Raw genomic sequence first — 210,328 nt, 5'->3', positions numbered from 1 at the left:
CCCCCCGAACACACCCCGCTGATGAAGCAGTACTTCGCCGCCAAGGCGGAGTATCCGGACCTGCTGCTGTTCTTCCGGATGGGCGACTTCTACGAGCTGTTCTACGACGACGCGCGCAAGGCGGCGCGGCTGCTCGACATCACCCTGACCCAGCGCGGCAGTTCCGGCGGCGCGCCGATCCCGATGGCCGGCGTGCCGGTGCACGCCTACGAGGGCTATCTCGCGCGGCTGGTGGCGCTGGGCGAATCGGTGGCCATCTGCGAACAGATCGGCGACCCGGCGCAGGCCAAGGGCCTGGTCGAACGCAAGGTCGTGCGCATCGTCACCCCCGGCACCGTCACCGACGAGGCGCTGCTCAACGAACGCCGCGATACCCTGCTGATGGCGTTGTCGCGCGGCCGGAACGGCTACGGCCTGGCCTGGGCGGATCTCGCCGGCGGCCGCTTCCTGGTCAACGAGGTCGAAAGCGACGACGCGCTGGAGGCCGAACTCGCGCGCCTGGAACCGGCCGAACTGCTGCTGCCCGACGAGGAAGGCTGGCCGATGTTCCTGCAGCACGCCGGCGCGCAGGCGCGCAGCGGCATCCGCCGCCGCCCGCCGTGGCTGTTCGACGCCGACAGTGGCCGCAGGCAGTTGCTGCAGTTCTTCGGGCTGCACGATCTTTCCGCCTTCGGCATCGACGACAAGCCGCTGGCGACCGCTGCCGCCGGCGCCTTGCTCGGCTACGTCGAAGAAACGCAGAAGCAACGGCTGCCGCACCTGACTTCGATCGCGGTCGAATCGGCCGGCGAAGCGATCGCGATGAACGCCGCCACGCGCCGCCACCTCGAACTCGACACCCGCGTCGACGGCGACACGAAGAACACCCTGCTCGGCGTGCTCGACGCCACGGTCACGCCGATGGGCGGGCGCCTGCTGCGGCGCTGGCTGCATCGCCCGCTGCGCGACCGCCGCGTCGTCGGCGAGCGCCACCAGGCCGTGGCGACGCTGATCGACCGCGGTGCCGACACCATGTTGCGCGAGCAGTTCCGCGCGCTTGGCGACGTCGAGCGCATCCTCACCCGCGTCGCGCTGCGTTCGGCACGGCCGCGCGACCTGTCGACGCTGCGCGATGGCCTGGCGCTGCTGCCCGCGATCCGCGAGGTGCTGGCCGGCCTCGACTCGCCGCGGCTGCGCGCGCTTTCGGCCGAACTCGGCGAACACGCCGAAGTCGCCGCCCTGCTCGCCCGCGCGGTCGCGCCGCAGCCGCCGCTGAAGCTTGCCGACGGCGGCGTGATCGCCGAAGGCTTCGACGCCGAACTGGACGAGCTGCGCCGGCTGTCGACCCATGCCGACCAGTTCCTCGTCGACCTGGAACAACGCGAGCGCGAAAGCAGCGGCATCCCGACGCTGAAGGTCGGCTACAACCGCGTGCACGGCTACTACATCGAGATCAGCAAGGGCCAGGCCGACAAGGCGCCGGTGCACTACACCCGCCGCCAGACCCTGACCGGCGCCGAGCGTTACATCACCGAGGAACTGAAGGCGTTCGAGGACAAGGTGCTGTCGGCGCGCGAACGATCGCTGTCGCGCGAGAAGCTGCTGTACGAGGAACTGCTCGATTCGCTGAACCGCGAACTCGAATCGCTCAAGCGCTGCGCCGCCGCGCTGAGCGAGCTCGACGTGCTGGCCGCCTTCGCCGAACGGGCGCAGGGACTGGACTGGTCGCAGCCCGAACTGTCCGCCGAACCCGGCCTGCGCATCGAGCGCGGCCGGCATCCGGTAGTCGAAGCGGTGCGCGACGAGCCGTTCGAGCCGAACGACCTGCACCTCGGCGAATCGCGCAGGATGCTGGTCATCACCGGCCCGAACATGGGCGGCAAGAGCACCTTCATGCGCCAGAACGCGCTGATCGTGCTGCTGGCGCACATCGGCAGCTTCGTGCCCGCGGCGCAGGCGGTGATCGGCCCGATCGACCGCATCCTGACCCGCATCGGCGCCGGCGACGACCTGGCGCGCGGGCAATCGACCTTCATGGTCGAGATGGCCGAGACCAGCTACATCCTGCACCACGCCACGCCGCAGTCGCTGGTGCTGATGGACGAGATCGGCCGCGGCACCTCGACCTACGACGGCCTTGCGCTGGCCGACGCGGTCGCGCGCCACCTCGCCGCGAGCAACCGCTGCTACACGCTGTTCGCCACGCATTACTTCGAACTGACCGCGCTCGCCGAACCCGGCTCCGGCATCGCCAACGTGCACCTGGACGCGGTCGAACATACCGACAAAAGCGGCGGCGACACGCTGGTCTTCATGCATGCGGTGAAGGAAGGCGCGGCGGACCGCAGCTTCGGCCTGCAGGTCGCCGCCCTTGCCGGCCTGCCGAAGGCCACGCTGCAACAGGCACGGCGGCGACTTGCCGAACTCGAACAGCGCGGCCGCGAGACGCATGCATCGGAAATGGCGCCGCAATCGCTCGACGCCCCGCAGCAGTTCGGCCTGTTCGCGCCCGCGCCGTCGGCGGCACAGGAAGCGCTGGCCGCGCTGGATCCGGACGAACTGACCCCGAAGCAGGCGCTCGAAGCGCTGTACCGGCTGAAATCGCTGCTGTAGGCAGCGACTCCAACCCGGCAGGCGATTACAGCGCGCGGATGTCCGCCGGTGGGTTCATCCAGTTGTCGTGCAGTCCGTCGGCGTAACGCACCGGGCCGGAAACCAGTTCGTCGATGCTGGCGTCGTCCAGGGTGTTGACCTGCACCGAGATGAACGCGCCGCCGGCCTCGGGGATATGGCCGTGGCCGTAGACGGTGACTCCGCAGCGGCTGCAGAAGCGGTGGTGGATGTTGCCCTCGCCCCAGTCCTTGGCGTAGTCGCCCAGCACTTCCTCGCCCTGCAGCAGTTCGAAATCCTTCGGCGTCGCGCTCCAGTTGCGGATCTTGCCGCAGTAGGTGCAATTGCACTTGCCCGTGCCGGCCGCCAGGTCGAGCGTGGCCCGGTAGCGCACCGCGCCACAATGGCAGCTACCGTGGTAGGTCTTGCCCATGTCAGTGTTTCCCCTTGGTGTTTGCATTCGACTGCGCCGGGTGCGGATGCGCGGGAACCAGCGCGTCGTCGCGCGCCCTGGCCGCGATCGCAGCCGGTCGCTGCGCGTGTTGGCTGGCATAGGCCACGAACGCCGGCCGCTTCTCCAGCATGCCGATGAACATGTAGTAGCCGAGGAACGCGGCCATGTACAGGTCGGCGGCGGTGAAGCGGTCGCCAACCAGGAATTCCTTCCCCGCCACGGCCTCCTCCAGCACACGCAGCACGTCCGCCTCGCTGCCGTAGCCGGCATTCGTCGGCTCGGCAAACGCGCCGGCCTGCTTGGCGGTGAATACCGACTCCACCGGACCGGCGAGGAAGAACAGCCAGCGGTAGTAGGCGCCACGCCCGGGCGAACCGACCGGCGGCGCCAGGCCCTTCTCCGGCACCAGTTCCGCAAGGTACGCGCAGACTGCCGCGTTCTCGGTGATGATCGCGTCGCCGTGGCGCAACGCCGGCACCTTGCCCATCGGATTGATCGCCAGGTATTCGGGCGACTTCATCGTGGTGCCGTAGTCGAGCACGACCTCGTCGTAGGGCAACCCGGTTTCCTCGAGCATCCAGCGCGCGATGCGCGCACGCGACATCGGGTGGGTGTAGAAGGTCAGCTTGTCGGTCATGGCAACTCCGCCGTCTGGAAGGAGACGGCAGTTTGCGCCCGGGCTGCTGCCATGGAGTGTCAGCAGTCAGGCATCGCGGTGGCGCAGTTCATGTTCGCGCCAGCGGCGCAACAGCCGGTGGCGCTGGTCGGGATAGCGCTGGCCGGTGTCTTCCAGCCATTGCACGCGGTCGGCGCGGAAATGGCGGAAATCGCCGCGCAGTTCGCACCACGCCGCAAGCAGGCGCATGTCGTCGAGGAACGCCATTGCGAACGGCCAGACCGTGCGCTCCGACGCGCGCCCTCCGGCGTCCGCATAGCCCATGCGTACGACATTCCCTTCACGGATGGCGCGGCGCAACGCCGGCAGCCACGGTTCCGGTTGCGGCGACTGCCACTGCGGCGCGAACAGGCCGTTGGTTTCCACCTGCAGGCGCATGGTTTCCGGCAGCACGCTGACCACGCGATCCAGCGCCTGGTTCGCGGCGGCTGCCAGCGCCGGATCGGCGTGCGTGGCGACCCAGCGCGCGCCCAGCACCATCGCTTCCAGTTCCTCGGCGGAAAACATCATCGGCGGCAACAGGAAGCCGGGGTTGAGCCGGTAACCGACACCGGGATCGCCGTCGATGTCGGCGCCCTGCCCGCGCAAGGCTTCGATGTCGCGGTACAGCGTGCGCAGGCTCACGCCCAGCGACTCCGCCAACTGCGCTCCGCGGACCGGTTTGCGGCGGCGGCGGAGCTCGTCCAGCAGGTGCAGCAAGCGGGCGGCGCGAACCGTCATCCGTGGCACTGGGTGGAAGGAAGGTTGCACAGGATAACGGCCGACCGCCTTCCACCGCACGCCCCACCCTGCCCCACCATCCCGCATGGATAACGGAATCCATCCATGGACGGCGCTAGTATCGTCGGCCCGGCCGTCCGGCCGGGCCTCACTACAAAGGATTGCGCCATGAGCAACGACAGCCTCGCCGAACTCCTGTTCCAGCAGATCCAGGGCCCCGCCCTGCAGCAGATTTCCCGCCAGCTCGGAACGGGCCAGTTGCAGACTTCCAACGCGGTCGGCGCGGCCCTGCCGCTGCTGCTCGGCGCACTCGGCAGGAACGCCTCACAACCTTCCGGTGCCGAAGCGCTGCTCGGCGCGCTGCAGAACGACCACGCCGGCGGCCTCGACGTCGGCAGCGTGCTCGGCGCCGTCCTCGGCGGTACGCAGTCGCGCCAGACCAACGGCGCCGGCATCCTCGGCCATATCTTCGGTGGCAACCAGTCGCGCGCCGCGGCCAGCCTCGGCCAGGCCACCGGCCTCGGCGGCGACAAGGCCGGCGCGTTGCTGCAGATCCTTGCGCCGATCGTGATGTCGTTCCTCGCCCAGCGCTTCCTCGGTGGCCAGCAAAACGGTTCCCCGGCGACCGCCGGCCTGCTCGGCCAGGTGCTCGGCCAGGAACAGCAGGTGCACCGGCAGCAGGGCGGCCTCGGCGGCGGCCTGCTCGGCGCGGTGCTCGACCAGGACGGCGACGGCCAGCTGGGCCTCGGCGACCTGCTGAAGATCGGCGGCGGCCTGCTCGGCGGCGGTCGCTGACGGCGCCGCGACGCGGCATTCGACGAAGCGCCGGCAACGGCGCTTCGTTTTTTCGCTTCCCGTTTACGCCGATCGCGGCACACTCACCCCATAGCCGCCGCATATCGAAATATTCGAATCATTCGATTTCACCTGTCATCGGACCCTGACTAAGGTTGGAGAGGTTTCCACTCCTGGGAGAGAGCAGATGTCGCCCGATACGAAATGCCCGTTCAACCACGCCGCCCTCGGCGGTGGCGTCACCAACGAACACTGGTGGCCCAACCAGTTGAACCTGCGCCTGCTGCGCCAGCATTCGAACAAGTCCGACCCGCTGGGCGAAGGCTTCGACTACCGCCAGGAATTCAAGAAGCTCGACTACTACGCGCTGAAGAAGGACCTGCTGGCGCTGATGACCGAATCGCAGGACTGGTGGCCGGCCGACTGGGGCCACTACGGCGGCCTGATGATCCGCATGGCCTGGCACGGCGCCGGCACCTACCGCATCGGCGACGGCCGCGGCGGCGGCGGTCGCGGCCAGCAGCGCTTCGCCCCGCTCAACAGCTGGCCGGACAACGTCAGCCTCGACAAGGCGCGCCGGCTGCTGTGGCCGATCAAACAGAAGTACGGGCAGAAGATCTCCTGGGGCGACCTGATGATCCTGGCCGGCAACGTCGCGCTGGAATCGGCGGGCTTCCGCACCTTCGGTTTCGGCGCCGGCCGCGAGGACGCCTGGGAACCCGACGAGGACGTGTACTGGGGCAGCGAAAAACAGTGGCTGCTCACCAGCGACAAGCCCGGCACGCGCTATTCCGACAGCAAGCCCGGCGAACGCAAGCTGGAGAACCCGCTGGCCGCGGTGCAGATGGGCCTGATCTACGTGAACCCGGAAGGCCCGGACGGCAACGGCGACCCGCTTTCCGCCGCCCAGGACATCCGCGACACCTTCGGCCGCATGGCGATGGACGACGAGGAAACCGTGGCCCTGATCGCCGGCGGCCATACCCTGGGCAAGACCCACGGCGCCGGCCCTGCCGACGCGGTCGGGCCGGCGCCGGAAGCGGCCCCGCTCGAGCTGCAGGGCCTCGGCTGGAAAAGCAGCCACGGCACCGGCAAGGGCGGCGACGCGATCACCAGCGGCCTCGAGGTGGTGTGGAGCCAGACCCCGACCCAGTGGAGCAACAACTTCTTCGAGAACCTGTTCAAGTACGAATGGGTGCAGGAGAAGTCGCCGGCCGGCGCGATCCAGTGGGTCGCCAAGGATGCGCCCGAGATCGTCCCGGACCCGCACGATCCGTCGAAGAAGCGCAGGCCGACGATGCTGACCACCGACCTGACCCTGCGCTTCGATCCCGAGTTCGGGAAGATCTCGCGCAAGTTCCTCGACAACCCGCAGGCTTTCGCCGACGCCTTCGCCCGCGCCTGGTTCAAGCTGACCCATCGCGACATGGGTCCGAAGGCGCGCTACCTGGGTCCGGAAGTGCCGAAGGAAGACCTGATCTGGCAGGACCCGCTGCCGAAGGCGACGCACGCCCCGTCCGCCGCCGACATCGCCGAGCTGAAGGCGAAGATCGCCGCGTCCGGCCTGTCGGTCGCCGAACTGGTTTCCACCGCCTGGGCCTCGGCCTCGACCTTCCGCGGCAGCGACAAGCGCGGCGGCGCCAACGGCGCGCGCATCCGCCTCGCCCCGCAGAAGGACTGGGCCGCCAACGAACCGGACAAGCTGGCCAGGGTGCTGGCGAAGCTGGAGGAAATCCAGAAGGCTTCCGGCAAGGCCTCGCTGGCCGACGTGATCGTGCTGGCCGGCGGCGTCGGCATCGAGCAGGCGGCGAAGGCGGCCGGCTTCGACGTCGAAGTGCCGTTCGCGCCGGGCCGCGCCGATGCGCTGCAGGAACAGACCGACGTCGAGTCCTTCGCCGTGCTGGAACCGATCGCCGACGGCTTCCGCAACTACCAGAAGGGCAAGTACGACATCCCGGCCGAAGCCCTGCTGGTCGACAAGGCGCAACTGCTCACGCTCACCGCGCCGGAAATGACCGTGCTGGTCGGCGGCCTGCGCGTGCTCGGCGCGAACGCCGGCGGCAGCAGGCATGGCGTGTTCACCGACAGGCCGGGCACGCTGGGCAACGACTTCTTCGTCAACCTGCTCGACATGTCCACCGAATGGAAGCCTGCCGGCGACGTATACGAAGGCTATGACCGCAAGAGCGGCGCGCTGAAGTGGACCGGCACCCGCGTCGATCTGGTGTTCGGCTCGAACTCGGAGCTGCGCGCGCTGGCCGAGGTCTATGCCAGCGCCGACGCGAAGGAGAAGTTCGTCAAGGACTTCGTCGCCGCGTGGACCAAGGTGATGAACCTGGACCGCTTCGACCTGAAGTAGGCGACCGGCCCGCGATGACGAAAACGCCGGCACAAGCCGGCGTTTTCGTTTCCGCGCACCGCCTCAGGTCTGCGGCAACTGCTCCGGCTTCGGCTCGGCCACTTCCTTGCCCGCCTTCGCGCGGCCGGCGAGTTCGGCGCCGGCGGCGTGCGGCAATTTCCACATGATCCATGCCGACGTCGCCGAGACCAAGCCGACCGCGGCGAAGGCCCAGTAGAAATTGCCGGCGTCGGTCGCCGCCGCGCCGCGCAGCGCGCCCGTGCCCTCCAGCAGGAAACCGCCCATCGCCACGCCCATGCTCAGCGACAGTTGCTGCATCATGCCGGCCAGGCTGCTGGCCTGGCCCATCCGCGGGTTGTCGACGTCGGCATAGCTGATCGCGTTGAGGCTGGTGAACTGCAGCGAACGCATGCAGCCGGTGAACAGCAGCACGGCCATCACCACCGCGTGCGGCGTGTCCGGGCGGAACAATCCGTAGGTGGCCAGCCCCATCGACGCGACCAGCGCGTTGACGACCAGCACGCGGCGGAAGCCGAAGCGCCTGAGGATCAACGCGGCGATGGTCTTCATGAACATCGCGCCGACCGCGGACATGAAGGTCAGCAGGCCCGACTGCAGCGGACTCAGGCCGAAGCCCAGCTGCAGCATCAGCGGCAACAGGAACGGGATCGCGCCCACGCCGATGCGGAACACGAAACCGCCGGCCACGCCGGCGCGGAAGGTCGGCAGGCGGAACAGCCCCAGGTCGAGCAGCGGGTGTGGGCAGCGCCGCGCATGCCAGACGTAGCCGACCAGTGCGGCAACACCCGCGACGAGCGCGGCCACGGCCGTCCAGGCCGGCAGCAGGTGACGGCCCAGCGTGGAGAAACCGAACATCGCCACGGCCACCCCGCCGCCGGCGAGCGCGAAGCCGCGCCAGTCCAGCGGCGCGACGGTTTCGCGGATCTGCGGAATGAAGCGCTTCGCCAGGAAGATGCCGGCCAGGCCGATCGGCAGGTTGACCAGGAAGATCCAGCGCCAATGGAAATAGGTGGTGATGAAACCGCCCAGCGGCGGGCCGACCACCGGGCCGACCAGCGCCGGGATGGTCAGCCAGCTCAGCGCCAGCACCAGTTCGCTCTTCGGGATGGATCGCAGCAGCACCAGCCGGCCGACCGGCACCATCATCGCCCCGCCCATCCCTTGCAGGAAACGCGCCACGACCAGCATGCCGAGCGAGTTGCTCGCGGCGCAGGCCAGCGAACCGAGCAGGAACACGCCGATCGCCGTCGTGAAGGTCGTCCGCGAGCCGAAGCGGTCGGCGATCCAGCCGCTGACCGGGATGAACACCGCCAGCGCGAGCAGGTAGGCGGTCAGCGCGAGCTTGAGCGCGATCGGTTCGGTGCCGAGGTCGATGGCCATCGCCGGCAGCGAGGTCGAGATCACGGTCGAATCCATGTTCTCGATGAACAACGCGCAGGCGACGATCAGCGGCAGCAGTCGCGCGGGTTTCAGCGTCGGCAGGCTCACGCGGGCGATTCCCTGTCCATGTCCCCGCGCTCCTACAACGCATCGATGTCGCCGAGCGCCTGGATCAGGCGGCGGGCGCGCTTGTCGGGCTTGGTCGCCGGCGCGCGATAGCCGTTGGCTTCGGCGCGGCGCTGGGCGCGCTCGTTCTCGCGCCGCAGCTTCGACTCCCCGCTTTCGCGGTACAGCGCCTGCGCGACCGGCGCCGGACCGCGGGTGTCGCTGACCGCGAGCACTTCGATCTCGAAGGTTTCGCCGGTCCGCACGACCTTCATCGCATCGCCCGCCTTGACCATCCGCGACGGTTTGGCGCGCTGCCCGCCGACCTCGACCTTGCCGGTCTCGACCGCCTGCCTGGCCAGCGCGCGGGTCCTGAAGAAACGCGCGGCCCAGAGCCAGATGTCGAGGCGGATGGAAGCGAGTTCGGTCATCTTTCGTTGAACCGCGGGAACGGGGCTATTATGCGGCGGAACGGCTGGTCCGGCCCCGATGCCGGCGGATGGAACCATGCACGGTCATTTCCTGCTGCATTTCCTGATCTGGTGCACGGTCGTCAACTACGCCGTGCTGTTCGTCTGGTTCGGCATCTTCGTCTTCGCCCGCGGCTGGCTGTACCGGTTGCACGGCCGCTGGTTCCGGCTGTCGCAGGAAGAATTCGACCGGATCCACTACGCCGCGATGGCCGCGTACAAGATCGGCATCCTGCTGTTCAACCTGGCGCCGCTGATCGCGATCCACCTGGTCTAGCGGTCGCCGGAAACAGAACGGCCGCCCGAAGGCGGCCGTTCCGGCGTTTCGATGGCTGCGCCGAATTACTCGGCGGCAGCGGCCTTCTCGGCCTTGGCCTTGGCGACGGCGCCCAGGTCTTCCTTGATGCGGGCGGCCTTGCCTTCCAGGCCACGCAGGTAGTACAGCTTGCCGGCGCGAACCTTGCCGCGGCGCTTCACTTCGACCGAATCGATCGCGGCGCTGTGGGTCTGGAACACGCGCTCGACGCCGTAGCCGTGCGAGATCTTGCGCACGGTGAAGGCCGAGTTCAGACCGGCGTTCTTCTTCGCGATGACCACGCCTTCGTAGGCCTGCACGCGCTCGCGATTGCCTTCCTTGACCTTCACGTTGACGACGACGGTGTCGCCGGGGCTGAACTGCGGAAGCTGGCGCTTGATCTGCTCGGCTTCGAACTGCTGGATGAGATTGCTCATGGTGACACCGTGTGTTGAGGCACTTCGCGTGCGTGGGCGTGTCTGGCGACAACTCGGACTGATGCGGTCGCCGGATTGCGCCGCACGTTTGTTATGGGGTTCCGCGCGGCCGGACCCGGCCCGCGAAGCCGTGTATTGTAACCCGGAAAATCCGGGAAAAGCAAAGGGTTACGTAGGGCGGGTCCTGGCCCGCCATCGCCGTGTCCGGGCGCCCGATGGCGGGTCAGGACCCGCCCTGCCGGTTTTCGGCCTTGAAGGCCTCCAGCAGCGCGCGGTCGGCCTTCGACAGCGCCGCCTCGTCCAGCAGCTCGGGCCGGCGCAGCCAGGTCCGGCCCAGCGCCTGCTGGCGGCGCCAGCGGGCGATCGCGGCATGGTCGCCGGAACGCAGCACCGCCGGCACCTCGCCCAGGGCATGGCTGGCCGGCTGGGTGTAGTGCGGGCAGTCCAGCAGGGCCTGCCCGTCGGGGCCGGCCTCGAAACTGTCCTGCGCCGCCGACTCGGCATCGTTCAGCACGCCTTCCTGCAGCCGCACGACCGCGTCGATCAGCACCGCCGCCGGCAGTTCGCCGCCGGACAGCACGTAGTCGCCGATCGAGATTTCCTCGTCGATTTCGGCCTCGACGAAACGCTCGTCGACGCCCTCGTAGCGGCCGCACAGCAGGATCAGCCGCGGCAGCCCGGCCAGTCCGCGCACTTTCGCCTGGGTCAGCGGCCTGCCCTGCGGGCTGAGGTAGATCACCGGCGCCGGCATCGCGTCGGCCAGGCGCGCAGCGTCGAGGCAGGCCTGCAGCGGCTCGATCATCATCACCATGCCGGGACCGCCGCCGAACGGGCGGTCGTCGACGCGGCGGTAGTTGCCCGCCGCGTAATCGCGCGGGTTCCAGCCGTGCAGCGACAGCAGCCCGCGCTCCTGCGCGCGCCCGACCACGCCGAAGCCGGCGCACTGGGCGACGAATTCGGGAAACAGGCTGAGGACGTCGATGCGCATCAGGCAGGAAACGGGTCGGGGGAAGTGGGGAACGGGTGGAAGCCTAGGGCAAAAGCGGAAACGCGGCCGTTCATCCGTTCCCCGCTCCTCCCCTGCTCGTTGCTAGAAGTCGGCATCCCAATCGACCGTGATCGTGCCGGTGGCGAAAACCACCGACTTCACGTAGTCCGGCTCGACGAACGGCACCAGCCGCTCGCGATCGCCCTTCACCACCATCACGTCGTTGACGCCGGTCGAGAACAGGTGCGAGACCGTGCCGAAATCGGCCCCTTCGAGATTGCGCACGCGCAGGCCTTCCAGGTCGACCCAGTAATACTCGCCGGGCTTCGGCGGCGGCAGCGCCGAGCGCGGCACGAAGATCTCGGTGCCGCGCAGGGCTTCGGCGGCATCGCGATCCTCGACGCCGGGGAAGGTCGCGATCAGGCTCTTGCCCGATTCCTTGCCGCGCGCGCCGGCGAGTTCGCGTTCGCGGCCGGCCGCGTCGCGCAGCGTCCACGGCTGGTAGCGGAAGATCGCCGCGCGCGGCTCGGTCCAGGACTCGAGCTTGAGCTGGCCGCGCACGCCGAAGGCGCCGGCCACCCGACCCAGCAGGATTCGACGTTCATCGCTCATGGGGGGCGAAGTCGTGGGCACAAACGAAAACGGCGGCTTTCGCCGCCGTCCTCATGCCGCTCAGGCAGCGGACTTGGCCGCTTCCTTGTAGATGCTGGCGACCTTGTCGCTGAGCTGCGCACCGTGGCTGACCCAGTGCTGCACGCGGGCGACGTCGAGCTCGAAGCGCTTGTCGTTGCCGGAGGCCACCGGGTTGTAGTAACCCAGCCGCTCGATGTTGCGGCCGTCGCGCGCATTGCGCGAGTCGGTGACGATGATGTGGTAGAAGGGGCGCTTCTTCGCGCCGCCACGGGTAAGGCGGATCTTGACGCTCATGAGGGTGCTTCCTGTGTAGCCCAGCCGGCGGGATGCCGGGGTAAGTGAGCCAGGTATTCTAAGCCATTGAAAGCCGGAAGGAAACCCAACCCGTTCCCGGCTCAGAGCGGCTCCCGGGGCCGGGTTCCCAGGGCCCGGGCCAGCAGGCCCGGCAGCTCCGGGGGCTGCGGCATGGCTTTCCCGTCGATACCGGCGACCAGCCGCGTCCCGGTGGCGTTGACCGCGAAGGCGCCGGCGAAACCCGCCACCTCGTCCAACCGCACCGGGCCGGTTCGCTGCGGAACGCCGAGCTCGCCCAGCCCCAGTTGCAGCAGCCGCTCCATCGTCCCGCGCAACGCCGGCCCCTGTGGCCAGACCACGCCCCCGCCGTCCCAGAAGCCGGCATTCCAGACCGACCCCTCGACCACCCTGCCCTCGTCATCGACGAACAGCGCATCGTCGAACCCGGCCACCAGCGCTTGCCGGCGGTAGTGGAACAACGGGAAGGTGCCGACATGCTTGATGTGCGGCAGTGGACGGACGAATTCGAAGCTTTTCACCCGGACCGGCGGCGCCGTCTCCGGCGTGGGCGGCGAAACCGAGGTCAGCACGTCGACCGGCACCGGCCCGTCCGGCCGGCGGTAATCGAACCGGCGCGAGAACACGGTGACGCGCAGCGAGCAGTCGCCGCCCGCTTCATCGAGCGCTCTGCGCATCGCATCGAGCACCCGCGCATCGTCCAGTCCGACGCCGAACAGTTCGCGCGTCGCATCGCGCAGTCGCGCCAGGTGCAGGTCGAGCCCGCGCACGGCGCGATCGCGCACCTGCATCGAGGTGAAATGGCCGTAGTTGGCGACCGCAAGCGCGCGCAGGTCGTCGGCGCCGGCGGGGCTTCCGTTGAGGAACGCCGCGGTCACCGCATCGGCGGCATGCCGCCGCGACCCATCGCGCCCATCATGCCCTGCAGGCCGCGCATCATCCCCTTCATGCCGCCGCGGCCCAGCTTGCCCATCATCTTTTCCATCTGCTGGTACTGCTTCAGCAGCTTGTTGACGTCGGCCGGCGTGGTGCCGGAACCGCGGGCGATGCGCGCGCGGCGCGAGCCGTTGAGCAGGTCGGGATTACGCCGTTCCTTCTTGGTCATCGAACCGATGATCGCGATCATCCGCGGCACTTCCCGGCTCTGCTGCACCTGCTGCTTCAGGTGCTCGGGAATCTGGCCCATGCCCGGCAGCTTGTCCATCAGCCCGGCGATGCCGCCCATGTTCTGCATCTGCTCCAACTGGTCGCGCATGTCGTTGAGGTCGAACTTCTTGCCCTTGGCGACCTTCTCGGCGAGCTTCTTCGCCTTCTCCTCGTCGACGTTCTGCTGCACCGATTCGACCAGCGCGACCACGTCGCCCATGTCGAGGATGCGGTTGGCCACGCGCACCGGGTCGAACACGTCGAGACCGTCGGGCTTTTCGCTGACGCCGATGAACTTGATCGGCTTGCCGGTGATGTAGCGCACGCTGAGCGCCGCGCCGCCGCGCGCATCGCCGTCGGTCTTGGTCAGCACCACGCCGGTCAGCGGCAGCGCCTGCGCGAAGGCCTTGGCCGTGGCCGCCGCGTCCTGGCCGGTCATCGAGTCGACCACGAACAGCGTCTCGGCCGGGTTCACCGCCGTATGCAGCGCCTTGATCTCGGCCATCATCGCCTCGTCGATGGCGAGGCGGCCGGCGGTGTCGACGATCAGCACGTCGGCGAAGGTCTTCTTCGCCTCTTCGATGGCGGCGCGGACGATGTCGACCGGCTTCTGCGAAGCCTCGGACGGGAAGAACGGCACGCCGACCTGCTGGGCGAGCGACTTCAGCTGCTCGATCGCGGCCGGGCGATAGACGTCGGCACTGACCACCAGCACCTTCTTCTTGCGCTTGTCGCGCAGGTGCCTGGCCAGCTTGCCGACCGTGGTGGTCTTGCCGGCGCCCTGCAGGCCGGCCATCAGGATCACCGCCGGCGCCGGCACGTTGAGGTTCAGGTCGGCGGCGGTCGATCCCATCACCGCGACCAGTTCGTCGCGGACGATCTTGATCAGCGCCTGGCCCGGGGTCAGCGACTTCAGCACTTCCTGGCCGACCGCGCGCACCTTGATGCGCTGGATCAGCGCCTGCACCACCGGCAGCGCGACGTCGGCCTCGAGCAGGGCGATGCGGACTTCGCGCACGGCCTCGCTGATGTTGGACTCGGTCAAACGGCCGCGGCCACGCAGGCGCTCGAGGGTGCCGGAGAGTCGCTGGGTCAGGGATTCGAACATCTGGATGCGCGGGGAAGGAGAAAACGGGCAGGAAGTATAGCTTCGGAGCCCCCCTCCCATCGGAAGCGGATGCGGGCGGGGAGCAGCGCAGGCCGGTAATCGTCTTCCACCCGCGATACTTCGTGCGCCCCTCACCCGACGCACCCGGCGCGTCGATTCCTCCCGTCGGGAGAGGTGTTTCCGGCGCCGTTATGCGACACTTCCCAGATGACAATTGTTCTCATCGCCGTCGCACTGTATCTGGCCGCCACCTTCCTGCTGGTGCGCTCGGTGACGCGCGAACCGGGCGGCGCCTGGTTGTGGCCGGCCATCCCGGCCGTCGTGCTGCATGGCGGCTACCACCTTTGGGTCGCGCTGCACACCGCGGGCGGGCCCGACCTGCATTTCTTCGCGGCGCTGTCGCTGGCCGCGCTGGGCATGGCCGCGCTGACCACGCTGGTCGGCGCGCGCGGGCGCATGGCCGCCCTGGGCGTGGTGGTATTCCCGCTGACCGCGCTGTTCCTGCTGGCCTACCACCTGCATGGCCACCAACCGGCCGAAGCACTGGACTGGCGCCTGCAGTTGCATGCGTGGCTGGCGCTGTTGGCCTTCGCCACCCTGGGCATCGCCGCGCTGCTGGCGCTGATGCTGTGGGCGCAGGAGCGCGCCCTGCGCCGGCACGATTTCCGCGCCTGGCTGCGCGCGCTGCCGCCGCTGACCGAACTGGAAACCCTGCTGTTCCGGACCATCGCCGTCGGTTTCGTCCTGCTGACCCTGACCCTGCTGACCGGCGTACTGTTCGTCGAAAACCTGCTGGCCCAGCACCTGGCGCACAAGACCGTGCTCAGCGTGCTGTCGTGGCTGGTCTTCGGCGGCCTGCTACTGGGGCGCTGGCGCTATGGCTGGCGCGGTACGAAGGCCGTGCATTGGACGCTGATGGCGATGTTTTTGCTAATTTTGTCGTTCTTTGGCAGCAATTTCGTGCTGGAACTGGTCCTGCACAGGAAGCCGTAGCCTGCTCCACAGCATTTCATTGCTGAAACAATATTTGCATTGACAAATATTGCCCGGGCCGGCATCCTGCCGCCCCCATGAGCACTCTCACTCCCCTGTCCTCGGTTTGCAGCGGCTCCACCCTGGGGCTGCTGATCCGCCAGGTTCGCGACAACATGCGCACGCGCTGGGAACGCGAGCTGGCCGACGCCGGCCACGACCTGACCTTCAGCCAGTTCGTCACGATCAAGAAACTGGCCGACGGCATCGCCAGCGTCACCGAACTGGCCCGCATCGCCGAGGTCAACCCCGGCGCGATGACCCGCCTGCTCGACAAGCTGGAAGCGCGCGGCCTGATCGTGCGCGCCACCGACCCCAGCGACCGCCGCGCCCTGCACATCCACCTGACCGACGCCGGCCGCGCGATCTGGCGCGACATCGACCAGTGCGGGCAGCGCGTGCGCGAGGCCGCGCTCGCCGGCCTCGACGACGCCCAGCGCCGGCAATTCATCCACCTGCTCGAGCAGGTGCGCGACAACCTTTCCGTCCCGGAAGCCTGAAACATGCCTACCTCCCCCATACCTCGCCGCCCGACGGCGACGATCGGCGTTATCGGCATCCTGTCCCTCGCGCTGGCGCTGGCCGGTTGCGCCAGCAGCGGCGGACTGGAACCGTCCGCGGCCGTGCGCGACGTCGACGGATACGGAATCTCGCGCAGCCTCGTCGGCGCGCCGCTCAGCGATGCCGCGTTCCCGCAACGCGAGTGGTGGACCGCGCTGGGCGATCCGCAGCTGGATGCGCTGATCGCCGAGGCGCTGCAGGACAGCCCGTCGCTGGTCGCCGCCGATGCGCGCCTGCGCAAGGCGCAGGCGCAGGCCGGGCTGGCCGACGCCGCGCGCAAGCCGACCGTCGGCGCCAGCGCGCAATACGCGGTGGCGCAATTGCCGAAGGGACTCGCCGGCGACGAACTCGGCGGCAAGCTGCTGCACAACGCCGTGCTGATGCTCAACTTCGACTGGCCGCTCGACGTCTGGGGCGGCAAGCGCGCCGAGTACGAAGCCGCACTCGACCAGGTCCACGCCACCCAGATCGAGGCGCAGGCCGCGCGCCTGACCCTGGCCGCGAACATCGCGCGCAGCTACGTCGCGCTGGCGCAGGCCTTCGATGCGAAGGAGGTCGCCGAACGCGAGCAGGCGCGCAGCGAGCGCCTGCAGCAGCTGAGCCGGCAGCGCGTCGCCGCCGGCATCGACAACCAGCTGTCGCTGCGCAATGCCGAAGCCGCGATCGCCACCGCGAAGGCCCAGGCCGAAGCCGCGCAGCAACAGATCGACGCCCTGCGCAACGCCATCGCCGCGCTGCTCGGCCAGGGCCCGGACCGCGGCCTCGACATCGCCAGGCCGCGGCTGCTCGACGCACCCGCCCCGGCGCTGCCCGGCGTGCTGCCGGGCGAACTCCCCGGCCACCGCCCCGACGTGGTCGCCGCGCGCTGGCGCGTCGAGGCCGCCGGCCACGGCATCAAGTCGGCGAAGGCGAAGTTCAAGCCCAGCGTCGACCTGAGCGCGCTCGTCGGCCTCGCCGCGACCGGCTTCTCCGACCTGTTCGACGGCGACGCGCTGCTCGGCTTCGGCGGACCGGCGATCAGCCTGCCGATCTTCGACGGCGGCCAGCTGCGCAACAACCTCGCCGCGCGCGATGCCGACTACGACCTCGCCGTCGCCGGCTACAACCAGACCGTGGTCGATGCGCTGCACCAGGTCGCCGACGCGTTGCAGTCGATCCGTTCGCTCGATGCGCAGGCCGAATCGCTGCGACAGGCGCGCGAAGCCGCCGCGGCCGCGCTGAAGCTGGCCGACGCGCGTTACCAGGCCGGCCTCGGCACCCAGATCGACGTGCTGTCCGCGCAGCGCCCGCTGCTGCAGATCGAACAACAGATCGCCGGCCTGCGCGCGCAGCGCTATGCCGCCACCGTCGACCTCGACCGCGCGCTCGGCGGCGGCCTCGATTTCGACGCGCCGGCGGTTTCCGGCAACGACAACCCTTCTTCTTCGCACATCGCCAAGGCCCCCACGCCATGACCACCGAAATCAATCCGCAAGCCCCCACTCCCGGCGCCGCGCCGGCCGCCGCGGCGAACGGCAACGGCAAGCGCAGGCGCGCGCTGCTGATCCTGCTGCTGGTGGCGATCACCGCCGGCGTGCTGTGGCTGGCGTATTTCATCCTTTACGCGCGCTGGCACCAGGACACCGACGACGCCTACGTGCAGGGCAACGTGGTCGCGATCGTGCCGCAGACCGCCGGCACCGTGGTCAGCATCGACGCCGACGACGGCGACCGCGTCGAAGTCGGCCAGGCGCTGGTGCACCTCGACCCGAACGATGCGCAGGTCGCCTACGACCAGGCGGTGGCCAACCTCGCCGGCACCGTGCGCCAGGTGCGCGGCTACTTCAGCAACGTCGACGCCGGCCAGGCCGACCTGCAGGCCCGCAAGGTCGCGGTGGAACAGGCCCGCGCCGACGTGAAGCGCCGCGAAGGCCTGGTCGCCAGCGGCGCGGTCTCGCGCGAGGAACTGGCCCACGCCCGCGACATGCCCGCCGCCGCCGAAGCCGCCTTGGCCGCGTCGCAGGGCACGCTGTCGCGCACCCGCGCGCTGGTCGATGCGACCACCGTGCAGCGGCAGCCGCAGGTCGAAGCCGCGGCGTCGCAATTGCGCCAGGCGTACCTGAACCTGCAGCGTTCGGCGATCGTCGCCCCGATTACCGGCTACGTCGCCAAGCGCCAGGTGCAACTGGGCCAGCGCGTGCAGCCCGGCAGCACCCTGATGACCGTGGTGCCGCTGGAACAGGTCTGGGTGGAAGCCAACTTCAAGGAAACCCAGCTGGCGAAGATGCGCATCGGCCAGCCGGTGAAGCTGACCTCGGACCTGTACGGCGACGACGTCGAATTCGACGGCAAGGTCGCCAGCCTCGGCCTCGGCACCGGCAGCGCGTTCTCGCTGCTGCCGGCGCAGAACGCTTCCGGCAACTGGATCAAGATCGTGCAGCGCGTGCCGGTGCGGATCGAGATCGAGCCGAAGCAACTGGCCGAGCACCCGCTGCGCCTGGGCCTGAGCATGAGCGTCGACGTCGCCGTGCGCGACCAGGCGGGCCCGGTGCTGGCGCAGCCGCGCAAGGCCGACGCGCCGCGTTTCGCCACCGCCGCGTACCAGAAGCAACTGGACGACGCCAACGACCTGATCGCGAAGATCGTGGCGCAGAACCTGCCGCGCAACGCGCGCGACTGACCGCCCGGACATCCCCTCCCCCATGTCCACGATAGTCGAACAGGAAGAAGGCTTCGGCGTGCCGCCCGGCCCGGAGGCGGTCGCGCCGCCGAAGCCGTTCCGTCCGCCGAACGTCGCGCTGGCCACGCTCGGCCTGGCGCTGGCGTCGTTCATGCAGGTGCTGGACACCACCATCGCCAACGTCTCGCTGCCGACGATCAGCGGCAACCTCGGCGGCAGCGCCAACCAGGCGACGTGGGTGATCACCTCGTTCGCGGTCAGCAACGCGATCGCCCTGCCGTTGACCGGCTGGCTGACCCGCCATTTCGGCGAGCGCAAGCTGTTCATGTGGTCGACGCTGGCGTTCGTGATCGCCTCGTTCCTGTGCGGCGTCGCCAACAGCATGGGCCTGCTGGTCGGCGCGCGCGCGCTGCAGGGCTTCGTCGCCGGCCCGATGTACCCGGTGACCCAGGCCCTGCTGCTGTCGATCTACCCGCCGCAGAAACGCGGCCAGGCCATCGCCCTGCTGGCGATGGTCACCGTGGTCGCGCCGATCGCCGGGCCGATCCTCGGCGGCTGGATCACCGACAACTACAGCTGGGAATGGATCTTCTTCATCAACATACCGATCGGCATCTTCGCCAGCTTCGTGGTCGGCTCGCAGCTGAAGGGCCGGCCCGAGCGCACCGACAAGCCGAAGATGGACTACATCGGCCTGGCCACGCTGGTGCTCGGCGTCGGCGCGCTGCAGATCCTGCTCGACCTGGGCAACGACGAGGACTGGTTCGCCTCGGGCACGATAGTCGTCCTGGCCATCGTCGCCGCGATCTCGCTGGCGGTGTTCGTGATCTGGGAACTGACCGACAAGGACCCGATCGTCGACCTGCGCCTGTTCCGGCACCGCAACTTCAGCGCCGGCACCGCGGCGATGGTGGTGGCCTACGCCGCGTTCTTCAGCGTCGGCATCCTGGTGCCGCTGTGGCTGCAGCGCAACCTCGGCTACACCGCGATCTGGGCCGGTTTCGCCACCGCGCCGATCGGCGTGCTGCCGGTATTGATGACGCCGTTCGTGGGCAAGTACGCCAACCGCTTCGACCTGCGCATGCTGGCCAGCATCGCCTTCGTCGCGATGGCGTTCACCAGCTTCCTGCGCTCGCACTTCAACCTGGACGTGGACTTCGCCCACGTGGCGTGGGTCCAGCTGTTCCAGGGCATCGGCGTGGCGCTGTTCTTCATGCCGGTGCTGCAGATCCTGTTGTCCGACCTGGAACCGCACGAGATCGCCGCCGGCTCCGGCCTGGCCACGTTCATGCGCACGCTGGGCGGCAGCTTCGCCGCGTCGCTTACCACGTACGCATGGACCGAGCGCGGCGCGGTGCACCACGCGCACCTGACCGAGAAACTGTCCGCCTACGACCCGGCCACGGTGGCGACGGCGACGCAACTCGGCCAGGGCGACCTGCAGCGCGGCGCGATGCTGCTGGAGCGGATGATCGCCAACCAGGCCGCGCAGATCGGCTTCAACGAGATATTCCACTTGCTGGGCATCGTCTTCCTGGTGGTGATCCTGTTCGTCTGGGTCGCCAGGCCGCCGTTCGCGGCGAAGGCCGGCGGCGCGGCCGGCGGCGGGCACTGACGCAGAAAACCCGCCGGACGGCGGGTTTTCCCTTGCGGCGCTCATTCCATCGCCGCGTCGATCGCCTGCGACAGCCGCTCCGCCGCGACCACCTCCAGCCCCTTGAAGCTGCCGGACTTCGGTGCGTTCGCCTTCGGCACGATCGCGCGCCTGAAGCCGTGCGTCGCCGCCTCGCGCAACCGCTCCTCGCCGTTCGGCACCGGACGGATCTCGCCGCTCAGGCCGACTTCGCCGAAAGCGATCGTCTTTTCCGGCAGCGGCCGGTCGCGCAACGAGGAAAGCACGGCGAGCAGCACCGGCAGGTCGGCCGCGGTTTCCTGCACGCGGATGCCGCCGACCACGTTGACGAACACGTCCTGGTCGCCGACCACGACGCCGCCATGCCGGTGCAGCACCGCAAGCAGCATCGCCAACCGGTTCTGCTCCATGCCGACCGCGACGCGGCGCGGATTCGACAGCGGCGACGCATCGACCAGCGCCTGCACCTCGACCAGCAGCGGCCGCGTGCCCTCGCGGGTGACCATCACGCAGGAACCGGGCTGCCGCGCGCTGCCGCCGGACAGGAAGATCGCCGACGGGTTCGGCACTTCCTTCAGGCCTTTCTCGCCCATCGCGAACACGCCCAGTTCGTTGACCGCGCCGAAGCGGTTCTTGAACGCGCGCAGCACGCGGAAGCGCGAACCGCTTTCGCCTTCGAAATACAGCACCGCGTCGACCATGTGCTCGAGCACGCGCGGGCCGGCGATGCCGCCTTCCTTGGTGACGTGGCCGACCAGGAACACGGCGGTGCCGGTTTCCTTCGCGTAGCGGACCAGCCGCGCCGCGCTCTCGCGCACCTGCGACACCGAACCGGGCGCGGCGGTCAGCGTCTCGGTCCACAGCGTCTGCACCGAATCGGCGACGACGATGCGCGGCTGCGCGGCGACGGCGTGGTCGAGGATCTTCTCGATGCCGGTCTCGGCCAGCGCCCGCAGGCCGTCCAGCGGCAGGTCGAGGCGCGCGGCGCGGCCGGCGACCTGGGCCAGCGACTCCTCGCCGGTGACGTACAGCACCGGCTGCGACGCTGCGAGCCTGGCCAGCGCCTGCAGCAGCAGCGTCGACTTGCCGATGCCGGGGTCGCCACCGACCAGCACCACCGCGCCTTCGACCAGCCCGCCGCCGAGCACGCGGTCGAGTTCGCCGATGCCGGTGGAGACGCGCGCCTCCTCGCTGTGGCGCACGTCCTTCAACGCGGTGACCTTCGGCGCCTCGACCTTGCCGGCCCAGCTGGAACGGCGCGCGGCCGGCGCGGACGCGGCCGGCTCGACCACGAATTCGGACAGCGAATTCCACGCCCCGCACTCGCCGCACTGGCCCTGCCACTTGCTGAAGGATGCGCCGCACTCGGCGCAGACGTAGGCGGTGCGGGATTTGCCGGATGCGGGCTTGGCCACGGTGCGACTCGTTACGGGAACCGGCCGCTACTCTAGCCGCGCCGGGTCTCGCGTGGCGAGACCGGAACCGCGGTCAGGAACGGTGCCAGCCGCGCCGCGCCATGCACGCCTCGAACGCCGCGCCGCGTTCGGCCTTTGGCGTCGCCGCCGCTTCCGATTCGCAGGCCGCACGCGCGCCATCGAAGGGCTCGGCCCCTTCGCCGCGCCAGCCGTCGTCGCGCAGGCTGGCACAGCCAGCGAGCAGCAGCACTGCAAACGGAGCCAGGCAGCGCAACACCACCTTTCCGGTCTTGCCGAATGCGGACATGGTTTCCCCTCGCAGCGAAGCAGGCGGCCAATGTTGGCGGCCCGCATGACCGCCCGCAAGTGCGGCCGGTCAGCCCAGCCGCCAGCTGCCGAGCGTGTCGTACTCCGCCTGCCCTTCGACGCTCTGGAGCAGGTGGAAGGCGTCGAAGCGCAACGCGACCGGCGCGATCGGCGGCAGTTGCGGCCCCGGCGGCACGTAGGCCACGGTCAGGTGCGGCACGAAACCGCGTGCCGACAACCGGAACCCGGCCTGCAGCAGCCGCTGCCGCAGCGCCTGCCAGAACGCATCCATGCCCGGGGAGGAAGCTTCCCCCGACAGGGTCAGCGCCGGGTTGCGCGGATTGCCGAGCGCGCGCAGGCGGTCCAGTTCCTGTTCGAAACCGGACGCATGCAGGTCGCCGCCGGCCTCGATGGCGCGGGCGATCCAGTCCTCCCGCGGGCCGGCGCTTTCGCCCAGGTAATGCAACGTCAGGTGCCAACGCTGCGGCCGCACCCAGCGCGCGCCGGGGAAATGCCCGTGCAGCCGCTCGACGCAGGCGGCGAGCGCGCGCCGCTGCGCTTCGTCCGGCAGCAACGCGAAGAAAAGGCGATGCGCCTTCGGCGGCGTGCCCGTCGCGGAAAAAAGATCGTCCTGCATCGCCGCGTCCCGGGCCGCGCCGCTCAGGCCGCCGCGGTCACCACGATCTCGACCTTCCACGCCGGATCGGCCAGTTTCGCTTCGACCGTGGCGCGCGCAGGCGCGTTGCCGGCCGGCACCCACGCATCCCAGGCCCGGTTCATGCCGTCGAAATCGGCGATGTCGGCAAGGAAGATCTGCGCGCGCAAAATCCGGGTCTTGTCGCTGCCGGCGCGCGCCAGCAGGTCGTCGATCGCGGCCAGCACCTGGCGGGTCTGTTCCTCGATGCCGGCGCTGGCGTCCTCGGCGACCTGCCCGGCCAGATAGACGATGCCGTTGTGGAGGCTGGCCTCGGACATGCGCCGGCCGGCGTCGATGCGCTGGATCATCTGCGTTTTCCCGTCGTGGTGGGTGGAGTGGAGTGGAGTGGAACGTTAAGCACCGCCGGCAGTGGCCGCAAGCGGGCTGCCGGATCGGCCCTGGAAACGCGGCTGTGGCCGTCGCGATTGGCACTTGCCGCGACGGCATCCAATAGGTAAATCTCAGCGAAACGGTCCGGCGCCGGTCCGCGCCGGAAGTACTAGACTGGCCGCAGCCGAATTGGCGCTGCCGGAGGAGGGTCCGGTATGTTCGACTGGTTGTTCGCCGCAGCGCTGGCATTGGCGCCCCCCGTGCAGACCGCGGCACCGACGATGGCGCCGGTGACGGTTTCCGCCGAAGTCGTGCCGCCCTCGCCGGAAGAAGTGCTGGCGATACCCGCGGAACTGCGCGCGATGCTGCAACGGCAAGTGATCGAACCTTCCGGCAGGAGCCGCAAGCGCCGGCTCGACCTGTTGCTCGACTTCATGTTCGACGAAACCGGGCTGGGCATGCAGTACCGGCAGGACGCGACCCATACCGTCGCCGAGTCGTTCCAGACCCGCGAGGCCAATTGCCTGGCCTTCACCCTGCTGACCGTGGCCCTGGCACGCGAAGCCGGCCTGTCCGCCAGCGGACAGGAACTCGAACGGGTGCTGTCGTGGGACCTGAACGGCGACATCGTCGTGCAGAACACCCACGCCAACGCCAGCATCGCCGCAGGCGGCGAACGCTACGTCATCGACGTCGCCGCCGACGAATTGCTGACCCATACGCCGCCGCAGCGGATTGGCGACGCGCGCCTGCTGGCGCTGTACTACAACAACCGCGCGATGGAACTGCTGATGCTCGGACGCACGGCCGCCGCCGGCGTCTGGTTGCGCGCCGCAATGCAACAGGACCACGACTACGCCACGTTGTGGAACAACGCCGGCGTGATGCGCCTGCGCGCGGGCGAGATGGCGGCGGCGGAAGAAAACCTGCTGCAGGCGCTGCGGCTGAACCCGACGCACACCGGCGCGCTGTTCAACCTGATCGGCCTCTACCAGCGTACCGGCGACGAGGCGCACGCGGCGCAATGGCGGCGGCGCGCCGAACGGATCCTGCTCAAGGATCCGTTCCACCAGTTCGCGCTCGGCATGCGCTCCGAGCAGCACGGCGATTTCGCCGACGCACTGAAGCACTACCGGCGCGCGGTCGCGCTGGACGGCGACGAGCACCTGTTCCATTTCGGCCTCGCGCGCGCCTGGCTGCACCTGGGCAACACGCGCCGCGCAGGCATCGAACTGGCCCGTGCGCACGATCTCAGCAGCGACGGCAACCGCGACCTCTACCAGGTCAAACTCGACACGCTGCGCCGGATGATGCAGCAACAGTAGCCGCGCGGCCCCGGTTCAGCGCGTCGCTTCGCCCTTCGGGACGAGCCGCGCGACGAAGCCGCCGCCGGACGCGAGTTCGATGCGCAGCGTTTCCTTCGGGCCGACGGCGCGCGATTCGATCCGGTAGTCGGCGGCGTAGCGGTCGGCGTTGATCCCGTCGGCGACGATCGTCGCTTCGTATTCGCCCGCAGGCAGGAACGACAGCGGCACCTGCAGCGTGCGCGCGGCCCAGTCGGTCATCGCCGCGACGTACCAGGCGTCGCCCGCGCGGCGCGCGACCGCCAGGTATTCGCCGACCTCGCCCTGCAGCGGCCGTGTTTCGTCCCACGTCGTTGGAATATCGGCGAGGATGCGGGTGAACCCCGGCTCGGCGCGATAGTCGGACGGCGTGCCGGCCAGGTACTGCAGCGGACTGTCGTAGACCACGTACTGCGCCAGTTGCTGGGTACGCGTGCCCTGGCTCATCGGCTGCTCGCCGACCACGCGGAAGGTTTTCTGCGTGCCGTTGAGCATCGCCCCGCCCTCCCAGTCCATCGGGCCGGCGAGCATGCGCACGAACGGCACGGTCGCCGCGTGCCCGGGCGTCGCGCGGTCGCTCCACATGTCGTACTCGTGGCCCAGCACCGCCTCGCGGGTCAGCAGGTTGGGATACGCGCGCTGCAGGCCGGTCGGCTTGGCCACGCCGTGCAGGTTGACCAACAGGTGCCGTTTCGCCGCCTCGCGCGCCACGCGCTCCTGGAACCGCAGCATCGGCTGGTCGTCGCGATCCATGAAGTCGACCATGATCCCGCTGGCGCCCCACGCCGCGTAGCGGTCCAGCGCCGCTTCCAGGTCCTGCGACAGCGCATGCGCCTCGTTCCACAGCAGCACGCCCACGCCCTTGCCGCGCGCATAGGCGATCAGGCCGGGGACGTCGATGTCGGGATTGACCCTGGCGTTGTCGTGCGGGTCCGACCAGCCGGCGTCGAACATCATGTATTGCAGGCCGTATTCGGCGGCGAAATCGATGTAGTAGCGATAGGTGTCGGTGTTGAGCCCGGACTTGAAGTCGACGCCATGCAGCACGCGGCTGGTGATCCACTCCTCGGTCGACTTGCCCGGTTCGATCCACGCGGTGTCGTCGAGCCCGAGCGGGCTGGCGAGGCGGTAGACCAGGTCGTTGCCGAGCAGGCCGGCGGCATCCGGCGACACCATCAGCACGCGCCACGGATAACTGCGCCGGCCCTGCGTGCGCGCCAGGAAATCGGCGCGACGCACCACCAATGATTGCTGGAACTCGCCGCCGAAGACCTTTTCTTCCAGCGGATAGCGCGGGAAGTCGCCGCGCAGCGCCGGCTCGCCGGGCACGCGGCGCAACCACAGTCCCGGGTAGTCGCGCAGGTCGGATTCGGTGAAGCCGACGTAGGCGCCCGCGGTCCGCAGCAGGACCGGCAGGAACGCCAGCCCGTCTTCCGGCACCGCGTCGACCGCCTGCTTCGCGTAGTTCGCTTCGTAGCTGGTCTGGAAACAGTCGACCCCCGCTTCCTCGCGGCAGCCGGACAATGCGATCCACGCGGTGTCGCCCTTCGCGACGCGCAGCCCGGCACGCTCGTCGCGCACCGTGACCTCGCCGTCGATCGCGGTCTCGAAACGGTACGCGATGCCGTCGTCGTAGGCGCGGAACGTCGCGGCGAGCGTCGGGCCGAACGACAGGCGCAGTTCGTTGTAGCGGTCGGGGATCGACGACCGTTTTTCCGCCACGACCGGGCGGATGGTTTCGTCGACCGAGCGCCGCGCGCTGCCGCTCAGCGCGGGCAAGGCGTCGGCGCGCAGGTGGCCGTCGATGTCCAGTCCGATCACCGGCGTGCCGGCCACGACCTTGCCGCGGTAGCGCACTTCCAGCGTCAGCGTGCCACCGGCCTGCACCACCGCTTCCAGCGGCGCTTGCGGTGCGCGCAGGCGGAAGGTTTCCGCGCAGGCCGGCAATGCGCATGCGGCGAGCATCAGGCCAGCCAGCCCTCCCGTCGTCATGGCGTTCATGAAGAGGCTGCCCCGGCTGGCGCGTTTCATCCGTTCTCCCTGCGTTGGCGGCGGTTGCGTCCGTGCGAAGAAAGATACTCCTCCCCGGTTTTGCATCCCGATGCGGCGCACCGAAGACGCGACGACCCGCAGCGCGCCAGACGCCGCCCCCTGCCGTTCGTCATGGCGACTTCCGATATAGACAAAATGTTCTAGACAAACCGGTCTAGGTGCGCTAGCGTGCCGCCATCGATCCCCGCGACGCGAATCCGATGGCCAAGCCCCGCATTCCCAGACCCACCGCCGCCGAACTCGACCTGCTGCGCACGCTGTGGCGGCTGGGGCCCTCTTCGGTACGCCAGGTGCACGAGGCGCAGCGGCGCGAGCGCCCCGACCTGGCCTACGCCAGCGTGCTGCGGCTGATGCAGATCATGCACGGCAAGGGCCTGCTGAAGCGCGACGAAAGCCAGCGCTCGCACGTCTATTCGGCGGCACAGCCGCAGGGCTCGCTGCAAACGCGGCTGCTCGACGACCTGATCCACAAGGCCTTCGCCGGCTCCGGCAAGGACCTGGTGCTGGCGGCGCTGCGCGGCGGCCGCGTCAGCGACGCCGAACGCGAAGAGATCCAGCGCTTCCTCGAGGAGAACCGCGATGACTGACCTGCTGCCGATGCTGATGCCGTCGCTGGCGAACGCGCTGCTGCATTTCCTCTGGCAGGGCGCGCTGATCGGCCTGCTCGCCGCACTGGCGCTGGCCCTGCTGCGCAACGCGCGGCCGCAGTCGCGCTATGCGGTCGCCTGCGCGGCGCTGCTGGCCTGCGTGGCGGCGCCGGTGGCGACCCTGCTGCACTCGTTGCTGGCGGCCACCGATGCGCCGCCCGCCGCGGTCGCCGCATTTGCCGCCAATGCCGATGCCGTGCTGCCTTCGACCGATGCCGCGGCATCGCGCGCCCTGCCGATGCCGGCGACGGACCTGCAACCCTGGATCGTCGCGCTGTGGGCGGTGGGCGTGGGCCTGCTCTCGCTGCGCATGGCCTTCGGCCTGGCGTGGGTGCGGCGGCTCTGTCGGGATGCGCATGGCGCAGACAACGATTGGCAGGTCCACGTCGACCGGCTTGCCTTGCGCCTCGGCATCGCCCGCAAGGTCGCGTTGCGCCTGACCGACGACGGCGACAGTCCGGTGGCGGCCGGATGGTGGCGGCCGGTGGTGCTGCTGCCCGCGGCGATCGCCGCGGGCATGCCGGCCGACCTGGTCGAAGCGTTGATCGCGCACGAACTGGCGCACGTCCGCCGCCACGATTACCTGGTCAACCTGCTGCAGGGCGCGGTGGAAGCGCTGCTGTTCTACCACCCGGTGGTGTGGTGGCTGTCGCGGCGCATCCGCATCGAGCGCGAACTGGTCGCCGACGACCTCGCCGCGGCCGCGTTGGGCGAACCGCGCCGCCTCGCCCTCGCCCTGTCCGAACTCGATCGCCACGCCGCCGCGCGATCGCCCGCCCCCGCACTCCCGTCCCATTACGCGCCCGCCGCGCACGGAGGTCATCTCATGTCCCGCATCCGCCAACTCGTCCGCCCCGAACGCCGCGCCATCGGCAGCGCCGTGGCATTGCCGCTGATCGGCCTCGCCGTGGCCGGCGTCGCCTTCTACGCCCAGGCCCGGTTCGCGCCGCCGGCGCACGTTCCGGCGCAGGCCATGCCGGTGCCGGTCGCCGCCGTCCAGGCCGCTCCCGCGCCTGCCCCTGCCCCGGCCGCCACTCCCGCTGCCGCCGGCCATGCGCGGCCGGCGCCGGCGCCGAGGCCGGCCGCGCGCGCGGCAGCCACCCCGGGCGGCGAACGCGAACGCAGTGGCTACGCGCTGGTGCGCAAGGACCGCGACGGCTTCTCGATGTCGGGCAACATCGACGACGCCGACGACATCCGCGCCGCGCGCGACAGCATCGACGGCGACTTCCTCTGGTTCCGCCGCGACGGCAAGGCCTGGGTGGTGCGCGACGCCGAAACCCTCGCCCGCGCGCGCCAGGCCTGGGCCGTGACCGATGCGCTCGGCGAACAGATGCAGGCGCTGGATGCGCGCATGAAGCCGCACAGCGAGCGCATGCAGGCGCTGGGCGCGCGCATGGAAGCGCTGGGCAAGGACAACGCCTTCGATTCGCCGGAAGCGCGCGCGGCCACTGCGAACATGGAAACTCTGGGCCGGCAGATGCAGACATTGGCCGGACGCCAGGTCGCGCTGGCGGGCCGCATGCACGGCGCGACCGAGGCGGAACGCGCGCGGCTCGAACGCGAGCAGGAGGCGATCGCCCGCGAACAGGATGCCCTGTCCCGGCAGATGGAGCGACACGGCGCCACGCTCGAAGCGGCCGGCAAGCGCATGGAGGCGCAACACGCGCCGATGGAAGCGCTCGCCCGCGAAATGGAAGCGGCCAGCAAGCCGATGGAGGCGGTCGGCGCGGAAATGGAGGCGCTGGGCAAGCGCATCGAGCGCGAAGCCGGCCTCGCCGACGCGCAGCTGCGCAAGCTGATCGACGAGGCCTATGTCGGCGGCCGCGCGCAGCCCGCGCCGACGCGGCAATGAACCTTCAACGCCGGCGGGTGGCCTTCACCACCACGCCGGCTGCCCGGGCTCGAGCGGGATGCACCCCTCGTAGCGCCCGGGAACGGCGACATAGCGGGTTGCCCGGGTGGCGCCGATCTCGGAAGTGAAATAGGCAGTGAGCGCGAGCTGGCGCACGCTGGAAAACCAGTGCGTGTCGCCCTCTTCCTGCGCAGCGGCGTCCACTTCGCGCAACAGCCGCTCGCGTTCCGGCTGCGCCAGCGCAGCGAAGGCGCCGCCGCTTTTCCTGCAGGTTTCGCGGAACGCTTGCAGCCCGGCGGCGACGCGCTGCTGCACCTCGGGGCTTTCGCAATCGGCCAGCAGCAACGCCATCGTCACGCCGACTCCCGCCGCCTTCGCGCCCGGCGAGGCCGCGGTCGTCGGCAGCAGCGTGTCGGCGATGTCCTCGAGCAACGCCCGGTCGGCCCGCTGCGCCGACTGCGCCTCCGCCGCGGTTTCGCGGCCGCCCCGCGCGCAGGCGGCCAGCCAGCCCGGAACGGCCAGCGCGCCGCCTGCCGCGGCGGTCGCCTTCAGCATCTCGCGGCGGCTCATCGCTCGCATCGGCGCGCTCACAGGTTCCGCCGCTTCAGTTCGCCGACCGCGTGGTCCACCGCGCGCGCGGTCAGCGCCATGTACAGCAGCGACGGCGACTGGTTGCCGGTCGACGTCATGCACGCGCCGTCGGTGACGAACACGTTCGGGCACGCGTGCAGCTGGTTCCACCGGTTGAGCAGCGAGGTGCGCGGGTCGCGCCCCATCCGGCAGCCGCCCATCTCGTGGATGTCGCGCCCGGGATACCAGTGGGTGTCGGCGGTCTCGATGTCGCGGCAGCCGGCCACTTCCAGCATCTCGGCCGCCTGCGCGCGCCAGTCGCGGACCATGCGTTCGTCGTTGTCGTCGTAGTCGACCGAGGTCACCAGCTGCGGGATGCCCCACGCGTCCTCCAGCGTATCGTGCAGGCGCACGCGGTTGCTTTCCTTCGGAATGGTCTCGCCCTGCATGTACACGTAGATCTTCCATTGCCCCGGCCGCGCCTGCGCGTCCTTGTACGCGCCGCCGACGCGTTCGGCCGAGGCCGCGCCGCGCTCGCGGTAGGCGCCGGTGAACGTGGTGTAGCCGCCGACGAAGTCCATCTCGTGGCGCTTGAGGTTGCGGAAGTTGGGGATGATGCACTCCGACGGGCGGCGGCCGAAGTAGTAGCCGTCCTCGAAGCCGTCGATCGCGCCGCCGCCGTTGGCGCGGTAGCTCTGGAAGGCGACGTACTTGCCGAGCAGGCCGTTGTCGTTGCCCAACCCGTGCGGGAAGCGCGGCGACACCGAGTTCAGCAGGATCAGCACCGAATTCAGCGCCGATGCGTTGACGAACACCAGCTTCGCCCGGTATTCGCTGACCTCGTGGGTATGCGCGTCGATCACCCGCACCCCGCTCGCGCGGTTCGTGCGCTCGTCGCAGATGATCGAATGCACCACCGAATCCGGGCGCAGGGTCAGGTTGCCGGTCTTCGCCGCCCACGGCAGCGTCGACGAGTTCGAGCTGAAGTACGCCCCGAACGGGCAGCCGCGCCAGCACAGGTTGCGCGACATGCACGCGCTGCGCCCCTGCTGCAGGTGGATCGGCTCCGGCCTGGTCAACTGCGCCCAGCGGCCCTGCACCACGTAGCGGTCGCCGTAGTGCCTGCGGATGCGCTCGCTGTAGGCCTTTTCGACGCAATTGAAGTCGAACGGCGGCAGGTACTCGCCGTCGGGCATCGATTCGATCCCGTCCAGCGCGCCGCACACGCCGATGAACTTCTCCACGTGCGAATACCACGGCGCGATGTCGTCGTAGCCGATCGGCCAGCCGATGCCGTAGCCGTCGCGCTCCGGCGCCTCGAAGTCGTAGCGGCTCCAGCGCTGGCAGGCGCGGCCCCACATGATCGACTTGCCGCCGACCTGGTAGCCGCGGATCCAGTCGAACGGCTTCTCCTGCACGTACGGGTGGTCGCCGTCCTTGATGAAGAAGTGGGTCACGTCCTCGGCGGCGATCCGCGCTGCGACCGGGTTCTCCTCGCGGTACTTGCGGGTCAGCGCGCCGCGATGCGGGAATTCCCACGGCGCCATGGTCGCGGTCGGATAGTCCTTGATGTGCTCGACGTTGCGGCCGCGTTCCAGCACCAGCGTCTTCAGGCCCTTCTCGCACAACTCCTTGGCCGCCCAGCCGCCGGAGATGCCGGAGCCGATGACGATCGCGTCGTAGGTGTTCGCGTCGCTGGCCATGCTCACAGCGCCGGGGTCAGGGTGATGTCGCGGAATTCGACCGGGCCGTGGTCGCCCTGCAGGAACAGCGGCCCGGGCGCACCCTCGTCGCTGTCCAGCGCGCCGCCGGTGATGCCGGGGATCTCGCGGTCGCAGATCACGGTCCTGCCGTTGACCGCGACGCTGACCCGGCGCCCGACCAGGGTGACGTCGAGCGATTGCCATTGGTCGGGAGCGAGCGAGGCATCCTCGCTCGGCGCGAGGAAGCCGTAGATGGCGCCGAGCGTGTCGCTGGCCGGCTCGCCGGACGTGTCGGCGATCTGCACCTCGTGGCGGCCGCGCAGGTACACGCCGCTGTTGCTGCCCTTCGGCAGGCGCAGTTCGACGTGCAACTTGAAGTCGGTGAACCTGCGCTCGGTGGCGAGGTTGGCGCCGGCCGCCGCGTTGCGCAGCACGCCGCCTTCGACCTGCCACTGCGACGACCCGCCGAGCGCCCGCCAGCCGTCCAGGCCCTGGCCGTCGAACAGGCGCACCGGCTCGCCCCAGCGCGGCGCTGCCGTGCGCCGCAGCGACGGCGCGCGCTTCGCGCTCCATTCGTATTGTTTGCCGTCGGGAAAGACCATCGTCCCGGCCAGCGCGCCCTCGCGCAGGCGCCCGCGCACCGTCAGTTCGCCGCTGCCGCCTTCCCATTGCGGCGGAATCGCGAAGCGCATCCCGGTGCCATCGAATTCGATGCGCGAAACCGGTCGCGCGCTGCCGACGCTGCCGACGAACTGCCCGACCAGCGCGCTGTTGCCGGAGCGGCGGATTTCCAGCCACGAAGGCTGTTCGCCGCCGAGCGCATGGATGTCGATGTCCCAGCGCCCGACAAGCGCCTCCGCGGCGGCTGCGTCGGCGGCGGCGAAGGCATGGCCCGAACCGCCGACCAGACCGAGTGCGAGCAGTGCCGGCAGACGACGGCGCATGGGCGATTCCCTCGGGTTCCGGAAACAGGAAGCGCGAGGAATGTAAACGATTCCAGCCAGCTTGCCCCGCGGCGCCGCACCAATCGGCCCGAGTGTTTGCCGTCATTCCCGCGAAAGCGGGAACGGCGGGCAGATGCGATGGGCGTGGCCCCGCCTTCAGGACTGGAACACCGGCTCCAGCATGCGGAACGTGCCGGCGTCGGCATCCATTTCCACCTTGCCGCCGACCGGCACGATGAACTGCTGGCGGATGTGTCCGATCATCGCGCCGCGATACGCCGGAATCTTCAGCGGCTTGATGTAATCATCGAGGATCTGCGCCAGCGTCAGCGAGCCGTAACCATCGCCGGGTTCGCAGTCGGTGCACTCGCCGAACACCAGGCCGGCGATCCGGTCCAGCACGCCCATCAGCTTCAGCGTGCTGAACATGCGGTCGATCCGGTACGGCGCTTCCGACACGTCCTCCAGGAACAGTATCTTGCCGGTGAAATCGGGCAGGTACGGCGAGCCGGCCAGCGCCACCAGCACCGACAGGTTGCCGCCGACCAGTTCGCCCCGGGCCTTGCCGCCGGCGATGGCGACGGTGCGGTTCCTGCGCTGCACCAGCTCGTCGCCGCGCTCGGCGATGTTGCGGTACTCCATCAGTTCGCGCTCGAAGAACACGCGGCGGAACTGGTCGGCGTTGAAGCTGTTCCAACTGCCCGAGCCCATCGGGCCGTGGAAGGTGACCAGGCCGGTCTGCGCCTGGATGGCGCTGTGCAGGGCGGTGATGTCGGAATAGCCCAGCAGCACCTTCGGGTTGCGGCGGATCGCGTCGTAATCGAGCAGCGGCAGCAGCCGCGCGGCGCCGGAGCCGCCGCGCACGCAGATCACCGCCTTGACCTCGCGGTCGGCGAACATCGCATTGAGGTCGTCGGCGCGCCCGGCGTCGGTGCCCGCCAGGTGGCCGCGGCGCGACGCGTAATGCGCGCCGGTCTTCACCTTGAACCCCAGCGCCTCCATCGCCTCCCGGGCGAGCTGCAGGTCGAACGGATCGTCGGTGGCCGCCGACGGGCTGACCAGCGCGATGGTGTCGCCCGGATTGAGCGGCACCGGCAGCAATCGCCTGCGCGGCGTGGCCGCGAAGGCGGAACGGCCGCCCGCGCCGGGCAACGCCAGCGCCGTTGCGGCCAGCGCCGCGGTCCCGAGGAAGTTTCGCCTGTGCATGTCGCCGCCTGTCGATGGACTGCGGGCCAGCTTAACAAGCCTGCGCCGCGCTTTCGCGGGACGGCCGGCGGGACGCATCCGTCCTGCACGCGCCCGCTGCGCACGGGCGGACGGGGTTCAGCGCCGGCAGGTGTTGATGCCGACCAGCCGGTACAGCGGGCAGAAGTTGAACAGGCCCGTGGCCAGCGGCAGCACGCCGATCCAGGCCCATGCCGGCCCGCCGGTCGCGGCCCAGGCGATCAACGCCGCGCCGATCAGGATCCGGACCCACTTGTCGATGCCGCCCACGTTCGCCTTCATCTGCGTGTCCTCCCTAAGGGGGCGCGCAGTATGCGCCCGCCACGCATCGCGGCATTGATCGGGATCAAGATCGCGCGGCCCGGCCACCCAGCGCCGACCGCGAAGGGAGCGCTTGACCTGGATCAGCCATCGGCGCCCGCCGGAGGCGTAGCCTGCAGCCAACATCCATCGGAGAAGAGAAATGCGTACGCTGATCGCCGTGGTTGTGCTTGCGATCTCGGGGGGTGTCGTAGGTTCGGCATGCGCCCAGGACCATGGCCATGACCAACACCCCCATCCCGTGCCGGCAGACACCGCATCGGCGCGTTATCCGGTCGACGCATCCTTGCAGCAGGGGATGCGGAACATTCGCGCCGCGGTCGACGGGCTTGGCCATTACGAGGCCGGGCACGCCGCGCCCGCCGATGCCGTCCGGCTTGCAGGCGAAGTCGAAGACAACGTTCGATTCGTGATCGCCAACTGCAAACTGCCGCCGGAGGCCGATGCGGCGCTGCACGGCATCATCCTGCCGTTGATGCAGAACGCCGGAACGCTCAAGCGCGACCCGGAGAAACGCGAAGCCATCGCCGCGATGCGCAAGTCCCTGGCGGATTACGCGCGGCAGTTCGACGATCCCGAAGCCATGCCGCGCTGACCGCTGCGCACCCGACGTCGCAGGGTGGGTTCAGGCCCACCCATGCGAGGCGGCAAGCGCACCGACATGAAACCGCTTCCATTTTTCCGCAGGTTTTCTGCCGGTTAAACGGCGCTTGCGCACCTCAGATTGCATTCAGAAGCGCGGTAGCTAATTGGTGTCGCAACCGGCGTGGTGCCGGTCCGCGAACACGGCAGGTGTCGACATGAAAGTCTCCCGTTCCTCTTCCGCCTTGTGGGCGTCCGCGCTGGCCCTGGTGCTGGCGGGCGGCCTGCCCTCCGCCGCGCAATCGCAATACCGCCCGGGGCAATCGCGCGAACGCCAGGAGCAGGACGCTTCCGCCGACGCGAAAAAGAAGGCCGAGCAGCACCGGCAGGCACAGGCCGCGCGGATCGAGCAGCATCGCCAGCAGCAGGCCGAACGCCAGCGCGGCCAGCAACAGCAGGCCCAGGCCGCGCAGCAACGCCAGCGCGCCGAACGGCAGCAGCGCCACGCGGCCGAGCTGCAGCAGCGCCGCATCGCCGAGCAGCAGCGGCGCGGCGAGCAGGCACGGCACGACGGCGAACGGCGCCAACAGCTGGCCGAACAGCAGCGCCAGCGCGCCGAGACCGATCGGCGCCGGCAGGAACCGCAATCCGCGGCCGCGCAACAGCGCGAGCGCGACGAACGGCAACGCCTGGCCGAACAGCAGCGGCGCAGCCAGCAGGCGCAGCGCGATGCCGGGCAGCGCCAGCGCGCGGCCGAGCTGCAGCGCCAGCGCCTTGAAGCGGAGCGGCGCCGGCAGGAGCAGCAGCGCGTCGCCACGCAGCAGCAGCGCCAGCAGGACGAGCGGCAGCGCCGGCTGGCCGAGCAGCAGCGCCGCAACGAGCAGGCGCAGCGCGGCGACTGGCAGCGCCCGCCGTACGGCCAGCGCCGCCTGAGCCGCGACCTGCAGGAACGCCGCATCCGCGAGGAACGCGCGCGCAGCGAACGCTACCAGTACGAGCAGCGCCAGCGCACCGCCGCCGCGCTGCAGTGGCGGCGCCAGTTGCAGCGGCAGCACCGCCTGGCCCAGTACCGCCAGCAGCAGGCGTACTACCAGCGCCTGCGCCGCCAGCAGATGCTGTGGAATTCGAACTACAACTACGACGACGATCCGTACTACTACTCGCCGGCGATCTACCGCTACCGCTACGGCGGCCGCTACTACCAGACCAACCGCTACGGCGCCGAGCTGATGCGGCAGGCGGTCGAATACGGCTACCGCGAAGGCCTGTACGCGGGCCGCGCGGATCGCGCCGACGGCTGGCGCTACGACGTCCGCGGCGGCTACGGCTACCTGGACGCCAGCTACGGCTACGACGGCCGCTACCTCGGCTACGACCAGTACCGCTACTACTTCCGCCAGGGTTACGAGCGCGGCTACGCCGACGGTTACTACGCCCAGGACCGCTACGCCCGGCGCGACGGCGACGACCTGGCGATCGCGGCCGCGGTGGTGGTCGCGATCCTCGGGCTGCAGCAGTTGCTCTGAGCGCCGCCCGCGCCCGCCGCAACGGAAACGCCCGGCCAGGTGCCGGGCGTTTTCATTTCTTCGGCAACGCCGCGTTCCGGCGCAGTTCGTCCGCGCGTGCGGCCAGCAGCCAGGCGACCGCATCCGCTTCGCGTTCGAACACCTGCGCGGCCAGCCCGAAGTTGCCGGCGGCCACCACGCCGAAGCGATCGTGGTCGATGAACGACGCCGGCGCCACCACCGCGATCCGCAACCGGCCGTCGGCGGCGTCGGCCCACTGGCGCACCATGCGCAGGCGGTCCACCAGGGCCGGCGCGGCGAAGCCGGCGTCGGCGACGTCCAGCAGCAGGTGCGGATGGCCTTCCGCCACCATGCGCCGGATGACCCCGGCGACCAGATCGACGGCCGGTTCGAATGCCCCGTGCGTGTCCGTCAGTCGTGCCACCGGCACGCCATCGACGATCTCCAGCCGTATCGCGCCAGGCATGGGGCCTCCGGGGGAAGGACTGGCAATCAGATTAGCGGAAAACGCGGCGGGCAAACCCGCGCCATCGCCCGCTCAGCGGTACGCCCCGGGGCCGCTCCACAGCAGGTCGCCGCGGTGGTACACGTACATCACGGTGATGATCTGGCGGGCGTCGCCGATGGCCTGCAACTCGGGGGAATCGGGTTCGAGCAGGCGGCAGTTGCCGGAGCCGCGCCGCAGTGCGACTTCCGCCGGGCACGCCATCAGGTACTGCGTGCCCGGCAGCGGGATGTACAGCTCCTTCACCCCCTGCGCCATCCAGCTGCGCAGCCGCGTTTCCGCGCGCAGGTCGTAGATGATCTGGTAGCCGCCCACCTCCATGCTGGGCCCGGTGGCGGTCGGGCTGCCCCGGTTGCCGCGGCGGTTGGCCGGCCCCGCGACCCGCCCGTTGTCGGTGGGCGCGGTGTCTTCCTCGATCAGGCCCGGCGGCCGTCCCCACCGCCGCGAGCGGCGCTGGACCGACGCCGGCGGGCTCGCGGCGGGCGCCTGCGTCCGGCTGTCCTCGGGTGGCTCCGGGTTGTCGCGCGATTCGGGTGTCGGTTCGCTCGGGCGTTCGATCAGTTCGGCCTCCAGCACCGGCTTGCGCGGCTTCACGCGTTCGCGCGCCTTCGCCGCGGACGGCGGCGTGGGCGTCTTCTTCGCGGGCTTCGGGCGCGGTGGGGCCGGCGTGGGCTGTTCGGGCGGCGCGCCTTCGCCGACGAACGCCACCCGGGTCCGGGAACCGCTGCTGGCCGCGCTCTGCGGCGAGGTCAGCACCGGCTTGGCGGCCCACAGCAGGGCCGCCAGCATCAGCACGTGCAGCAGCGCGCTGGTCAGCGCGGCGATCCACGGCCGCAGGCGATCGGCCAGGGGCTCGGCCCTGGTGTCCGGTTGCGTCGACGTATCGCTCATGCCGCCAGGGGGTCGTGGGAATCGCAGGCCCGCATGCGGGAATCACGAAGTGCAGCCGATGGAGTGCGGCATCGTAACGCGTGGCGCGGGGCGATGAGCGTCCAATCGATGAACGTCCGATTACGACTTCGGCGTGTTTCCGCCCACACGACCGTGCAATGGTCGCCACGATGGGTGGCCTCAAGTGGTCTTGTGGGGGTTATCCTCCTTGCGAACCAGAGCGTATGGGGAAATCAGCATGAAGTGGCAAATGTTCATTGGCCATGCGGTATTTCTTGGCTCGGCACTCATCACCCTGGCCATCGTTCTTGCACTCAAGGTAATGCGCAAATCGCGGGAGCGACGTTCTCCGCTGCATGGCAAGCAGATCGGACACGTGCCTGGCCAGCAACTGCTGGATCGCATTGACAAAGCTCGGGACGAACTCGGTTTCAGCCTCGGCCTCATGATCCTTGCGCTACCCATGCTGTTTCTTATTTGGGCGACGCTCCGAATCGATTGGACGAAAGTCGGGGTCGGCGCGAACGAGTTGGTATTCCTTGTCGGATGGGCGTTGTTCTTCGGATACGGCTTCTGGCAATACCAGCGCCACTCAAGGGAAAGGGATCAGGCGCGCGACGGTCTGCTGGCAGAACGTGTCACCGGCACGCAGCTGAACCGCCTTGTCGCACAAGGCTGCATCGTGATGCACGACCTGCCCTGCGGCGATTTCAACATCGATCACGTCGTCATCGCCCCGCGCGGTGTCTTCGCCGTGGAGACGAAGTCCTTCCGTAAACCGAAGAATGTCGCGCCCAGTGAGTCCGCCAAGGTCGGGTTCGATGGCGAGGTGCTGAAATTCCCCGACTGCACTACCTTCAAGCCGATAGAACAGTCGAGGCGTCAGGCCAAGTTCCTTGCAGGCTACCTGCGCGAGAGCCTGGGCGAAGCTGTTCGCGTCGATCCAGCGATTGCCCTGCCCGGCTGGTGGGTGGAGAAGACCGAAGCCGGAAAGGCTTCGGATGTGTTCGTATTCACCCCAATGGGTCGCGGTTGCGACTGGTTCACTTACGGCAATGAGACCATTCCGCTCGCCAAGCGCAATCTGATCATGCAGGCGTTGGCGATGAGATATCCAACAGTTGAGTGAGTGTGAGTCGAGCGGTCGGGGTTAGCACAGCGAACCCCAACATCGCCCCGCCTTGATTTCTCGCGCAGTCGGAGTTCACTTCGTTCGCCACAACCTACAAAAGCTCATCCGACCTACGCGGGCTGGAACTTGGTCGACGGCAGCCCGTACACCATGGGCGGCGGCGACACCAGCAACGGCGTCGGCCACTTCCGCTCGAAGCACTAATGTCGGGCAGATCGTCTACAACATGCTGGCGAGCACCTGCACCACCGGTTGCGCGAATGGCTATGCTGGGGTGAACGGGCCGGCGGTTAACCGCTAGGCCGGGCGCCACGGAGGGGCGTAGGCTGGGTTGGCCTTATCAACCCAGCAACCAGGCAATGCTGGGATTGTGCTTCGCTTCATCCCAGCCTACGGTCCTATTTGCTACGCGTAATATCGTAATTCACTGCACCGCCCTCGACCCCCGTGACCCTCACGGTGACACCAAACTCATCCGCGCCTGTCGAGACCACGCACCGCTGAATCTCGCCGACCTCGGCAGTCAGCCCTTCTTCAGGGCATTCCACCTTGCCCGGGCTCTGGCCGGTCACTTCGGTCACTGCCTGCGTTACGCGCTTCACGAGCCCTTCTTGAGTCAACCTGTTCGGATTTTCCGCGGTGAGAAGATCGATTTTGCCCCCATTCGACGTGAGTGTCGCGGTCAGTTCCAGACCGTCGATGACGAAAGTGCACTCAACCTCCGAGCCGTCGTCGATATCCAGCTTGTCGGGACAATCGGCGGAGTCCGGCGATATACCTCTATGTTCCTTCAAGACCGCCTGAATGTGACCGGAGAGTCCGTCCCGAGGCCACCAACTCGGCTTCTCCGGGACAACATAGTTGACGTCGACCGTGTTGCCGTTGGCTCCATTCGACGTGGCCGTCGCGGTGTACCCCAGGCCATTACGGACGACGGCGCACTCGACCTGCGATCCCTTGTCCGCATTCAGCGCATCCGGACAGTCGATGGAGTCCGCTGGTATACCCAGTTCATCCAGGAATGTCTTGAGCAGGTTGGCGAGCCCAAACGGGGTTACACGGCGCGGCCGTTCCGTCACCTGGACGTTGATCAGATCGCCGTCGATCCCGTTGAACGTAACAGTCAGGATCTGCTCAAGGCCTAAAAAAACGGCGGCGCACTCGACCTGCGCGCCCTTTTTCTTATCCAGTTCGTCTGGGCAATCGACGGAGTTCGCCAGCTCGCCACGCTCCACCAGACTCGCATCGAGCCGACGCTCGAGCTCATCCGTTGACACCTTCTGCATCTCAGCGCTCACAGCTGCAGCGCACACGGTGGAGAGGAATATCACGGCAGCAGCGCAAATCTTCTTCACCGCCGTGTCGGCGTTGACGCTGCGTTTGTTAGCCGGACCTGGCATGGTCTACATATTCCGCCTGTACTCTCCACCCACATCGTACAGTGCATGACTGATCTGCCCAAGGCCGTGGGTCTTCACCGCCTCCGCCAGCGCTGCGAACACGTTGCGCCGCTCGCGGGCGGTGCGCTGCAGGTAGCGTCACAGATCGGCCCGATTCTCGGTCCGAGCCCACCTCTTGTCCATATCCTCAGCCAAGGAACAACCCCACGTATTCCTCCAGCGGTCGCCGCAGGATCGTCGTATTCGCATACAGCGGGATGCGCCCGTCCTTCCAGCGGCCCACGCGGATGCCCGCCTGCCGGCCGCGCTCGAACGCCGCTTCGGCCAGCGACTGCTCCATCTCCAGCCAGAAGATGTTCGACGCATGCGGCGAACTTCCATCTCGCACCTTGCCGCTGTCGACCAGCGCCGACACCAACTGCCGCGCACGCTGGTGCGCTACCACGATTTCCGAACGGAAACGCGGCAAGGCATCGTGCGCCAGCGCCGCCGGCATCCAGCCCTGGTAGAGCGCACCGCCATAGACGTGGCGCAGGTCGCGCGCCTCCGCGATATCCGCCTTCGACCCGGCCAGCACCGCACCGAACGGCGCTTCCAGGTACTTGTACAGCGACACGTACACCGTATCGAACAGCGCCGTGTACGCGGCCAGGTCGAAACCCGGCTGCGCGAGCAGCAACCGCGCCCCGTCCAGGTGCAGGCGCGCGCCATGCGCGCGGGCCAGCGTGGCGATTTCCTTCACCAGCGGCAGCGGCACCATCTCGCCATCGGCGCGCCGCACCGGGCTTTCCAGCGACACCGCGCCGATCTTCATCGGATACGGCCCGTTTTCCGACGCATCGATCGCGCCGCGCATTTCTTCCAGCGTCGGACTGGCGCGACCCGCCGCCAGCGGCAACAGGTTGATGCCCGACAGGCGCTGCGCCGCATCGCTTTCGTCGCGGTACAGGTGGCTCTCCTGCTGCACCAGCGCGCGCCGCTGCTCCCCGCACAGCACGCGCACCGCCACGTTGTTGGTCAGCGTGCCGGTGGGGAAGAACGCGCAGTCCTCCTTGCCCAGCAATTGCGCGAAGCTGCGCTCCAGTTCGGCGACCACGCCGCCGTCCTGGTAACGGTCGCGGATGTCGGCGTTGCCGCGGGCCAGTTCCGCCAGCCGCGCGGTCATCGCCAGCGGATCCGGCGGCGCGCTGTCGCCGACCAGCCACACGCTGCGCGCGTCGACCGGCGGGAATGCGGGCGGCGGCGCCGCGGCGGCGGATGCGGCCTGCGCGGCGGCGGCCACGTCAGCGGTCGCCGCGGCCAGCGCGGTAGCCAGCGAACCTTGCAGGAAAGCACGACGGTCCAAGATCGTTCTCCGGTAAGGGGATTTCGATACGTCGGACCTGCGCTACGGCGCGCAGGTCGGGGTGAGCGTAGCAAACCCCCGACATCCCCATGTCCGGAAGGCACTCGCAGTCGGGGTTCGCTTCGTTCACCCCAACCTACCAAAACTGAGGCGTGGCTTCTCCCTCTCCCCTTGCGGGAGAGGGAAACGCGCGTAGCGCGAGGGGTGAGGAGCCGCTGCTCACGCGGCATTGCCGCGTGCGGCTCCGAACGCCCGGCGTGCTACGCCGGGCCGGACAGGGGTCGGCTTTTGACTTTCACCAGGCAACTGCAAAAGCCAAAGGCACGCTCGCTGCGCTCGCGCCCCCTCTCCCGCCCCTTCGGGGCACTCTCCCCCACTAGGGGGGAGGGAGACTCCAACTCACTCCCGATCGAGACGTGAATTCACCCTCTCCCCCTTTCGGGAGAGGGGTGGAAGCAGGCTGATTACATGTTGCGGCGGTACTCGCCGCCGACGTCGTACAGCGCGTGGCTGATCTGCCCCAGGCTGTGCGTCTTCACCGCCTCCACCAGCGCCGCGAACACGTTGCGCCGCTCGCGCGCGGCGCGCTGCAGGTAGGCCAGGCCGTGGCCGTCGTGCGGCTCGGTGGACGCCGCATCGTCGTCCTCGACCACGTGGCCGTGGTCGGTCTCGCCTTCCGGCGCCAGCCCGTTCCGCGACGCCTGCCAGGCGCGCACGTTGGCGATCTGCTGCGCCTTCTCCTCCGCGGTGCTGCGGATCAGCTCGATCTCGGTGGCGATCTCGCCGCCGTGCTCCTTCGGCAGGAAGGTGTTGACGCCGACCAGCGGCAGGCTGCCGTCATGCTTCTTCTGCTCGTAGTACAGGCTCTCTTCCTGGATCTTGCCGCGCTGGTACATGGTGTCCATCGCGCCGAGCACGCCGCCGCGCTCGCTGATCGCCTCGAATTCCTTGTACACCGCCTCCTCGACGATGTCGGTCAGGTACTCGACCGCGAAGCTGCCCTGCCACGGGTTCTCGACGAAGTTCAGGCCGAGTTCCTTGTTGATGATCATCTGGATGGCCACCGCGCGGCGCACGCTTTCCTCGGTCGGCGTGGTGATCGCCTCGTCGTAGGCGTTGGTGTGCAGGCTGTTGCAGTTGTCGAACAGCGCGTACAGCGCCTGCAGCGTGGTGCGGATGTCGTTGAACTGGATCTCCTGCGCGTGCAGGCTGCGGCCCGAGGTCTGGATGTGGTACTTCATCATCTGGCTGCGCTCGTTGGCGCCATAGCGCTCGCGCATGGCGCGCGCCCAGATGCGCCGCGCGACGCGGCCGATGACGGTGTATTCCGGGTCCATGCCGTTGCTGAAGAAGAACGACAGGTTGGGCGCGAAGTCGTCGATCTTCATCCCGCGCGCCAGGTAGTACTCGACGATGGTGAAGCCGTTGCTGAGGGTGAAGGCCAACTGGCTGATCGGGTTCGCCCCGGCCTCGGCGATGTGGTAGCCGGAGATGCTGACCGAGTAGAAGTTGCGCACCCCGTTCTCGACGAAGTACTGCTGGATGTCGCCCATCATCCGCAGCGCGAACTCGGTGCTGAAGATGCAGGTGTTCTGCGCCTGGTCTTCCTTCAGGATGTCGGCCTGCACCGTGCCGCGCACGGTCGCCAGCGTCTGCGCCCTGATCCTGGCGTAGGTCTCGGCGTCGACCAGCTGCTCGCCGGTGACGCCGAGCAGGCCCAGGCCGAGGCCGTCGTTGCCGGCCGGCAGTTCGCCGTGGTAGCGCGGGCGCGGCCGGCCCGCGAACAGCGCGTCGATCTTTTGTTGCGCCTCCGCCCAGCGCTGCGGATCGGCCTTCAGGTATTTCTCCACCTGCTGGTCGATGGCGGTGTTCATGAACATCGCCAGGATGATCGGCGCCGGGCCGTTGATGGTCATCGACACGCTGGTGGTCGGCGCGCACAGGTCGAAGCCGGAATACAGCTTCTTCATGTCGTCCAGCGTCGGGATGTTGACCCCGGAATTGCCGATCTTGCCGTAGATGTCCGGGCGCGGCGCCGGGTCCTCGCCGTACAGGGTCACGCTGTCGAAGGCGGTGGACAGGCGCGCGGCCGGCTGGCCCAGGCTGAGGTAGTGGAAGCGGCGGTTGGTGCGCTCCGGCGTACCCTCGCCGGCGAACATGCGGATCGGGTCCTCGCCGGTGCGGCGGTACGGGTACACGCCGCCGGTGTACGGATAGCTGCCCGGCAGGTTCTCCTTGCCCAGGAACACCAGCAGCTCGCCCCACGAGCGGTAGGTCGGCGCGGCGATCTTCGGGATCTTCTGGTGCGACAGCGATTCGCGGTAGTTGTCGCCCTGCAGGGTCTTGCCGCGCACCTCGTAGCGGTAGTGCGCGTCGGTGATCGCCTTGAGCCGCTGCGGCCATTCGCGCAGCTGCTTCAGGTTCAGCGCGTCGAGCGACTGCACCGCGTCGTTGTAGCGCTGGCGCAGGGTCAGCAGCGAACGGTCCGGCCCTTCGGCTTCGCCCTGCGGGCTACGCTCAGGGCGAACGGCTGGATTTTCGGGCGATCCGCCTTGATCCGTTCGTCCTGAGCGCAGGCGCGAAGCGCCGGAGTCGAAGGACAGGTCCTCGGCCGCGTACAGTTCCAGCGCCTTCGGCAGGCGCGGGTCTTCCAGGTCGTGCAGCGACTGCCAGTAGCCCTGCGCGCGGTCGGCGATTTCGGCCTGCGCCTCGATGCGGCGGTTGATCGCGCGGCCCTGCTCGGCGATCTCGGCCAGGTAGCGCACGCGGCCGCCGGGGATCAGCACCGTCGCGCGCGGCTCCTTCAGCGAGGTGTCGATGTCCGGCGCGAAGTCGCAGCGCGGCGTGGCGGCGTGCAGCTTGTCGCGCAGCAGCCGGCACAGGTTGGCGAACATCCAGCTGACGCCGGGGTCGTTGAACTGCGACGCGATGGTCGGATAGACCGGGATCTCGTCGTCCTTCGCGGCGAAGGCGTTGCGGTTGCGCTTCCACTGCTTGCGCACGTCGCGCAGCGCGTCCTCGGCGCCGCGGCGGTCGTACTTGTTCAGCACGACCAGCTCGGCGAAGTCGAGCATGTCGATCTTCTCCAGCTGCGACGCCGCGCCGTAGTCGCTGGTCATCACGTACACCGGGAAGTCGACCAGGTCGACGATCTCCGAATCGCTCTGGCCGATGCCGGCGGTCTCGACGATCACCAGGTCGAAGCCCAGCGACTTCAGGAAGCCGATGCAGTCCTTCAGCACGGTGTTGGTCGCCGCGTGCTGGCGGCGGGTGGCCATCGAGCGCATGTACACGCGGTGGCTGCGCAGCGAGTTCATGCGGATGCGGTCGCCGAGCAGCGCGCCGCCGCTGCGGCGCCGGGTCGGGTCGACCGAGACCACCGCGATGCGCATCTGCGGGAAGCAGGCGAGGAAGCGGTTCAGCAGCTCGTCGGTAACCGACGACTTGCCGGCGCCGCCGGTGCCGGTGAGGCCGAGGATCGGGGTCTTGCCGCCGGCCAGCTGCCACTGCTTGCGCAGCCGCGACAGTTCGGATTCGCCGTACGCGCCGTCCTCGATCGCGCTGAGCACGCGGCCGATGCCGATCTCGTCGTCGATGCCCGGCGCCGCCGGCTGGCCGGCGTCGCGCCGCGAGCGCGCTTCGTCGGCGCGCTTGACCACGTCGCCGATCATCTCGACCAGGCCCAGCTTCATGCCGTCGTTGGGGTGGTAGATGCGCTCGACGCCGTAGGCCTCGAGCTCGCGGATCTCCTCCGGGGTGATCGTGCCGCCGCCGCCGCCGAACACGCGCACGTGCGGCGCGCCCTTCTCCTTCAGCATGTCGACCATGTACTTGAAGTACTCGACGTGCCCGCCCTGGTACGACGACAGCGCGATCGCGTCGGCGTCCTCCTGCAGCGCGGCGCGGACCACGTCCTCGACGCTGCGGTTGTGGCCCAGGTGGATCACCTCGGCGCCCTGCGCCTGGATCAGCCGGCGCATGATGTTGATCGCCGCGTCGTGGCCATCGAACAGGCTGGCCGCGGTGACGAAACGCAACGGCGTTGCGTCGGCACGCGCAACCGGGACATCTGAAGCCAACCTGCTCATGCACCCTCCATGCATATGTATTCGGAAATCCAGACCGGCAATTCTAACGCCGCCCGCGTGCACCGCCCGGCACGCCCGACCGGCGCGACCGACGGCGGGCGAACCGTGACCCCGGTCCGCGGTTTTGCGTAGACTAGGCCCGCGCGACGCTTCCGACCGCACCATGGGAACGTCGCTTTTTCGTTTCGGTTCAACCATTTGCCAACGTTTCAGGCGTGCCAGCAGGTTGGAACAGGGGCCGGCGGCAAGCGCAATCGGAGCACGCAGCGATGATCTTCGAGACCCTGAAGACTTCCGGACACGAACAGGTCCTGTTCTGCAACAACCCCGACGCGGGGCTGAAGGCGATCATCGCGATCCACAGCACCGTGCTCGGCCCGGCGCTCGGCGGCATCCGCATGCGCCCCTACGCCGACGACGACGCGGCGCTGACCGACGCGCTGCGCCTGAGCCGCACGATGACCTACAAGAACGCGCTGGCCGGGCTCAACGTCGGCGGCGGCAAGGCGGTGGTGATCGGCGACCCGGCGAAGGACAAGACCGAGGCGATGTTCCGCGCGCTGGGCCGCTACGTCGATTCGCTGGGCGGGCGCTACATCGGCGCCGAGGACGCCGGCACCGACATCAACGACATGGAGCACGTCTACCGCGAGACCGAATACGTGGTCGGCGTGCACCAGGTGCACGGCGGCAGCGGCGACCCCGGCCCGTTCACCGCCTACGGCGCGCTGCAGGGGCTGATGGCCTCGCTCAGCCGCAAGTTCGGCAACGAGGAGGTCGGCAAGTACTCGGTCGCGGTGCAGGGCCTGGGCCACATCGGCATGGAGTTCGTGAAGCTGCTGAAGGAGCGCGGCGCCAAGCTGTTCGTGACCGACCTGAACCCGGAACTGGTCGAACACGCGGTCGAGGAATTCGGCGCCGAGGCGGTGAAGCCCGACGACATCTACGACGTGGCCGCCGACGTGTTCGCGCCGTGCGCGTTCGAGTATTCGATCAACGAGCAGACCCTGCCGCGGCTGAAGGCCAAGGTGATCTGCGGCACCGCCAACAACCAGATGTCGCACGTGGTCGGCACCGAGGCGCACGAGCGCGGCATCCTGTACGCGCCGGACTACGCGGTGAACGCCGGCGGCTCGATGAACGTGTCGCTGGAGATCGACGGCTACAACCGCGAGCGCGCGATGCGGCTGATGCGCAACATCTACCACACGGTCGGCAAGATCTTCGAGCTGGCGGACAAGGAGAACATCGCGCCGCAGTACGCCGCCGACCGCATCGCCGAGGCGCGGATCGCGTCGATCGGCAAGCTGAAGCTGCCGCTGGGGCGCACCGCGCCGCGGTTCATGGGGCACTTGCGCGGGGAACATTGAGGCAATCGAGCGCCGCGCCGGCGCCGTTCCCGCGCGGGCGGGGATGACGCCGCGGGGCCGTCGCAATTGGAGGGAGGAGCCGGATGCGACCCGTTTCAGTAGAAGCCTTTCCGCTGGGAGAGGAGATCGACGCGCTGCGCGATGCGGTGCGCCGCTTCGCCGACAGCGAGATCGCGCCGCGCGCGGCGCAGATCGACCGCGACAACGCGTTCCCGCAGGACCTGTGGCCGAAGCTGGGCGAACTGGGCCTGCTTGGCATGACCGTGGCGCCGGAATACGGCGGCAGCGGCATGGGCTACCTGGCGCACCTGGTCGCGATGGAGGAGATTTCGCGCGCCTCGGGTTCGGTCGGCCTGAGCTACGGCGCGCATTCGAACCTGTGCGTGTCGAACCTGTACCTCAACGGCAACGAGGCGCAGCGGCGCAAGTACCTGCCGAAGCTGTGCAGCGGCGAATGGAAGGGCGCGCTGGCGATGAGCGAGCCGGGCGCCGGCTCCGACGTGGTCGGCTCGATGGGCTGCCGCGCCGAGTTGCGCGGCGATGTCTGGGTGGCCAACGGCAACAAGATGTGGATCACCAACGGCCCCGAGGCCGACGTGCTGCTGGTGTACATGCGCACCGCGGGCAAGGACGCCGGTTCACGCTGCATGACCGCGTTCCTGGTCGAGCGCGGCATGAAGGGTTTCTCGACCGCGCAGAAGCTGGACAAGCTGGGCATGCGCGGCAGCAACACCTGCGAACTGGTGTTCGAGGATTGCGAGATCCCGCGGGAGAACGTGCTGGGCGACGTCGACCAAGGCGTGCGCGTGCTGATGAGCGGCCTGAACAGCGAACGGCTGGTGCTCAGCGGCGGCCCGCTCGGGCTGATGCAGGCGGCGCTGGACATCGCCCTGCCCTACGTGCGCGAGCGCAGGCAGTTCGACGCGCCGATCGGCAGCTTCGGAATCATGCAGGCGAAGATCGCCGACATGTACACCGCGCTGCAGTCGAGCCGCGCCTTCGCCTACCAGGTGGCGCGCGACTACGACGCCGGCCGCGCTTCGCGCGCGGCCGCGGCGGCCTGCCTGCTGCATTCGTCCGACGCGGCGGTGCAGGTCGCGCTGGAGGCGATCCAGGCGCTGGGCGGCAACGGCTACATCAACGAATTCGACACCGGCCGCCTGCTGCGCGACGCCAAGCTGTACGCGATCGGCGCGGGCACCAACGAGATCCGGCGCATGCTGATCGGCCGCGAGTTGTTCGAGGGGCGAGGATGACCTGCTTGCGCGGCATTGCCGCGCAGGTCGTCCGAGCGCCGCGCGTGCTTCGCGCGGCCGGAACGAGGATGACCTGCTTGCGCGGCACTGCCGCGTAGGTCGTCCGAGCGCCGCGCGTGCTTCGCGCGGCCGGAACGAGCGGACCCCTCCCCGCCCGCGGGAGAGGGGTCGAGAATCGTCAGAACCCGTAGCGCAGCTTCGCCGACCACTGCCGGTCGGCGAACGCCGGACCGAAGCGCCGGTCGTAGCCGAACGACAGCGTCGCCTGGCGCGACAGCCGCGAATCCAGGCCGAAACCGAACAGGCCGGCCGAACGCGAGAAGCCTGCGCCGTACAGCGGCGACCACGATTCGGCGCCGGTGAAGCTGGCATCGACCAGCAACCCGTTCTCGGACAGCGAACGCTGCCATTCCGCGTAACCGCGCAGCGTCAGCTCGCGGCCGCTTGCCGACGCCCACGCGCGTTCCGCGCGCAGGCCCGCGACCGCCTGCGTGCGTTCCGCGCGGCTGGCGTTGGCCTTCAGGCCGAAGCCGTCGGCGCCGTTCTCGACGAAACCGTCGCGGTCCAGCCGCACGTAATCGACGCCCGCGTACGGCACCAGCGTGCCGGTGCCGTCGCCGAAGCGGTAACCGGTTTCGACGTTCGCGGCGAAGAAATCGCCGGCGTAATCGCTGGCCACGCGCTCGCGCCGGTCGCCGAGCAGCAGCCCGCGGCGCAGTTGCCGCTCGTAGCGGCCGACGCCGAGCTGGCCCATCGCATAGGCGTTGCCGCGTGCGGCGCCGGCGTAGAACCGCGCCTGCGTCTGCCGGTCGTGGCTGCGGTCGCGGCCGGCGCCGAGGAATCCGTCGGCCTCGGTTTCGCCGAAGGCGAAGCCGGCCACCGCGTCCGCGCCCAGGCGCGCGTCGCTGCCCATCAGCCAGCCGTCGCGCTGGAACTGTCCGGCGACGCCGCCGCCCTGCCCTGGCTGGTCCAACGACCGCGACCAGTCGCCCTGCAAATACGGTCGCGCCGCCAGTTCGCCGAAGCGCGACGACAGCGCGCGGCGGTTCGCGGCGATGTTGTCGAAGCCCATGGCATCGGCGGCGGCATGCAGTTCGCCGGAGAGGCTGCGAATCGAAGCGTCGGCCTGCGCCGCACTGGCGATGCGCTGCAAGGCGCCGGCGCCTTCGATGAACCCCGCGCCGATGCCGCCGGCGCCGCCCGCCAGCTGGCTGTCGAGCGCCTGCATCGCGCCTTCGACGCGCACCGACGACATCCGGGTGATGCCGGACAGGCCCATGCCGGCCACCGCCTTCGATACGTCGATGCGCTTGATGTCGAGGAAGACGTTGTTGGCGTCGTAGGAAAGCGCGGCATCGAGGAACACGTTCGGCGCCGCCTTCAGGCTGGCGAAGGTGCCGCTGATGCCGCCATTGGCCGTCAGCAGGGTTTCCTTCGCGGACGTGGTATAGCCGCTTTTCGTGCCCAGGATCGACGCCTGCCCGGCCAGCGTCGCGGTACCGGCAACGTTGAGCCGGCTTCCCAGCCAGACGCCGAAGTTGCCGGTGGATGTCTGGCTGAAATTGCCGGCGATGCTGGCCGGCGAACCGGCGCCGTTGAAGAACGCGCCGCCATTGCTGACATTGCCGCCGAAAGCGCCGCTGGCCCAGACCTTGGCGCCGCTGGAAATGCTCACGTTCGACGCCAGCCCCTTGCGTACGTCCAGCCCGCCGGCCTGCACGCGGGTTTCGCCGGTGTAGCTGCCCGCTTCGGCCAGGGTCAGGGTGCCGCTGCCGTTCTTGACCAGCCCGCCGCTGCCGACGATCGGATTGCGCCACACCGAGTTGCCGGAGAAGTTCACGCTGAAATCGCCCCACGCGAAATTGCTCGGCCCGTTCGCCGCCTTGCTCACGTCCAGCAGGCCCCAGCCGAACTCCGGATCGACGCCGGGCACACCGAGATCCTTGGCGCCGCCGAGGATCGCCTGCCGCACCTGGTCGTTGGTGAAGTACGGGAACGCCGACCACACCACCGCCGCCGCGCCCGAGACCTGCGGCGCCGCGAACGACGTGCCGCCGCCCTGCCACAGGCCGTAGCTGGCCGCGCCGACCTTGGCCTGCGGATCGATGAAGATCACGTCGCCCGGCGCGGCCAGGCAGTAGTTCATCGCGATGCCGCACTGCTGCGAGTACGAAGTGAGCCGGGTCGGAGTGTCCGGATCCAGCGCGGCCACGGTCAGCCAGCCCTTCTCGAGCTGCGGGTCGTTGGCCAGGCTGGGCAGCGCGGCGTTGTCCGAGGGGTTCGGCAGCAGTTCCGGCACGTCGCCCGCGTTGCCGTTGGCGAACACGATGATGCCGCCGCGGCCGACCACGAAGTCCTTCCACGCATTGGTCAGCTCGGTGGTCAGCGCCGGATCGTTCCAGTACAGGCCGCCCCACGAGTTGTTGATGATCTTCGCGCCGGCGTCGGCCAGTTCGTCGTTGATGGACTGGAAGAAGTCGCCGTAGCCCTCGCCGGCGTGGATTTCGTTGCCTTCGCCCGAGCCGTCGTCCTCCGGCGGGGTGTCGTTGATGATGCGCGAGGCGACGATGTTCGCCTGCTGCGCGACGCCGCCGCCCCAACTGCCGACGCCCTGCCCGGCGGCCATTTGCGCCACGACGGTGCCGTGGCCGACCACGTCGTCGACGCTGGTGTTGTTCACCGCCGGATCGACGTGCACGAAATTTCGCGTCACCCGGCCGCTCAGCGCCGGGTGGTCGCGGTTCACGCCCGTGTCCACCAGGCCGATGGTCACGCCCTGGCCCTTCAACCCCGCGCCCAGTGCGCCGGCGGCATTGGTCAACTGCAGGTGCCGGCTGTACTGCGGCAATACCGCCGGCGCGCCCTGTTCCGGCACGGACGGGGGATTCACCTGGGTCAGGCTGCTGTCGGTGGCAACGGTCGGGGTGAAGCCCGGGTCGTAGGTCGGGGATGGGGGTGGTGGCGTCGGTTTGACCGCGCCTCCGCCGCCTGCGCCGCCGCAGGCAGCCAATGCCGAAACCAGCGCCAGCAACACTGTCCAGCGCAATCCACCGCTTGCCGCTCCTGCGTCCCGCCTCATCGGTCGTCCCCCTTTCCTGTTCCCTGCCGTCACATTCCGGCGCCCGCGTCGCGGGCGATCCGACTCTACGTTACCGGCCCGCGGAACACCCGGACCAAAGTCCATTAACCGCAAAGCCCGCCGCCGGGCGATAATGCGCGCCATTACCGGACCACTTCAACGGGAGAACACATCATGTCCGACATCGTCATCGCCGCCGCCAAGCGCACCGCCATCGGATCGATGCTGGGCCAGTTCACCGGCGTGCCCACCCCGACCCTCGGTGCCGCCGCGATCGGCGCTGCGCTGGCGGAATCCGGCATCCCCGCCGCCGACGTGTCCGAAGTGATCATGGGCTGCGTGCTGCCGGCCAGCCTCGGCCAGGCGCCGGCGCGCCAGGCGATGATCGCGGCCGGGATCCCGAAGTCGGCCGGCGCCACCACCATCAACAAGGTCTGCGGTTCGGGCATGAAGGCGATCATGCTGGCGCACGACATCATCAAGGCCGGCTCGGCGAGCATCGTGGTCGCCGGCGGCATGGAATCGATGACCAATGCGCCGCACATGGTTTCCGCGCGCACCGGCCTGCGCTACGGCGACGCCAAGCTGGTCGACCACATGGCGTGGGACGGCCTGACCAACCCCTACGACGGCAAGTCGATGGGCATCTTCGCCGACGCCACCGCCGCCAAGTACGGCTTCACCCGCGAGGAGCAGGACGCCTTCGCCGTCGAATCGGTCAAGCGCGCGCAGGCCGCGATCGCCTCGGGCGCCTTCGACGGCGAGATCGTCCCGGTCAAGGTTTCCACGCGCAAGGGCGAAGTCGAGTTCGCGGTCGACGAACAGCCGGGCAAGTCGGACGTGGCCAAGATCCCGACGCTGAAGCCGGCGTTCAACAAGGACGGCACGGTGACCGCCGCCAGTTCGTCGAGCATCTCCGACGGCGCCGCCGCGACCGTGGTGCTGAGCGCCGACGAAGCCGCCAGGCGCGGCATCAAGCCGCTGGCGCGCATCGTCGCGCATGCGACCAATTCGCAGGAACCGGAATGGTTCACCACCGCGCCGGTCGGCGCGATCAGGAAGGTGCTGGACAAGGCCGGCTGGAAAGTGGAGGACGTCGACCTGTTCGAAGTCAACGAAGCCTTCGCCGTGGTCGCGATGGCGCCGATCAAGGACCTGGGCATCCCGCACGCCAAGCTCAACGTCAATGGCGGCGCCTGCGCGCTGGGCCACCCGATCGGCGCCTCCGGCGCGCGCCTGGTGGTGACCCTGCTGAACGCCCTGCGCAAGCGCGGCGGGAAGAAGGGCATCGCCACCCTGTGCATCGGTGGCGGCGAGGCCACGGCGATTGCGCTGGAACTGCTCTGAACCCTTGTTTTCATGGGTTGTTGACACAGTTTTTACAAAACTGAATACGCGCCCGCTTGACAGCCCTTTCGCGCTTGTCATCATGTCGGCGGCGCGCAATTGCGCGTTGCCACTCACCATGACGAGGAATTGCAAAATGACCATGAACAAGGCTCTGATCGCGCTGGCCCTGGGTTTCGCCCTGGCTGCGTGCGCGAAGCAGGAAGAAGCCGCCGCGACCGCCGAAGCCGCCGCACCGGCCGCCGAAGCCCCGGCCGCTGACGCTGCCGCCCCGGCCGAAGCCGCCGCCGACGCCGCCGCGACCACCGCCGACGCCGCCCAGGCCGCTGCCGACGACGCCGCTGCCGCCGCCGACACCGCTGCCGACGCTGCGGCCGACGCCGCCGCTGCCGCGACCGACGCTGCCGCTCCGGCCGCCGAAGAAGAGAAGAAGTAATCTCTACGGCTGACTAGCGCTTGCGTTAGTGCTTAAATAAAAAGGCCGCCGGTTCCTGCCGGCGGCCTTTTTCGGTTAAGAGGAACGGGTGACGAGGCCACGGGCCGCATCGATCTGCTCCTGAAGTTTCGCTTTTCCGATTCGCTTCACGACCACTCTGGAGAGACTCATGAAGACCAAGCTGTTGATCCTGGCCGCCGCCGCCACTTTCGCCCTGGCCGCCTGCAAGAACACCGCCGAAGGCGCCGCCGAAGGCGCCGCTGAAGACGCCGCTGCCGCCGCCGACGCCGCCGCTGCCGCGACCACCGACGCCGCTGCCGCCGCGACCGATGCCGCCGCCGACGCCGCCGACGCGACCAGCGACGCCGCTGCCGCCGCGACCGACGCCGCCGCCGACGCTGCGAGCGACGCCGCCGCTGCCGCCTCCGACGCCGCCGATGCCGCTGTCGACGCCACCAAGGACGCCGCCGCCGATGCCGCCGACGCCATGAAGGATGGCGCCGAGAAGGTCGAAGAAGCCGCCAAGCAGTAATCGACGGCTGCTGCAGTTCCTCGCAAGGCCCGCGCAAGCGGGCCTTGTTTTTTGCGGCGCGGTTGCACCGGCCGTTTTTGCGCCGCGCATTGGCGGGGGCCGCCGCATGTGCTTTGATGCCGGCCTCTTTCCCACCGTTGCGACGGCGACATGCCCCTGATCACTTCACGCCTGGACCCGCGATCGCAGGATTTCGCCGACAACGCCGCCTACCACCGCGAACTCGCCGCGGAACTCGCGCGCCGGCTCGCGCGCGCCGCCGACGGCGGCGGCGAAAAGGCGCGCGCCAGGCACAGCGAACGCGGCAAGCTGCTGCCGCGCGAACGCATCGCCGCGCTGCTCGACCCCGGTTCACCGTTCCTCGAGATCGCCCCGCTCGCCGCCGAGGAAATGTACGACGGCGCCGCGCCAGCCGCCGGCATGGTCTGCGGCATCGGGCGCGTGCGCGGGCAGGAAGTCGTGGTCGTCGCCAACGACGCCACGGTGAAGGGCGGCACCTACTTCCCGATGACGGTGAAGAAACACCTGCGCGCGCAGGAGATCGCCCGCGAGAACCGCCTGCCCTGCATCTACCTGGTCGATTCCGGCGGCGCCTTCCTGCCGCTGCAGGACGAGGTGTTCCCCGACAGGGAGCACTTCGGCCGGATCTTCTACAACCAGGCGCGGCTCAGCGCCGAGAACATCCCGCAGGTCGCGGTGGTGATGGGCAGTTGCACCGCCGGCGGCGCCTACGTGCCGGCGATGTGCGACGAATCGATCATCGTCAGGGAACAGGGCACGATCTTCCTCGGCGGCCCGCCGCTGGTGAAGGCGGCGACCGGCGAGGTCGTCGACGCCGAATCGCTCGGCGGCGCCGACGTCCACACCAGCGTCTCCGGCGTGGCCGACCATTTCGCCGAGGACGACCGCCACGCGCTGGAAATCGCCCGCGACATCGTCGGCCACCTCAACCGCAGCAAGAAGGTCGATCCCGCGGTGCGCGAGCCGCGCGAGCCGGCCTACCCCGTCGAGGAGCTGTACGGCATCGTGCCCAGGGACACGCGCCGCCCGTTCGACATCCGCGAGGTCATCGCGCGCCTGGTCGACGCCAGCGAGTTCGACGAGTTCAAGGCGCGCTACGGCAAGACCCTGGTCACCGGCTTCGCCCGCATCCACGGCTACCCGGTCGGCATCGTCGCCAACAACGGCATCCTGTTCTCGGAGAGCGCGCTGAAGGGCGCGCACTTCATCGAACTGTGCAACCAGCGCGGCGTGCCGCTGGTGTTCCTGCAGAACATCACCGGCTTCATGGTCGGCAAGAAATACGAGAACGCCGGCATCGCCAAGGACGGGGCGAAGATGGTCACCGCGGTGGCGTGCTCGAGCGTGCCGAAGTTCACCGTGGTCATCGGCGGCAGCTTCGGCGCCGGCAACTACGCGATGTGCGGCCGCGCCTACGGCGCGAGGTTCCTGTGGATGTGGCCGAACGCGCGGATCAGCGTGATGGGCGGCGAGCAGGCGGCCAGCGTGCTGGCGACGGTGAAGCGCGACGGCATCGAGGCCGCCGGCAAATCGTGGAGCGCCGAAGAGGAGGAAGCGTTCAAGGCGCCGATCCGCGCCCAGTACGAAACCCAGGGCAGCCCGTGGTACGCGACCGCGCGGCTGTGGGACGACGGCATCATCGATCCGGCCGACACCCGCCGGGTGCTGGGACTGGCGATTTCGGCCGCGCTGAACGCGCCGATCGAGCCGGCGAAGTTCGGCGTGTTCCGCATGTAGGCGCTTCTGCCGCCCCGGCAGCGACGGACCACTTCACACCCGACTTCACAATTTGGGGACAAACTCTTGTCTGAACAGGGGAATTAACTTCCGTATCACGGGACGCTAACACTTCGGCGGCGATAGTCGGAAGTCCGTTGTCCCCCGGTAGAGAGAACCCCCCATGTCCATGTGGAAAGACCCTGGCGCCAAGAAAGACATCCCTGCCCCGCAACCACCGCAGCCCGCGGCCACGCCCGAATTCCTGTCCGCCGCGCCGGCGCCGGTGGCGACGCCCGAGCGCTCCACCGCCAAGGAGTCGCTGATCTCCGCCGACCTGGCCATCGAAGGCAAGATCGAGGGCGCCGGCCACGTGCGCATCGCCGGCAAGTTCAAGGGCGACGTCAACGTGCAGGGCGACCTGACCATCGAACTCGGCGCCAAGGTCAACGGCAGCGTCAAGGCGAAGAAGGTCACCGTCGCCGGCGAGCTGGAAGGCAACATCGATTCCGCGACCCAGGTCGACGTGCTGGCTTCCGGCGCGATCACCGGCGACGTCAAGGCCGGCGCGGTGACCGTGGCCAACGGCGCGCGCATCCGCGGCCACGTCGACTTCGGCTGGAACGACGACCGGGCCAAGTCCGCGAAGGGCGGCGCGGAGCACAGCGCGGCCGCATGAGCACGCCGCGCCCGGGCAGCGCGGGCGCGACCCGCGTCTGCCCGCATTGCAAGACCACGATCCTCGAAAGCGCGGCGGTCTGCCCGTCGTGCAGGCATCACCTGCGTTTCGACGAAGCCGCGTTGACCGCGTTGCGTGCGATGCCGGTGGCCACGCCGCTGCGCGTCGAAGGCACGGTGCGGCACCCCGCCGACGGCGGCCCGTGGGAATACACGGTGGTGATGGTGATCCGCAACGACCGCGGCGAAGAGATCAACCGCCAGGTGGTCGGCGTCGGCGCGATGCAGCCCGGCGAGGAGCGCAGCTTCTCGCTGTCGGTGGAAATGGTCCAGCGCGGGGACCTGAAGGGCAAGTTCCGCCGGCACTGAACCCCTTGCCCCGGAACGGCCGCAGGGCGTAGCTTGCCGCGCCCACGCGAAGCGAAAGCAGCGGAGCTAGTCCCGCCCTACCGGAACCGCGCGTTCAACCGCACTTGTTGCAGCCGCCGCAACCGCCGCTGCCGGCATTCTTCGTCTCCGGCGCGACTTTCCTGCCCAGCGCCCGCAGCCACGCCGGCTTGCCTTCGCGCAGCAGCGGAATCGCCAGCGCCGTGCGCAGCCTGCGTACGCCGCCCGGGAACTGCTTCTTCGCCACCACCCACGCGCTGACGATCACCGCCAGCGCGATCACGATGTATTGCAGCAGCAGCGACGCGCCCATCGGCCTACCCCGCCCCGAGCAGCACGGCGACCTGGTAGGTCATGAACGAGGCCGCGTAGGCCAGCGCGAACAGGTAGCCCATCGCGCCGGCCATCTTCTTCCACGAATTGGTCTCGCGCTTGATCGTCGCCAGCGTCGAGATGCACATCGGCGCGTAGATGTACCAGACCAGCAGCGACAGCGCGGTCGCCAGCGACCAGCCGTCGCTGATCAGCGGCGACAGCGCCTGCGCGGCCGCCGCGTCGTCGGTGGCCGACAATGCGTAGACGGTGGCAAGCGACGACACCGCGACCTCGCGCGCGGCCAGGCCGGGGATCAGGGCGATGCAGATCTGCCAGTTGAAGCCCAGCGGCGCGAATACCGCGGTCATCGCGTGGCCGATGCGGCCGGCGAAGCTGTAGTCGATCGCCGGACCGGCCGCATCCGCCGGCGCGCCGGGGAACGACAGCAGGAACCACAGCAGGATGGTCAGCGCCAGGATGATGCCGCCGACGCGCTTGAGGAAGATCATCGCGCGTTCCCACAGGCCGATCAGCAGGTCGCGCGCATGCGGCACGCGGTACGACGGCAGTTCCAGCAGCAACGCGTGCTCGCCCTTGTCGCGGCGCCACTTCTTCATCACCCACGACACCAGCAGCGCGCTGGCGATGCCCGCGGCGTACAGGCCGAACAGCACCAGCCCCTGCCGGTTGAACACGCCCCACACGGTCTCCTGCGGGATGAACGCACCGATCAGCAATGCGTAGACCGGCAGCCGCGCCGAACAGGTCATCAGCGGCGCGACCAGGATCGTGGCGAGGCGGTCGCGCGGATCCTGGATCGAACGCGTGGCCATGATCCCCGGGATCGCGCAGGCGAAACTGGACAGCAACGGGATGAACGAGCGCCCGGACAGGCCGGCGCTGGCCATCATGCGGTCGAGCAGGAACGCCGCGCGCGGCAGGTAGCCGCTTTCCTCCAGCGCCAGGATGAAGGCGAACAGGATCAGGATCTGCGGCAGGAACACGATCACGCCGCCGACGCCGGCGATGATGCCGTCGACCAGCAGGCTGTTGAGCGGCCCTGCCGGCAGCGCCGCGCCGACGGTCTCGCCCAGCCACGCGGTGCCGGCGTCGATCAGGTCCATCAGCGGCGTCGCCCAGGCGTACACCGCCTGGAAGATCAGGAACATCACCACCGCCAGCGCCAGCAGGCCGAACAGCGGATGCAGCAGCCAGCGGTCCAGCGCGTCGTCGACCTTCGCGGTGCGCGACGGCATCGCCACCGTCGCCGCGAGCAGGCGGCGGGTTTCGGCGTGGAGGTCGGCGCCTTCGGCGAGATGCTTCGTCGGCGACTGCGGATTGGCCGCCAATTGCTCGATGCGCTCCACCAGCGCCTTCGCGCCATGGCGCTGCACCGCGACGGTTTCGACCACCGGCACGCCGAGCTGCCTTTCCAGTTCGGCGGGATCGATGGCGATGCCGCGCCGGCGCGCCGCGTCGATCATGTTGACCGCGACGATGAGCGGTTTCCCCAGTTCGCGCAGTTCCAGCGCGAAGCGCAGGTGCAGGCGCAGGTTGGTCGCGTCCAGCACGCAGACCAGCACGTCGGGCGCCGCCTCGCCGGGATAGAAGCCGCGGATCACGTCGCGCGCCACCGCCTCGTCGATGCTGGCGGCGTTGAGGCTGTAGGCGCCCGGCAGGTCGAGCACCGCGTAGCTGCGGCCGGACGGGCCGTACAGGCGGCCCTCCTTGCGCTCGACGGTGACGCCGGCGTAGTTGGCGACCTTCTGCCGGCTGCCGGTCAGCTGGTTGAACAGCGCGGTCTTGCCGCAGTTCGGGTTGCCGACCAGGGCGAGGCGCAGCGGCACGGCGGTTTCGGCGTTCACGCGCCCACCCCGTCGAGCAGGCGTACCCGCGCCGCTTCGGCACGGCGCAGCGCGAAGCGGGTGAAGCCCACCTGCACCAGGATCGGTTCGCCGCCCATCGGACCCATTGCCACCACCTCGACCGGTTCCCCGGCCACGAAACCCAGCTCGCGCAAGCGTCGTGCAATGTTGTCGTTCGGACCCCGGTCCTCGACGGAAGCGACGATGCCGGGAACCCGGCGGGGCAGTTCGGCCAATGTCACGCGATGCGCCTGAATGGTAATTGTTCTCATTCTAGCATCGCCGCAGCGCACCAGTCGTCCCATGGACGAGCCGCTATGATGCCGGCCTGTTTAACGATCCGGCCCGACCCGGGAGCCTTGCATGCCGGCAGCGCTGTCCGTCCAGACCCATGGCCCCGTGCTGCGCCTGCGGCTGGAACGCCCGGAACTGCACAACGCCTTCGACGCCGCACTGATCGCCGGCCTCGCCAGCGCCCTCGCCGCCGCCGGCGCCGATCCCGCCGTCCGCGTGGTGGTGCTGGAAGGCGGCGGCGCCTCGTTCTCGGCCGGTGCGGACCTGAACTGGATGCGCGGCATGGCCGCCGCCAGCGAGGCCGAGAACCGCGACGACGCGCTCGCCCTCTCCGGCCTGATGCGCACGCTGGACGAGCTGCCGAAGCCGACCATCGCCCGCGTGCACGGCGCCGCCTTCGGCGGTGGCGTCGGCCTCGTCGCCTGTTGCGACATCGCGATCGGCGTGCCCGAAGCGAAGTTCGGCCTCACCGAGAGCAAGCTGGGCCTGTTGCCGGCGGTGATCTCGCCCTACGTGATCGCCGCGATCGGCGCGCGCCAGGCGCGGCGCTGGTTCGCCACCGCGGAGATCTTCGACGCGGCCGAGGCGCTGCGCATCGGCCTGCTGCACCAGGTGGTGCCGGCCGGCGAACTCGACGCGGCGGTGCGACGCCAGGTCGACCTGCTGCTGAAGGCCGGGCCGCTGGCCGCGGCATCGGCGAAGCAACTGGTGCGCGACGTCGCCGCCATGCAGCACGACCGCGATGCGCTCGACGCCGCCAACGCCGCGCTGATCGCGCGACTGCGCGTTTCGCCGGAAGGACAGGAAGGCCTGTCCGCCTTCCTCGGCAAGCGCAAACCCGACTGGACCACGAAGGAGTGACGCCATGCTCGACCATATCGGCATCCCGGTTTCCGACTACGCCCGCAGCGTGGCCTTCTACAAGCAGGCGCTGGCGCCGCTGGGCATCGGCCTGGTGATGGAAGTCACGCCGGATATGACCGGGGGAAACGGCAGCGCCGCCGGCTTCGGCCACGACGGCAAGCCCTATTTCTGGTTCGGCGACGACGGCGCGCCGCCGTCCGGCCTGCATAGCCATGTCGCCTTCGCCGCCGGCAGCCGCGCCGACGTGGACGCCTTCTACCGGGCCGCCATCGCCGCCGGCGGCCGCGACAACGGCGCGCCGGGCCTGCGTCCGCACTACCACCCTGACTACTACGGCGCCTTCGTGCTCGATCCCGACGGGCACAACATCGAAGCCGTCTGCCACGCGCCCGCCTGATCCATGTTCGACAAGATCCTGATCGCCAACCGCGGCGAAATCGCCTGCCGCGTCATCCGCACCTGCCGCCGGCTCGGCATCCGCACCGTCGCGGTGTATTCCAGCGCCGACGCCGACGCGCAACACGTGCGCCTGGCCGACGAAGCGCACCCGCTCGGCGGGCCGACGCCGGCCGAGAGCTACCTGCGCGGCGACGCGATCATCGAAGCCGCGAAGAAAAGCGGCGCGCAGGCGATCCACCCCGGCTACGGCTTCCTCAGCGAGAACGCCGACTTCGCCGATGCGGTCGAAGCCGCCGGGCTGGCGTTCATCGGCCCGAAGGCGGCATCGATGCGCAAGATGGGCAGCAAGGCCGGCGCCAAGGAGCTGATGGCCGCGGCCGGCGTGCCGGTCGCGCCCGGCTACACCGGCGAGGACCAGGCGCTGGCCACGCTGGCCCGCGAGGCGGCGAAGATCGGCTTCCCGCTGATGCTCAAGGCCGCGCACGGCGGCGGCGGCAAGGGCATGCGCATCGTGCGCGGCCTCGACGACTTCGCTTCGCAGCTGGAAAGCTGCAAGCGCGAGGCGGCCAACGCCTTCGGCCGCGACCGCGTGCTGCTGGAGCGCTACGTCGAATCGCCGCGCCACGTCGAGATCCAGGTGTTCGGCGACGCGCACGGCAACGTCGTCCACCTCAACGAGCGCGAATGCTCGGCGCAGCGCCGCTACCAGAAGGTGCTGGAGGAATCGCCGTCGCCGCTGCTGGCGCGGGAACAGCGCGCGGCGATGGGCGAAGCCGCGGTGCTGGCGGCGCGCGCGCTGGACTACGTCAATGCCGGCACGGTCGAATTCATCGTCGACGCCGCCGGCGATTTCTATTTCATGGAAATCAACACGCGATTGCAGGTCGAGCACCCGGTGACCGAACTGACCACCGGCCTGGACCTGGTCGAATGGCAGTTGCGCGTCGCCGCCGGAGAACCGCTGCCGCTGCGGCAGGAACAGATCGCGCAGCGCGGCCACGCCATCGAGGTCCGCCTGTACGCGGAAGACCCGGATGCCGGCTTCCTGCCGGCCTCCGGCAAGCTCGAGGCCCTCGACCTGCCCCCGCCCTCGGAAAACGTCCGCATCGATTCCGGCGTGGTCGAAGGCGACACGGTGACGATCTTCTACGACCCGATGATCGCCAAGCTGATCGTCCACGACGAAGACCGTCCGCGCGCGCTGGCGCGGCTGCGCGACGCGCTGGCCGGCTGCGCCATCGCCGGGCCGAAGACCAACATCGGCTTCCTCGAGCGGCTGGCGCGGCATCCGGCCGTGGTCGAGGGCCGCATCGACACCGGCTACCTCGACCGCCACCTCGCCGAATTCCTGCCGGACGGCCGCATCGCCACCCGCCTGCTGCTGGCGGCCGCCACCGCGCAGCTGCTGGCCCAGGAAGCGCAGGCGCGCGAGCGGGCACGGGCATCGGGCGACCCGGCCTCGCCGTGGGCCATCGCCGACGGCTGGCGCCCGGGCGAACCGGCCTGGCGGCGCCTGGCCTTCCTGCCCGCCGGCAGCGAGCTGGAACTGGCCGCGCGCGGCCACGCCGGCGACTACCGGATCGAATACGCCGGCCGCGGCTACCGCGTCGACGGCGCCCGTCTGGCCGATGGCGCGCTCGGCCTGCGTATCGACGATGGGGGATACCGCGTCCGGGTGCTGCGCGGCGCGGACTGGATCGATGTCCACGACGGCGACGGGCGGCTGCGCCTTGAGCCGGTGGCCGCGTACCGCCATGCCGACGCCGAAGGCGCCGCAGGCGATGCGCGCATCGCCGCGCCGATGCCCGGGCGCGTGGCGGTGGTGAAGGCCAGGCCGGGCGACGACGTGATGGCCGGACAGGACCTGCTGATCATCGAGGCGATGAAGATGGAACTGGCGATCAAATCCCCGCGCGACGGCACCGTGGCCGAACTGCGCGCCGCGGTCGGCGATTTCGTCGAGGCCGATGCCGTGCTGGCGGTGCTGGAGCCCTGACGTGGCCGCGACGGACGCCAGCTTCGTGCGCATCGTCGAAGTCGGCCCGCGCGACGGCCTGCAGAACGAAAAGGCCATCGTGCCGACCGCGGCCAAGGTCGAGCTGATCGACCGGCTGTCGCGAACCGGCCTGCGCAGCATCGAGGCGACCAGCTTCGTCAGCCCGAAATGGATCCCGCAGCTCGCCGACGCGGCGGAAGTCTTCGCCGCGATCGAACGCAGGCCCGGCGTCGCCTACCCGGTGCTGGTGCCGAACGAACGGGGCTACGAGCGCGCGCGCGCGGTCGGCGCGGAAGAGGTCGCGGTGTTCACCGCCGCGTCCGAGGCGTTCAACCGCAAGAACACCAACGCCGGCATCGACGAATCGATCGAGCGCTTCCGCCCGGTGCTGCAGCGCGCGCGGGCCGACGGGGTGAAGGTGCGCGGCTACGTTTCCACCGTGCTCGGCTGCCCCTACCAGGGCGAAGTGCCGGTCGCGGACGTGGTGCGGGTGGCCAGGCGCCTGCACGAACTGGGCTGTTACGAGGTTTCGCTGGGCGATACCATCGGCGTCGGCACCCCCTACAAGGCGAGCGCGATGCTCAAGGCCGTCGCCAGCGAAGTCCCGATGCCGGCCCTGGCCGTGCACTTCCACGACACCTACGGGCAGGCGCTGGCCAACATCCTCGCCTGCCTCGAGCAAGGCGTGCGCGTGGTCGACGCCGCGGTCTCCGGCACCGGCGGCTGCCCGTACGCGAAGGGCGCCAGCGGCAACGTCGCCAGCGAGGACGTGGTCTACATGCTGCACGGCATGGGCATGCGTACCGGCGTCGACCTGGACAGGCTCGGCGAAACCGGGCGCTGGCTGGCCGCGCTGCTCGGCCGCGCCAGCGGCAGCAAGGTCGCGCAGGCGCAGGCGGCCTCATGACCGCACTCGGCGGCGTCCGCGACCTGCCCGACACCGCGGCCGGCGGCGGCGAAGCGCTGCCCGACGAGAATGCCGCGACCCTCGCCGCGCTGGCGCAGGCCATCGCCGATCCCGCCACCGACGCCGGCGCGCGCGCGCTGCTGCAGCGCGCGCACGACGCCCTGCGCGAGTCCCTGGCCGAGGCCGAGGCCGCGCGCCAGCGCTACCACGCGCTGTTCGACGCGGTGCCGGACCCGGTCAGCATCATCGCCGAGGACGGCACCGTGCTCGACCTCAACAAGGCCGGCATGCAGGCCTACAAGCGCCCGCGCGAGGACATCGTCGGCAAGAACATCAACGTGCTGAACCCGGACCTGCCGCAGGACCACCTGGTCCCGGTCTGGGAAACCCTCGACCGCGGCGAGACCTACGTGGTCGAAGTGACCAACATGCGCGCCGACGGCACCCGCTTCCCGGTGGAGGTGCATTCGGCCAACCTCAGCTACGACGGCCGCAAGGCCATCGTCGCGGTGGCGCGCGACCTGAGCGGCCGCCACGAGGCCGAACTGCGCTACCGCGAGCTGATGGAGGTCATCGACAAGGGCATCGTGGTGCAGAACCCGGACCTCGACGTGGTCTATTCCAATCGCGCGGCGACGCTGACCTTCGGCATCGGCGAAGGCCAGCACCTGACCGAACAGCTGCGCCCGGAACACTGGCGCTACTTCGACGAGGACGGGCGCGACCTGCCGGAAGCGGAACTGCCGCCGAACCGCGCGCTGCGCAGCGGCCAGGTCGTCGAAGGCGTGCTGCTGGGCATGTACCACCGCCGGCGCAAGCAGCTGGTATGGCTGACGATGACCTCGGTGCCGCAGTTCGCGCCGGGCAGCAACCACCCGACCCAGGTGACCTCGATCTTCAGCGACGTCACCGCGCTCAAGCGCGACAGCGCGCTGTTCGACCGCGCCCAGGCGCTGGCGCACATCGGCGGCTGGGAATGGGATTCCGGCCGCGACCAGTTGTACCTGACCGACGAGGCCGTGCGCATCCTCGGCCCGGCGCAGACGCCGCAGATGCTGGACGGCATGCTCGCCTGCCTGCGCCAATCCGACCGCCGCCACCTGCGCACCGCGATCGACGAGGCCCTGCACGCCGGCGGCGGCTTCGACATGGAGCTGCGCGGCAGCCGCAGCGACGGCCACCCGTTCTGGATCCGCGTGCTCGGCGAGGCCGACCTCGCCGAGCCGTCGGCTTCGCGCGTCACCGGCACCCTGCAGGACATCTCGCTGGACAAGCAGGCCGAGGAAACCCTGCGCATCCAGGCGCTGACCGATCCGCTGACCGGGCTGATGAACCGCGACGCCGTGCTCAACGAGCTCAGCTCGCGGCTCAGCGACCCGGCGCTGGCGCGGGTCGCGGTGCTGTACGTCGACCTGGACCGCTTCAAGACCGTCAACGACGTGCTGGGCCACAACGCCGGCGACCAGATGCTGACCATCGCCGCGCGCCGCATCGTCGACGCGGTCGGCAGCGAAGGCCGCGTGGCGCGCTTCGGCGGCGACGAATTCCTGGTGGTCTGCGACATCGCCGGCAACCCGGAGCAGCCCGAGCGCCTGGCCGACGCGATCCTCGACGCCTTCTCCGACGCGTTCCGCTTCGGCAAGGACGAATTCACCATCACCGCCAGCATCGGCATCGCGCGCGCGCCGCGCGACGGCCTGCGCCCGCAGCAGCTGATCCAGAACGCCGACGTGGCGATGTACGAAAGCAAGCACCGCACGCGCAACGCCTGGCACGCCTTCACCCCGGAACTGGCGCGCCGCCAGCAGGACAGGCTGCAGATCGAGACCCAGCTGCGCCGCGCGGTCGACAACCACGAATTCCACCTGGTCTACCAGCCGCAGGTCGACCTGCGCCTGGGCAACGTGATCGCCGCCGAGGCGCTGATCCGCTGGCAGAGCCACCAACTGGGCGAGTTGCGCCCGGACCTGTTCATCAGCCACGCCGAAACCACCGGCGACATCGTCCGCATCGGCAGCTGGGTGCTGCGCGAAGCCTGCCGGCAGGTGCGCGAGTGGCGCGACCAGGGGCTGGGCATCGTCCGCGTGGCGGTCAACGTGTCGTACCGCCAGTTCCTCGGCGACGACCTGTCCGACAGCGTGCGCGCGGTGCTCGAGGAATTCGACCTGCCCGGCTCGGCGCTGGAGCTGGAATTCACCGAGCGCGTGCTGATCGAGGACGCGCCGGCCACGCTGAAGACCTTCGCCGAGCTGCGCGCGCTGGGCGTGATGCTCACCATCGACGACTTCGGCGAAGGCTACAGCGCGCTGAACTACCTGCGCCGGTTGCCGATCCACGGCCTCAAGCTGAGCCAGCTGTTCACCGAGGGCGTGCCGAACAACCGTTCCGACGTGGCGGTATGCCAGGCCGTGTCGGCGATCGCGCGCAGCCTCGGCCTCGGCCTGGTCGCCGAAGGCGTGGAATCGGAGGCGCAGCGCCAGTTCCTGCTGCAGCTCGGCGTGCCGGTGGGACAAGGCTTCCTGTTCGCGCCGGGCCTGCCGCCCGACGAATTCGCGCAGCGGCTGCGCGCGACCTTGCCCGAACCCATCGCCCATGACTGATACCGGAACGCGATTCGCCCTGCGCCCCATCGAACCCCGCGACGACGACGCCATCGCACGCATCATCCGCACGGTGATGCCGGAATTCGGCGCCTGCGGCGCGGGTTTCGCGATCAACGACCCGGAAGTGGACTGGATGAGCCGCGCGTACGCGGAGCCGCGCTCGGCCTATTTCGTCGTCGAGCATGCCGATGGAAGCGGGGACCGCGAAGTGCTCGGCGGCGGCGGCGTGGCGCCGCTTTCCGGCGGCGACGGCGATACCTGCGAACTGCGCAAGATGTATTTCCTGCCGCAGGCGCGCGGCCTCGGCGCCGGCGCCGCGCTGATGGCGAAGTGCCTCGACGCCGCGCGCGGCTTCGGTTTCCGCCGCTGCTACATCGAGACCCTGACCGGCATGGACGCGGCGATGCGCCTGTACGAACGCAGCGGCTTCCGCCGCATCGACGCCCCGCTGGGCGCGACCGGGCACGGCGGCTGCAATACCTTCTACCTGCTCGACCTGTGACGCAGGGGGCACGGCGCGCCCTGCGCCGCATCCCGCGCCGTTTGCATCCGGTAAAATGCCGGCTTTCCGCAAACCGGACTCCCGCATGCAGCTTTCCGATACCCGCGCCGTGGTCACCGGCGGCGTTTCCGGCCTGGGCCTGGCCGTGGCGCAGTACATCGTCGCCAACGGCGGCAAGGTCGCCCTGTTCGACGTCAACGACGAGAAAGGCGCGGCGGCCGTGGCCGGGCTCGGCGCCGCGAACGCGAAGTACTTCAGGACCGACGTGACCGATGAGGCCGCGGTCGCCGGCAACGTCGCCGCGGCGAAGGAATTCCTCGGCGGCCTCAACGCCGCGGTCAACTGCGCCGGCATCCTCGGCGCCGGCCGCGTGCTCGGCAAGGAAGGCGCGATGCCGCTGGCCACCTTCCGCACCACCGTGCTGGTCAACCTGGTCGGCAGCTTCAACGTGGCCAAGGCCGCGGCCGAACTGATCCAGCACAACGCCGCCGGCGAGGACGGCGAGCGCGGGGTGATCGTCAACACCGCGTCGGTGGCCGCGTACGAAGGCCAGATCGGCCAGGCCGCGTATTCGGCGTCGAAGGGCGGCGTGGTCGGCATGACCCTGCCGATGGCGCGCGAGCTGTCGCGCTTCGGCATCCGCGTGATGACCATCGCGCCCGGCATCTTCTGGACGCCGATGGTCGATGGCATGCCGGAAGCCGTGCAGCAGTCGCTGTCGGCGTCGATCCCGTTCCCGTCGCGCCTCGGCAAGCCGGAGGAGTTCGCCGAAACCGTCGGCTTCATCCTGCGCAACCGCTACCTCAACGGCGAAACGATCCGGCTGGACGGCGCCGTGCGCCTGGCGCCGAAGTAAAAGCAGGAGGAGCGAGCGGAGAGAAACGGGGAGTGGGCAAAAGCGTCACTCCGGCTCTTACCGCTCTCTCCTCACTCCCCTCCACCCACTTCTCACTCATCCCATGAAAGCTTTCGAAGTCAAGAAAGGCAACGTCGTCGAATACAACGGCGGCGCCTACCAGATCCGCGACATCGAGCGCAGCTCGCCGCAGGGCCGCGGCGGCAACGTGCGCTTCCGCTTCGTCATGTACTCCGTGCCCGGCGGCAACAAGCTCGACGTCAGCTTCGACGCCGACGACAGCCTGACCGAGGTCGAGCTGCTGCGTCGCCAGGCCAGCTTCTCGTACAAGGACGGCGACGCCTTCGTGTTCCTCGACGACGAGGACTACACCCCGTACACGCTCGACGCCGACGCGATCGGCGACGACGCCGGCTACATCACCGACGGCCTGGCCGGCATCTACGTGCAGGTCATCGACGAGCAGCCGGTGGCGATCCAGTTGCCGCAATACGTGACCCTGGAAGTGGTCGAGACCCCGCCGGAACTGAAGGGCGGCACAGCGACCAAGCGGCCGAAGCCGGCTAAGCTGAGCACCGGCATCGAGATCATGGTTCCCGAATACATCGGCAACGGCGAAAAGGTGCTGGTCAACACCGCGACCGGCGAGTTCGGCGGGCGCGCCACCGAGTGACTCGCATCGCCCCCTCTCCCGCTGCGGGAGAGGGGTTCAGTCGAACAGCTTGCCCGGATTCAACAGCCCGTTCGGGTCCAGCACCTTCTTGATGCCGCGGAACAGCGCCACTTCTTCGGCGCTGCGCGTGCCCAGCAGGTAGGGCTTCTTCACCAGGCCGATGCCGTGCTCGGCGGAAATGCTGCCCTCGTGGCGCTGCAGCTCGTCGGCCAGCAGCCTGGTGACCTTCTCGCAGGCGGCGATGAAGTCGGCATCGCCCCATGCGTCGGGCTTCAGCACGTTGATGTGCAGGTTGCCGTCGCCGATGTGGCCGAACCAGACCACGTCGAAATCCGGGTACGAATCGCCGATCAGCTTCTGCGTTTCGCGCAGGAACGCCGGCATCCGCGAGATGCGCACCGACACGTCGTTCTTGTACGGCTTGTAGCGCGCCACCGACTCGGTGATGCCCTCGCGCAGCCGCCACAACTGCTGCGCCTGCGCGTCGCTCTGGCTGATGACGCCGTCGACGATCCAGCCCTGCTCCATGCCGTGCTCGAACGCGGCCATCGCCGCGGCCTCCCTCGCCTCGTCGCCGATGGCGAATTCGGCGACCACGTAGTACGGATAGACCTGTTCGAACGGCTGCTGCGCGCCGTGCGCCAGCACGTGCTCCAGCGCGCGGTCGGTGAAGAACTCGAAGGCTTCCAGCTGCAACCGCTCGCGGAACGCGGCGAACACCTGCATCAGCACCTCGAACGACGGCAACGCCAGCAGCATCACGTTGGTCGGCGGCGGCGGATCGGCCAGCCGCAGCGTGGCCTCGACCACGATGCCCAGCGTGCCTTCCGAACCGATCATCAGCTGGCGCAGGTCGTAGCCGCTGGAGTTCTTGACCAGCGCGCGGTTGAGCTCCAGCAGTTCGCCGGTGCCGGTGACCACGCTCAATCCGGCGATCCATTCGCGGGTGTTGCCGTAGCGGATCACGCGGATGCCGCCGGCATTGGTCGCGATGTTGCCGCCGATCGAGCACGAACCGCGCGATGCGAAATCGACCGGATAGGCCAGGCCGCGCTCCTTCGCCGCGTTCTGCACGGCTTCCAGCGGCATGCCGGCCTGCACGGTCAGGGTGCGGTCGACCGGGTCGAAGCCGAGCACGCGGTTCATCCGCTCCAGGCTCAGCACCAGTTCGCCGTTGGCCGCGACCGCGCCGCCGGACAGGCCGGTGCGCCCGCCCGACGGCACGATGGCCACGCCGTTCGCGTTGGCCCAGCGCATTATTTCCTGCACTTCCTCCACGCTGCCCGGCAGGGCGATCGCCAGCGGCGCCGGCGTCCAGCGCCGGGTCCAGTCGCGGCCGTAGTGTTCCAGGTCGCCCGGCTCGGTCTTCAGGCGCAGCTCGGGAACGGCCTGGCGCAGGGATTCGAGGCGCGGATCGGACATCGCGGGATGACTTCGAAGAGGGGCCGCAAAGGATAACAGTCCGTGCCGCGGCGCTGGCCCGGCGACGACGACGGAAGACAGCGTTTCATCCGCAACCAAAGGCCGGAAGTCGCTTCCACCCGGTAAAATGTGCGGCTCCCACCCCCACTCCCCGTTCCGGCAGCCCATGTCGAAGAAGACCTCGTTCCCGAAGGAAGACATCCGCGTCCTGTTGCTGGAAGGCGTCAGCCAGACCGCAGTCGAAACCTTCAAGGCCGCCGGCTACACGCAGATCGAATTCCACGACAAGTCGCTGCCGGAAGACGAACTGAAGAAGCGCATCGCCGACGCGCACATCGTCGGCATCCGCTCGCGCACGCAGCTGACCGCCGACGTGCTGGCGCAGGCGCGGCGCGCGATCGCGGTGGGCTGCTTCTGCATCGGCACCAACCAGGTCGACCTGGACGCGGCGGAACTGGCCGGCATCCCGGTGTTCAACGCGCCGTATTCGAACACCCGCAGCGTCGCCGAGCTGGTCATCGCCGAGGCGATCATGCTGTTGCGCGGCATCCCGCAGAAGAACGCGCAATGCCACGTCGGCGGCTGGTCGAAGAGCGCCGCGGGCAGCCACGAGGCGCGCGGCAAGACCCTGGGCATCATCGGCTACGGCCACATCGGCACCCAGGTCGGCGTGCTGGCCGAGGGCATCGGCATGAACGTGGTCTTCCACGACATCGAGACCAAGCTGTCGCTGGGCAATGCGCGCCCGGCCGCCGGCCTGCGCGAGCTGCTCGAGCGCAGCGACGTGGTGACCCTGCACGTGCCGGAGACGCCGGCGACGAAGAACATGTTCGGCACCGCCGAGATCGCGGCGATGAAGCGCGGCGCGCACCTGATCAACGCCTCGCGCGGCAGCGTGGTCGACATCGACGCGCTGGCCGCGGCGCTGCGGTCGGGGCACCTGGGCGGCGCGGCGATCGACGTGTTCCCGGTCGAGCCGAAGGGCAACGCCGAATCGTTCGAGTCGCCGCTGCGCGGCTTCGGCAACGTGATCCTGACCCCGCACGTCGGCGGCAGCACGCTGGAGGCGCAGGACAACATCGGCGTCGAGGTCGCGGCCAAGCTGGTGCGCTACAGTGACAACGGCAGCACCCTGTCGGCGGTCAACTTCCCCGAGGTCACCCTGCCCGGCCACGAAGGCAGCCGCCGCATCCTGCACATCCACCGCAACGTACCGGGCGTGCTGTCGCGGGTCAACGACGCGTTCCGCGAACAGGGCATCAACATCGACGGCCAGTACCTGCGCACCGACCCGAAGGTCGGCTACGTGGTGATCGACGTCACCGCGACCGAGGCGCAGACCAGCCAGTTGCGCGATGCGCTGGCGGCCATCGACGGCACGTTGCGCACGCGCGTGCTGTATTGACCTTGCGGGAGCGGGCCCTGCCCGCTCCTACAACTGCCCCAGCCACTTCCGCGCCATCCGCCGCAGCGACGGGTCGGTGTCCGCCGCTTCGGCCAGCTCGCCGATGTCGCGCCACGCCAGCGCATGCGATTCCTCGCTGACGACGAAATCCTCGCTGGCGCCGGCCCGCACCACGTAGCGCGCGTCGTAATGCCAGTGGCCGGGCACGTCGCCGCGTTCCGGGATCCAGTGCCGGTCGAGGTCGAACAGCGCCCCGCCGTCGACCGAAAGCCCGGCCAGCCCGGACTCTTCCTCGGCTTCCTTCAGCGCCACCCGACCCAGGTCCGGGTCGCCGTCGGCGTGTCCGCCCAGTTGCACCCAGATCCCCAGCTTGCGGTGGTGGGTCAGCAGCACGCGGCGGCGGTCGGCGCTGACCAGCCAGGCCGAACCGGTGAAATGCCCGGCCAGCCGTGCGCGCTCGAACGGCCGGTCGGGGTCGTCCAGCAGTTCCCGGAACAATGCGACCGTGGCCAACTCGTCCGGCCAGCGCCGCCGATAGGCTGCCAGTTGCTCCGCCAGGCGATTCGGCCGCGGTGCGTTTTCCTGGTCCATTTCCGTGCCGCCTTGCCTGTTCAGGCTCACATTACCGCCGCGCCGGACGCCCCGGCGCTTGTACGATCAAAGTATGACAGGGTAATGTGCGGCCCTTGTCCGCGCAGCCAGATGGCCGCGGTCCGCCTGCCTTGAAGGGGACATCTCAATGCTTTTTAAGCGTGTCAAGCCGCTCGACCTGATCCTCCAGACGGCCGAGAAGAAGGCGCTCGTGCGCCAGCTCGGCCCGATCCAGCTCACGCTGCTGGGCGTCGGCGCCGTGATCGGTACCGGCATCTTCGTGCTGACCGCCGAGGCCGCGCAGAAAGCCGGCCCGGCGATGATGGTCGCGTTCGTGATCGCGGCCGTGGTCTGCGGCCTGGCCGCGTTCGCCTATTCCGAACTGTCGTCGATGGTGCCGGTCTCGGGCTCGGCCTACACCTACACCTACGGCGTGATGGGCGAACTGGTCGCCTGGGTCGTCGGCTGGGCGCTGGTGCTCGAATACGCCATCGGCGCGACCGCCGTGTGCGTCGGCTGGTCCGGTTACATGAACGGCCTGCTCGCGCATACGACATTCTTCGGCCTCGTCGAGCCGGGCACGCTCGCGCTGCCCAAGTCGCTGCAGACGGGCGCGTTTTCCGGCGGCGGCTTCAACCTGCTGGCCTTCCTGATCGGCGTCGTGGTGACCTGGCTGCTGGTCATCGGGACGTCGAAAAGCGCCAAGGTCAACGCCGTGCTTGTCGCGATCAAGATCGTTGCGCTGACGGTGTTCATCGCGCTTTCGGTGCCGGTCGCGAAGTCCGGCAACCTGCAGCCGTTCCTTCCCGGCGGCTGGGGCACCCCGCTGGGCGGCATCGGCGTGCTCGGCGCGGCGGCATCGATCTTCTTCGCCTACGTCGGCTTCGACGCGGTCTCCACCGCCGCCGAAGAGACCAAGAACCCCAACCGCAACATCCCCATCGCCCTGATCGGCTCGCTGACGATCTGCACGATCTTCTACCTGCTAGTCGGCTACGGCGCCGCCGGTTCGATCGGCGCGCAGCCGCTGATGGCCGCCAACGGCCTGCCGATCGACCCGGGCACCCCGGAGATGGCCGCCGCCTGCGCGCTGGCGGGCAATGCCCAGGCGCTGGTCTGCAGCAACGAACCGCTGGCGCACGTGCTGCGCGTGCTGGGCCATGTCCAGATCGGCAACTGGATCGGCGTGGCCGCGATCGTGGCCCTGCCCTCGGTGATCCTGATGATGATGTTCGGCCAGACCCGCATCTTCTTCACGATGTCGCGCGATGGCCTGCTGCCGGAGATGCTGTCGAAGATCCACCCCCGCTTCCATACGCCGCACGTGGTGACCTTCATCACCGGCATCGTGGTCGCGATCTGCGCCGCGCTGTTCCCGGTCGGCAAGCTGGCGGACACCTCGAACGCCGGCACGCTGCTGGCGTTCGCGATGGTCTCGATGGGCGTGATGATCCTGCGCAAGCAGCAACCGGATCGCCCGCGCCCGTTCCGGGTGCCGATGATCTGGGTCGTGTGCCCGCTGGCGGTGCTGGGCTGCCTGCTGCTGTTCGTCAACCTGAGCGTCGTGGCCAAGGTCGTCTTCGTCGTCTGGGCCGCGATCGGCCTGGTGTTCTACGCGCTGTACGGCTATCGCCGCAGCGACCTCGCGCCGGGGCGCCATCCCCCGCAAGGCGACGTCCACCTGGAATCGGCGCCGAAGTTCCACGAAGGCCCCGATCCCGGTCCGTAACCGCCAATGACGCGAAGGCCGGCCACCAAGCCGGCCTTCCACGTTTGCCGCCTCCTCATCCAGCCACCGGATCCGCGCATGAAACAGCTGTTCGCCACCAAGCACCCCCATGCCAGCCACGCCGACGCCCAGGGCCTGAGCCTGCAACGCGCGCTCGGCCCATGGGGCCTGACCGCGCTGGGCATCGGCGCGGTGATCGGCGGCGGCATCTTCGTCATCACCGGACAGGCCGCGGCCGAACACGCCGGCCCGGCGATCATGCTGTCGTTCGTGCTGGCGGCGATCTGCTGCACCTTCTGCGCACTGGCCTACGCCGAGTTCGCCGCGATGGTGCCGGTGTCCGGCAGCGCCTACACCTACACTTACGCCACGCTGGGCGAATTGGCCGCATGGTTCATCGGCTGGATGCTGGTGCTGGAATACGGCGTGTCGGCGTCGGCAGTGGCGGTCAGCTGGACCGGCTATTTCCTCAGCCTGCTCGACCACTTCGGCATCCACCTGCCCGCTGCGCTGGTCAGCGCCCCGCTGGATGCCAAGCTGCAGCCGACCGGCGCCATCGCCAACCTGCCGGCGGCCGGCATCGTCCTGCTGCTGACCTGGCTGTGCTACGTCGGCATCCGCAAGTCGTCGGCGATGAACATGGCGATGGTGGTGCTGAAGACCGGGCTGATCCTGCTGGTGATCTTCGCCGGCTGGAAGTACGTGGACCCCGCCAACTGGCAGCCGTTCATCCCGGCCAACGAAGGCCCTGGCAAGTACGGCTTCGAAGGCGTGCTGCGCGGCGCGGCGCTGGTGTTCTTCGCCTACATCGGCTTCGAGGCGGTTTCCGTGGCCGCGCAGGAATCGCACAAGCCGCAACGCGACCTGCCGATCGGCATGCTGCTGTCGCTGGCGATCTGCACCGTGCTGTACATCGCGATGGCCGCAGTGATGACCGGGCTGGTGCCGTACTCCCAGCTGGGTACCGACGAGCCGGTGGTGACCGCGGTGGCCGCGCACCCGCAACTGGGCTGGCTGCGCGTGATCGTCGAGGTCGGCGCGCTGATCGGCCTGTCCTCGGTGGTGCTGGTGATGATCATCGGCCAGCCGCGCATCTTCATGATCATGGCGAAGGACGGCCTGTTGCCGCCGGTGTTCACCAGGATCCACCCCGAATACCGCACGCCGCACATCAACACCGTCATCACCGGCATCGGCATCGCCGTGCTGGCGGCGCTGTTCCCGCTGGACGTGCTGGGCGAGCTGACCTCGATGGGCACGCTGATCGCCTTCGCCGCGGTCTGCGCCGGCGTGCTGATCCTGCGGCGCACCCAGCCCGACCTGCCGCGGCCGTTCCGGATCCCGGCCGCGTGGCTGGTCTGCACCGCCGGCATCCTCAGCTGCATGACCCTGCTATCGACGATGACCGCGCACAACTGGTTCCTGATGACGGTGTGGACCGCCTTCGGTTTCCTGATCTACTTCCTGTACGGCTATCGCCACAGCAGGCTGCGCCGCGGCTGACACCGCCGCGGAGGCGGCTGCGATAGAATCCGCGGCATGACCGCCCTGCCCTACGACGCCGCGCGCCTGCGCGAGAAGGCCGACGAGATCGTCGCCAACGTGCACGAGCTGGCCCGGGCCGGCTGGACGCCGGCGACCAGCAGCAATTTCTCCGCGCGCCTCGACGACCGCCATGCGGCGATCACCGTCTCCGGCCGCGACAAGGGCCGGCTGGCCGCAGCCGACATCATGGTCGTCGACTTCGACGGCCAGCCGGTCGCCACCGACCTGCGCCCCTCGGCCGAAACCCTGCTGCACACCCAGCTGTACCGGCGCTTCCCCGGAATCGGCTGCGTGCTGCACACGCATTCGCCGGTGCAGACCATCGCCTCGCGCCTGTATGCCGGCGCCGGGCACATCCGCCTGGAAGGCTACGAACTGCTGAAGGCGTTCCACGGCAACACCACCCACGAGGCCGCGATCGACGTGCCGGTGTTCGCCAACACCCAGGACATGACCGTGCTGGCCGCGCAGGTCGACGCCCTGCTCGACCGGCAGCCGTTGTGGGGCTACCTGATCGACGGCCACGGCCTGTACGCCTGGGGCCGCGACATGGCCGAGGCGCGCCGACACCTCGAGGCTTTCGAGTTCCTGCTCCATTGCGAACTGGAACTGCGCAAGCTGGGCTGCCGCGGCTGACGGCCGCGGCGAACCGCTGCATTCCACCGCGGCGAACCCCCGCCCGGCCCGGGTTTGTTAACCTAGCGCCCATTGTTCCCCCACGCGGAGTTGCCGCCATGAGCCGTTTGCGCATCTTTGCCGAAAACGACCCGACCACGCCCGAATTCGCCAGCTACGACCCGGACTTCATCGCCGAGGAATTGCAGAAGATCGGCGTGCGCTTCGAGCGCTGGAAGGCCGGCAAGCCCATCGCCGCCGGCGCCGCGCCGGAGGAAGTGCTCGAAGCCTACAAGGCCGACATCGAGCGCATCTCCGCCGAGAACGGCTTCACCACCGTCGACGTGGTCAGCATCGCCCCGGACAACCCGAACAAGGAAGCCGCGCGGGCGAAGTTCCTCGAGGAGCACTACCACAAGGAAGACGAAGTGCGCTTCTTCGTCGACGGCTCCGGCCTGTTCACCCTGCACGTGGGCGGCAAGGTCTACGAGGTCGAATGCGTGAAGGACGACCTGATCGCGGTGCCGGACGGCACCACGCACTGGTTCGACATGGGCCCGGAGCCGCGCTTCGTCGCGATCCGCTTCTTCCAGCAGCCCGACGGCTGGGTCGGCTATTTCACCGGCAGCGACATCGCGCAGAAGTTCCCGCGCTACGAGCATCCGTCGCAACCGCTGGCGGCCTGATCCGTCCATGCCGCTCGCGATCCTCACCGACATCGAGGGAACGACCTCGTCGATTTCCTTCGTCAAGGACGTGCTGTTCCCGTACGCGCGCCGCGCACTGCCCGGCTTCGTCGCCGCGCACGGCGACGAGCCGGAAGTGCGCAAGTGGCTGGACGCGGTCGCCGTCGAGAACGGCGGCATGTGCCAGGACGAGATGATCGTCGAAACCCTGCAGGGCTGGATCGACCAGGACCGCAAGCACACCGCGCTGAAGGCGCTGCAGGGCATGGTCTGGGAAGCCGGCTACCGCGACGCCGACTTCACCGCGCACATCTACCCGGACGCCGCACCCGCGCTGCGCGCGTGGCACGCGGCCGGCCATCCGCTGTACGTGTACTCGTCCGGCTCGGTGCCGGCGCAGAAGCTGTTCTTCGGCCACAGCGACGCCGGCGACCTGACCCCGCTGGTTTCCGGCTGGTTCGACACCGAGATCGGCGGCAAGCGCGAAGCGGCCAGCTACCGGCGCATCGCCGAGGCCATCGGCGTTCCCGCTTCGGAGATCGTGTTCCTGTCCGACGTGGTCGAGGAACTCGACGCCGCGCGCGCGGCCGGGCTGCGGACCGTATTGCTGGACCGCCGCCAGGATTACCCGCAGCCGCGCCAGGGCGATGCCACGCACGGGCACGCGCGCGCGGAAAGCTTCGCCGAGATCGCGCCGGGCGCCTGACGCATGCCCCGCCTCGCCGCGCCCGTGCTGGTCCTGATGGGGGTTGCGGGGTCGGGCAAGTCGACCGTCGCCGCGGCGCTTGCCGCGCAACTGGGCTGGCCGCTGCAGGAGGGCGACGACCTGCACCCGGCCGCGAACGTGGCGAAGATGTCCGCGGGCATCCCGCTCACCGACGAGGACCGCTGGCCGTGGCTGCATGCGATCGCCGCATGGATCGACCAGCGCATCGGACGCGGCGAACCCGGCATCGTGACCTGCTCGGCACTGAAGCGCGCGTACCGCGACCTGTTGCGGCGCGACCGCGTCGTATTCGTGCACCTGGCCGGCGAGCGCGAAGCGATCGCCGGCCGCCTGCGCAGCCGCCAGGGCCATTACATGCCGCCCGGCCTGCTCGGATCGCAGTTCGATGCGCTCGAAAGCCTGGGCCCGGACGAACAAGGATTCGAAATCGGTCTCGCCGCCGCCCCCGCCGCGCAGGCGGCCGAAATCATCCGCAGGCTGCGGATCGACGCCGACGCCTGAGCCTGCCGATCAGTGGATCTTCTCGCCGCGCGCGAGCATCGCCACCAGCTTCTCGACCCGCGCCGCCCTGGTCTCCGGCTTCACCGCGCTCTGCACGCGCCAGCAGAACGAATAGCGATTGGTCTTGTCGAGCTGTTCGAAGAACGCCCTGGCCTTGCGGTTCTTCGTCAGCGCGGCGGCCAGTTCCGGCGGCACCTCCATCTTCGACGCGCCATGGTAGGCGGCGTCCCAGCGTCCGTCGGCCTTCGCCGCCTCGATCTCGCGCAGGCCGCCCTCGCGCATGCGCCCCGCCGCGATCAGCCGCTCGGCATGGGCGACGTTGTTCTTCGACCACAGGCTGCGCGGGCGGCGCGGGGTGAAGCGCTGCAGGAAGTAGCTGTCGTCGAAACCCTTCTTCTGCCCGTCGATCCAGCCGTGGCACAGCGCCACGTCCAGCGCCTCGGCATACGTCACCGAGGCGATGCCGGAATCCTTCTTCGCGATCTTCAGCCAAAGCCCTGCGGCCGAAGCATTCTTTTCCAGCCATTTCCCGAAGGCCGCGGCATCCTTGAACGGCTTGACCGGCAGGTCGGCGGGCGCGGTCATGGCGCGGCCTCGACCAGGCGGTACGCAGTCGCCGCGCGCCTTTCGCCCAGCCAGCGATCGAATTCGCGCACCTCGACCTCGTGCTCCCCGGGGGCCAGATCGGTCGGCAAGGCCGCGCGCCACAGGTGTTGCGAAGGCGTCGCTTCCGGCGAACGGTCGTAGCCGCGGAGCGAATCGGCTTCGTCGTCCTTCGCGTTCTCGGCCAGCAGCGCCGGGTCCGGCTGCACGACCTTCTTCATCGGCTTCCATTCGCCGCCATCGACGCGGTACTCGACGCGGGTTCCGGCATCGCCCATGAACACGTTGGCGTACACGCCCCAGGCCGGATACGCACCGCGACGCAGCACCTTCGGCGCATGCAGCGTCATCGCCGCATCCGGATCGCGCGCCGGGTGCCAGGCCAGCGCGTACTTGCCGCCGGCCTGGATGCGCAGCGTGGCGTAGCCGTTCGGCGTGCCGTCGCTCATCGTCGCATCGGGAATGCCCTGCGCGTCCTTGACGCCCGACCAGAACGCGCCGCAGGAGGCGCCGACGTTGTATTCGTGCAGCGGCCGTGCGCCGCGCCAGCCGCTTTCCGCGCCATGCCACACGTGCCGCTGCGCGTGGCTGTGGCCGCTCAGCAGCAGCACGTGCGGGAAGCCCTGCAACAGCGCGAACAGGCGCTCGCGGTCGGCATCGCGGAAGGTGTCCCTGCCCCGCTCCTCGAACAGCGGGATGTGCACGGCGATCACCAGCAGCCGGTCCTTCGGCGCCGTGGCCAAGAACGATTCGAGGAAGGCGAACTGGTCGTCGCGGAAGCCGCCGATGTAGGCGGGCTTCCGCCCCGGCATCGCGACCACGTCGTCCAGCGCCACGAAGGTCGCCAGCTTCTCGCGGCGGCCGTGCGTATCCTTGCCGAGCGCGCGGTGGAAGCCGCCGAGCGACGACGCATCATCGCTGGCGCCCGCGTCCACGTCGTGGTTGCCGGGTACGTAAAGCCACGGCACCCCGAGCGTGGCGTCGACCGACTCGACCGCCGGGTACAACCCGGGGGCGTCATCGACGATGTCGCCCAGCGACAGGCCCAGCCTCGCGGCATGGCGGCCGACCAGCGGCTCGACGATGTCGCGCCGGTAATAGTCCACGTCCGCCATCGACTTGACCTGCGGGTCGGAGAACACCAGCACTTCGAGCGTCTCCGGCTTCGCCCCAGCGGACGCCGTGCCTGCCATCACGAGCAAAAACAAGGCCAGCCAACCGCGCATGTCCGGATCCCGTCGGGGAGATGCGCGGATTATCCCGCTTTTGCGCGAAATGTCAGCGATGCCGCTGGCGCAGCACCCCGACCGCATCGCCGAGCGACAGCCCGCGCGCGCGCAACAACACCAGCAGGTGGTACAGCAGGTCGGCACTTTCGCCGAGCAGGGCCGCGTCGTCCTGCGCCACCGCGGCGAGCGAAGTCTCGACGCCCTCTTCGCCGACCTTCTGCGCGATGCGGCGCACGCCCGCCTCGAACAGCTTGGTCGTGTAGCTGCCGTCCGGCCGTTCGCGTTCGCGTTCGGCGACCAGCGCGTCGAGCTCGGCCAGGAAGGCAAGGTCCGCGCCCGGCAAGGCATCCTCGCGCGTACCCGGCGCATCGGGGAAGCAACTGGCGCGGCCGAGGTGGCAGGTCGGCCCGTGCGGCCGCGCCAGTACCAGCAGCGTGTCGTCGTCGCAGTCGGCGCGGATGTCGACCAGGTCGAGGAAATGCCCCGAACTCTCGCCCTTGGTCCACAGCCGCTGCTTGCTGCGGCTGTGGAAGGTCACGTGGCCGCTTGCGCGCGTCGCCGCGAGCGCATCGGCGTTCATGTAGCCGAGCATCAGCACGCGCAGCGTATCGGCGTCCTGCACGATCGCCGGCACCAGGCCGCCGCCCTTCGCCCAATCCAGCTTTTCCGGATCATCCGGCATTGCGCACCTCGATGTCCTGGCTGTGCAGGTAGTGTTTCAGGTCGGGAATGGCGATCCTGCCGCTGTGGAACACGCTGGCGGCCAGCGCGCCGTCGACGTCGGCATTGCGGAACACGTCGGCGAAATGGCCCATCGTGCCGGCGCCGCCGGACGCGACCAGCGGCACGCCGCATACCGCGCGCACCGCGGCCAGCTGCTCGATGTCGTAGCCCTTGCGCACGCCGTCGTTGTCCATGCAGTTGAGCACGATCTCGCCGGCGCCCAGTTCCTGCGCCCGCCGCACCCAGTCGACGGTACGCAGTCCCGCCGAACGCATCTTCGACGGGTCGCCGGTGTACTGGCGCACGCGCCATTCGCCGTCGGCCTCGAGCACCGAATCGACGCCGACCACCACGCACTGCACGCCGAAGGCGGCGGCGAGCTCGGAAACCAGCTCCGGCCGTTCCAGCGCCGGGGTATTGACCGAAACCTTGTCGGCGCCGGCGTAAAGCACCGCGCGCGCGGTCTCGACGCTGCGGATTCCGCCGGCCACGCAGAACGGGATGTCGAGCAGGCTGGAGACGCGCTCGACCCAGGCGTAATCGACCGAGCGCCCTTCCGGGCTGGCGCCGATGTCGTAGAACACCAGTTCGTCGGCGCCTTCGTCGCGGTAGCGCAGCGCCAGCTCGGCGATGTCGCCCATGTCGACGTGGTCGCGGAACCGCACGCCCTTGACCACGCGCCCGTCGCGCACGTCGAGGCACGGGATGATTCGCCGGCTCAGCACGACAGCGCGTCCTCCAGCGTGAAGCGGCGCTCGAGCAGCGCGCGGCCGAGGATGATCGCCGCCGCGCCAGTCTCGCGCGCCGCGGCGATGTCCTCGAGCGCGCGCACGCCGCCGGACACCTGCAGCAGCAACCCCGGTTCGAGCGCGCGCAGGTAGTCGTACAGGGCGAGGTTCGGGCCCTGCAGCGTGCCGTCGCGGTCGATGTCGGTGCACAGCACGTGCCGCGCGCCGGCCGCGGCGTAGTAGCGCGCCAGCTCGTCCAGGGTGGCGCCCTCGTCGGTGGTCCAGCCGGCGGTCGGCACCCGCCACGCGTCGCCCTGCCAGCGCGCGTCCAGCGCGAGCACGATCCGCGATTCGCCGTGCGCGGACAGCCAGCCGGCGACGGCATCGCGCTCGCGCACCGCCATGCTGCCGACCACGACCCGCTCCACGCCGGCGTCGAACAGGCGGCGCAAGTCGTCTTCGCCGCGCACGCCGCCGCCGGCCTGCACCCGCAGGCCGGCGTGCACGATCTTCGCGATCAGTTCGTGGTGCCTGCCGCCGCCCTCGCGCGCGCCGTCCAGGTCGACCACGTGCAGCCATTCGGCGCCGGCGGCGCGGTAGCGGTGCGCCAGTTCCAGCGGATCCGCGGCGTAGTCGGTCTGCCGGCCGTAGTCGCCCTGGTACAGGCGCACGACCTTGCCGTCGCGCAGGTCGATGGCGGGAATGATGTCGAATTCGCTCATTGGGACGCGCTCATGCCAGTCCGTATTCGATGAAGTTCTTCAGCAGGCGCTCGCCGACCTGCGCCGAACGCTCGGGGTGGAATTGCGCGCCGGCGACGCGCCCGCGCTGCACGACCGCGGCGAACTCGCGGCCGTGCTCGCTGCTGGCGATGCAATCGTCGCCAGCGGGCACGGCGTAGCTGTGCACGAAATAGGCGTGCGCGCCCTCGTCGATGCCTTCGATCAGCGACGACTCGCGGCGGCGGCGCAGGGTGTTCCAGCCCATGTGCGGGATGCGGATGCCCGGCGCCTGCGGCAGCTTGGCGACCGTGCCGGGCAACAGGCCGAGGCAATCGACGTCGTCCTCCTCGGAATGCCCGAACAGCAGCTGCATGCCGACGCAGACCCCGAGCAGCGGCCGGTCCAGCGTGCGCAGCACCTCCACCAGGCCGTGCTCGCGCAGCTTCGCCATGCCGACCGCGGCCGCGCCGACGCCGGGCAGGATCACCCGGTCGGCGCCGCGGATGGTTTCCGCGTCGCCGGTCAGCTCGGCGTCGACGCCGATGCGCCGCAGCGCATGCCGCACCGAACCGATGTTCGATCCGCCGCCATCCACCAGGACGACTTTCACGGGGCCTCCGCGCGCATCACAGCGCTCCCTTGGTCGACGGCAGTTCGCTGCCCTCGCGCCGCACCGCCATCCGCAGCGCGCGCGCCAGGCCCTTGAAGCTGGCCTCGACCTTGTGGTGGTCGTTGTCGCCGCGCACCTGGATGTTGATGTTGGCCCCGGCCGCGTCGCACAGCGAGCGGAAGAAGTGCGGCACCAGTTCGGTCGGCAGGTCGCCGACGCGCTCGCGCCCGAACTCGCCGTCGAACACCAGGTACGGGCGCCCGGAGAAGTCGAGCGCCACCTGCGCCAGCGTCTCGTCCATCGGCAGCACGAAGCCGTAGCGGCCGATGCCGCGCTTGTCGCCCAGCGCCTCCTTCAACGCCTGGCCCAGCGCCAGCGCGGTGTCCTCGACGGTGTGGTGTTCGTCGATGTGCAGGTCGCCGTCGGCCCGGATCGACAACGCGAAACCGCCGTGCTTGCCGATCTGCTCCAGCATGTGGTCGAAGAACGGCAGGCCGGTGTCGACCTCCGGCTCCGCCGCGCGATCCAGGTCGATGTCGACGGCGATGTCGGTTTCCTTGGTCTTCCGCCGCACTTTCGCCGTGCGCGGCGCGTCGGCGAGCTCGTGGGCGATGCCGGCCCAGTCCCATTCGCCGCCGAACTGCGGCGTCCTCAGCTGGAAGCCGCGGATGCCCAGGTTCCGCGCGAACTGCAGGTCGGTCTCGCGGTCGCCGACCATCGCCGACCTGTCCAGGTCGATGCTGCGGTCGCGCAGGTAGTGCAGCGCCATGCCGATGCCGGGCTTGCGCGTCGGCAGGTTTTCCTCGGGGAAGCTGCGGTCGATCAGCTCCTCGCGGAAAGCGATGCCCTGGCTTTCGAAAACCTGCAGCATCAGCCTGTGCGGGCCGTCGAAGCTGCCCTGCGGGTACTTCTCGGTGCCGAGGCCGTCCTGGTTGCTGACGATGACGAACTCGAAGCCGGCGTCGCGCAGCTTCAGCAGCGCCGGGATCACGCCCCGCACGAAGCGCAGTTTCTCGAAGCTGTCGATCTGGAAGTCGGCCGGCTCCTCGATCAGTGTGCCGTCGCGGTCGATGAAGAGGATCTTGCTCATGCGGCGGCCTCCTTGCGCGAAGCCAGGGCGAGGATCACGCGATCGTTCTGCGCGGGCGTGCCGATGCTGATGCGCAGGGCGTCGCCCAGCTGCGGCGCGGCGCGCTGGTCGCGCACGACCACCCCGGCCGCGAGCAAGGCACGGAACGCGGCCTCCGCGTCGCGGAAGCGCACCAGCAGGTAGTTGCCCTGCGACGGATAGACGCGGACGACTCCCGGCAGCGATGCGAGCGCGGTCCGCAGCCGCGCGCGCTCCGCCCTGACGATGGCGGCGCGTTCGCGGGCCTGCGCCAGCGCGGCGTCGGACAGGCCGGCCAGCGCCAGTTCCGCGCACGGCGTCGGCACCGGATACGGCGCCTGGCAGCGGCGCAGCGCGGCGATCAGTTCCGCGTCGGCGACCAGCGAACCGATGCGCGCCGCGGCCAGCGCGTGCGCCTTCGACAGCGTGCGCAGCACGGCGAGGTTCGGATGCGCGCCGAGCAGGCCGATGGCGGACGGTTCCTCCGAGAATTCGGCATAGGCCTCGTCGACCACGACCAGCGCGCGGCCGGCGAGCTTCGCCGCCAGCGCCTCGATCTCGGCGAGCGGAATCGCCGCACCGGTCGGGTTCGACGGCGAGCACAGGAACACCAGCTTCGCGTTGCCGGCGATCGCGGCATCGGCGATCGCGGCGAAATCCGGTACGAAGCCGGCTTCGCCCTCGACCAGCGGGACTTCGATCAAGGGGGCGTTCTGCAGCCGTGCGCAGACCGCGTACATGCCGAACACCGGCGGCGTGACGACGACGGCGTCGCGGCGCGGCTCGCACAGCGCGCGCACCAGCAGGTCGATGGCCTCGTCGCTGCCGCGGCCGATCAGCAATTGCGAAACGTCGCAGCCGTAGAGATCCGCGAGTCTTTCGCGCAACGCCTGCGGTTGCGGATCGGGATAGCGCCGGCTGCCGCCAAGCGCGTCGGCGGGGTTGGCCCAGCCGGATTCGTTGGCGTTGAGCCAGACGTCGCCCTGCAGTTTTTCCGTGCGCGCCGACGAATAGCCGCCGAAGCCGCGCAGGTCTTCGCGCACGAGGTCGAGGATGCCGCTCATGCCACGGGCTCCGGCAGGGCGCGTTCCATGCGCAGCGCGACGGCGTTGGCGTGCGCGTCCAGGCCTTCGGCCTGCGCCAGGACCCGGGCGTCGCCGCCGATGTTGGCGATGCCGACGCGGTTGGCCGCCTGCACGCTGACGAAGTTCTGGAAACTGGCCACCGAGACGCCGCTGTACGCCCGCGCCGCGCCGTTGGTCGGCAGCACGTGGTTGGTGCCGCTGCAGTAGTCGCCGAGCGCTTCCGGCGTGTAATCGCCGAGGAACACCGAACCGGCGGCTTCGACCCTGTCCAGCCACGCCCGCGGGTCGCGCAAGGCCAGGATCAGGTGTTCCGGCGCATAGGCGTTGCTGATCGCGAAGGCGTCGTCGATCGCGCCGACCCTGATCAGCCGCGAGGCGGCGAGCGACTTGCGCGCGGTGTCCGCGCGCGACAGCGCCGCGAGCTGGTTCCCCAGCTGTTCGCGCACCGCGGCGAGCAGCGCATCGCTGTCGGACAGCAGCAACACCTGCGAATCCGGGCCGTGCTCGGCCTGCGACAGCAGGTCGGCGGCGACGAAGGCGGCGTCGGCGCCGGCGTCGGCGATCACCAGCACTTCCGACGGCCCGGCCGGCATGTCGATCGCCGCCGCGCCGGCCTGCGCGACCTGCTGCTTGGCCTCGGTGACGTAGCCGTTGCCGGGACCGAAGATCTTGTCGACCTTCGGCACGGATTCGGTGCCGAAGGCGAGCGCGGCGACGGCCTGCGCACCGCCCAGCTTGAACACGCGGGTCGCGCCGGTCAGTTGCGCGGCGACCAGCACCGCCGGGTCGGCGCTGCCGTCCCTGCGCGGCGGCGTGCACAGCACGACCTTGCGGCAACCGGCCAGTTTCGCCGGCACGCCGAGCATCAGCGCGGTCGAAGGCAGCGGCGCGCTGCCGGCGGGCACGTACAGGCCGACGCGGGCGATGGGGCGAATCATGCGCTCGCAAACCACGCCCGGCGCGGTCTCGACCGAATACGGCTTCGCCATGCCGGCGCGGTGGAAGGCTTCGATGCGCCGCGCCGCCTGTCCCATCGCGGCGAGCAGCTCCGGCGACACTGCGGCGCGCGCGGCGGCGAATTCCTCCGCCGCGACTTCGAAGGAGGCCAGCTCGGCGCCGTCGAAGCGCGCGGTGATTTCGCGCAAGGCGGCATCGCCGCGTCCGCGCACGTCGGCGAGCAACGCGGCGACGCCGTCGCGGGTTTCGTCGGCGACGGCCTGCACGGGACGGGTCAGCGCGCGTTGCTTCGCGGCCGCGTCCAGCGCGTCCCAGTCGAGGATGCGCATGGCCGATGCGCTCATGCCAGCGACCTCTCGACCGACAGCACCATCAGGTTGCGCGCGCCGGCGCGCTCCAGTTCCTCCAGCAGCTGCCAGCTCACCGCGCCGTGGTGCATGGTCTGCAGGTTGAGCGAGCCGTCGTCGTTGATCGGCAGCCGGGTCAGCGGCTCGGCGTCGCGCAGCAGTTTCGCCAGCGCATCGACGCTCTCCGCCGGCGCGCGGAACATCAGCAACTGGTTGTCCTTGACCTTCAGCACGCCGTCCATGCGCCGCAGCAGCATCGCCATCAGTTCGGCGCGCGCATCGTCGTAGTCGCGCACCGGGCCCGCGAGCACGGCCTCGCTTTCGAGCAGGGTCTCGACCGGCTTCAGGTGGTTGGCCGCCAGCGTCGCGCCGCTGGACACCAGGTCGCAGATCAGGTCGGCGGTGCCCAGCTTGGGCGCGATTTCGACCGAGCCGGACAACTCGACCACGCCAGCTTCGATGCCGCGCACGTCCAGCCACGACGACAGGATCGCCGGATAACTGGTGGCGATGCGCAGGCCCTGCAATTGCTCCGGGCCCCGCCACTCCCACTCTTCCGGGATCGCCAGCATCAAGCGGCAGGCGCCGAAGCCGAGCGGGCGCAGTTCGCGGTAGGCCGGCGGCAGGCCGTTGCGCGCGCGTTCGCCGGCCTGTTCGTCCAGCTCGTTGCGGCCGACCACGCCCAGGTCGCAGACGCCGTCGGCGATCAGGCCGGGGATGTCGTCGTCGCGCACCAGCAACAGGTCGATCGGCAGCGATTCGCCATAGCAGAACAGCCGGTCGCGGCTTTCGCGCCAGCTCAGGCCGCAGGCGGCGAGCAGGGCGCGCGCCGGCTCGGCCAGGCGGCCGCTCTTCTGGATGGCGATGCGCAGGCGCTCGCGCGCCGCGTTGTTGGAAGGGGGACTCATGTCGTTCTCGGACGATTCGTTTCAGTGCGAAGCGGACGAACGCGCCTGCTGGCGGCGGATCGCGGCGGCATAGCCGCCGGCGCCGCGCTCGAGGGTGCGCGCGACCCGGCCGACCGTGGTCACGCTGACCTGGGTCAGGTCGTGGATCTCGCGGTACGGCACGCCCTTGAGCAGCAGCGGCACCACGCGCCAGCGGTCGGCCATCGCCTCCAGTTCGGCCGGCGTGCACAGATCCTCGAGGAAGGCACGGACCTCCTCGGGCTTGTCCAGGCAGGCGAAGGCGCGCGCCAGCGCCTTCAGGGAGGCGTCGACGTCGCGTTGCGGCAGGGGTTCGGGACGTTGTTTCATTGGCTTCGTGTATTAACGCGCTAATACATTATACGATTGTCGCGCCTTGGACAAGCCCGGATCGCATGCCGCGACCGGGGGGACACCCGGGCCCGGGGCATCGCCTGGACCGGACCGCCGGTACGGCCGGTATGCCCCGGCCGGCGGCCTTGCCCAGCCCCCGGTTTTCCGGTGGAGGGACTCCGCGCCACCCGATAAAATGTGACGCACGTCAAGAATTCGCGCTGACCATGGCGAGGCCGCCACCGAGCGTGGCTGCCGCGGCATGCTCTAATCGGTCCCGGTACCACGGGCTCCGCTCGGCAGCCTGCGGGGGCGCTTCGACGATCCAGGGGAAACATGGGGAACCCGTTCCACCGCCTGTGCACGCTGTTCCTGCTGCTGTCCGCCACGGCGACGGCACTGGGACAAGCCCTGCCCGAATTGCGGCTGACGCCCGGCCTGTCCGAACAGTCGCTGACCGCGTACACCGGCTATTACCACGACGCTTCGGGCGACGAGGGGCTCGATGCCGCGATTCGGGGCCTGGGCGCGGGCCGTTACCAGCCGCTGCCGAACGGCAAGACCTCGCTCGGGTTCCAGCGCGGCGCGTTCTGGTTCCATGCGCGGCTGCGCAACGAAGTCCGCGACGAACCGCGCTGGCTGCTGGTGCAGCAATACGCGCTCAGCGACGAGCTCGACGTCTACTTGCGCTACCCCGACGGGTACGTGGAACACCAGGCCGGCGGCGACCACCACCCCTTCGACAACCGCAGCGTCCGCTACCGCCACCCGAACTTCCGCCTGGACCTGCCGCTTGGCCAGCCGGTGGACCTGTTCGTGCGCGTGCGGAGCCAGAGCTCGATGCAGGTGCCGCTGACGCTGTACACCCCGCGCGCGTTCACCGAGCAGTCGCGCGATGCGCAGCTCGCGATGGGCGTCTACTACGGCATCCTGCTGGCGCTGTTCGCCTACAACCTGGTGCTGTGGCTGTCGCTGCGCGACGCCAGCTACTTCTGGTATCTGTTCCACATCAGCGCGTTCGGCCTGGTACTGCTCAGCCTGTACGGGCTGGGCTTCGAATACCTCTGGTCGCGCTCGTCGTGGCTGGCGGACCGTTCGATACCGATCTCGATCTGCCTGGCGCAGGTCGCCATGCAGCAGTTCGCACGGCACTTCCTCGGCGTCCGCGAACGCTGGCGCAACGGCGACTTCGTCAGCATCAGCGTGATTGCGCTGTTCGCGGCGCTCGGCCTGGCTTCGACCGCCATCCCGATCCGCCCCGCCACCGAGTTGTCGGTGCTGGCGGTGTTCATCAGCGTCGCCTGGATCGCCGTCGAGACGATCGTGGTGCTGCGCCGCGGCTACAAGCCGGCGTGGCTGTTCCTGCTGGCATGGTCGGTGCTGTTGCTCGGCATCGCCATGGTTGCGATGGTCGCCTTCGGCGTGCTGCCGAAGAACTTCCTGACCGAGTACAGCGTGCAGATCGGGTCGGCGCTGGAGATGCTGCTGCTTTCCATCGCGCTGAGCTACCGCTACGCCTCCCTGCGCAACGAGAACGAGCGCATCGTCCGCCAGGCCAAGCAGCACCTGCAGCAGCAGGTGGAGATCCGCACCGCCGAGCTGCGCGCCGCGCTGGACGACCTGGAGACGGCGCACGCCAGGCTCAGCGAGTACAGCCGCCACGACGGGTTGACCGGCCTGTACAACCGCGCGCACTTCCGCGAGGCCTTCGAATCGCTGCTGGCGAAGGCGGGCGAGGAACGCACGCCGATCGCGCTGCTGATGATCGACCTGGACCACTTCAAGTCGATCAACGACCACTACGGCCATCTCGCCGGCGACGACTGCCTGCGCTGGGCGGCGCAGACGATGGGCTCGGTGCTGCAGCCGCACGGGGCGTTGCTGGCGCGTTTCGGCGGCGAGGAATTCATCGCCGCCCTGCCCGGCATGGACCTGGGCGAAGCCTACGCGGTGGCCGAGGAACTGCGCCGCGCGGTGCGCGAACGCCCCTGCCTCTGCGGCGGCAGCATCATCGAGATTTCCGCCAGCATCGGCGTGCACGCGGTCGATGTCGCCGCGCGCAACGGCATCGACCCGGCGCTGCAGATCGCCGACCAGGCGCTGTACGAGGCGAAGTCGCAAGGACGGGATTGCGTGAGGGTGCTTTGAAACCCCGGCGAAACCGGCGCCGATCCCGCTCATGGCACCGGCGTCCGTATCGGCGATGGCATCGACTTCGCACGTGGACGCTGCGCCGGAACGCGCCGGCCTGCTGTCGCCCTGAGCCGGCAGCGACCGCGCTTACGACAAGGCCGAACGCGACGCCATCAACACCTCGCCGCTTTCGACCAGACCGACCGCGGCAGCAACCTCGCCGTCCAGCGCGCGGTCGCGGTCGAGGAACGGGATCTTCGCGCGGATCGCCGCGTGCGCGGCGGCCACCGCTGCGCCGGGATGGAATTCGTCGGTCGCCGCCAGCTCGGCGCGCAACGCCTCGACCTCGGCGACGAAGGCCTCGCGCCCGGCCGAATCCGGCAGCGGGCCGCCCTGCACCTTCACCGCGAGCGCCTCGGCATCCGCGCGACGGGCAAGGTCGCGCGCGGCGTTGATCATGTCGCGGCGCAGGTCCAGCGCCTGCGCGGCGGTGTACAGCTCCAGCGCCAGCACCCTGCCCAGGTCGCGCGCCATCGCCAGCACGTGGCGCGCTTCGTTGGCGCCCATCGAGACGTGGTCCTCGGCGTTCGCGCTGGTCGGCACCGAGAACGCCGAAGCCGGATGCGCGCGGCTGGCGAGGTCGTTGACGATCGCCGCGGCGGTGTACTGCACGATCATGTGGCCCGACTCGGTGCCGTCCTCGTTGCCGATCAGGAACGCCGGCAGGCCGTCGTTGGTCGCCGGGTCGACCAGCTTGTTCAGGCGCCGCTCGCTGATCGAAGCCAGCACCGGGATCGCCGCCTTCACGTAGCTCATCGCCAGCGCCAGCGGCATGCCGTGGAAATGGCCGGCGGAGATCACCTGCTCCTCGACGTGCGCGGCATCGGCCTTGTCCGGGAACACCAGCGGGTTGTCGGTGACCGCGTTGAGTTCGATGTCGAGCACGCGCTTGGCCTGTTCCACCGCGTCGCGCACCGCGCCGTGCACTTGCGGGATGCAACGCAGCGAGTAGCTGTCCTGCGGCTGGTGCTTCTTGCCGCCGCGGAACGGCTTGAAGCGCAGGTAGAACTTCTCGCGGCCGTGGCGCTGGTCGCTGGGCACCCAGTCCCAGCCGATGTCGAAGCGCAGCTCGCGCGCCTCGCCAGTATCCCAGCTGTGCGGCAGCCACGGCCGGAACTTCGGCACCAGGTGGTACGGAATGTCGGCCAGCGTCGAACCGGCCAGCAGCTTGCGCAACTGCGCCGCCACATGCACCTGCCCCGGGTGCGGACGCAACGCATGCACTTCCTCGGCGAACGCGCCGAGGCGGCCGGCGAAGGCGTCGATGGTCATCGCCGCGGCGAGGTCGGCGGTGTCCAGCAGGCGTTCCAACCTGTGCGTGGCGAGCACGCCCATCGCCAGCATCTGCGCGGTGCCGTTGTTCAGCGCCAGGCCTTCCTTGTACGACAGCCTGACCGGTTCGAGGCCGGCGAGCTTCAGCGCTTCGCCGCCGCGCAGGCGTTCGCCCCGGTAGAAGGCTTCCCCGCCGCCGAGCAGCACGATGGCGAGGTGCGACAGCGGCGCGAGGTCGCCCGAGGCGCCGACCGAGCCGAGTTCCGGCACCACCGGCACCACGCCGGCGTTGAGCATCGCCGCCAGCGCTTCCAGCGTCCGCACGCGGATGCCGGAATGCCCGCGCAACAGCGTATTGATGCGGATGCCGAGCATCGCGCGGACGATTTCCGGCGCCATCGGTTCGCCGACGCAGACCGCGTGGGTGACGATCAGGTTGTGCTGCAATTCCTCGTGCAGCGAGCGCCCGGACCGCGGCGCGCCCGGCAGTTCGTCGCGCAGCGGGTGCGCGCCGAGCAGCTTGTCGGCGTTGCTGCCGAAGCCGGTGGAGACGCCGTAGATCGGTTCCTCGCGGCGCACCTGCTCGGCGAGGAAGTCGGCGGCGCGGGCGACGCGCCGCAGCGCTTCGGCATCGAGCCCGACCTGCGCGCCGTGGGCGATCTCGACCAACTGGTCGCGGGTCAGCGATTGGCCATCGAGTCGGATGGGTTTCATTTGAATGCGCCTTGAATTTGAGCCGTTCGTGCCGTGGGTGACGGAGCGGGGCTCCGTAAAGTCGGAGCCCCCTTCGACTTCAACCCTGCGAGCCTGCGCCCGGGGGCGGGCGGGATTCCATCATGGTCTCGGGGCCGTCAACGCCCCGCCAGCGCGCGCGCCTGTTCGAGCTCGACTTTCAGCGCCGAGGCCAGCTCGTCGCGCTTCACCTCGAACTGCTGTTCGCGCAACAGGTCCTTGACCGCGACCACGCCGCGCGCGGCCTCATCCTCGCCGCACAGCACGACGAAGCGGATGCCGGCGCGCGATGCGTACTGGAACTGCCGCGCGACCTTCTTCGGCTCCATCTGCACCTCGGTGTTGATGCCGCCGGCGCGCAGGCGCCGGGCGATGTCCAGCGAATCGGCCATCCGCGACTCGTCCATCAACGCGACCATCGCCTGCACGCTGCTTTCGTCGACGCCGGCGACCAGGCCGGCCTCGCGCAGTTGCCAGAACAGCCGGGTCATGCCGATCGAGATGCCGACGCCCGGCAGCTTCGACTTGGTGTAGTGGCTGGCGAGGTTCTCGTAGCGGCCGCCGGAACAGATCGAGCCGATCTGCGGGTAGTCGTCCAGCTGGGTCTCGTAGACCGTGCCGGTGTAGTAGTCGAGGCCGCGCGCGATCGACAGGTTCAGGCAGTACGCGCTCTCCGGCACGCCCAGCGCCTTGACCAGGGTGAGCACCTCGCGCAGCTCGGCCACGCCCTCGTTGAAGATTTCGCTGCCCTGCCCCAGCGCATCGAGCCTGGCCAGCGCGTCGTCGTGGCCGTTCGAGCGGATGGCGACGAAGTCGAGGATGCGCTGCACCGCCTCGGCCGGCAGGCCGAACCCCTCGCCGGCCAGCGTCTCGCGCACGTAGTCGGCGCCGCGCTTGTCCAGCTTGTCGACCTCGCGCAGCACCAGTGCCTGCCGTTCCGGATCGGCCACGCCCTGCGCCTCGAAGAAGCCGCGCATCAGCTTGCGGTTGTTGAACTGGACGGTGAAATCGCCGATGCCCAGCTCGGAGAACACCGCGTGGATGACCGCGATGATCTCGGCATCGAAGCGGATGCTCAGCGCATCCTTGCCGATCACGTCGATGTCGCACTGGTAGAACTCGCGGAAGCGGCCGCGCTGGGCGCGTTCGCCGCGGTACACGCGCTGGATCTGGTAGCGGCGGAACGGAAACGCCAGTTCGTGCTCGTGTTCGGCCACGTAGCGGGCCAGCGGCACGGTCAGGTCGAAGCGCAGCGCCAGTTCGGGCAGGCCGTCGCTCTCCTTCCCGAGCGCGCCGGTCGACTGGGCGAAGTAGACCTGGCGCTCGGTCTCGCCGCCGGACTTGGTCAGCAGAACCTCGGACAGCTCGAACACCGGGGTCTCGACCGGCAGGAAGCCGAAGCGTTCGTAGTTGCGGCGGACCGTGTCCAGCATGCGCTGGAAGGCGATCTGCTCGCGGGGCAGCAGTTCCATGACCCCGGGCGGCGTGCGCGGCTTGATCAAGCGGGAGGCTCCAGTAACGGGCGTGGGCGTAAGCCGCTTATTTTAGCGGGCGAACCGGCCGGCGCGCCGGAAAACCACCCGGCTCTTGCCCGGAAGCGGCCCGACTGAATACAATACCGGGCTCGCGGGGTGTAGCTCAGTCTGGTAGAGCGCTACGTTCGGGACGTAGAGGTCGCAGGTTCAAGTCCTGTCTCCCCGACCAAGACCGAAAACGACGAAGCCCGGGGAACCGACGTTCCCCGGGCTTTTTCGTGCCCGCCGCCTTCCGGCGGCCGGTCAGAACGCCAGCACCGCCTGCAGGCGCGCGTAGCGATAGGCGTAGCTGCCGATGCCCGAGCTGGTCGGCACGGGGGTGTCGGTATAACCGGCGTCGATCTGCAGCCAGGCGTTCTTCCAGCGCGGGGTCTGCAGGCCGACCTCGAACAGGCGCGCGCGCTTCCAGCCCTCGTCCGAGCTGCGCTGCCGGCCCCAGCCGGCGCGGGCGCTCCACTGGTAGCCGCCGACGTGGCGGCGCCAACCCAGCACGCCCAAGGCCTGGCCGTACCATTGCGGCGAATAGTAATCGGCCTCGTACGGATCGCTGTTGCGGTAATAGCGCGTGCGCAGCTGCAGGCTCAGGCCCTGCTCCGGCGCCAGCGCGTAGACCACGGTGCCGCGCAGGTGGCTGCGCAGGTTGTCGCCGACGCCGAAATCCTGCACCCCGGCCAGCGCCGTGGCCGACCAGCGCTCGCCCATCGGCAGGTCGATCGCGGCGCCGGCGAAGGTCTGCACCCAGCCGTTTTCGACACCGCCGCGGGTTTCCAGCACGTCGCGCTCGACGAAAAATTCCTTGCGCCGTTCGTCCTGGCTGTGGATCGAAGCGCGGCCGAGCAGGTCGTGGCCATTGCCGCCGACGTCGCCCTCCCACAGCCATCCGCCCAGTTCGCCCGCGCCGCTGAGGTAGGCGCGGTCCTCCGACTCCGACCAGCCGGCGCCGGAATAGTCCGCGCGTTCGACCTTCACGCCCCACCAGTGCCCCAGATCGTCGTGGCGGACGTCCCAACCCAGCGCGTACTTGCGCACTTCGGTGTCGTCGGTATCGGGGCCGACCCACAGGTCGCTGCGCACCGCCTGCCGCGACGGCGCGTCGTCGGCTTCGTCCGCCCGGGCCGGCGCCGCCAGCGCCAGCCACAGCGCCGTCGCGAGGATTCCGGTCTTCATCACTTGGTTCCCCAGGTCTTGCGCAGGCGCAGCAGCTCCGCGGCGTAACCCATCACGCAGACGGGCTGCAGCATCAGCGTGTAGGCCAGGCTGAAGAACAGGAAGCCGCGCACGTTGCGGCGCACGCGCAGGCTCTGGTTCTTGAACATGCGCGACTGCACGCGGAAGATGACGATGTTCCACAACGCCGCCAACGGCAGCACCATCAGGGTCGCCAGGCCGGCGATCCAGTAATGGCCGAACAGCGCCAGCACCAGGCCCGGGATGAAGACCAGCGTGTAAACCAGGTCCAGCGGCAGGAACAGCAGGTTCCACCAGATGAACAGCGTGGTCATGCGCGGCTTGAACAGCAGGCTGGAATGGCGCGCGAACGCCTCCATCAGGCCGCGCGACCAGCGCTGGCGCTGGCGCGAGAACTGGCGCAGCCGCGACGGCACCTTGGTGAACAGGCAGGCTTCCTCGCAATAGCCGATGCGCGCGCCGCGCTTCAGCAGCGCCCACGACAGGACGATGTCCTCGCCGACGCATTCCGGCCAGCCGCCGGCCTGTTGCAGCGCCTCGCGCGTGTACAGCGAGAACGCGCCCTGCGCGACCAGGGTGCCGTGGTACATGCTCTGCATGCGCTTGACCGCGGCGATGCCGTGGAAGTAGTCCCATTCCTGGGCGCGGGTCAGCCAGTTCTCGCGCGAATTGCGCACCAGCACCGCGCCGGCCACGGCCACCGTCCCGGGCGGGTCGGAGAGGAAGCGCGCGACCAGCTTGCGCAGCGCGTCGTGGCGCAGGCAGGAATCGCCGTCCACGGTGACCACCAGGTCCGACGCGGTTTCGGCCAGGCCGCGGTTCAGCGCGCGCGACTTGCCGCCATTCTTCGGCTGCATCAGCACCCGGATATCCAGGCCCGGGCGGGACAGCTCCGCCGCCAGTCTGCGCGCGATGGCCTGGGTGCCGTCGGTCGAGCCGTCGTCGATCACCACCACTTCGACGTTGCCGGGGTAGTCCTGCCTGGACAGGCTGGCCAGCGTGTCGGCGATGTTCTCGGCCTCGTTGTAGCACGCCACCAGCACGCTGACGTCCGGCAGCCGGGTGAAGCTGCGCAGGATCGGCCGGCGGTCGGCGAGGATCGAGCCGACCAGGAACGCATTCATGAATCCCGGCACATAGGCGATGAAGGTGATCACCAGCAACGCCGGCCAGTAGCCGATCAGCCCGGACAACTGCTGCAGCCACGGCTGCGACAGTTTGACGCTGAGCGCGAGCCAGGCCAGCGCAACCAGCAGGACCAGCGCGTACTTCACCCGCACCGGCACGTAGAAGCGCCGGGGTTCAGAATCCGTGACGTCTGTAATTGGAACGATGGAAGCTGCCGAAAGCGCTTCATCATCATCGGCAGAACGCCGTAGGGTTTGACTGTATTCCACTTCGCTGCGACCCGATCGAGACCTGGGTCACAACTAGCAATTTCCATGCCAAATCAAACAGGATGCCGACTGTCGGCGCATGGCGGGAGGGGTCGACGGGGTTTTACCCTTATTCGCGGAATATTCGTGACACACTTCACGTTTATGTGACGCAAATGGTCACATTACCGCATTGCGCGCGCGGTCCAGGGGGCCGGACCGGACCGATGGCGTCAGCACGAGGCTGCCGCCGCAATCCGAATCTCACGTTTGGACCGGGTGCCGCACCTGCCCTTCGCCGCGCACCACGAAGCGCTCCACGGTCAGCGCCTCCAGCCCCATCGGCCCGTACGAATGCAGGCGCGTGGTCGAGATGCCGATCTCGGCGCCGAGGCCCAGTTCGCCGCCGTCGCTGAAGCGCGAGGACGCGTTGACCATCACCACCGCCGAGCGCAGCGATTCGACGAACTTCCCGGCGTTGGCCGCGTCGCGGGTGACGATGACCTCGGTATGGTCGGAACCGTACCTGCGGACGTGGGCGATGGCCTCGTCCAGGGAATCGACCACGCGCACGGCGATGACCAGGTCGAGGAATTCGGCGGCGTAGTCGTCCGCGGTCGCCGGCTTCGTTCCCGGCACGAGCGCGACCGTGCGTTCGTCGCCGCGCAATTCGACGCCGCGCTCGCGCAACCGGGCCGCCGCCTTCGGCAGGAATTCCGCGGCGACGTCCTTGTGTACCAGCAGCGTCTCCAGCGCGTTGCAGGCGCTGGGTCGCGAGACCTTGCCATCCAGCAGCAGGCGCAGGGCGACATCGAGGTCGGCGCTGGCATCGACGAACTGGTGGCAGACGCCCTTGTAGTGCTTGATCACCGGCACCCGCGCATGCTCGGCGACGAAGCGGATCAGGCCCTCGCCGCCGCGCGGGATCGCGAGGTCGACGATGTCGGTCAGCTGCAGCAGCTCGAGCATCGTCTCGCGGCGCAGGTCCTCGACCAGGGTCAATGCCGCGTCGGGCACGCCGGCCTCGCGCATCGCGCGCTTCAGCGATGCGGCGATGGCCCTGTTCGAATCGATCGCCTCCGAACCGCCGCGCAGGATCACCCCGTTGCCGGCCTTCAGGCACAGCGCCGCGGCGTCGGCGGTGACGTTCGGCCGCGCTTCGTAGATCATCGCGATCACGCCCAGCGGCACGCGCACGCGTTCGACCACGATGCCGTTCGGCCGGGTTTCGCCGCGGGTGACCAGGCCGACCGGATCGGGCAGCGCGGCGACTTCGCGCAGGGCCGAGGCGATGCCGGCGAGGCGCTGGTCGTCGAGCTTCAGCCGGTCGAGCATCGCGCTGCCGATGCCCCTGGCCCGCGCGGCCTCGATGTCCTGCGCGTTGGCGGCGAGGATGGCGGCGGCATCGGCTTCCAGCGCCCCGGCCATGGATTCGAGCAGCGCGTTCTTCCGCCCGGTCGGAAGCTGCGCGACCGACTGCGCCGCGTCGCGGCAAGCCAGTGCAAGGGTCTTGATGTCGGTCATTCGGTTCTCCCGCGGGGCACGGCGCGCCGTGCCCCTACAGCAACACGAGGTCGTCGCGGTGGATGACGTTCTCGCCGTAGTTGTAACCCAGTACTGCCTCGATGTCGCGCGAATGCCGGCGTGCGATCAGGCGCACGTCCGGCGCCGAATACTGGCTGATGCCGCGCGCGATGCAGCGTTCGCCGGCCTCCTCGCGCAACGCGACCTCGATCATGTCGCCGCGGCGGAAATCGCCCTCCGCCGCCAGCACCCCGCCCGGCAGCAGCGAAGCGCCCTTCTCCTGCATCGCCCGCGCCGCGCCGGCGTCGACGACGATGCGCCCGGCCTCGACCGGTGCATTGCGCAGCCAGTATTTGCGCGCGGCCAGCCGGTTCCGCGCCGGGCGGAAGCGCGTGCCGTGCAACCGGCCCTGCGCCAGCGCCTGCACCGTCGCCGCGTTGGTGCCGTCGAACAGGAAGGTTTCGATGCCCGCCGCACCAGCCCGGGCCGCGGCCTCCAGCTTGGTGCGCATGCCGCCGGTACCGACCGCGCTGCCGCTGTCGCCGGCCATCGCGAAGAACTCCGGGGTCAGCGCCTCGACTTCGTCGATCGGCCGGGCGTCCGGATTGGTGCGGGGATTGGCCGAATAGAAGCCGGCGATGTCGGTGGCGACGAACAGCGCATCGGCGTCGACCAGCGCGGCGACGATCGCGGCGAGGTTGTCGTTGTCGCCGAGCTTGAGTTCGTCGACCGACACCGTGTCGTTCTCGTTGACCACCGGCAGCGCGCCGAGCGCAAGCAGTTCCCGCAGCGTGGCGCGGGCATTGAGGTAGCGGCGGCGGTTGCGCAGGTCGTCGTGGGTCAGCAGCACCTGCGCGACCGGGCGCTCGAAGAAGCGCTGCCACAGTCCGATCAGCCGCGCCTGGCCGAGCGCGGCCAGCGCCTGGCGTTCGGCCATCGCGACGCCCGCCTCGGCCTTGCGATGGACGATCGAACGTCCGGCCGCGACCGCGCCCGAGGAAACGATCACCACTTCGCGCCCGGCGGCGACGCTCGCCGAGACGAATTGCGCCAGGCCCAGCGCATGGCGCGGGCTGAGCCCCTCGCCGTCGGCGGCGAGCAGGCTGCTGCCGACCTTCAGTACCGCGCGCTTCCACGAAGGAAGTCGTTGCTCGACGAAGGCGGCGGACTGGCTCATGACGCCAGCGACTCCCAGCGCGAGCGCAGTTCGTCGAGCCGCAGGTCGGCGGCCGCGCCCGGCGACGTGCGCGCGGCGAGGCTGGATTCCGGCGTCCTGCCCTCGCCCGCCCTGTCGCTGGCCGCCGCCGCGGCCTTGTAGGCGTCGCGGAACGGCACGCCGGCGATGGCGGCCTCGACCGCGACGTCGGTGGCGTACATGCCCGAATCGATCGCGGCGCGCAGCCTGTCTTCGCGCCATTCGAGGTTCGCGAGCAGCGCCGGCAGCAGTTCCAGCGCCGGCAGGCCGCGGCCGAAGCCGTGGAAGATCGCGCCCTTGCTGGCCTGCAGGTCGCGGTGGTAGCCGGACGGCAGCGACAGCAGCTGCTCGATCTCGATGCGCGCCGCGGCGACGCTGGCGTGGGTGGCGCGCATCAGTTCGATCACGTCGGGATTGCGCTTGTTGGGCATGATCGAGCTGCCGGTGGTGTACTGCGGCGGCAACGCGACGAAGCCGAATTCGGCGCTGGTGAATAGCGACAGGTCCCAGGCGACGCGGCGCAGGTCCAGCGTGGCGCTGCCCAGCGCTTCCAGCGCGGCCAGTTCGAACTTGCCGCGCGACAGCTGCGCGTAGATCGGGCTGACCTGCATGCGCGCGAAGCCGAGCGCCTGCGTGGTGTGTTCGCGGTCGAGCTCCAGGTTGACGCCGTAGCCGGCGGCGGTGCCGAGCGGGTTGGCGTCGACCAGCTTGAGCGTGTCGGCGGCGCGGATGGCATCGTCGATGAAGGCCTCGGCCCAGCCCGCCCACCACATGCCCGCAGACGACACCACGGCGCGCTGGATGTGGGTGTAGCCGGGGATCGGCAGGCCTTTTTCCGCCTCGGCGCGGTCCAGCGCGACCTTGGCGATGTCGCGCGACAGTTCCGCCACGCGCGCCAGCTTTTCCTTCAGCCACAGGCGCGTGGCGACCAGGATCTGGTCGTTGCGGCTGCGCCCGGTGTGGATCTTGCGGCCGGCGTCGCCAAGGCGCTCGGTCAGGCGGAACTCGATCGCCGAATGGCCGTCTTCGTAGCGTTCGTCGAGGACGAAGTCGCCGTTGCGGAAGTCGTCGGCCAGAAGCGCCAGCTCGCGCTTCAGCCCGGCGAGTTCGCCGGCCGACAGGATGCCGATGCGCTGCAGGCCTTCGGCATGCGCGGTGCTGGCGGCGATGTCGTGCAGGAAGAACTCGCGGTCCAGCAGCACGTCGTCGCCGGCGAGGAACTTCTGGATTTGCGCGTCGACCGCGACGCCGGGTTTTTGCCAGAGCAGGTCGCTCATGCCGCCTCCGAAAAGAAATCCGCCCGGGGAATGCCCGCCAGTTCGTCGAAACCGAAGGCGAGGTTCAGGTTCTGAATCGCCTGGGTCGCCGCGCCCTTGAGCAGGTTGTCGAGGGTCGAAACCACGACCACGCGCTTGCCGCCCGGGGCGACGGTGAAGCCGCCGATCTCGACGCCGTGCTTGCCGGCGATGCGGCTCACCCATGGCGCGCCGTCGATCACGCGGACCAGCGGCTCGCCTTCGTAGCGCTCGCGGTACAAGCCGCGGATCGCCTCGGCCTTCATGGGCTGCTGCAGCCACAGGTTCGCGGTCATGGTGATGCCGCGGAACCATGGGGCGACGTGCGGCATGAATTCGACCGGCACGCCGAGCTGGCGCGAAACCTCGCGCTCGTGCATGTGGTCGGCCAGCGCATACGGCATCAGGTTGTCGCGCAGCAGCTCGACGTTGTTCTTGTCCGAGGGCGTGGTGCCGGCGCCGGAATAGCCGGACACGCCGAAGCACTGCGGCGGGCCGGCGAGGCGGTCGAGCAGCGGCGCGACGGCCAGCTGCATCGCGGTCGCGTAGCAGCCCGGGTTGCTGATCCGCTTCTGTCCGGCGTACTTGCCGCGGGTCAGTTCCGGCAGGCCGTAGTACCAGCCGTCGTCGAAGCGGTAGTCGGCCGACAAGTCGACAACAACCGGTTCGGAAGCCGCGGGGCCGGCCTTGGCCGCGTCGATGGCGGCGACGTAATCGGCGGCCTTGCCGTTCGGCAGCGCCAGCACGATGGCGTCCACGCCCTTGGCCGCGACGGCGTCGGGACCGAGGTTCTCGTAACGCAGGGCACCCGCGTACGCGCCGTTGTGCTCGCGCACCGGCTGTCCGTCCAGTTCGCGCGAGGACACGAATCCGAGCTCGAACCGCGGATGGCCGGCGATCAGCCTGATCAGCTCAGCGCCGGTGTGGCCGCGCGCGCCGACGATGCCGATGCGGTTTTTTCCGGCAGTGTTACTGGACATTTGCGGGAACCTCGTGCCTTTGCAGTTTCTCCAGCAGGCCGCGCTTCACCGCCGGCCACTCGCTGTCGATGATCGAGAAAACCACCGTGTCGCGCACGCTGCCGTCGGCATGGCGCTTGTGGTGGCGCAGGATGCCGTCCTGCTTCGCGCCCAGCCGGGCGATGGCCGCGCGCGAACGGACGTTGTGGCTGCTGGTCTCGAAGCCGACGCCGATGCAGCCCAAGGCCTCGAACGCGTGTTGCAGCAACAGCAGCTTGGCCTCGGTGTTGACCCCGGTGCGCTGCACCCGCGGCGCGTACCAGGTGTAGCCGATGGCCAGCCTCGGCGCCGCCGGGTCGAGATCGTAGAAACGCGTGGTGCCGACGACTTCGCCGCCAGCGTCGAGCACCGCGAACGGCAGCGCGCGGCCCTCGGCCTGCATCCGCAACGCGGCCGACACGTAATCCCCGACGCCCTCGACCGTCGGCGTGTTGGTGAACCACAGGCCGTCCAGCCCGGCGGCGTCGCGCGCCATGCGCAAGCCGGCGGCATGCTCGGCGCAAAGCGGCACCAGCGAGACGTGCCTTCCCCGCAGGGTCGGCACCACGCGCCAGTCCGGGGGCAGTGCAGGTCCAGTCATGTCAGTCCACCAGCGTCGCCGGCCGCGTGCGGCAGTGCTCGACGCAGCGCGCGATGTCGGCGAAATCGGGGATGCCGTACCAGAACACCTTCCACTTCTCCTGCTTGTAGCAACCGTCGGATTCGGCGTAGTAGAAGATGTTGACCTGGTTCTGGTGGCGCGAGCGCCAGAACATCCGCGGGTTCTCCTCGCGCGCGACGTGCCACACGGCGCGGCCCAGGCCCTCGCCCTGCGCCTCGTCGAGCACGGCGAACTTGTCGAGGTAGGCGAAGCCTTCCTCCCGGGTCAGGATCATCGCCGCGCGGTAGCTTTCGCTGACGTAGATCCGGTACGGCTCGGTCTTCTCGAAGTAGTCCGGGATCAGCTTGCGACCGAAGCTCGATTCGATCAGCGCGCGCATCCGCCCGAGGTCGACGCCCTGCCACGAATCGAAGCGCAGCACGCGCTCGCCCCGGCGCAACATCGTGCCCGAGCCGCGGTGGGTGAACAGTTCCTTGGCCAGCTCGTCCGGCTTCGTCATCGACACCGACGACGTCAGCGGCAGCGCGTCGAGCAGTTCCTTGATCTGTTCGACCTTCACCCGCATGCCGCCGTTGATCCACGGCTGCGCCATCAGCTCGTCGTACTCGGTGGTCAGGTTGATCGACTCGATCAGCTTGCCGTTCTCGTCGAGCAGGCCGCCGGTGCCGGTCAGGAACACGATCTTGTACGGCTGCAGGGTCTTGACCAGCTCGTTCGCGGCCCAGTCGGCGTTGATGTTGAGGTACTGGCCGCCGGCGGTGACGCCGAGGCTGGCGATGACCGGGATCGCGCCGATGCGGATCGCCGCCTCGATGCCGGCGGTCTCGACATGGCTGACGCGGCCGACCAGGCCGTACTTGTCGAGGTCGAGGAATTCGGCCTCGAACACGTTGGTGGTCAGCGAGGTCGCGTGCACGCCCTGCGCGTGCAGCTCGGAAACGAGCCTCATGTTCTCGCGGACCATCACCTTGCGCGCGATGGCCAGGCCTTCGTTGCTGGTGAAGCGCAGCCCGTCGACGGTCTTCTTCCCGATGCCGGCGGCCGCCAGCTCCTCGTCGAGCTGCGGGCCGGCGCCGTGGATCACGATCGGGGTCAGGCCGACCTGCTGCAGGAACGACAGCGACGATACCAGCGCATCCATGTCGTCGCGCAGGATCGCGCCGCCGACCTTGATCACGGCGAAGCGCTTGGCGTCCAGCTCGGAGAACCGCTTCAGGTACTGGTCGATCTCCTTCGCGCTGCCCATGTTGGAGAGCAGCTTGACGATGGTCTGGCGCGTCTGCTTGTTGGATTCGATGTTCATTGCGTCGGGCGATGATGCGGCTTCAAAGAAGTTTGGCGACGGTTTCGGCGTAGTGCCGCAGTTGTTCGAGGGAAACCCATTCGTCGGCGGTATGCGCCTGGGCGATGTCGCCGGGGCCGTAGACCAGCGCGGTCAGGCCGGCGGCAGAGAACAGCGAGGCCTCGGTCCAGAAATCCACCGCATTGCCGATCGGCAGGCCGAGTTCGTCGGCCAGGTCGCGCGCCTGCAGGCGGCGCTCCTCGGCGCGCGCCACGTCGCCGGACGGCAGCGACGGCCCCCAGAACGTCGGCTCGTATTCGGCCAGCGCATCGGGATTGGCCAGCGCCTTGAACGTGGCGTGCAGCTCGTCCGCGTCCTGCGACGGCAGCGGGCGGAAGCCGAAACGCACCTCGGCGCTGGGCGCGATCATGTTGGCCTTGATCCCGCCTTCGACCTTGCCGATGTTGAAGCGCAGCCCGGTCAGCCCGCCGAAACGCAGGTGCTTCTGCGCTTCGACGTGATCCAGCGCGGCCGCACCCCAGCGCATCGCGTTGTGCAGCGCGCTCAATTGCAGCGCGTTCTCGGCCGAGGCGTGGCCGGCCTGCCCCTTGAACGCCATGCGCACCGCGGCGATGCCGCGATGGGCCAGCACCGCCTCGCCGCGGGTCGGCTCGGCGATGACGGCTTCGCGGAAGCCGTATTCCTTCTCGTTGCGCGCCAGGAACGCGGCGATGCAACGCGCATCGTTGGCTTCCTCGTCGCTGCTGAAAAGGAAGGCGGCATCGCCCTTCCCCGCCTGCGCGGCGGCGATCAGCGCGGCGGCGGCGCCCTTGATGTCGCAGGCGCCCAGGCCGATGGCGCGGTCTTCGGTCACGCGCAGCCTGAACGGATCGGCCGTCCACGCCGGCGACGACGGCACCGTGTCCAGGTGCACGTTGAACACGCGCCGCGGATTGCCGCGCACCGCGAACAGCGACACCGCGCCGGCGCCGTGGTCGGTCACTTCGACCCTGAAGTCCGGCAGCTGCGCGCGGATGTAGTCGAAGATCCCGCCCGTGGTGATCTCGCGCGGCGGGTTGCGGGTGTCGAAGGACACCAGCGCTTCAAGATGAGGGAGGACGTTTGAGAGCATCGTCGTTTATCCGTTGTCATTCCGACCGGAGGGAGGAACCTGCCTTGAAAGCAGCAGATCCCTCACTGCGTTCGGGATGACAAACGTCAGCGGTTGATCTCGGCCCACAGCGTAGAGCTCATGCCGAACAGCTTGATGAAGCCCTCGGCCTCCTCCACGCCCCAGTCCGCCGACTGCGCGTAGGTCGCGCCCTTGGCGTTGAGGATGTGCGGCGACTCCACCGCCACCGCCTCGACCCGGCCGCCCGGCGTGCGCAGCGTGACCGTGCCGTTGACCGTGGCCTGCGACGAGGCCAGGAACGCCTCCAGGTCGGTCTTCAGCGGATCGTGGAAGAAGCCTTCGTAGACCAGTTCGACCCACTTGCGCGCCACTTCCGGCTTGAAGCGGTTCTGCTGCTTGCTCAGCACCGCCTCCTCCAGCGCGCGGTGCGCGGCCAGCAGCGCGACCAGGCCCGGCGCTTCGTACACGATGCGGCCCTTCAGGCCGATCACGGTGTCGCCGGTGTAGACGCCGCGGCCGACGCCGTACGGGGCGAACATGGTGTTCAACTTCGCCAGCAGGGCCGCGCCTTCCATCGGCTTGCCGTCCAGTTCCACCGCTTCGCCGTGGCGGAAGGCCACCTTGACCAGCAGCGGCTGCTCCGGCCACGCGCTGCGCGGCGCGCACCAGCCGCGCGCGCCCGCGCCCGGGGCTTCCCACTTGTCGATCTCGGCGCCGGACATGGTCACGCCCAGCAGGTTCTCGTTGATCGTGTACTGCTTCTGCTTGGAACGCACGCCGAAGCCGCGCTCCTCGAGGTACTTCTGCTCGTAGGCGCGGGTCTGGGTGTGCTGCTTCTGGATTTCGCGGATCGGCGCGACGATCCGGTAGTCGCCGCTGGCCTTGATCGCCAGGTCGAAGCGCACCTGGTCGTTGCCCATGCCGGTGCAGCCGTGGGCGATATGGCGGGTGCCGAGTTCGCCGGCGCGCTTCAGCGCGGCGTCGACGATCAGGTAGCGGTCGGACACCAGCAGCGGGTACTGGCCCTGGTAGCCCTCGCCCGCCCACACGAACGGCTTGACGAAGCCTTCCCAGATGGCGGGGCCGCCGTCGACGGTGACGTGCGAGGCCACGCCCAGCTCGGCGGCGCGGCCCTCGATGTAGGCGCGCTCCTCGGCGTCGACGCCGCCGGTGTCGGCGAACACGGTGTGCACGGCGTAGCCCTGTTCCTGCAGGTAAGGGATGCAGAAGCTGGTGTCGAGGCCGCCGGAGAAGGCGAGGACGATGTCATTGCTGCTCATGGGGTTTTCTTCTTTCCGTGGGATGTGTAGGGCGGGTCCTGACCCGCCGGGGTTCGCGATGGCGGGTCAGGACCCGCCCTACCTCATTGTTTCGCCAAGGCAGCCATGATCGCCTTCTGCACGTGCAGGCGGTTCTCGGCCTCGTCGATGGCGATGCACCGCGGCGAATCCATCACCGCGTCGGTGGCCTTGACGTTGCGGCGCAGCGGCAGGCAGTGACTGAACACGCCGTTGTTGGTCAGCGCCATCTTCGCCTCGTCGACGATGAAGTGCTTGTACTGGTCGCGGATGGGTTTTTCCGGCGCCCAGTTGCCGAAGTACGGCAGCGCCCCCCAGCTCTTCGCGTACACGACGTCGGCGCCGCGGTAGGCGCTTTCGATGTCGTGGCTGATGGCGAACGAGCCGCCGCTCTCGGCGACGTTCTGCTTCGCCCAGCCGATGTAGCGCTCGTCGAGCACGTACTGCTCGGTCGGGCACAGCAGGGTCACGTCCATGCCAAGGCGGGTGGCGATGGTCAGCGCCGAGTTGGCCACCGCGGTGTTCAGCGGCTTCGGGTGGTAGGTCCAGGTCAGCACGTACTTCTTGCCGCGCAGGTCGGTGGTGCCGAAGTGCTCCTGCAGCGCCAGCGCATGCGCCAGCTCCTGGCACGGGTGGGTGATCGTCTCCATGTTGATCACCGGCACCGGCGAGTACCTGGCGAACGACTTCAGCACGATGTCCTCGCGGTCGTACTGCCAGTCGACGAACTTCGGGAACGCGCGCACCCCGATCAGGTCGACGTAGCGGCCCAGCACGCGCGCGACTTCGGCGATGTGTTCCTCGGTGTCGCCGTCCATCACCGTGCCCAGGTTGAACTCGATCGGCCACGCGTCCTTGCCCGGCTGCAGCACCACGGCATGGCCTCCGAGCTGGAACGCGCCCAGTTCGAAGCTGGTGCGGGTGCGCATCGACGGATTGAAGAACACCAGCGCGATCGACTTGCCCTTCAGCGCGTCGCCGACCTTGCTGCGCTTGAAGATGGCGGCCTGCGTCAGCAGCGCGTCGAGTTCGGCGCGGCTCCAGTCCTGCGTGTTCAAGAAGTGTTTGATTGAAGCAGGCTTCAACGGCATCGCTTGCATCCTCCGGCGGTGGGGTCGTCCGGGCCATCGTGTAACCGACCCCGGTTTCTTGCTTGTGAAACTTTTGCTGGCGCGAAAACGAAAAAACCCAGCCTCAGGCTGGGTTTCCGAACGGACGGCACGAAGCTCCGGTTACCCAGCGAGAGAGTCGGGTTCCGGTCGGCGCGCGCGCGAGGTCATGCCGGAGGCCATCCGGGCAGAGCTGGCGTGGGCGTGCGTGGTCGCGTTCATCATGCGAATGTTCGCACGTGCCATGCGCCGGCGCAAGGGTTTCAGGGGACCGTGTCGCTGCCGGGCAGGTACGGCGTGACCGAGATGCGGATGCGCAGCCGGTTGCCGGGGTCCTCGGGCAGGCGCGCGCGGTACTTCATGCCCTTGTACATGTAGTCCACGTCGTAGGCGATGGGCGCCTGGGCATCCTGCTGGGTTACCGTGCGGCAGTTCGGCTTCCGCTCGGGCTCCGGGTTCGCGGCCTGGGCCTTGTCGTCGGCGAACCAGCCCTTGACGCTGCCCCACATCCGCGACCAGCGCCCTTCCTCCTTCGGCAGCTCGACCGGCTTGCCGGCCGACTTCGCCTGCCGGGGCGCTTCGTCGCAGACCTTTTCGCTGCGCCTGGCACGCTGGGTCGCGTAGACCGGCTCCACGTTCAGCACCTGGGCATAGTCCAGGCGCACGTTTTCGATCCGGAGCGGCGGCGCGTCGTCCTGCCGGGCCAGTACCGGCGAAGCGGCAAGCAGCAAGCAGAACGACAGCGGCAGGAGGCGGTGCGGAGACGTGAGGCCGGACAACTTCGGATCCCGGTGGTCTTAACTGGTCTTGTAGTGTAGAGGGCGAGCCTTGCGACGGGCTGAACCACGGGCAGGCGGGGGCACGGGCCGGTAGAATTGCCGGGTTCCTCACACTTCCTCCCCGATGAGCCTGCGCCTGCACAACAACCTCACCCGCCGGGTCGAGGAATTCCGACCGCTGGACCCGGCCTGCCCCACGATGTACGTGTGCGGCCCCACCGTCTACAACTACGTGCACATCGGCAACGCGCGCGGGCCGGTGGTGTTCGGCGTGCTGGCCGCGCTGCTGCGCCGGCGCTTCGGCGCGCTGCGTTATGCCCGCAACATCACCGACGTCGACGACAAGATCAACACCGCGGCGCAGGAGCTGGGCGTGCCGATCTCGGCGATCACCGGGCGCTACGCCGACGCCTACCGCGAGGACATGGCCGGGCTGGGCGTGGCGGGCGAATTCGCCCCGGACATCGAGCCGACCGCGACCGGGCACATCGCGCAGATGATCGCGATGATCGGGGGTCTGGTCGAATCCGGCCACGCCTACGTCGCCGAGGGCCACGTGCTGTTCGCGGTCGGCACCTTCGAAGGCTACGGCAAGCTGTCGCGGCGCGACCCGGAGGAAATGCTGGCCGGCGCCCGCGTCGAAGTGGCGCCGTACAAGCGCGACCCGGGCGATTTCGTGCTGTGGAAGCCGTCGGCCGAGGGCCTGCCCGGCTGGGACTCGCCGTGGAGCCACGGCCGCCCCGGCTGGCACATCGAATGCTCGGCGATGGCCGAGGCGCACCTGGGCGAGACCATCGACATCCACGCCGGCGGCGTCGACCTGCAGTTCCCGCACCACGAGAACGAGATCGCGCAGAGCGAATGCGCGCACGGCGGCAAGGTCTTCGCCCGCTTCTGGCTGCACAACGGCATGCTGAACTTCGGCGGCGCGAAGATGAGCAAGTCGCTGGGCAACATCGAGCGCGTGCACGACCTGCTGCAGAAGCACCCGCCCGAGGCGCTGCGCTACGCGCTGCTGTCGGCGCATTACCGCCAGCCGCTGGAATGGAACGACGCGCTGATCGAGCAGAGCGTGCGCACGCTGGACCGGCTGTACGGCACGCTGCGCGACCTGGCCGGCGTCGAAGCCGTGGCCACGATCCCGCCAAGCGTCGAGGACGCGCTCGACGACGACCTCAACACGCCGCTGGCGCTGGCCGAGGTCGCGCGCATCGCCGGCGAGGCACGCAAGGCGACCGACGCCGACGAGAAACGCCGGCTGAAGTCGGAACTGCTCGGCGCCGGCTTCGCCCTCGGCCTGCTGCAACAGGAACCGGCCGCGTGGTTCGCCCGCGGCGCCTCGAGCGACGACGACGCACGCATCCAGGCGCTGGTCGAGGAGCGCAACGCGGCGAAGAAGGCGCGCGACTTCGCCCGCGCCGACGCGATCCGCGACCAGCTGGCTTCCGAGGGCGTTTTGCTGGAAGACACACCGCAGGGCGTAAGGTGGAAACGTGCGTGACCCACTCCCCTTCCCTGTAGGAGCGGCGTAAGCCGCGACCTGCCGGACCGTGCAAAAAGCATCGCGGCTTACGCCGCTCCTACAATGACCGAAACGACTTTCCCGCTCGAACCCACCGCCGCCGAAGCGCAGCAGGCGATCCGCGACGAGTTCGCCTTCTTCGGCGACTGGTCCGAGCGCTACCAGTACCTGATCGATCTCGGCCGCAAGCTGCCGGCCTTCCCCGAGGAATGGAAGACCGAGGAACATCGCCTGCTCGGCTGCCAATCGCTGGTCTGGATCGTGCCGGGAGGCGACGCATCGAAGCTCGACTTCCAGGCGATCAGCGACTCGGCCATCGTCTCCGGCCTGATCTACCTCGCCCTGCGCGTCTATTCCGGGCGCAGTGCCGGGGAAATCCTCGGCACCGAGGCCAGCTACATCGCCGACATCGGCCTGGCCAAGCACCTGTCGCCGACGCGCAGCAACGGCCTGGCCGCGCTGCTGGACTTCATCCGCCGGACCGCGCAGGCGGCGGAAGACGGCACCGACGTACGGCAGGCGCGGCAGGCGTGAGTGCGGAAGCCGCCGAGCCGCCCGGCGCGCTTTCGCTGCTGCGCAACCGCCGCTTCGCCGCGGTACTGGCCTACCGCATCTGCGCCCTGCTTTCGTACCAGATCGTCGCGGTCAGCGTCGGCTGGCACATCTACGAGCTGACCCGCAACACTTTCTCGCTCGGCCTGGTGGGCCTGGCCGAAGTGCTGCCGTTCTTCTGCGTGGCGCCGTTCGCCGGCCATCTCGTCGACCACCTGCCGCGGCGCAGGCTCGGCACGGCCGCGTGCGCGGCGCTGGCGACGACCGCGCTGGTGCTGGCCGCCGTCGCCCTGGACCTGCTGCCGGCACGCGGCACCTGGCCGATCTACGCGGCGATCGCGCTGACCGGCATCGCGCGCTCGTTCCTCAGCCCGATCTTCAATGCGCTGTTCGCGCGCGTGCTGGCACGCGAGGACTTCGTGCGCGGCGCCGGGCTGGGCAGCGTGGTGTTCCAGACCGGGCTGGTCGCCGGCCCGGCGCTGGGCGGCCTGCTGGTCGGCTTCGGCGGCAAGGCGCTGGCCTACGGCGTGGCAGCGGCGTTCGCGCTGCTGGCCGCGGCGGCACTGTCGCGGCTACAGGTGGAAGAGCCGACGCCGCCCGCGGTCAGCCCGCCGATCTTCGCCAGCATCGCCGAAGGCATCCGCTTCGTGTTCGCCCACCAGATCATGCTCGGCGCGATGGCGCTGGACATGTTCTCGGTGCTGCTGGGCGGCGTGGTCGCGATGCTGCCGGCCTTCATCCACGACATCCTGCTCTACGGCCCGCAGGGCCTGGGCATCCTGCGCGCGGCGCCGGCGCTGGGTTCGATCGGCGTCGGCCTGTGGCTGGCGCGGCATCCGCTGCAGCGGCACGCCGGCCGCGTGCTGTTGTTCGCGGTGGCCGGCTTCGGCCTGTGCGTGATCGCATTCGGCCTGTCGCGCAGCTTCTGGCTGTCGGCGGGCATCCTGCTGGCCTACGGTGCGTGCGATGGCGTGTCGGTGGGGGTGCGCTCGACGATCCTGCAACTGGCCACGCCCGACGAGATGCGCGGGCGGGTGTCGTCGATCAACGGCATCTTCATCAGTTCGTCGAACGAACTCGGCGCGTTCTACGCCGGCACGATGGCGCGATTGCTGGGATTGATCCCGGCGGTGCTGGTCGGCGGCTGCGCGATCCTCGGCGTGGTCGGCACCACGGCGGCGAAGGCCCCCAGGCTGCGACGGCTGGACCTTCGCGAACTGGAATAGACCCGGCCCGGTTTTCGCGCCGCCCGGAACGCGGAAGCCCCGCTTTCGCGGGGCTTCGCAACGGAACGACGGGTTCGGGTTCGGGACGGATCAGTCGCCCTGCTGCTTCTGCAGGTGTTCCCAGCGTTCCTGCTCGTCGATCGTGCGCTCGGCGGTCAGGCGCACTTCCAGCCGCTCCAGGCCGATTTCCTCGCCGGAATCGACGCTGTAGCCGTAGTCGCCGGCGTCCAGGCGCTTGAGCGTGCTGTCGATCTTGCCGATCAGCTTGCGGTAGCGGTCGCGGGTGCGCAGTTCCAGCGAGTTCTCGGTTTCGCGGGTGGCGCGCTCGGCCTCGTCGCCGATGTCGCGCACCTCGTCCTTCAGGTTCTCGATGGTCTGCTTGGATTCCTCGACCAGATCGGCACGCCATTGCAGCAGGCGCTGGCGGAAGTATTCCTGCTGCAGCGGGCTCATGTATTCCTCGTCCGGCGACGGCTTGTAGCCTGGCGGGAGGATCGGGCGGCCGGTGGCTTCGTCGGTCTTGTACGACACCCCCTTGATCGGGCCGCGCGGCGCGGGCGCGGCGGGCTTGGCGTTGCGCACGGGCACGGCGACCTTGCCGATGGGGCGGGGTTTCGGAGCGACCACTACGGGGGCAGCGGCGGGTTCGGAGGGTTTCGAATTCGTTTTGGCGGCAGGCACAGGTTTTGCGGGGGATGGGGCCTTGGCCGCGGGCGCGGGCTGGACAGCGGCTTTCGATGCAGGCGCTTCCACCCGGCCAGCGGCCTGGGCGGTGGCGGATTTGGCCGGAGCCGGCTTTGCCGTTGGCTTGGCGGCCGGCTTCGGAACGGATGCGGTCGCCTTCGGCGCGGGCTTGGCCGGCACCTTCTTGACGACGGGCTTGGGAGCGGGCTTGGCCGGCTTGACCGGCTTGGCCTTGGTTGCCGGCTTCTTCGCGGCGACCGCCGGCTTGGCCGGGACCTTCTTCGCGGCAGGCTTCCTGGCCGCGACCGCCTTGCTGGCCGGCTTGGCGGCCGGTTTCTTCTTCGCGACAGGCTTGGCGACGGCCTTCTTGGCGGCAGGCTTGGCGGCGGCCTTCTTGGCGACAGCCTTCTTGGCGGCGGTGGACTTGGCCGGCTTCTTCGGCGCGGCGGTCTTCTTGGCGGCCTTGGCGGCCTTCTTCGCAGGTTTCTTCGCGGACACGAACAACACTTCCCTGGAAACTTCCCGGGGCCCGGGAAAAGCGGGCCTTTATAGCCCACCGTGGCCGTCACGGCAACCACGCCCTTGGTCTTGCCGGTATCATGCGGGCATGCTCGGCCGCCTTCTCATAGCGTTGCTGCGGATTTACAAGCGCTTCCTCAGCCCGATGCTGGGTCAGCGCTGCCGTTTCGCCCCCAGTTGCTCCGAATACGCGATGGAAGCGATCGACCGTTTCGGACCGCTGAAGGGTTCCTGGCTGGCCGCAAGGCGCGTCGGCCGCTGCCATCCGCTGAACCCGGGTGGCTACGACCCCGTCCCTCCCCGTCCACACGACTCCGGAAGCTGTTCATGCCCGCCACGCTGATCGTCAACGCCCGCCTGGTCAACGAAGGCCGCGAATTCGACGCCGATCTCCTGGTCGAAAACGGCCGCATCGCCCGCATCGACGGCCAGATCGCCGCACGCCCCGGCGACCAGGTGATCGAGGCCGGCGGGCGCTGGCTGCTGCCGGGCATGATCGACGACCAGGTGCACTTCCGCGAACCCGGCCTGACCCACAAGGGCGACATCGCCAGCGAATCGGCCGCGGCGGTGGCCGGCGGCCTGACCAGCTTCATGGACATGCCCAACACCAACCCGCCGACGCTGGACGCGGCCGCGCTGGAAGCCAAGTACGCGCTGGCCAAGGGCCGCGCCTGGGGCAATTACGGTTTCTACTTCGGCGCCAGCAACGACAATCTGGACAACATCCGCACGCTGGACCCGAAGGCCGCGCCCGGGGTGAAGGTGTTCATGGGCGCCTCGACCGGCAACATGCTGGTCGACGACCCGGACATCCTCGACGGCATCTTCCGCGAGGCGCCGACGCCGATCATCACCCACTGCGAGGACACGCCGACCATCGACGCGAACATGGCGGCGTTCAAGGCGAAGTACGGCGACGCGCTGACCGCGGAGATGCACCCGGACATCCGCTCGCGCGAGGCCTGCATCAAGTCGACCCGGCTGGCGACCTCGCTGGCGCGCAAGCACGGCAGCCGCCTGCACGTGCTGCACGTTTCCACCGCCGACGAACTGGCGCTGTTCACCCCCGGCCCGCTGTTCCAGGCCGACGGCCGGCGCAAGCGCATCACCGCCGAGACCTGCATCCACTTCCTGCGCTTCGACCGCGCCGACTACGCAACGCTCGGCAACCTGATCAAGTGCAACCCGGCGATCAAGGACGCCGGCGACCGCGAGGCGCTGGTCAAGGCGCTGGCCAGCGACGTGCTCGACGTGCTGGCCACCGACCACGCGCCGCACACGCTGGAGGAAAAGGAAAAGCCCTACGCGCAGGCGCCGTCCGGCCTGCCGCTGGTGCAGTACGCGCTGGTCGCCGCGCTGGAGCTGGTGCACGAGAAGAAACTGAAGCTCGCGCAGGTGGTGCAGAAGTTCGCGCATGCGCCGGCGCAGCTGTTCGACGTGAAGGGCCGCGGCTTCCTGCGCGAGGGCTACGCCGCCGACCTGGTGCTGATCGACCACGACCCGTTCACGGTGAAGCGCGAAGACGTGCTGGGCAAGTGCGGCTGGTCGCCGTTCGAGGGCAGGACCTTCCAGCACCGCGTCGCCGCGACCTGGGTCAACGGCCGCATGGTCTGGAACGGCGAGCAACTGGTCGGCACGCCGGTCGGACAGCGGCTGGAGTTCGATCGTTGAAATCCGTTCGCCCGCCATTCCCGCGGAAACGGGAATCCGGCGGCTTCCGCCCGGGTCGCCGCGACCTGTGCGAACGGCAGAGGCACCGGATTCCCGCTCTCGCGGGAATGGCGATGTCGGTTCTTTTCGCCTTTGCCGCAATGCCCCCCTCCCTGCTCGCCCGAACCGGCAGCGAGCAAACCGCAGCCGACCAGCGCATCGTCTTTCCCGCCAGCGTGTCGCAGGGCACGCTGGTGTTCGGCAAGGTGCCGCCGGGCAGCGAGGTGACGTACGCGGGCCGCACGCTGCGGGTCAGCGGTTACGGCACCGTGGTGTTCGGCGTGGGCCGCGATGAAAAAGGCCCGCTACAGGTCGATGTCGTTCGTCCCGATGGCGGCAGCGAAAGCGCGAGCATCGTGGTGACGCCGCGCGACTGGCCGGTCGAACAGGTCAGGGGCGTGCCGCCGGCCACGGTGAACCCGCCGCCGGCGATCGCCGCGCGGATCGCGCGCGAGCAGGCGCAAGTGGTCGCGGCACGCGGGCGCGACGACGACCGCACCGACTTCGTGCAAACCTTCATCTGGCCGGTGCAGGGCCGGATCAGCGGCCGCTTCGGCAACCAGCGCGTGTACAACGGCACGCCGAAGTCGCCGCACTCGGGCATGGACATCGCCGCGCCGAACGGCACGCCGGTGAAAGCGCCGGCCGCGGGGGTGGTGACCTTCGCCGCGCCGGACCTGTACCTGACCGGCGGCACGCTGCTGATCGACCACGGCTTCGGCGTCAGCTCGAACTTCCTGCACCTGTCGCGCCTGGACGTGAAGGTCGGCGACCGCGTCGAACAGGGCCAGGTCATCGGCGCGGTCGGCGCCACCGGCCGCGCGACCGGGCCGCACCTGCACTGGGGGATGAACTGGTTCGACGTGCGGATCGATCCGCTGCTGGTGCTGGAGCGCGGGAAATAATCGAGAAGTCGGAATTCGCGCTTTCCGATGAGCCCCGGAAGCGCTCGCAGAACTCGTAGGGCGGGTCATGACCCGCCCTATCCTTCAGGCGTTGACGCCACTTACCCGCGCCACCGCGTCGTGCGGATGCAGGCTCTCGTAATGCGAAACCGTGGCGTCGTAGCGGGCGATGCGCGGGTCGTTGGCGAGGACCGAGGCCACGCGGCGCGCGGCGTCTTCGCAGAACATCAGGTTTTCGGCGTTCAACCTGGCGAACGCCTGCTCGTCGACGCGCTTGACCGCGGTCTGCACCGGCGTGGCCAGCGCGGTTTCCAGCGCGTCGATCAGCGCAACCAGCGGCAGTTCGTCGAACTGCGGCTTCAGTTCCACGCGCACGCGCGCGGTGCTGCGCTGCGCATGCGGGGTCGCGGCCATGCCGCGTTCGGACGCCAGCCAGTCGCGTACCGCGTTGACCGACAGCGGGCGCGCGGCGGCGAAATCCTCGGCGAAGCGCTCGGCGTTGGCCTGCCGCGACAGCGCCGCGGAGGCCGGGCAGGTGCTGGAATACTCCACCGCGAAGCCGAGGGCCAGGTGCAGGTGGCCTTCGCGCAGCACCGCTTCGATCTCGACCGGATACTTCTTCCAGCCGGCGAAGCCGCTTTCCAGCGCGCGCCGCTGCAGCAGCGCCTCGTAGCGCACCACCAGCCGCGCCGCATCGGCGATGCCCGACTGCGAATCGATGCCTTCCTGCAACAGCTTGCGCAGGCCGGCCGGGGTGATGGTTTCGCGCGCCAGGCCGTCCTGCAGTTGCAGGTACAGCCGCGACATGTGGATGCCGCGCTCTTCCGGCCGGGTCAGGTTGACGGCAAGGTCGATGTTCGCGGCGACCTGCACGTATCCGCCGGCGCCATCGGGAATCCGCACCGGCAGCGCGATGTTGTCCATGCCGACCCAATCCAGCGCCCGCGCCAGCGGCACGGACTGGTGGGCAACGTCGGGAAGGTCGGGACGAACGACGGAGGACATGGCAGGGGAATTGGTCAAAGCGGACCGGGATTGTACCGATTCGGACGCGAACGGCCCTGCAACGGTCCGTCCCGCCCCAGACCGTTCAGGCCCGGGCCGTGCGCCAGGCCAGCCACAGCAGGCGCAGGTTCGAAAGCGGCCGGACGCCCTGCGCGCCGGGCTCGAAACGCTGCAGGCGCGAACGCGCCAGTGCGGCCCACAGCCTGCGCGGCGTGGCCTCGCCCGCGTGCGGCGGCCACTGCGCCAGCAAGACCTGCGCCCATGCCTGCCCGGCGCCCGGCCGCTCCGCCGCTTCCTGCGGAACCGCCCCGTCGCCGGCCGCGAACAGCCGCGAAGCCAGCAATTGGCACGCGATCGCCTGCGCGCGAAGGACCGGCGATTCCGACTTGCCGGCGCGGTCGAGCACGCCGTCCTCGACCGCCACCATCGCCTCCGCCAGCGGCTGCACCGCGGCGAACGCCGACATCATGTCGTGCGGGCGCTCGCGCAGGCGGACCAGCGCGGGCAGCCCCTCGGCCAGCTCGAACCACGGCGCGTGCCGCGGTTCGAGCACGCGGCCGAGCGGGTGCCGCGAACGCCGCCGCGACCAGTCGCGCAGCTCCTCGCCCCACCAGCCGAGCTTGGCATCGGCCGGGGTCGGGTCGCCGGCGATGTTCATCGCGTCCTCGAATTCCTGCAGCAGCGCGAACCAGGCCACGGCGAGCTCGCGCTGCGCCGGCGGCACGAACGCCTCGGCCACCCGCCACTCCGGCCAGCGGCTGCGCCATTTGTCGAGGAAGCTGTCGAGGGCGGCGGAATTGCTCATCGCCGCCGCGGCCATGCCGTCGCGTCGAGCAGTTGCGCCGGTCGTTCGACCGCCGCGTCGGCGCCCCACTCCGCCGGCATCTCGCCGTCCAGCCGGTAGCCCCACAGCGCGGCGATGGAGCGCATCCCGGCCGCGCGCGCGGCGACGATGTCGCGCTCGTCGTCGCCGACGTAGACGCAATCGGCCGGGCCGATGCCGATGCGTTCAGCCGCGGCCAGCAGCGGCAGCGGATGCGGCTTGCGCTCGGCCAGCGTGTCGCCGCCGATCAGCACCGCGCAGCGCGTTTCCCAGCCGCAGTGCGGCAGGATCTCGCGCGCCAGGTATTCGGGCTTGTTGGTGACGATGCCCCAGGCGACGCCGTTGTTTTCCAGGGTTTCGAGCAGCGCGGCGACACCGTCGAACGGCAGGCCATGGCGGCCAATCTCGCCTTGGTAGATGTTGAGGAATTCGGGCACCCGCGCTTCGCGATCGGCTTGCCCGGCGTCGGGAAAAACCGCGCCGAGCATCGCCCGCGCGCCGCGCGAGACGTAGGGGCGCAGCTCATCCAGCGCCATCGGCGCGACGCCGCGCGCTTCGCGCATGCGGTTGGCCGTGGCCAGGAAGTCCGGCGCGCTGTCGAGCAGGGTGCCGTCGAGGTCGAACAGCGCCGCCTTCGGGAAAACGGATGCGGTCACGCCGGCTTGGCCGCGCAGGCCAGGTAATTCACGTCGGTACGGCGGATCAACCGCGCGCCGTTACGCCACGGCTCGTAGGCCAGGCCGCTGACGTCTTCCAGCTGCAGGTCGGCGCCGCGCAGCCACGCGGCCAGTTCGGACGGGCGGATGAAGTCCTGGTAGTGGTGCGTGCCCTTCGGCAGCAGCCGCGCGACGTATTCGGCGCCGACGATCGCCAGCGCGAACGCGGCCGGGGTGCGGTTCAGCGTCGACAGGAACAGGCGTCCGCCCGGCTTCAGCAGCGTCGCGCAGGCGCCGATGATCGACGAAGGATCGGGCACGTGTTCGAGCATTTCCATGCAGGTGATCGCGTCGAAGCTGGCGGGCGCTTCGGCGGCGAGGTCTTCGACCGACTGCTGGCGGTAATCGACGCCGACCCCGGATTCGAGCCGGTGCAGCCGCGCCACCTTCAGCAGTTCCGGCGCCAGGTCGATCGCGGTCACCTTCGCCCCGGTCTTCGCCAGCGCCTCGCTGAGCAGGCCGCCGCCGCAACCGACGTCGAGCACGTTCGCGCCCGGCAGCGGAACGCGCTGCGCGACGTAGTCCAGGCGCACCGGGTTCAGCGCGTGCAGCGCCTTCTGCGGGCCATCCGGGTCCCACCAGCGGTTGGCGAGCGCGCCGAACTTGTCGAGTTCGGCCTGGCTGAAGTTGTCGGAGGCGGCATTCATGCTCATGGCGACATTCTCTCAGATGTCATCCCCGCGCAGGCGGGGATCCGCGGACTTTTGTCCCGAGGCCGCGAGGGCGACGTCCATGACTGACCCGACATTCGTCGGTTGAAAGCCCCGTTTCCGCGGAAACTTCGGCAAGAACTAGCTCGTGCGGATCGCGGCGATCCGTTTCCGCCACTGCTTCGCGTTGGCGACCAGGCCGGCCATGTCCATGTCGACCAGTTCGCGCTGCTGCAGCTTCGGCTTGCCGGCGATCCACACGTCGCTGACCTGGTGGCGGCCGGTGGCATAGACCAGTTGCGACACCACGTGGTGCAGCGGCTGGGTTTCCAGCGCCGACAGGTCGACGCAGGCCAGGTCGGCCTGCTTGCCCGGTTCGATCGAGCCAATCCGGTCGCCGAAGCCCAGCGCGCGCGCGCCGCCGAGCGTGGCCGCGCGCAACGCGGCGAAGGCGTCCAGCGCGGCGGCATCGTGCGCGACGGCCTTGGCCAGCAGCGCGGCGGTGCGCGTCTCGCCGAACATGTCGAGGTCGTTGTTGCTGGCGCAGCCGTCGGTGCCGAGCGCCAGGTTCACGCCCGCACGTTCGAGCGCGCAGGCCGGGCAGAAGCCGGAGGCGAGCTTGAGGTTCGATTCCGGGCAATGCACCACCGACACGCCGCGTTCGGCGCACAGGCGGATCTCGGCCTCGGTCAGCTGGGTCATGTGCACGGCGATCAGGCGCTCGTCGATCAGGCCCAGCCGGTCCAGCCGCGCGATCGGGCGCTGGCCGTGCTGCTCGATGGACTGCTGCACTTCCTGTGCGGTCTCGTGCAGGTGCAGGTGCACCGGCACGTCGAGCTGGTCGGACAGCAGGCGGATGCGTTCGAAGTTCGCGTCGTTGACCGTGTACGGCGCGTGCGGTGCGAATGCGGTGGCGATCAGCCCGTCGTCGTGCCAGGCGTCGTGCACTTCGCCGGCACGGTCGAAGTATTCGTCGTCGGACTTGGCCCACGCGGTCGGGAAGTCGATCACCGGCAGGCCGACCAGCGCGCGGAAGCCGTGCCGCTTGTACACGGCGGCCTGCACGTCGGGGAAGAAGTAGTTCTCGCTGCAGCAGGTGGTGCCGCCGCGCAGCATCTCGGCGATGGCCAGGGCCACGCCGTCGGCGACGAAGTCGGGGCCGATCACCGCGCCCTCGATCGGCCAGATGTGCTGCTGCAGCCATACCTTCAGCGGCAGGTCGTCGGCGATGCCGCGCAGCAGGGTCATCGGGTTGTGGGTGTGCGCGTTGACCAGGCCGGGGATCAGCGCGCCTTCGGGCCGCGCCACGACCCGGGCGGGCCGGAAACGCCGGCGCGCCTCGGCGACCGGCGCCACCGAGACGATTTCCCCGTCGGAAACGGCGACGGCGTGGTCTTCGAGGACGACGCCGTGCGGCTCGACCGGGACGACGAAGCCGGCTTCGATCAGCAGGTCGCAGGCTTGCGGTTGCGTTTCGCTCATGCGGCGGGCCCGGCGCTCGTCGGACGGAAGCACAGCCACTTCGCGAGCAGCGTCAGCGGGAAGATCATCGCGAACACGAAGCCGCCCAGCCACACCGGCAGCACGAAGGCCAGCGGGATGCCGGCGGCGAACACCAGCAGCGGCACCAGCCCGCGCCACACCAGCCAGCTCGCCTGCTCCTTGCCGAGCCTTTCGCGCAGGTTCTCCTGCCGCACCACCATGCGCCGGGACAGCCACGAGAACAGCGATACGCCCGCCAGCACCAGGCTGTAGAAGGCGAAGCTGCCGCGGCTGCCGCCGTGGAAGGCCTCCGAGTACACGCGGGTGGCGAACGGCATCAGCGCGACGAACATCAATTGCAGCACCGAGCACCAGACCAGCCCGCTGGTGGCGCGCGTCACGTGTTTCCAGGTCTGCATGTGTCCGGTCCAGAACAGGGCCAGGACCAGGAAACTGATCGCGTAGGCGATGAACAGCGCGGTCGTCTCGCTCCATGCCGCATTGGCGCCGACGCGCTCGATCGACTCGGCGTCCGGCAGATGCAGCTCGATCGCGAGCAGGGTGATGGCGATGGCGAAGACCGCGTCGCTGAAGAACACGACGCGGTCGTGCGGGAAGACGTCGCGCGGTGCCTTGCCCTCGCCCATGGCTTACTTCACGCGCGAAACGTATTCGCCGGTGCGGGTGTCGACCTTGATCACTTCGTCCTGGCCGACGAACAGCGGCACGCGGACCACCGCGCCGGTTTCCAGCGTGGCCGGCTTGCCGCCGCCGCCGGAAGTGTCGCCGCGCAGGCCCGGGTCGGTCTCGACGATCTTCAGCTCGACGAAGTTCGGCGGCTGCACGCCGATCGGGGTGCCGTTCCACAGGGTCACCACGCACTCCTCCTCGCCCTTCAGCCACTTCTCGGCGCCGCCCATGCCGGCCTTGTCGGCCTGCACCTGCTCGAAGGTCTCCGGCTGCATGAAGTGCCAGTACTCGCCGTCCGAATACAGGTACTGCATGTCGGTGTCGACCACGTCGGCGGCCTCGACCGAGTCGGTCGACTTCATGGTGATTTCCTGCACGCGGCCGGACTTGATCAGGCGGTAGCGCACGCGGGTGAAGGCCTGGCCCTTGCCCGGCTTGACGTAGTCGGTTTCGGTGATGACCGCCGGTTCGTTGTTGATCAGGATCTTCATCCCGTTCTTGACGTCGTTCATGCCATAGCTGGCCATGCTGGAACTCCTTCGGGGTAAGGCAAGCCCGCCGCGGGGCGGCCGGCAGGATAGGTTCTTGGTTTAAAATCCGGAAAGCCCGCCGCGACCGGCGGGCGCTTGTTTTCTGGTCACCTATGATCCCCGCCCCCCCCCTGCCGATGCAGCCACCGAGCTGGCAACAGCTCTGGCGCGGCGCCGTGCGCGACCCGCGCGAACTGTTGTCCCTGCTCGATTTGCCGGGGTTGGCCTGGCGGATTTCGGACGAAGCCGCGGCCCGGTTCCCGTTGCGGGTGCCGCACGGCTTCGTCGCGCGCATGCGCAAGGGCGACCCCGCCGACCCGCTGCTGCGCCAGGTCCTGCCGCTGGACGAGGAAATGCGCCCCGCCCCGGGCTTCGACCTGGACGCGGTCGGCGATGCGGCAGCGAAGACCGGCGCCGGGGTCATCCAGAAGTACCGCGGCCGCGCCCTGCTGGTCGCCACCGGCAGTTGCGCAGTGCACTGCCGCTACTGCTTCCGCCGCCACTTCCCCTACGCCGACGAGACCGCGGCCCGCGATGGCTGGCACGAGGCGGTGGAACTGGTCCGGGCCGACGCCGGCATCGACGAAGTCATCCTGTCCGGCGGCGATCCGCTGTCGCTGGCCACGCCCAAGCTGGCCGAGCTGACCGCTGCGCTGGCCGGCATCCCGCACCTGAAGCGCCTGCGCATCCACAGCCGCCTGCCGGTGGTGCTGCCCGAACGCGTCGACGCCGCCCTGCTCGGCTGGCTGGCCGCGCTGCCGTGGCCGGTGGCTTTCGTCATCCATGCCAACCATGCCAACGAATTCGATGCCTCGGTCGATGCCGCGCTGGCCGGCATCCGCGGCGCCGGGGCGCAGGTCTTGAACCAGGCCGTGCTGCTGCGCGGGGTCAACGACAGCGTCGACGCGCTGGCCGACCTGAGCGAACGCGGCTTCGCCGCCGGCGTGCTGCCCTATTACCTGCACCAGCTGGACCGGGTGCAGGGTACGGCCCACTTCGAGGTCGAAGAGGACCGCGCCCGCGCCCTGCACGCCGCCCTGGCCGCGCGCCTGTCCGGCTACCTGGTGCCGAAGCTGGTCCGCGAAGTACCCGGCGACAGCGGCAAGCGCCCGCTGTAACCGTTACCGGTGCCCGCGCCGGGGCGTGCCGGGCGTCGCGGATCCGCGCCGGCGCCGCGCATGGCCGCCGGTTTGCGACCTCCGCGTTGGACGCCGCCCGCCCGCTTCGTGTATTAATCGCGCTCCCCCGACGGAAGCGCTTCATGCAGACCGGCAAAGACACGACCATCCGGTTGATGGTCATCGACGACAGCGGCGAGGATGCCGAGGCCATCGTAAACGTCTTCCGCAACAACGGCGTCGCCGTGCGCCCGCTGCGTCCGCTCAACGCCGACGAACTGGCGCTGCAGATCGATTCGCAACCCATCGACCTGGTGCTGGCCGCGCGTTCGTCGCGCGCCGTGCCGCTGCAGGCGGTGCTGTCCAGGGTCGTGGCCAGCGGCAAGGACATCCCGCTGGTGGTCGTGGCCGACGCCATCGACGCCGCGCAACTGGCCGGCGACATCGCCGCCGGCGCGCGCGCGGTGGCGCTGCGCCAGCATCCGGAACACCTGCTGAAGGTCGTGCTGGCCGAATGGAACGACCTCAACGCCCGCCGCGCGCTGCGCCGGCTCGAATCGCAGGTGCGCGAAACCGAGCGGCGCTGCGACGCGCTGATCGCCTCGTCGCGCGATCCCATCGCCTACATCCACGAAGGCATGCACATCCGCGCCAACGACGCCTACCTCGAGATGTTCGGCTTCGAGTCGTTCGAGGACGTCGAGGGCATGTCGCTGCTGGACATGGTCGCGCCGGACTACGTCGGCGAGTTCAAGCAGCTGCTCAAGCAGCTGAGCAAGGGCGAGCCCCCGGCCCCCTACCCGCTGGAAGCGCGCACCCTGGGCGGCGAAAGCTTCCCCGCGACGCTGGAGTTCGCCACCGCCACCTACGAAGGCGAGCACTGCGTGCAGGTCGTGTTCCGCCGCCGCGAGGAACTGGCCGACCCGGAACTGGCGCGCGAGGTCGAAGCGCTGCGCCAGCGCGACGCGGTCACCGGCCTGCTCAACCGCCCGGCGTTCCTGCGCGAACTCGAGGACGCGATCGCCGCCGCCGGCCGCGGCGAGGCGCAATACGGCCTGCTGCTGGTCGAGCCCGACCATTACGCCCGGCTGCTGCCGGAAATCGGCCTGGACGCGGCCGACAAGCTGATCGCGGCGATGGCCGCGCACCTGTCCGCCGCGCTCGGCCCGGACGTGCGCGCCGCGCGCTTCAGCGAGCACGGCTTCGCGGTGCTCGCCAGCGGCCGCCACGACCGCACCGCCGCGCTGGCCGAGAAGATCCGCGAGGCCTTCGCCGGCCACGTGTTCGAGATCGGCCCGCGCACCGCCGCGGTCACCGCCAGCGTCGGCGGCGTGCAGGTCGGCGAGAAGAACGCCAACGTCGGCCAGGCGCTGGCCAAGGCCAGCGAGAACCTGCAGGGTTCGGCGGCGCTGGGCGGCAACCGCGTCGCGATCTTCGATCCCGGCGCGGTCGACCGTGCCGAAGAGGAGCGCATCCAGAGCTGGATCGCGCTGATCCGCAATGCCATCGCCCACGACGGCTTCACCTTCAACTTCATGCCGGTGGTCAGCCTGAAGGGCGAGCCGGGCGAGTTGTACGAATGCCTGCTGCGCCTGGAGTCGGAAGGCGAAACGGTCAACCCGACGACCTTCCTGGGCATCGCCGAATCGCACGGCCTGCTCGCCGACATCGACCGCTGGGTGGCGGCGAACGCGATCGCGCTGATCGGCGAACGCCTGCGCGGCAAGCACGACACGCGCCTGCTGCTGAAGGTCAGTCCGGAGTCGTTCGGCGACCCGCGCCTGCTCGACGCCATCGGCCAGGCGCTGGCCCGGCACGGCGTGCCTGGCGACCGGGTGTGGCTGGAAATACCCGAAGCCAAGGTCTCGACCCACCTGCGCCAGGCCCAGGAATTCCTCGCCGGCGCGTCGCGGCTGGGCTGCCGGGTCGGCCTGGAGCGCTTCGGCGCGGGGCTGGATTCGTTCCAGTTGCTCGGCCATTTCCGGCCGGCCTTCCTCAAGATCGACCGCAGCCTGATCGAGGACCTGCCCAAGCTGGCCGACAACCAGCAGAAGATCAAGGACATCGTCGAGCGCGCGGAAGCCGACGGCATCGTGACCATGGCCGAATACGTGCAGGATGCGGCGACGATGACCCAGTTGTTCGGCGCCGGCGTCGACTACGTGCAGGGCCACTTCCTGGCCCTGTCCTCGGCGACGATGAACTACGATTTCAGCTGACCGCCTTCCCTTTCCCCCGCGGGGGAGAGGGGCCTCCTTCGAATCAGGCGAAGGTCCGCGACGCCGGCGCGTTGCGCAGCGCGGCGATGCGCACTTCCAGCGGCGGATGGCTCAGGAACAGCTTCTTCAGGCCCTCGCCGATGCCGCCGGCGATGCCGAACGCGGCGATCTGGTTCGGCAGCGTGCTCTGGCCGTGGTTCAGCGACAGCCGCTCGAGCGCGGCGATCATCTTCTGCCGGCCGGCGAGGCTGGCGCCGCCGGCGTCGGCGCGGAATTCGCGGCGGCGCGAGAACCACATCGCGATCATCGTCGCGAACAGGCCCAGCACCATCTCCAGCACCATCACGATGATGTAGTAGGCGAAGCCGCGGCCGCCGTTGTTTTCGCGGTTGCCGGACAGGTAGCTGTCGATCACGCCGCCGACCACGCGCGCCAGCACGATCACGAAGGTGTTCAGCACGCCCTGCAGCAGCGCCATCGTCACCATGTCGCCGTTGGCGACGTGGCTGACCTCATGGCCGAGCACCGCCTCGGCCTCGTCGCGGCTCATGTTGCGCAGCAGGCCGGTCGACACCGCGACCAGCGCGTTGTTGCGGTTGGCGCCGGTGGCGAAGGCGTTGATCTCGGGGCCGTCGTAGATGGCCACTTCCGGCATGCCGATGCCGGCGGCCTGGGCCTGGCGGCGCACGGTTTCGAGCAGCCAGCGCTCGCCGTCGTTGCGCGGCTGTTCAATCACGTGCGCGCCGGTGGTGCGCTTGGCGATCCACTTCGACGTCAGCAGCGACACGAACGAGCCGCCGAAGCCGAACAGGGCGGCCATCACCAGCAGGCCGCCCATCTGCGACGGGTTCACGCCGAGCAGCGACATCACGATGCCGGCCAGGAACAGCACGGCCAGGTTGGTGGCAAGGAACAGGGCGATGCGGGTGAACACGTGTCGTCTCCAGTGATGCGGGTCGTGGGCCTGCGGCATTTTCCCGGAGTTGCGGTTGCGACGGCTTGAATTCAAGCGGGCAGCTGGCCGACGATTCAGTTTTCCGCCCGCTCGCCGATGATCGATCCCGTTCCCTGCCGCGCCCCCGTCTACCGGGGAAGGTTCGCGCCCTCGCCGACCGGGGCGCTGCACGCCGGTTCGCTGCTGGCCGCATTCGGCAGCTGGCTGCTGGCGCGGCACGCGCACGGCGAGTGGTTCGTGCGCATCGAGGACCTCGATCCGCCGCGCGAGGTCGCCGGCGCGGCCGCGGCGCAGCTGGCGGCCCTGGACGCCTTCGGACTGGTTTCCGATGCGCCGGTGGCGAAGCAGAGCGAGCGTTCGGCGCTGTACCAGGCCGCACTCGACCGCCTGCTCGCCGATGGCCGCGCCTTCGTCTGCCATTGCAGCCGCACCGCCCTGGCCGCGAACGGCGGCGTGCACCGCCGCTGCGTCGCCGCGCAACCGCGCCCCGACCCGGCGATCCGGCTGCGCGTCCCGGACGGTACGCGTATCGCCTTCGACGACGGCCTGCAGGGCCGCATCGAACAGGACCTGGCCGGCGAAGTCGGCGACTTCGTGCTGAAGCGCGCCGACGGTTGCTGGGCCTACCAACACGCGGTGGTCGTCGACGACGCCGCGCAGGGCGTCACCGACGTGGTCCGCGGCGCCGACCTGCTCGATTCCACCCCCCGGCAGATCTTCCTGCAACGCGCACTGGGCCTGCCGACGCCGCGCTACCTGCACTTGCCGCTGCTGCTGGACGAGGCCGGGCGCAAGCTGTCGAAATCGGATGCCGCCCGGCCGGTCGACGCGGCCGATCCGTTGCCCGCGCTGCGCGCCGCATGGCGGACCCTCGGGCAGGACGAAACCGCGCTGCACGACGCCACGGATACGGCCGGGTTGTTGCGCGCCGCGACCCTCGCCTTCGATCCGCGGCGCCTGCCGCGCACGGTGGCGATTCCGGCGCTGCAGCGCACAACATGATTGCTGCGAACCGTGTCTAGAATCGAACCGTTCGAATCGATCCACCCGAAAAGCGGCCGCGACATCCGCCGCGCCGCGATTCTTCCCCACGCCTGTTTCCTTCCGGAGTTCCCCCCATGAGCCAGCGCGTCGCACTCGTCACCGGCGGCACCGGCGGCATCGGTACCGCCATCTGCAAGAAGCTGGCCGACATGGGCCACAAGGTCGCCACCAACTACCGCAACAAGGAAAAGGCCGACGCCTGGCAGGCGCGAATGAAGGCCGACGGCTACGACATCACCCTGGTACCCGGCGACGTCGGCACGCCGGAAAGCGCCGAGCAGCTGGTGCGCGAGGTCGAAAGCAAGCTGGGCCCGATCGACATCCTGATCAACAATGCCGGCATCACCCGCGACACCACCTTCCACAAGATGTCGCCGCAGCAGTGGAACGACGTGATCAACACCAACCTCAACTCGGTGTTCAACGTCACCCGCCCGGTGATCGAAGGCATGCGCGAGCGCAAGTGGGGCCGCGTCATCCAGATCAGCTCGATCAACGGCCTCAAGGGCCAGTACGGCCAGGCCAACTACGCCGCCGCGAAAGCCGGCATGCACGGCTTCACCATTTCGCTGGCGCGCGAGAACGCCAAGCTCGGCATCACCGTCAACACGGTCTCGCCGGGCTACGTCGCCACCGACATGGTGATGGCGGTGCCGGAGGAAGTGCGGGCCAAGATCGCCGCCGACATCCCGACCGGCCGCCTGGGCAGGCCGGAAGAGATCGCCTACGCGGTCGGTTTCCTGGTCGACGACCAGGCGGCGTGGATCACCGGTTCCAACCTGGACATCAACGGCGGCCACCACATGGGCTGGTGAGGAAGGCTTCCCCTTTCCGGCCGGTCCGGGAAGGGGAAACACGACCGCCACCCGCGCTGGTGCCGCCTGCAGCACGGTTTCCATGCTGCGCAGCATTTCCCGCCCCCTGAACAGGGCTCCCCCCTCCTTCTGCCTGTTGCATGCACTGTTGCGGTGCGTCATGCTGCACCTCTACGCACAGGGTGACCCAGTCCAATGGCTGCAATCCGCATCATCAAGAAGTACCCGAACCGCCGTCTCTACGACACCGAAATCTCCAGCTACATCACCATCGAGGACGTGCGCCAGCTGATCGTCGACGGCGAGGATTTCGAGGTCCGCGACGCCAAGTCCGGCGAGGACCTGACCCGCTCGGTGCTGCTGCAGATCATCAGCGAGCACGAGCAGGACGGCGAGCCGGTGCTGTCGACCCAGCTGCTCAGCCAGATCATCCGCTTCTACGGCGATTCGCTGCAGGGCTTCATGGGCAACTACCTGGAGCGCAGCATGCAGCTGTTCCTGGAGCAGCAGGCGCAGTTCCGCAGCCAGATGGGCAACCTGCTCGGGCAGACGCCGTGGAGCATGATGAACCAGCTGACCGAGCGGAACATGGAGATCTGGCAGGAATTCCAGCGCAACCTGACCTCCGGCCTGGGCCGCCCGACCGGCAAGCCGCAGGATCCGCCGCAACCGGCGCCGGCGTCGAAGACGACGCGTTCGCGCTGATCGACCTGCAAACCCGTATCCGCGAAAACGCCGGCCTCGCGCCGGCGTTTTCCGTTTCCGCGATCACGGCGCCTTGCGCCCTTGCCTGGTCGCGTCGCGCCACAACCAGCGCAGGATGTCGGGCAGCAGCGCCCCGCCGTGCGCGTCGGAATGTCCGCCATCGCCCCATGCATGCGCCACGTCGTAACGCGGGCCGGCGACGCCGTTGCGATCCGCTTCGGCATTCGCCCATTGCAGCGACGCCAGCATCTGCTGTTTGGCGAGGAACCAGTTGCCGTGCTCGTTGTCGAGGTCGTTCGACCCGTCCTGCAGGAAGATCCGCAGCGGACGGATCGGGCTCTTGCGGACCAGGCCCGGGTAGAGGTCGCCGCCCGGCTGCATCGGCCTGCCGTCCTGCGCCGGCCGGTAGCCGATCGACACATAGCTGCCGATCAGGCTGGCGACCTTGCGGAACGCGTCCGGCCGCCGCCAGGCGACGGTGAAGGCGCAGATCGCACCGCTGCTGGCACCACCGATGGCGCGCTGTTCCGGATCGTCGGTCAGCCGGTATTCCTTCCCGACCTCGGGCAGCATTTCCTCGACCAGGAAACGCGCGTAATCGTCGCCGAGCGCGTCGTATTCCTCGGCGCGATGGTCCGGGTTGGACATGCCGAGGTCGTCCGGATAGTGTTCCGAGAGATTCCCCGGGGTGATGAAGATGCCGATGGTCACCGGCATCGCGCCCTGGTGGATCAGGTTCTCCATCACCACCGGCACGCGCAGCGGGCCTTCGGGATTGATCGCGCGCTGGCCGTCCTGGAAAACCAGCACGCTGGCAGGCTTGCTGCCGTCGTACTGCGCCGGCACGAAGATCCAGTAGCGCCGCACGGTGCCGGCGAAGATCCGGCTGTGGAATTCGAACGGGCCTTCGAGCCGGCCATGCGGCACGCCGGCATGGACCAGCGAGTCCTCGGTCAGCGGGTATTCGCCGGGCTGGCGAGCGCCCGTTTCGCCGGCGAACGCCCCGGCGACGGCGAACAGGCACGCCGCGGCGATCGCGAATCCCGCGACCCGGGGCGCGAGGCGTCCCGGCGCCGCAGCAACCGCGCGATCGTCAGCGCATCCCGGTCGCGGCGCCCTGCCCACTGCAATACTTCCGGTAGAACGCCTGCGCCCGCGGCTGCAGTTCCTGCAGGCGGGCGATGCGGTTGGCCGGGTCCGGGTGGGTCGAAGCGAATTCCGGCGGGCGCTGGCCGCCGTTGAGTTGCGACATGCGCTCCCACAGCGGAACCGCCTGCGCCGGGTCGTAGCAGGCGGCCGCGGCCAGCATCAGGCCCACCTCGTCGGCCTGGGTCTCGTGGTTGCGCCCGTACGGCAGCACGATGCCGTACTGGATGCCGGCGCCGAGCGCGGCCATGGTCTGCTGGTCGATGCCGGAAATGCCGGCGGCCACCTGCCCCAGCTGCACCAGCTTCTGCTGCGCCATGCGCTGCGCGCCGTGGCGCAGCAGGGCGTGGGCGATCTCGTGGCCCATCACCACCGACATCGCGTCGGCGTTCTGTGCCACCGGGATCAGCCCGGTGTACACCGCGATCTTGCCGCCCGGCAGGCAGAAGGCGTTGGCCTCGTCGGAGGCGATCACGTTGACGTCCCACTGGTAGTTGCTCAGGTCCGGTACCGGCTGGCCATGCTCGGCGGCCAGGTCGGCGGCGACCTGCGGCACCCGCGCGATCAGGCGCTGGGCGATGGCGCGGACCTGTTGGCTGACCTGCTCGTTCGCCGGCACCAGCGCGCGCTGCGCCTGCGCGTCGCCCAGCACTTCCTGGTAGGCCTGCGCGCCGAGCTCGGCCTCCTCCTCCGGCGAAGCGCCGTAGTGCGCGTCCGCGCCGGTGTAGGGATCGGTCTGCTTGCTGCCGAACCAGCTCCACGCCGCGTAGGCGGCGAAGGCCACTAGGATGATCCAGCGCAGGTTGATGCCGCGCCGCTGCGGTCGCTGTTCGTAAGCGCTGCGTCCGAACGGGTCAGTCCTCATCGCCCTCTCCTTCCGTCCCAATCCCTTGCGCCCGATGATACCGATTTTGGGCTAGATCCCCCGGACCACGCGGAAGCCGATCCGCGCGTTGGTCATGTCGGAATCGACCGAGGTGCGCCACGCCGCCCGGGCCTGTTCCGGCGAGCTGGCCCAACTGCCGCCGCGGATCACCCGCGCGCGGCAACCGGGATTGAACCACGCCACGCCATCGGTCGGGGCGCGGCGATAGCTGGCATGCCAGCAGTCGGCGACCCACTCGCTGACGTTGCTGCCGGCGTCGAACAGGCCGAACGGATTGGCGAGGAAGCTGCCCGCAGGCGCCGGCCCCCACCAGCCGTCGCCGTAGCCGACGAAGGCGTTGTTCCAGCGTCGTCCGCTCGGCGAGACGTCGTTGCCGCCGGTCAGGTTGCCGGAGCCCTTCGGCGGCTGGCCGTCGCCCCAGGGATAGCGGCCCTGCCGGCCGGCGCGCATGGCGTATTCGAATTCGGCTTCGCTGGGCAGGCGATAGCCATGGCCGGTCTGCGCGGCCAGCCATTCGGCGTAGGCCTCGGCATCGTGCACGCTGACGTGGATCACCGGCTGGTCGTCGCCGGCCTTGGCCCCGGTGTAGTCGGACTGCCAGTCCGCGCCATTGCGGCGGATGAAGTTGCCGTTGCGTTCGTCGTAGACGATCGAATGCCCGCGCCGGGTCGCGCGCGGAAGGTAGCCACTGGCCTGCACGAACAGGCGGAACTCGGCCACCGTCACCGGTCGCCGCGACATCGCGAAGCCGCGCTCGAAGCGCACGTAGTGGGCCGGCTTCTCGGCATCGGCGGCGGCGATCTCGTCCGCCGCCGCGCCCATCGTGAACGCGCCGTGCGGCACCACGACCATCTCCGGGCCGCGCCCGTCGTCGCCGAGCCCGTCGGCGAAGACCTGGCCCGGGCGGAAACGGCCGTAGTGCGTGGCCAGCTCGACGCGCTGGCGCAGGTCGGCCGCCACCGGGTCGCCGGGCCTGGCGATGCGCAGCGCCTCGGCGAGTTTCTCGTGCGCACGGCGCAGCACCAGCGGGGTCAGCGGCGCGGCCATTTCGGCGACGGCCTCGTCGCGCAACTGCACGATGCGCGCGGAGCGGATGGCTTCGATCCGTTCCCGCGCATCGGCGACGGTGGCGGCGCGCTTGCGCAGCTTCGAGGCGCGCTCCAGCCAGGCCCGCGCGCCATCGAAGTCCGCGGCGTGCGCCGCATCCTCGGCATGGCGGATCATCGCGCTTTCGACCGCGGCGACGCCCTGCAGCGCACGCGGCTGCTTCGGCACCTGCGCCAGTACCGCCCGGAACGCGGCCAGCGCGCCGTCGCCGCGTTCGGCGGCAGGATCGCCGAGCCTGCCTTCGCGCAGCGCGCGCTCGCCGTCGCTGTTCAACTTCCACAGCATTTCGGCCTGGTCGACCCGGTCGAGGTAGGCGGCGACCTTGCGCCCCTCCGGATCGAGCGTGCGCGCGACCGCGGCGATGTCGCCGGCCTCGCGCATCGCTCCGGCATCGTCGCCGGCGCGCGCCAGCGCCGCATTGCCCTGCACCAGCAGCGCGGCCAGCGCACGCTCGAGGCCATCGCGCGCGCGCGCATCGTCCGGGACCAGGCGCTGGATCGCCAGGTACAGCGGGATCGCGTCGTCCGGACCGGCGTACAGCCGGCCTTGCGCCAGCGCGCGCGCGGCCCGGCGCCGCGCCTGCGCCAGGTCTTGCTCCTGCAGTTCCGGCAGCGGCGCGCGCCAGTTCAGCGCGCGCATGGCGCTGTCGTCGCCGCTGCCGGTGACGCTGCCGCTGCCACCGCCGGCCGGCGCGGCGGCCTGCTCCTGCGGCTGCGGCACCGGCCCGCGCTGGCAGGCCGCCAGCAACAACGTCGACAACAGCAGATGCCGAATCGCGCGCAAAAACACCTCCGGATCGTCGCATGCCGCGGAACGATAGACTATTGTCGCCCGACCGCATGGACGATGCATACCATCGATGGACCCCACCGGAGACCGCGTGCCGCACTGGATCGATACCCCCGCGCAACTGAGCGAACGCCTTCAGGATCTGCCCGGCTGGGTGGGGCTGGATACCGAATTCATCCGCGAACGCACCTACTGGCCGCAGCTGGCGCTGGTGCAGGTTTCGATCGGCGGCGGCGCCTCCGGCAAGGAAGTGCTGCTGATCGACCCGCTGCGGCCGGGCATGACCGACGCGCTGAGGCCGCTGCTGACCGCGAGCGGCACGACCAAGGTGATGCACAGCGCCAGCGAGGACCTGGTGGCCTTCCGCCACGCCTGCGGCGTCGCGCCGGCGCCGCTGTTCGATACCCAGATCGCCGCGGCGCTGGCCGGCATCGGCGGCGGGCTCGGCTACCAGAAGCTGGTGCAGGAAATCGCCGGCGTCGCCCTGGAAAAGGGCGAGACCCGTTCCGACTGGCTGCGCCGCCCGCTCAGCGCCGCGCAGCTGGAATATGCGGCCGACGACGTGCGCCACCTCGGCATGCTGCATTCGATGCTGGGCGAAAAACTGGCGGCGCTCGGCCGCATGGACTGGCTGCGCGCCGACTGCGCGCGGCTGGTCGCCAACGCCGACGACGCCGGCGAGCGCTGGCCGCACCTGGCGCTGCGCAGCGCGCAGTTCCTCGAGCCGGACGCGCAGCGCGTGCTGCTGCGCCTGCTGCGCTGGCGCGACGCGCAGGCGCGCAGCAGCGATCGTCCGCGCAACTGGATCCTCGACAACGAACTGGCCACGACCCTCGCGCGCGACCCGCCAGCCGACTTCGACGCGCTGCGCCGGTGGCTGGACCGCACGCCGAAGTCGCCGCGCAAGCTGGCCGAGCCGCTCTGGCGCGCGCTGGCCACGCCGCTGCCCGACGAGGACGCGATGCCACTGGCCCGCAACGGCAACGGCGAAAAGGCCGCGCTCAAGCGCCTGCAGGACGCGGTGGCACGGCGCTCGCGCGAGCTCGGCCTGCCCGACGGGGTACTGGCTTCGCGGCGCTGGCTGGAGGCCCTGCTGGAGCGGAAGCAATGGCCCGAGGCCCTGCAGGGCTGGCGGCGGGAACAACTGGAGCCGGTTTTGGCCCCGCTCTTGGCGCCGCCGCCCGCGGCCGGTTAGAATAGCCGTCCCTGACGGGGCCATAGCTCAGCTGGGAGAGCGCGTCGTTCGCAATGACGAGGTCGGGAGTTCGATCCTCCCTGGCTCCACCAAATTCCAGACATGCAAAGGGCCGGGAGCGATCCCGGCCCTTTTGTCGTGCGGTGCACTTGGCCAGCTGTGATGGGCCATCGTCAGCCGATCCGCAGCCCCGGCTCGGCAAACGACACCCTGCCGGGCAACTTGACCAGCTTCGACGACTGGCGTTTGTGCAAGCTCCTGCCGCCGTATTTCAATTGCGTACTGACGGATGCGTCTCCTGTTTCGAGCGCGGTGATGCAACCGCTGCGGATCGACAGCGCCGCGGCCCTGAAGTTGGCGGACACCTCCAAAGTGAAGCGCAATTCGAAGACGCGGACGCGGCCGATGCTGATTTCCAGGGTCGGGTGCAGCGTCGCCGTCAACGCATGTTCCCCGAGATGGACGACCGTTCGTTCGCCGGGCGGATGCTTTTCCGGATCCGAGTACTCGTGCAGTTCCCGCGCCTTGCACCAACCGCCCGCCAACACCGTGAACACATCGCAGTCGAGCACCTCGCGCAGCGCGGACTCCGCTTCCTGGCCGATGAATCCCAACGCGAGGCTACGCTTGCCGGTCTCGTCGTGCCCGGCCATTTCGTCCCGCATCGCGTCCTTCATGCCTTCGAACCGGTCCTTCGGCAGGAGCTGCCTGATCGTGATCCCGCTGTTTTCAGTCATGTCGCACCTCCATCCTGATTACGGGCACCGGTCCCTGCGGATGCGCTTCGCCTTCCACGACGCGCGCGTGCAGTTGCACGGACTGACCCATCGGCAGCGGCGCATCCGGGCCGAACGACACATCATCGGCATCCAACCTTGGCTCGATCCTGAGCAACCGAAGGGTCCGGATGTATTTCACCGCGTGATTCAACAGCAAAATCCCGCCGACAAGGGCGACCGCCACGACGGCAAGCAGAGGATTCTGCCACCAGGGTCGCACCCAATAGCCGACCTCGCTCCCGGGCTTTACCAGCGTCCCCGCGGGAGGATCCGTGCGCGTCACCCCTCCGGCGGCAAGCAACCCGGCTTCTCCGCCCCGCCGGGCCGGCGCCAGTCCGATTGCGGATAGCGTCTTGATCGCGGACTGCTCGGATTCGCCGACCAAAGGAGGAATCTCCACCAGGCGAGATTCCTGGATCGGAGGGGGAACTCCGGTCGCGGGGGGAACCGTGTCCGGTTGCGATCTGGCCACCACCACGTCGATTCCCGTGCCGAGCGGCTGCACCGAACCCGCGACGGGCTGCTGTTTCAGTACACGCCAGACCATCGTTTCGCTGTCGCGGTACTCCACCGCCCCGAGCCGGAAGCCGCCTTCGTGCAACCTGTCCTCGGCATCTTGCGGCGTCATTCCTCCGACATCGGGAACGGCATTCGCCCCGGATGCGGCCCAGTAACCCACCTCGCTCCCGAACGCCACCGAGGTGCCTGCCGCTGGATCCGTGCGCGCCACTCGTCCCTTTCCGAACGTTCCGTTTTCTTCGCCTCGACGCACCGGCGCCAATCCGACGCCAGCTAGCTCGCCCGTGGCGTCGATGACGGGCTTGCCGACGACGGGAGGAACCACGATTGATGGCCGTCTGGCAACGACGACATCGACGGCGGTGCCGAGGATCAGACTGGAGCCTGCCACTGGCGTCTGTTCCAGGATCAACCCGGGATTCGTGGAGGTATCGCGAAAGCCCAGCGCGCCGAGGCGGAAGCCGTTTCGATCGAGCAGGCTGCCAGCCTGTTCCACGGTCGCCTGCCTGACATCGGGCACGGCATTACTGCCGGAGGCGATCCAGTAAGCGACCTGACTCGGGACCGGCACTCGTGTGCCCGCCTCCGGATCCGTGCGCGTCACGAGGCCGCGGGCAAGCGTGCCCTGTTCCGTGCCTTGTCGCACCGGCGTCAAACGCAGGGCGGACAACTCGCTTACCGCTGCATCGGCCAGGCGCCCATTCAAGGCAGGCACGACCGCCGTCAGGCGCCTGGACACCACGACATCGACGGCAGTGCCGAGCGGCTGTACCGAACCTTCTGTCGGTGCCTGCCGCAGGATCCGGCCCGGAGTTGCCGCCTCCTCGCCGACTGTCTGGTTGCCGAGGCGGAAACCGCTGCGAGCGAGCTCATCGCTCGCCTGCGTCGGCGTCATGCCATCGACGCGGGGAACGACATTGCGGCCGGACGCAACCCAGTAACGAACCCCGCTTCCGGATGCGACCTGTGCGTCCGCCGCCGGGTCGGTGCGCGTCGCCAATCCTTTGGCGAGACGACTCGGCTCTTCCCCTGCGCGGCCAGGCCGCAACCTGCTCCTCATCAGTTCGCGTGCGGCGATCGCGCCCGGCATCCCGGCGACATCGGGAACCGCAACCGATTGCGATTGTTGCGCCATGTTCTGCTGCAACTGCGGCGAGACCGTCTGCATTTGCTGCCGCATGAACTGCGACGGCTGCGCCGGTGGCAGCACGACGAGGATGGCGGACACGCCGGCGGGCATGGACGCCGGCGATTTCTCCTGCGCGCTGCCCGGTGCATGCCACGCCATTACGAAGCCGACGACCAAAGTCGCGACCGCGCGGCAGGGACGACGCCATGGCGGGAAGCCCGCCATCCGGTTTGTCGTCCCCGCACGAAATCGCTGGATCTTGGCGTTCATCACCGACACCGGTGGTCCTGCCAGTCACAACGCCCACGATGGCCGGGGCCGGCCAGCAGGCCATCGGATCGAACCGGCAGACATCGCCTTGCGACTCGGCGCAGGATTCCGGTCGGAATCCCGCGCCAAGAAAAAGCCCTTGCCGGCGCAGGCCGGCAAGGGCGAATGGGAGGGGATCCTGTCCGGGTTGCGGATCAGAACTTGTAGCTGAAACCCGCCAGCGTGGTGCGGCCGTACTCGAAGTACGACACCGGGCGGTTGGACGGATCGCCCGATTCGTAGGTCGCGAACGGCTCGTCGCCGATGTTGCTGACCTGCAGGTACAACGACAGGCCCTTCAACGCGCTGGTGTCCGAGAAGCTGTAATTGACCTGCGCGTCCTGCACCGTTTCCGGGGCGATGTTGATGACCTGGTAATCGGCGCCGAAGCCGCGGGTCTCGCCGCGGAACGCGGAACGCTTGCGCTGGCTGAAGCGCACCGAGAAGCCGCCGCGCTCGTAGTAGGCAGTGATGTTCGACACGTACTTGGACAGGCCGGACATCGGCTCCGAGGTGCCGGCGCCGTTCGGGCGGATCGAACTCTCGGTATCCGAGTAGGTCGCGATGATGCCCAAACCGTTCAGCGGCTTCCACAGCAGGTCCAGCGGCACCGACGCGGTCAGCTCGACGCCATGGATCGTGCCGCCCTGGCCATTGACCGGCTGGTTGATCTTGCCGTTGGTCGTGGTCGGGTAATTCGGCATGTCCGGGGTCTGCGCCGGCAGCGGCAGCCCGGCGAAGTCGAACGGCTGGTCCTCGTTGCGAATCCAGCTCAGCAGGTCCTTATGGAACCACGCCACGCCGAAATAGCCGCGGTTGCCCGCTTCGGTGCTGAAGTACTTCTCCAGCGACAGGTCGAAGGCGTTGGCCAGCCATGGCTTCAGCTTCGGGTTGCCGCCGCCCGCGCTCCAGTACGGGGCAACGGTCTGGCTGCCGTCCGGGTTCGTGATCGCGGGGCAGCCGGTGTCGCAGATGCTCACATCCATGCCGGCCTTCATCTGGTCCATGCGCGGACGCGCCATCTGCTTGGCAGCGGCGAAGCGCAGCACGGTTTCCGGCAGGAACTCCCAGCCCAGGTTCATGCTGGGCAGGAACACCGAGTAGTGGATGCCTTCGGTGATCGGCGTACCCGCCGGGTTGCCCTCGAAGGTGCTGAACGCGTTGGAGCTCTGCTCGACGATGACCTGCTGGAAGCCGGCGTTGCCGCGCAGCGGCTTGCCCCACAGGTCGGCGTCGATGTCGGCCTTGAAGTACAGCGTGGTCTGCTTCTCCTCGATCGACCAGTTCTTCGCGGCGATGTCCTTGTGGAAGTTGCCCACCAGGTTGTAGACGCCGGAGTTCAGCAGGGTGTTCGCATCGATGTAGCCGAGGTTTTCGAAGCCGCCGAAGTTGAATTCGCTGGAGCTGCCGGGGAACGGCAGGCTGTCGCGGACGCCGCCTTCGCCGACCACGCAGTCCTCGATGCACAGCTTGGCTTCGCGCGAGCTCTTCTGCTTGGTGCGCTTGCTGTAGTTGATGCCGAAGTCGATGCCGCTGACCGCGCCTTCGTCGATGCTGCGGATCGCGTTCAGGCGGAACGCCTCGATCTTGTCCTCGATCGCGAAGTCCTTGACGTAGCCGTCCTGGCCCCAACCGCCGTTGTCCTTCAGCTCCAGCGCGGCCGGATCGCCCAGGTCGACGCCGAGCACGTAGTTGTAGAAGTTGTGGCTGGGATCGAGCGATACGACCGCGGTGGTCGCGCCGTCGTTGGCGGCCGGGCCGGCGTAGGTCTCGAGGAAGCGCATGGCGCGATCGACCTTCGACGTCGACAGGTCGGCGTTGATCGTCCAGTTGTCGTTGATCTTGAACTTGTTGTTGAAGCCGATCGAATCCAGCTTGTCCTCGATCGGGTTGCTGTCCATGCGGATCACCGGGTGCACGTTGTCCCAGGTGCTCTCGGTGATGGTGTCGTTGCCGCTGACCGTGTAGCCCGGCTGCAGCACGCCGGTGCCCCAGATCGTGCCGAATTCCATGCCGGTCTTGATCTCGGTCTTCTCGAACTTGGAGTGGAACCAGTCCAGCGTGCCCTCGTAGAAGTCGTTGGGCTTGAACTGCAGCGTGGCGGCCACGCCGGTGCGGTCGTGGTTGTTGTCGAACTTGTACAGCTTGCCGCCGCCGAGCACGGTGGTGCCGTCCGGTCCGCCGGCATAGCCCCACAACTCGTTCTGGTAGCCCGGCTGCGGGCTGTCCATCTTCGAGACCGCCAGCATCAGGCCCAGCCGCTTGTCCATGAACTGGTCGATGTAGGTGGCGGTGGCGCGGTAGCCGTTTTCCTTCTGGTCGCGGATCTTGTTCTGGTCGTAGCGCGCGTTGAAGCTCATCACGCGCTCGTCGTACGACAGCGGACGCACCGTGTGCATGTCGACGGTGCCGGACAGGCCCTGGCCGACCAGCGAGGCATCCGGGGTCTTGTACACGGTCACCGAGCTGAGCAGCTCCGACGGGTACTGGTCGAACTCGACGCCGCGGTTGTCGCCGGTGCTGGCCTGCTCGCGGCCGTTGAGCGTGGCGGTCGCGAAGTCGCCGGCGAAGCCGCGGACGTTGATCTGGGTGGCGCGGCCGCGCTCGCGCTGCGCGGTCAGGCCCGGCAGGCGCGCGATGGAGTCGGCGATGGACGCATCCGGCAGCTTGCCGATGTCCTCGGCGGAGATGGCTTCGACGATCGAGGTGGAAGTCTGCTTGGTGTCGATCGACTTCTCGATGGCAGAACGAATGCCGGTCACCGTCACCTTGTCGAGGTTGACCGCGTCATCCTTCTTGGCCTGGTCCTGATCGGCTTCCGCGTTCTGGCCGGCCTGTTGTGCGTACGCGGCGTTCGCGCCCAGCGTCATCGCCGAGGCCAAAGCAACGCACAGCACGTTGCGCTTGAGTTGCAACATCTTCCCCTCCAGTCGAATGTTGTCTTGGTAAGTCCGAGTTGTGCCGGCACGCCCGCGGCGACCGGTTCGCGAATGGCGGGAATGCAAGTGCCCTTCGACGTGCGGCAATGGTAGACGCCCGCAATGCCGCACAAATCTCCCTGCATACGTATTCATGCATAAATCGTTAAACGCGAACTCCGCCGCAATATCCGGCTGCGGCGCCCTGCGCATCGAAGCGAGTCGCCATGCACGGAAAGCCCCGCTTTTTTGCAAGGCCGCGGCATCGCACGGACCATTTGCTGCAAAGCAGCAAATCCGTTCGTGGCGCTATCAACAGAACTGCCCCGATCGGCACATCCGCTGTCCACCGATCGTCAAATCCGCCTCGGTCGATCCGCCGGACGGAAGCATCATCGCGTAGCCGGGGGGAAACGCCCAGCACAGGAATTCCGGCAACATCCGCGCCCAGCTGCGCTGGTTGTGTTCGCCGCCGGGCAGCACGCGGAACGCCACTTCGTCGCCGACTGCGGGAACCTCGCGCACGCCGAGGTTGGTCGCGTACCCGAACCCGACCAGTCCTGCCTGGTGCTTGCCGGAGGCCGGGATGTAACCCAGCACCAGGTCCCGCGCATCGTCGACCGCGTCGATGACGCCATCGCCGTCGCGGTCGCCGGTTTCCTCGGCATCGCCGACTTCGAACCAGAACCGCGAGCCTTCGCGTTTCGCCCCGGCCGCCACCATCCGCTGCGCAAGCCGCGTGTCCTGCGCGGCTTGCGGCGTGCCGCGTTCGGCCGACAGCCAGAACGACGGCGAGAACGCGCCGACCGTGCCGAACACGTCCGGGTACTGCCAGCCGAGGTTGAACGCATTGAGTCCGCCGAGCGACCAACCGAGGACCGCCCTGCCCCGCGGCCGCGCATCGGTGGCGTAATGCGCGTCGACATACGACACCAGCTGGCCGATCAACCACTCCGAATACGCATGCGCGTCCCGGCCGACCGGACCGAAACGCGAATCGCCGACGAGGCTGCGCGCGGCGGCGGGATCGGACAGGCCGTAGGCGCCCATGCGGTCCTTCGGCATGTCGATGGCGACGACGATCAGCGGCGCGATCCGCTTCGCCGTGCGCAGTTCCTGCAGGCTGCGCCGCAGCCCGACCGCCTCGCTGTCCTGGCCGTCGTTGACGTACAGCACCGGGTAGCGCCGCTTCGGGTCGTAGCCGGGCGGCAGGTGCACGACGATCCGCATCGGCTGGCCGAGGAAGCCCGGCACGTCGTTCGGCACCAACGGCGCCGGCGCGACCGCGGCCGCCGTCGCGCAGCCGGCAATCAACGGCAAGGCCAGCAGGAATGCGATGCGCGGGAGCCAGCCCATCGCCCGTCACTCCACCACGTAGACCACGGCGCTGCGCGCCGGCACGACGAAACGCCCGCTGTTCGCAACGTAGCGCGCCGTTTCGCGCGGTCGCGGATCGGCCGCGTTACGCGAGGCCTGCACCGGATGCAGCCGATAGCGTTTGCCGCGTTCCTCCGGCAGCACCAACTCCCGTTCCGTCGTACCGGCGTTGACCAGGTACAGGATCTCGCGGAAGCCTGCGCCCGGATAACCCGAACCATCGAGATGGCCGGCAAGGACGAGCGGATCCTGTCCCGCGCCGCTGTTCGGGAAACGCAGGCGCCGCTTGATCTCGTCCGCGCTGCGCAGGCGGAACAGCGTCGAACTGGCGCGGATGCGCAACAGGTCGCGGAACTGGTCGCGGGCAAAGGCGATGTCGCGCGGCGACGGCCTGATCGACGGGTCGGCCAGCAGCGGCCGCATCGACTCCCAGTCGCGGCCGTTGTCCTGCCGCGGCGGCAGTCCCGTGCCGAAATGGTTGTCGGCATAGGTCCAGTCGATGCGGTTGAACCAGTCGCCGGAATCGTAGCTGTTGCGGTCCAGCGACTTGGAACGCAGCGTGTCGATGCCGGCGTGGAAATACGCCACGCCCTGGCTGAATGCGTTGATCGCGGCGCCGAGCATCTGCACGCGGGCGCGGTCTTCGCCGCTGGTTCCGGCCGGCAGCTTGAACACGCCGATGTCGAACAGGGTCTGGTTGTCGTGGTTCTCGACGTAGTTGACCACCTCGGACGGCTGGCTGGCGTAACCGGCCGGCTGGCCCTTGTAATCGATCTTCTCCAGCACGGTCGGCGTGCCGTCGAAGGCGACCAGCGGGAAATCGCGGATCGAGCCGGCCAGCCCGACACGGACCAGGTCGGCCGCGCGCAACAGGTCCTCGCGCGGCCGTTCCCGCGGCGCGTGCGCATTCGGCGCATAGACCAGGCCGTTGAGCCAGCCCTGTTCGGCGAACAGGGCCTCGCCGCTGTCGGAAGGGCCGCCGCCGCGCAACGCGTCGCGCGCGCGGTCGCTGAAGGTGCCGATGCCGGAGCCGTTCAGCGACAGCTGCGAGGCCTGCACGAAGCGCTTGCCGTCGGCGATCTCGCCGAAATTCCAGCCCTCGCCGATCAGCGGCACGTCGCGGCCCGCGGCCGCGTCGACGCGGCGCTTGAGCGCCTCCATCGCGGCGCGCGGCTGGTGGCCCATCAGGTCGAAGCGGAACGAATCGATCCGGTACTGCTTCGCCCACAGCGCGACCGAGTCGATCATCAGCTTGCCCATCATCGCGTGCTCGGTCGCGGTGTTGGCGCAGCAGGTCGAGGTCTCGACCCTGCCGGCCGCGTCGAGGCGCTGGTAGTAGCCGGGCACGATGCGGTCCAGCACCGAGTGCGGCGACTGCCCCGACGCGCTGGTGTGGTTGTAGACCACGTCCATGCCGACGCGCAGGCCGGCGCGGTGCAGCGCCTGCACCATCGCGCGGAACTCGACGATGCGCTTCGCGCCGTCCGCCGCGTCGCTGGCGTAGCTGCCTTCCGGCGCGCTGTAGTGGAACGGGTCGTAGCCCCAGTTGAAGCAGTCCCGCGCCGCGACCTTCATCACCGCCGCCTGCTGCGCGTCGCCGTCGGCCGCGGCCTGCGGCACTTCGGGCACGACGCAGTCCCGTTCCTGCACGGTGGCGAAGTCGAACACCGGCAGCAGGTGCACGTCGGTCAGGCCGGCCTGCGCCAGCGCGCGCAGGTGGCGCATGCCGTCGGATCCGGCTTCGGTGAAGGCCAGGTACTTGCCGCGGTTGGCCGCGGCGACCGAGGCGTCGTCGCGCGAGAAGTCGCGCACGTGCAGCTCGTAGATCGACATGTCGGTCGATGCGCGCACGGTGTCCGGCGATGGCGTCTCGTCCCACCCCTGCGGTTTCAGCGCCGGCGAATCGAGGTCGGCGATGTAGCTGCGCCTCGAATCGGCGCCGAGGCCGACCGAGTACGGATCGGTGACCCGGTTGCGGACCACGCCGGCGCCGGGCACGAAGACATCGACGAGGTACGCGTAGTAGCGCCCGGACAGGTCGGCGGGAAGGTCGAGCGACCACGCGCCGGTCGCATCGTCGCGCCGCAACGCGCGGGCCGCCTTCGCCGCGTCGCCGTCGTTGTCGTAAAGGCACACCGACACCGCCTGCGCGGTCGGCGCCCATACGCGGAAGCGCGTCGCGCCGGATCGCGGGTTCGCCCCGAAGTCGTCGATCTCCGTTGCCGCCGCGTACAGGTCATCGAGCGCGCCCGGCGCCTGCAGGTCGGTGGCGGCGACCACGCGGCCTTGCGCATCCTCGCGCACCAGCCGCAACTGGCCGCGCAGCAATTCCGGCACGCGGAACCGGCCGGACGCGGGGACGGCCAGGCGCACGCCGTCGCCGATGAACTTGAAGCGCGTGGCGAGCGCGGGAGAAAGCGGGGCGGCATCCACCACCAACGCCACGGCCGCATCGCTGCCGCGAACCCGCGTACCCGTCCGGGTGACGAGGCCGCCGTCGGCGGCGTGGTACAGCCGGTAACGCCCCTCGCCGGCCTGTTCCGGCCACTGGATCAGCCCGCGATCGAGCCAGTAGGCGCGCGCTTCGACCGCATCGCCGGCGGCAGCGCGCAGCACGCGCCACGGTTCGTCCGCATTGCAGTCCGCGAGCGGACCACCGCCCGCCAACGCGATGCCCGGCGCGGACAGCGCAAGACCGAGCACGGCGCGCAGCGGCCGATTCCCTTTCGACATCCGATCCACGCCTGCCCTCCCCGGCCCGGCATCAGCCGACGCGGGCGTAGTAGACCCCGCGCGGCGGCAATCGCAGTTTCCCGCCGGCCGCGCACCCGGCAAGCAGGCCATGGCCTTCGATCGGCTGCAGCGCCAGGCCGGCCGGCGGCGTCCATTCGACCGCATCGGCCGAGAGGTTGAATGCGACCAGCAGCTTGTCCGCATCGGTCTCGCGCACGAACGCAAGCACCGGTTCCGGCGCGTCGACGAAGCGGATCCCGCCTTCGCGCAGCGCCGGCTGCGTGTTGCGCCAGGCGAGGAAGCGGCGCACGCGGTGCAAGGTCGAATCCGCCTTCCTGTCCTGCTCCGACACGCTCAGCGCGCGGTGCGCGTCCGGGATCGGCAGCCACGGCTTGCCGGTGGTGAAGCCGGCGCCGTCGGCGCCGTCCCACGGCACCGGCGTGCGGCAACCGTCGCGGCCCTTGAAGTTCGGCCAGAAGGTCTTGCCGTACGGATCCTGCAGCGCCTCGTAGGGCACGTCCGCTTCCGGCAGGCCCAGTTCCTCGCCCTGGTACAGGCACACCGAGCCGCGCAGCGAGCAGACCAGCGCGACCAGTTGCGAAGCGAATTCCGCCGATTCGTCGCCGCGGCCCCAGCGGGTCACCGCGCGTTGCACGTCGTGGTTGGAGATCGCCCAGCACGGCCAGCCTTCCTGCATCGCCGCCTCCAGCCGCTCGACCGTGCCGCGGATGTAGCCGGCGCTGAAGTCGTCGGTCAGCAGCTCGAAGCTGTAGCCCATGTGCAGGCGGCCGCGCGCGGTGTACTCGGCCGTGGTCGCCAGCGAATCCTCGGACGAGATCTCGCCGAGCGCCGCGACGTCGTCGTACTTGTCCAGCAGCGCGCGCAGTTCCTCGAGGAAGGCCAGGTTCTCCGGCTGCGTGTTGTTGTGGTAGTGGTACTGGTAGGCGTAGGGATTGTCCGCGCTGAAGCCGCGGCCCACGCGCAGTTCCTTCGGCTTGGCCGGGTTGTCGCGCAACTGCGCGTCGTGGAAGCAGAAGTTGATCGCGTCCAGGCGGAAACCGTCGACGCCCCTGTCGGCCCAGAACTTCACGTTCTCCAGCGTCGCCTTGCGCACCTCCGGGTTGTGGAAGTTCAGGTCGGGCTGCGCGGCCAGGAAGTTGTGCAGGTAGTACTGCTCGCGGCGCGGTTCCCAGCGCCAGGCCACGCCGCCGAAGATCGACATCCAGTTGTTCGGCGCGGTGCCGTCCGGCTTCGCGTCGGCCCAGACGAACCAGTCGGCCTTCGGGTTGTCGCGGCTCTGCCGGCTTTCGCGGAACCACTCGTGCTCGGCCGAGCAATGGCTCAGCACCTGGTCGATCATCACCTTCAGGCCCAGCGAATGCGCCTTCGCCAGCAGGCGGTCGAAGTCCGCGAGCGTGCCGAACAGGGGATCGACGTCGCGGTAGTCGGCGATGTCGTAACCGAAGTCGGCCATCGGCGACTTGAAGAACGGCGAGATCCAGATGCCGTCCACGCCGAGGCTGGCGACATGGCCGAGCTTGTCGATGATGCCCGGCAGGTCGCCGACGCCATCGCCGTTCGTGTCCATGAAGCTGCGCGGATAGATCTGGTAGATCACCGCGCCGCGCCACCATCGTTTCGTCGCCATCCCCGCTCCCGAGCAGCATTCCGTCGCGCACGACGGCGTGCGCAGTGGGGCGGAACTATTCCACGGCGCCCACCGCGACGACATGGCCCGAACGGCATGACACCGATGAATACGTATGCAGCCGATCGCGCCCCGGAATCGTCGCGATCCGCGCCCGCCGCACGGCCGGTTCGCGCCGGAATCGCGGAAAGCCCGGCAAAAACCGGCGTTTCCCCGGCCGCCGCGACATGCACGCCGCGCGTCCGTGCGCGGGCGCCGCGATCGCCGCGTGTTTGCAGTGCAGCATGGAATCCCGCCGCTTCACCGGCAACATGTCGCCACCCGCCACGGGCCGACCAAGACGCAACGCATGAGCCAACCCTCGCACCACAAGCCGTCACTCTCGTTCTGGCAGATCTGGAACATGTGCTTCGGCTTCCTCGGCATCCAGTTCGGCTTCGCGCTGCAGAACGCCAACGTCAGCCGCATCTTCCAGACCCTCGGCGCGGACATGGAGCAGGTGCCCGGCCTGTGGATCGCCGCGCCGCTGACCGGCTTGATCGTGCAGCCGATCATCGGCCACTTCTCCGACCGCACCTGGACCCGGCTCGGCCGGCGCCGCCCCTACTTCCTCGCCGGCGCGATCTTCTCGACCGCCGCGCTGCTGGTGATGCCGGATTCGCCGCAGCTGTGGATCGCCGCCGGCACGCTGTGGATCCTCGACGCATCGCTGAACGTGTCGATGGAGCCGTTCCGCGCCTTCGTCGGCGACCAGCTCTCGCCGAAGCAGCGCCCGGCCGGCTATGCGATGCAGAGTTTCTTCATCGGCGTCGGCTCGGTGGTCGCGAGCATGCTGCCGTGGCTGCTGGCCAAGGCCGGCGTCGCCAACACCGCGGGGCCGGGACAGGTGCCGGACACGGTGCGCTTCGCGTTCTACGCCGGCGGCGCGGTGCTGTTCCTCGCGATCCTGTGGACGGTGCTGCGCACGCGCGAGTACCCGCCGGAAGTGCTGCAGTCGTTCGCCGACGCCGATCCGCCGGCCGAGACGGCGCGCGGCGAAGCGAAGGTGCCCTCGCCCGCGGGCGGCGTGCCGTGGCTGGCGGCGGGCCTCGTCGGCCTCGCCGCGGTCTGGCATTTCGGCTGGGACAAGCTGCTGTACGTGCTGGCCGGGCTGCCGCTGGCGTACGGCCTGCTGCGCCTGGTCGCCGCGCGGCTGTCGCCGCGCTCGCTGCTGGCGACGCTCACCGCCGACCTGCACGACATGCCGCGCACGATGCGCCAGCTCGCGGTGGTGCAGTTCTTCTCGTGGTTCGGCCTGTTCGCGATGTGGATCTACACCACGTCGGCGGTGACCAAGCTGCACTACGGCACCACCGACACCGCGTCCGCGGCGTGGAACGAGGGCGCGAACTGGGTCGGCGTGCTGTTCGCCGCCTACAACGGCTTCGCCGCGCTGGCGGCGATCGCGCTGCCGTGGATGGCGCGCCGTTTCGGCCTGCGCCTGACCCACCTGGTCAACGTCGTGCTCGGCGGCCTCGGCCTGCTGTCGATCGCCTTCCTCCGCGACCCGCAGTGGCTGCTGCTGTCGATGGTCGGGGTCGGCTGCGCCTGGGCCTCGATCCTGTCGATGCCGTACGCCCTGCTGTCCGACAGCGTGCCGGCGGCGAAGATGGGCGTGTACATGGGCATCTTCAACTTCTTCATCGTGATCCCGCAGCTGGTCGCGGTCAGCTCGCTGGGATTCCTGCTGGCCAAGGTGTTCGGCGGCGAACCGATCCGCATCCTGATGCTGGGCGGCGCCAGCCTGATCGTCTCCGGGTTGTGCGTGCTGCTGGTGCGCGAACCCGAGGCGCAGGCGCAACCGGCGCCCGCCGCATGAGGTCGCCGCCGATGCCGCTCCGCCCGCTGTCGCTCGCCCTGCTCGGCCTGTTGCTGCCGGGCGCCGCCTTCGCCGGGGATTTCTTCGGCACCACCGAGCCGTTCGCCAGCAAGGCGATCTACTTCGTGCTGACCGACCGCTTCGTCAACGGCGATCCGTCCAACGACCACCGCGACCAGGCCAAGGGCCCGCTGCACACCTTCGACCGGCCGACGCCGGGCGTGCCGGAAGGCGAGAGCGACAACATCGGCTACCTCGGCGGCGACTTCAAGGGCATCGTCGACAACGCCGGTTACATCCACGACATGGGCTTCGACGCGGTGTGGGTGACCCCGATCGTCGACAACCCGGACGAAGCCTTCACCGGCGGCACGCCGGCGCGCTGGGGCGGCTTCCTCAGCGACCAGGGCAAGACCGGCTACCACGGTTACTGGGGCGTCAACTTCTACAAGCTCGACGAACACCTGCCGAGCAAGGGCCTCGACTTCGCCGGCTTCACCAGGGCGATGAAGGCCGACGGCCTAGACGTGGTCCTCGACATCGTCGGCAACCACGGCTCGCCCGCGTATTCGATGACGCGGGAGCAACCGGGCTTCGGCAGGATCTACGACAATCGCGGCAAGCGGGTCGCCGACCATCAGAACCTCGCGCCCGACCGGCTCGACCCCGCGCACAACCCGCTGCACGCGTTCTACAACACGCATGGCGGGCTGGCGCAGCTGTCCGACCTGGCCGAAGACAACCCGGCCGTGCTCGACTACCTGGCTGGCGCCTACGAACAGTGGGTGGAGCAAGGCGCGGCCGCGTTCCGCATCGACACCATCGGCTGGATGCCGCACCGTTTCTGGAAGGCCTTCGCCGACCGCATCCGCGCCAGGCACCCCGGCTTCTTCATGTTCGGCGAGGACTTCAACTACGACGCCGCGGCGATCGCCGGGCATACCCTGGCGCGCAATGGCGGGATCAGCGTGCTCGACTTCCCGCTGCGGGGGAAGCTGCAGGAGACGTTCGAGAAGCCCGGCAGCGACTTCGCCGAACTGGGCAAGGCGCTGTACCTGGAGGACGGCCCGTACGCCAACCCGTACGACCTGGTCACCTTCTACGACAACCACGACATGGCGCGGATCGACGCCAGCGACGAAGGCTTCATCGACGCCAACAACTGGCTGTTCACCGCGCGCGGCATCCCGGCGATCTACTACGGCTCGGAAACCGGCTTCATGCGCGGCCGCGCCGAACACGGCGGCAACCGCAACTATTTCGGCCAGGAACGCATCGACGCCGCGCCGCGCAGCCCGATCTACCGGAACCTGAAGCGCATCGCCAACCTGCGCCGCGGGTCGGTCGCGTTGCAGCGCGGCCTGCAGCTGAACCTGAAACTGCAGGGCGACGAAGCCGCGTTCTACCGCGTCTACGAGCACGACGGCGCGGCGCAGACCGCGCTGGTGCTGCTGAACAAGGGCGGCGCGGCGACGCGGATCGAGGTGAACGACTACGTGCAGGCCGGCGACTGGCGCGACGGCTTCAGCGGCGAGGCGGTGCGGATCGGCGACGCCGTTTCGCTCGAGGTCCCCGCCCACGGCGTGCGCGTGCTGTTCTTCGACAAGCCGCTGACGAACGAGGACCTGCGCGCGCGGCTGGCCGATTCGATGGCGCGCAAGAACCGCTGATCCCTGTCGCGGGGGCGATCAGGGCGCGCCGGACGATCTGCGCAACATCAGCTTCACCGGAATCGTCCGGCTCTCGACCGGCTCGCCGTTGACCAGCCGGATCAGGCTTTCGACCAGGATCTGCCCGGCCGCCTTGGTGTCCTGCTGCACCGTCGACAGGCTCGGGTTGACGAAGCCGGCCATCGGGATGTCGTCGAAGCCGGCCACCGCCACGTCGCCCGGCACCTTCAGCCCGCGCTCGTGCAGCGCCTTCATCGCGCCGATCGCGATCAGGTCGCTGGCGGCGAACACCGCGTCGAACTGCGCCCGGCGCGCCAGCAATTCGTCGATCGCCTCGACGCCGGACTGTTCGGTGGTGACCGCGTCGACCTGCAGCTTCGGGTCGGCGTCGATCCCGGCCCCGCGCAACGCCTCGACGTAACCGCGGTAGCGCTCGAAGAATTCCGGGTAGTGGTTCGATGCGTGGCCGATGAAGGCGATCCGCCTGCGTCCCTGCGCCAGCAGGTGCGCGGCGATGTCGTGCCCGCCCTGGAAGTTGTCGCAGCCGATCGAGATGCCCGGCTGCCCCGGCTGCACCGCGCCCCAGCGCACGAAGTGCGTGCCCTGCTCGACCAGCCGCTGCAGGCGCGGCTGCGCTTCCAGGTAGTCGCCGTAGCCGAGCAGGATCAGGCCGTCGGCCTTGTTGCTGTCCTCGTAATCGACGTGCCAGTTCGTGGAAAGCTGCTGGAACGAGATCAGCAGGTCGTAGCCCTGCTCGGCGCAGGCGCGGGTGATCGAGCCGAGCATCGACAGGAAGAACGGGTTGATCGCCGAATCGTCCGGGGTCGGGTCCTCGAAGAACAGCAGCGCCAGCGTGCCGGAGTGCTGGCGGCGCAGGTTCGAGGCATTCTTGTCGACCTTGTAGTTCAGCCGCTCGGCGATCTCGAGGATGCGGCGCCGGGTTTCCTCGTTGACCATCGGGCTGCCGCGCAGCGCGCGCGACACGGTCGGTTGGGAAACCCCGGCCAGGTGCGCGATGTCCAGCGACGTCGGCTTGCCCTTGATCTGCATGGCCCGGATTTTCGCAGAAACCGGGGTTTGCCGGGTAATGCGCCCCGTCCCGGCCTTTCCCGCCGACTCAGGCGCGGCGCCGCACCCGCAGGCGCAGCTTCACCATCCGGCCTTCCTGCAGGCCCTCGGCCCTGCGCACGGCGGCCTTCACCGGCAACAGATAGGACTTGTCGCCGGCCGCGGGGAAGATCGAGGTCTCCCAGGTCGTGGCGCCGATCGTCGCCGCGACCCGCAGCGATCCGAAGCCCGGCCGATGCGGGCCGGCGTCCACCAGGCGGATTTCCCGCGCCACGCGCGCCGGCAGGTTCACGAAATGCCAATTGCCGGACTTGCCGGCGTATCTCCACAGCTTGCAGCGGCATTCGTAGACCGAATGGGTGGCCGCATCCGCAACGAGGGAAGGCATCGCAGGTCCTGCGCCAGGGAAGTGGATCAGACGATTTCCGAGCCCTCGTGCACCAGCACGCCGTCGCCGTCGGTCACCCGGACCGTGACCGGGATGCCGCCGCGCACGCTTTCGGTGACCGTGCAGAAGTTCTCGAACTGGGCCAGCAGGCGCTCGCTCGAAGCGTGCGCGGAAATCGGCTCGGCGAGCCGGATGTCGGCCGCGATGCCGAGGATGCGGACGCGGCCTTTCTCGTTGCGGCCGATCGTCGCGGTGGCCCTGGTGGTGAGCTGGCCGGGCTGGTTCTTGAACTTCTGCAACGCGAACAGCAGGCTCGCGGTCAGGCAGTTGGCCACCGCCGCCAGCAGCATGCGGCTCGGGTTCGGGCCGGCGTCGTGGCCCAGCGGCGCGGATTCGTCGGTGAGCAGTTCGGGGATTTCGCTGCCGTCGAAATGCACGCGGAACGAGTAGTCCCGCTCCTGCGTCAGCGTGACGCCGATCGTCCGCGCTTCCGATGACTTCGTTTCGGCCATGCCCGCTCCCTTTTCGCGTCGTCAGGCCAGGATGGCCCGTTTCAGCGCATCGTAGCTTGCCGGCACCGGCTCGGCACGCGCCGGTCGCTGCAACAGTCCGTTCAGGGCCGGCGGAACCTCCACCGCGCGTCCGATCAGCGGTTCGACCACGCTTTCGAACTTGGCCGGGTGCGCGGTCGCGGCGACCGCCCAGTCGCCGTCCTGGCCCGACGCGCGCAGGTCCTCGAGCACCCTCACCGCCGTCGCGGTGTGCGGGCAGAAGATTTCGCCATGCTCTTCGAACCGGCGGGAAATGACTTCGCGGATCACCGCATCGTCCACGGCCGAAGCGGTGAACGATGCGCGCAGCGCTTCGTCGTCGCCATGGTACAGCCAGCGCAGGCGCTCGAAATTGCTCGGCGCGCCCACGTCCATCGCGTTCGCGATCGTCGCCACGCTGGCCTGCGGCGTGTACCGGCGGCCGTGGAAGTAATCCGGCAACACGCGGTTCGCATTCGTCGCCAGCACGATGTGGCCCAGCGGCACGCCCAGCGCGCGGGCGAGGATCGCGGCGAGCGCGTTGCCAAGATTGCCGGTCGGGACCACGAAGTTCAGCGCATTGCCGGTCGCGGCGCGATGCGCCAGCGCCGCATGCGCGTAGTAGCCCATCTGCGGCAGCAGGCGGCCGAGGCTGATGCTGTTGGCCGAACTCAGCGGCGCTTCGGCCTGCAGCTGCGCGTCGTTCAGGGCCTGCTTGACCAGCGCCTGGCAATCGTCGAACGAGCCGGCGACGCGCAGCGCCGCCACGTTGTCGCCGAAACAGCCAAGCTGGTGCGCCTGCCGCGGCGACACGCGGCCGTCCGGATACAGCACCACCACGCGCAGGTTCGGCACGCGATGGAACGCCGCCGCGACCGCCGCGCCGGTGTCGCCGGAGGTGGCGACGAGGATGGTCAACGGCCTGTCTTCGCCGCGGCGCAGGCGCGCGAGGCACTGGGCGAGGAAGCGCGCGCCGAAGTCCTTGAACGCCGCGGTCGGGCCATGGAAGAGTTCGAGCACGAGGTCGCGCGGCGTGGCAAGCGGCTTCAGCGGCGCCGGGAAATCGAAGGCGGCATCGCAGATCGCCGCGAGTTCGCCCCCGAGCCGGTCGCCGGCGAAGAACGGCGCGAGCAGGTCCGCGGCGGTTTCCGCGAGATTCGAACCCGGGGAAAGTTCGCGCTTCGGCGGCAGTCGTTCCGGCACATACAGCCCGCCATCGGGTGCGAGACCGGCGGCGATGGCCTGGCTCAAGCTGGCTGCGGGCGAGTTGTTGCGAGTGGAAATGAAGTTCATCGAAAGATTCCGTTTTTGAGCCCCTCTCCCGCCGGGAGAGGGGTTGGGGTGAGGGTTCGGCGTAGCGATGGTGGCCCGCACGTCGGCGAACGTTGCAGCGTTCCCGAAGTCCGCCTTCCTCGCTTCGCCGAACCCTCATCCGGCGCTTCGCGCCACCTTCTCCCGGGGGGAGAAGGGTTAGATCACCCGCGCCCCCGGACTGTCGACCGGCGACACCCACGCCTGGCTGCCGAAGCCGGCGGCGGCGAAGGCCGCCTGGATCTTCGGTGCCGCCGCTTCGGCTTCCGCCTGCGTCTCGAACCAGCCGAACACGCTCGGTCCCGCGCCGGAAATGCTCGCGCCCATCGCGCCGGCGTCGAGCGCGGCCCGTTTCGCCGCGTCGAAGCCGGCGATCAGCGGCGCGCGGCGCGGTTCGACCAGCACGTCCTGCAGGCCGGCGCGCACCAGCGACGCGTCGCCGGCGTGGCAGCCGGCGAGGACGAGGGCGAGGTTCGCGCTCTGCGCGACGAATTCCTTCAGTTCGTAGCTGCCCTGCAGCGCGGCGCGTGCGCGGCGGGTTTCCAGCACCGCGTCCGGATGCACCAGCACGCTGTGCCAGGCGGCGGGAACCGGAATCCTCGCCAGCCTGTCGGCGGTGGCGAGCACGAGGCCGCCGAGCAGCATCGGCCCGAGGTTGTCGCCGTGGCGGCCGCCGCTGGCGACCGCCTCGCCGACCAGCGCGAACGGATACAACCGTTGGCGCGACAACGGGGCGTCGAGCAGTTCGTTCGCGGCCACCAGCGCGGCAACGCAGGAAGCGGCGGAGCCGCCCATGCCCGAGCCGAGCGGAATGCCCTTGTCGATTTCGACTTCGAAGCCGAACGGCAGGCGCAGCGCATCGCGCATCGCGATCAGCGCGGCGCCGGCCGTGTTCGACGGCGCGTCCAGCGGTAGGTCGACCGTGGTCCCGCGGATCGCCGCGATGCGCACGGCCGGTTCGTCGATGCGGCGCACCGACACCGTATCGCCAACGCCTTCGATGACGTGGCCCAGGATGTCGAAGCCGATGCCGACGTTGCCGACCGAAGCGGGCGCGAAGGCCGTGGCGGAATCCCGCCCGGAAACCGGGCTCACAGCTTCGCTCCCTGCCCCGCCGCAACGCGCAGCAGGTCGGCGAACACGCCGGCGGCGGTGACTTCGGGGCCCGCGCCGGGGCCTTGCACGATCAACGGATTCTCGTTGTAGCGGCGGGTGGTGAACTGCACGATGTTGTCGGTCAGGCGCAGGTGGGCGAAGGCGTGGTCCGCCGGCAATTCGACCAGACCGACGCTGGCTTTTCCAGCGGCATCGAGTTTCGCGACGTAGCGCAGCACCTTGCCGCCGGCCTTCGCCTGCGCCAGCCGGTCCGCGAACGCCGCGTCGATTTCGGGCAGCCTGGCCATGAAACCGTCGACGCCGCCGCCGCGCAGCGACTCCGGCACCAGGCTTTCGACCCGCACGTCTTCCAGCGACAGATCGCGTCCGGCCTCGCGGGCGAGGATGGTCAGCTTGCGCGCCACGTCGACGCCGGACAGGTCGTCGCGCGGATCCGGTTCGGTGTAGCCCAGCGAACGCGCCTCGCCGACCAGTTGCGAGAACGGCACGCTGCCGTCGAAGCGGTTGAACAGCCAGGCCAGCGTGCCGGAGAAGATGCCTTCGATCGACAGCAGTTCGTCGCCGGTGTCGAGCAGGTCGCGCAGCGTCGAGATCACCGGCAGGCCGGCGCCGACCGTGGCCTCGTAGCGGAAGCGCGCACCGCTGGCCGCGGCGGCGTCGCGGATCGCGGCGTACTGCGCCAGCGCGCCGGCGCCGGCCTGCTTGTTCGGCGTGACCACGTGGATGCCGGCGGCCAGCCAGCCGGGGTAGCGCGCGGCGACCTCGGGGCTGGCGCTGCAGTCGACGATGGCCAGGTGCGGCAGGTGGGTTCCCTCCAGGTGCCCGGCGATGCGGTCGAGGTCGCTCGGCTGGCCGGCCGCGGCGAATGCGGCGCGCCAGTCGCCGGTCAGGCCGCGGTCGTCGAGCAGCATCCTCCTGCTCGATGCGATCGCGCACAGGCGCAGGTCGAGGTTGGCCTTGCCCAGCAGTTGCGGCTGCGCGGCGCGCAGCTGGTCGAGCAGGGTCGCGCCGACGTTGCCGGGGCCGATCACCGCGACCGCGAAGGTCTGCGGCGACAGCCAGAAGCCGGCGTGCGCGGCGCGCAGCGCCTTGGCCGCGTCGCCGCTGTCGATGGCGACGGAGATGTTGCGTTCCGACGAGCCCTGCGCAATGGCGAGGATGTTCACCTGCGCGCGGCCCAGCGATTCGAACAACCGCGCCGCCACGCCCGGCGTGCCGGCCATGCCGTCGCCGACCGCGGCCAGCACGCTGACCCCGTCGCGCAGCTGCACGCGCTGGATCTGGCCGATGTGCAGCTCGTGGGCGAACGCGCCGAGCAGCGCCGCCTGCGCCTGCTTCGCTTCGCCGCTCTTCACCACGCAGCAGATCGAATGCTCGGACGAGCCCTGCGAGATCATCACCACCGACACGCGCGCATCGCGCAGCGCGGCGAACACGCGCTCGGCGGTGCCGGGCACGCCGATCAGGCCGGTGCCCTCCAGGTTGACCACGGCCAGGTCGGGGCTCAGCGTCAGGCCCTTCACCGGGCCGGAAGGGCCGCGTTCGGCGGTGATGCGGGTGCCTGGGTGTTCGGGCTGGAAGGTGTTGCGGATGATGATCGGCAAGCCGCGCTCGATCGCCGGCGCCATCGTCTGCGGATGCACCACCTTGGCGCCGAAATAGGCGAGTTCGCAGGCCTCGTCGTAGCTCAGCGCGCCCAGCTGCACCGCTTCAGGCACCACCCGCGGGTCGGCCGAGAGCACGCCGTCGACGTCGGTCCAGATGTGCAGTTCGGCGGCGTTGAACAGCGCGGCGAAGATCGCCCCGCTGTAGTCGCTGCCGTTGCGGCCGAGCGTGGCGAAGCGACCCTGCCTGTCGCGGGCGACGAAACCGGTCACGACGACGCGCGGCTGCGGGTTCTGCGCGCGCCAGCCGGCGAGCTTCGCCGCGCTGGTTTCCCAGTCGACGACCACGCCCAGGTCGCTGCGCTCGACCACCAGCACGTCGCGCGCATCGAGCACCGCGGTGTCTTCCCCCTTCGCCCTCAGGTACTCGCCGAGCAGCCGCGCCGAGCAGACCTCGCCCAGGCCCTGCACGCGCTCCAGCACGTCGTGCGGCAGGCCGCCGATCACCCCCAGCGCGTCGAGGATCGCCTTGAGCTTGTCGAAGCGCTCGTCCAGCCATTCGAGCACCTGCCCGGACGCCTCGCCGAGCAGCGCCACCGCCGCACCGCGGTGGCGCGCGCGCAGCCCGTGCCAGCGGTCGCGCCACTCGGCGTCGCCGCCGGCGGCCCGGTTGCACAGGTCGATCAGCGCGTCGGTGACGCCCTTCATCGCCGAGACCACGGTGATCTGCTCGCGTTCGTCGCGCGCAAGCAGCAGTTGCGCGACGTGGCGGAAGCGTTCGGCGTCGGCGACGGAGGTGCCGCCGAACTTGTGCACGACGGTGCGCAGCGGCTGCGGTTCGGCTTCGGATGCTGCCGGTTGTGGACTGGGTTGTGCGGACATGGCGGAGCGGGCCTGGGTCAGGGCCCCGCGCGCATCAGGCTGTGGGTTCCCCCGCATCCTGATCCGGGTGCGGGGGCGTGTAGGGGAGAGTTACGCGTACACGACCGACCGCACCGGGCTGGTACCGGTACCGGTAATGGTCGTAATGGTGGCGAACGCCGTACGCATGCGCCGCAAGATGCCATGCCGCCCCCGGCGGCCGCAAGCGAGGGTTGCAGATGTAACGGACGCCGGGCCAGGGCCGGGGCGGGCCAATGCCGGCAATGGCATCTCCGCCCCGATTGACCCATATCAAGGACAGGCCCGGCGCGGAGGCCTAGCCTGTGCAGCATGGCCAGTCCCTCCGCCCTTTTCGACCCCGAGCTGCTCCGGCGCTACGACGTGCCGGGGCCGCGCTATACCTCCTACCCCACCGCGCCGCAGTTTTCGCCCGACTTCGGCGAAGGCGACCTGCGCGAGATGGCGGCGCTGAGCAACGGCGACCCGATCCCGCGGCCGCTGTCGCTGTACCTGCACATCCCGTTCTGCACCAGCCCCTGCTTCTACTGCGGCTGCAACCGCATCATCACCCGCGACAAGTCGCGCAGCGAACCCTACCTGACCCGGCTGTACCGCGAGGCGGCGCTGGTGGCGTCGCTGTTCGACCGCGACCGCGACGTCGAACAGGTGCATTTCGGCGGCGGCACGCCGAACTTCCTGACCACGGCGCAGATCGCCGAGGCGCTGGACGTGCTGCGCCGGCATTTCTCGTTCGCGCGCGGCGACCGGCTGGATTGCTCGATCGAGCTGGATCCGCGCTTCGTCACCCCCGACGAGATCGGCGAACTGGCCGCCGCGGGCCTCAACCGCGCCAGCCTCGGCGTGCAGGACTTCGATCCGGAAGTGCAGCGCGCGGTCAACCGCGTGCAGGGCGTCGAGCAGACGATGGCGGTCATCGACGCCTGCCGCCGCCACGGCATGAAATCGGTCAACGTCGACCTGATCTACGGCCTGCCGAAGCAGAGCCTGGAGGGTTTCTCGCGCACGCTGGACACCGTCCTGCGGGCGCGCCCCGACCGGCTGGCCGTGTACGGCTACGCGCACCTGCCGTCGCTGTTCCGCGGGCAACGGCAGATCGACGCCGCCGACCTGCCCGCGCCGGAACTCAAGCTGGGCCTGCTGCAGCGCGCGATCGAGAAACTGGGCGAGGCGGGCTACGTCTACGTCGGCATGGACCACTTCGCGCTGCCGGACGACGAACTGGCCCGGGCGCAGCGCTCCGGCGACCTGCACCGCAATTTCATGGGCTACACCACGCACGCGGAAAGCGACCTGATCGGGCTGGGCGTCAGCGCGATCAGCCATATCGGCCCCAGCTTCAGCCAGAACCCGCGCGACATCGAGGGCTGGGAACAGGCCATCGACCAGGGTCGGCTGCCGGTGTGGCGCGGCATGCGCCTGGACGAGGACGACCTGATCCGCGCCGACGTGATCCAGTCGCTGATGTGCCACGGCCAGCTGGAATTCGATGCCATCGGCCGCCGCCACGTGATCGATTTCGCCGACTACTTCCGCGACGCGCTGGCGCGCATGGCGCCGCTGCGGGCCGACGGACTGGTCGAACTGGACGCGCGCGGCCTGCGCGCGACCTCGCGGGGCCGCCTGTTGTTGCGTATCATCGCCATGTGCTTCGACCGCTACCTGTCCACCGCCGCCGCGCAGGAAACACCACGCTTCTCGCGCACCGTCTGAGCCCGCAGGGGGGAATGGAATGTCCGCGCGGGTGATCTTCCCGCGCCCGAACCCGGGCGTGGCGGCCGACGACGGCGACGAACTGCGATTCTGCTCGACCTGCGCGTTCTCGCAGGCCTGCCTGTCCGAGGGCATGGACAAGTCCGCGCTGATGGACCTGCACGTGCTGGTCGAGCACGTGGGGCCGCTGCATCCCGGCGAGCACGTGTTCCGCGAAGGCGATCCGTTCAGCGCGATCGCCGCGGTGCGCGCCGGCACGGTCAAGACCTACCAGATCGACCGCAACGGCCACGAGCAGGTGCTCGGCTTCCACCTGCCGGGCGAGGTGATCGGCCTGAACGCGATCCACGACGATCGCTACCCCTGCAACGCCGTGGCCCTGGACACGGTGATGCTGTGCCGGTTCTCGTTCCCGAAGATCGCGCTGCTGGCCACGCGCCTGCCCAACCTGCAACGGCACCTGTTCCGGCTGATGAGCCACGACATCGGCGTGGCCTCGCTGTTCGCGCGCGACAACACTGCCGACGAACGCATGGCCGCGTTCCTGATCGGCCTGTCGCGGCGACTGGCCGCGCGCGGCTTCTCGCCGCGGCGCTTCCAGCTGACCATGTCGCGCACCGACATCGCCAACTACCTGCGGCAGGCGCCGGAAACGGTCAGTCGCGTGCTGCGCCGCTTCGAACAGGACGGCCTGCTGCACATCAAGCAGCGCGACGTCGAGATCGTCGACCTGCCGCGCCTGGAGGCGCTGGCGCTGGCCGTGCTGCGCGAGTGACGCCCCCCGCGGCGCCGCGCGGATCGGTGCCGGCTTGACCTACGTCATGGAGCCCGGGGACGGGGGCGCCGATGATGCGGCGGTTTTCCTCAGGAGCCGCATCATGAATTCAACACGCAAACTGTGGGCGGGGCTGGCAGCCCTGCTCATCGCGTCGTTCGCCGCCCTGCTCTGGGTCGGCGGCGAAGTGCATCGCCAGGCGCCGCCCTTGCCCACGCAGGTCGTGACCGGAGACGGCAAGGTCGTCTACACCCGCGACGACATCGAAACCGGCCGCCAGGTCTGGCAGTCGATCGGCGGCCAGCAGTTGGGCTCGATCTGGGGCCACGGCGGCTACGTCGCGCCGGACTGGGGCGCGGACTGGCTGCACCGCGAGGCCGAGGCCATCCTCGACATCTGGGCCAAGCGCGAGCATGGCGTCGACAGCTACAAACAGCTCGACGCGCCGACCCAGGCCGCCTACGCGCAACGCGTGCAGGAACTGCTGCGCCCGAACACGTATGACGCCGCCACCGGCACGATCCGCATCGACGCCGACCGCGCCGCCGCGATCCAGACCGTCGCCGCGCACTACGAAAGCGTGTTCGGCAACGACCCGGCCACCGCGGAGTTGCGCGAGGCCTACGCCATGCGCAACGACACCGTGCCCGACGCCGAACATCGCCGGCAACTGACCGCGTTCTACTGGTGGGCGGCCTGGTCGTCGGTGACCGAACGTCCCGGCAAGTCGATCACCTACACCGCGAACTGGCCGCACGACGAGCTGGTCGGCAACACCCCGCCGTCGAACCTGTTCATCTGGTCGGTGTTCAGCGTGCTGTTCCTGATCGCCGGCATCGGCCTGCTCGGCTGGCATTACGCGGTCAGCCACGGCGACGAGATGGTACCGGTGCTGCCCAAGAGCGACCCGCTGGCCACGATCAAGGTCACCCCGTCGATGCGCGCCACCGCCAAGTACTTCTGGGTGGTGATCGCGCTGTTCCTGGTGCAGATCCTGCTCGGCGCGACCACCGCGCACTACCAGGTCGAGGGCCAGCAAGCCTACGGTTTCGCCCTGTCCGACATCCTGCCGTATTCGCTGACCCGTACCTGGCACACCCAGCTGGCGGTGCTGTGGATCGCCACTGCGTGGCTCGGCATGGGCCTGTACATCGCCCCGGCGATCTCCGGGCATGAACCGAAATTCCAGCGCCTGGGCGTCAACTTCCTGCTGGCCTGCCTGGTGATCATCGTGGTCGGCTCCTTCGCCGGGCAGTGGTTCGCGGTGATGCAGAAGCTGGGCCTGGCCAACAACTTCTGGTTCGGCCACCAGGGCTGGGAATACGTCGACCTGGGCCGCTTCTGGCAGTGGTTCCTGTTCGTCGGCCTGGTCTTGTGGCTGACCCTGGTCGGCCGCGCGCTGTGGCCGGCGATCCGCAACGGCGGCGAATCCAAGTCGATCGTCAGCCTGCTGTTCCTGTCGGTGGTCGCGATCGGCCTGTTCTACGCGGCCGGCCTGATGTGGGGCGAGCACAGCCACCTGTCGATGGTCGAGTACTGGCGCTGGTGGGTCGTGCACCTGTGGGTCGAAGGCTTCTTCGAGGTGTTCGCGGTGGCGGTCATCGCCTTCCTGTTCACCCGCCTGGGCCTGCTGCAGGTGCGCAGCGCCACCGTCGCCGTGCTGTTCGCCACCATCGTGTTCATGGCCGGCGGCGTGCTGGGCACCCTGCACCACCTGTACTTCGCCGGTACGCCGACGGCGGTGGTCGCCCTGGGCGCGAGCTTCTCGGCGCTGGAAGTGGTGCCGCTGGCCTACGTCGGCTTCGAGGCCTACCACAACTACAAGCTGGGCAAGGCCACGCCGTGGATGGCCAGGTACAAGTGGCCGATCATGTTCTTCCTGGCGGTGTCGTTCTGGAACCTCGTGGGCGCCGGCCTGTTCGGCTTCCTGGTCAACCCGCCGCTGTCGCTGTACTACATGCAGGGCCTGAACCTGACCGCGACCCACGGCCACACCGCGCTGTTCGGCGTGTACGGCATGCTCGGCATCGGCCTGATGCTGTTCTGCCTGCGCGGCCTGAAGCCCGACCTGCAGTGGAGCGACAAGCTGCTGGGCACCGCGTTCTGGGCGCTGAACATCGGCCTGTCCGGCATGGCCGCGTTCACCCTGCTGCCGCTGGGCATCCTGCAGCTCAACGCCGCGATCAAGCACGGCTACTGGTACGCCCGCTCGGCCGAGTTCATGCAGCAGCCGCTGATCGACCTGCTGGTGTGGATGCGCGTTCCGGCCGACACGCTGTTCAGCGTCGGTGCCGTCGCACTGGCGTGGTTCGTGTTCCGCCTGTGGGTGGCGCCGCGCAAGGCGGCGGTGGCCGCCCTCCCCGTCGGCGAGAACTGATCCGTCGCTGCCGCCGCCCGCCAGCAGGTGGCGGTTTCCGCAATGGGAAAAGAGCCGCGCAAGCGGCTCTTTTTTTCGGAGCGCGCCAAGCGACGCGAATCTGGCGCACCTTGCGTGCGCGGTCGCCTTCGCCTGACGCAGGTCAAGGAGCCGGCCGCCGGCGCCCGGGTGTCGGGTAATTACTCAACTTGTACAGTCGTAGCAGGGCCGTAGGCTGGGATGAAGCGAAGCGTAATCCCAGCGCCTCCACACAACAACGACAACATCACTCCCAGTTCATATCACGCACATCGTTGCCCACACCCCAACCTTCGGTGTAGACGCCCCGTTCCACCCAGCGAGGAAATGTCGAATAAGGCCAATCCCTCGCCTGCGCCACGTAGCCGTGCTTGACCGGGTTGTAATGGATGTAATCCACGTGCCGCGCGTAATCCGTCTCATCCCGGATCAAGTGCTCCCAATACCGGCGCTGCCAGATGCCGCGTTCGCCCTTGCGCAACCGGCTGGCCGATTGCCGCTCGCCCTTGGCCATGGCCCGCGAGAATCCCGCCTTGATCAATCGCCAGCGACTGGCGTAATTGTCGTCTCCTTCCGGCATGCGCCACAGGCAGTGCAGGTGGTCGGGCAGGACGACGATGGCGTCCATGGCAACCGGATACTCCGCCAGCGTTCTCCGGAAGGCTTCCCGCAGAAGATCGATATTGTCCGTCAGGAGGGTGTTGCCCTGGCGCTCGGCCAGGTTGACCGTGAAGAAATATGTCCCGCCTAGCGTTCGGTTGCGGAGATAGGTTCGCACCACGGCGAGAATAGCTGGGATTGCGCTTCGCTTCATCCCAGCCTACGGCCCTTTGTAGGCACCTCATTTTCTTCACCTCGCGATCCCGCCTCCCGCAGTAGGCGGGTCATGACCCGCCCTACCCAGTTACGGTAGGGCGGGTTTTAACCCGCCTTACGCGCGTTAAGAGCGCATCCTGAATTTAGACAGCGAGGCTCGTTTAATTGTCTCCGTCCCCTTTAGTCCTGTTTTCGGTTTTCGCTTACTCTTTCTCGATCGCATCACGTAGAGCCTTCTGTGTCTTTACATCAAGTATAGGAGACGTTTTGCAGGCGATACTGGTCATCCCTTTCTTCTTGCAGAGACGAAAACTAGGCAACATCTCAATGAGAGCTCTCTTACCCTGTTCTGATTCCACTCCGAAGATATGCACAAAAACCCCATTGGGGTACGCCAGCATGAGATCCAGACCGCCAGCCGAAGCGGTATCCGCATACATGCCAATGGAAACTTTAATTCCGCTCGATCTCGCATCGAAAATATTCGCTATTTCCCGCATGCGCTCCGGAGTAGTTCCAACGTATATCGACCATAACAACTGCCTGCTGTCAGCGTCGCTGATCCGATAGATATCGAAGTCTGGGCCGGAACCAAGTTCACTGAACGTACCGTATGGCTTTCTGAAGCAGAAATTGTAATTGAACACGTCGCAAGGATATTTGGACGTAGAGCTTGTTCGCATTTCATTTTCAGTCGCTGCCGCAAGGTCAGCTACACCATACCCCAATGCAAAAAGGCAAATAATAAAGCTCCTGATGCTCGCGTTCATTTGGCAACCTGCTCGTTATTCGGATGCTTTACGATTTCACCAACAGCGCGATCCGTCATCTTTCCGGGCAACCGAGCCATGATATCGCCAGGACGGTTCGGATCGGGCACTTTTTTGCCTGACGCATCGCGCGTATAGCCATCCTCAGCCCCTGCAAGATGATCCATTTCGTGGTGACCAGATCCATACTGAAATCCTCGATCAGTCACGTCAACAGTAGCCTTGGTGCCGCCAACCTTATCTGCATAACTAACCCCTGAGCCCGTCGGGTTGTCGGTCGGTCCGTTCACCAACCTCACTTCATTCTGCAGCGATTTTGGTGTGTCTTTTGTAATTTGCGTGACCTTAAAGTCAACCTGAGTTGGTACGCCGTCAACCGTATAGACACCACTCTGTGACTCGAATCCGCTCGTCACTGCGGCTATGTTTTCTGCGGATGCTCCATCTCCAGTAAATTTGGTCGGCAACTCTACGAGGATCGTGCCGCCATCGCGCGTAATTCGCGCAGCACGCCCGTCAGGATCGGTGAACTTGTACGGGTTATTCGATGCGTACCAGTAACGGTTAAACGCACCGATTGGATTGTCGTATGCCGTCACAGGATCAACACTGAGGAACACCCCCAGCGCCGGATCCATGTAGCGCTGTTGCATGTAGGTCAGCCCGGTGGCCGCATCCTGCACATGCCCCGTGTAGCCCGGCCCGTCGACCACCGGCCGGTTGCTCTGCCGCCCGTACGGCTCGTACTCCGTCTTGTCGATGAACGCCTTGTTGGCATCAGTGGTCGCGATCGGGCTGCCCAGCGCATCGGTATGCTGGTACTTCACCGTCGCCGTCTCACTGCTCGTCGGTCGCTCGCGTTGCGCCACCAGACTGCCGCCCAGGTAGATATATTCCGTCCGCTTCACCGTACGGTTGTTACTGGTGTACAGCAACTGCCCCGACTGCCCGTACATCGACACGATGTTGCCCGCGCTGGCATTACTCAGCACACGTCGCCCGTAGCCGTCATAGCGATAGGCTTCCCCGGTCGCGCTGCGCAGCCGGTTGCCGTAGTCGAAGTTGTAGACCTGCCCGCTCTTGTTCACGACGTTGCCCTGCACGTCGTACTCCAGCCCGACCACCGTCGCGCCGGCGCAACTGCCGGTCTTGACGTTGCTCAGCCGGTTGCCGGTGTAGCAGTAGTACCAGTCCCGCGCCGCCAGCGTCGGCGAGGTCCCCACCGTCGCCCGGGTGATGTTGTCCAGCACGTCGTAGCTGTAGCTGGCCGTACCGAACATGTTGCTGGTGGTCTGGATCAGCCGGTCCAGGCCGTCGTAGCTCATGCCGCGGGTCTGGCGGCCGTCGAGGTTGTCGACGATCTGGGCGACGTTGGCGTTCTTGTCGAAGCTGTAGCTCAGGTCCAGCCGCTTGTTGGCCGTACTGCAGGTGCCGGTGGTCGTGCAGTCCGTGCTGCGGCTGGGCAGCTGCCGCGCGTTCTGCGTCATCGTGTGCACGATGCCGTTGCCGTAGGTGAACTGCTTGATCGCCCCGTTCGGGTAGTAGCTGACCCCGCTGGCGTAGGTACCCACCTGGGTCGGCTGGCCCAGTGCGTTGGGGGCGTAGCTGACTGACAGGCCGCCGCCCGGATAGGACTGGCTGCTCAGGTGACCGTTCGCGTTATAGCTGTAGGTGGCCGTCCACGTGTACCAGTTCGGTTGCGCCACCACCTCGGACGTCAGTAGTCGGCGCTTGTTGTAGTTGTAGGTGTTATTGACCTGCTGCGTGTTATTCGCGCCATTGTAAGTAGCGATCGTCTTCGGCAAGCCGTCTGCCGTATAGGTCCAGGTCTGGTTGCCCTTGCCGTCCGGGAACACCAGGGTCTTGAGCCGGTTGCGGGCGTCGTAGGTGCGGTCCACGCGGCGGGGGGCAACGTTGGTCGAGGTGCCGGCGGTTTCGCAGGCCTGCGTGCTGCCCAGCCCCGCCGCGCTCCACTTCAGGTTGCCCGCCCCGTCGTAGCCCATCAGCGTGGCCCCGGTCTCCGGCTCCACCGCGCGGCACAGTTCCTGGTTGGCGTTGTAGGCGTAGTCCCGGTTGATCGCCACCGTGCCGCCGGTCGGGCTACTGCTGTTGCTGCGCCGGATCCGGGTCGGCTTGCCGAACGCATCGCGGGTGATGTGGGTATAGGCCCCTTCCGGGTGCGCGACCAGCACCGGCCAATCGGTCGTCGGTTGGCCGTAAGCCTTGAAGGTGGTCGTGGTCTGGCTGCCATTGGGCGCTGTCGCCCGGATCTTGAGTCCAGCCAAATAGGCTGTAGTGGAGATCAGCAGACCCTGCTCGCTGTCCTGGGACACCGACGTGACCCGGCCCAGCGCGTCGTATTCGGTCCAGGTGCCGGTGCTTAGCGCATCGGTCGTGCCCGGGTACGCCGCAAAGGTCACCCGGCCCTCGTGGTCGTAGGTGAAGCGCTGGAAGCGCTGGGTGCCGGCCACGTTGGCCGCGTCGTACTCGCGCACCACCAGCGGACGCCACAGGGCATCGAAGTAGCTGATCTTCTTGCCGTTGCCGGTGCTGATGGTCTGCCGCCAGTGCCCGGCGGCAATGCCGTACTCGCTACTGGCTACCTTCTCGAATACTTGGGTGGTGGTGTTCCAGGCCGTGGTGTCGCCGGTCGGATAGGCGGTGCTGGCCAGCCGGCCCATCGCGTCATAGCCATAGTTGGTCGTATATCCGGCGCCGTTCTCGTCGGTGATCGATACGATCCAGCCATTGCCGTCGACTGTCACCGACTTCGTCTTGCCATCGGCAAAGGCAGCGGTTTGCGGGATGCCACGCTTCCAGTTGGTGTAAGTGGTGACGTTGTTATTGCCGTCTTTGACCGTCTTCAACGTGCCGCGCTGGCCGCTGGCCACGCTGGAACTGACGTCGTAGGTCAGAGTCTGCTGCAGCTTGCCGAAAGCCTTAGTCCAGTCCCGCTGGCCCAGCGCGTTGTAGCGGTTTTCCACTGCAGTGATGCCGTTGACTTTTTCGGTCAACGGCAGGCCAATCAGGCCGTTGGTCGTGTCGTGGAGGTAGGTCTTCTCCACCGTGCGCACGTTGCTGCTGAAGCTGTTTGACTCCTGGCTGCTCAGGGGGTAACCGTAGGCATCGTAATTGCTGGAAGTCGTGACGTAGGTGTCCGTACCACCACTGACGTAGTACTTGTCTGTTATCTGCGTCTGATTGATGCGGTACATGAGCTGATAACCGTTGACCGGCTGGTCAAGCCCATGCTGTCCCACCAAGTTACCCAGGGCAAAGGTATATTCCGTTCGCTGCAACAGTTGGTTTCCCGCCGCATTGAGTACATCCTGGGCGATGGTACGGTTCTCGCTGATCGTGTCCGACTGGCGATCGATGTAAAACACGATTTTCTTGTCGGGTCCGCTGACGGTTGTGCTGCGGTAGTTGACCGCATTGCCGGCCGTGATCGGACTCGGGTAGCCGCCCACGGCTGGCACGGGCAGGTCGAAGGGACCAGTCAGGAAGTCGTTGAGACCGCTGGAAGCGGTATAGGTCCCGCGGTTGCCGGAGTACTGGTAGTTCCAGGTTGCCGCCGTGATGCCTGGCCCCGAAATGCTTCTACTGACAAGCGACCGTGCGATCGTGCAATTTACCGACCGGGAAATGACGTAACCCTGCGCGTAGACATCGTAGTAGAGATAGGGCTCGACGTTGGCACGGTAATGAATGGTGTCCCGGAAGAGATAGGTCGTCAGCAGCCCGCCGGGGCTCGTTACCTTGACGGTGTAATCGCCCGTGGCGACCGAGCAACCCGGAATCAGATTTGGCTCGCCAGTCGCTATCCGGAATTGCTGGCTGTAGCTGCCAATGCCATTGGGCTTGAACGCGACGGCGGGCAATCCTTCGTATTTCCACTGACCGACCCCATCAGGCAATGTGACGACATCGTCGGCATAGGTCCATGTCCTGCCGTTGGCGGAAGCCGTTGCGCCAGATGCGTTGTAGGCAATGGTGATGACTCGACCATCTGAAGCGCTGATCTGGATCAACTTGCCATCGGTATAGCTGTAATCGACGTGATTGCCGAAGCGGTCCTCGATCTTCGTCACCATCAACAGGCGCGTGCGGACGATAGGATCCTTGAGCGCGGCCTTGTTGTTGTAGTAGCTCTTGATCTGGTTGAAGGTGTAGGTCAGGCCATCCGGCCCGGCGACGACGATGCCCTCTTGCCCGGAAGCGTTGTTGATGCAACCTGTGATCTTGAAATTCGACTTGGTGACCTGCTGCCCGCCAGTAGCGACCAGGAAGGTCTCCGACGTGACGCCGGGGATATGCAGCAACTTGCCATTCCAATAGGCTTCGGCCGCGATCAGGTCGCCGTTGTTGTTGACGACACTGTCCGCACTGCCGCTGCAGTTCTTGCCATGCCGCCAAGTGTTGTAGCCCCAATCCCAGCCGGTATCGCTGTGTCCATCCTTGACATCCAGGTAGTTGCCGCGAATGAACGGAATGTTCCACTTCCAGGTGCCAGGCCCTCCGGTATCGGAATCATCCGACGGAACCCAGCGGCTGAGCTCAACCGGGATGGCGAAGTTCCCTGGCAGCGAAATGTCCGTGGCCGAGAAGGTGACCGTGCCGGTAGCAGGGTCGTAGCTGTCGTCCAGAGGGGACAGACTGACTTCCAGTTTTGGCTCGACCACCGTCATCAGGGCGGTCTGCGGATCCGATCCACCTCCTACGCCTACCGCCATCGGGGAGACCTGATCTGTGGGCGGCTCGGACAGGGAGCCCGCTTCCGCCTGCGAATCACCTGACGACTGCGCCAATACATCCGTACCGAACAAACTGCCCGCCCATGCCGTCAATAGCAGCATCCACCCCATGTTGCGCATATATCCCCTTTCCACCGACTTCGGCTTCATGCCGCGTTCGAGCTGCGACATATAGCCCAGCCATCCGGCGTACGGCAACGCCAATATCGGTCACCCGCGCATTGAGGATGCCACGGGCGGTACCCGAAACACTTCCGCTTGGGCGATCCCATATCCGAAACGGCGGAAACGGTGTCCGGAAACTTCGTGAACGCCCTCCCAAAGTAGCCCCACCTGACCCATGTCAAGGCGCGTTGCACGCATGTCGCCCAGACTGGGCACATGCACATTGAACCCCTGCCGACACGCCGCGCCCCACTTTCCCCCTTGCACCTGCTGCAGGCGCCGCATCGCCTGATGTTCTTCATCGGCGCCGGCAACCTGCTGCTGGCGATGGGGTGGTGGGCACTGTGGCTGGCGTCGCTGCGCGGCGGTTGGACCATGCCGGAGACGCCGGTCTATGCCGGCTGGCTGCACGCCTTCCTGATGCAGTACCTGGTGCTGCCGAGTTTCGTGTTCGGCTTCCTGCTGACCGTGTTCCCGCGCTGGATGGGCCTGCCGGACCTGTCGCGCTGGCGCTATGCGCCGGTCGGCGCCGGACTGATGGGCGGGCAACTGGCGCTGCTGCTGGCGACCGCCGGCTGGGAGGTCGGCTACACCGTCGGCCTGATCCTGTCGGTGGCCGGCTGGAGCGCCGGCCTGTCGACGTTGGGCCGCCTGCTGCTGCGCGAACGCGGTGTTACCTGGCATGCGCGCTCGTGCTTCGCCGCGCTGTGCCTGGGCTATGTCGGCCTGCTGTGCTTCGTCGCCTTCGCGCTGGGCGGCAACGCGTGGCTGGCCTTCGCCAGCATCAAGCTGGGCGGCATCGGCCTGCTGCTGCCGATCTACCTGACCGTGGCGCATCGCATGTTCCCGTTCTTCGCCGGCAACGTGGTGCCCGGCTACCGGCCGTGGCGGCCGTTGTGGTGGCTGGCGGCCGCGTGGGCCGGATTGCTGCTGCACCTGGCGCTGGAGCTCGCCCACGCCTATGCGTGGTTGTGGCTGGCCGACCTGCCGTTGCTGGCGCTGACCGCATGCGCGCTGTGGCGCTGGTGGCCGCGCGGCAGGATGCCCGGATTGCTGGCGGTGCTGTTCATCGGCTGCGCATGGCTGCCGATCACCTTCGCGCTGTACGTGACGCAGAGCCTGGTCTACCTGGCCAGCGATGCCTTCGTGCTGGGCCGCGCGCCGATGCACGCGATGTTCATCGGCTTCTTCGGCAGCGTGCTGGTGGCGATGGTCACGCGGGTGACGCAGGGGCATTCTGGGCGCCCGCTGGTGATGACCAGGCCCGCGTGGTTCGCCTTCTTCGCGCTGCAGGCCGTCGCGGTGATGCGCGTGGTGGCGGAGATCGCGCCGGACGCCTGGGGCTGGCAGGTGGCGGCCGCGTTCGGCTGGCTGCTAGCATTGCTGCCGTGGGTGGCGCGCATCGGCTGGATCTACCTGAGCCCGCGCGCCGACGGACGCCCCGGATAAGAGGCATGATCGAGTTCTACCCCTGGATCAAGCTGGTCCACATGTACGCGGCGCTTTCCAGCGGCGCGTTCTTCGCGTTGCGCGCGCTGGCGCTGCTTGCCGGCATGCGCTGGCCGCGCGCGGCGGCCGTGCGCTACCTCAGCTACAGCGTCGATACGGTGCTGCTGACCGCCGCGCTGATGCTGCTGACCATCCTGCCCGCCGGCATGTTCGCCAATGGCTGGCTGCTGGTGAAGATCGGCTTCGTCGCCTGCTACGTCGTGCTGGGCATCGCCGCGTTCCGCCCGCGGCGCACGACCGCCGCCCGCGCGATCCTGGCCGGCGCGGCGCTGCTGTGCTTCCTGCAGGTCTACGGCATCGCCCGGATGCACCATCCGCTGGGCCTGCTGCTGTACCTGGCGCCCTGATCCGCGCAAACCGCCTGCCGGATTCCCGATCGCATCGCACGCCGCGCATCGCGCGGCGCGACCGCGCGGCCGCCCGCATCGGCGATGCCGCTTGACGCAAGTCAAGCCGCTTGCGGAAACACGTCCCGATGCGCGTCGCGGCACCGTGCGATTGATGCAAATCAAGGCCCGTCGCGCCTGCCGGCCCTAGCTTGTCTCCATCACGACAAGCCAAGGAAAAACGCCATGAAACGCCCGAACCGCATGCTGTTCCGCTGCGCCCTAGCCGGCGCCATCGCCGCCGCGTTCGCCGGCCCGGCCATCGCCGCCAAGGCCGCCGCGGACGCGCCGCTGGAGACGATCCAGGCGGTGCTGACCGCACCGCCAATGGTGCCGCCGCCGATCACGCGCAAGGTTCCGGCCAAGGTCGTCGTCGATCTGGAAATGATCGAGAAGGACATGCGCCTGGCCGATGGCGTCACCTACAACTTCTGGACCTTCGGCGGCTCGGTGCCGGGCAGCTTCATCCGCGTGCGCCAGGGCGACACGGTCGAGTTCAAGCTCAAGAACCGCCACGACTCGCACATGTCGCACAACATCGACCTGCACGCCGTCACCGGCCAGGGCGGCGGCGCGGAGGCCACCTTCACCCTGCCCGGCCACGAAACGCAGTTCACGTTCAAGGCGATGAACCCGGGCCTGTACGTTTATCACTGCGCGATGGCCCCGGTGGCCATGCACGTGGCCAACGGCATGTACGGCATGATCCTGGTCGAGCCCGAGGAAGGGCTGGCGCCGGTGGACAAGGAGTTCTACATCATGCAGGGCGACTTCTACACCGAAGGCGCGAATGGCGAACCGGGCCTGCAACCGTTCAGCCTCGAGAAGGGCATCGCCGAACATCCGGATTACGTGGTGTTCAACGGCTCGGTCGGCGCGCTGACCGGCGACAACGCGCTGCAGGCCAAGGCCGGCGAGAAGATCCGCATGTTCGTCGGCAATGGCGGCCCGAACCTGGTGTCCAGCTTCCACGTCATCGGCGAGATCTTCGACAAGGTCTACACCGAAGGCGGCACCAAGTTCCAGGAGAACGTGCAGACCACGCTGATCCCGGCCGGTGGTTCGGCCATCGTCGAGTTCAAGGCCGACGTGCCCGGCAACTTCGTGCTGGTCGACCACAGCATCTTCCGCGCCTTCCACAAGGGCGCGCTGGGCATCCTCAAGGTCGATGGCGAGAAGAAGCCGGAGATCTACAGCGGCCAGCAGCACGACATCGAGTACCCGCAGGCCGAGGCCGAGGCCGAGGCCGGCAAGTAAGGAAACACCATGGAACGGAAACTGCTCCTGAGCTTCATCCTGGCCCTTGCACCGGCGCTGGCCGCCGGTGCCGGCGAATACCGGGTGATCGCGGGCGGGGATTTCCGTTCCTCGGTGCGTTTCGAAGAGGCCGCCAGCACGGTGCCGGTGGCCTCGTTCTCGCTGATGGCACGGCCGGTCAGCAACGCCGATTTCGCCGCCTTCGTCGCGGAACATCCGCAGTGGCGGCGCGACCGCGTGCCGAAGGTGTTTTCCAGCCCCGGCTACCTGGGCCACTGGCTCCAGGCCGATGCGCCCGGCGCCGGCGTCGATCCGGATGCCCCGGTCGTGCACGTGAACTGGTACGCCGCCGACGCCTATTGCCGCGCGCAGCAGGCGCGCCTGCCGACCTTCCTGGAATGGGAGTACGTGGCCGCGGCCGATGCGACGCGCAAGGATGCGCGCGGCGACCGGCAATGGCGCGCCCGCCGGGCCAACGACGGCACGCCGCACGCGCTGGATGCGGCCAAGGACGCGCCGGCGAACGCTTATGGCGTGTATGGCATGCACGGCGCGAACTGGGAATGGAGCGACGACTTCGCTTCGCTGCTCGGCGATGGCGACCGCCGCGGCCAGGACGACGGCGACCGCGTGCAGTATTGCGGCGCCAGCGCGCTGGCCTTCAACGATTCCGCCGACTACGCCGTGGTCAAGCGCTTCATCCTGCTGTCGGCGCTGCCGCCGCAAGCCACCCTCGGCAACCTCGGTTTCCGCTGCGCTAGGAGCCAGCCATGAAAATCCCCGCCCTCTTCCTGTTGATCGGCCTGGGTCTCGGCCTTGGCCACGCCGCCGCGCAGGCACAGGCGCTGCCCGGCGAATCGCTGTACCACCTGCAGGCCAGCCTCGTCGACCAGCATGGCCGGCCGCTGCAGTGGGCGCAGCTGCGCGGGCGCCCGAAGCTGGTCTCGATGTTCTACGCGCAATGCCGGATGACCTGCCCGCTGATCATCGAAAGCGCGAAGAACGTGCAGTCGCAACTGCCGCCGGCCGAGCGCGCGCGGCTGGACGTGGTCATGGTGACCCTGGACCCCGCGCGCGATACCGCAGCGGTGCTGGACGAAACCGCGCGCCGGCACCGCGCCCCGGCCGACTGGCGCTTCCTGCGCCCCGGGCCGGACGACGTGCGCGCCATCGCCAGCGTGCTCGGCGTGAAATACCGCCCGCGCGAGGACGGTAGCATCAACCACACCAGCGTGCTGGTGCTGCTGGATGCCGACGGCGTCGTCCGCGCGCGCACCGAAGTCGCGGGCATCGCCGCCGAGCCGGCGTTCGTCGCCGAGGTCAAGGCGCTGCTGGCGAACCCGCAATGAACCCAAGCAACGATTTCCCTCACCCCACAACCAAGGAGTACACGATGAAACTCGCACAATCCCTGATCGCCCTCGCACTGCTCGGCGCCGCCGGCATGGCCCAGGCCGCCGGCAACTGCACCGTCGCCCTCAAGGGCAACGACGCCATGCAGTTCGACCTGAAGGAAGCGACGGTCTCGGCCAGCTGCCCCACCATCACCATCGAGCTGACCCACACCGGCAAGCTGCCGGCCGCCGCGATGGGCCACAACGTCGTGGTATCGACCACCGCCGACATGGCCGGCATCTCCCGCGACGCGGTCAAGGCCGGTGCCGCCAACAACTACGTGCCGAAGGGCGACGCGCGGGTGATCGCCGCGACCACGCTGATCGGCGGCGGCCAGAAGGCCAAGATCACCTTCCCCGGCAAGAAGCTGACGGCGGGCGGCGACTACAGCTTCTACTGCAGCTTCCCCGGCCACTACACGATGATGAAGGGCAAGCTCATCGTCACCAAGTGATCCCGGTCCGCCCGCGCGTGCGCCGACCCAATGCGTCGGCGCACGCGCGGCACGACGGTACCGGCGCCATCCCCGAACCCAGGAGCGACCCCATGGAATTCCATGTCTGGATCAACGATACGCGGCCCGACATCGCCCGGATCGAAGAGGCACTGCGCGAAATCGACCCTTCCGCCATCGTCGACATCGATGCCCTCTCCCGCCTGCGGGTGATGACCATCGCCCTGCCGGCCGAACTCGTCGACGCCCTCGGCAGATCCGGCTACCGCGTCGCCCTGGCCGACATCGACCCGATTCCTTCCGTGTGCTGCGGCGGTTGCGGCGGCTGAGGCCGCCGCCATTGCCCTGGCGACGGCCCGGCCTTCGGGCGGGCGTTCCGCTCAATACACCTCGAACTCGTAGATGCGCGCCGCCGCGTTGCCGTCCTGCGCCGGCGTGGTGATGTTGAGTTTCACGTAGCGCGCATCGACCGGCGCGATGTCGTGGCTGGTGGTGCTGGCGCCGTTGTTGCTCACCGTGGCCACCGTGGCCCAGCTGCTGCCATTGGACGAAACCTGGATGTTGTAGGCCTTGGTGTTCCACGCGGTGGATTCGCCGCCCGCGCCGGCATGCTTGATCACGAAGCGCCGGATGCTTTGCGAAGAGCCCAGGTCCACCTGCAGCCAGTACTTCTTCGGCTGGAAGAAGCCGCCGCTGTCGCCCGGCGAACAGAACTTGTCGCTGTTGCCGCCGGTCACGCTGCCATTCACCGCCTTGGCGGGCGTTTCGCTGCCGCTGCAGGCGCTGCTGCCGGTCGCCGGCCTGTTCAGGGCCAGGTTGACCTCGGTCGGCGGCGGCGGGGGCGTCGTCCCCGAACCATAGACTTCGAATTCGTAGATGCGGCCGGCCGGGCTGCTGCCGTCCTGCGAAGGCGTGGCGATGTCGAGCCTCACGTAGCGCGCGGCGGTTTCCGCGATGGCATGGCTGGAGACATCGGCGGCATTGCTGCTGGTCGCGGCCGCCGTGCTCCAGGCGTTGCCGTCGGACGACACCCGGATGCTGTAGGCCCGGGTGTTCCAGGCGCTGGATTCGCCGCCGGCGCCGGCGTGCCTGATCACGAACTGGTTGATGTTCCGCAGCGCGCCCAGATCGACCTGCAGCCACTGCGACGAGGCCAGCGTGCAGAACTTGTCGCCGTTGCCGCCGTCGACGCTGCCGTTGACCGCCTTGTCCGGGGTTTCGCTGCCGTTGCACGCGGTCGCGCCCGTCGCCGGCCTGTTCAATGCCAGGTTCACCAGGCCGGCCACGACCGAGTCGCTCTTGCTCGCCGACTCGCCGTCGTTGTCGGTCACCGTCAAGGTCACCGTGTAGATGCCGGGCGCTGCGTAAGCGTGCAGCGGGTTGGTTTCCGTCGAGGTGGCGCCATCGCCGAAGTCCCAGTCGCGCGAGACGATGCTGCCGTCGGGGTCCGAGGAAAAGTCGGTGAAGCTCACGTCCAGTCCGTCCGCCGCGACGACATAGCCGAAGCTTGCGACCGGCGGACCGGCGATCGCGTTGTTGATCGCCGCGGCGTACTGCGCGGTGGTGCCCTGCGACCAGCAAGCCTGGATGTCGTCGTACAACCAGATGAAGCCGCCGACGATGCCGGCCGAATTCTTCCAGTTCTGCATCTTGTTCTGCACCGACGAAGGGCTGTCGCCGGCGGTGCAGCCGCTGCCGTGCTTCGACCACACGCCCGGATCGACGGTCATGCCCAGCGCGTTCGACCAGGAAGCCGGATCGTTGCCTGCGCCGCCGTCGTAGACCTGCAGGTGGATGCCGTCGACCTTGCCCGCCAGGTTGTTCTTCAGGTTCACCCAGTAGCTCTGGTTGGTGTACGGCGCCAGGGTGATCGAATAGCCCAGGCCCCACAGCATGTTGCCGAACTGGGTGGACGAATTCAGGTCGTAGGTGCTTTCGTCGTCGAAGTCGATCGCGTCGGCGCCGGTGATCTGCTTCAGCAGCTGGAAGTTCTTGTACAGCACGCTGCCCGGGCCGGTGCCCTGCGCGGCGATCAGGTTCTTGATGTTCGCGAAATCGCCGGTGCCCCACCCGCCGATCGACGCTTCGATGCGATCGACCGACGTCGGCGCCTGCTTCAGCGTGGCCAGTCGCGCCGGCCAGTCCGGATCGCCGATGTAGCTGCCGTTGGAAATGATCGGCTCGTTGTTGTAATGCAGGTCGCCGTTGGTTTGCACGTGCACGCCGAAAAGGATCACCGTGGTGAAGCCGGACGCGCGCAGGTCGTCCATCACCGCCTGGCCGCCGCCGTAGAACGGACCGCCGCCATAGATGGCGGAATCGGCCGATGCGTGCGACGGCAACAGGCACAGGCCCAGCAGCAAGGCCGGTGCGGCCCAACCACGAAAACGGAATCGATCGAACATGGTGAAGGAACCCCCGATTGGCGAAAGGCCGACGGCGCGGTTGGCGCCGTGCGGCGACAGTGGATGCAGGCCTGCATCCGTCCCTGCCGGTGCGCGGCATTGCGGGGAACCATTCGGCGGGTGCATCATGGCGTCAAGATTTAGATCGATCCAAACTTCCAATCGACATGCGCAAACGCGCCCTGTCCACCCGAATGATTCCCATGAAATCAAAGCGTTGTCGCGGACCCTTGTCGAAGGTCGACCGCCATGCCCTGGTCCGATGGCGCGCCGGAAACGTCGTCGGATCCGAACCTGAACAGGCGGGTCGCGCTGCGGCGCAGCAGATTTGTGCGCAACCCCCGGGCCTCCCCGGACCTGCCATGCTGCGCGGCAGCATGCACCGGGCATTGCATCGTGCTAATAATCCGCCACCGATTGATTAGATCGATCTAAATCGAAATCTGATCGCGGTCGAGGGTTCCTTAGCCAAGACCGGATCGGTTTGATCGAACTGTGGGGTCATCGTCGCAAAGGTGCCTGGGGGAAATTCCCGGTCCATTTTTTAGATCGATCCAAGTTCTCGTTGCATCCACACACCATTCAATCCAAGAGAGGGAGATTGGAATGAAACACACGCCACACGCGCATACCCGCAATTCGTTGTACGCCGCCATTGCCCTCGCACTGACCGCTACCGTGGTGCCGGCTTCCGCCTTCGCACAGGATGCAGCGGCCGCCGATGCGCAGGCGCAGGCCCCGCAGGACGCCACCCAGCTCGACACGATCACCGTCACCGGCTACCGCTACGCGATCGAGAAGAGCCTCGACCAGAAGCGCGACGCCAACGCGATCGTCGAAGTCATCACCGCCGAGGACGTCGGCAAGTTCCCCGACAAGAACGTCGCCGATGCGCTGCAGCGCGTGCCGGGCGTGATCGTCAGCCGCAGCGGCGGCGAAGGCAAGAACGTCAGCGTGCGCGGCCTGTCGTCGGAACTGACCCTGACCCAGTTGAACGGCAACTACATCGCCACCGCCGAATCCAACGGCGACCCGACCCGTTCGTTCAATTACACGCTGCTGCCGTCGAACATGCTGTCCAGCGCCGAGCTGTTCAAGACGCCGGAAGCGCGCATCGACGAAGGCGGCATCGGCGGCACCGTGATCCTGCACACCCGCCGTCCGCTGGAAACGGAAGCCAACAGCGGCTTCGTCTCCGCCGAAGGCACCTGGGCCGACACCACCAAGAAGACCGACGGCCAGTTCTCCGGCTCGTATTCGTGGCACGACCAGGACGACCGCTTCGGCGTGTTCGTCGGCTACACCCAGCAGAAGCGCACGACGCGCACGATGGGCGCCAGCACCGAGAGCTGGCAGTGGTATGGCCGCGACGAAGGCGGCAATGCGGTCGACGTCAACGGCCAGCCCTCCAACTTCAATTCGAACTGGTGGGGCGGCACGGGCTTCTGGGACCAGAACGGCAACTACTACACCGGCTTCATGATGCCGACCTCGGTCAACGAGAACGTCACCGAGGAGGCGCGCGAGCGCAAGGGCGGCCAGCTGACCTTCCAGTTCAAGCCGACCGACAACCTGACCCTGACCGCGAACTACTTCCGCTTCGACCTGTCGCAGGACGCGCAGACCCACACGATCAAGGTCCCGGAATGGAGCATTGCCCGCTACTTCGGCGACGGCAACTGGCCCGGCGGCCGCATGCTCGACGGCCTGACCATGGATCCGAGCGGCACCATCGTCACCGGCGCCGACTACAGCGTGCATGCCGGCAAGGCGTACTACTGCAGCGAGGAAGAAGCCGCCGCCGCCGGCCTGCCCCCGGGCGGCTGGGGTTCGGACGACTGCGCCCTGCCGACGCCGCAGATCACCGGCAGCTACAACATCCAGAAGGCGCGCTCGCAGACGGCCGACTTCGAGCTCGAATGGCGCGGCGAGTCCGTCGACGTCACCGCCAAGGCCGGCCGCACCTGGGCCGAAGGCGGCCCGTCGCTGCAGTTCACGGTGCCGCTGAAGCCGCGCCGCCAGAACGCCGACGGCAGCTGGAGCCTGGGCAACTTCGCCAGTTCGTGGAACCTGGCGGGCACGCCGACGATGACCTTCTCGCCGGAACTGATGCAGAACCTGGCCAACGGCATCCTGCAGGTCGACCTGGGTTCGACCGGTTCGTCCTGGACCCACAACACCACCGAGCAGAAGTACGCCCAGATCGACAGCACCTGGCACACCGACGGCGGCTTCCTGGATTCGATCCAGTTCGGGGTCAAGGCCCGCGACGGCGGCATCCACCGCAATACCGGCAACACCTACTGGGCGTGCCCGGGCACCGATCCGAGCGACTACGACAACCGCTTCTGGGCCGGCCGCTGCAACGACCTCGCCACCCAGTTCTCGCCGGACTTCCTGTACGCCTTGGGCAACCTGGCCGGCGGCATCAACGCCAGCTCGTTCCCGGCGATCGACTACCCGGCCTACATTGCCTATCTGAACCAGACCTACGGCGGCGTGCAGACCCGCAACGAGGACAACTTCGTCTACAACGTCGACGAGAAGATCTACTCCACCTACCTGCAGGCCAACTTCCGCACCGACCGCCTGCGCGGCAACATCGGCGTGCGCGTCGCCAGCACCAAGCAGCACGCGGATTCGACCGACAAGGTCATCAACTACAACGACTACTTCTTCGACGGCGCCGACGGCAACCCGCTGGCATGCCAGCAGGGCGATGCCATGCCCACCGGCGCGCCCGCCGATACGTACTGCGGCAGCGAAGGGTTCTGGAGGTTGCATGACCGGGTGGCGAAGCCGGAATCGTTCGTGGTCAGCAACGTCGACCGCAACTACACCGACGTGTTGCCGAGCTTCAACCTGGCCTACGACCTGACCGACGACCTGGTGCTGCGCGCGGCCGCGTCCAAGGTGATTTCGCGCCCGAGCTACGGCGACATCGCCAGCCCCGGCAGCCTGGAGTATTTCAGCCCCGAATACGTCGCCGACCGCCGCCTGACCGGTGGCGCCGGCGAACTGGGCTGGTACGGTTCGGGCAGCAACAAGAACCTGCAGCCGTACAAGGCCGAGCAGTACGACCTGGGCCTGGAGTGGTACTTCCACCCCGGTTCGGTCGTGGGCCTGGACCTGTTCCGCAAGAACGTGAGCAACTTCGCGGTGCCGGTGATCAACGACGTCGACATGGTCATCGACGGCCAGACCGTGACCGTGCAGAACTACTCGACCAAGGCCGGCGGCCGCGATGGCGTGTCCCAGGGCCTGGAGTTCTACGCGCAGCACACGCTGGACTTCGGCCTGGGCTTCCAGTTCAACTACACCTACAACGACACCAACGAAGCGGCCATCACCCTGGAAGACGGCACCGAGATCGGCGAATCGCCGCTGGTCGGCAGCGCCAAGAACCAGGCCAACTTCACCGTGTTCTACGAGAACGAGAAGCTGTTGCTGCGCGCCTCGTACAACCGCCGCGGCGAAGTGGTGCAGGGCCAGGTCAACGGCCTGAACGTGTACGAAGAGCCGTACCAGCAGATCGACCTGAACGCTGCGTACAACTTCACCCCGGCGTTGAGCCTGAGCGCTTCGGTGCTGAACCTGACCAAGGAAGAGACGCGTTCCCACCTGGGCAACGACACCGAGGACCGCTTCTACTCCAACGGTTATGCGGGCCGCGTTGCGTACCTGGGCCTGACCTACAGGTTCTGAGGTCCCCTCGCCCCTTCGTGCCCGACGGCGCGAAGGGGCATTCTCCCCGGCAATCGCTCGCTTGACAGGCGGCGGTTGCCGGTTTTTCTTTCTGCATCGCTACAACACGTGCGGCGGCCACGGTTGCCTGCGACGCCATCGTCGGAAGCCGGTGCATCGCGGGAATTTCCGGCACCGGATCCGGCGCGCCGACGAACAACGGGGTAATCGCAGTGACGGGCAACGACAACCGGATCAGGAACATCGTCGTCGTGGGCGGCGGCAGCGCCGGCTGGATGGCGGCGGCGGCGCTGGCCACGTACCTGGGCAAGGGGGCGAACGTCCGCCTGGTCGAATCCGAGGAAATCGGCATCGTCGGCGTGGGCGAATCCACCGTGCCGTACATGAAGACCTTCAATTCGCAGGTGCTGGGCATCCGCGAAGCCGACTTCGTCGCGCAGACCCAGGGCACGTTCAAGCTGGGCATCCAGTTCAACGACTGGGGCCGCATCGGCGACAGCTATGTCCACGGCTTCGGCGTCATCGGCCGCTCGATGGGGCCGCTGCCTTTCCACCAGTACTGGCTGAAGCTGTTCCTGGCCGGGCGCGCGCCGGACATCGGCGCGTATTCGCTGCCCACTGCGGCGGCGCCGACGAACAGGTTCATGGTCAGCCCGGCCGATGCCCCGCCGGGCTCGCCGCTGGCGGACATCGCCTACGGCTACCAGTTCGATGCGGGCCTGTACGCGCGCTACCTGCGCCAGCTTGCCGAGCAACGCGGCGCGCAGCGTACCGAGGGCAGGATCGTCGACGTGGTCCGGCGCGGCGAGGACGGCTTCATCGAAGCGGTGGTGCTGGAAAACGGCCAGCGCATCGAAGGCGAACTGTTCATCGATTGCTCCGGCTTCCGCGGCCTGCTGATCGAACAGACCCTGAAAACCGGCTACGAAGACTGGAGCCAATGGCTGCCTTGCGACCGCGCGATGGTCGCGCCCAGCGAAAGCGCGGGGCCGCTGACGCCGTACACGCGCGTCACCGCGCAGGCGGCGGGCTGGCAATGGCGCATCCCCACCCAGCACCGCGTCGGCAACGGCTATGTGTATTCCAGCCGCTGCATCGGCGACGACGAAGCCGCCGCGACCCTGCTGGCCAACCTGGACGGCAAGCCGCTGGCCGACCCGCGCCTGCTGCGCTTCACCCCCGGCCGGCGCAGGAAGTTCTGGGAAAAGAACGTGGTGGCGGTGGGCCTGGCCGGCGGCTTCATGGAGCCGCTGGAATCCACCAGCATCTACCTGGCGCAATCGGGCATACAGCGCCTGCTGGGCCTGTTCCCGGACCGCGATTTCGCGCCGGTACTGGCCGAGCGCTTCAACCGCGAGTCCGCGTTCGAACACGAACGCGTGCGCGATTTCCTGGTCCTGCACTACAACGCCACCGAGCGCGACGACAGCGCGTTCTGGAACCATTGCCGCACGATGGCCATCCCCGACGCGCTGCGCGAAACGGTGGAACTGTTCCGCATGGACGGCCGCTATTTCCGCAACGGCGAGGATTTCTTCGCCCTGCCCAGCTGGGTGCAGGTGATGCTGGGCCAGCGCATCCTGCCGCGCGGCTATCACCCGATCGTGGACGAGATGCCCGAGGACAAGCTGGTGCAGTTCGTCGAGCGCGTGCGCCAGGTGGTGGCCAGTTGCGTGGCGACGATGCCTCCGCACCAGGACTTCATCGACCGGAACTGCAAGGCGCCGGCGATGTGATCCCATGCGTGTCGCCCGGCGGCGACGCGGGACCCGCTTCGCTCCTCGCGACGCGAGCGAACAGGCGGATCCCGCGCCTTGCCCGGGATGGCATCATGGGCTTGATCGCGCCACCGGACCGGACATGAAACCCAACGGCATCACCTTCCACCATCCGGTTGCCTTCTGGCTGGGTTGCGCACTGCTGACCGCCGGCGTGTTCGCGCACGCGCCGATGTTCCTGATGGGCCGGCACACCCGGTGGCAGATGGTCGGCATGGCGATGGACGGCTGGATGCTCGCCGGCATGGCGGCGATACCGCTCGGCGTGCTGCTGTCCACCTACGGGCTGATGCCGCGGCTGGCGCAGATGCGGCAGACCCTGCAAGGCGGGCGCGTGCACTTCCACATCGCCGACGGCGTGCCGCTGAACCGCGCGCACTGGGTGCTGGTGCTGGTGCTGGTGGCCGCGCTCGCCATCGACGTGATGAAGCCGGCGACGCTCGGCTTCGTGGTGCCGGGCATGAGCCACGAATACGACATCACCAAGCCGACCGCGGGCCTGCTGGCGCTGGTCGCGCTGGTCGGCACCACCATCGGATCGGTCGCCTGGGGCTGGCTCGCGGACGCGTTCGGCCGGCGCGCGGGCATCCTGCTTTCGGCGCTGATGTTCATGGGCACCGCGATCTGCGGCGCGATGCCGGAGTTCGGCTGGAACCTGGCGATGTGCTTCCTGATGGGCGCGTCCGCCGGCGGCCTGCTGCCGGTCGCGTTCACGCTGATGGCCGAAACGGTGCCGGCCGCGCACCGCGGCTGGCTGCTGGTCGCGCTCGGCGGCGTCGGCACCTCGGCCGGCTACCTGCTCGCCGCCGGCGCCGCGGCGACGCTGGAACCGCTGTTCAGCTGGCGCGTGCTGTGGCTGCTGAACCTGCCCACCGGCGCGATCATCCTGTTCCTCAACCGCTTCATCCCCGAATCGCCGCGTTTCCTCTCGAACGCAGGCCTGCACGACCAGGCGCGCGCGGTGCTGCGCAAGTTCGCCGGCGACGCGGTGTCCGACCGCGCCATCGAGGCCGACGACGCGACCCACCCGGGCGCGCCGGAGATCGCCGCCCCGCATGCGGTGCGCGGCCTGCGCGCGTGGCGGCGCGGCCGCCACGCCAGCATCAGCTGGGGCCTGCTGGTCTGCGGCCTGGCATGGGGACTGGCGAACTTCGGCTTCCTGCTGTGGTTGCCGGTGAACCTGACCCAGCTGGGCGTGGACCCGAAGGCGGCGAGCGCCTTGCTCGCAAAGGGCGCGGTCTACGCGATCCCGGGCATCGCGCTGGTGGTCTGGCTGTACCAGCGCTGGAGTTCGGTGAAGTCGCTGGTGCTGTTCATCGCCCTGAGCGCGCTGTCGCTGCTCGGTTTCGCCGCGATCGGCTGGCTGCAGCTGCGCACGCCGGCGCTGACCACCGCCGCGGTCGCCGCGTTGCTGGTCAGCACCAGCGGCGTGATCGCGATGCTGATTCCCTACGCTGCCGAAATCTATCCGGTGCAGTTGCGCGGCACCGGCGCCGGCGTGATCGCGGCCAGCTCCAAGGCCGGCGGCATCCTCGGCGCGGGGCTCGGCGTCGCCGGCTTCTTCGAGCATTTCGCCCTGTCCGCCCTGCTGATCGCCGTGCCGATGGGGATCGCCGCGGCGCTGCTGCTGCGCGCCGGCATCGAAACCCGCGGCCGCCGGCTGGAAGAAATCCAGAGCACGCTAGCGAAGTGAATCCACGCCCGGCCGCGCGCCGCGCCATCGAAAATGGCGGCCCCGGCGCGATTCGAACGCACGACCTTCCCCTTAGGAGGGGGACGCTCTATCCAGCTGAGCTACGGGGCCAATGCCGCACATTGTAGCCGGTGGCGCGGCGCGGGTCCGGCGGAACCTGCCGCGGCGGCTGTCAAGCCTTGCCCGCCCCCCACCCCCGGGCTACCCTGCAACACCACGACCATCGCCGATGCCATCCATGGCGCAGCCGCGACTCCTTCGGAACCTCCGGCCCGACCATCCTTGGCCGGGCGCACGCGAATGCAGCGGACGCCTCGAGGGCGTCCGCTAAGCACGGATCGCCATGCCCTCCCGCTTCATCCACCTGCACCTGCACACCGAGTTCTCGCTGGCGGATTCGACCATCCGCGTGCCCGAGAAGCCGGACTACGCGCGCCCGGAGAAGGCCGGCGACCGGCCCAACCTGCTCAGCCGCGCGGTCGAACTGCGGTTGCCGGCGCTGGCGGTGACCGACCGCAACAACCTGTTCGCGCTGGTCAAGTTCTACAAGGCCGCCGAGGGCGTCGGCATCAAGCCGATCGCCGGCGCCGACGTGATGGTCGCCGACGGCGGCGACGCGCCGTCGCTGCTGACCCTGCTGTGCCGCGACCGCGACGGCTACCTGAGCCTGTCGCGGCTGCTGACCCGCGCGTGGATGGAGGGCCAGCGCGGCGATGGCGTCGCGATCGACCCGGAATGGCTGCGCGACGACCATGCCGGCCTGTTCGCCATCGCCGGCCGCCACAGCCTGGCCGGCCGCCTCGCCGCCGGCGGCCGCCACGACCTGGCCGAGGCGCAGCTGGTCGAACTGCAGCGCGCGTTCGGCGACAACCTGCACCTCGAGCTGACCCGCACCGGCCGCGAAGGCGAGGAAGCGTTCAACAACTTCGCCCTGCACGTCGCCGGCAAGCGCGGCCTGCCGGTGGTCGCCAGCAACGACGTGCGCTTCCTCGACAAGGAGGGCTTCGAGGCGCACGAGGCGCGCGTGTGCATCGCTTCCGGGCGCGTGCTCGACGACCCGCGGCGCCCGCGCGATTACAGCCCCGAGCAATACCTGAAGTCGGCGGAAGAGATGGCGCAGCTGTTCGCCGACGTGCCCGACGCGATCGACAACACCTGGGCGCTGGCGCAGCGCTGCAACGTCGAGATGCAGCTGGGCACCTACTACCTGCCGGCGTACCCGGTGCCGGACGACGAAACGCTCGACTCGTGGATCCGCAGCCAGTCGCGCGCCGGCCTCGAAGCGCGCCTCGAGAGGAACCCGCTGGCGCCGGGCAAGACCCGCGAAGACTATTTCGCGCGCCTCGAGTTCGAACTGGACACCATCATCAAGATGGGTTTCCCCGGCTACTTCCTGATCGTGGCCGACTTCATCCAGTGGGGCAAGCAGCACGGCATCCCGATCGGCCCCGGCCGCGGCTCCGGCGCCGGTTCGCTGGTGGCGTGGGCGCTGCAGATCACCGACCTCGACCCGCTGCCGTACAACCTGCTGTTCGAGCGCTTCCTGAACCCGGAACGCGTGTCGATGCCCGACTTCGACATCGACTTCTGCATGGACCGCCGCGACGAGGTGATCGACTACGTCGCGCGCAAGTACGGCCGCGACCGCGTCAGCCAGATCATCACCTACGGCACGATGGCGGCGAAGGCGGTGCTGCGCGACGCCGGCCGCGTGCTCGGCCTCTCGTACACCTTCGTCGACGGGCTGGCCAAGCTCATTCCGCTGCAGCCGGCCGATCCGGTGACACTGGAAGACGCCATCGGCACCAGCAAGCGCGCGCAGAAGGAACCCGACCGCGTCGTCGCCGAGCTGAAGGAACGCTACGACGCCGAGGACGACGTCCGCGACCTGATCGACCTTGCGCTGCAGCTGGAAGACCTGACCCGCAACGCCGGCAAGCATGCCGGCGGCGTGGTGATCGCGCCGTCGCCGCTGTCGGACTTCTGCCCGCTGTTCGCCGAACACGACACCGGCACGCTCGGCAAGAACCCGGTCACCCAGTTCGACAAGGACGACGTCGAGGCGGTCGGCCTGGTCAAGTTCGACTTCCTCGGCCTGCGCACGCTGACCATCATCGACTGGGCGGTGAAGGCGATCAACGCGCGGCGCGCCAAGGAAGGCAAGGAGCCTGTCGACATCACCGCGATCCCGCTGGACGACGCCAGCGTGTACCGCGACGTCTTCGCCAACGGCAACACCGGCTCGGTGTTCCAGTTCGAATCGGCGGGCATGCGCCGCGCGCTGAAAGACGCGAAGCCCGACCGCTTCGAGGACCTGATCGCCCTCAACGCGCTCTATCGCCCCGGCCCGATGGAGATGATCCCGTCGTTCGTGGCGCGCAAGCACGGCACCGAGGAATTCGAATACCCCGACCCGCGCACCCGCGGCATGCTCGAAGAGACCTACGGCATCATGGTCTACCAGGAGCAGGTCATGCAGATGGCGCAGATCGTCGGCGGCTACACGCTGGGCGGCGCCGACCTGCTGCGCCGCGCGATGGGCAAGAAGATCCCGGCCGAGATGGCCAAGCACCGCGAAATCTTCCGCGAGGGCGCGGAGAAGGGCGGCGTGGGCCAGGCCAAGGCCGACGAGATCTTCGACCTGATGGAGAAGTTCGCCGGCTACGGCTTCAACAAGTCGCACGCCGCCGCGTACTCGCTGGTCGCCTACCAGACCGCGTGGCTGAAGAAGCACTACCCGGCCGAGTTCATGGCCGCGACGCTGTCGTCGGACATGGACAAGACCGACAAGGTGGTCGGCTTCCTCGACGAAGCGCGGGGCCTTGGCCTCGACGTGTTGCCGCCGGACGTGAACCACTCGGATTTCATGTTCGTCGCCACCGATGCGAAGACCGTCCGCTACGGACTCGGCGCGGTGAAGGGCGTCGGCCAGGGCGTGTGCGAAGCGATCGTCGAGGCGCGCCGCGACGGCGGTGCGTTCCGCGACATGCTCGACTTCTGCAAGCGCGTCGATTCGACCAAGCTCAACAAGCGCGCGCTGGAGGCGCTGGTCAACGCCGGCGCGCTCGACGCCATCGGCAGGAACCGCGCTTCGCTGATGCTGCAGATCCCCGAGGCGATGAAGGCGGTCGACCAGCTCAACCGCAACCGCAGCGCCGGCATCGTCGACATGTTCGGCGCCAGCAGCGGCGGCGGCGACATCCACGTCGAACTGCCGGAAACCGCGGAATGGCCGCTGGCGCAGAAGCTGGCCGGCGAGCGCGACACGCTGGGCTTCTACCTCAGCGGGCATCCGATGGACCCGCATGCCGAGGACCTGCGCGGCCTGCTCGGCCACGACCTCGGCGACCTGGAAAAGCTGTGGTCGTCGCAGCCGGAAAGCGCCAGGAAGGGCTGGCGCCCGGAAGTGAACGTGGTGCTGGCCGGGCAGGTGGTCGACGTGCGCCGCCGCGGCGACAGCCAGGTGGTGGTGGTGCTCGAGGACAGCCGCGGGCGGATCGAATGCAGCGCGTTCTCCGACGCCGCCGCCGAATTCAGCCACCTGCTGGTCCGCGACCGCATCCTGGTGGTGCGCGGCGGCATGCGCGAGGACGAATTCGCCGGCGGCTTCAGCCTGCGCCTGCGCGAGTGCTGGGACTACGAGAAGCTGTGCGCGGAAAACGCGCGCCGCCTGTCGCTGCGCCTGGACCTGCGCGAACCCGGCCTGTGGCAGCGCGTGGACGCGCTGCTGTCGCGCAACCGCCCCGGCGGCACCCCGTTGCTGCTGGAACTGCTGCTGGCCACGCCGAAGGGCGGGGTCAGCGGCCGGCTGCAGCTCAATGGCGAGAAATCCGTGCGCGTCGACGCCGGGTTGCTCGACGCGCTGCGCGCCCATCCGGGCGTGCGCGCGGTCAGGATCAACTTCGACCGGCCCTGGGCCTGACCGCCGTCGCATCGACCCTGACCATCGGCATATGCGCCCCCGCCGCCGGACGGCGAGACTCGGGATTCCGCCGTACCTCCCGACGCCCACCTCTCCCGGAGCCGCCATGCCCCGTCGCAACCGCCTTGCCTGGTCGCTGCTGACCGCCCTCTCCCTCCCCTTCGCCGCGCAGGCCGCGATTCCCGAGCCGCAGGACGTGCCGTACGCGCCGGGCACGATCAGGATCGAGATCGACGCCACCAACCTGTCCCAGCGCATCTTCAAGGTGAAGGAAACCATCCCGGTGAAGCCGGGCGAGCTGGTGCTGCTGTATCCGAAATGGGTGCCGGGCGGGCATTCGCCGCGCAACCCGATCGACAAGATCGCCGGCATCGTGTTCAAGGCGAATGGCCGGAAGCTCGAATGGAAGCGCGACACCCTCGACGTCAACGCCTTCCATATCGCCGTGCCCGACGGCGTGGCCGAGATCACCGCCGAGTTCGACTACCTCACGCCCACCGACGGCTCGCAGGGCGGCGTGGCGATGGCGCCGAACATGCTCAACCTGAAGACGATTGCCGCCGTGCTGTACCCGGCCGGCCACTACGGCAGCCAGATCGTGTTCGACCCGCGCATCACCTATCCCGCCGGCTGGACCGCGTTCACCGCGATGCACGAGCAGGGCCGCAACGGCGATACGGTCGATTACGAGGACGTGAACTTCGACATCTACGTCGACTCGCCGATATTCGCCGGCAAGTACGCCAGGCAGATCGACCTGACCCCGGCCGGCAGCAAGGTGCCGGTGAGGCTGGGCGTCGTCGCCGACGCGCCCAAGTACCTCGAAGCCACGCAGGAACAGATCGACATCCACAAGACGATGGTCGCGCAGACGCTGAAACTGTACGGCGCGCAACACTACGACCATTACCAGTTCCTGTTCTCGCTGTCGGGCCAGATGAGCGGCAACGGCCTGGAACACCAGCGCAGCAGCGAAAACGGCGTCGGCACCGGCTATTTCACCGAGTGGGACAAGAAGGCCGGCTTCTCCGACCTGCTCGCGCACGAGTTCACCCACTCGTGGAACGGCAAGTACCGCCGCGGCGCCGACCTGTGGACGCCGAACCTCAACGTGCCGATGCGGGACAGCCTGCTGTGGGTCTACGAAGGCCAGACCCAGTACTGGGGCAACGTGCTGGCCGCGCGCTCCGGCATGCGCCCGCTCGACGCTTCGCGCGACGCGCTGGCGCTGGTCGCCGCGACCTATGCCGACAACCGCCCCGGCATGGGCTGGCGCAACGTGCAGGACACCACCAACGACCCGATCATCGCCAGACGCGCGCCGCGCGCGTACCGCAACTACCAGATGAGCGAGGACTACTACCAGGCCGGGCAGATGATCTGGCTGGAGGCCGATGCGCTGATCCGCGCGGAGACCAGGGGCAGGAAGTCGCTGGACGATTTCGCCAGGGCGTTCTTCGGCGTCGACGACGGCAAGTGGAAGGCGCCGAACACCTACACCTTCGAGGACGTGGTCGCCACGCTGAACGGCGTGCTGGAATACGACTGGGCGACCTTCCTGCGCGACCGCCTCGACGGCAAGACCGGCCTGACCGGCGGCATCGAGGCCGCCGGCTGGAAACTGTTCTACAAGGACACGCCCAGCGCCTACGCCAAGGCGCAGGCCAAGGGCGGCCGCGGCGCCGGCACCGCCGACTTCACCTATTCGCTGGGCCTGAGCATCGGCAAGGACGGCAAGGTCGGCGACGTGCGCTGGGACGGCCCGGCCTTCAACGCCGGCATCGGCAGCGGTACGCAGATCGTCGCGGTCAACGACATCGAATACGGCAAGGACGTGCTGGAGGAAGCGGTCAAGGCGGCGAAGACCGACAAGGCACCGATCCGGCTGATGATCAAGGAGTTCAACCGCTACCGCACGGTCGAAATCGACTACCACGACGGCCTGCGCTACCCGCACCTGGAGCGCATCGAAGGCACGCCGGACTACCTGACGCCGATCTTCACCGCGCGCAAGTGAGCGAGCCGGCTGGCGGCGGGGAGTGGGAAGCCGTTCCCACTCCCCGCATCGCCCTACCCGGGCGTACGGGCGAACGACACGGCATCGGCTAGAATTCCCGTCTTTCCGGCCTTCCGCCCGCAGATGAACCCCAACTACCTCGATTTCGAGCAGCCCATCGCCGACCTGGACACCAAGATCCAGGAGTTGCGCGGGGCCAGCGCCGGCCCGGCGGTCAACGTCGACACCGAAGTCGCCGCGCTGCAGGACAAGCTGCGCAAGCGCACCGCGCAGATCTTCCGCGACCTGACCCCGTGGCAGGTATCGCAGCTGGCGCGCCACCCGATGCGCCCGTACACGCTGGACTACATCAAGGTGTTCTGCGACGAGTTCCAGGAACTCGCCGGCGACCGTGCCTACGCCGACGACAAGGCGATCGTCGGCGGCCTCGGCCGCATCGACAGCCGTCCGGTGATGATCATCGGCCACCAGAAGGGCCGCGACACCAAGAGCAAGATCGCGCGCAACTTCGGCATGCCGCGCCCCGAGGGCTACCGCAAGGCGCTGCGCCTGATGAAGATGGCCGAGCGCTTCAAGCTGCCGCTGCTGACCTTCATCGACACGCCCGGCGCCTACCCCGGCATCGGCGCGGAAGAACGCGGCCAGTCCGAGGCGATCGCGCGCAACCTGCTGGAGATGGCCGAACTGAAGATCCCGGTGGTCTGCACCGTGATCGGCGAAGGCGGCAGCGGCGGCGCGCTGGCGATCGGCGTCGGCGACCGCACGATCATGCTCGAATACAGCACCTACTCGGTGATTTCGCCGGAGGGCTGCGCCTCGATCCTGTGGAAGGACGCGGGCAAGGCCAAGGACGCGGCCGAGCAGCTGGGCCTGACCGCACCGCGCCTGAAGGAACTGAACCTGGTCGACAAGGTCGTGCGCGAACCGATCGGCGGCGCGCACCGCAACCCGCGGCAGATGGCCACGCGCCTGAAGGCGGTGCTGCTGAACGAGCTGGACGCGCTGGAGCGGATTCCGGTCGGGGAACTGCTGGAAAGGCGCTACCAGCGCCTGCGCGGGTACGGGGCCTACGAAGCGGCGTAAGCGGCGTCCCGCGGACAGGCCGATCCGATGAGCCCGATCCTGATCCTCTCCTTCATCCTGCAGATCGCCTGCTGCGTGCACGTGGTGCGGACGGGCAGGCCGCTGTACTGGATCTTCATCCTGCTGCTGTTCTCCTATCTCGCGGTGCTGATCTACTTCATCGCCGAGATCCTGCCCGACCTGCGCAACGGCCCCGGCTCGCGCAAGGTCGCGCGCAAGGTGCGCAACGCGCTCGACCCGCAACGCGACAAGCGGCGCGCGGAACAGAACCTGCAGTTGTCCGACACCCAGGCGAACCGCCGCGAGCTGGCTGCCGAAAGCCTGCGCCACGGCGATTACCGGCGCGCCGCCGAGTTGTACCAGGGCGCGCTGAAAGGCCTGTACGCCACCGATCCCGACCTGATGCTGGGCCTGGCCAAGGCGCAATACGGCCTGGGCCAGCCGCGGCAAGCGCGGGAAACGCTGGATGCGCTGATCGCGGCCAATCCGGATTTCCGCTCCAAGGAAGGCCACCTGCTCTACGCGAAGGCGGTCGAGGGCACGGGCGACGTCGCGGCCGCGCTGCACGAATACGAAGCCGTCGTCCAGGGCTACCCCGGCGAAGAGGCGCGCCTGCGCTACGGCCAACTGCTGAAGCGCAACGGCGACACGGCCAGGGCGGCCGAGTTGTTCAAGGAAATCCTCGCCCGCTCGGCGGTCGCGCCCAGGTACTACCAGCGCGAACAGCGCGACTGGATCGAAGCCGCACGCCAGGAGCTGTCCGCGCTCGGGACGTGAATCCGGCCCGTGCGCGCGGCGCGGGTTCCCCGATTGCGATGCGCCCGGACGGCGCTGTCGCGGCCGGCCCGCCGGCGCTACGATGGCATCCGGTACTTCGTCCGCGCTGCCGGCAAGGGGACTCCCGATGGACCTGTTCGAACGTTGGTGGCTGTTGCCGACCGCGCTTTTCGTCGTCCCGCTGCTGGCGGGGCTGGTCTACAACTTCTTCTTCAAGCACAGGTACGGCATGAGCCAGCACATCGTGCTGGCGCTGTTCGTTTCCGTCTGCTGGCTCGCCGCCATGGTGATCGTCCTGCGCGCCGTCCATTAGCTTTCCGTCCGCGCACAAACATGCATGGCGGCCGAAGCCGCATCGCCCGGCCTTCCGGAAAACCCAAGCCGCCATTTTCCGCCAGGACGCGGTTGGCGATCCGGACCTTCCCGACCGCGGCGGATTAGACTTCCCGCATGCTGTCACCCCTTCCGCCCGAAGCGCCGAAACACCCGCCGCTGCTGGTCGCCTTCAGCGGCGGCCTCGATTCGACGGTGCTGCTGCATGCGCTCGCCGCCGACGCCAGCCTGCGCGTCGGCGGCCTGCGCGCCGTCCACGTCCACCACGGCCTGCAGGCGGATGCGGACGATTGGGCGGCGCACTGCCGGCGTTTCTGCGACGCGCTGGAGATCCCGCTGGCCGCCCTCCGCGTCGAAGTCGACCGCGAATCCGGCCGCGGCCCCGAAGCCGCCGCGCGCCACGCACGCTATCGCGCCATCGCCGATGCGATGGGCGAAGGGGAAGTACTGGTCACCGCGCACCACCGCGACGACCAGGCCGAAACCTTCCTGCTGCGCGCATTGCGCGCCTCCGGCCCCGACGGGCTCGCGGCGATGCGGCCGTGGCGCCGATTCGCCGGGGGCTGGCACTGGCGGCCGCTGCTCGACACGCCGCGCTCCGAATTGCTCGACCATGCGCAACGGAACCGCCTGTCGTGGATCGAGGACCCGAGCAACGCCGACCGCGACTTCGACCGCAACTTCCTGCGCAACGAGGTCATGCCGCTGCTGCGCCAGCGCTGGCCGCAGGCCGCCGCCGCCTTCGCCCGCAGCGCCGCGCTGAACGCCGAAGCCGCCGACCTGCTGGCGCACGAAGACGCGCACGCGCTTGCGGCCGCGGCCCCCCCGGACCCGCACGAGCTGTCGGTCCCCGCCTTGCTCGCGCTGCCGACCGCGCGGCGTTCGCGCGTGCTGCGGCGCTGGATCGACGGGCTGGAACTGCCGCCGCTGCCGGCCAACGGCATCGAGCGCATCGAGACCGAAATCCTGCCCGCGCCGGACGACGCCGAAGCGCGCTTCGACTGGAGCGGGGCCAGCATCCGCCGCTGGCGCGACCTGCTGCGCGCGGAATGGACGCGCACGCCCTTGCCTCCGAAATGGTCGCAGGAGTGGGACGGCCGCCTGCCGCTGCTGCTGCCCGACGGCGGCTGGCTGGCGCTGGAAGGCGCCGACGCTTTGCCCGTGCCGGTGCGCGCGCACGCGCGCCGCGGCGGCGAACGCATCGCGCTACCGGGACGCGGGCACGCGAGCGAGTTGAAGAAGCTGCTGCAGGAGCGCGGCGTGCCCACCTGGACGCGCGAAGTCATGCCGCTGTTGTCCACCACCGACGGCGAGCTACTGGCCGCCGGCGACGCGATCCTCTCGGCCCGCCTGGATACCTGGCTGAAGGAACGCGATGCCCGGCTGGTCTGGCGCGAGGCCGCGCCCGCGCCTTTCGATTAAACTTCGCGCATGGCCAAGAAACCCGCCCCCGAAGCCGGAACCTCGCCGGTCGCCAGTTTCGAGCAGTCGCTGCAGGAACTCGAGCAACTGGTCGAGAAGATGGAACACGGCGAGATGAGCCTGGAGCAGTCGCTGGCTGCCTACGAACGTGGCGTCGGCCTGTACCGGCAGTGCCAGAACGCGCTGGAACAGGCCGAATTGCGCGTGCGCCTGCTCAGCGACCCGGACAAGCCCGAAGACGCCAAGCCGTTCGCGCCATCCGATGCCGACTGACGCCCTGTTCGCACGCTGGGCGCAACGGGTCGAAGCCGCGCTGGCCGGCGCCCTGCCCGACGCCGGCCTTGCGCCGCAGCGCCTGCACGCGGCGATGCGCTACGCCGCGCTCGGTGGCGGCAAGCGCATGCGCCCGCTGCTGGTCTACGCCGCCGGCCACCTGGCCGGCGCCGACGAAGCGTTGCTCGACGCGCCCGCGATGGCGGTGGAACTGGTCCACGCCTATTCGCTGGTCCACGACGACCTGCCGGCGATGGACGACGACGACCTGCGCCGCGGCCGGCCGACGGTGCACGTGGCCTTCGACGAAGCGATCGCGATCCTCGCCGGCGACGCACTGCAGACGCTGGCGTTCGCGGTGCTGGCCGAATCCGGCGCCCCCGCGGACCTGCGCGTGGCCTGGCTGCAATCGCTGGCCGCGGCCAGCGGCGCGGCCGGCATGTGCGGCGGGCAGGCGCTGGACATCGACGCCACCGGACGCACGCAGGCCGTGCAGGAACTGGAGCGCATGCACCGGCTGAAGACCGGCGCGCTGATCCTCGCGTCGGTCGGGATGGGGGCGATGGCCGGCCGCGTGGACGCGGACCAATCGCAGCGGCTGGACCGGTTCGCCGGCGCGCTGGGCCTGGCCTTCCAGGTGCGCGACGACATCCTCGACGTCGAATCCAGTTCCGAGAAACTCGGCAAGACCGCCGGCAAGGACGCGGCGCAGGTCAAGTCGACCTATCCCGCGCTGCTCGGCATCGACGGCGCCAAGGCGAAGCTGGACGAACTCGCCGCCGCGATGCGCGACGCGCTGGCGCCGTTCGGCGAGCGCGCCGCCCCGCTGGCGGCGTTGGGCAGGCTCGCGATCGAACGCGACCGCTGAAACGAAAAAGCCCGGCGATGCCGGGCTTTTCCGTCGTGCGCTCCGGCGCCGCTTACTTGATCAGGCGCAGCGTGAACGGATAGCGGTAGGCCACGCCCTGGTTGGCCTTGATCGCCGCGATGATGGTCAGTACCAGCCAGGCGATGCCGATGATGACCCACAGCGGGATCGCGATGATCAGGCCGATGCCCAGGGTCACGATCGACAGCAGCAGCAAGGCGAGGAAGACGATGCCGACGGTGATGTTGAAGTTCAGCGCTTCCTTGCCCTGGTCGTCGACGAACGGCAGCGTGTCCTTCTTGACCAGCCAGATGATCAGCGGGCCGATGAAGCAGCCGATGCTGCCGGCCCAGCCCGAAGTGATGATGCCCCCGACCAGCGCGGACAGGTGCGCGAACAGCGCCCACTGCTTTTCCTCGGCGCTGACGGCGCCCGAGTCGGGCGGCGGCGGCGGTGCGGTCACGTTCTCGAAATCGCTCATTGCATTTCCCCGACGGTGGTGGATGGAACAACCGGAACAGCAACGACAGCGGCGACACTCTCGGCGCGCGGCGTGGCCCTGTCAAGGAGCCCGCCCGGCGAATGCGCTCAGTCCGCCCCGGCGACGGTCATCCGCCCCACCAGCAGCGAACCGATGCCGATGTGCGAGCGCCGGTCGACATCGCGGCCGACCGCACGGATGCCGGCGAAGACGTCCTTCAGGTTGCCGGCGATGGTGACGCCGTCCACCGGGTAGGCGAGTTCGCCGTTTTCGACCCAGAAACCGGCCGCGCCGCGCGAATAGTCGCCGGTCACCGGGTTGACGCCCTGCCCCATCAGCTCGGTCGCCAGCAGCCCCGTGCCCATGCCTTGCAGCAATTCGTCGAAGCCGCCGGCGTTCGCCTTCACCTCGAGGTTGTGCACGCCGCCGGCGTTCGCAGTGCTTTGCAAGCCAAGCTTGCGCGCCGAATAGCTGCCCAGCACGTAACGTTGCAACACGCCGCCTTCGACGATCGCCGATTCGCGCGTGGCCACGCCTTCGGCGTCGAACGCGGCCGAACGCAGGCCATGCCGCAGCAGCGGCCGCTCGAGGATGGAAAACCAGTCGGGGAAGATCCGTTTCCCGGCATGGTCGAGCAGGAAGCTCGCGCGCCGGTACAGCGCCCCGCCGGAAATCGCGCCGAGCAGGTGGCCGACCAGCGAACGCGCGACTTCGGCGGCGAACAGCACCGGGTATTCGCCGGTGGCGACGCTGCGCGGCTGCAGCCGCGCCACGGTGCGTTCGGCGGCGCGGCGGCCGATCGCAGCGGGATTCTCCAGGTCGCCTTCGGCGATTCCGAGCGAGTACCAGCCGTCGCGCTGCATGCCGTCGCCCTGGCCGGCGATCAGCGCCACGCCCAGCGAATGCTGGCTGCCGCGCTCGCGGCCGACGAACCCGTGCGAGTTGGCGTACACCGACAGGCTGTCGCCGCTGCCGAGCGAGGCGCCGTCGGAATTGCCGATGCGCGGATCGGCCTCGCGCCCGGCCGCTTCGCAGGCCAGCGCCAGGTCGATGGCGCGATCGGCGTCGAGCGCCCACGGGTGCCACAGGTCGAGGTCGGGGAATTCGTGCGCCATCCGCTCGGCATCGGCCAAACCGGCCGCATCGTCGTCCTCGGTATAGCGGGCGATGGCGCAGGCCTGTTCGACCGTGGCCTCGAGGCTTTCCTCGCGCAGGTCGGCGGTGCTGGCGCTGCCCTTGCGCTTGCCGAAATAGACGGTGACGGCGATGCCGCGGTCGCGGGTCGATTCGACCGTCTCGACCTCGCCCATGCGCACGCCGACGTTGAGCCCGCGCTCCTCGCTGCAGCTGACCTCGGCCTGGCTGGCCCCGCGCCGACTCGCCGCGTCGAGCAGGCGCTGGCTGAGCTCGGCCAGGTGGTCGAGCCGCTGCAGGCTGTCGTCGGACGAACTGGAGGAAATGACTGCGTTCAATGCCTTATCCTATGGCGATGCGTGGACGCGATCCGGAAACCGGCGAATTCTACAGCCCTAGCCGCAGCAAGCAGCGCGAGGAGGCGCTGGAAATCCGTGCGCTGGCGGAAAAACTGGTGGCGCTGCCGCCGGCGCGGCTGGCCAAGCTGCCGATCCCCGAAGGCCTTTTGCCGCACATCCACGAGACCCAGCGCATCACCTCGCACATCGCGCACAAGCGCCAGCTGCAGTACCTGGCCAAGCAGATGCGCCGCGAGGACGACGAGACGCTGGAAGCGATCCGCGAAGCGCTGGACGACAGCGGCGAAAGCGTGCGCAAGGCCAACGCGTTGCTGCACGAAGCCGAGCAATGGCGCGAGCGCCTGCTGTCCGACGGCAACGCCGCGCTGGCCGAGCTGCTCGACGAATTCCCGACCGCCGACCGCCAGCACCTGCGCCAGCTGGCGCGCAACGCCCACGACGAGCGGGCGAAGAACAAGCCGCCGCGCGCGTTCCGCGAGCTGTTCCAGGAGCTGAGGGCGTTGCTGGCCGACGGCGCTTCGGACGAAGCCGGCGGCGATTCCGTCGACCACGACGAAGACCCGGCCTGATTCAGACCTGCCGCGCGAGCGTCTTTTCGAACCAGTGGTGGGCATAAGGGTTGTCGTTGTAGGCGGCGATTTCCGCATAGCCGCTGCGCAGATACATCGCGCGCGCCTCGGTCAGCGCCCGGTTCGTGTCCAGGCGCAATCGTCGCACCCCCATCGCGGCCGCCTGCGATTCCAGCGCCGCCAACAGGCGCCTGGCGACGCCCTGCCCGCGCGCGGCCGCGTCCACCCACATGCGCTTGATTTCGCCGGTGTCGCCCGCGCCGAGCTTGAGCGCGCCGCAACCGACCGCGTGCCCATCGATGCGCGCGACCAGGAACGCCCCGGCCGGCGGCACCAGTTCGTTCCTGTCTGCCGAGACGCTGTGCGCAGGGTCGAAACCGCCGTCGAAGCGCGCGCGCAATTCGGCGAAATACGCCTCGATGCAGGCACGCGCTTCCGGACTGTCCGGATCGACGATTTCGATCTCCACTCCGGGCACGACCGCGCTCCCCGCGTCAGGCCCTGGTCCCGCCGACCGTCAATCCTTCGATCAGCAGCGACGGCTGGCCCACGCCGACCGGCACGCTCTGCCCGTCCTTGCCGCAGATGCCGACGCCGTCGTCGATGGCCAGGTCGTGGCCGACCATCTTCACCTTGCGCATCGTCTCCGGGCCGTTGCCGATCAGCGTCGCGCCCTTGACCGGCGCGGTGATCTTGCCGTCTTCGATCAGGTAGGCTTCGGTCGCGGAGAACACGTACTTGCCGCTGGTGATGTCGACCTGTCCGCCGCCGAAATTGACCGCGTACAGGCCCTTCTTCACCGAGCGGATCATCTCCTGCGGATCGTGCCGGCCGGCGAGCATGTAGGTATTGGTCATGCGCGGCATCACCAGGTGCGCGAACGACTCGCGGCGGCCGTTGCCGGTCGGCTGCATGCCCATCAGCCGCGCGTTGTGCGAATCCTGCATGTAGCCGACCAGGATGCCGTCCTCGATCAGCGTGGTGCAATTGGTCGGCGTGCCCTCGTCGTCGATGTTCAGCGAACCGCGGCGGCCGGCGAGCGTGCCGTCGTCGACGATGGTCACGCCCGGCGCGGCGACGCGCTGGCCCATGCGCCCCGCGTACGTCGACGTGCCCTTGCGGTTGAAGTCGCCTTCGAGGCCATGGCCGACCGCCTCGTGCAGCAGCACGCCGGGCCAGCCGTTGCCTAGCACCACCGGCATCACGCCCGCGGGCGCGTCGACCGCCTCGAGGTTGACCAGCGCCTGGCGCAACGCCTCGCGCGCGAATTTCTCCGGCTTGCCGTCGCCGAGCAGCTCGGCGTACGCGTAGCGTCCGCCGAAGCCGGCGTAGCCCGATTCGCGGCGGCCGTCCTGTTCGACGATGACCTGGATGTTCATCCGCACCAGCGGGCGCACGTCGGCGGCGAGCACGCCGTCGCTGCGCGCGACCAGCACGGTGTCGACGCCCCCGCTCAGGCTGGCCGTCACCTGCTTCACCCGCGGATCGGCGGCGCGCAGCAGCCTGTCCACGGCGCGCAACGCCTCGACCTTGGCGTCGTTGCCGAGGCCGTCGATCGGATCGTCGCTCGAATACAGCGCGCGGCCGCCGCCGACCGCGAGCGGATGCGGCTGCAGCGAGCCGCCGTCGCGCGAGATGGCGCGGGCGGACTTCGCCGCCTCGACCAGCGCGACCGAGTTGATGTCGTCGGAATACGCGAAGCCGGTCTTCTCGCCGGAAATCGCGCGCACGCCGACGCCCTGCTCGATCGAATGCGCGCCGTCCTTGACGATGCCGTCCTCGACCGTCCAGCTCTCGCGCCGCGCGTGCTGGAAGTACAGGTCGCCGAAATCGATGCCGGGACCGAGCAGCGCGCCGAAGGCGCGGTCCAGGCCGTTGGGATCGAGCCCGGCGGGAACCAGCAGGCGGGTTTCGGCGATCGCGAGGGGATTCGTGTCCATGGCAACCTAGTTTGGGCCGGCGCGGGGCAAAGGCAAGCGCCGCGTGGCCGGATCAGTCCGCCGCGCCCGCGCGTCCCTGTTCGTGCGCGGCTGCCTGTTCCACGCGCGATTGTTCGCGGCCCATCACCTCGACCTTGGGGTCCTTCCACGGCCCGGTCACGCGGTAGGTCTTGGCGCCGATCTCGCCCAGCGGCTTCTTCAGCACCGCGTTGGCGGCCGCGCCGACCGCCGCGCCGATCGGACCGCCGGCGACCGCGCCGACCACGGTCAGCAGGTTGCCCGACTTCGGCAGCACGTCGATGGTCTGGTCGAACTGCTGCGCGCGCAGGTCGGCACTGCCGCGGATGCGGATTTCCGCCGCCGGGCCGTCGATGGTCAGGCCGTCGCTGCGTGCCGCGCCATCGCCGAACGCCAGCTTGCCTTCGATGCGGTTGAAGGCGAAGCCCTTGTCGAAGAAGTCGCGGAAGTCGAGCATCAACCGGCGCGGCAGCTGCGCGACGCTGAGCAGGCCGAGCACGCGGCCCGCGCCCGGCTCGATCTCCAGCAACTGGCCGTCGCGCGCGTCGATGTCGAGGCCGCCCTGCATGTTCGCCAGCGAGAAATCCGCGGGACTGCCGGCCCAAGAGGCGTCGAGCCGCATGCGCCCGTGGCCGCCGCGGACGCGGCCCTTCATGCCCAGGTCGTCGAGCAGCGCGCCGAGGTTCCTGCTGTCGACGTCGGCGCGCAGCTGCGTGCGCGCCGACGCGCCGCGGCCCGACCAGTCGCCGCCGACGTCGATCTTCTGGTTTTCCGAAGCCAGGCCCAGCCGATCGATATGCATGCCCGTCGCCGTCTGCGAAGTGCGCAGCTGCGCCGCGCCCAGCTTCGCGTCGGCGAAGCGCAGGTCGTCGATGTCCAGCGCCAGCGGCGGGATCGCGGCCGGGTTGTAGTCGTCCGGCTGCGCCGGCGCCTTCGCTGCCGCGACGACGCCGGGCGCCGGCGCGCGCCAGTGCAGCCGCGACAGCTTGCCGGCGATCGGCGCGCCCTTCGCATCCGGCACGCTGACCGCGCCGGACAGCGCCGCGCCTTCCAGCGCCACCGCCAACGCATCGGCGCCGGGCGCCAGTTGCACGCGCGTGTCCGGGAAATCCGAACCGATCATCAGCAAGTGGTCGGCGCTGACGTCGATCCGGCGCAACGGCAACTTGCCGCCGCGGTCACTGCCGTCCTCGCCGTTGGCGAAGGCGATCCAGCCGAGCGCGTCGAGCGTGCCGGCGCGTCCGCCGGCGACCAGCCCCGCCGCGGGCGCGGCCTCGGCGACGCCGTCGCTGCCCAGCGCCACGCGCACGCCGGTCTGCCCGTTGTTGCTGCGCGCGCGCAGCGCCATGCGCTTGCCGAACGCGACCTGGACTTCGCCGCTGTCCAGCGGCAGCGGCATGGCGATCGTGGTCGTCAATGCCGTCGCCGCCGGCTTGTCCAGCGGCGCGGGCAGGGTCAGCGCGGTCCCGACCAGGTCGGAGCGCAGGCGCAGCTGCGCGGCGTCCGCGTTCGCCGCCTTGCCTTTCGCGATCGACACGCCGACGCTCCACTTCGAGCGCCCGTCGACCCAGGGCTTCAGCCAGGCCATGTCCGGCGCGCGGTCCAGCAGCGCATCCGCGGCGAACGACGCCGCCAGCTCCGCCTCGAACGCCTGCTTCGGGTCGCGCACGCCGCCGCCGGCGCGCAGCGACAGTTCCCCCGGCTGGCCCTCGTGCTTCACCGCGAGCCGTTCGGCGTCGAAGCCGTGTTCGTCGTATTGCAGTTTCCCGCGCGCGTCGTCGAAGGCCAGCTTCCAGCGCGAGTCGGACAGCTTCACGCCCTGCATCTCGACCGTGCCGCGCAGGCGCTTGCGTGCCGCGTTCTGCCCGTGCAGCGGCTGCAGCAGCTCGAAGTCGCCGTGCGCCGGCCCGCTGGCGGCGACCCCCTGCATCGCCTCGCCGTATTGTTTCTGCAGCGGACTGTGCCGCAGCAAGTCGAGCATCCTCGCCGCGTCGGCCGTGGCGTTCGCGTGGATGCTCAGGTCGGACTCGCTGAAGTCCGCGATGCCGGCGTCGAAGTGTTCGACCGCGATCCCGTCCAGCACGCCCTTGCCGGTCACCGAGAAACCGTTGCCGACGAAGGCGATGCCGGCGTCGGTCTGCTCCAGCATCGGCCAGTCCGGCTGGAACTTGAAGCGGCCGCCGACGATGTGGCCGGTCGCCTCGAAGCAGCCGTCGTTCTGCGTGAACGGCCAGTCGTCGAGGTCGCCGGAAACCAGCCCGCGCCCGTTGCGCACGCGGCCGTCGACCAGCGCTGCGTCCAGCCACTCCACCGCCGCCGCCGGCATGCGGTGATGGATCCAGAAACCTTTCGCGACCGGCACCGGTGCCTCGTCCAGTTCGGCGGCCAGGTCGATCCGCGGCCGCGTGCCGTCGCCCTGGAACCACAATCCACCGCGCGCGTCGGCGGCGTAGTCCTTGCCTTGCACGCGCAGCGCCGGCGTGGCGAAACGCCAGCCCGCGCCTTCGCGCCAGCCGGCGATCTCGCCGCGCAGCGCCACGTCGTGGCCCACGCCGAAGCCCTGCGGCCAGTCGAAGCGCAGCCGCGCCTGCGGGTCCAGCTTCAGCGCGAAGCCGTCGGCGTCGCCGGAGAATTCGCCGGCCAGCCCGTCGATGCCGGGCGCGTCGCCGACCGCCGCGAAGGCGACGCCGTCCAGGTGGCCCTGCGCGCGCAACGCGCCGCCGCGCCGGCCCGACAGCGACAGCTTCGACAACCGCGCATCCGGACGCGCGGAAATCAGCCAGCGGCGCAGGTCGGGCTCGACGAAGTCGCTGAGCGCGAGCACGGCGAGCAGCGGCGCGGCCTCGATCTGCTGCGCCCGCAGCGCGTAGTCCCTGCCGCCGGCGAGCAGCAGCCCGTCCAGCTTCAGCGGTTCCGCCGGCTTCGTCGCGTTTTGCTTCGCCGCGTCCCGCTTCGCGTCGCGCATGCCGATGCGCAGGGCCGGTGCGTCGAGCCGCCAACCGCCCTCGCGCAGGCGCCAGCGCAGGCGGCCGCCGACCTGGTCGAAGACGACCCGCTGCCCGCCGTCCGCCGCGCCGCGTCCCAGCACGACCTGTTGCAGCTGCAGCTCGGTCGTCGCCATCACCACGCGGTGCCGGTACAGGCGCACCCAGCTTTCGGTGCTGCCCTGCCCCGCCTGCAGGCGCACGCCGGCCCAGGCGAGCAGCGGCGACCAGTCGGCCAGGTCGAGCGGCCGCCCGCGCAGGTAGGCGCGGCCATCGCCGCGTTCGCGGTCGAAATCCAGCGCCGCCTGCAGCGGCTTGCCGCCTTCGCGCGCCAGCACGCGCGCGCCGGCACGCACGCGCCCGCCGTCCACGCGCAGGCGCAGGTCGATCTTCGGCAGTTGCACGTTCCAGCCCAGCGCGGGCGCGACGATGGCCAGCCGGCCGCCGACCACCTGCAATTCGCCGAGGCCCTCGAGGCTCTCCAGCGGATCGCCGCCCGTTTGTTGTCCCGGCAGGCCGCGCACCGACCACGCGCCGTCGTCGCCGCGCTGCAAGGTCAGCGATAGGCCGCGCAACCGCAGTTCGGTGAACGCATGCCCCGGCAGCAGGCCGCCGTACATCGACACCAGCACTTCGGCCGCACCGATGCGCACGCCCTCGCCTTCGCCGATGCGCAGCCCGTCGAGGCGCAGCAGCGGCCCGCGCCGCGTCCATTCGGTTTCCACGTGGTCGAACGCCACCGGCCGGCCGGCGCGTTCGCTCAGCCACGCGGCGATCCTGTCCGGATGCCGCTCCGCCAGCGGCAGCAGCTGGCTGACCGCGCCGACCAGCATGGCCACGCACACCAGCGCGATCGCGACGGCGTACCAGAAACCGCGCTGGGCAAGGCGTAGGCGGCGGCGCAGGGGGGTGGGCATCAGCAAACCGGGAACAAGCGGAGAGGAGCGAGGAACGAGCGGATTGCAGTGCGCCAGCAAGGCGACGCCAGCTGTTGCGGTTGATGTTCCGATCCCGTCCGCAGCGGCGGAGTCGGCGGGTAAATCCCGCAGGGGCGGCGCGCACGATGCGCGCCGTTTTCGGAAGGCACAAGGAGGTACCGTCCGAAAATTCCTGGCGGCTCCGCGGACCCTTCGTGCGCAGCACGAAGGGCGCGAGGAAGGGTGTACTTTCTTTTGCTTGCTTTTCTTTGCACAAGCAAAGAAAAGCAAGTCGCCGCAAGGCGAAATGCTCTTGCTTCAAGAACACTCGACACGACATCGCAGCGGGAACGGCACCGGCTCCGACTCGCCCCCATCCCGACCCTTCCCCCATCAAGGGGAAAGGGTCCCGGTTCAAAGCAGCACGACATCGAACTGCTCCTGCAGGTACTGGTCGTCGGCCTGGAAGCGGATCGACTTGCCGAGAAACTCCTCCAGCTCCGCCACCGCCGGCGATTCCTCGTCGGTGATCCGCGCCACGACCTTCGGCGAAGCGATCACCAGCAGCCGCGCCGCCTCGAACTGGCGTACCGCGCGGGTGATCTCGCGGAAGATCTCGTAGGTCACCGTCTCGGCGGTCTTGATGGTGCCGCGGCCGCCGCATTCCGGGCATTGCTCGGACAATTGCCGCTCCAGACTTTCCACCGTGCGCTTGCGGGTCATCTCGACCAGGCCCAGCGGCGAGAAGTCGTACACCGTGGTCTTGGCATGGTCGCGCGACAGCGATTTCTCCAGCGTGCGCAGCACCTGGCGCTTGTGTTCGGCATCGTCCATGTCGATGAAGTCGATGATGATGATGCCGCCCAGGTTGCGCAGCCGCAGTTGCCGCGCCACCGCCTGCGCCGCCTCCAGGTTGGTGCGGTAGACAGTCTCCTCGAGGTTGCGCTGGCCGAGGAACGAGCCGGTGTTGACGTCGATGGTGGTCATCGCCTCGGTCTGGTCGATGACCAGGTAGCCGCCGGACTTCAGCGGCACCTCCTTGTCCAGCGCGCGGCCGATCTCGTCCTCGACCCCGTACAGGTCGAAGATCGGTCGGTCGCCGGTGTAGTGCTCGATGCGCTCGGCCAGCACCGGCATGTACTTGGCGACGAAGGCCTGCAGGCGCTCGTAGGTTTCGCGCGAATCGACCCGCACCTTCTCCACGTCCTTGCGGATCAGGTCGCGCACCGCGCGCAGCGGCAGGCTCAGGTCTTCGTAGGTGATCGTGCACGGCGGCGATTCGCGGCCGCGGCGCTCGACGATGTTCCAGACCCGCGACAGGTAGGCGATGTCCTCGGCCAGCGCCTCCTCCGGCTGGCCCTCGGCGTTGGTGCGGACGATGTAGCCGTAGCCGCCGTGGCTTTCGGCCAGGCGCCCGACCAGGGTCTTCAGGCGCAGGCGCTCGCCTTCGTCCTCGATCCGCGCCGACACGCCGATCACCCGCGACTGCGGCAGCAGCACGAGGTAGCGCGACGGGATGCTGATCTGCGTGGTCAGGCGCGCGCCCTTGCTGCCGATCGGGTCCTTGACCACCTGCACCACGATGTCCTGGCCGTCGCGCAGCAGGTCCATGATCGGCGCCGTCGCGACCGGGCCGATCGCCATTTCCTCGCCGCCTTCGCCGTCGTCCCCGACCGGGGCCGGGCGCACGATGTCGTTGGCGTGCAGGAACGCGGCGCGTTCCAGGCCGACGTCGACGAACGCCGCCTGCATGCCTGGCATCACCCGTTGCACCTTGCCCTTGTAGATGTTGCCGACCACGCCGCGGCGCCAGCCGCGCTCGATGTGCAACTCCTGCAGCATGCCGTTCTCGACCACCGCGACGCGGGTTTCGCGCGGGGTGACGTTGACCAGGATTTCTTCACTCATGCGCAGGCCCCGCGAGCGGCCGCAGCCGTTATCCCGAATTCCTTCAGCAGCTTCGCCGTCTCGTGCAGCGGCAGGCCCATCACCCCCGAATGACTGCCGTCGAGGCGGACCACGAACTGCTCGGCCCGGCCCTGGATGGCGTAGGCGCCGGCCTTGCCCATCGCTTCGCCGCTGGCGACATAGTCGGCGATGTCCGCGTCCGAGAGCTCCGCGAACGTGACATGCGACACCGATACCGCCTGCGCCTCGCGCGCGGCGCTGACCACCGACAGCGCCGAGATCACCCGGTGGGTGCGCCCGGACAGCCGGCACAGCATCGCCGCGGCATCGGCTTCGTCCGCCGGCTTGCCGAACACCTCGTCGCCGAGCACCACTTCCGTGTCCGCGCCCAGCACCACCGCACCGGGCGTCGACATCACCTGCAGCAGGCCGGCGCCGGCCTTCTCGCGCGCCACCCGGCGCACGTATTCCTCGGCCGACTCGCCGGGTTGGCGGTGCTCGGGGATGTCCAGGTCGATGCGGCCGAAACGCAGGCCCAGGCGGGTCAGCAGTTCGGCGCGGCGCGGGGATTGCGAGGCGAGGTAAAGCATCCGTGCAGGATAACCCGCGGTGCCTGACTGAATGGCCGCAAACCCCCGCCCGGATGCGCCAAACCCCGAACCGGCTCACAACGCGTTCATCCGTCTGATCCATTCCGTCTACCATCCCCGCCACGACCGCATCCCAGGAGAATTCCATGCGTTCCCCCATCCGCCCCGTACTGCTTGTCCTGTCCTTCGCCATCGGAGCCATCGCCATGCCCGCCCATGCCCAGACCGCCCCCGTCCATGCCGTGCCGGCCGACGGCACCCTGCTCAACGTGTCGGCCAACGCCGAGGCCCGGCGCCTCCCGGACGTGGCGACGATTTCGGCCGGCGTGGTCACCCAGGCCGTCGACGGCAACAGCGCGATGCGCCAGAACGCCGAGCAGATGGCCAGGGTGATGGACGCGATCCGCGCCGCCGGCATCGCCGAGAAGGACATCCAGACCAGCGGCATCAACCTCAACCCGCAGTACCGCTACACCGAAAACGAGGCGCCGAAGATCACCGGCTACCAGGCCCGCAACGTGGTCAGCCTGAAGGTGCGCGACATCGCCAGGCTCGGCAAGGTGCTGGACGCGCTGGCCGCGCAGGGCGCCAACGAGATCAACGGCCCCAGTTTCGAGATCGACCAGCCCGAACCGGTCTACGACGAAGCCCGCCTGGCCGCGCTGAAGAAGGCGCAGGCCCGCGCCGAAACCTACGCGAAGGCGTTGGGCCTGCGCGTGCGCCGCATCGTCAGCATCAGCGAAGGCGGCGGCTTCCAGCCGCCGGTGCCGATGGTGCGGGCGCAGGCGATGATGGCCAAGGCCGAAATGGACACCTCGGTATCGCCCGGCGAAACCACGGTGTCGGTGAACCTGGACGTGGTGTTCGAACTGGGCAAGTGATCCCGCCTCAATGTGACGACGAAAGCCCCGCCATGCCGCGGGGCTTTTTTTGCCCCTACGACTTTCGGCGGAGCCTGCGGCTTTTGCGCATGCGGGTACTTGCACTCCGCCGGCCGCAGGCGCAGTGTGATCCACGAGGGCGGAAAGGGACCAACCCCATTCGCCCCACCCGCGCGTTGTTCCTCTCGCATACCCGATATGGAGGTGGATCATGGTTCGCACGTTGCCCTACGGTTCCCATCCGCGCCTGGACTTCGGCCGCATCCTCGCCTATGCCGCAGTGGTCGCGGTGCACGCATTCGCCCTTCTGCTGTTACTGATCCCGATGGCGGCGCCGAAGCAGGAGACCGTGCTGCCGGACCCGCTGCCCGTCATCAACCTGTTCGAACCGATCATCACCAAGACCCCGCCGAAGCCGCCGGAGATCGTCAAGCCGGCCGAACCGAAACCGGCGCAGGCGGAACGGAAGATCATCCCGAAGGCTCCGGCCCCGGCAACCGATCCGGTCATCGTCGACAACGGCACGATCGCCGCCGATCCAGTGGTCCAGGGCGATCCCGTGGCCGACATCGCACCGCCCTCCGGCCCGGTTTCGGTCAACCACCTCGCCTACCTCAAGGCCACGCCGCCGCCGTACCCGCGCGCCGAGCAGGCCGCCGGCATCGAAGGCACGGTGCTGCTGAGGATCCTGGTCGACACCGACGGTACGCCGCTGGAAGTGACGGTGGAACGCAGCAGCGGCAGCCACAACCTCGATCGCGCCGCGCAGCGGCACGTGTTGAAGGCATGGCGCTTCCAGCCGGCGATGCAGGACGGCCGCGCGGTGCAGGCCTACGGCCTGGTGCCGATCGTGTTCTCGATCCAGTAAGGCGCGTCTGCCTTCGCAAGGCCTTCCGCGGAAACGCGGAAGGCCTTTTTGCGTCAGGCGCGGTGGTAGGGGTGGTTGGCCAGCAGCGCCGCGGCGCGGTACAGCTGTTCGGCGACGACCAGGCGCGCGAGCATGTGCGGCAGGGTCAGCGGACCCAGCGACCAGGTTTCGTGCGCGGCGGCGAGCACGTCGGGCGCGTGGCCTTCCGGCCCGCCGATCAGGAAGGCGAGGTCGCGGCCCTGCCCGCGCCAGAATTCGAGGCGTCGCGCGAGCTGTTCCGACGTGTGTTGCCTGCCGGTGACTTCCAGCGCGACGACATGCGCGTTCTTCGGCAACGCCGCCAGCACGCGCCTGCCTTCGTCGTCGATCGCGCGCTGCGGGTCGCGGCCCTTGCCGCGCAGGCCGGGCTCGACCTCGACCAGCTCGAGCGGCAACCAGTGCGACAGGCGCTTCTGGTATTCGGCGAAACCCTGCGCGACCCACGACGGCGCGCGTTCGCCGGTGGCGATCAGACGGCATTTCATCGCCCAATGATAATCGCGAAGCGTTCGCCGGCACTCCGGCGAGTGCCACGCGGATGCCGCATCGCGGATGCCCGCGCCGTACGCCGGCATCCAGGCGCCGGGCATCGCCGTGGCTGACAAGCGCGCATCCCGCAGACGGACAAGGAAACGGCGCCACGCGGGCGCCGTTTCCGCTTGCACCGCGGGCATGGGCGTCAGGCGCCGGCTTCCGCGGCTTCGTCCTGCTCCGGCCGCTGGTCGCCGACCGTCCACAGCCGCTCCAGCGCGTAGAACTCGCGCACCCGCGGCAGCATGACGTGCACGACCACGTCGCCGAGGTCGACCAGCACCCATTCGGCCTCGCGCTCTCCCTCCACGCCCAGCGGCATCACGTCGAGCTTCTTGGCGAACTTGACGACCTCGTCCGCGATCGACTTCACGTGCCGGGTCGAAGTGCCCGAGACGATCACCAGGTAGTCGGTGACGCTGGACTTGCCACGCACATCGATCTCGACGACATCCTTGGCCTTCAGTTCATCGACCGCCGCATGCACGTTGGCGAGCAGGACCGGCGTGGGCGGCGGCGGATGGGGAAGTTGGGTCTTGATGATTTGTGCTTGGCTGGTCAATGGCTTGCGCATTCGGGAAACCGGGACGGATTATAGCGCTGCCCGGCCGTACAAGCCGTTCCGGGCGACGAATGCCGCGACGGGCGGCGGTACCAGCGCCTGCCACGGCCGCCCGGCGGCGATGCGGCGGCGAATGTCGGTGGCGGATTCCTCGTGCAGCGGCTGGCGCAGGCGGAAGATGCACCCGGATGGTGCCTGGTCCAGCGCAGCCGGCGATTGGCGCCAGCGCCCGGCTGCCGCCTGCGCCAGTTCCGCCGGCAGGTCGCCGTCCAGCGCGATGCCGGGGCGCTCGGCGACGACGAAGTGGGCGAGCTCGAACAACCCGCGCCATTCCTTCCAGGTCGGCAGGCCGACGAAGCTGTCGGCACCGACCAGCAGCGCCAGCGGGGCCGCGTGGCCGAGTTCGCCGCGCAGTTCGCGCAGGGTGTCGATGGTGTACGAGCGGCCGTCCGGGTCGCGCGCGGCGCGGCGCAGTTCGCGGCGATCGACCAGCAGGCCGGGTTCGCCACGGACCGCGAGTTCCAGCATCGCCGCGCGCTGCTCCGCGTGCGCGCCGGGCGCGGCGCGATGCGGCGGATCGGCGGCGGGCACCAGCCACACGACGGTGCGCAACTCGTCGCGCGCGGCACGGGCGATGGCGAGGTGGCCGTTGTGGACCGGATCGAAGGTACCGCCGTAGAAGAGCTGGAGCATCGGGAGACGTGGGATGGGAGGCGCGTAACTGCTTTTCCATCGTCTCCCGGAATCACGCCGCCAGCAACCGCACCGCCTTCGCATCGGCGACCGCGAGCAGCAGCCGCTCCAGCATCAGCCAGGCATCGCCATCGCCATCGCCACGCCCCTTGGCGGTGCGGTCGATGCGCGAGGCTTCGGCGACGAAGCGGTCCCAGCGCGCCGGGTTGGCGTGGCGCTGCAGCGCGCGCTTGAACGGCGCCTGCTTGTTCTCCCAGATGCCCTGCGACTTCATTTCCGCGGCGAGGTTGCCGCCGCGCGCCTGCGCGCGCGCCAGCGCCGCCGCGCGCAGCAGTTCGCGCACGATCATCGGCATCAGCCCGGCCACGTTGTCGCCCTCGGCGCGCAGGCCGGCGAGCATGCGCGTGACCTGTGCGCCCTGCCCGGCCAGCATCGCGTCGACCAGGCGGAACACGTCGTAGCGCGCGGCGTCGGCGACCAGCGACTCCATCGTCGCGGCGTCGAGCGTGCGGCCCTCGGCGAGCAGCGCGAGCTTGTCGATTTCCTGCGCCGCCGCCAGCAGGTTGCCCTCGACGCGATCGGCCAGCAACTGCACCGCGTCGCGGTCGGCGCGCAGCCCCTTCGAGCGCAGGCGGGTTTCGATCCAGCCGGGCAATTCGTGCGGCTTGATCGCCCACGCGATCGAGACGACGCCGACTTTCGCGATGGCGTCGCTCCACTTGCCCTGGTGGGACTTGCTCCATTCGCCGGCGGTGACCAGCAGCAGCACGTCGGCGGGCGGGTTCGCGCAGAAAGCCGATATCGCCTCGGCGCCTTCCTTGCCCGGCTTGCCGCCGGGCAGGCGCACCTCGATCAGGCGCCGCGAACTGAACAGGCTGGGCGCATTGAACGCGGCGTCGAGCTGGCCCCAGTCGAAGCCGCGGCCGTCGGCATCGAACACTTCGCGCTCGCCCACGCCCTGCGCGCGCGCGGCGGCGCGCAACGCGTCGGCGGCTTCGAGCACGCGCAGCAGTTCCGGCCCGGCGACCAGGTAGGCCGGCAGCAGCGGCCCTTCGCCGCATTGCGCCGCCAGCCGTTCCGGGGTCAGCTCCATCAGGGGACGGCGTCCACCGGCGAGGCCTGTTGCGGAGCAACCTGCTCCGGCAGGACCTGCTGCGGCAGCGCTTCGTCCGGCGCGGCTTCGCCCGCAGGCGCCGTGCCCTGCACCGTGCCGCTGCGGATGACGCTGTCCACCCGGCGCAGGATCGAGGCGGCCATTTCCTTGCGCAGTTCGTCCGCGAGGATTTCGCGTTCGGTATTGGTGCCGGTGACGTTGACCGGCGGCGTGACGTAGTCGCGCGACAGTTCGACGACCTGCTGCGGCACCAGCACGCTGCCGTCCGCGCGGACGAACTGGAACACGGCGGCGTAGCGCAGGCTGAATTCCTGCGCGCGGCCGAACTGGTCGATGGCGATCGGCCGGTCGCCCCAGCGCTCCGACAGGATCTTCAGCGTGGCGACGTCCGCCGTGCTCGCCTCGTCGGCTGGCACGGCACCGGCGATCCGCAGGCCACGGGCCACCGATTCGGCCAGCGGGCTGTATGCCGTCGTCGAGACCACCTTGACCGGGCCCAGGTCGGGCGGCAGCGCGATGCGGTTGCGCAGGTGGAAGCCGCAGGCGCCCAGGCTGGCGGCGAGCAGGACGATGGCGGCGGGCCGCAGGAGTCGGGTTCGCATCATGGGCGGAAGTCTGGACGAGCCCGGCCGACGCGGCAATAGCCAGGCCGGATGGCAGGTGAACGACCTTCTCCCGCTCGCGTCGCGGGAGCAGGATTCTTCACGCCGCGACGATGTTGACGACCTTGCCCGGCACGATGATGACCTTCTTCACCTGCAGGCCCTCCATGAACTTCGCCGTGTTCGGCTCCGCCCTGGCGAGCTGCTCGATGCGGTCGCGCGGAGCGTCGGCGGCGACCTGGATGGTGCCGCGCAGCTTGCCGTTGACCTGCACCGCCAGCGTGACCTCGTCCTTCACCAGCGCGGACTCGTCGGCCTGCGGGAACGGCACGTCCTCGAGCAGCGTTTCCGGATGGCCCAGCACCTGCCACAGCGCGTGGCTCGCGTGCGGGGTGATCGGGTTCAGCAGCAGCACCGCGGCCTCCAGCGCTTCCTGCTTCACCGCGCGGCCCTGCGCGGAATCGTCGTTGAACTTCTGCAGCGCGTTCGACAGTTCCATCACCGCGGCGATCGCGGTGTTGAAGCTGTAGCGCTTGCCGTAGTCGTCGCCGACCTTGGCGATGGTCTCGTGGGTCTTGCGGCGCAGCGCCTTCTGCTCCGCATCGAGCGAAGCGACGTCCAGCGCCGGCGCGGCGCCATCGGCGGCGTGCTTCTGCACCAGCGTCCACAACCGGCGCAGGAAGCGCGCCATGCCTTCGACGCCGGCCTCGTTCCACTCCAGCGACTGTTCCGGCGGCGCGGCGAACATCGAGAACAGGCGCACGGTGTCGGCGCCGAACTTGTCGACCATCGCCTGCGGGTCGACGCCGTTGTTCTTCGACTTCGACATCTTCTCGACCGGGCCGATCTTCACCGGCTGGCCGTCTTCCTTCAGCGTCGCGCCAACCACGCGCCCCTTGTCGTCGCGCTGGACTTCGACGTCGGCCGGGTTGATCCAGTCCTTCGAGCCGTCGGCGTTGTCGCGGTAGAAGGTCTCGGCGATCACCATGCCCTGGGTCAGCAGGTTGGTCGCCGGCTCGTTGCTGTCCACCAGCCGGGCGTCGCGCAGCAGCTTGTGATAGAAGCGGAAGTACATCAGGTGCAGGATCGCGTGCTCGATGCCGCCGATGTACTGGTCCACGGGCAGCCAGTAGTTGCCGCGCTTGTCGATCATGTCCTTCGCGCCCGGCGAGGTGTAGCGCGCGTAGTACCAGCTCGACTCCATGAAGGTGTCGAAGGTGTCGGTCTCGCGCTCGGCATCGCCGCCGCACTCCGGGCACTTGCACTTGCGCCATTCCGGGTCGGCCTTGATCGGCGACTTCACGCCGTCGAGGACCACGTTCTCCGGCAGCACCACGGGCAGGTCACTGTCCGGCACCGGCACCGCGCCGCACTTGGCGCAGTAGATCACCGGGATCGGGCAGCCCCAGTAGCGCTGGCGCGAAACGCCCCAGTCGCGCAGGCGGTAGTTCACCCGGCGCTGGCCCTGGCCCTTGCGCTCGAAACGCTCCGCCAGCGCCTCGAACGCGCCGAGATAGTCCAGCCCGTCGAACTCGGCCGAATTGACCAGCTCGATCTCGCGGGTCTTGTCGCCGTACCACTCCTGCCACTTCGACGGGTCGTAATTCGCTTCCGCTTCGTTCTTCGGCGACTTCAGCGCGATCACCTGCCTGATCGGCAGGCCGTACTTGGTCGCGAACTCGAAATCGCGCTCGTCGTGGCCCGGCACCGCCATCACCGCGCCGGTGCCGTAGCCCATCAGCACGAAATTGGCGACCCACACCGGCACCTTCTCGCCGGTGATCGGATGCACGGCCTTCCAGCCGGTATCCATGCCGCGCTTTTCCTGCGTCTCCAGCTCGGCCTCGGACACGCCGCCCTGCTTCAGTTCCTGCAGGAAAGCGGCCAGCGCCGGATTGTCCTTCGCCGCCTTCAGCGCCAGCGGGTGTTCGCCGGCGATCGACACGAAGGTCACGCCCATCAGCGTGTCCGGGCGCGTGGTGAACACCGTCAGCGGTTCGCCGCAGCCTTCGACGCCGAACTGGATCTCGAGGCCTTCCGAGCGGCCGATCCAGTTGCGCTGCATGGTCTTGACCGAATCCGGCCAGCCCGGCAATTCGTCGAGGCCGTCGAGCAGTTCCTGCGCGTAATCGGTGATGCGCAGGAACCACTGCGGGATCTCGCGCTTCTCGACCAGCGCGCCGCTGCGCCAGCCGCGGCCGTCGATCACCTGCTCGTTGGCGAGCACGGTCTGGTCGACCGGGTCCCAGTTCACCACCGAGTTCTTGCGGTAGGCCAGGCCCTTGCGCAGCAGGCGGGTGAACATGCGCTGCTCGTGCACGTAGTACTCGGGCGTGCAGGTGGCGAACTCGCGCGTCCAGTCGATCGCATAGCCCAGCGACTTCAGCTGGCCGCGCATGTGCTCGATGTTGGCGTAGGTCCACTTCGCCGGCGCGGTCTTGTTCTTGATCGCGGCGTTCTCGGCCGGCAGGCCGAACGCGTCCCAGCCCATCGGCTGCAGCACGTTGTGGCCGGTCATGCGCTTGTAGCGCGAAATCACGTCGCCGATGGTGTAGTTGCGCACGTGGCCCATGTGCAGCGCCCCGGACGGGTACGGCAGCATCGACAGGCAGTAGTACTTGGGCTTGTCGGAATCCTCCCGGACCTCGAAGGCCCTGCTCTGGTCCCAGAAGGTCTGGGCGGCGGCTTCGACGGTGCGTGGCTGGTAGGCAGCTGGCTCGTGGGCGGTGGGTTCGGCGGCGGACATGGGAAGCGCGGGCGCGGTACGGCAGCGGAAAAGCGGTAAAGCCTACCGCAGCGCAGCATCCGCCGCCATGCCAAGGCGCCTCAATGGCCCGTCCGGCGCTGCGCCGCCCACCAGCCCAGCCCGGCCAGCCACAGCCACCAGATGCCGAATGCCAGCCGCTGGGCGACGCCCGGCGGGACCAGCGCCGACAGGAAGAACGCCGCCAGCAGCACGCCCGCGACCGCGGCGAAGGTCCACGTTGCCGGCCCGCCCTGGCGCAGCCAGCCGAAGCCGAGCACCAGCCCCCCGAGCGCGGAAGCCATGCACCACAGCATCCATGCGCTGCCGTGCAGCCGGCTGGTCAGGCCGTCCAAGCGGGCGGTGTCCAGCGGCAGGAACCCCATGGCGGCGAAAGCCAGCGCCGCCAGCAACAGCAGCTGCATGCCGATCCGCAGCGGCCACGCGGCCGTGCCCGGCAGGCTGGCGCGCAGGGCCACGGCGGCGAACGCGGCCAGCGCACCCGGCAGCATGAAGCCGAGCGCATTGAAGGCCAGCGCGCGCGGGAAGCCCGCGGCGCCGAGCAGCGCCACCGGGTGCAGCGCCTGCGAATAACCGTCCAGCGCCGCGCCGAAGGCGACGACCGCGGCGGCGAACAGCGACGCGGCGAGCCACGGGGCCCAGCGCAGCACGACGACGAAAAAGCCCTTCATGCGACATTCCGTTCGGGGAAACGAACGGCCATTATCCCGCCCGCGGCTTGGATTACCCGGGTCGTGCCACCATTTATGCCGAAACCGCCACAGGACCGCCCCATGACCCCGCTTTCAGCCGGCACGAGCAGCCACGTCTTCGACGCCACCCTCGCCAACTTCGAAACCGAAGTCGTCGCGCAATCCGCACGGACCCCGGTGATCGTCGATTTCTGGGCGACCTGGTGCGGCCCGTGCAAGACCCTCGGCCCGATCCTCGACAAGCTGGCCGCCGAGTACAACGGCGCGTTCAAGGTCGCCAAGGTCGACGTCGACCAGGAACAGCAGCTGGCGGCGATGTTCCAGATCCGCTCGGTGCCGACCATGGTGGTGTTCAAGGACGGGCAGATCCTCGGCGCGATCCCCGGGGCGCTGCCGGAAGGCGAGCTGCGCAAGGTGCTGGAGCAGGTCGGCGTGCAGCCGGCGGCGAACGAGGAGGCGGCCGTCGAGGAAGCCGCGCCGGTCGATCCGCACGAGGAAGTGATGCGCCTGCGCCAGGCGGTCAACGCCGAACCCGACAAGGCCGAGCTGAAGCTCGACCTCGCCCTCGCCCTGCTGCAGACCGGCGCCACCGCCGAGGCGGAAAGGCTGCTGGACGGCCTGCCGGCCAACCTGTCCACCGACGAGCGCGCGGTGCGCGCCCGCGCCAGCCTCGGCTTCGCCGCGCTGCTGAAGGACGCGCCGCCGACGCAGGTGCTGGAGGCGGCGATCGCGGCCAATCCGGATGACCTGCGCGCCCGCCACCTGCTCGGCGTGCACTGCCTGGTCGGCGGCAAGTCCGAGGCCGGGCTGGCGCAGTTCCTCGAGATGCTGCGCCGCGACCGCAATTACGAAGACGGGCTGGCGAAAAAGTCGCTGATCGACGCCTTCCGCGTGGTCGACGACGCCGAACTGGTCGGCCAGTACCGGCGCAAGATGTCGTCGCTGCTGTTCTGATTCCCACCGCTTCCGTGGGGCGGGGGCCAGCCCCGCCTTACGGAGCCGTACGCTTGCGTATGGCAGAATGCGGGACACCCCCACCCCCGCATTCCCCGATGAAGCCCTCCACCTTCCGGCGGCTGATGAACCTCTGGCCGCCGTTCCTGTTCACCGGCATCCACGTCACCGCGATTTCCGGCGACTGGCGCCAGCTGCGCGTCGAATTGCGCGAACGGCCGTGGAACCGGAACTACGTGCGCACCCATTTCGGCGGCAGCCTGTTCGCGATGACCGACCCGATGTGGATGCTGCTGCTGATGCACACGCTGGGCAACGATTACTACGTCTGGGACAAGGCGGCGGAGATCGAGTTCGTCAAGCCGGGCAAGGGCGTGGTCAAGGCCGAGTTCCGGCTCGACGACGCCGACCTGGCCGAAATCCGCGCCGCCACCGCCGGCGGCGGCAAGTACCTGCACTGGTTTCCCGTCGAGGTGACCGACGCGCAAGGCGACGTGGTCGCGCGCGTGCGCAAGCAGCTGTACGTGCGGCTGAAGCCGAAGGCGCGGCAGGCGTAGCGTGGGGCTTGCCCTGCCGTTTTTCGATCCGGAGCAAGAGCAGCGGGGCAAGCCTCGCCCTACAATGCGCGCATGTCCCCCGAATCCCCCACCCCCCGCCCAACAATGCGGCCCGATGAACCGGACACACACACGCAGTACTTACGCGGGAACAACCCCTCACCGGAACCACCCTCCACCCAGTTC

At 69.0% G+C, this 210,328-nt stretch carries 178 protein-coding genes and 3 tRNA genes; 81 read left to right on the top strand and 100 right to left on the bottom strand.

Translation table 11 applies throughout. From position 1 onward, the window contains the following. A partial coding sequence (gene mutS, locus CSC71_RS01910; protein WP_246191922.1) for a DNA mismatch repair protein MutS occupies window positions 1–2,592 on the top strand: 2,592 nt, incomplete at its 5' end. Window positions 2,593–2,617: 25 nt separating this feature from the next. On the opposite strand, the gene CSC71_RS01905 is transcribed toward mutS, so the two are convergent. The 3 genes from CSC71_RS01905 to CSC71_RS01895 all read right to left on the bottom strand — a co-directional run bounded on the left by CSC71_RS01905 (window position 2,618) and on the right by CSC71_RS01895 (window position 4,439). Beyond that, a complete protein-coding gene (locus CSC71_RS01905) occupies window positions 2,618–3,022 on the bottom strand; it encodes a GFA family protein (RefSeq protein WP_162372650.1) in 405 nt (134 codons plus the stop codon). Between the two features lies 1 nt (window position 3,023). Continuing rightward, complete coding sequence (locus CSC71_RS01900) at window positions 3,024–3,680, bottom strand: glutathione S-transferase family protein (protein ID WP_162372649.1); 657 nt, start codon at window positions 3,678–3,680, stop codon at window positions 3,024–3,026. Window positions 3,681–3,746: 66 nt separating this feature from the next. Next, window positions 3,747–4,439, bottom strand: a complete 693-nt coding sequence (locus CSC71_RS01895) for a helix-turn-helix transcriptional regulator (RefSeq protein WP_162372648.1) — start codon at window positions 4,437–4,439, stop codon at window positions 3,747–3,749. A 168-nt stretch (window positions 4,440–4,607) separates the two neighbouring features. Between CSC71_RS01895 and CSC71_RS01890 the strand changes: the two genes are divergently transcribed. Then, the gene (locus tag CSC71_RS01890; protein ID WP_162372647.1) at window positions 4,608–5,234 is read left to right on the top strand and encodes a DUF937 domain-containing protein; all 627 of its coding nucleotides are present in this window, start codon (window positions 4,608–4,610) and stop codon (window positions 5,232–5,234) included. A gap of 187 nt (window positions 5,235–5,421) precedes the next feature. Further along, window positions 5,422–7,593, top strand: coding sequence for a catalase/peroxidase HPI (gene katG / locus CSC71_RS01885; RefSeq protein ID WP_162372646.1), 2,172 nt, complete (start codon window positions 5,422–5,424; stop codon window positions 7,591–7,593). A gap of 63 nt (window positions 7,594–7,656) precedes the next feature. On the opposite strand, the gene CSC71_RS01880 is transcribed toward katG, so the two are convergent. Both CSC71_RS01880 and CSC71_RS01875 read right to left on the bottom strand, forming a co-directional pair. Continuing rightward, entirely contained in the window at window positions 7,657–9,102 is a 1,446-nt protein-coding gene (locus tag CSC71_RS01880) for an MFS transporter (RefSeq protein ID WP_246191921.1), read from the bottom strand. A gap of 32 nt (window positions 9,103–9,134) precedes the next feature. After that, window positions 9,135–9,530 (bottom strand): RNA-binding S4 domain-containing protein, encoded by a 396-nt coding sequence (locus CSC71_RS01875; RefSeq protein WP_162372645.1) that lies wholly within the window; start codon window positions 9,528–9,530, stop codon window positions 9,135–9,137. 76 nt (window positions 9,531–9,606) lie between these two features. Between CSC71_RS01875 and CSC71_RS01870 the strand changes: the two genes are divergently transcribed. Continuing rightward, on the top strand, window positions 9,607–9,846 hold the full coding sequence (locus tag CSC71_RS01870; RefSeq protein ID WP_162372644.1) for a DUF6868 family protein: 240 nt from the start codon (window positions 9,607–9,609) through the stop codon (window positions 9,844–9,846). 65 nt (window positions 9,847–9,911) lie between these two features. On the opposite strand, the gene rplS is transcribed toward CSC71_RS01870, so the two are convergent. The 6 genes from rplS to ffh form a co-directional block, all read right to left on the bottom strand. After that, window positions 9,912–10,301 (bottom strand): 50S ribosomal protein L19, encoded by a 390-nt coding sequence (gene rplS, locus CSC71_RS01865; protein WP_162372643.1) that lies wholly within the window; start codon window positions 10,299–10,301, stop codon window positions 9,912–9,914. A gap of 223 nt (window positions 10,302–10,524) precedes the next feature. After that, window positions 10,525–11,289: a tRNA (guanosine(37)-N1)-methyltransferase TrmD gene (gene trmD / locus CSC71_RS01860; RefSeq protein WP_162372642.1), complete on the bottom strand. Its 765-nt coding sequence runs from the start codon at window positions 11,287–11,289 to the stop codon at window positions 10,525–10,527. Window positions 11,290–11,391: 102 nt separating this feature from the next. Continuing rightward, entirely contained in the window at window positions 11,392–11,901 is a 510-nt protein-coding gene (rimM, locus tag CSC71_RS01855; protein WP_162372641.1) for a ribosome maturation factor RimM, read from the bottom strand. Between the two features lie 60 nt (window positions 11,902–11,961). Next, the gene (rpsP, locus tag CSC71_RS01850; RefSeq protein WP_162372640.1) at window positions 11,962–12,216 is read right to left on the bottom strand and encodes a 30S ribosomal protein S16; all 255 of its coding nucleotides are present in this window, start codon (window positions 12,214–12,216) and stop codon (window positions 11,962–11,964) included. A gap of 101 nt (window positions 12,217–12,317) precedes the next feature. Then, entirely contained in the window at window positions 12,318–13,112 is a 795-nt protein-coding gene (locus tag CSC71_RS01845) for an aminotransferase class IV family protein (RefSeq protein ID WP_162372639.1), read from the bottom strand. Then, window positions 13,109–14,488, bottom strand: coding sequence for a signal recognition particle protein (gene ffh / locus CSC71_RS01840; RefSeq protein ID WP_162372638.1), 1,380 nt, complete (start codon window positions 14,486–14,488; stop codon window positions 13,109–13,111). The genes CSC71_RS01845 and ffh overlap by 4 nt, the downstream gene beginning before the upstream one ends. 207 nt (window positions 14,489–14,695) lie before the next feature. On the opposite strand from ffh, the gene CSC71_RS01835 reads away from it, so the two are divergent. The 5 genes from CSC71_RS01835 to CSC71_RS01815 all read left to right on the top strand — a co-directional run bounded on the left by CSC71_RS01835 (window position 14,696) and on the right by CSC71_RS01815 (window position 20,355). Beyond that, window positions 14,696–15,481, top strand: coding sequence for a cytochrome C assembly family protein (locus CSC71_RS01835; protein WP_162372637.1), 786 nt, complete (start codon window positions 14,696–14,698; stop codon window positions 15,479–15,481). A gap of 77 nt (window positions 15,482–15,558) precedes the next feature. Then, window positions 15,559–16,020 carry a MarR family winged helix-turn-helix transcriptional regulator gene (locus tag CSC71_RS01830; protein ID WP_162372636.1) on the top strand — a complete coding sequence of 154 codons (462 nt, stop codon included), beginning with the start codon at window positions 15,559–15,561 and terminating at the stop codon, window positions 16,018–16,020. A gap of 3 nt (window positions 16,021–16,023) precedes the next feature. Beyond that, window positions 16,024–17,535: an efflux transporter outer membrane subunit gene (locus tag CSC71_RS01825; RefSeq protein WP_162372635.1), complete on the top strand. Its 1,512-nt coding sequence runs from the start codon at window positions 16,024–16,026 to the stop codon at window positions 17,533–17,535. Continuing rightward, window positions 17,532–18,740 (top strand): HlyD/EmrA/EmrK family protein, encoded by a 1,209-nt coding sequence (locus tag CSC71_RS01820; RefSeq protein WP_162372634.1) that lies wholly within the window; start codon window positions 17,532–17,534, stop codon window positions 18,738–18,740. The genes CSC71_RS01825 and CSC71_RS01820 overlap by 4 nt, the downstream gene beginning before the upstream one ends. Before the next feature lie 22 nt (window positions 18,741–18,762). Then, complete coding sequence (locus tag CSC71_RS01815; protein ID WP_162372633.1) at window positions 18,763–20,355, top strand: DHA2 family efflux MFS transporter permease subunit; 1,593 nt, start codon at window positions 18,763–18,765, stop codon at window positions 20,353–20,355. Window positions 20,356–20,396: 41 nt separating this feature from the next. Here the strand turns inward: CSC71_RS01815 and radA are convergent, their stop codons facing one another. The 4 genes from radA to CSC71_RS01795 form a co-directional block, all read right to left on the bottom strand. Beyond that, window positions 20,397–21,788 (bottom strand): DNA repair protein RadA, encoded by a 1,392-nt coding sequence (gene radA, locus CSC71_RS01810; RefSeq protein WP_162372632.1) that lies wholly within the window; start codon window positions 21,786–21,788, stop codon window positions 20,397–20,399. Window positions 21,789–21,861: 73 nt separating this feature from the next. Then, window positions 21,862–22,095: a hypothetical protein gene (locus CSC71_RS01805; protein WP_162372631.1), complete on the bottom strand. Its 234-nt coding sequence runs from the start codon at window positions 22,093–22,095 to the stop codon at window positions 21,862–21,864. Between the two features lie 69 nt (window positions 22,096–22,164). Next, a complete protein-coding gene (gene thpR, locus CSC71_RS01800) occupies window positions 22,165–22,731 on the bottom strand; it encodes an RNA 2',3'-cyclic phosphodiesterase (RefSeq protein ID WP_162372630.1) in 567 nt (188 codons plus the stop codon). Window positions 22,732–22,754: 23 nt separating this feature from the next. Beyond that, entirely contained in the window at window positions 22,755–23,099 is a 345-nt protein-coding gene (locus tag CSC71_RS01795) for a RidA family protein (RefSeq protein WP_162372629.1), read from the bottom strand. A 237-nt stretch (window positions 23,100–23,336) separates the two neighbouring features. On the opposite strand from CSC71_RS01795, the gene CSC71_RS01790 reads away from it, so the two are divergent. Continuing rightward, window positions 23,337–24,446 carry a tetratricopeptide repeat protein gene (locus CSC71_RS01790; RefSeq protein ID WP_162372628.1) on the top strand — a complete coding sequence of 370 codons (1,110 nt, stop codon included), beginning with the start codon at window positions 23,337–23,339 and terminating at the stop codon, window positions 24,444–24,446. 15 nt (window positions 24,447–24,461) lie between these two features. Here CSC71_RS01790 and CSC71_RS01785 read toward each other — a convergent pair whose 3' ends face one another. Then, the gene (locus CSC71_RS01785; protein ID WP_162372627.1) at window positions 24,462–26,456 is read right to left on the bottom strand and encodes a glycoside hydrolase family 97 protein; all 1,995 of its coding nucleotides are present in this window, start codon (window positions 26,454–26,456) and stop codon (window positions 24,462–24,464) included. Window positions 26,457–26,716: 260 nt separating this feature from the next. Here CSC71_RS01785 and CSC71_RS01780 point away from each other — a divergent pair, with 260 nt between their 5' ends. Then, on the top strand, window positions 26,717–27,103 hold the full coding sequence (locus CSC71_RS01780) for a BlaI/MecI/CopY family transcriptional regulator (protein ID WP_162372626.1): 387 nt from the start codon (window positions 26,717–26,719) through the stop codon (window positions 27,101–27,103). Further along, window positions 27,096–29,018, top strand: coding sequence for a M56 family metallopeptidase (locus CSC71_RS01775; protein ID WP_162372625.1), 1,923 nt, complete (start codon window positions 27,096–27,098; stop codon window positions 29,016–29,018). The genes CSC71_RS01780 and CSC71_RS01775 overlap by 8 nt, the downstream gene beginning before the upstream one ends. Window positions 29,019–29,042: 24 nt before the next feature. Here the strand turns inward: CSC71_RS01775 and CSC71_RS01770 are convergent, their stop codons facing one another. The 5 genes from CSC71_RS01770 to CSC71_RS01750 form a co-directional block, all read right to left on the bottom strand. Further along, entirely contained in the window at window positions 29,043–29,588 is a 546-nt protein-coding gene (locus CSC71_RS01770) for a gluconate 2-dehydrogenase subunit 3 family protein (RefSeq protein WP_162372624.1), read from the bottom strand. A 17-nt stretch (window positions 29,589–29,605) separates the two neighbouring features. Further along, the gene (locus tag CSC71_RS01765) at window positions 29,606–31,291 is read right to left on the bottom strand and encodes a GMC oxidoreductase (RefSeq protein WP_162372623.1); all 1,686 of its coding nucleotides are present in this window, start codon (window positions 31,289–31,291) and stop codon (window positions 29,606–29,608) included. 2 nt (window positions 31,292–31,293) lie between these two features. Beyond that, complete coding sequence (locus tag CSC71_RS01760) at window positions 31,294–32,235, bottom strand: 3-keto-disaccharide hydrolase (RefSeq protein WP_162372622.1); 942 nt, start codon at window positions 32,233–32,235, stop codon at window positions 31,294–31,296. Window positions 32,236–32,391: 156 nt separating this feature from the next. Then, window positions 32,392–33,441, bottom strand: coding sequence for a S66 peptidase family protein (locus CSC71_RS01755; protein WP_162372621.1), 1,050 nt, complete (start codon window positions 33,439–33,441; stop codon window positions 32,392–32,394). Window positions 33,442–33,558: 117 nt separating this feature from the next. Further along, entirely contained in the window at window positions 33,559–33,741 is a 183-nt protein-coding gene (locus tag CSC71_RS01750; protein ID WP_162372620.1) for a YgaP family membrane protein, read from the bottom strand. Window positions 33,742–33,922: 181 nt separating this feature from the next. On the opposite strand from CSC71_RS01750, the gene CSC71_RS01745 reads away from it, so the two are divergent. Then, window positions 33,923–34,375: a DnrO protein gene (locus CSC71_RS01745; protein WP_162372619.1), complete on the top strand. Its 453-nt coding sequence runs from the start codon at window positions 33,923–33,925 to the stop codon at window positions 34,373–34,375. Window positions 34,376–34,580: 205 nt separating this feature from the next. Then, window positions 34,581–35,888: a hypothetical protein gene (locus CSC71_RS01740; protein ID WP_162372618.1), complete on the top strand. Its 1,308-nt coding sequence runs from the start codon at window positions 34,581–34,583 to the stop codon at window positions 35,886–35,888. Between the two features lie 52 nt (window positions 35,889–35,940). Here CSC71_RS01740 and CSC71_RS01735 read toward each other — a convergent pair whose 3' ends face one another. Both CSC71_RS01735 and CSC71_RS01730 read right to left on the bottom strand, forming a co-directional pair. After that, entirely contained in the window at window positions 35,941–36,354 is a 414-nt protein-coding gene (locus tag CSC71_RS01735; RefSeq protein ID WP_162372617.1) for a hypothetical protein, read from the bottom strand. Between the two features lie 72 nt (window positions 36,355–36,426). Further along, window positions 36,427–37,284 carry a type II toxin-antitoxin system RelE/ParE family toxin gene (locus CSC71_RS01730; RefSeq protein ID WP_162372616.1) on the bottom strand — a complete coding sequence of 286 codons (858 nt, stop codon included), beginning with the start codon at window positions 37,282–37,284 and terminating at the stop codon, window positions 36,427–36,429. A gap of 238 nt (window positions 37,285–37,522) precedes the next feature. On the opposite strand from CSC71_RS01730, the gene CSC71_RS01725 reads away from it, so the two are divergent. Further along, window positions 37,523–38,413, top strand: a complete 891-nt coding sequence (locus CSC71_RS01725) for a nuclease-related domain-containing protein (protein ID WP_162372615.1) — start codon at window positions 37,523–37,525, stop codon at window positions 38,411–38,413. 401 nt (window positions 38,414–38,814) lie between these two features. On the opposite strand, the gene CSC71_RS01720 is transcribed toward CSC71_RS01725, so the two are convergent. The 3 genes from CSC71_RS01720 to CSC71_RS01710 form a co-directional block, all read right to left on the bottom strand. Beyond that, entirely contained in the window at window positions 38,815–39,816 is a 1,002-nt protein-coding gene (locus CSC71_RS01720; protein WP_162372614.1) for a DUF4333 domain-containing protein, read from the bottom strand. Window positions 39,817–40,003: 187 nt separating this feature from the next. Beyond that, entirely contained in the window at window positions 40,004–41,161 is a 1,158-nt protein-coding gene (locus CSC71_RS01715) for a threonine aldolase family protein (RefSeq protein ID WP_162372613.1), read from the bottom strand. Window positions 41,162–41,625: 464 nt separating this feature from the next. After that, window positions 41,626–45,249 (bottom strand): methylmalonyl-CoA mutase family protein, encoded by a 3,624-nt coding sequence (locus tag CSC71_RS01710; RefSeq protein ID WP_162372612.1) that lies wholly within the window; start codon window positions 45,247–45,249, stop codon window positions 41,626–41,628. A 269-nt stretch (window positions 45,250–45,518) separates the two neighbouring features. Between CSC71_RS01710 and CSC71_RS01705 the strand changes: the two genes are divergently transcribed. Beyond that, window positions 45,519–46,619 carry a Glu/Leu/Phe/Val dehydrogenase gene (locus CSC71_RS01705; protein WP_162372611.1) on the top strand — a complete coding sequence of 367 codons (1,101 nt, stop codon included), beginning with the start codon at window positions 45,519–45,521 and terminating at the stop codon, window positions 46,617–46,619. Window positions 46,620–46,702: 83 nt separating this feature from the next. Continuing rightward, the gene (locus tag CSC71_RS01700) at window positions 46,703–47,875 is read left to right on the top strand and encodes an acyl-CoA dehydrogenase family protein (protein WP_162372610.1); all 1,173 of its coding nucleotides are present in this window, start codon (window positions 46,703–46,705) and stop codon (window positions 47,873–47,875) included. Between the two features lie 178 nt (window positions 47,876–48,053). Here CSC71_RS01700 and CSC71_RS01695 read toward each other — a convergent pair whose 3' ends face one another. Beyond that, window positions 48,054–50,921 (bottom strand): autotransporter serine protease, encoded by a 2,868-nt coding sequence (locus CSC71_RS01695; RefSeq protein ID WP_246191920.1) that lies wholly within the window; start codon window positions 50,919–50,921, stop codon window positions 48,054–48,056. Between the two features lie 207 nt (window positions 50,922–51,128). Between CSC71_RS01695 and CSC71_RS01690 the strand changes: the two genes are divergently transcribed. From CSC71_RS01690 to CSC71_RS01665, 6 genes are all read left to right on the top strand, one after another. Further along, window positions 51,129–52,301, top strand: coding sequence for a thiolase family protein (locus tag CSC71_RS01690; RefSeq protein ID WP_162372608.1), 1,173 nt, complete (start codon window positions 51,129–51,131; stop codon window positions 52,299–52,301). Window positions 52,302–52,437: 136 nt separating this feature from the next. Further along, the gene (locus CSC71_RS15440; RefSeq protein WP_162372607.1) at window positions 52,438–52,737 is read left to right on the top strand and encodes a hypothetical protein; all 300 of its coding nucleotides are present in this window, start codon (window positions 52,438–52,440) and stop codon (window positions 52,735–52,737) included. A gap of 169 nt (window positions 52,738–52,906) precedes the next feature. Next, the gene (locus tag CSC71_RS01680) at window positions 52,907–53,269 is read left to right on the top strand and encodes a hypothetical protein (protein WP_162372606.1); all 363 of its coding nucleotides are present in this window, start codon (window positions 52,907–52,909) and stop codon (window positions 53,267–53,269) included. A 150-nt stretch (window positions 53,270–53,419) separates the two neighbouring features. Then, window positions 53,420–55,027: a carboxyl transferase domain-containing protein gene (locus CSC71_RS01675; RefSeq protein WP_162372605.1), complete on the top strand. Its 1,608-nt coding sequence runs from the start codon at window positions 53,420–53,422 to the stop codon at window positions 55,025–55,027. A 163-nt stretch (window positions 55,028–55,190) separates the two neighbouring features. Then, complete coding sequence (locus CSC71_RS01670; RefSeq protein WP_162372604.1) at window positions 55,191–55,685, top strand: bactofilin family protein; 495 nt, start codon at window positions 55,191–55,193, stop codon at window positions 55,683–55,685. Then, the gene (locus CSC71_RS01665; protein ID WP_162372603.1) at window positions 55,682–56,053 is read left to right on the top strand and encodes a hypothetical protein; all 372 of its coding nucleotides are present in this window, start codon (window positions 55,682–55,684) and stop codon (window positions 56,051–56,053) included. The genes CSC71_RS01670 and CSC71_RS01665 overlap by 4 nt, the downstream gene beginning before the upstream one ends. Before the next feature lie 94 nt (window positions 56,054–56,147). Here CSC71_RS01665 and CSC71_RS01660 read toward each other — a convergent pair whose 3' ends face one another. Genes CSC71_RS01660 through CSC71_RS01650 form a run of 3 tightly spaced genes read right to left on the bottom strand, consistent with a single transcriptional unit; the run spans window position 56,148 to window position 58,493 of the window. Further along, entirely contained in the window at window positions 56,148–56,384 is a 237-nt protein-coding gene (locus tag CSC71_RS01660) for a DUF6587 family protein (protein WP_162372602.1), read from the bottom strand. A gap of 4 nt (window positions 56,385–56,388) precedes the next feature. Next, window positions 56,389–58,251 carry a ferrous iron transport protein B gene (gene feoB / locus CSC71_RS01655; protein ID WP_162372601.1) on the bottom strand — a complete coding sequence of 621 codons (1,863 nt, stop codon included), beginning with the start codon at window positions 58,249–58,251 and terminating at the stop codon, window positions 56,389–56,391. Continuing rightward, the gene (locus tag CSC71_RS01650; protein WP_211367814.1) at window positions 58,248–58,493 is read right to left on the bottom strand and encodes a FeoA family protein; all 246 of its coding nucleotides are present in this window, start codon (window positions 58,491–58,493) and stop codon (window positions 58,248–58,250) included. The genes feoB and CSC71_RS01650 overlap by 4 nt, the downstream gene beginning before the upstream one ends. Window positions 58,494–58,614: 121 nt before the next feature. On the opposite strand from CSC71_RS01650, the gene CSC71_RS01645 reads away from it, so the two are divergent. The 8 genes from CSC71_RS01645 (at window position 58,615) to yeiP (ending at window position 67,345) form a co-directional block, all read left to right on the top strand. Then, window positions 58,615–59,406: an enoyl-CoA hydratase-related protein gene (locus CSC71_RS01645; protein WP_162372600.1), complete on the top strand. Its 792-nt coding sequence runs from the start codon at window positions 58,615–58,617 to the stop codon at window positions 59,404–59,406. Between the two features lie 4 nt (window positions 59,407–59,410). After that, complete coding sequence (locus CSC71_RS01640; RefSeq protein ID WP_162372599.1) at window positions 59,411–59,806, top strand: VOC family protein; 396 nt, start codon at window positions 59,411–59,413, stop codon at window positions 59,804–59,806. A gap of 3 nt (window positions 59,807–59,809) precedes the next feature. Continuing rightward, the gene (locus tag CSC71_RS01635; protein WP_162372598.1) at window positions 59,810–61,804 is read left to right on the top strand and encodes an acetyl/propionyl/methylcrotonyl-CoA carboxylase subunit alpha; all 1,995 of its coding nucleotides are present in this window, start codon (window positions 59,810–59,812) and stop codon (window positions 61,802–61,804) included. Between the two features lies 1 nt (window position 61,805). Then, entirely contained in the window at window positions 61,806–62,711 is a 906-nt protein-coding gene (locus tag CSC71_RS01630; protein ID WP_246191919.1) for a hydroxymethylglutaryl-CoA lyase, read from the top strand. Beyond that, on the top strand, window positions 62,708–65,311 hold the full coding sequence (locus tag CSC71_RS01625; RefSeq protein ID WP_162372596.1) for a sensor domain-containing protein: 2,604 nt from the start codon (window positions 62,708–62,710) through the stop codon (window positions 65,309–65,311). The genes CSC71_RS01630 and CSC71_RS01625 overlap by 4 nt, the downstream gene beginning before the upstream one ends. Beyond that, entirely contained in the window at window positions 65,304–65,816 is a 513-nt protein-coding gene (locus CSC71_RS01620; protein ID WP_162372595.1) for a GNAT family N-acetyltransferase, read from the top strand. Before CSC71_RS01625 ends, CSC71_RS01620 begins: the two co-directional genes overlap by 8 nt. An 85-nt stretch (window positions 65,817–65,901) precedes the next feature. Continuing rightward, window positions 65,902–66,672 (top strand): SDR family NAD(P)-dependent oxidoreductase, encoded by a 771-nt coding sequence (locus CSC71_RS01615; protein ID WP_162372594.1) that lies wholly within the window; start codon window positions 65,902–65,904, stop codon window positions 66,670–66,672. Window positions 66,673–66,775: 103 nt separating this feature from the next. Next, window positions 66,776–67,345, top strand: coding sequence for an elongation factor P-like protein YeiP (yeiP, locus tag CSC71_RS01610; RefSeq protein WP_162372593.1), 570 nt, complete (start codon window positions 66,776–66,778; stop codon window positions 67,343–67,345). A 36-nt stretch (window positions 67,346–67,381) separates the two neighbouring features. On the opposite strand, the gene CSC71_RS01605 is transcribed toward yeiP, so the two are convergent. Then, on the bottom strand, window positions 67,382–68,767 hold the full coding sequence (locus CSC71_RS01605) for an FAD-binding oxidoreductase (protein ID WP_162372592.1): 1,386 nt from the start codon (window positions 68,765–68,767) through the stop codon (window positions 67,382–67,384). 127 nt (window positions 68,768–68,894) lie between these two features. Between CSC71_RS01605 and serA the strand changes: the two genes are divergently transcribed. Continuing rightward, window positions 68,895–70,172: a phosphoglycerate dehydrogenase gene (gene serA / locus CSC71_RS01600; RefSeq protein ID WP_425501905.1), complete on the top strand. Its 1,278-nt coding sequence runs from the start codon at window positions 68,895–68,897 to the stop codon at window positions 70,170–70,172. A 27-nt stretch (window positions 70,173–70,199) separates the two neighbouring features. On the opposite strand, the gene CSC71_RS01595 is transcribed toward serA, so the two are convergent. Beyond that, on the bottom strand, window positions 70,200–70,763 hold the full coding sequence (locus CSC71_RS01595; RefSeq protein WP_162372590.1) for an NUDIX hydrolase: 564 nt from the start codon (window positions 70,761–70,763) through the stop codon (window positions 70,200–70,202). A gap of 148 nt (window positions 70,764–70,911) precedes the next feature. Between CSC71_RS01595 and CSC71_RS01590 the strand changes: the two genes are divergently transcribed. The 6 genes from CSC71_RS01590 (at window position 70,912) to CSC71_RS01565 (ending at window position 76,566) form a co-directional block, all read left to right on the top strand. Continuing rightward, entirely contained in the window at window positions 70,912–72,492 is a 1,581-nt protein-coding gene (locus tag CSC71_RS01590) for an amino acid permease (RefSeq protein ID WP_162372589.1), read from the top strand. Window positions 72,493–72,570: 78 nt separating this feature from the next. Further along, window positions 72,571–73,995 carry an amino acid permease gene (locus tag CSC71_RS01585; RefSeq protein ID WP_162372588.1) on the top strand — a complete coding sequence of 475 codons (1,425 nt, stop codon included), beginning with the start codon at window positions 72,571–72,573 and terminating at the stop codon, window positions 73,993–73,995. A 36-nt stretch (window positions 73,996–74,031) separates the two neighbouring features. After that, a complete protein-coding gene (locus tag CSC71_RS01580; RefSeq protein ID WP_162372587.1) occupies window positions 74,032–74,673 on the top strand; it encodes a methylthioribulose 1-phosphate dehydratase in 642 nt (213 codons plus the stop codon). A gap of 98 nt (window positions 74,674–74,771) precedes the next feature. After that, window positions 74,772–75,338, top strand: coding sequence for a 1,2-dihydroxy-3-keto-5-methylthiopentene dioxygenase (locus CSC71_RS01575; RefSeq protein WP_162372586.1), 567 nt, complete (start codon window positions 74,772–74,774; stop codon window positions 75,336–75,338). Between the two features lie 7 nt (window positions 75,339–75,345). Beyond that, entirely contained in the window at window positions 75,346–76,044 is a 699-nt protein-coding gene (mtnC, locus tag CSC71_RS01570; protein ID WP_162372585.1) for an acireductone synthase, read from the top strand. Window positions 76,045–76,047: 3 nt separating this feature from the next. After that, on the top strand, window positions 76,048–76,566 hold the full coding sequence (locus tag CSC71_RS01565) for a gluconokinase (protein WP_162372584.1): 519 nt from the start codon (window positions 76,048–76,050) through the stop codon (window positions 76,564–76,566). 9 nt (window positions 76,567–76,575) lie between these two features. Here the strand turns inward: CSC71_RS01565 and CSC71_RS01560 are convergent, their stop codons facing one another. Genes CSC71_RS01560 through CSC71_RS01510 form a run of 11 tightly spaced genes read right to left on the bottom strand, consistent with a single transcriptional unit; the run spans window position 76,576 to window position 85,934 of the window. Continuing rightward, complete coding sequence (locus CSC71_RS01560; protein WP_162372583.1) at window positions 76,576–77,151, bottom strand: YdeI/OmpD-associated family protein; 576 nt, start codon at window positions 77,149–77,151, stop codon at window positions 76,576–76,578. Further along, window positions 77,148–78,395 (bottom strand): calcineurin-like phosphoesterase C-terminal domain-containing protein, encoded by a 1,248-nt coding sequence (locus CSC71_RS01555; protein ID WP_425501904.1) that lies wholly within the window; start codon window positions 78,393–78,395, stop codon window positions 77,148–77,150. Before CSC71_RS01555 ends, CSC71_RS01560 begins: the two co-directional genes overlap by 4 nt. 52 nt (window positions 78,396–78,447) lie before the next feature. After that, the gene (gene hisIE, locus CSC71_RS01550; protein ID WP_162372581.1) at window positions 78,448–79,080 is read right to left on the bottom strand and encodes a bifunctional phosphoribosyl-AMP cyclohydrolase/phosphoribosyl-ATP diphosphatase HisIE; all 633 of its coding nucleotides are present in this window, start codon (window positions 79,078–79,080) and stop codon (window positions 78,448–78,450) included. Then, window positions 79,070–79,846, bottom strand: a complete 777-nt coding sequence (hisF, locus tag CSC71_RS01545; protein WP_162372580.1) for an imidazole glycerol phosphate synthase subunit HisF — start codon at window positions 79,844–79,846, stop codon at window positions 79,070–79,072. Before hisF ends, hisIE begins: the two co-directional genes overlap by 11 nt. Further along, window positions 79,840–80,571, bottom strand: a complete 732-nt coding sequence (hisA, locus tag CSC71_RS01540; protein ID WP_162372579.1) for a 1-(5-phosphoribosyl)-5-[(5-phosphoribosylamino)methylideneamino]imidazole-4-carboxamide isomerase — start codon at window positions 80,569–80,571, stop codon at window positions 79,840–79,842. Before hisA ends, hisF begins: the two co-directional genes overlap by 7 nt. 10 nt (window positions 80,572–80,581) lie before the next feature. After that, entirely contained in the window at window positions 80,582–81,181 is a 600-nt protein-coding gene (hisH, locus tag CSC71_RS01535; protein ID WP_162372578.1) for an imidazole glycerol phosphate synthase subunit HisH, read from the bottom strand. Between the two features lie 16 nt (window positions 81,182–81,197). Further along, complete coding sequence (gene hisB / locus CSC71_RS01530) at window positions 81,198–82,271, bottom strand: bifunctional histidinol-phosphatase/imidazoleglycerol-phosphate dehydratase HisB (RefSeq protein ID WP_162372577.1); 1,074 nt, start codon at window positions 82,269–82,271, stop codon at window positions 81,198–81,200. Continuing rightward, window positions 82,268–83,353 (bottom strand): histidinol-phosphate transaminase, encoded by a 1,086-nt coding sequence (hisC, locus tag CSC71_RS01525; RefSeq protein ID WP_162372576.1) that lies wholly within the window; start codon window positions 83,351–83,353, stop codon window positions 82,268–82,270. The genes hisB and hisC overlap by 4 nt, the downstream gene beginning before the upstream one ends. Then, window positions 83,350–84,660: a histidinol dehydrogenase gene (hisD, locus tag CSC71_RS01520; protein ID WP_162372658.1), complete on the bottom strand. Its 1,311-nt coding sequence runs from the start codon at window positions 84,658–84,660 to the stop codon at window positions 83,350–83,352. The genes hisC and hisD overlap by 4 nt, the downstream gene beginning before the upstream one ends. A gap of 11 nt (window positions 84,661–84,671) precedes the next feature. Then, the gene (gene hisG, locus CSC71_RS01515) at window positions 84,672–85,586 is read right to left on the bottom strand and encodes an ATP phosphoribosyltransferase (protein WP_162372575.1); all 915 of its coding nucleotides are present in this window, start codon (window positions 85,584–85,586) and stop codon (window positions 84,672–84,674) included. A gap of 21 nt (window positions 85,587–85,607) precedes the next feature. Then, window positions 85,608–85,934 (bottom strand): YerC/YecD family TrpR-related protein, encoded by a 327-nt coding sequence (locus CSC71_RS01510; protein ID WP_162372574.1) that lies wholly within the window; start codon window positions 85,932–85,934, stop codon window positions 85,608–85,610. A 339-nt stretch (window positions 85,935–86,273) separates the two neighbouring features. Between CSC71_RS01510 and CSC71_RS01505 the strand changes: the two genes are divergently transcribed. Then, on the top strand, window positions 86,274–88,085 hold the full coding sequence (locus CSC71_RS01505) for a sensor domain-containing diguanylate cyclase (RefSeq protein WP_162372573.1): 1,812 nt from the start codon (window positions 86,274–86,276) through the stop codon (window positions 88,083–88,085). A gap of 132 nt (window positions 88,086–88,217) precedes the next feature. Here the strand turns inward: CSC71_RS01505 and CSC71_RS01500 are convergent, their stop codons facing one another. After that, on the bottom strand, window positions 88,218–90,116 hold the full coding sequence (locus tag CSC71_RS01500) for an HAL/PAL/TAL family ammonia-lyase (protein WP_162372572.1): 1,899 nt from the start codon (window positions 90,114–90,116) through the stop codon (window positions 88,218–88,220). A gap of 137 nt (window positions 90,117–90,253) precedes the next feature. Then, window positions 90,254–91,636, bottom strand: a complete 1,383-nt coding sequence (gene hisS / locus CSC71_RS01495) for a histidine--tRNA ligase (RefSeq protein ID WP_162372571.1) — start codon at window positions 91,634–91,636, stop codon at window positions 90,254–90,256. 125 nt (window positions 91,637–91,761) lie between these two features. Here hisS and CSC71_RS01490 point away from each other — a divergent pair. Then, window positions 91,762–91,838, top strand: a tRNA-Pro gene (locus CSC71_RS01490). A gap of 74 nt (window positions 91,839–91,912) precedes the next feature. Here the strand turns inward: CSC71_RS01490 and CSC71_RS01485 are convergent. The 12 genes from CSC71_RS01485 to CSC71_RS01430 form a co-directional block, all read right to left on the bottom strand. Further along, on the bottom strand, window positions 91,913–92,836 hold the full coding sequence (locus CSC71_RS01485; protein WP_162372570.1) for a hypothetical protein: 924 nt from the start codon (window positions 92,834–92,836) through the stop codon (window positions 91,913–91,915). Continuing rightward, a complete protein-coding gene (locus CSC71_RS01480) occupies window positions 92,836–94,143 on the bottom strand; it encodes a glycosyltransferase family 2 protein (RefSeq protein WP_246191918.1) in 1,308 nt (435 codons plus the stop codon). The genes CSC71_RS01485 and CSC71_RS01480 overlap by 1 nt, the downstream gene beginning before the upstream one ends. A gap of 354 nt (window positions 94,144–94,497) precedes the next feature. After that, window positions 94,498–95,757, bottom strand: coding sequence for a glutamate-5-semialdehyde dehydrogenase (locus CSC71_RS01475; protein WP_162372569.1), 1,260 nt, complete (start codon window positions 95,755–95,757; stop codon window positions 94,498–94,500). Between the two features lie 34 nt (window positions 95,758–95,791). Next, window positions 95,792–96,934, bottom strand: coding sequence for a glutamate 5-kinase (gene proB, locus CSC71_RS01470; protein WP_162372568.1), 1,143 nt, complete (start codon window positions 96,932–96,934; stop codon window positions 95,792–95,794). Next, window positions 96,931–98,229, bottom strand: a complete 1,299-nt coding sequence (argH, locus tag CSC71_RS01465; RefSeq protein ID WP_162372567.1) for an argininosuccinate lyase — start codon at window positions 98,227–98,229, stop codon at window positions 96,931–96,933. Before argH ends, proB begins: the two co-directional genes overlap by 4 nt. Then, entirely contained in the window at window positions 98,226–99,227 is a 1,002-nt protein-coding gene (gene argC, locus CSC71_RS01460; protein ID WP_162372566.1) for an N-acetyl-gamma-glutamyl-phosphate reductase, read from the bottom strand. The genes argH and argC overlap by 4 nt, the downstream gene beginning before the upstream one ends. After that, window positions 99,217–99,846, bottom strand: a complete 630-nt coding sequence (locus CSC71_RS01455) for a GNAT family N-acetyltransferase (RefSeq protein ID WP_162372565.1) — start codon at window positions 99,844–99,846, stop codon at window positions 99,217–99,219. The genes argC and CSC71_RS01455 overlap by 11 nt, the downstream gene beginning before the upstream one ends. 1 nt (window position 99,847) lies before the next feature. Further along, complete coding sequence (locus CSC71_RS01450) at window positions 99,848–101,170, bottom strand: acetylglutamate kinase (RefSeq protein WP_162372564.1); 1,323 nt, start codon at window positions 101,168–101,170, stop codon at window positions 99,848–99,850. Window positions 101,171–101,192: 22 nt separating this feature from the next. Beyond that, window positions 101,193–102,281 carry an acetylornithine deacetylase gene (locus CSC71_RS01445; protein WP_162372563.1) on the bottom strand — a complete coding sequence of 363 codons (1,089 nt, stop codon included), beginning with the start codon at window positions 102,279–102,281 and terminating at the stop codon, window positions 101,193–101,195. 86 nt (window positions 102,282–102,367) lie between these two features. Beyond that, on the bottom strand, window positions 102,368–103,561 hold the full coding sequence (locus CSC71_RS01440; protein WP_162372562.1) for an argininosuccinate synthase: 1,194 nt from the start codon (window positions 103,559–103,561) through the stop codon (window positions 102,368–102,370). A gap of 83 nt (window positions 103,562–103,644) precedes the next feature. Then, a complete protein-coding gene (locus CSC71_RS01435) occupies window positions 103,645–104,670 on the bottom strand; it encodes an N-acetylornithine carbamoyltransferase (RefSeq protein ID WP_162372561.1) in 1,026 nt (341 codons plus the stop codon). 281 nt (window positions 104,671–104,951) lie between these two features. Then, complete coding sequence (locus tag CSC71_RS01430) at window positions 104,952–105,467, bottom strand: hypothetical protein (RefSeq protein ID WP_162372560.1); 516 nt, start codon at window positions 105,465–105,467, stop codon at window positions 104,952–104,954. Between the two features lie 124 nt (window positions 105,468–105,591). Here CSC71_RS01430 and cysS point away from each other — a divergent pair, with 124 nt between their 5' ends. The 3 genes from cysS to CSC71_RS01415 all read left to right on the top strand — a co-directional run bounded on the left by cysS (window position 105,592) and on the right by CSC71_RS01415 (window position 108,767). Further along, the gene (gene cysS / locus CSC71_RS01425; RefSeq protein WP_162372559.1) at window positions 105,592–106,968 is read left to right on the top strand and encodes a cysteine--tRNA ligase; all 1,377 of its coding nucleotides are present in this window, start codon (window positions 105,592–105,594) and stop codon (window positions 106,966–106,968) included. 84 nt (window positions 106,969–107,052) lie between these two features. After that, the gene (locus CSC71_RS01420) at window positions 107,053–107,523 is read left to right on the top strand and encodes a SufE family protein (RefSeq protein WP_162372558.1); all 471 of its coding nucleotides are present in this window, start codon (window positions 107,053–107,055) and stop codon (window positions 107,521–107,523) included. Beyond that, window positions 107,520–108,767 (top strand): MFS transporter, encoded by a 1,248-nt coding sequence (locus CSC71_RS01415; protein ID WP_162372557.1) that lies wholly within the window; start codon window positions 107,520–107,522, stop codon window positions 108,765–108,767. The genes CSC71_RS01420 and CSC71_RS01415 overlap by 4 nt, the downstream gene beginning before the upstream one ends. A 90-nt stretch (window positions 108,768–108,857) precedes the next feature. Here the strand turns inward: CSC71_RS01415 and dksA are convergent, their stop codons facing one another. Further along, a complete protein-coding gene (gene dksA / locus CSC71_RS01410) occupies window positions 108,858–109,949 on the bottom strand; it encodes an RNA polymerase-binding protein DksA (protein ID WP_162372556.1) in 1,092 nt (363 codons plus the stop codon). A gap of 109 nt (window positions 109,950–110,058) precedes the next feature. Here dksA and yidD point away from each other — a divergent pair, with 109 nt between their 5' ends. The 3 genes from yidD (at window position 110,059) to CSC71_RS01395 (ending at window position 112,588) form a co-directional block, all read left to right on the top strand. Beyond that, entirely contained in the window at window positions 110,059–110,313 is a 255-nt protein-coding gene (gene yidD / locus CSC71_RS01405) for a membrane protein insertion efficiency factor YidD (RefSeq protein WP_162372555.1), read from the top strand. Continuing rightward, entirely contained in the window at window positions 110,298–111,644 is a 1,347-nt protein-coding gene (locus CSC71_RS01400; protein ID WP_162372554.1) for a dihydroorotase, read from the top strand. Before yidD ends, CSC71_RS01400 begins: the two co-directional genes overlap by 16 nt. A 140-nt stretch (window positions 111,645–111,784) precedes the next feature. After that, window positions 111,785–112,588, top strand: coding sequence for a M23 family metallopeptidase (locus CSC71_RS01395; RefSeq protein WP_246191917.1), 804 nt, complete (start codon window positions 111,785–111,787; stop codon window positions 112,586–112,588). 84 nt (window positions 112,589–112,672) lie between these two features. On the opposite strand, the gene folE2 is transcribed toward CSC71_RS01395, so the two are convergent. The 7 genes from folE2 to efp all read right to left on the bottom strand — a co-directional run bounded on the left by folE2 (window position 112,673) and on the right by efp (window position 118,481). Next, entirely contained in the window at window positions 112,673–113,593 is a 921-nt protein-coding gene (folE2, locus tag CSC71_RS01390) for a GTP cyclohydrolase FolE2 (RefSeq protein WP_162372552.1), read from the bottom strand. Between the two features lie 85 nt (window positions 113,594–113,678). Beyond that, entirely contained in the window at window positions 113,679–114,398 is a 720-nt protein-coding gene (locus CSC71_RS01385) for a phytoene/squalene synthase family protein (protein WP_162372551.1), read from the bottom strand. Continuing rightward, a complete protein-coding gene (locus tag CSC71_RS01380) occupies window positions 114,395–115,072 on the bottom strand; it encodes a phosphoglycolate phosphatase (protein ID WP_162372550.1) in 678 nt (225 codons plus the stop codon). Before CSC71_RS01380 ends, CSC71_RS01385 begins: the two co-directional genes overlap by 4 nt. Beyond that, window positions 115,069–115,785 carry a bifunctional 2-polyprenyl-6-hydroxyphenol methylase/3-demethylubiquinol 3-O-methyltransferase UbiG gene (ubiG, locus tag CSC71_RS01375; protein WP_162372549.1) on the bottom strand — a complete coding sequence of 239 codons (717 nt, stop codon included), beginning with the start codon at window positions 115,783–115,785 and terminating at the stop codon, window positions 115,069–115,071. The genes CSC71_RS01380 and ubiG overlap by 4 nt, the downstream gene beginning before the upstream one ends. 138 nt (window positions 115,786–115,923) lie before the next feature. After that, window positions 115,924–117,264, bottom strand: a complete 1,341-nt coding sequence (locus tag CSC71_RS01370) for a TRZ/ATZ family hydrolase (RefSeq protein WP_162372548.1) — start codon at window positions 117,262–117,264, stop codon at window positions 115,924–115,926. Beyond that, window positions 117,261–117,911 carry a TMEM175 family protein gene (locus CSC71_RS01365; RefSeq protein WP_162372547.1) on the bottom strand — a complete coding sequence of 217 codons (651 nt, stop codon included), beginning with the start codon at window positions 117,909–117,911 and terminating at the stop codon, window positions 117,261–117,263. Before CSC71_RS01365 ends, CSC71_RS01370 begins: the two co-directional genes overlap by 4 nt. Window positions 117,912–117,914: 3 nt before the next feature. After that, window positions 117,915–118,481, bottom strand: coding sequence for an elongation factor P (gene efp, locus CSC71_RS01360; RefSeq protein WP_162372546.1), 567 nt, complete (start codon window positions 118,479–118,481; stop codon window positions 117,915–117,917). A 116-nt stretch (window positions 118,482–118,597) separates the two neighbouring features. Here efp and epmB point away from each other — a divergent pair, with 116 nt between their 5' ends. Together epmB and CSC71_RS01350 are read left to right on the top strand one after the other, a co-directional pair. Then, window positions 118,598–119,602 carry an EF-P beta-lysylation protein EpmB gene (gene epmB / locus CSC71_RS01355; RefSeq protein ID WP_162372545.1) on the top strand — a complete coding sequence of 335 codons (1,005 nt, stop codon included), beginning with the start codon at window positions 118,598–118,600 and terminating at the stop codon, window positions 119,600–119,602. Between the two features lie 143 nt (window positions 119,603–119,745). Beyond that, window positions 119,746–121,821, top strand: a complete 2,076-nt coding sequence (locus tag CSC71_RS01350) for an EAL domain-containing protein (RefSeq protein ID WP_162372544.1) — start codon at window positions 119,746–119,748, stop codon at window positions 121,819–121,821. 43 nt (window positions 121,822–121,864) lie between these two features. Here CSC71_RS01350 and htpX read toward each other — a convergent pair whose 3' ends face one another. After that, the gene (htpX, locus tag CSC71_RS01345; RefSeq protein ID WP_162372543.1) at window positions 121,865–122,755 is read right to left on the bottom strand and encodes a protease HtpX; all 891 of its coding nucleotides are present in this window, start codon (window positions 122,753–122,755) and stop codon (window positions 121,865–121,867) included. A 117-nt stretch (window positions 122,756–122,872) separates the two neighbouring features. Here htpX and gluQRS point away from each other — a divergent pair, with 117 nt between their 5' ends. The 3 genes from gluQRS (at window position 122,873) to phaR (ending at window position 125,340) form a co-directional block, all read left to right on the top strand. Next, a complete protein-coding gene (gene gluQRS, locus CSC71_RS01340; RefSeq protein ID WP_162372542.1) occupies window positions 122,873–123,778 on the top strand; it encodes a tRNA glutamyl-Q(34) synthetase GluQRS in 906 nt (301 codons plus the stop codon). 116 nt (window positions 123,779–123,894) lie between these two features. Continuing rightward, window positions 123,895–124,635 carry an acetoacetyl-CoA reductase gene (phbB, locus tag CSC71_RS01335; RefSeq protein WP_162372541.1) on the top strand — a complete coding sequence of 247 codons (741 nt, stop codon included), beginning with the start codon at window positions 123,895–123,897 and terminating at the stop codon, window positions 124,633–124,635. Window positions 124,636–124,830: 195 nt separating this feature from the next. Then, the gene (gene phaR, locus CSC71_RS01330; RefSeq protein WP_162372540.1) at window positions 124,831–125,340 is read left to right on the top strand and encodes a polyhydroxyalkanoate synthesis repressor PhaR; all 510 of its coding nucleotides are present in this window, start codon (window positions 124,831–124,833) and stop codon (window positions 125,338–125,340) included. 63 nt (window positions 125,341–125,403) lie between these two features. Here the strand turns inward: phaR and CSC71_RS01325 are convergent, their stop codons facing one another. From CSC71_RS01325 to CSC71_RS01315, 3 genes are read right to left on the bottom strand one after another with little or no spacing between them, the layout of a single operon-like run. Further along, window positions 125,404–126,465 (bottom strand): alpha/beta hydrolase, encoded by a 1,062-nt coding sequence (locus tag CSC71_RS01325; protein ID WP_246191916.1) that lies wholly within the window; start codon window positions 126,463–126,465, stop codon window positions 125,404–125,406. Next, window positions 126,434–127,351 (bottom strand): M48 family metallopeptidase, encoded by a 918-nt coding sequence (locus CSC71_RS01320; protein ID WP_162372539.1) that lies wholly within the window; start codon window positions 127,349–127,351, stop codon window positions 126,434–126,436. Before CSC71_RS01320 ends, CSC71_RS01325 begins: the two co-directional genes overlap by 32 nt. 51 nt (window positions 127,352–127,402) lie before the next feature. Beyond that, complete coding sequence (locus CSC71_RS01315; protein WP_425501908.1) at window positions 127,403–129,244, bottom strand: formylglycine-generating enzyme family protein; 1,842 nt, start codon at window positions 129,242–129,244, stop codon at window positions 127,403–127,405. A gap of 115 nt (window positions 129,245–129,359) precedes the next feature. Between CSC71_RS01315 and rnd the strand changes: the two genes are divergently transcribed. Both rnd and CSC71_RS01305 read left to right on the top strand, forming a co-directional pair. Further along, window positions 129,360–130,463 (top strand): ribonuclease D, encoded by a 1,104-nt coding sequence (rnd, locus tag CSC71_RS01310; RefSeq protein WP_162372655.1) that lies wholly within the window; start codon window positions 129,360–129,362, stop codon window positions 130,461–130,463. 16 nt (window positions 130,464–130,479) lie between these two features. Beyond that, window positions 130,480–130,555: transfer RNA gene (locus tag CSC71_RS01305), tRNA-Ala, on the top strand. A gap of 81 nt (window positions 130,556–130,636) precedes the next feature. Here CSC71_RS01305 and CSC71_RS01300 read toward each other — a convergent pair. From CSC71_RS01300 to CSC71_RS01275, 6 genes are all read right to left on the bottom strand, one after another. Continuing rightward, window positions 130,637–131,200 (bottom strand): hypothetical protein, encoded by a 564-nt coding sequence (locus tag CSC71_RS01300; protein WP_162372537.1) that lies wholly within the window; start codon window positions 131,198–131,200, stop codon window positions 130,637–130,639. Then, entirely contained in the window at window positions 131,193–133,160 is a 1,968-nt protein-coding gene (locus CSC71_RS01295) for a PASTA domain-containing protein (protein WP_162372536.1), read from the bottom strand. The genes CSC71_RS01300 and CSC71_RS01295 overlap by 8 nt, the downstream gene beginning before the upstream one ends. 194 nt (window positions 133,161–133,354) lie before the next feature. Next, complete coding sequence (locus CSC71_RS01290) at window positions 133,355–136,117, bottom strand: TonB-dependent receptor (protein WP_162372535.1); 2,763 nt, start codon at window positions 136,115–136,117, stop codon at window positions 133,355–133,357. A gap of 312 nt (window positions 136,118–136,429) precedes the next feature. Continuing rightward, window positions 136,430–137,473 carry an alpha/beta hydrolase gene (locus CSC71_RS01285; RefSeq protein WP_162372534.1) on the bottom strand — a complete coding sequence of 348 codons (1,044 nt, stop codon included), beginning with the start codon at window positions 137,471–137,473 and terminating at the stop codon, window positions 136,430–136,432. A 6-nt stretch (window positions 137,474–137,479) separates the two neighbouring features. Continuing rightward, window positions 137,480–140,227: an alpha-1,6-glucosidase domain-containing protein gene (locus CSC71_RS01280; protein WP_162372533.1), complete on the bottom strand. Its 2,748-nt coding sequence runs from the start codon at window positions 140,225–140,227 to the stop codon at window positions 137,480–137,482. A gap of 31 nt (window positions 140,228–140,258) precedes the next feature. Continuing rightward, entirely contained in the window at window positions 140,259–141,875 is a 1,617-nt protein-coding gene (locus tag CSC71_RS01275; protein WP_162372532.1) for an alpha-glucosidase family protein, read from the bottom strand. A gap of 349 nt (window positions 141,876–142,224) precedes the next feature. Here CSC71_RS01275 and CSC71_RS01265 point away from each other — a divergent pair, with 349 nt between their 5' ends. Together CSC71_RS01265 and CSC71_RS01260 are read left to right on the top strand one after the other, a co-directional pair. Continuing rightward, window positions 142,225–143,733 carry an MFS transporter gene (locus CSC71_RS01265; protein WP_162372530.1) on the top strand — a complete coding sequence of 503 codons (1,509 nt, stop codon included), beginning with the start codon at window positions 142,225–142,227 and terminating at the stop codon, window positions 143,731–143,733. A gap of 11 nt (window positions 143,734–143,744) precedes the next feature. Continuing rightward, window positions 143,745–145,403, top strand: coding sequence for an alpha-amylase family glycosyl hydrolase (locus CSC71_RS01260; RefSeq protein ID WP_246191915.1), 1,659 nt, complete (start codon window positions 143,745–143,747; stop codon window positions 145,401–145,403). An 18-nt stretch (window positions 145,404–145,421) separates the two neighbouring features. On the opposite strand, the gene CSC71_RS01255 is transcribed toward CSC71_RS01260, so the two are convergent. The 6 genes from CSC71_RS01255 to thrA form a co-directional block, all read right to left on the bottom strand. Further along, a complete protein-coding gene (locus tag CSC71_RS01255) occupies window positions 145,422–146,453 on the bottom strand; it encodes a LacI family DNA-binding transcriptional regulator (protein WP_162372528.1) in 1,032 nt (343 codons plus the stop codon). Window positions 146,454–146,520: 67 nt separating this feature from the next. Continuing rightward, window positions 146,521–146,859 carry a DUF1905 domain-containing protein gene (locus tag CSC71_RS01250; RefSeq protein WP_162372527.1) on the bottom strand — a complete coding sequence of 113 codons (339 nt, stop codon included), beginning with the start codon at window positions 146,857–146,859 and terminating at the stop codon, window positions 146,521–146,523. A 26-nt stretch (window positions 146,860–146,885) separates the two neighbouring features. Next, window positions 146,886–147,371, bottom strand: a complete 486-nt coding sequence (locus tag CSC71_RS01245) for an OsmC family protein (protein ID WP_162372526.1) — start codon at window positions 147,369–147,371, stop codon at window positions 146,886–146,888. A gap of 21 nt (window positions 147,372–147,392) precedes the next feature. Further along, a complete protein-coding gene (thrC, locus tag CSC71_RS01240) occupies window positions 147,393–148,682 on the bottom strand; it encodes a threonine synthase (protein WP_162372525.1) in 1,290 nt (429 codons plus the stop codon). A gap of 177 nt (window positions 148,683–148,859) precedes the next feature. Further along, window positions 148,860–149,795, bottom strand: coding sequence for a homoserine kinase (locus CSC71_RS01235; RefSeq protein ID WP_162372524.1), 936 nt, complete (start codon window positions 149,793–149,795; stop codon window positions 148,860–148,862). Further along, entirely contained in the window at window positions 149,792–152,302 is a 2,511-nt protein-coding gene (thrA, locus tag CSC71_RS01230; protein ID WP_246191914.1) for a bifunctional aspartate kinase/homoserine dehydrogenase I, read from the bottom strand. Before thrA ends, CSC71_RS01235 begins: the two co-directional genes overlap by 4 nt. A gap of 330 nt (window positions 152,303–152,632) precedes the next feature. Here thrA and hemN point away from each other — a divergent pair, with 330 nt between their 5' ends. The 3 genes from hemN to CSC71_RS01215 all read left to right on the top strand — a co-directional run bounded on the left by hemN (window position 152,633) and on the right by CSC71_RS01215 (window position 157,185). Next, a complete protein-coding gene (hemN, locus tag CSC71_RS01225; RefSeq protein WP_162372522.1) occupies window positions 152,633–154,033 on the top strand; it encodes an oxygen-independent coproporphyrinogen III oxidase in 1,401 nt (466 codons plus the stop codon). Window positions 154,034–154,052: 19 nt separating this feature from the next. After that, window positions 154,053–154,808, top strand: a complete 756-nt coding sequence (locus CSC71_RS01220; RefSeq protein WP_162372521.1) for a helix-turn-helix domain-containing protein — start codon at window positions 154,053–154,055, stop codon at window positions 154,806–154,808. A 103-nt stretch (window positions 154,809–154,911) separates the two neighbouring features. After that, on the top strand, window positions 154,912–157,185 hold the full coding sequence (locus CSC71_RS01215; protein ID WP_162372520.1) for a nitric-oxide reductase large subunit: 2,274 nt from the start codon (window positions 154,912–154,914) through the stop codon (window positions 157,183–157,185). A 265-nt stretch (window positions 157,186–157,450) separates the two neighbouring features. Here the strand turns inward: CSC71_RS01215 and CSC71_RS01210 are convergent, their stop codons facing one another. The 3 genes from CSC71_RS01210 to CSC71_RS01200 all read right to left on the bottom strand — a co-directional run bounded on the left by CSC71_RS01210 (window position 157,451) and on the right by CSC71_RS01200 (window position 163,714). Further along, window positions 157,451–158,017: an REP-associated tyrosine transposase gene (locus CSC71_RS01210; protein WP_246191913.1), complete on the bottom strand. Its 567-nt coding sequence runs from the start codon at window positions 158,015–158,017 to the stop codon at window positions 157,451–157,453. 205 nt (window positions 158,018–158,222) lie between these two features. After that, window positions 158,223–158,789, bottom strand: coding sequence for a hypothetical protein (locus CSC71_RS01205; RefSeq protein WP_162372519.1), 567 nt, complete (start codon window positions 158,787–158,789; stop codon window positions 158,223–158,225). Beyond that, the gene (locus tag CSC71_RS01200) at window positions 158,786–163,714 is read right to left on the bottom strand and encodes an RHS repeat-associated core domain-containing protein (RefSeq protein WP_162372518.1); all 4,929 of its coding nucleotides are present in this window, start codon (window positions 163,712–163,714) and stop codon (window positions 158,786–158,788) included. Before CSC71_RS01200 ends, CSC71_RS01205 begins: the two co-directional genes overlap by 4 nt. A gap of 210 nt (window positions 163,715–163,924) precedes the next feature. Between CSC71_RS01200 and CSC71_RS01195 the strand changes: the two genes are divergently transcribed. The 7 genes from CSC71_RS01195 (at window position 163,925) to CSC71_RS01165 (ending at window position 169,038) form a co-directional block, all read left to right on the top strand. Then, a complete protein-coding gene (locus CSC71_RS01195) occupies window positions 163,925–165,157 on the top strand; it encodes an NnrS family protein (protein ID WP_162372517.1) in 1,233 nt (410 codons plus the stop codon). 5 nt (window positions 165,158–165,162) lie between these two features. Beyond that, complete coding sequence (locus tag CSC71_RS01190; RefSeq protein ID WP_162372516.1) at window positions 165,163–165,564, top strand: SirB2 family protein; 402 nt, start codon at window positions 165,163–165,165, stop codon at window positions 165,562–165,564. A gap of 225 nt (window positions 165,565–165,789) precedes the next feature. Continuing rightward, entirely contained in the window at window positions 165,790–166,860 is a 1,071-nt protein-coding gene (gene nirK / locus CSC71_RS01185) for a copper-containing nitrite reductase (RefSeq protein ID WP_162372515.1), read from the top strand. 9 nt (window positions 166,861–166,869) lie between these two features. Further along, window positions 166,870–167,634 (top strand): formylglycine-generating enzyme family protein, encoded by a 765-nt coding sequence (locus CSC71_RS01180; protein WP_162372514.1) that lies wholly within the window; start codon window positions 166,870–166,872, stop codon window positions 167,632–167,634. After that, window positions 167,631–168,209, top strand: a complete 579-nt coding sequence (locus CSC71_RS01175) for an SCO family protein (protein ID WP_162372513.1) — start codon at window positions 167,631–167,633, stop codon at window positions 168,207–168,209. Before CSC71_RS01180 ends, CSC71_RS01175 begins: the two co-directional genes overlap by 4 nt. 44 nt (window positions 168,210–168,253) lie before the next feature. Beyond that, window positions 168,254–168,709 carry an azurin gene (gene azu, locus CSC71_RS01170; protein WP_162372512.1) on the top strand — a complete coding sequence of 152 codons (456 nt, stop codon included), beginning with the start codon at window positions 168,254–168,256 and terminating at the stop codon, window positions 168,707–168,709. A gap of 92 nt (window positions 168,710–168,801) precedes the next feature. Next, window positions 168,802–169,038: a hypothetical protein gene (locus tag CSC71_RS01165; protein WP_162372511.1), complete on the top strand. Its 237-nt coding sequence runs from the start codon at window positions 168,802–168,804 to the stop codon at window positions 169,036–169,038. A 51-nt stretch (window positions 169,039–169,089) separates the two neighbouring features. Here the strand turns inward: CSC71_RS01165 and CSC71_RS01160 are convergent, their stop codons facing one another. Then, the gene (locus tag CSC71_RS01160) at window positions 169,090–171,114 is read right to left on the bottom strand and encodes a galactose-binding domain-containing protein (RefSeq protein WP_246191912.1); all 2,025 of its coding nucleotides are present in this window, start codon (window positions 171,112–171,114) and stop codon (window positions 169,090–169,092) included. A gap of 606 nt (window positions 171,115–171,720) precedes the next feature. On the opposite strand from CSC71_RS01160, the gene CSC71_RS01155 reads away from it, so the two are divergent. The 3 genes from CSC71_RS01155 to CSC71_RS01145 all read left to right on the top strand — a co-directional run bounded on the left by CSC71_RS01155 (window position 171,721) and on the right by CSC71_RS01145 (window position 178,290). Next, window positions 171,721–174,819 carry a TonB-dependent receptor gene (locus CSC71_RS01155; protein WP_162372510.1) on the top strand — a complete coding sequence of 1,033 codons (3,099 nt, stop codon included), beginning with the start codon at window positions 171,721–171,723 and terminating at the stop codon, window positions 174,817–174,819. A 212-nt stretch (window positions 174,820–175,031) separates the two neighbouring features. After that, window positions 175,032–176,555, top strand: a complete 1,524-nt coding sequence (locus CSC71_RS01150) for a tryptophan halogenase family protein (RefSeq protein ID WP_281351915.1) — start codon at window positions 175,032–175,034, stop codon at window positions 176,553–176,555. Between the two features lie 124 nt (window positions 176,556–176,679). Continuing rightward, complete coding sequence (locus tag CSC71_RS01145) at window positions 176,680–178,290, top strand: MFS transporter (protein ID WP_162372509.1); 1,611 nt, start codon at window positions 176,680–176,682, stop codon at window positions 178,288–178,290. 34 nt (window positions 178,291–178,324) lie between these two features. Here the strand turns inward: CSC71_RS01145 and CSC71_RS01140 are convergent. Continuing rightward, window positions 178,325–178,401: transfer RNA gene (locus CSC71_RS01140), tRNA-Arg, on the bottom strand. Window positions 178,402–178,633: 232 nt separating this feature from the next. Between CSC71_RS01140 and dnaE the strand changes: the two genes are divergently transcribed. The 8 genes from dnaE (at window position 178,634) to CSC71_RS01100 (ending at window position 188,985) form a co-directional block, all read left to right on the top strand. Beyond that, complete coding sequence (gene dnaE, locus CSC71_RS01135; RefSeq protein ID WP_162372508.1) at window positions 178,634–182,212, top strand: DNA polymerase III subunit alpha; 3,579 nt, start codon at window positions 178,634–178,636, stop codon at window positions 182,210–182,212. A gap of 106 nt (window positions 182,213–182,318) precedes the next feature. Beyond that, complete coding sequence (locus tag CSC71_RS01130) at window positions 182,319–184,229, top strand: M61 family metallopeptidase (RefSeq protein ID WP_162372507.1); 1,911 nt, start codon at window positions 182,319–182,321, stop codon at window positions 184,227–184,229. Window positions 184,230–184,352: 123 nt separating this feature from the next. Continuing rightward, the gene (locus tag CSC71_RS01125; RefSeq protein ID WP_162372506.1) at window positions 184,353–185,312 is read left to right on the top strand and encodes an acetyl-CoA carboxylase carboxyltransferase subunit alpha; all 960 of its coding nucleotides are present in this window, start codon (window positions 184,353–184,355) and stop codon (window positions 185,310–185,312) included. Between the two features lie 27 nt (window positions 185,313–185,339). Then, entirely contained in the window at window positions 185,340–186,089 is a 750-nt protein-coding gene (locus CSC71_RS01120; protein WP_162372505.1) for a tetratricopeptide repeat protein, read from the top strand. Between the two features lie 127 nt (window positions 186,090–186,216). After that, the gene (locus CSC71_RS01115; protein ID WP_162372504.1) at window positions 186,217–186,402 is read left to right on the top strand and encodes a hypothetical protein; all 186 of its coding nucleotides are present in this window, start codon (window positions 186,217–186,219) and stop codon (window positions 186,400–186,402) included. Between the two features lie 137 nt (window positions 186,403–186,539). After that, entirely contained in the window at window positions 186,540–187,844 is a 1,305-nt protein-coding gene (gene tilS, locus CSC71_RS01110; protein WP_162372503.1) for a tRNA lysidine(34) synthetase TilS, read from the top strand. A gap of 9 nt (window positions 187,845–187,853) precedes the next feature. After that, the gene (locus tag CSC71_RS01105; RefSeq protein WP_162372502.1) at window positions 187,854–188,117 is read left to right on the top strand and encodes an exodeoxyribonuclease VII small subunit; all 264 of its coding nucleotides are present in this window, start codon (window positions 187,854–187,856) and stop codon (window positions 188,115–188,117) included. Beyond that, the gene (locus CSC71_RS01100) at window positions 188,107–188,985 is read left to right on the top strand and encodes a polyprenyl synthetase family protein (RefSeq protein WP_162372501.1); all 879 of its coding nucleotides are present in this window, start codon (window positions 188,107–188,109) and stop codon (window positions 188,983–188,985) included. Before CSC71_RS01105 ends, CSC71_RS01100 begins: the two co-directional genes overlap by 11 nt. A gap of 52 nt (window positions 188,986–189,037) precedes the next feature. Here the strand turns inward: CSC71_RS01100 and CSC71_RS01095 are convergent, their stop codons facing one another. Further along, entirely contained in the window at window positions 189,038–189,466 is a 429-nt protein-coding gene (locus CSC71_RS01095) for a DUF4870 domain-containing protein (protein WP_162372500.1), read from the bottom strand. Between the two features lie 107 nt (window positions 189,467–189,573). Then, window positions 189,574–190,938 (bottom strand): metalloprotease PmbA, encoded by a 1,365-nt coding sequence (gene pmbA, locus CSC71_RS01090; RefSeq protein WP_162372499.1) that lies wholly within the window; start codon window positions 190,936–190,938, stop codon window positions 189,574–189,576. Window positions 190,939–190,955: 17 nt separating this feature from the next. Here pmbA and yjgA point away from each other — a divergent pair, with 17 nt between their 5' ends. After that, window positions 190,956–191,528 (top strand): ribosome biogenesis factor YjgA, encoded by a 573-nt coding sequence (gene yjgA / locus CSC71_RS01085; protein ID WP_162372498.1) that lies wholly within the window; start codon window positions 190,956–190,958, stop codon window positions 191,526–191,528. Between the two features lies 1 nt (window position 191,529). On the opposite strand, the gene CSC71_RS01080 is transcribed toward yjgA, so the two are convergent. From CSC71_RS01080 to CSC71_RS01060, 5 genes are all read right to left on the bottom strand, one after another. After that, a complete protein-coding gene (locus CSC71_RS01080) occupies window positions 191,530–192,006 on the bottom strand; it encodes a GNAT family N-acetyltransferase (RefSeq protein WP_162372497.1) in 477 nt (158 codons plus the stop codon). 16 nt (window positions 192,007–192,022) lie between these two features. Next, complete coding sequence (tldD, locus tag CSC71_RS01075; RefSeq protein ID WP_162372496.1) at window positions 192,023–193,468, bottom strand: metalloprotease TldD; 1,446 nt, start codon at window positions 193,466–193,468, stop codon at window positions 192,023–192,025. 52 nt (window positions 193,469–193,520) lie between these two features. Further along, window positions 193,521–197,387: a YhdP family protein gene (locus tag CSC71_RS01070; RefSeq protein WP_162372495.1), complete on the bottom strand. Its 3,867-nt coding sequence runs from the start codon at window positions 197,385–197,387 to the stop codon at window positions 193,521–193,523. A 414-nt stretch (window positions 197,388–197,801) separates the two neighbouring features. Next, complete coding sequence (gene rng, locus CSC71_RS01065) at window positions 197,802–199,295, bottom strand: ribonuclease G (protein WP_162372494.1); 1,494 nt, start codon at window positions 199,293–199,295, stop codon at window positions 197,802–197,804. Continuing rightward, window positions 199,292–199,885, bottom strand: coding sequence for a Maf family protein (locus CSC71_RS01060; RefSeq protein ID WP_162372493.1), 594 nt, complete (start codon window positions 199,883–199,885; stop codon window positions 199,292–199,294). Before CSC71_RS01060 ends, rng begins: the two co-directional genes overlap by 4 nt. A 146-nt stretch (window positions 199,886–200,031) precedes the next feature. Here CSC71_RS01060 and CSC71_RS01055 point away from each other — a divergent pair, with 146 nt between their 5' ends. Continuing rightward, window positions 200,032–200,766 carry an SIMPL domain-containing protein gene (locus tag CSC71_RS01055; protein WP_162372492.1) on the top strand — a complete coding sequence of 245 codons (735 nt, stop codon included), beginning with the start codon at window positions 200,032–200,034 and terminating at the stop codon, window positions 200,764–200,766. A gap of 211 nt (window positions 200,767–200,977) precedes the next feature. Next, the gene (locus CSC71_RS01050) at window positions 200,978–201,634 is read left to right on the top strand and encodes an energy transducer TonB (RefSeq protein ID WP_162372491.1); all 657 of its coding nucleotides are present in this window, start codon (window positions 200,978–200,980) and stop codon (window positions 201,632–201,634) included. A gap of 53 nt (window positions 201,635–201,687) precedes the next feature. Here CSC71_RS01050 and rlmH read toward each other — a convergent pair whose 3' ends face one another. From rlmH to CSC71_RS01015, 7 genes are all read right to left on the bottom strand, one after another. Next, window positions 201,688–202,158, bottom strand: coding sequence for a 23S rRNA (pseudouridine(1915)-N(3))-methyltransferase RlmH (gene rlmH, locus CSC71_RS01045; protein ID WP_162372490.1), 471 nt, complete (start codon window positions 202,156–202,158; stop codon window positions 201,688–201,690). Between the two features lie 194 nt (window positions 202,159–202,352). After that, window positions 202,353–202,766, bottom strand: a complete 414-nt coding sequence (gene rsfS / locus CSC71_RS01040; protein ID WP_162372652.1) for a ribosome silencing factor — start codon at window positions 202,764–202,766, stop codon at window positions 202,353–202,355. Between the two features lie 30 nt (window positions 202,767–202,796). Next, the gene (nadD, locus tag CSC71_RS01035) at window positions 202,797–203,459 is read right to left on the bottom strand and encodes a nicotinate-nucleotide adenylyltransferase (protein ID WP_246191911.1); all 663 of its coding nucleotides are present in this window, start codon (window positions 203,457–203,459) and stop codon (window positions 202,797–202,799) included. 52 nt (window positions 203,460–203,511) lie between these two features. Further along, window positions 203,512–204,552 (bottom strand): DNA polymerase III subunit delta, encoded by a 1,041-nt coding sequence (gene holA, locus CSC71_RS01030; RefSeq protein ID WP_162372488.1) that lies wholly within the window; start codon window positions 204,550–204,552, stop codon window positions 203,512–203,514. Next, a complete protein-coding gene (locus tag CSC71_RS01025; protein WP_211367804.1) occupies window positions 204,552–205,175 on the bottom strand; it encodes an LPS-assembly lipoprotein LptE in 624 nt (207 codons plus the stop codon). Before CSC71_RS01025 ends, holA begins: the two co-directional genes overlap by 1 nt. Before the next feature lie 100 nt (window positions 205,176–205,275). Beyond that, entirely contained in the window at window positions 205,276–207,921 is a 2,646-nt protein-coding gene (gene leuS, locus CSC71_RS01020) for a leucine--tRNA ligase (protein ID WP_162372487.1), read from the bottom strand. 80 nt (window positions 207,922–208,001) lie between these two features. Further along, window positions 208,002–208,610 carry a DUF998 domain-containing protein gene (locus CSC71_RS01015; protein WP_162372486.1) on the bottom strand — a complete coding sequence of 203 codons (609 nt, stop codon included), beginning with the start codon at window positions 208,608–208,610 and terminating at the stop codon, window positions 208,002–208,004. Between the two features lie 102 nt (window positions 208,611–208,712). On the opposite strand from CSC71_RS01015, the gene trxA reads away from it, so the two are divergent. Beyond that, window positions 208,713–209,585 (top strand): thioredoxin, encoded by an 873-nt coding sequence (trxA, locus tag CSC71_RS01010; RefSeq protein ID WP_162372485.1) that lies wholly within the window; start codon window positions 208,713–208,715, stop codon window positions 209,583–209,585. Between the two features lie 98 nt (window positions 209,586–209,683). After that, a complete protein-coding gene (locus CSC71_RS01005; protein ID WP_162372484.1) occupies window positions 209,684–210,142 on the top strand; it encodes a DUF4442 domain-containing protein in 459 nt (152 codons plus the stop codon). The last annotated feature ends 186 nt before the right edge of the window (window positions 210,143–210,328 follow it).

The organism is Pseudoxanthomonas sangjuensis, from assembly GCF_010211755.1.
Classification (GTDB): domain Bacteria; phylum Pseudomonadota; class Gammaproteobacteria; order Xanthomonadales; family Xanthomonadaceae; genus Pseudoxanthomonas_A; species Pseudoxanthomonas_A sangjuensis.
Note: the sequence above shows the minus strand (reverse complement) of the source record. Positions and strands in the feature narration are given on the sequence as shown.

Coding starts and splice junctions, on each gene's coding strand:
- thrC (WP_162372525.1), bottom strand. CDS start 148,682: ATGAACTTCATTTCCACTCGCAACAACTCGCCCGCAGCCAGCTTGAGC.
- CSC71_RS01160 (WP_246191912.1), bottom strand. CDS start 171,114: ATGTTCGATCGATTCCGTTTTCGTGGTTGGGCCGCACCGGCCTTGCTG.
- CSC71_RS01265 (WP_162372530.1), top strand. CDS start 142,225: ATGAGCCAACCCTCGCACCACAAGCCGTCACTCTCGTTCTGGCAGATC.
- rplS (WP_162372643.1), bottom strand. CDS start 10,301: ATGAGCAATCTCATCCAGCAGTTCGAAGCCGAGCAGATCAAGCGCCAG.
- CSC71_RS01215 (WP_162372520.1), top strand. CDS start 154,912: ATGAATTCAACACGCAAACTGTGGGCGGGGCTGGCAGCCCTGCTCATC.
- CSC71_RS01385 (WP_162372551.1), bottom strand. CDS start 114,398: ATGAGCAATTCCGCCGCCCTCGACAGCTTCCTCGACAAATGGCGCAGC.
- CSC71_RS01295 (WP_162372536.1), bottom strand. CDS start 133,160: ATGAACGCCAAGATCCAGCGATTTCGTGCGGGGACGACAAACCGGATG.
- CSC71_RS01580 (WP_162372587.1), top strand. CDS start 74,032: ATGACCGCCCTGCCCTACGACGCCGCGCGCCTGCGCGAGAAGGCCGAC.
- CSC71_RS01780 (WP_162372626.1), top strand. CDS start 26,717: ATGGCCAAGCCCCGCATTCCCAGACCCACCGCCGCCGAACTCGACCTG.
- CSC71_RS01665 (WP_162372603.1), top strand. CDS start 55,682: ATGAGCACGCCGCGCCCGGGCAGCGCGGGCGCGACCCGCGTCTGCCCG.
- CSC71_RS01095 (WP_162372500.1), bottom strand. CDS start 189,466: ATGAGCGATTTCGAGAACGTGACCGCACCGCCGCCGCCGCCCGACTCG.
- holA (WP_162372488.1), bottom strand. CDS start 204,552: ATGGAGCTGACCCCGGAACGGCTGGCGGCGCAATGCGGCGAAGGGCCG.
- CSC71_RS01250 (WP_162372527.1), bottom strand. CDS start 146,859: ATGCCTTCCCTCGTTGCGGATGCGGCCACCCATTCGGTCTACGAATGC.
- CSC71_RS01145 (WP_162372509.1), top strand. CDS start 176,680: ATGAAACCCAACGGCATCACCTTCCACCATCCGGTTGCCTTCTGGCTG.
- CSC71_RS01450 (WP_162372564.1), bottom strand. CDS start 101,170: ATGAACATCGAATCCAACAAGCAGACGCGCCAGACCATCGTCAAGCTG.
- CSC71_RS01585 (WP_162372588.1), top strand. CDS start 72,571: ATGAAACAGCTGTTCGCCACCAAGCACCCCCATGCCAGCCACGCCGAC.
- CSC71_RS01175 (WP_162372513.1), top strand. CDS start 167,631: ATGAAAATCCCCGCCCTCTTCCTGTTGATCGGCCTGGGTCTCGGCCTT.
- CSC71_RS01870 (WP_162372644.1), top strand. CDS start 9,607: ATGCACGGTCATTTCCTGCTGCATTTCCTGATCTGGTGCACGGTCGTC.
- CSC71_RS01420 (WP_162372558.1), top strand. CDS start 107,053: ATGACCGAAACGACTTTCCCGCTCGAACCCACCGCCGCCGAAGCGCAG.
- serA (WP_425501905.1), top strand. CDS start 68,895: ATGTGCGGCTCCCACCCCCACTCCCCGTTCCGGCAGCCCATGTCGAAG.
- thrA (WP_246191914.1), bottom strand. CDS start 152,302: ATGTCCGCACAACCCAGTCCACAACCGGCAGCATCCGAAGCCGAACCG.
- CSC71_RS01115 (WP_162372504.1), top strand. CDS start 186,217: ATGGACCTGTTCGAACGTTGGTGGCTGTTGCCGACCGCGCTTTTCGTC.
- rng (WP_162372494.1), bottom strand. CDS start 199,295: ATGAGTGAAGAAATCCTGGTCAACGTCACCCCGCGCGAAACCCGCGTC.
- CSC71_RS01815 (WP_162372633.1), top strand. CDS start 18,763: ATGTCCACGATAGTCGAACAGGAAGAAGGCTTCGGCGTGCCGCCCGGC.
- hisA (WP_162372579.1), bottom strand. CDS start 80,571: ATGAGCGAATTCGACATCATTCCCGCCATCGACCTGCGCGACGGCAAG.
- CSC71_RS01825 (WP_162372635.1), top strand. CDS start 16,024: ATGCCTACCTCCCCCATACCTCGCCGCCCGACGGCGACGATCGGCGTT.
- CSC71_RS01400 (WP_162372554.1), top strand. CDS start 110,298: ATGCCCGCCACGCTGATCGTCAACGCCCGCCTGGTCAACGAAGGCCGC.
- argC (WP_162372566.1), bottom strand. CDS start 99,227: ATGTCCAGTAACACTGCCGGAAAAAACCGCATCGGCATCGTCGGCGCG.
- CSC71_RS01640 (WP_162372599.1), top strand. CDS start 59,411: ATGCTCGACCATATCGGCATCCCGGTTTCCGACTACGCCCGCAGCGTG.
- CSC71_RS01350 (WP_162372544.1), top strand. CDS start 119,746: ATGCAGACCGGCAAAGACACGACCATCCGGTTGATGGTCATCGACGAC.
- CSC71_RS01705 (WP_162372611.1), top strand. CDS start 45,519: ATGATCTTCGAGACCCTGAAGACTTCCGGACACGAACAGGTCCTGTTC.
- CSC71_RS01500 (WP_162372572.1), bottom strand. CDS start 90,116: ATGAAACCCATCCGACTCGATGGCCAATCGCTGACCCGCGACCAGTTG.
- CSC71_RS01765 (WP_162372623.1), bottom strand. CDS start 31,291: ATGGCCAGCGACGCGAACACCTACGACGCGATCGTCATCGGCTCCGGC.
- CSC71_RS01210 (WP_246191913.1), bottom strand. CDS start 158,017: ATGAAGCGAAGCGCAATCCCAGCTATTCTCGCCGTGGTGCGAACCTAT.
- trxA (WP_162372485.1), top strand. CDS start 208,713: ATGACCCCGCTTTCAGCCGGCACGAGCAGCCACGTCTTCGACGCCACC.
- CSC71_RS01275 (WP_162372532.1), bottom strand. CDS start 141,875: ATGGCGACGAAACGATGGTGGCGCGGCGCGGTGATCTACCAGATCTAT.
- CSC71_RS01895 (WP_162372648.1), bottom strand. CDS start 4,439: ATGACGGTTCGCGCCGCCCGCTTGCTGCACCTGCTGGACGAGCTCCGC.
- yeiP (WP_162372593.1), top strand. CDS start 66,776: ATGAAAGCTTTCGAAGTCAAGAAAGGCAACGTCGTCGAATACAACGGC.
- CSC71_RS01070 (WP_162372495.1), bottom strand. CDS start 197,387: ATGCCCACCCCCCTGCGCCGCCGCCTACGCCTTGCCCAGCGCGGTTTC.
- CSC71_RS01760 (WP_162372622.1), bottom strand. CDS start 32,235: ATGCGCCGTCGTCTGCCGGCACTGCTCGCACTCGGTCTGGTCGGCGGT.
- rpsP (WP_162372640.1), bottom strand. CDS start 12,216: ATGAGCGTCAAGATCCGCCTTACCCGTGGCGGCGCGAAGAAGCGCCCC.
- hisG (WP_162372575.1), bottom strand. CDS start 85,586: ATGAGTCCCCCTTCCAACAACGCGGCGCGCGAGCGCCTGCGCATCGCC.
- CSC71_RS01750 (WP_162372620.1), bottom strand. CDS start 33,741: ATGAAGGCGAACGTGGGCGGCATCGACAAGTGGGTCCGGATCCTGATC.
- CSC71_RS01670 (WP_162372604.1), top strand. CDS start 55,191: ATGTCCATGTGGAAAGACCCTGGCGCCAAGAAAGACATCCCTGCCCCG.
- CSC71_RS01255 (WP_162372528.1), bottom strand. CDS start 146,453: ATGCAGATCAAGGGCAAGCCGACGTCGCTGGACATCGCGCACCTGGCC.
- CSC71_RS01575 (WP_162372586.1), top strand. CDS start 74,772: ATGAGCCGTTTGCGCATCTTTGCCGAAAACGACCCGACCACGCCCGAA.
- CSC71_RS01510 (WP_162372574.1), bottom strand. CDS start 85,934: ATGAAACAACGTCCCGAACCCCTGCCGCAACGCGACGTCGACGCCTCC.
- CSC71_RS01245 (WP_162372526.1), bottom strand. CDS start 147,371: ATGGCCGAAACGAAGTCATCGGAAGCGCGGACGATCGGCGTCACGCTG.
- CSC71_RS01770 (WP_162372624.1), bottom strand. CDS start 29,588: ATGAGCCGCCGCGAGATGCTGAAGGCGACCGCCGCGGCAGGCGGCGCG.
- hisD (WP_162372658.1), bottom strand. CDS start 84,660: ATGCGCATCCTCGACTGGGACGCGCTGGACGCGGCCGCGAAGCAACGC.
- CSC71_RS01730 (WP_162372616.1), bottom strand. CDS start 37,284: ATGAGCGATACGTCGACGCAACCGGACACCAGGGCCGAGCCCCTGGCC.
- yidD (WP_162372555.1), top strand. CDS start 110,059: ATGCTCGGCCGCCTTCTCATAGCGTTGCTGCGGATTTACAAGCGCTTC.
- gluQRS (WP_162372542.1), top strand. CDS start 122,873: ATGATCGATCCCGTTCCCTGCCGCGCCCCCGTCTACCGGGGAAGGTTC.
- rimM (WP_162372641.1), bottom strand. CDS start 11,901: ATGAGCGATGAACGTCGAATCCTGCTGGGTCGGGTGGCCGGCGCCTTC.
- yjgA (WP_162372498.1), top strand. CDS start 190,956: ATGCGTGGACGCGATCCGGAAACCGGCGAATTCTACAGCCCTAGCCGC.
- epmB (WP_162372545.1), top strand. CDS start 118,598: ATGATCCCCGCCCCCCCCCTGCCGATGCAGCCACCGAGCTGGCAACAG.
- CSC71_RS01285 (WP_162372534.1), bottom strand. CDS start 137,473: ATGGGCTGGCTCCCGCGCATCGCATTCCTGCTGGCCTTGCCGTTGATT.
- CSC71_RS01505 (WP_162372573.1), top strand. CDS start 86,274: ATGGGGAACCCGTTCCACCGCCTGTGCACGCTGTTCCTGCTGCTGTCC.
- CSC71_RS01745 (WP_162372619.1), top strand. CDS start 33,923: ATGCGTACGCTGATCGCCGTGGTTGTGCTTGCGATCTCGGGGGGTGTC.
- katG (WP_162372646.1), top strand. CDS start 5,422: ATGTCGCCCGATACGAAATGCCCGTTCAACCACGCCGCCCTCGGCGGT.
- mtnC (WP_162372585.1), top strand. CDS start 75,346: ATGCCGCTCGCGATCCTCACCGACATCGAGGGAACGACCTCGTCGATT.
- CSC71_RS01595 (WP_162372590.1), bottom strand. CDS start 70,763: ATGGACCAGGAAAACGCACCGCGGCCGAATCGCCTGGCGGAGCAACTG.
- CSC71_RS01300 (WP_162372537.1), bottom strand. CDS start 131,200: ATGACTGAAAACAGCGGGATCACGATCAGGCAGCTCCTGCCGAAGGAC.
- CSC71_RS01620 (WP_162372595.1), top strand. CDS start 65,304: ATGACTGATACCGGAACGCGATTCGCCCTGCGCCCCATCGAACCCCGC.
- CSC71_RS01200 (WP_162372518.1), bottom strand. CDS start 163,714: ATGTCGCAGCTCGAACGCGGCATGAAGCCGAAGTCGGTGGAAAGGGGA.
- cysS (WP_162372559.1), top strand. CDS start 105,592: ATGAGCCTGCGCCTGCACAACAACCTCACCCGCCGGGTCGAGGAATTC.
- CSC71_RS01005 (WP_162372484.1), top strand. CDS start 209,684: ATGAAGCCCTCCACCTTCCGGCGGCTGATGAACCTCTGGCCGCCGTTC.
- CSC71_RS01605 (WP_162372592.1), bottom strand. CDS start 68,767: ATGTCCGATCCGCGCCTCGAATCCCTGCGCCAGGCCGTTCCCGAGCTG.
- hisB (WP_162372577.1), bottom strand. CDS start 82,271: ATGAGCAAGATCCTCTTCATCGACCGCGACGGCACACTGATCGAGGAG.
- CSC71_RS01475 (WP_162372569.1), bottom strand. CDS start 95,757: ATGACCGACATCAAGACCCTTGCACTGGCTTGCCGCGACGCGGCGCAG.
- tilS (WP_162372503.1), top strand. CDS start 186,540: ATGCTGTCACCCCTTCCGCCCGAAGCGCCGAAACACCCGCCGCTGCTG.
- ffh (WP_162372638.1), bottom strand. CDS start 14,488: ATGTTCGAATCCCTGACCCAGCGACTCTCCGGCACCCTCGAGCGCCTG.
- CSC71_RS01565 (WP_162372584.1), top strand. CDS start 76,048: ATGCCCCGCCTCGCCGCGCCCGTGCTGGTCCTGATGGGGGTTGCGGGG.
- CSC71_RS01120 (WP_162372505.1), top strand. CDS start 185,340: ATGAGCCCGATCCTGATCCTCTCCTTCATCCTGCAGATCGCCTGCTGC.
- CSC71_RS01755 (WP_162372621.1), bottom strand. CDS start 33,441: ATGCACAGGCGAAACTTCCTCGGGACCGCGGCGCTGGCCGCAACGGCG.
- nirK (WP_162372515.1), top strand. CDS start 165,790: ATGAAACGCCCGAACCGCATGCTGTTCCGCTGCGCCCTAGCCGGCGCC.
- proB (WP_162372568.1), bottom strand. CDS start 96,934: ATGAGCCAGTCCGCCGCCTTCGTCGAGCAACGACTTCCTTCGTGGAAG.
- CSC71_RS01440 (WP_162372562.1), bottom strand. CDS start 103,561: ATGAGCAGCAATGACATCGTCCTCGCCTTCTCCGGCGGCCTCGACACC.
- CSC71_RS01195 (WP_162372517.1), top strand. CDS start 163,925: ATGCACATTGAACCCCTGCCGACACGCCGCGCCCCACTTTCCCCCTTG.
- CSC71_RS01905 (WP_162372650.1), bottom strand. CDS start 3,022: ATGGGCAAGACCTACCACGGTAGCTGCCATTGTGGCGCGGTGCGCTAC.
- CSC71_RS01555 (WP_425501904.1), bottom strand. CDS start 78,395: ATGCGCGGTTGGCTGGCCTTGTTTTTGCTCGTGATGGCAGGCACGGCG.
- CSC71_RS01725 (WP_162372615.1), top strand. CDS start 37,523: ATGAAGTGGCAAATGTTCATTGGCCATGCGGTATTTCTTGGCTCGGCA.
- CSC71_RS01155 (WP_162372510.1), top strand. CDS start 171,721: ATGAAACACACGCCACACGCGCATACCCGCAATTCGTTGTACGCCGCC.
- CSC71_RS01365 (WP_162372547.1), bottom strand. CDS start 117,911: ATGGGCGAGGGCAAGGCACCGCGCGACGTCTTCCCGCACGACCGCGTC.
- CSC71_RS01025 (WP_211367804.1), bottom strand. CDS start 205,175: ATGCGAACCCGACTCCTGCGGCCCGCCGCCATCGTCCTGCTCGCCGCC.
- hemN (WP_162372522.1), top strand. CDS start 152,633: ATGGCCAGTCCCTCCGCCCTTTTCGACCCCGAGCTGCTCCGGCGCTAC.
- ubiG (WP_162372549.1), bottom strand. CDS start 115,785: ATGAGCATGAATGCCGCCTCCGACAACTTCAGCCAGGCCGAACTCGAC.
- efp (WP_162372546.1), bottom strand. CDS start 118,481: ATGGCCAGCTATGGCATGAACGACGTCAAGAACGGGATGAAGATCCTG.
- CSC71_RS01180 (WP_162372514.1), top strand. CDS start 166,870: ATGGAACGGAAACTGCTCCTGAGCTTCATCCTGGCCCTTGCACCGGCG.
- CSC71_RS01790 (WP_162372628.1), top strand. CDS start 23,337: ATGTTCGACTGGTTGTTCGCCGCAGCGCTGGCATTGGCGCCCCCCGTG.
- CSC71_RS01625 (WP_162372596.1), top strand. CDS start 62,708: ATGACCGCACTCGGCGGCGTCCGCGACCTGCCCGACACCGCGGCCGGC.
- CSC71_RS01690 (WP_162372608.1), top strand. CDS start 51,129: ATGTCCGACATCGTCATCGCCGCCGCCAAGCGCACCGCCATCGGATCG.
- CSC71_RS01635 (WP_162372598.1), top strand. CDS start 59,810: ATGTTCGACAAGATCCTGATCGCCAACCGCGGCGAAATCGCCTGCCGC.
- CSC71_RS01395 (WP_246191917.1), top strand. CDS start 111,785: ATGCCCCCCTCCCTGCTCGCCCGAACCGGCAGCGAGCAAACCGCAGCC.
- CSC71_RS01260 (WP_246191915.1), top strand. CDS start 143,745: ATGCCGCTCCGCCCGCTGTCGCTCGCCCTGCTCGGCCTGTTGCTGCCG.
- CSC71_RS01445 (WP_162372563.1), bottom strand. CDS start 102,281: ATGCTCTCAAACGTCCTCCCTCATCTTGAAGCGCTGGTGTCCTTCGAC.
- CSC71_RS01740 (WP_162372618.1), top strand. CDS start 34,581: ATGAAAGTCTCCCGTTCCTCTTCCGCCTTGTGGGCGTCCGCGCTGGCC.
- CSC71_RS01165 (WP_162372511.1), top strand. CDS start 168,802: ATGGAATTCCATGTCTGGATCAACGATACGCGGCCCGACATCGCCCGG.
- CSC71_RS01720 (WP_162372614.1), bottom strand. CDS start 39,816: ATGCCAGGTCCGGCTAACAAACGCAGCGTCAACGCCGACACGGCGGTG.
- CSC71_RS01660 (WP_162372602.1), bottom strand. CDS start 56,384: ATGGGCGCGTCGCTGCTGCTGCAATACATCGTGATCGCGCTGGCGGTG.
- CSC71_RS01205 (WP_162372519.1), bottom strand. CDS start 158,789: ATGAACGCGAGCATCAGGAGCTTTATTATTTGCCTTTTTGCATTGGGG.
- CSC71_RS01890 (WP_162372647.1), top strand. CDS start 4,608: ATGAGCAACGACAGCCTCGCCGAACTCCTGTTCCAGCAGATCCAGGGC.
- hisIE (WP_162372581.1), bottom strand. CDS start 79,080: ATGCCGGATGATCCGGAAAAGCTGGATTGGGCGAAGGGCGGCGGCCTG.
- CSC71_RS01050 (WP_162372491.1), top strand. CDS start 200,978: ATGGTTCGCACGTTGCCCTACGGTTCCCATCCGCGCCTGGACTTCGGC.
- CSC71_RS01830 (WP_162372636.1), top strand. CDS start 15,559: ATGAGCACTCTCACTCCCCTGTCCTCGGTTTGCAGCGGCTCCACCCTG.
- CSC71_RS01735 (WP_162372617.1), bottom strand. CDS start 36,354: ATGCCTGGCGCGATACGGCTGGAGATCGTCGATGGCGTGCCGGTGGCA.
- CSC71_RS01900 (WP_162372649.1), bottom strand. CDS start 3,680: ATGACCGACAAGCTGACCTTCTACACCCACCCGATGTCGCGTGCGCGC.
- CSC71_RS15440 (WP_162372607.1), top strand. CDS start 52,438: ATGACCATGAACAAGGCTCTGATCGCGCTGGCCCTGGGTTTCGCCCTG.
- CSC71_RS01125 (WP_162372506.1), top strand. CDS start 184,353: ATGAACCCCAACTACCTCGATTTCGAGCAGCCCATCGCCGACCTGGAC.
- leuS (WP_162372487.1), bottom strand. CDS start 207,921: ATGTCCGCCGCCGAACCCACCGCCCACGAGCCAGCTGCCTACCAGCCA.
- CSC71_RS01105 (WP_162372502.1), top strand. CDS start 187,854: ATGGCCAAGAAACCCGCCCCCGAAGCCGGAACCTCGCCGGTCGCCAGT.
- hisC (WP_162372576.1), bottom strand. CDS start 83,353: ATGAGCGGCATCCTCGACCTCGTGCGCGAAGACCTGCGCGGCTTCGGC.
- nadD (WP_246191911.1), bottom strand. CDS start 203,459: ATGCTCCAGCTCTTCTACGGCGGTACCTTCGATCCGGTCCACAACGGC.
- CSC71_RS01835 (WP_162372637.1), top strand. CDS start 14,696: ATGACAATTGTTCTCATCGCCGTCGCACTGTATCTGGCCGCCACCTTC.
- CSC71_RS01820 (WP_162372634.1), top strand. CDS start 17,532: ATGACCACCGAAATCAATCCGCAAGCCCCCACTCCCGGCGCCGCGCCG.
- CSC71_RS01485 (WP_162372570.1), bottom strand. CDS start 92,836: ATGAAGACCGGAATCCTCGCGACGGCGCTGTGGCTGGCGCTGGCGGCG.
- CSC71_RS01615 (WP_162372594.1), top strand. CDS start 65,902: ATGCAGCTTTCCGATACCCGCGCCGTGGTCACCGGCGGCGTTTCCGGC.
- thpR (WP_162372630.1), bottom strand. CDS start 22,731: ATGCAGGACGATCTTTTTTCCGCGACGGGCACGCCGCCGAAGGCGCAT.
- CSC71_RS01320 (WP_162372539.1), bottom strand. CDS start 127,351: ATGAGGACTGACCCGTTCGGACGCAGCGCTTACGAACAGCGACCGCAG.
- phbB (WP_162372541.1), top strand. CDS start 123,895: ATGAGCCAGCGCGTCGCACTCGTCACCGGCGGCACCGGCGGCATCGGT.
- tldD (WP_162372496.1), bottom strand. CDS start 193,468: ATGGACACGAATCCCCTCGCGATCGCCGAAACCCGCCTGCTGGTTCCC.
- CSC71_RS01100 (WP_162372501.1), top strand. CDS start 188,107: ATGCCGACTGACGCCCTGTTCGCACGCTGGGCGCAACGGGTCGAAGCC.
- CSC71_RS01060 (WP_162372493.1), bottom strand. CDS start 199,885: ATGCTTTACCTCGCCTCGCAATCCCCGCGCCGCGCCGAACTGCTGACC.
- CSC71_RS01875 (WP_162372645.1), bottom strand. CDS start 9,530: ATGACCGAACTCGCTTCCATCCGCCTCGACATCTGGCTCTGGGCCGCG.
- CSC71_RS01130 (WP_162372507.1), top strand. CDS start 182,319: ATGCCCCGTCGCAACCGCCTTGCCTGGTCGCTGCTGACCGCCCTCTCC.
- CSC71_RS01455 (WP_162372565.1), bottom strand. CDS start 99,846: ATGACTGGACCTGCACTGCCCCCGGACTGGCGCGTGGTGCCGACCCTG.
- CSC71_RS01055 (WP_162372492.1), top strand. CDS start 200,032: ATGCGTTCCCCCATCCGCCCCGTACTGCTTGTCCTGTCCTTCGCCATC.
- dnaE (WP_162372508.1), top strand. CDS start 178,634: ATGCCCTCCCGCTTCATCCACCTGCACCTGCACACCGAGTTCTCGCTG.
- CSC71_RS01680 (WP_162372606.1), top strand. CDS start 52,907: ATGAAGACCAAGCTGTTGATCCTGGCCGCCGCCGCCACTTTCGCCCTG.
- CSC71_RS01190 (WP_162372516.1), top strand. CDS start 165,163: ATGATCGAGTTCTACCCCTGGATCAAGCTGGTCCACATGTACGCGGCG.
- CSC71_RS01435 (WP_162372561.1), bottom strand. CDS start 104,670: ATGCCGTTGAAGCCTGCTTCAATCAAACACTTCTTGAACACGCAGGAC.
- rlmH (WP_162372490.1), bottom strand. CDS start 202,158: ATGAAATGCCGTCTGATCGCCACCGGCGAACGCGCGCCGTCGTGGGTC.
- CSC71_RS01795 (WP_162372629.1), bottom strand. CDS start 23,099: ATGATCCAGCGCATCGACGCCGGCCGGCGCATGTCCGAGGCCAGCCTC.
- CSC71_RS01675 (WP_162372605.1), top strand. CDS start 53,420: ATGCCCCTGATCACTTCACGCCTGGACCCGCGATCGCAGGATTTCGCC.
- CSC71_RS01590 (WP_162372589.1), top strand. CDS start 70,912: ATGCTTTTTAAGCGTGTCAAGCCGCTCGACCTGATCCTCCAGACGGCC.
- CSC71_RS01560 (WP_162372583.1), bottom strand. CDS start 77,151: ATGACCGCGCCCGCCGACCTGCCGGTCAAGCCGTTCAAGGATGCCGCG.
- CSC71_RS01280 (WP_162372533.1), bottom strand. CDS start 140,227: ATGTCGAAAGGGAATCGGCCGCTGCGCGCCGTGCTCGGTCTTGCGCTG.
- CSC71_RS01805 (WP_162372631.1), bottom strand. CDS start 22,095: ATGTCCGCATTCGGCAAGACCGGAAAGGTGGTGTTGCGCTGCCTGGCT.
- trmD (WP_162372642.1), bottom strand. CDS start 11,289: ATGCGCATCGACGTCCTCAGCCTGTTTCCCGAATTCGTCGCCCAGTGC.
- CSC71_RS01370 (WP_162372548.1), bottom strand. CDS start 117,264: ATGAGCGAAACGCAACCGCAAGCCTGCGACCTGCTGATCGAAGCCGGC.
- azu (WP_162372512.1), top strand. CDS start 168,254: ATGAAACTCGCACAATCCCTGATCGCCCTCGCACTGCTCGGCGCCGCC.
- CSC71_RS01710 (WP_162372612.1), bottom strand. CDS start 45,249: ATGAGCAGGTTGGCTTCAGATGTCCCGGTTGCGCGTGCCGACGCAACG.
- folE2 (WP_162372552.1), bottom strand. CDS start 113,593: ATGTCCTCCGTCGTTCGTCCCGACCTTCCCGACGTTGCCCACCAGTCC.
- CSC71_RS01290 (WP_162372535.1), bottom strand. CDS start 136,117: ATGTTGCAACTCAAGCGCAACGTGCTGTGCGTTGCTTTGGCCTCGGCG.
- CSC71_RS01645 (WP_162372600.1), top strand. CDS start 58,615: ATGCCGGCAGCGCTGTCCGTCCAGACCCATGGCCCCGTGCTGCGCCTG.
- CSC71_RS01015 (WP_162372486.1), bottom strand. CDS start 208,610: ATGAAGGGCTTTTTCGTCGTCGTGCTGCGCTGGGCCCCGTGGCTCGCC.
- argH (WP_162372567.1), bottom strand. CDS start 98,229: ATGAGCGACCTGCTCTGGCAAAAACCCGGCGTCGCGGTCGACGCGCAA.
- phaR (WP_162372540.1), top strand. CDS start 124,831: ATGGCTGCAATCCGCATCATCAAGAAGTACCCGAACCGCCGTCTCTAC.
- CSC71_RS01220 (WP_162372521.1), top strand. CDS start 154,053: ATGTCCGCGCGGGTGATCTTCCCGCGCCCGAACCCGGGCGTGGCGGCC.
- CSC71_RS01775 (WP_162372625.1), top strand. CDS start 27,096: ATGACTGACCTGCTGCCGATGCTGATGCCGTCGCTGGCGAACGCGCTG.
- CSC71_RS01700 (WP_162372610.1), top strand. CDS start 46,703: ATGCGACCCGTTTCAGTAGAAGCCTTTCCGCTGGGAGAGGAGATCGAC.
- CSC71_RS01785 (WP_162372627.1), bottom strand. CDS start 26,456: ATGACGACGGGAGGGCTGGCTGGCCTGATGCTCGCCGCATGCGCATTG.